This is a genomic window from Salmonella sp. NW1250, assembly GCF_051812965.1.
Taxonomy (GTDB): domain Bacteria; phylum Pseudomonadota; class Gammaproteobacteria; order Enterobacterales; family Enterobacteriaceae; genus Salmonella; species Salmonella enterica.
On the sequence record NZ_JAMNDD010000010.1, the window covers coordinates 1 to 209,801 of the forward strand.

A 209,801-nucleotide genomic window follows, 5' to 3' on the forward strand; every position below is an offset into this window, starting at 1 on the left:
GGTCGTTAGCTCAGTTGGTAGAGCAGTTGACTTTTAATCAATTGGTCGCAGGTTCGAATCCTGCACGACCCACCAATGTAAAAAAGCGCCCTAAAGGCGCTTTTTTGCTATCTGCGATATGTTCGGGTCTTGCCTGATGCGCTGCGCTTATCAGGCCTACAGACAACACCGCACGCGTAGGCCGGATAAGACGTTAATCGCCATCCGGCGCAGACGACACCGCACGCGTAGGCCGGATAAGACGTTAATCGCCATCCGGCACAGACGACACCGCACACGTAGGCCGGATAAGACGTTAGTCGCCATCCGGCACAGACATCATACCGTCAACGCCGCCACCAGTTTCTCCAGTGCTGGCGTTGCCTGCTGCTGGTCATACACAATATACAAATCCGCCGGAATACGTTCCTCTAACGGACGGAACACCACACCCGGCCAGCTCATTTGCGCATAGCCATCAGCCATCAACGTAATCCCGATCCCCATACTGATCATCGCCAACACCGTTTGCGGCTCAACCACTTCCCGAATAATCATTGGCGAAAAGCCTGCCTGTTGGCATACACGTTGTAAAAATTCCCAATCAGAATGTACGGAAGGCAATGTAACAAAATATTCATTGCGCAACGCCGCCAGCGGCACAGAATCTCTGGATGCCAGATCGTGATCTTCCGGAACTGCAACCATGAATGCAGATTCATGCAAACGTATGCTGGTAAAACCGACTGCCGGTTCGATAGCCATACGCCAGATCCCTGCATCAAGTTCCCGACGCTCTAACAACGCCATTTGCATACCTGGAGACTTTTCGCGAAAAAGTACTTCAACATTGGGATTTGCTTTCAAAAAGTGACGCATCGCAGGACGCATTCTTCCCCACAGCGCCGTACCAACCACACCCAGTTCAATGCGCCCCGCTTCACCGCGACCAATCTGCTCCACTCGCGCCAGAGCCTGATTTGCATTGGCTAACAAGCGACGTGACTCCTCCATTAAAACTTTCCCGGCATGGGTTAATGCAACGCTGCGGGAATGACGAATAAACAGCAATGTACCCAGTTGCTGTTCAAGTTCTTTGATATGGATACTCAAGGGAGGTTGTGACATATTTAACCGGGCAGCAGCCCGGCCAAAATGCAATTCTTCTGCAACAGCGAGGAAATAACGTAATAGCTTTAGATCAATACGATGGGCTCGTTCCATCACTATCGCACTCCAGGAATAAGGGATAACGTCTGGAATTTACCATATTACCTAGTAAAAAATAGATTTAACGACAAGATACCCAATATACATAAATACAATAGATAACACCCCGGGTAAAACATTTGGTGCGGGAATAGGTATACGGCATAAAGTAAAAAATGCGCCAATACCAAATCCAATACCGGAGGAGAGAATAATTTCTTTCATACTGTGTCCTTGTTCATAAAAATGGACTGGCGAACATCCTCTCGCCAGTCAAATAAAATTAATGTGATAATGATTTGGTCGACAGTTTTTCTGGATGGTGCTGATATTTAAAGAACAATGCAAAAATAACGGCCAATGCCAGAGCGTAGGCGGCAAAAACCAGCCAGATGGTTTGCCAATCTTTTACACCATCAATAGAAAAATAATCCACGGCCATACCGCTTAAAAGAGACCCAATCCACGCCCCCACGCCGTTAACCATGGTCATAAATAGCCCCTGCGCGCTGGCGCGAATACTTGAGTCCACCTCCTGCTCTACAAATACTGACCCTGAGATGTTGAAGAAATCAAATGCGCAGCCATAAACAATCATCGACAGCAGCAGTAGCACAAAGCCAAACGGGGATGGATCGCCAAAGGCAAAGAAGCCGAAACGCAACGTCCACGCCAGCATACTCATCAGCATTACCGTTTTAATACCAAAGCGTTTAAGGAAGAACGGAATGGTGAGGATAAAGCCCACTTCCGCCATCTGCGAAACTGAAAGCAAGATAGAGGGATACTTCACCACAAAACTATCGGCAAACTCAGGATTACGGGCAAAATCATGCAGGAACGGATTACCGAAGACATTGGTAATTTGCAGCACCGCCCCCAACATCATCGCAAACAAAAAGAAGATTGCCATGCGTGGATTTTTAAACAGAACAAAAGCATCCAGTCCGAGCTTACTGACAAGCGTGGTGTTCGCCTTCTTCTCGGCTACCGGAATTTTCGGTAACGTCAGCGCATACAGGGCCAGCAATAACGATGCGCCAGAAGCGATGTATAATTGCGCACTGCTCAGTTCCAGCCCCATCAGGCTCACCGTCCACATCGCAACAATAAAACCTATTGTGCCGAAAACGCGCACGGGCGGAAATGACGTTACCGGATCCTGACCTGCTTTCGCCAGACAGGAGTACGAAACGCTATTGGATAATGCAATCGTTGGCATATACGCCATCGCATTAACCAACATCACCCAGAACATCGTCTGGGGATCGGTAACGGTGGTGGCGTACAATAACGCCCCCGCGCAAACCAGATGGCAAAGCATGTAGGCTCGCTCAGCGCGCAGCCATTTATCAGCAATGATCCCCATAATGCCCGGCATGATAATCGCTGCCAACCCTTTTGAGCTGTAGACCATACCGACATTCGCGCCGGTAAAATCCAGAGTGTTGATCATGTAAGAGCCCAGGGTAACCAGCCAGCTCCCCCAGATAAAATATTGCAAGAACGACATGACTTTTAAGCGGGACGTAATACCCATTTTTTATTCCTTGCCGTGAGATAAAGCCCCAATACGGGGCCGTAGTCATTGTGTTTAGGCCAGCTTACGTAAAAAGCCGCAAATCAGATTGATAAAGTTCTGCCGGGAAAGTTCAGCCGCCGCCAGCGTTTGCGCATGGGAGAGTTTTACATCGCCCAGCCCTTCCGCCAGATTGGTGATCGCTGAGACGGCAACAACTTTGAGACCACAATGACGTGCGCTAATCACCTCAGGGACAACGGACATTCCGACCACATCGCCGCCAATAATCTGCATCATGCGGATTTCTGCCGCCGTTTCGAAGTTCGGACCCGGATAAGAAACAAATACGCCTTCAGTGAGGGGGAATCCCTCCTCTGCCGCAACGGACTGAAGCATGGCGCGATAATCTGCGTCATAAGCATTAGCCAGCGAGAAGAAGCGATCGCCATAACGATCATCGTTTGGCCCCACCATCGGCGTACCGGGCATCGTATTAATGTGATCGCTAAGCGCAACCAGGCTACCCGGCCCCACTTCCGGACGCAGAGATCCTGCCGCATTGGTGCAGAACAACACTTCACAGCCCAGTAATTTCAACGTGCGAATGGCATCGGTCATCACCGCCATTCCACGCCCTTCATAAAAATGTCCGCGGCCTTTCATACAGGCCACCGGAACACCCGCCAGATGGCCGAGCACCAGTTCACCAGCATGGCCGTGTACGGTGCTGACGGGAAATCCCGGCAATTTCTCGTAAGAAATGGCTACCGCATCTTCGATTTGATCCGCCAGAGCACCCAACCCGGAGCCTAAAATAAACGCGACTCGCGGGGTAAATGCCGGTTTATGTGCATGAATAATATCAATACAATACTCAGGATTATGAGAAAAAAGAGCGTGAGGCATAAGTTTCCTTGTTCTATCGGATTTAATTTGACTCCTTTTTATAACGACCATCGCCCCTTGCTGACCAATACACTTTTCACGTGTCATCAATAGCCATTTAATATCGATAGATTTAGATCGCTTCTGTATTAATACAGAGGGAAAACAGTATTGGTTTTTGCTTGCACTTCATATTAACAATATGCCGCTTTCATATTTATAAATTGCCTCTTTTTAATTAACCCATTAATAATTATCGGCATAGGGAAATATGCTATGAAAAAAATTCTTACTCTGACGCTTTCTTCTTTACTCATTATTCCCGCACTCACCCATGCGGAATTTAAAGGCGGGTTCGCCGATATCGGCCTCCATTACCTCGACTGGACATCAGACACCACGGAAAAAACCAGTAAAAAATCCCATAAAGATGATTTTGGGTACCTGGAACTGGAAGGCGGAGCGAATTTTAGCTGGGGAGAAATGTACGGGTTCTTCGACTGGGAAAATTTTTACAATGGCCGCCACGCTAAACCAGGCAGCGAACAGCGTTACACCTTTAAAAATACCAACCGTATTTATCTGGGCGATACAGGATTAAACCTCTATCTCCATGCCTACGGGACGTACGGTTCACCTCATCGCGCTAATTTCCATGATGACATGTTTCTCTATGGTTTAGGCTATAACTTCACGGGTAACGGTTACTGGTTTAAACCCTTCTTTGCCAAACGTTATACCGATCAGACCTACTACACAGGCGATAATGGTTATGTACTAGGTTGGGTGGCCGGTTATAGCTTCTCGTTGGGTAGTGAGAAATTCAGCGTAACGAACTGGAATGAGTATGAGTTTGACCGCGATGCGTCCTACGCTGCGGGCAATGGCGGGAAAGATGGCATTAATGGCGCAGTAGCGCTGTGGTGGAATGCGACTCCTCACCTGACCGCAGGAGTACAATATCGTTACGCTGATAATAAGTTAGGAGAATCCTTCCTGCAGGATGGCATTATTTATTCCATCAAATACCTGTTTTAACACACTGCCCTGTCAAAAATGGCAGGGCAAGACCGCACCTCACACACGGACAGATAGATATTTATAGCTGATACAGCGGATCTTTCGCCCTCGCGGCGGTTAATTCGCTGGCCTGGGTACGCACCACGTCCCATAACGCCTGCGCCGCCGTGGAGAGCGATCGGTTTTTTCGCCGCGCCAGCATGAGCTGCCTTTCAACTACGGGCGTCAGCCGTTTAACCTGTAAGTGGCTGCCCTGCGGGAGCGGTAACGCCAGCGCGGGCAGCACGCTGATGCCGATTCCCGCTTCCACCATTGGAAACAGCGTGGCCGGGTGACCAATCTCCTGCACGATATCCGCCTCAATAGCAAAATGGGCCAGCGCCGCATCAATCAGCGGTCGACTGCCGGAAGCATAATCCTGTAAGACCAGCGAGGCCTGTTTAAGATCCTGCCAGCTCACCCATTCCTGATGCGCCAGCGGATGATCCTGGCGACACAACAGTAAAAAAGGCTCTGATAAGATGGCTTCACACTGTAAATCCACCGCTGCGCCGGGATCGATAACGATGCCAAAATCCACTTCTCCCTGGCGGATGCTCTCCAGCACCCACTGCTGCGGACGATCGTGCAATACAAAATCAATAGCGGGATAAAGCGAATTACTTTGGGCAATGCATTGCGGAATAAGATGCGCAGAAATGGTTTGGCTCGCGGCAACGCGCACGGTGCCGGTTAATTGTGTCCCTACTCTGCCTGCATCGCGCAGTATGCTGTTCAGTTCATCAAGCACCCGCTCCAGACGCGTCGCCAGTTGTTGCCCCGCCTCGGTCAGCACCACCTCACGCGTGGTGCGATCCAGCAGTCTGACGCCGGTTTGCCGCTCCAGCTCTTTTACGCTATGACTGACCGCAGACTGGCTCAGTCCAATCCTGTCTCCTGCCCGACTGAAACTTTTGGCCTGGGCGACGGTAATAAAAATACGCAGTTGACGTAGTGAATAGTTCATCGACTAGATTCATATATAGATGCAATAAATCAATTTTATTTCTCAAAGCGAAAAACGCAAAATAGCTGCACCGACTTTCAGGAGTTTTTATGAAACTTTTTCGAATCCTTGACCCTTTCACGCTGACACTTATCACCGTGGTACTACTGGCCTCTTTTTTCCCGGCGGAAGGCAGCTTTGTGCCTGTCGTTGAAGGCATTACGACAGCGGCCATCGCTCTGCTGTTTTTTATGCATGGCGCGAAGCTTTCACGTGAAGCGATCATCGCTGGCGGCAGCCACTGGCCGTTGCATCTTTGGGTCATGTGCAGCACTTTTGTGCTCTTTCCTGTCCTCGGCGTACTGTTTGCCTGGTGGGCGCCTGTCAATGTCGACCCTATGCTCTACAGCGGCTTTCTGTATCTGTGCATTTTGCCCGCCACCGTGCAGTCGGCGATTGCATTTACTTCACTCGCGGGCGGTAACGTCGCGGCCGCGGTGTGCTCAGCGTCTGCGTCCAGTCTGCTGGGCATTTTCCTGTCGCCGCTGCTGGTCGGTCTGGTAATGAATATTCATGGCGCGCAGGGCAGTCTGGAAGAGGTGGGCAAAATTATGCTGCAACTGCTGCTACCTTTTGTGCTGGGACACCTGTCTCGCCCGTGGATCGGCAACTGGGTCGCGCGCAACAAAAAGTGGATCGCGAAAACAGATCAGACCTCTATTTTGCTGGTGGTCTACTCGGCGTTCAGCGAAGCGGTGGTCAACGGCATCTGGCACAAAGTCGGCTGGGGATCGCTGCTGTTTATCGTCGTGGTCAGCCTCATACTGTTGGCGATCGTCATCGCCATTAACGTCTTTGTCGCCCGTAAATGCGGCTTCAATAAAGCCGACGAAATCACTATTGTTTTCTGCGGTTCGAAAAAAAGCCTGGCCAACGGGATCCCGATGGCCAATATTCTGTTTCCGACGTCAGTGCTGGGTATGATGGTATTACCGCTGATGATCTTCCACCAGATCCAACTGATGGTCTGCGCAGGGCTGGCGCGGCGCTACAAACGCCAGACCGAGAAGTTACAGGCGCAGCAGGAAAGCCGCGCCGCGAAAGCTTAAAGCGGGCGTTTCAGGGGCTGCACCAGTTGCGTCAGCCCCTCGGTTTTAATCAGCAGCGTGATTTGCATCAATTCCCCCAGTTTACCCGCCGGAAATTGATCTTTACGGGCAAACCACAGCAAATACTCTTCCGGAAGGTCGATCAATCGACGTCCCTGATATTTGCCGAACGGCATCACGGTGTTGGCGATTTCAACCAGCTGCTCTTTTTCCATCTCAGGCACCCAGTAAGCGGATCATTTCCGCTTCATCAATCACGGTAATACCCAGTTCCTGCGCTTTGGCAAGTTTGGAACCCGCGGCTTCACCGGCAATCACCAGATCGGTTTTCTTCGATACGCTGCCTGCCACTTTCGCGCCCAGCGCCACTAAACGCGCTTTAGCGTCATCGCGGGACATCTGGCTCAGGCTACCGGTTAGTACCACGGTTTTACCGGCAAACGGGCTATCGATCTCTTGCACATTAATGACTACCGGCGCGGGCCAGTGAACCCCTTCCGCCAGTAGCTGCCCAATCACGTCACGATTACTCTCTTCGGCAAAAAAGTTAAAGACGTGCGTAGCGACCACAATCCCCACGTCAGGTACTTTCTGCAACTCGTCAATGGTGGCGGCCTGTAGCGCCTCCAGCGTGCCGAAATAAGCCGCCAGCCCCGCCGCCGTCGCTTCACCCACTTCACGGATGCCCAGCGCATAGAGAAAACGCGCAAAGGTCGTCGCTTTGGCTTTTTCCAGCGCGTTTACAACATTTTGCGCGGACTTTGGCCCCATTCGGTCCAGGCCGGTCAGTTTACCCGCCGTCAGACGGAACAGATCCGCTGGCGTATGGACATACTCCCTTTCCACCAGTTGGTCGATGATCTTATCGCCCATCCCGTCTACATCCATTGCCCGGCGCGACACAAAATGTTTCAACGACTCTTTACGCTGCGCGCCGCAAATCAGCCCGCCGGTACAACGGGTAACGGCTTCGCCTTCGACGCGCTCTACGTCCGATCCGCACACCGGACAGTGCGTTGGAAACACAATCGGACGCGTCTCTTCAGGGCGTTCGGACAGAACCACGTTGACCACCTGAGGGATCACATCGCCTGCCCGACGGATAACCACCTTATCGCCAATACGCAAGCCAAGCCGCTCAATTTCATCGGCATTATGCAACGTGGCATTGCTGACCAGCACACCAGCCACCTGAACCGGTTCCAGACGCGCCACCGGCGTAATCGCCCCGGTACGCCCTACCTGAAACTCAACGTCGCGCACAAAAGTCATCTGCTCCTGAGCAGGAAATTTAAACGCCACCGCCCAGCGCGGCGCGCGGGCCACAAAGCCCAGCTGTTCCTGCAAAGCCAGCGAGTTGACCTTAATCACCACGCCGTCGATATCAAAACCGAGCGTGGGGCGATCTTTTTCGACGTTGCGATAAAAATCCAGTACCGCCTGGGGAGAATCGCACAGCGTCACGCGATCGCTGACCGGTAACCCCCACGCTTTAAATTGCAGCAAACGTCCCAGATGCGTATCCGGCAACTCGCCGCCTTCCAGAATACCGACGCCGTAGCAGAAAAATGTTAGCGGTCGCTTCGCCGTAATACGCGGATCGAGCTGACGCAGCGAGCCCGCCGCCGCGTTACGCGGGTTAGCAAACACTTTGCCGCCAGTGCGGCGCGCGTCTTCATTGATCTTTTCAAACCCGGCCTGCGGTAAAAATACCTCTCCGCGAACTTCAAGACGCGCCGGAATGTTATCGCCGTGCAGCTTTAACGGAATGGCGCGAATCGTGCGCACGTTTGAAGTAATATCTTCACCAGTGGTGCCGTCGCCACGCGTCGCAGCGCTCACCAGCACGCCGTTTTCATACAGAATGCTGACCGCCAGGCCATCCAGTTTTAGCTCGCAGCACCAGATGACATTTTCCGTGCTTTTTAGACGATCCTGCACTCGCTTGTTAAACGCCAGGAAGCTTTCTTCATCAAATACGTTATCGAGCGACAGCATCGGTACTTCATGGCGAATCTGGTTGAATGCCGTCAGCGGTGCCGCGCCAACGCGCTGCGTGGGCGAATCCGGCGTGATAAGGTCCGGACGTTGCGCCTCCAGCTCTCGCAGTTCCCGCATCAGGCGGTCATATTCGGCGTCGGGAATCTCCGGCGCATCCATCACATGATACAGATATTCATGATGGCGAAGCGTGGTTCGCAGTTCTGTCAGTTGTTGTTCGATTGGTTCCATATCACACCATCAATGATAAAAAACCCCCGACAGGCGGGGGTTACGTTAAAAATGTCACACCTGCGTTAACCTCAGGCGTTAGCGTCCATCACCTCGCGGATGCGGTCCTGATATTCGCGCAGTTTCTGCGGCGTCATCATCCGACGCTGGTCATCCAGCACGACGCCGCCGACCTCATCAGCGATATGCTGCGCGGATTGCAGCATCAGCTTGAAGTTCTGCAGCGCATCGCCGTAAGACGGTACCTGCATAAAGATAGTGACGCCAGGCGTAGTGAAGTCCGTCATTTCAGGATCGAACGTTCCCGGATTGACCATATTCGCGAGACTGAACAAGGCCGGGCCGCTGCCGTCCGGGCTCAAATGACGATGGAAAATATTCATATCGCCAAATTTAAAGCCTGACTGCTGAATACTGTTCAGTAACACTTCACCATTAAGCTCGCTGCCATGATGGGCCGCGACGTTCATAATGATGACCGCCTCTTTACGCTGCGGTTTTTCCACAACCGGCGCTTCTTCCACTACCGGTTCCGCCTCAACCACAGGTTCCGCAGGCTGGAAGGTTTGCGCTGATGGCGGCGGCGCGGGCTGCGCAACAGGCTGCGGCGCTTGCGACGGCGGTGCAGGCTGCTGTTGCGGCGGCTGTACCGGCGGCGCAGATGGCTGAACCTGCTGAGGCTGCGGCGCAGGTTGGACCGGTTGCTGAACCGGCTGTTGCATCGGCGCTTGCGGCTGCGGCGGCGCCGCTGGACGCGGTTGCGCAGACGCATAAGGCGGCTGGTACTGGTGTTGCGGCGACTGACGAGGGGCATCATGCTCCTGCGACTGGCCGGGGGCATGATTTACGCGGTGAACACGAACTTCACCCACGCCTTCGTCTTCTTCGACATCGTCGTCATACGAGTCGTCGTCGCGTTTCGATTTCATGCGTTTTAGTGGACGATCGCGGAACATAGAAGATCGTTCTTTACGGCTGGTCCAGAAACCATGTACCAGTAAAGCGATTATGGCGATCGCGCCAACAATGATTAATATCAGACGCAAATCCTGCATCATTATATTCTCTGTTGTTCTAACACCTTGCCACCACGGCAAACATTTACTCACTAAGAGTATTTGCCGATTACGTCAAGTGCAAGTGTACTGTTGGCTTTCGCAGCATAAAGATGAAGGAAAATGTGCTTTTTGCTGTTTTTTCGAACATTTCCGAACTATCCACCGTCTGATAACCGGGTAAGATATCCCACGTTTACCCAGGGCTTTAAGAAAAAGGAGTATGTCCTGAATATGGTTTCATCATCCACAACCGTACCACGTAGCGGCGTCTATTATTTCTCGCAAGGATGGAAGTTAGTCACCCTACCGGGAATCCGCCGCTTTGTTATTTTACCTTTGCTGGTCAACATTGTGCTGATGGGCGGCGCATTTTGGTGGCTGTTTACCCAGCTTGACGCCTGGATACCTTCGTTGATGAGTCATGTGCCGGACTGGCTGCAATGGCTGAGCTATCTGCTGTGGCCGATTGCGGTTATCTCTGTTCTGCTGGTCTTTGGCTATTTTTTCTCTACCCTCGCCAACTGGATCGCCGCGCCGTTTAACGGCCTTTTAGCCGAACAGCTTGAGGCGCGGTTAACCGGCGCAACGCCGCCAGATACCGGCATACTCGGCATCATGAAAGATGTACCGCGCATTATGAAACGTGAATGGCAAAAGCTGGCGTGGTATCTGCCGCGCGCTATCGTGCTGCTGGTTCTCTATTTTATTCCTGGCATTGGCCAAACCATCGCGCCGGTGCTGTGGTTTTTGTTCAGCGCCTGGATGCTGGCGATCCAGTATTGCGACTACCCGTTTGATAACCACAAAGTGCCGTTTAAAACGATGCGCGCCGCGTTGCGCACGCAGAAGGTGGCGAATATGCAATTTGGCGCGCTCACCAGCCTCTTTACGATGATTCCGGTGCTTAACCTGTTCATTATGCCTGTCGCCGTCTGTGGCGCGACGGCAATGTGGGTTGATTGCTGGCGTGCTAAGCACGCGTTATGGAAATAACGTAAAAATGTATAAATAAGAGATGGCTTATGCTGTCTCTTATTCCATACTGATAACCATTATTTCCCATCAGCATATAGATATGCGAAATCCTTACTTCCCCATATCTGGCTGGAAGGTATGCTGGGAAGGTATCCCAATTTCATACAGTTAAGGACAGGCCATGAGTAAGATTTATGAAGATAACTCGCTGACTATCGGTCATACGCCGCTGGTTCGACTGAACCGTATCGGTAATGGACGCATTCTGGCGAAGGTGGAGTCGCGCAACCCGAGCTTCAGCGTCAAGTGCCGTATCGGCGCCAATATGATTTGGGATGCCGAAAAGCGTGGCGTACTGAAACCTGGCGTGGAACTGGTCGAGCCGACCAGCGGCAACACCGGTATTGCGCTGGCGTATGTCGCCGCCGCGCGCGGTTACAAACTCACCCTGACCATGCCGGAAACCATGAGCATTGAACGCCGCAAGCTACTCAAAGCATTAGGCGCGAATCTGGTGCTGACCGAAGGGGCGAAAGGGATGAAAGGCGCTATTCAGAAAGCCGAAGAAATTGTCGCCAGCGATCCGCAAAAATATCTCCTGCTCCAGCAGTTCAGCAACCCTGCCAACCCGGAAATCCATGAAAAAACCACCGGCCCGGAAATCTGGGAAGACACCGATGGTCAGGTGGATGTGTTTATCTCCGGCGTCGGCACTGGCGGTACGTTAACTGGCGTCACGCGTTATATCAAAGGGACGAAGGGTAAAACCGATCTTATCACCGTTGCGGTAGAACCCACTGACTCCCCGGTTATCGCCCAGGCGCTGGCTGGTGAAGAGATCAAACCAGGCCCGCATAAAATTCAGGGCATCGGCGCAGGCTTCATCCCGGGCAACCTGGATCTGAAACTGATTGATAAAGTGGTTGGCATCACCAATGAAGAAGCCATTTCTACCGCGCGCCGTCTGATGGAAGAGGAAGGTATTCTGGCGGGAATTTCTTCCGGCGCCGCGGTTGCTGCAGCGCTTAAGCTGCAGGAAGATGAAAGCTTTACCAATAAGAATATTGTGGTTATCCTACCCTCATCAGGTGAGCGTTATCTGAGCACCGCGTTGTTCGCCGATCTCTTTACTGAGAAAGAACTGCAACAGTGATGCCAGCATGTTAAAAACGCGTAAAAAAGCACCTTTTTGGGTGCTTTTTTGTGGCCTGCTTCAAACTTTCACCTCACCTGGCATTGATTCACCCTGCCGGAACTGGTATTTAACCAGACTAATTATTTTGATGCGCGAAATTAATCGTTACAGGAAAAGCGTTAGCTGAATCGATTTTATGATTTGGTTCAAATCTTCCTTTCGCGGCATAATGTTTAATGACGAGCGAAACGTCAGCGGCCATAAGTTGCCAGCAACGGATTGCGTAGAACACCTTTTGTGTCGCGTCCCGTTTACGCCGGCGCTAACAATACAGGCTAAAGTTGAGCCGCCAGGCTAGACTTTAGTTCCACAACACTAAACCTATAAGTTGGGGAAATACAATGTTCCAGCAAGAAGTTACCATTACCGCTCCGAACGGTCTGCACACCCGCCCTGCTGCTCAGTTTGTTAAAGAAGCAAAAGGCTTCACTTCTGAGATTACTGTGACTTCCAACGGCAAAAGCGCCAGCGCGAAAAGCCTGTTTAAACTGCAGACTCTGGGCCTGACTCAAGGCACCGTCGTCACCATCTCCGCAGAAGGTGAAGATGAGCAGAAAGCGGTTGAACATCTGGTCAAACTGATGGCGGAACTCGAGTAAGTTTTTTTCCGGGTTCTTTTAAAAATCAGTCACAAGTAAGGTAGGGTTATGATTTCAGGCATTTTAGCATCCCCGGGTATCGCTTTCGGCAAAGCACTGCTGCTGAAAGAAGACGAAATCGTCATTGACCGGAAAAAAATTTCTGCCGACAAGGTTGATCAGGAAGTTGAACGTTTTCTGAGCGGTCGTGCCAAGGCATCTGCGCAACTGGAAGCGATCAAGACAAAAGCTGGTGAAACGTTCGGTGAAGAAAAAGAAGCCATCTTTGAAGGGCATATTATGCTGCTCGAAGATGAGGAGCTGGAGCAGGAAATCATAGCCCTGATTAAAGATAAGCACATGACGGCTGACGCAGCCGCGCATGAAGTTATCGAAGGTCAGGCCACTGCCCTGGAAGAACTGGATGACGAATACCTGAAAGAGCGTGCGGCTGACGTACGTGATATCGGTAAGCGCCTGCTGCGCAACATCCTGGGTCTGGCCATTATCGATCTGAGCGCGATTCAGGAAGAAGTTATCCTGGTTGCCGCTGACCTGACGCCGTCAGAAACCGCACAGTTGAACCTGCAGAAAGTGCTGGGCTTCATCACCGACGCGGGCGGACGCACGTCTCATACCTCCATCATGGCGCGTTCTCTGGAACTGCCAGCGATCGTAGGTACCGGTAGCGTCACCTCTCAGGTGAAAAACGGCGATTATCTGATTCTGGATGCCGTAAACAACCAGGTTTACGTCAACCCGACCAACGATGTTATTGAGCAACTGCGCGCCGTCCAGGAGCAGGTTGCGACCGAGAAAGCGGAACTCGCAAAACTGAAAGATCTGCCGGCAATCACGCTGGATGGACATCAGGTTGAAGTTTGCGCCAACATCGGTACCGTTCGTGACGTTGAAGGCGCTGAGCGTAACGGCGCGGAAGGCGTTGGTCTGTATCGTACTGAATTCCTGTTCATGGATCGCGACGCGCTGCCGACGGAAGAAGAGCAGTTTGCCGCCTATAAAGCGGTCGCTGAAGCGTGCGGCTCGCAGGCGGTTATCGTCCGTACCATGGACATTGGCGGCGACAAAGAGCTGCCGTACATGAACTTCCCGAAAGAAGAGAACCCGTTCCTGGGCTGGCGCGCCGTGCGTATCGCCATGGATCGCAAAGAGATCCTGCGTGACCAGGTTCGCGCGATTCTGCGTGCCTCCGCTTTCGGTAAATTGCGCATTATGTTCCCGATGATCATCTCTGTTGAAGAAGTTCGCGCGCTGCGCAAAGAGATTGAAATCTACAAACAGGAACTGCGTGACGAAGGTAAAGCATTTGACGAAAGCATTGAGATTGGCGTGATGGTGGAAACACCGGCTGCGGCGACAATTGCGCGTCATTTAGCCAAAGAAGTTGATTTCTTTAGTATCGGCACCAATGATTTAACGCAGTACACCCTGGCAGTTGACCGTGGTAATGATATGATTTCACACCTTTACCAGCCAATGTCACCGTCCGTACTGAACTTGATCAAGCAAGTTATTGATGCTTCTCATGCAGAAGGTAAATGGACTGGCATGTGTGGTGAGCTTGCAGGCGACGAACGTGCTACACTTCTGTTGCTGGGGATGGGTCTGGACGAATTCTCTATGAGCGCCATTTCTATCCCGCGCATTAAGAAGATTATCCGTAACACGAACTTCGAAGATGCGAAGGTGTTAGCAGAGCAGGCTCTTGCTCAACCGACAACGGACGAGTTAATGACGCTGGTTAACAAGTTCATTGAAGAAAAAACAATCTGCTAATCCACGAGATGCGGCCCAATTTACTGCTTAGGAGAAGATCATGGGTTTGTTCGATAAACTAAAATCTCTGGTTTCTGATGATAAGAAAGACACCGGAACTATTGAGATTGTTGCCCCGCTCTCTGGCGAGATCGTCAACATCGAAGACGTGCCGGATGTAGTTTTTGCTGAAAAAATCGTTGGTGATGGCATCGCTATCAAACCAACCGGTAACAAAATGGTCGCCCCTGTTGACGGTACCATCGGCAAAATCTTTGAAACCAACCATGCGTTCTCTATCGAATCCGATAGCGGCATTGAGCTGTTCGTTCACTTCGGTATCGACACCGTTGAGCTGAAAGGCGAAGGCTTCAAGCGTATTGCTGAAGAAGGTCAGCGCGTGAAAGTTGGCGATCCGGTCATCGAGTTCGATCTGCCGTTGCTGGAAGAAAAAGCCAAGTCTACCCTGACTCCGGTTGTTATCTCCAACATGGATGAAATCAAAGAACTGATCAAACTGTCCGGTAGCGTGACCGTGGGTGAAACTCCGGTTATCCGCATTAAGAAGTAATTCTTGCCGCAGTGAAGAATGGCGCCTTTGGGCGCCATTTTTTTTGCCTGTACTTGCGCCGCCATCCGGCGGTGGTGCGGCGCACTGCCTGATGGCGCTACGCTTATCAGGCCTACAAGGTTGCGAACATTTCAGCGCCAATCCACGGGTTACAACTGCGAGGTCACCGGGCGAAAGCACTTCTCGCGCATCAGGATCTTCATCCCATCCGGGCCACTCTCCAGCATCCTGCGTTCGGAATCGGACACTTGCAACTCGCACTGATAGCCGCCAGTGATGCCAAACATCGCTCGCGCCACGCAGATATCTTCCAGCGCGTCCAGCCCGCTCGTTTCAAAATGCCCCACGATACGCCCCTGCTGGCGAACCACCAGCCGATAACTCTTCATCGCGCCTCCCCTGCCGGCGGCAGAATTAACTCATCACAGCCACACTGCTGTGTCCAGGTCATCACCTCCAGCACGCGCTGCGCCGCATCTTTTGCCGCGGTCGTCAGTTTTTTCCCCTGCACAATACCGCTGACCAGCTCGGCGCAGAAGAGATCTCCCGTCCCTTTTAACTCCGTCGCCACCCGCGGATGGGCAAAGACCTCTACGACCTGCGCAGTAACGACCGCAACCGTTATGGTCTCCAGAGACTCGCCCGGCGCGCTGGTGATAACCACCCATTTCAACGTATCGGAAAGCAGCGATTGCGCCGCCGCCACCGCCTCTTCCAGCGTGCGGCACGGTTTACCACTCAGCATCTCCAGCTCAAATACGTTCGGCGTTAGCCCCTGCGCCTGCGGCAACAAATGTGTGCGATAAGCCTGCGGAATTTCCGCCTGCACATACATTCCACTGTCGGTATCGCCAATGACCGGATCGACAAGAATACACACCTCCGGATGCGAAGCCCGGATCGCCATTAGCCACTTCGAAAGCAAGACAATTTGGTCTGCGCTGCCCATGTAACCGGTGGTAATCGCTTTTAATTCACGTAGCGCATCGCGCTCATTCAACGCCGTAAGGTAGCCTGCAAACCACTCGGCGGGAATAATGCCGCCATAAAAGGTTTTATAGTGCGGCGTATTGCTGAACAGCACCGTCGGGACCGCCGTCACGCGTAGTCCCTGCGCTTTAATGGCCGGAACAGCGATACTGTTGCCTACGCTGCCGTACACGACCTGTGACTGGACGGCGACGATATCGGTCTGTAACGCCCGATGGTTGTCGTCGAAGAGCACTGACTGAATATCACTCTCTTGTCCCATAAAATTTTCCTCTCGCTGGACAGCAGGCTACCGCCTCATTATCATTGTCATATGCTAAAATTCATTTTGTCATAGGTCAATAATGATCGACGGAAAAACCGCTAACGAAATTTTTGACAGTATCCGTCAACACATTATCGCAGGCACGTTACGGGCGGAGGATTCGCTTCCGCCGGTACGGGAGCTGGCAAGCGAATTAAAGGTGAACCGCAATACCGTCGCAGCGGCGTATAAACGGCTGATAACGGCGGGACTGGCGCAAAGTTTAGGCCGCAATGGGACGGTGATTAAAGGCAGTCCGTCTCCCGTAGCGCTGGAAGGCGGCGATCCACATACGCCTCTGCACGACCTTTCCGGCGGCAATCCCGATCCGCAGCGTCTGCCTGACCTTAACCGTTATTTTGCCCGTCTCAGCCGCACGCCGCATCTCTACGGCGATGCGCCCGTTTCCCCTGAACTACACGCCTGGGCGGCGCGCTGGCTACGGGATGCCACCCCCGTCGCAGGTGAAATTGATATCACCAGCGGAGCTATCGACGCTATCGAAAGACTGCTTTGCGCGCATCTGCTGCCGGGCGACAGCGTCGCGGTGGAAGATCCCTGTTTTTTAAGCAGTATCAATATGCTGCGCTATGCCGGTTTTAGCGCCAGCCCGGTCAGCGTAGATAGCGAAGGAATGCAGCCTGAAAAGCTGGAACAGGCGCTAAATCAGGGCGTGCGGGCAGTGATCTTAACGCCGCGCGCGCACAACCCTACCGGCTGTAGCCTGAGCGCTCGCCGTGCCGCTGCGCTGCAAAATATACTGGCGCGTTACCCTCAGGTAGTGGTCATTATCGACGATCACTTCGCTCTACTTTCTTCGTCGCCCTGGCAGCCGGTTATTGCGCAGACAACGCAACACTGGGCGGTGATACGCTCCGTTTCCAAAGCCCTCGGCCCCGATTTACGTCTTGCTATTGTCGCCAGCGACAGCGCGACCTCGGCAAAACTTCGGCTGCGGCTAAATGCCGGTAGTCAGTGGGTCAGCCATCTGTTACAGGATCTGGTCTACGCCTGCCTGACCGACCCTGAGTATCAGCACAGGCTGGCGCAAACGCGGCTGTTTTACGCCACCCGGCAACAAAAACTGGCCCGCGCCCTACAGCAATATGGCATCGCCATTTCTCCCGGCGACGGCGTGAATGCCTGGCTCCCGCTGGACACCCATAGCCAGGCTACCGCGTTTACGCTGGCAAAATCCGGCTGGCTGGTACGTGAGGGAGAAGCCTTTGGCGTAAGCGCGCCGTCTCACGGTCTACGTATCACGCTGTCGACATTAAATGACAGCGAGATCAACACGCTGGCGGCTGATATCCATCAGGCGCTAAATCGCTAACAGGAGAAAATAACGTGCGAGTTCATTTTGTTGTCCATGAGTCGTTTGAATCCGCTGGCGCTTATCTGAAATGGGCTGAAGATCGCGGTTATACCATTTCATGGTCGCGCGTCTATGCCGGAGAAGCGCTACCGCCCAATGCCGATGAGTTCGATATGCTCGTGGTATTTGGCGGTCCGCAGTCGCCGCGCACCACCCGCGAAGAGTACCCGTACTTTGACTCTCGTGCCGAACAGCACTTAATTAATCAGGCAATTACGGCCCGGCGAATGGTTATCGGCATTTGTCTTGGTTCGCAGCTCATTGGCGAGGCGCTGGGCGCCGCTGTGTGCCAAAGTCCGGAAAAAGAGATTGGTCACTACCCTATTACGCTCACTGAAGCCGGTCTGCGGCATCCGCTTATCGCCCACTTTGGCTCCCCGTTAACCGTCGGCCACTGGCACAACGATATGCCAGGACTCACCGATCAGGCGACCGTGCTGGCTGAAAGTGCCGGCTGTCCACGTCAGATAGTGCAGTACGGCAATTTTGTCTACGGCTTCCAGTGTCATATGGAATTTACCGCTGAGGCGGTTGAAGGATTAATCCAACATTCGCAGCAGGAGCTGGCCGACGCGCAAGGGATGCGTTTTATCCGCTCGGTCGCCGAGATGCGCGCATGGGATTACCAGCAGATGAATGAAAAGCTGTGGCGTTTTCTGGATGAACTCACGCTGGCGCACTCACAGAAATAACCCCACCAGGAGTGCAACTTATTACCCGGCTAACGGTCTGAGGTGCAGTGATTCTCGCATGAAAAAGGATTTTACCATGAAGAAAATTGTCTGCGCCGTCGTTGCGCTCCTGCTGACTCTACCCGCCTGGGCGAAGCTAAACGCCCATGAAGAAGCGCGCATTAACGCCATGCTTAATGCGCTGGCGCAGAAAAAGGATCTGACATTCGTTCGTAACGGTGATGCGCATAACTGCGAGGAAGCCGTATCGCACCTGCGCTTAAAACTGGGTAACACACGCAATCGTATCGACACCGCCGAACAGTTTATCGATAAAGTCGCGTCGTCGTCGTCCATCACCGGAAAGCCCTATATCGTTAAAATTCCCGGTAAAAGCGATGAAAACGCGCAGCCTTATTTACATGCGCTTATTGCGGAAACGGATAAGAATGTTGAGTAAGAAAAAATCATAATGCCAGGCGTGTTACTGTGGTTTTTTAAAGGCGTTATCGCGCTTCTGTTAGCGTTTGCTGTAGGGTTAATCGTTTACTATTATCTGGAAATTCGTCCCATAGCCCAGACCGCATTACAGAGCGCCTCTTTCTGGTTGTCCGAATCGCCGCAGACGCGTTTTTTGCGCCGCGCTGCGGCCAAAATACATCCCAAATCTTATACTGCCAGATTGCTCTATACCCAAGCTGGCGTGGATGGGCATTTCAGGACCGCGATCTGGGTGTTCTGGTTGGACAGCCTGTACCGCGACGACGAGCTGTATGCCATGATGCTGGCGCAAGCGTATTATGGCCGGGATTCGCAGGGTAACGCGGTTTACGGTACGAAAAATGCGGCGTTAACGTTATTTCACGTACCAGTGACAGAGATGGCCTGCCAACAACAAGTACAACTGATTTATATGTTTAAAGCGCCGTCACTTTACCGGCCTGGTTCAGCCAGGCTGGTAGAAAGCAGCAAGCATTACATGACGCTTTGCCAGGAACAAATACAACAATAAAAACAACAGACGAGCTTTTATTATAAAAGACGGCGGTAATGCGCTGGCGCACATAGAAAATCGGCAGGATATTCCCGCTTGTCAAAGGCGGCCGTTGCCTGTGTATATCCCAACCAGCTAAACCTGTTAGCTTAAATCCCTGCCCCCTGGCTGAAATGCTCTTCACCAAACACGCCGGTAGACAAGTAACGGTCGCCGCGATCGCAGATGATCGCCACCACTATCGCGCCGGGCGTGGCTCGTGCGACGCGTAACGCGCCCGCTACCGCGCCGCCGGAACTCACGCCGCAGAAAATGCCTTCACGAACGGCCAGTTCACGCATGGTGTTTTCGGCATCATTCTGGTGAATATCCAGCACCTCATCTACCAGCGAGGCGTTAAAAATGCCAGGCATATATTCCGCAGGCCAGCGGCGAATGCCCGGAATACTGCTGCCCTCTTCCGGCTGCAGGCCAACGATGGTGACCGGTTTTTCCTGCTCGCGCAGAAAACGCGACACGCCGGTAATGGTGCCGGTCGTGCCCATGCTGGAGACAAAATGGGTGATGCGACCTGACGTTTGCCGCCAGATTTCCGGGCCGGTAGTCGTGTAGTGGGCGTAGGGATTATCAGGATTATTAAACTGATCGAGCAGTTTACCTTCTCCACGTTCAGACATAGCGAGCGCTAAATCGCGCGCCCCTTCCATTCCCTGCTCTTTAGTGACCAGAATCAGTTCCGCGCCATAGGCCCGCATTGCCGCCCGACGCTCCTGGCTCATGTTGTCTGGCATCAACAGCTTCATGCAATAACCTTTCAGCGCGGCGATCATCGCCAGCGCAATGCCAGTGTTGCCGCTGGTCGCTTCAATCAGGACATCGCCCGGTTTAATTTCCCCGCGCTTTTCCGCCTCGACAATCATCGATAGCGCCGCGCGATCTTTCACCGATCCTGCCGGATTATTGCCTTCCAGCTTGACCCAGATTTCACTGCCGTTATCCGGCCCCAGACGTTGTAATTTGACCAGCGGCGTATTGCCGATGGTTTGTTCTAATGTATTCACGTTTTCAGCTCGTAAAAAAGCCCGGTATGCGTAGCGCCACCGGGCGATAACTATACAAATTAACCTATCAGGCCGATTGCGCCAGAGCAAGTTCCTCTTCACGCGTTTCAATACGCTGGTCGCCGTTATACAGACGCGCTTTTTGCAGTCCAACAAACAAACGCTCGCCGCGAACCGGAACATCCTCACCCGCCATCACCACCGTCAGCGGATCGTGATACCACCCCAGCGGCTGTACCACTAACTGTGTATAGTGACCTTTCGGGCTGGCCTCAATGACCTGTACTGGTAGCGGAGAATCCAGGCTGGTGCGGCGGCTAATATCCACCTCCCACGGACGCAGGAACAGATCGACCGGCCCCTGGTACGCGGGCGTATAACCCAGCGGCCAGCGATGCGCGCCAACGTGAAACTGCCCGCCGCGGACGGTGCCTGTCAGGCGGTTCACCTCGCCCATAAACTCCAGTACGAAGCGGGTTGCCGGTTCACGCCACACCCGATCCGGCGCATCAGCCTGTTCGATATTGCCCTGACTCATCACCACCACCCGATCCGCCACTTCCGTCGCTTCTTCCTGATCGTGGGTGACAAAGACGCTGGTGAATTTCAGTTCTTCATGTAGCTGGCGCAACCAGCGACGTAACTCTTTACGTACCTGGGCATCCAGCGCGCCAAAGGGTTCATCCAGCAGTAGAATTTGCGGTTCCACGGCAAGCGCGCGCGCCAGCGCCACGCGCTGTTTTTGTCCGCCGGAAAGCTGGGCGGGGAAGCGATCCGCGAGGTGCGCCAGTTGCACCATCTCCAGTAATTGCATCACTTTCGTTTTAATCGCCGCCGCAGTTGGACGGTCGCGTCGCGGCAGCACCGTCAGGCCAAAAGCAATGTTGTCAAACACCGTCATATGGCGAAACAGCGCATAGTGCTGAAACACAAAACCGACTTTACGCTCACGCGCGTGCAGGCGGCTAACGTCCGTACCGTGGAAACGAATATGGCCGCTGGACTGATGCTCCAGCCCGGCAATAATGCGCAGCAGCGTCGTTTTGCCGGAACCTGACGGCCCCAACAAGGCAACCATCTGGCCGGAAGGAATATCCAGCGAGATATCATTCAGTACCTGAGTACGACCAAACGATTTCTTAATTCTGGCGATCTCAATGCTCATGATTTTCCTCCTGTTGCGCGCGTTTTTCCTGATTCTCCAGACGCCATTGCAACATGCTCTTCAAAAACAGGGTAATAATCGCCATTAGCGTCAACAATGCGGCGGCGGTAAAGGAGCCGACGGTGTTGTAGTCCTGCTCCAGTAATTCAATCTGTAACGGTAGCGATAACGTTTCGCCGCGAATCGAGCCGGACACCACCGACACCGCGCCAAACTCGCCAATCGCGCGGGCGTTGGTTAACACCACACCGTAAAGTAGCGCCCAGCGAATATTCGGCAACGTCACGCGGCGAAACATTTGCCAGCCGGATGCGCCCAGTAAAATCGCCGCCTCATCTTCCTGACTGCCCTGGCTGAGCATCACTGGCACCAGTTCGCGCACCACAAACGGACAGGTGACAAAAATAGTGACCAGTACCATCCCCGGCCAGGAGAACATCATTTGCAAATTATGCTCATCCAGCCAGCCGCCCAACGGGCCGTTGGAACCATAAAACAACAGATAAACCAGACCGGCCACCACCGGTGAGACGGCAAAGGGAATATCCAGCAGGGTCAGCAGTAGCTGACGTCCGGGGAAGTTAAAGCGCGTCACCAGCCACGCCAGCAGAATACCGAACACCAGATTCACCGGCACTGCGATCAAGGCAATCAACACCGTCAGCCAGATGGCGTGCAGCATGTCCGGATCGGCCAGATTTTGCAGTACCGGCATTAACCCTTTGCTGAACGCCTGCACGAAGATGTAAATCATCGGCACCAGCAGGATAAACGCCGAAACCAGCATCCCGACGCCAATCAGAAACCATTTTCCCCAGTTAATACGGGGGACGTCGTATCGCTTCAATTGAGTCACTTCCGCCATTAATGACCTACCACACGTCGACCAAAGCGACTTTGCAGAGTGTTAATTGAGAACAGCAGCAGCAGTGATGCCGCAAGGATCACCGAGGCAATGGCGCTGGCGGCGGGGTAATCAAACTCCTGCAAACGCACAAAAATCATCAGCGAGGTCACTTCTGTTTTCCAGGCGATATTTCCGGCGATAAAAATCACCGCGCCAAACTCGCCCAGGCTACGGGTAAAAGAGAGCGCCACGCCGGCAATCAGCGCAGGCGACAGCTCAGGCAGCACGACTTTGCGAAAACTTTGCAGGCGGGTGGCCCCCAGCGTTTGTGCCGCTTCTTCATATTCCGGCCCCAGCTCTTCCAGTACCGGCTGGACGGTGCGCACCACAAATGGAATGCTGGTAAAGGCCATCGCCACCGCAATACCGAGCCAGGTATAGGTCACTTTGATATCAAACTGCGCAAGAAACTGACCGTAGAAACCGTTCACTGAGAACAGCGAGGCCAGCGTTAACCCCGCCACCGCTGTCGGCAGCGCAAATGGCAGATCCATCAGCGCATCCAGTAACGTGCGCCCTGGAAAACGGTAGCGGGTTAAAATCCACGCCATCAGCAGGCCAAACACGCCATTAAAAATCGACGCCACAAATGCCGCCAGCAGCGTCACTTTATAGGCAGCCACCACCTGTGGGTTGGTCACGACATCCCAGTATTGCGACCAGCTCATCTGTGAGAGCTGCATCACCAGCGCGCTCAACGGCAACAGCAGGATCAGGCAGACAAACAGCAAACTGGTGCCGAGGCTTAACGTAAAGCCGGGCAGCACGCGTCGGGAAGAAACGGCAAGCATTACTTACGCCCCGCCGCCAACAGTTTGTCCAGCTCGCCGCCGCTGGCAAAGTGCGTTTTCATCACTTCCGGCCACGTGCCAAACTTGTCTTCCACGCGGAACAGTTCGGTCTGCGGGAATTTATCTGCTTGCTTGCCCATGATTTCCGGGTTATTCACGCGGTAGTAGTAATGGGTAATGATGGTCTGCGCCTGCGGGCTATACAGCCAGTTCAGGTAAGCTTTGGCGGCTTTTTCTGTGCCGTTGGCCTGCACGTTTTTATCCACCCAGGCGACCGGGAATTCAGCAAGAATGTTCGTTTTCGGGATCACCACTTCAAATCCCTGGGCTTCATATTGTTTGCGGATGTTGTTCACTTCCGATTCAAAACTAATCAGCACATCGCCCAGACCACGCTCGGCAAAGGTAGTCGTAGCGCCGCGACCGCCGGTATCAAACACTTCGACGTTTTTCAGGAACTGGGTCATAAACTGTTCGGTTTTGGCTTTATCGCCGCCGTCCGCGTTATCCGCCGCGCCCCATGCCGCCAGATACGTATAGCGGGCGTTGCCGGAGGTTTTCGGGTTAGGGAAAATCAGCTTCACGTCGGAACGTACAAGATCGCTCCAGTCGTGAATATTTTTCGGGTTCCCCTTGCGCACCAGGAAGCCCATCGTAGAATAGAATGGCGAACTGTTGTTCGGCAGACGGCTTTGCCAGTCGGCAGGGATCAGTTTGCCTTTATCATGAAGAATCTGTACGTCGGTCACCTGATTGTAGGTCACGACGTCTGCCTTCAGTCCCTGCAAAATCGCCAGCGCCTGTTTTGATGACCCGGCATGAGACTGCTTAATCGTCAGCTTATCGCCGCCGCTATCCTTCGCCCATTGTTGCTCAAACGGCGGGTTAAGGGCGGCAAACAGCTCGCGGGAGACATCGTATGAGCTGTTAAGCAGCTCCGTTGCCTGCGCCTGCCCTGCCAGTAACAGCATTGCTGCCAGCGTCAGGGGTCTCTTTTTCAGTAAGTTAACGGCCATTGCGCACCCTTATAAATTTAATGACTTTCTTATGGTCATCATATTTATAACCAGCGCTAAAGGAGTAACGGTTTTATATACCGTTTGATGATTTGAAAGTTGAAAAGGGAATAAGAGAATCCCTCCCCACGCGGCGCGGGGAGGAGACCGGCATCAATCAGACGCCTACGCTCACGCTTTCAGGCAGGGTACTACCGCCATCAATGACGTTTTGCGTTCCGGTAAGATAGCTGGACTCATCGGAGGCCAGAAATGCCGCCAGTTCCCCTACTTCCAGCGGATCGGCAAGGCGGCGTAGCGGAATGGCTTTTGCCATTTCCGTTAATACCGATTCCGGATCGTCAGGGTTAGACTGACGGGCAATGCTTTCCGCCATCGGCGTTCTTACATAACCGGGGCAAATGGCATTCACACGAATACCGGACTGCGCGTACTCTACCGCCAGCGATTTGGTTAAACCGACAATGGCGGCTTTTGACAGCGCATAGGCCGTTTCACCCGGGTCCGCCACCATATCTCCCGTGACGGAAGACATCATCACAATGCGGCCATCTTTACGTTTGATCATCTCCGGCAGGACGGCTTTGGTGACGTTCCAGACACCTTTAATATTAATATCAATGTGGAAATCGCGATCTTCTTCACTCATATCGAGGAAGTTGCCCAGACGGCACACGCCAGCGTTATTCACCAAAATATCAATTCTACCTTCAGTCTCTTTGGCGCGCGCAACCGCCGCCTGCACCGAAGCAAAATCTCTGACGTCAGCCTTAACGGCAGTACAGCGATGCCCGCGCCCGCCCAGCTCATCCGCCAGCTTTTCAATCTCATCGGAGATATCCAGCAAGATTAAGTTCGCGCCGTGGCGTGCGAATACGCGAGCGATCCCTTCGCCAATGCCCTGCGATGCGCCCGTAATCAATGCTGTCTTGCCCGTGAGTTTACCCATTTTCAATGTCTCCTTTTGAATATGGAGTCTTACACTCCATTAACACTGAAAATACAGTAATAACAAATAAGTGCTGAGGAATAGCTCACTAATTCAGGTAAATATTAGGTAAAAAAATCCCCGCGGAGGCGGGGATGGGTATTTTTATGCTGTTCTACCTGATGGCGCTACGCTTATCAGGCCTACCAATCGTAGGTCGAATAAAGCGTTTGCGCTGCCATCCGACAGGGTTTTACCTTATAGCGTTAACAGGCGATCCAGCGACGGCGCAAAATAGTAGCCGCCAGTCACCGGTTTGGTGAAGCGCAGCATTGCGTCGCGTTTACCGTCGGTATCGCCGAACATACTCAGAAGCTGCTGTTCGATATTGTGCAGACGTGCGCAGTAAGCGCAGAAATAGAGACCATGAGTACCGCTGGCGGTGCCGTATGGCAGGCTCTGGCGCACAATCTTCAGCCCTTTGCCATCTTCTTTGAGATCGACGCGGCTCAGGTGAGACGTTGCCGGACGCGCATCGCCGTCAATCTCTTCATTGGCTTCTTTGGTACGCCCGATCATCATCTCCTGATCGTGAATACTCATCCGGTTAAGTTGCTTGAGATTGTGCTCCCAACGCTGCACGAACACATAACTGCCACCGGCATCCACGCCATCTTTGATCACCGCCACTTCACGGCGCGTCTCTTCGCCCGCCGGGTTCTCTGTCCCGTCGACAAAGCCGCTCAGATCGCGTTCTTCCACCCAACGGAAGCCGTGAACTTCTTCTTTCACGTCGATACAGTCGCCGAAGGCTTCCATCGCCGCCTGGGCAACAGAAAAATTCACATCGTGGCGCAGGGAAAGGATATGGATCAGCACGTCATACTGCGTGGCCGGCGCCAGCCCTTTACCATAAGGAATAAAATCTTTCAGTTCTTCCGCCCCGACGCCGCCGCTCAGGGCGCGCCAGGTGTTGTTGCCAAACGCCACAACGGCCCCAAGATGGGCGTCCGGAAATTTGACTTCGAAGGTCGCCAGTTTATCGGCAAATGTTCTGCTGGCCGCGCGCAGGGCGTCCAGGTCGCCTTTCACATTGGCTTCAATCCAAATTGCCGCACGGCAATGTTCCGGCAAAATGCCACTTTGAACCTGAGACATGATTCCTCCTGAAAATGAGAATGCCACGCAGTCGTGGCATTAATGGAGGCTATTTTACCTTGTTTTTAAGCGAAGCGGTTTGTTCAGGCGCAAATTAACGACGCCAGATAATTTTGCGCACGTCCCAGTTTTTTAAGACGTCATCAGAAGGCATTAAGCCTTCCGGTCCGCTCCACTCGCCGGAGAAAACATAGCTAATATGCTGACTTCCCTCGGCTTTACATTCGACGCTGGTATGGCTATCGCTGGAAACCGGCTCGCAGTGACCAAACGCTTTGCTGTAAAGGTCGCTAAACGGCGTACCGATTTTGCCCCCCGCGGCGGTTGGGATATCGCTGTCCAGCACATCAATACGGCTCACGGTTCCCTGCTCGCCGTTGATCACCATCGCGACGCTGTCGCCCTTCATCGCTTCGAAAAAGCGCACCACGTTGCCGTTATCGGTTTTCATACCGCTACGCAGGCGATAATCGCCATCTAATGCCTCTGCAATAGCCGGCTCTTCCAGCGGCGTGGCGGCGGTCAGCGCTCCCACGCCTTGCTCAGTGACTTCTGTCGAAGAACCAAACCAGTTCCATGGATTTGCGGCAGACCAGTTGACCGAGGAGAGCGTCGAGCAGCCGGTCAGCGCCAGCGGCAGTGCGAGTAAAGTCAAACGCAGCGATTTCATCTCACTTCCTTTCTTTTATTAATTAACGTTGGTTGGAGTGCGGGTTCGCCAAAAAGTGCCGTTATTCTTTCTCAAGGGAAAAACAGGCACGCAAACGTTGATTGGTTAACAGCCAGATCAGCGCGACGATGTCCGCCAGCAGCAGCGCCAGCCCGACGCCGTTGACCGGGTCGCCACCCAGCCACATCACCGGCAGCCAGCACAACGACACCAGTTGAGCAAGGATCAGGAGTCCGCGCAGCCAGCGCCACACACCAGGAACCGCTTCACGCCGCCCGCTGAGTAAAAATGCCACTACCGCCGGAACGCCGGGCAACAGCCCCAGCCAAAAATTGTCATGGTCGGGATAAAAAAAGTTTAACAAAGTATTACCCTGTCCACGGGATGAACCGGCAATGACAAAGAGTACCCAGGCGCGCGCCTGAAGTAGCAGTACGCACCAGAACAGAAACGGCAGGCGTAAACGTCCGTGTACATCATAATCGGCTGGATGAAACTCAGTACTCTTCATCTTCAATCAGGCGTTTACCCAAACTTAGGGCGTCAGAATGCTCATACCCCAGACGTTCATACATGCCCAGCACAACGTCGTTATCATCACGCACCATAATTTGGATTTTCGGACACCCGCGGGCGATGAGTTTTTTTTCCAGCCGGTTAAGCAGCGCATTCGCAATGCCGCGCCCGCGGAACTCCGGGTGAACGCCCAGGTAATACGCCGAGCCGCGATGCCCGTCATAACCGCCCATTACCGTACCGACGACTTCGCCGCTAACTTCCGCAACGAGGAACAAGCTGACATCGTGATTCACCTTGCGTTCAATATCCATTTCAGGATCGTTCCATGGACGCAGCAGGTCGCAACGCTCCCAGAGGGTAATCACCTCTTCGAAATCTTCCTGGCGAAAAACGCGTATTTCCATGGTATTCGTTGCCTTTTCGGGTGGAAAAACCAAGATTATGGCGCAAACATCTGATTCAGCCAATATCTGACGCGATGTAGCGGAAAAAATGGCATAATGGCGATGTGTCACGTATTGAAATGAAAAGTAAAACAATTCGCATCACCAACCGTCGTAACGGATTACGCGATACGATATAACATCTTGAACTTAATTTTCACAACTCAGGCCGTATGAGCACTTTTAAACTCCTAAAAACTCTCACTTCGCGCCGCCAGGTACTCAAAACAGGTCTGGCGGCCCTGACGCTGTCAGGTATGTCGCACGCAATAGCCAAAGAAGAAACGCTAAAAACCAGTAATGGTCACAGCAAACCCAAAACCAAAAAAACCGGCAGTAAACGGCTGGTGATGCTCGACCCCGGACACGGCGGCATCGATACCGGCGCGATTGGCCGCAACGGTTCTCAGGAAAAACACGTCGTGCTGGCAATTGCCAAAAACGTACGCGCTATTTTGCGAAATCACGGAATCGATGCGCGTTTAACCCGGACAGGGGATACCTTTATTCCGCTGTACGATCGGGTGGAAATCGCCCATAAGCACGGCGCGGATCTGTTTATGTCCATTCATGCCGATGGTTTTACCAACCCGAAAGCGGCGGGCGCTTCCGTTTTTGCGCTTTCCAACCGCGGGGCCAGTAGCGCTATGGCGAAGTATCTCTCCGAGCGTGAAAACCGCGCGGACGAAGTGGCGGGTAAAAAAGCCACTGACCGGGATCATCTATTACAACAAGTTTTGTTTGATCTGGTGCAAACCGATACGATTAAAAACAGTCTGACGCTGGGTTCGCATATTCTCAAGAAAATCAAACCCATACATAAATTACACAGCCGCACTACCGAACAAGCGGCTTTCGTGGTGCTAAAATCACCGTCAATTCCGTCGGTACTGGTCGAAACCTCGTTTATTACCAATCCGGAAGAAGAACGCCTGCTGGGCACGACGGCGTTTCGCCAGAAAATCGCTACGGCGATCGCCAACGGCATCATCAGTTATTTTCACTGGTTTGATAATCAGAAAGCACACACGAAGAAACGGTAATCATGAAACCCGATGCACATCACGTAAAACAGTTTCTGCTACGCCTGCAGGATGATATTTGCCAAAAGTTATCCGCTGTGGATGGCACAAACTTTGTCGAAGATAGCTGGCGACGCGAAGCGGGCGGCGGCGGACGCAGCCGGGTATTACGCAACGGCGGGATTTTCGAACAGGCGGGCGTTAATTTCTCTCACGTTCACGGCGATGCAATGCCCGCGTCCGCCACCGCGCATCGGCCAGAACTCGCCGGGCGTAGCTTTGAAGCGATGGGCGTATCGCTGGTGGTGCATCCGCACAATCCGTATATTCCCACCAGCCATGCTAACGTGCGCTTTTTTATTGCCGAAAAACCGGGCGCCGATCCGGTGTGGTGGTTTGGCGGCGGGTTCGATTTAACGCCCTACTACGGCTTTGAAGAGGATGCCGTTCACTGGCACCGCACCGCCCGCGACCTGTGCCAGCCGTTTGGCGACGATGTGTATCCGCGCTATAAAAAGTGGTGCGACGACTACTTTTTCCTCAAGCATCGTAACGAGCAGCGCGGTATCGGCGGCCTGTTTTTTGACGATTTGAATACGCCGGATTTCGACTACTGCTTCGACTTTATGCAGGCGGTCGGCAACGGCTACACCCGGGCGTATTTACCGATTGTCGAACGACGCAAAGCGATGGTCTGGGGAGAGCGGGAGCGTAATTTTCAACTTTATCGCCGCGGGCGCTACGTGGAGTTCAATCTGGTATGGGACAGAGGCACCCTGTTTGGTCTGCAAACCGGCGGGCGCACTGAATCTATCCTGATGTCGATGCCGCCGCTGGTGCGCTGGGAATACGACTGGCAGCCAGAAGCGGGTAGCCCGGAAGCGGCGCTGAGCGAGTTTATTCAGGTACGCGACTGGATTTAACTTATTTATAAAGTAAAACAATGCAAACAAATACACGGAAAGTAGTAACCAGTGACGCCAAATGGCATCCCCATCTGGGTATAAGTTTTATTGGCTGCCTGCTTGCCATTACGCTAGAAATATATTTTGAAGAAAGAATATTCATCCCTCATAGCGGAGGGGTGAGCTTCGGTCTGATCGTGCTTCTGGTTATCAATATGGTGACCATCCCTGTGGTCATGGCCCTGATAGCATTACTCTGCTTTATTATTCATATTCCGCGTAAAAGCGTTAACTGTATCTTGCTATGCATACTGGCATGTATTCTGACGATAGCCGGTTTGTTTATCGCCTATCCGGTTGGCCGTTGAATAAAAGCAGGCTCGTAGAAATAAACGAGTTCATTGTAGATAAAGAATTCGGTAATTCGCATTCTGACCTGGTAGTGTTGTACGGCATATAACACCGTTTTCGCCACGGCCGTTCCTAATTCACCCACGACCTTCTCACAGCTCGGCGGCCACCCGGCCTGGGTTCAGGATGCGGAATATCCAACGTGCGCGCAAACGATAATGTTCCTCGCACAAATAAGTTATGAAGATATTGAGAAATATGCCGATGGGATGCTTTACGGGTTTATCTGCGGAGACAAAATTGCGCGCGCTTCCCCGGAGGCGGCGCTGGCGTGCCTTGTCCGGGCTACCAACCACAGACAGCAGCGAATCCGTAGGCCCGGTAAGGCGCCAGCCGCCACCGGGCAATTCCCGACACGCGCACGTTATCAGCAACCGGAGAGCCTACCCATCAATATCAAGCCCATTGCCGCATCCGTTGATGCAGCGTCAACGACGGTTTTTCGGCAAATAATTGCTGATAATCGGTGGCAAATTGCCCCAGATGCCAGAATCCCCACTGCATCGCGGCATCTTTGACCGTGGCGCTCTGCGACCACGGGCTAATCAACTCCCGGCGTACTGCGTTTAAGCGAATACGTTTCAGCCACGCATTGGGGCCAATGCCCAAAATGGCGTGAAACGCATTTTGCAGCGTGCGGCGGCTAACGTGTAGCTGGTTACATAAGTCGAGCACCGTCAGCGGCTCCGACATATTTTCCAGCACATATTCCCGCGCCCGCGACAGTAGCCTACGATATCCCTGATGGCTGATGCTCTCGGCGCTATGAATCGGCTTCGCCTCTTCCAGCATCGTGCCCATCGCCAGCAACAAATTATCACTCAAGACCTTACGCACCGCAGGTTGATGCAGGGTTTCAGGACTCTCGCTGAAGGTGGCCAGCGCCTGCTGCACAAAGCCCCACAGCGCCGCTTTATGCTGCTCTTTTACCTCCAGCGCTAACTGGTTACGCAGCATATGCAGCACCCTTTCCGGGTTATGCAAAAACGTGGCCTGACGGGAAATAACATCTTCCGAGATAACGACGCCCAGAATGGTGTAATCATCCGGCGTGCTCAGTTCAAACTCGGTGCCTCCCGGTCGGGTGGCAATCTCGGCGCTGCCGAGCCCCTGCGCGCCAATAAATCCCTGTTCGCCGCGCGTCGCCGGAATACCAAACCAGAAAGAGTTTGGCCAAACCAGACACGACTGACGCAGCGCCAGGCCGGTGTATTCACGGAACACCTGAATCTCATCAAGCAGGATTTCCGTGAACTCGCCATGAAATTTACCCGGGTGTAACTGATCGTAGATCTGCTGCCAGGCGGTGATAGTCAGAGCATGTTCATAGACATCCGTCGTCCGTCGCTGATGAACATTGTCCACCTCGACTCTGGGCGTAAGTTTAACGTCTTCGGGTAACGCTTCATGATAAAGATGGTGCAAATTCGCTGTACGGGTCTTTTTCATGATCTTCTATGCCGGACGCCCGCCAGGACGCCCGGCCCTCCGACAGATTAATTTTTGATGCGATAGCGACTACTGCGTTTACGCAACGCTCCGTCAGAAAAGAGTTGTTCCAGCACGTTTCTGGCCTGCTCCAGCGGCCAGCCAAAATGCGCGGCAACCTCTCCCGCCGTCATTCCCTGGCGTACTGATGCCAGCAGCGCCAATAACGCCTCAGCGAACTCAGGCGTTGCGGGTACCTGGGGCGCTTTCTCAGCCGGCGTTGTCGCACGCGCAAACCCGCCAATCAGCCACTGGGTGTCCTCTTCCGGACGACCAATTTCTTTGCGGCTAATCACACGGCCTGTGCGCTGCGCGGCGGCGCTTCCGGCATCCAGCGCCGCACGACACGCCGCCAGATCGCCCTCCACCACCAGCGTGAGCCTGCCAGGGTCGAGCACTTGATGACTGAGCAAACGCACGTTGGCCGCTTTCAGCATGGCATCCGCCGCATCGACGGCGGCGACCATTCCGTCCACTTCCAGTAATCCCAGGGCATTGATCATTGGCAGCCTCCGTTACGCACGCTGGACAGGGTTACGGGCGATATCCAGCACGGCGTCGGTAAAGGCGTTGCAGGCGGCTTTACACGCGGCCTGGCTTCCCGTTAAGAACGCGGCCGAATAGTTGGTTTCCGACGGCGGCGGCACGTAAGTCACCAGTTGAACGTCAGCGGATTTCATCGCCGCGTCAATGCCGAATGTCGCTTCCAGCGGCGGCGCCACCAGGTAGGCCATTGGATCGCCCAGCGCGATACCTGCGGTAGACGAGAGGTATGAGCCGGTACGCGAAACCACATGCGCCAGGAATGCGGTATTTTCCGCATCGTTCGCCCACTGGAACGCCGCGCCGTTTTCAATGCTGGCGACCATTGCATCCAGACCGGCGCGCACTTCCGCCGGGTTCGGTCCGCCCAGCATAATCAACACCTCACCGGCGGTAGGCGACGGCCCGTGAGCCGCCCCGGCATAGAGGGAGCGGCCATAGACCACTTCCACCATCGCCTGTTTGGTCGCTTCGTCAGCGGCAATATAGGTCACATCATCAGAATCTGCCGTGATGAGTCCGAGACTACGTATATGTGGCGGTAATTTAAGTTCCCGCGCAAAGCCGTCATTCACGGAGGCAATCACGCGCATGGCAGTCACTGAAGGTCGAATTAAATCTAATGCAGGCATGATGTCTCCTTAACGGGTCATGTTGATGCCGGACGCTTTCTGCTCCAGCATCCGTTTGGCCAAATCCACAATCACGGCGGCGGCTTCTACTGGCGGCGTCCCCCCCTGATGAATGTTTGAAATACAGGTTCTGTCGGCCTCGACGGTGGTCGCCACGCGCGGGGAATAGACGGCGTAGCAGGAAAGACTTTCCGACTGCCCCAGCCCCGGACGTTCGCCCACCAGCAGGATGACGACCTTCGCGCCGAGAATTTCGCCAATCTGATCTTCAATCTTCACGCGGCCATAGCGCACAAAGAACGGCGTGCCGACGTTCAGCCCGGCCTGCTTCAGACCGGCAAGCAGCGGCGGCAGGATCTCTTCATAGTTGGCGGTGATCGCATCCGTAGAGAGGCCATCGGAGACCACTACCTGCACATCCGGGTTCATCACGCACTGCGACTTCAGCGCGTCAATGGCTTCCGGGCTCAGGCGACGCCCCATATCCGGGCGCGTCAGGTACAGGTTTTTGTCGCTGATCTCCGAACGCACTTCCAGCAGCCCTTGCGCTTTTACCCACTCTTCCGGCACTTCTTTGAGCACGGTGTCTTTCGAACGGGAGTGATCCGCCAGGAAGCGCAACAGCGCCTGGGTACGTGGACGTGGGCCAGCGCGCCCGGTACATACACGAGCAGCGGTACTGCGACGCAGTTCGGTCAGCACGTCCGCACGATGTGGGTTCTCGACGCCAATCCAGGCTTTTGCCTCTGCGGAACCTAAATCCAGCGCGCAGCTTTCGGTCACCGTCGGCGCGGCGCACTGCGGCTTTGCGCCTTCCTGCGTTGACGGCGCGACGGGCTGCGGTACGTCCTGTCCCATTGACGCCATCACGCTACGTACAATTTCTTCAATCTGTTTTTGATCCATGGTGTTATCCCCGCGTCATCAGAAGAACAGTGACGGATCGCCCGCCCGTTTGGTCAGACGACCGTTTGCCATAATGCCCATCGTTTCCAGCCAGCGTTCAAACTCCGGCGATGGCCGTAAATTCAGCAACTGACGGACGGTGGCGGTATCGTGGAAAGCGGTGGTCTGGTAGTTGAGCATGATGTCGTCGCCGAGCGGCATCCCCATGATGTAGTTACAGCCGGCAGTGGCGAGCAGAATCATCAGGTTTTCGTTAAGGTTCTGGTCGGCGTCGGCATGGTTGGTATAGCAGCAGTCGCAGCCCATCGAGATGCCGCTCAGCTTGCCCATAAAGTGATCTTCGAGACCGGCGCGGATAATCTGCCTGTCGTTGTAGAGATACTCCGGCCCGATAAAGCCCACCACGGTGTTCACCAGGAACGGATCGTAGTGGCGAGCCAGCCCGTAGTTACGCGCTTCCATCGTCACCTGGTCGGCACCAAAGTTCGCGCCAGCCGACAGCGCAGACCCTTGCCCGGTTTCAAAGTACAGGCAGTTTTCCCCGGCGATGCGGTTGAACTCCGCCCCCACAGCCCGCGCTTCGTCGAGCATCGCCAGCTCGACGCCGAACTCTTTTAAGCCCTTCTCGCTGCCGCAAATGCTCTGGAAAATCAGTCCGCCCGGCGCGCCGCGACGAATCGCTTCAATCTGGGTGGTGACGTGCGCCAGCACACAGCCCTGGGTCGGAATATTGAATTTATCGATAACGCCGTAAACGGTGTCGAGCACGCGGGTCAGGTTTTCCACGTCATCGGTCACCGGGTTAACGCCGATCACCGCATCGCCTGCGCCGAAAGAAAGCCCTTCGTAGATTTGCGCGGCGATACTCTGCACATCGTCACGGGTATCGTTCGGCTGCAAACGGCAGCTAAAGGTGCCCGGAATACCGATGGTGGTATTGGCTTTTTTGATCACCGGCATTTTCTTGCCGCCGTAGATCAGGTCAGCGTTGGAGCAGATTTTCGCCACTGCCGCCACCACTTCGGAGGTCAGCCCTTTGCGGGTAAACGCGATGTCGTCCACGGAGGTTTCATCGCTCAGCACGTATTCGCGCAGTTCACTGATGCTCCAGTTTTTAATCCGGTTATAGGCCGTTTCGTTGACGTCGTCCTGAATCAGGCGCGTCACGCAGTCCTCTTCATAGGCAATCACCGGATTGTTGCGGATATCCGCCACCGTCATTTCCGACAGTACCTGTTTTGCCGCTACGCGCTCCTGCGAACTTGCCGCGGCAACCCCGGCCAGCACATCCCCCGAACGCAGTTCGTTGGCTTTAGCCAGTACCTCTTTTACATCCTTAAACTGATAAACATTGCCGAACAATGTGGTCTTTAGTTTCATAAGTCGTTCCCTCAGGAAGGAAATGCGAGTGATTTCACCGTCACCGGCACAACCGATCCGCCAAAAAGAGGCGTACCAATGTCGATATAGTCTCCCGCCCGCACGACCACCTCATCGATGACCGCCAGCGGAAGTTGCGGTAACTGTGGGCGCAATAACATGCCCAGCGCTTTACCAAAATCCTGCTCGGCCACCACCAGCAGGGGATGTGGATTGGGATAACGCGCGACAAAAGCCGTCAGCGCGTTGATGACCGTGAGTAATGCGGCGTAACGCACCGGAAGCGTGGCGGGAAGCGCCAGCACGTAAGCGTCGGTTTGCGGGTCGAGATCAAGCTGGAGAAGCGCCTGCCGCCAGGCGTTCACCAGATCGGCGTCATCCTGCGGGATCGCCACCGGCAGGTTGCGCAGCGGCAGTTGGACGTCTTCCAGCCAGATAGTACTGCCGGAAAGCGAGAGCGTATGGGCCCCCGCGCCAATCACCGTGGCGCGCACGGTTTGCGCCGGAAACTGCACGTTCATCTCGCGCAGACGCGGGTGCTCATGCAGCGCGGTCGCCAGCAGCGGCCCAATGTCAGAAAAGCAGAACGGATCGGCAGGTTGGTTGCGGTAGCATTCACCTACCCCACCGGAAAGGGTGATCACCTCCGGCGTAATATCGGCGGGCAGCAGCCCGGTTTGCATCAGCGATTGCGCCAGCGGCGAGAGCGCGCCGGTGATAACCTCGACGATGAGATCCGCCATCCGCCGCGCCACCTGTCCCAACTGTGCGGCAGCTAAGGCGCGAGCATCAGTACCCGAACCGAACACCTCATCGATAATCATCTGCCCCGGCTGATGGGCATAAACCACGCGCCCCTGAGCGTCGGTTTCCAGCAGGCGACCACCGACGTTAAGGCAGGCGGTGCCGCTGACTTTTCCCGCGTCAAACAGCGCGTAGTTAGACGTGCCGCCGCCGATATCAATATTCAGCACCCGACACATCCGCTGCTCAGACAAGCTTTGCGCCCCGGCGCCGTAACCGGCAATGACCGATTCCAGATGCGGCCCGGCGCTGGCGACCACAAAGTCGCCCAGCGACTGCGAGAGCGCCATGACCGCCGGACGGGCGTTACGGGTTTTGGCGCTTTCGCCGGTGATAATGATAGCCCCGGAGTCCACCGATTCAGGCGCGATGCCTGCGGCCTGATACTGGGCCAGAATCAGCGCTTTAAGTTCGGCCTCTTTCAGACCGCCCTGCTTATCCACGGGCGTAAAGAAGACCGGGCTTTGCCAGCTAATGTCGCGTTTGATGAATTCGTAGCGCGGCACCTGCGACACCGCCGCACGGTTAACCAACTCCAGGCGCGAGAAGATCACCTGCGTGGTGGTGGTGCCGATATCGATACCGACGCTCAGTAGCTGGCGAGTGTTCACGATTGCGCCTCCGCTTCGGTTTTCACCTGGGCGGCGTCATCTTTCGGCACCAGCATCATCGCCACGCCAATCGCCGTCACGCCGCCGATCAGCTTGCCGACAATCATCGGGAAGATCATGGCGTTCATATTCGCGGCGGCGAAGCCTAAATGGTCGCCCAGCGCGAACGCCGCAGAGACGGCAAATGCGCAGTTAATCACTTTGCCGCGGGTATCCATCTGCTTCATCATGCCAAACATGGGGATATTGTTCGCCAGGGTTGCCACCATGCCTGCCGCCGCAATATTATTTACGTTCAGCAGTTTACCGACATTCATCAACGGTTTTTCAAACCAGCGGGTCAGTAACAGCACCATCGGATACGCGCCGAGCAGCACGCAGGAGATAGAGCCGATCACTTCAATGGCGCGCATCACTTCGCCGGGTTTGTCGCCTGGCGCCATAAAGATCGGGTCGAGTCCCGGAATCAACTCCCAGCCCAACAGGAATTTAACCACCGCAGCCGCCAGACCGATGGTGATCAGCGCCACCAGAAATTTGGCGAAAATCTGGAAACCGTTGATCATTTTTTCCGGGATGAACTTCAGCCCCAGCGCTACCAGCACCGCGACGATCAAGACCGGGATCATGTTCATCAGGATCAGCGCGAAGGTAAACTCCACTGGCTGACCATTGATCTGCACGCCTGAGTACATGGCGATCAGTCCCCCCGCAATGCAGCCAATGGGAATGGTGACGATACCCGCGAGTACGCCAAGCGCCAGGTAGCGGCGGTCAGACGGTTCGATAATGCCGAGCGCCACCGGAATGGAGAACACAATGGTCGGCCCCATCATCGACCCAAGTATTAATCCTGAGTATAGCCACGCCGCGACATCACCGCCGGCCAGCTCTTTGGCGAGGAAGAACCCGCCCATATCACAGGCCAGCAGCGTACCCGCGAACATGGATGGGTTCGCGCCCAGCATTTCGTATACCGGGATAATAACCGGCCCCAGTACATGCGCCAGCACCGGCGCCAGCGCGGTCATACCGACCATCGCCAGTCCCAACGCGCCCATCGCCATAAAGCCCTCTTCAAACTGGCCGCCAGACCCCTCGATACTCTTGCCGAATTTACCGAGAAAGCGCGCCGACCCGCCGAACTGTGACAGGATTCTGTCCACGGCGGCAATCAGCATAAAGAACATCATGATGTACATGATGATTTCGTTAATTCCCATAGCCCTTACTCCCTGCCATTTATGATTTGTAGGCCGGATAAGACGTTTACGTCGCCTCCGGCATTAACGCCGTGTTATTGCCGGATGGCGGTGCGAGCACCTTATCCGGCCTACAGGCATTACCCGGCAGCCGCGTACAGGTCGATAATCTGTGCCTGTGTGGCGGTGCGTGGGTTACTGCGCAGACAAATATCCTCCAGCGCGGCTTGCGCCCATGCGCTGTAGTGTTCGGGTTTGGCGCCAGCGTCAGCCAGCCGTTTGCTCTGCCCCACTTCGGCAATCAGCTCGCTCACCGCCGCAATCGCATCGCGATCGTCCGATTTCTTATTGGTTAACGCCCGACCGATTTGACTGAAGCGCTCGCGGCAAACCATCCGGTTAAAGCCCATGACCGTCGGCAGCAGCATGGCGTTGGCCTGGCCGTGCGGAATATGCAGCGCCGCCCCAGGCTGGTGCGCCATCGCATGACACAGCCCCAAACCAGCGCTGGAAAAGGCCATTCCCGCCATACAGGAGGCCAGCAACATATTTTCACGCGCCGCCAGATCGTGGCCGTAACCCACGGCTTTCGGCAGCGATTTGCCAATCATCGCTATCGCGCCAATCGCCAGGCTGTCGGTAAACGGCGTGGCGTTGAGCGCGCTGTAGGCCTCAATCGCATGCGTCAACGCATCGATACCGGTCATTGCCGTCACGTTTGGCGGAACGCCTTCGGTCACGGCAGCATCAAGAATCGCCACGTCCGGCATTAGTGACGCGTGTGCCAGCACCTGCTTGCGCCCGCTGACCGCGTCGATAATCACCGTTACGTTGGTGGTTTCAGAACCGGTTCCGGCGGTGGTCGGCACCGCAATCAGCGGCAGACGCGGGCGTAATGTACTGTGCTCGGTCATGGCGCTCAGCGTCTGGTCAGGGTTAGTCACCAGCAGGGCGACCGCTTTCGCCGCGTCCAGCACCGAACCACCGCCAAAGGCCACTACGCCGTCGCACGCCGCCTCACGCAGTTGCGCCACCGCCGCGCAGACATCGGTGATGCACGGCTCGCCTGGCGGACACGGCCAGACCGTCATCGCCACGCCTTTCATCGCCAGGCTGCGTGCCAGCGGCGCGGTCATTCCCGCCTGATGCAGAAAGCTGTCGACCATCACAAACAGATGGCTTACGCCTCGCGCTTGCGCTTCCTGGCCGCAGGCGCCGAGCGCCCCAAGCCCGCATAGCGTGACCGGCGGTACGCTGAACGTTTTCACCCGTTGTAGATTCAGGGTGTCGAATGCCTGAAACAGCGCCGTCTGTAGTTCAGCTTGCATAGAGTCCCTCCGCTTTCGCTCTCCCGCTGTTGGCTATCGCCAGCGGGGTCATAAACAGGCTGTGCTGCGGCAAATGCACCTGTAACTCCGGGAAACGCTGGCGAAATAACGCCTCCACGCCCGGCTGCATACAGGAGCCGCCCGCCAGCCATAAATCAGCAATTCCTTGCCCTTCAATGTGGCGAGCAACGATTTCCGCCATCTTTTCGTACACCGGCTTCACTACCGGCCAAATCTCCTGCGCATTGCTGCGCTTGTACTGTTCCGCCTCTTCCAGGGGAATACGGCGGTTGCCCGCCAGCGTCAGGGAGATATGGTGCCCGCCAGTGGCTTCATCGGCGGAGTAAGTCACCTTGCCCTGTTTGACGATGGCAATGCCGGTAGTGCCGCCGCCAATATCCACCACGCCTGCATTATCAAGCGCCAGCAGATCCGCCACCGCCGTCGGCTCATCCAGTACGTGGCTGACTTCTAACCCGGCAGACTCCAGCACGTTGATCGAAATACGCGGGTCGGTGCCCGGCGGAAACGAGGTCGCCGCGTGGGTAAAGCGGCAGCCGAGCTGCTGTTCAAGGGTGTCGAGATGGCGGCGCACGAGGGTGACGGCGCCGAAGAAATCCCAGACGATGCCGTCACGCACAACGTCGGCCCAGTCAAGGCATACCGCCACCGGCTGGGCGTTGCCGTCGACCACCATCGACACCACGTCGCAGGTGCCCAAATCGACGCCCAGCCACAGCGGTGTATCGCTGGCGGCGGGCGTCTGGTTACACAGGGCCGCCGCTTTTTGCAGTCTTGGGGTGAGCCAGAGTTGTTCGTCGTGCGCCATGAGTCATCCCTTATACAATGCGAAACGCATCCACCAGCACGCATCGACGCAGCCGCACAAAGGTACGTGCGCTGGTCACGCCTTCGCCGGTTGGCGTAGTGATAGTCATGGTGGTCCAGCCTTCTCCGCCCAATCCAAGCCCGGCAATGCACGGCCCGTTTTTGACGAAAATGCTGGTGTCGATGGCGTTCGCCATCTGGTTCATGTTGTCGATATTGCGCGAGTGCATCGCCGCCGTATGGTGGCAACCGCCTTCAAGCTGAACCGCCAGGGCGATGGCTTCTTCGACGTTGGCGACCCGTACCACCGGCAGTACCGGCATCATCATTTCAGTGACAGCAAACGGATGGTTAGCTGGCGTTTCCACAAACAGCAGGCGCGTTTGATCCGGGACGTTCAGGCCGATGGCTGCGGCAATCTTGCCCGCGTCACGACCGACCCAGTCACGGCTGACGGTGCCTTTGCCGCGTTCATCGATATTCTTCAGCAGCACTGGCTGGAGCTGTTCGGCCTGAGCGGCGGTCAGTTTCACCGCGTGCTGACCTTCCATCAGACGCATCAGCTCGTCGGCGACGCTATCCACCACAATCAGCACTTTTTCGTCGGCACAGATGATGTTGTTATCAAACGACGCGCCTTTGACGATGGATTGTGCAGCGCGCGGCAGGTCGGCGGTCTCATCCACCACCACCGGGGGATTACCGGCACCGGCGGCGATCAGGCGTTTATTAGTATGTTTACGCGCCGCGTCCACCACCGCTTCGCCGCCGGTCACCACCAGCAGGCCAATACCGGGATATTTGAACAACCGCTGGGCGGTTTCGATATCCGGGTTCGCCACGGTGACCAGCAAATTTTCCGGGCCACCGGCGGCGACCACCGCCTGATTGAGGAGGGTGATTGCCCGCTGAGAGACCTTTTTCGCCGCCGGATGCGGGGCAAACACGACGCTGTTGCCTGCGGCAATCAGGCTGATGGCGTTATTAATCACCGTCGCCGCCGGATTGGTGGACGGCGTGACCGAGGCCACCACGCCCCACGGCGCATTTTCAATCAGCGTCAGGCCGTTATCGCCGGTCAGCACCTGCGGAGATAAACACTCGACGCCCGGCGTGCCGCGCGCCTGCGCCACGTTTTTGGCAAATTTATCGTCAACGCGTCCCATGCCGGTTTCGCTGACGGCAAGTTCCGCTAATTCTCGGGCGTGTTTTTCGCCCGCTTCGCGAATGGCATGAATGGCAAGCTGGCGCATCGCCACGCTCTTCAGCCCCTGCTGGGCCCGCTTTGCTGCCGCCACTGCGTCATCCAGGGAGGCAAAAACGCCCATCTCATGAACAGTGCTGGCCGGCTGGCTGCTGTCTTTCATTTTCAGCAGTACCGCTTTCACCACCTGTTCAATATCCTGTTGATTCATGATGTTCAGTCCTATTTATGGAAAACCACTTTCCCGCCAGCCACCACTTCATCGACGATGCCAATGACGCACAGATCGACCGGTGATAATTCGCTGCGATGCGCCTGGCGCGCGGAACTGCCGCTGACCAGCAGTACCCACTCTCCGGTTCCCGCCCCGATACTGTCGATAGCGACGGCACACTGCCCGTCGGGGTTGCCCTGGGCATCGATCATTTCCACCATCAGCAATTTGTCATGCGCCAGTCCCTGATGGCGGACGGTACATACGATTTGTCCTGTGACGACTGCCAGTTTCATATCCGCCTCCATGGATTGCCCGTTGGGTCGTAGGCCTTGAATCTGCGCACCATCAGGCAATGGCGCGCATTCATGCCGGATGGCGACGCTGCGCGTCTTATCCGGCCTACCATCAAATGTTGCTGTCGCCTTTGAAGCTGATCGGGAACACTTCCTCCAGATCGCCGTGCGGGCGTGGAATCACGTGTACAGAGACCAGCTCGCCAATGCGCTGCGCCGCAGCGGCGCCAGCATCGGTTGCGGCTTTGCACGCCGCCACGTCGCCACGCACCATGGCCGTACACAGGCCACCGCCAATCTGCTTCACGCCGACCAGCTTCACGCGTGCGGCTTTTACCATCGCATCTGAGGCCTCAATCAGCGCAACCAGGCCCCGGGTTTCAATCATTCCTAATGCTTCCATCGTGTTTTCCTCTCATTAAAGGGGTCCAGAACGGGACCGTTCATTCAACCAGTGTGTGTAAGCTGCGTTCGCGGCTCACGTCAGCCTGGCGCGGCACGGCTGCCACCAACGCCAGTTCGATAATTTCCTGCACGCTACAGCCTCGGGAGAGGTCGTGAAGCGGCGCGGTAAGCCCCTGAATTAGCGGCCCAACAGCGCGATAGCCTCCCAGACGCTGAGCGATTTTGTAGCCAATATTGCCCGCCTCCAGCGACGGGAAAATCATCACGTTGGCGCGGCCTTGCAGCGGGCTGTCAGGCGCTTTTTGCGCGGCGACCTCCGGTACGAAAGCGGCGTCAAACTGCAATTCACCGTCCACAAGCAGTTGCGGCGCACGTTCGCGAACGAGCTCTGTCGCCTGCTGCACGTTGGCAACATTGGGGTGACGGGCGCTGCCGTTGCTTGAAAATGACAGCATCGCCACGCGCGGCTCTTCGCCGGTAATGGCCCGCCAAGTGTCGGCACTGGCGATAGCGATATCCGCCAGCTGCGCCGCCGTCGGCTGCGGCACTACGCTGCAATCGGCGAACCCTAATGCCGGACCGGCATACTGCGGCAGCATCAGGAAAATAGACGACAATGTTTTGCACCCGGGTTGCAGGCCAATCACCCGCAGCCCTGCGCGCAGCACGTTCGCCGTTGACGACAGGTTGCCTGCGATACACACATCAGCCTCACCGGCGCTCACCATGGCGGCAGCGAACATTAGCGGGTCGCTAAGCTTTTCCACTGCGTCCGGCGGCGTTTTTTCTCCGGCACGGGCAAGCCAGCGTTGCGCAAAACGCTGGCGCATACTCAGGTTGCTGTGTGGGTCGATGACCTGAATGCCATCCATCGCCATACGATGACTCAGGGCAAACTGACGCAGCGCAAACGGACTGGCGACCAGAACGGGGCGAGCCAGACCGTACTGTTGCAGGTAATGCGCCGCTTTCAGCACGCGTTCGTCCAGCGCATCAGGAAAGACGACTCTGGCGGGGGCGCGTACCGCCAGTTCGCGGGCGCGTTCAATGATCATGGCTTCTCTCCCAACCGTTGTTGAATTTGGGCGACCGTCAGCGGATGTTTCGCCACGCTCAAAATCATCATCACGTAAACCGTGCTGGAGAGACGGTTCAGCGCCTGTAAAATGTCCGGGCGCAAGACCTCAAAACTACGGGTAATAAACACTTGTGCGGCGAGGGTTTCTGTTTCACGGACTTTGGTTCGCAGCAGATTAAGCAGCGCCGCATCGCGACCGTGGCTGGCCTCCGGCACCAGGTGATCGTGGTCGAGATAGCGCAGCGGCTGGTGGGAAAGCCGATGCAGCTCATCCTCGTTCAGCCCGACGATAGACTGCGCCGCCAGCGGTTCATCTATAGCGTCGGCGCGCATAATGTTGCCCAGCCGCGAGCGGATATCGAAAAGCCACGGCTGCCAGGGTTCCGCCAGTTCGATTTGTAGCCACACGGTTAGCGCGATGGCGCTGTCGAGCGCGGCGCGAAAGCCGAGGCGCGGGTCGCTTTTGGCGACCATTTTGTCCGCCGTCAGATGGGTCAGCGTATCGGGCTTTTTCACCACCGGCTGGCGGCACAGTTCACAGCAGGCCTGTGGGTGCGTATCGCTACTGGTTAAGCCATGTACCGGCTGCGGCTGCTGTTCGTCATCATCGACAAACAGCCGGCCTTGCGGATCCAGAAACTTAATGCGCAGGCGGCGGCTTTCCAGCAGTTCCCGGGCCGAGGGCGTCAGTCGTGCATCAGCGGGCAGATGGATTTCCGATCCTTCGCTGAGCGTATGATTCGCTCTGAGCCACGTTTCGGTGATGAAATCGTTCATACGGATTGCCAGTTCGCAGGCCAGGCGACGTACAGAAAGCGCACGGACGTTGGCGTGCCAAATTCAATGCTGGAGCCTTTAGGGATGAACATGACATCTCCGGCTTTGGCAATCATGGTTTCGCCTTCATGGCGTACATGCAATTCGCCCTCAAGCACCATGTCGATTTCGTCGTAGTTCAGCGTCCACGGGAAAAAGGCGTTGTCCCACTGCATAAACCCGGCGGCCATGCTGCTGCCGTCCTGCTCTGTAACCAGATCGGTTAAGCCGACGCAGTGCGGTTCGGCGCCGTCGAAGCGGCCAAATTTCACACTGCTGCCGTCAATGACTTTCACGCCGCCTTTACCCGTGACGGAGGTAAAGCTCGGCTGCATCGTCCCCAGTTCCAGCGACTGCTTTTCCTTGAGCACTTTTTCCATCAACTGCGCCACCAGGCTTTCAGTAAACTGCCCTTCCGGGAGCTGCGCGATGATGGCTTCCCGAATGCGCTGGCTTTCGCTTTTACACGCCTGCGCCGATGTGGATGCCGGGACGGACTCGTCGCATTCGGTAATCGTGAATCCCAGTAGTTCCGCCACTTCGCGAGCCTCCGGGGTAATAATGCTGGCGCGCAGCACTACCGACATCGCCTGTTCGCCGCGGGCGTGGGCCGCACGAATATCGTTAGCTGTGATAAGTTTTTTCACCTGCCTCTTCCTCCTGTTCACTGAGAGCCGCCAGATAATCCACCAACTGCCGCACGCTTTGCGGGTCGTGGCCGTTGAGCTCGAAAATCGGCTCCCGGAATCCAATCTCGCAAAGCAACTGCCGCGTAGCGGCGACGTCGGCATCCGGCATGTCCGTTTTGCTGATAACGGCGATATGTCGTTTACGGGTTCCAACATCCAATAACCCGGCAGGTAAGCGACTTTCTTTATCGTTTGCCGCGTGGACATAAATCAGCGTGTCCACATCCTGCAACGTGGTAATTAAGGCGTGATACCAACGGGGATGGCTAAAATATTCACCCGGCGTATCGATATCGCCATGATCATTAAATTCCACGGCCTGCGTTTTTCTGGCGAGGGAATAATTTCCCCGTAACGCGTTAAAAAGCGTTGTCTTTCCGGCACCGACCGCGCCGACAAAAGCAATACGTTTCATTACCGCCACCAATTAACTTTTTGTTAACTCACACAGGGTAAAGTTTAATAATCGCCCCAGCCCGCTGACCGTCTGTAATAGCGCTTCTTCTACTGCGCCGACGGTGCCATAAATCACCAGCGCGCCGCTAAATCTGTCGAGAAAACCGATGTGTACATCCGCAGCCTTCATCGCTAAATCGCCAGCGATCATGGCCGTTTCCCCCGGCGTTAAGGTCATAATGCCAATCGCGCCGGCATCGGGAACGCCGATCTTTTTCGCCAGTTCTTCACCAGGGTGCGCAATGAGATGCGCCAGCGTGACCTGTTTGCCCGGCACAAATTCCTGAATAATGCGTTCTTTATTCATTGCTCACCGTCTCCACTGAAACTGCCGTCATCGTGGCAATTTTTTGTCGGAGTAAATAACAAAATTCGGCAAGGTGATGTAAAAGGTGAGGTAGATCACTAAGAGAAAGAAAATAAAAGGGACTTCTGTCGAAGGTGTTAACGATAAATATCGTGGTGCATCACATTTTCAGGCGTCATTCTGAATTTAAGCTTGTTCCTCAATAAATACCCACTGGCTATTCTTTGTATTACTATTATTGATAAAAATAATGCGTATCACTCGATTTGTGCATAGTACAGATTCAGTGAAATAAGTAGGGGTAACGCAATAGGTTCCAGAATATCCCCACCCGAGCCTTTCATACCATGGCGAAGCCCAGCGGCGCATAAAAAAAGCGCAGGAGAACCTGCGCCAGAAGAGAGAGTAATGCGTTATTAAAGCGGCGTGGTTTGCGCTTCAACTACCGCTAACGCCACCATATTCACGATACGGCGTACAGAGGCGATCGGCGTTAATACATGTACCGGTTTAGACACGCCCATCAGGACCGGGCCGACCGTGACGCCTTCGGAACTGGAGACGCGGAGTAAGTTGTAACTAATGCGGGCGGCTTCCATATTCGGCATCACCAGAATATTGGCGGCTCCCTTCAGCGGACTATCCGGCATCCGGTCATTACGAATACTTTCCACCAACGCCGCATCACCGTGCATCTCACCGTCAATCATCAGATCGGGCGCTCGTTCGCGTACCCGCTCAAGGGTTTCGCGCATTTTGCTGGCGGACAGCGAATTTGAGGAACCAAAGTTAGAGTGCGACAACAGCGCGACTTTCGGCTCAATACCAAAGCGGCGAACGGTTTCCGCCGCCATTACGGCGATCTCCGCCAACTGTTCCGGCGTGGGATCTTCGTTAACATAAGTATCGGCGATAAAAGTGTTGCCGCTTGGCAGCAGTAAGGCGTTCATCGCCCCTGCCGTATGCACGCCGTCACGGTAGCCAAAGACGGCTTTCACGACGCTGAAATGCTCATGGTAGTCGCCGATGGTGCCGCAGATCATCGCATCCGCTTCCCCACGCTGCACCATGATCGCGCCAATGGCCGTATGGTTGCCGATCATCGCACGCTGCGCCTGTTCCTGAGTTACCCCGCGACGCTTCATGATCTGGTAATACTCGCTCCAGTACTCTTTGAAGCGCGGATCGGATTCATTATTCACGATCTCGAAATCAACGCCCGCTTTGATCTGTAACCCCAGTTTCTGGATACGCATTTCGATCACGCTCGGACGCCCGATCAGGATGGGCTTCGCCAGCCCCAGGGTGATCAACTCCTGGGTTGCGTGCAGCACGCGCGCCTCTTCCCCTTCCGGCAGCACTACGCGCTTCGGATCTTTGCGTGCCTGCGAGAAGATCGGCTTCATGAACAGGTTGGTTTTGTAGACAAACTCGGTCAGTTTATCGATATAGGCATCAAAGTCAGCAATCGGGCGCGTCGCCACGCCGGAATCCATTGCCGCTTTCGCGACCGCCGGAGCGATTTTGACAATCAGGCGCGGATCGAACGGTTTCGGAATAATGTATTCCGGCCCAAAGCTCAGGTCCTGATCGCCATAGGCCGAGGCCACCACTTCGCTCTGTTCGGCATGCGCCAGCTCGGCAATCGCACGGACCGCCGCCAGTTTCATCTCTTCGTTGATCGCCGTCGCGCCGACGTCCAGTGCGCCGCGGAAGATAAACGGGAAGCACAATACGTTGTTCACCTGGTTCGGATAGTCGGAACGACCGGTACAGATGATGGCGTCCGGACGCACTTCTTTCGCCAGCGGCGGCAGAATTTCCGGTTCCGGGTTGGCCAGCGCCAGAATCATTGGCGCGCGGGCCATTTTCTTCACCATCTCCTGAGTCAGCACTTTCGGGCCTGAACAGCCGAGGAAAATATCCGCGCCGTCAATGACTTCATCCAGCGTGCGCTTGCCGCTGTCGTCTACCGCATAGGCCGCTTTGGTCTCCGCCATATTCGGCTCACGGCCTTTGTAAATAACGCCCTTAGAGTCGCACACCACGATGTTGTGCTTTTGCATCCCCAACGCGACCAGCAGGTTCATACAAGCGATTGCCGCCGCCCCTGCGCCGGAGACGACCATCCGCACGTCGGAAATATTTTTCTCTACGACTCGCAGGCCATTAAGAATGGCGGCAGTACTGATGATCGCCGTTCCGTGCTGATCGTCATGGAAAACCGGGATGTTCATGCGCTCGCGCAGTTTCTGTTCAATATAGAAACATTCCGGCGCTTTAATGTCTTCGAGGTTAATGCCGCCAAAGGTCGGCTCCAGCGCTGCGACCACATTGATAAATTTGTCCGGATCAAGCTCATCGACTTCAATGTCAAACACATCGATGCCGGCGAATTTTTTAAACAGAACGCCTTTGCCTTCCATGACCGGCTTGCCGGCCAGCGCGCCAATGTTGCCTAACCCCAGCACCGCTGTACCGTTGGAAATGACCGCGACAAGGTTGCCGCGCGCGGTGTATTTGTAGGCTGCCAGCGGATCTTTTTCGATTTCCAGGCAGGGCGCCGCCACGCCTGGCGAGTAAGCCAACGCCAGATCGCGTTGGGTGGCAAGGGGCTTAGTCGGAGAAACCTGAATTTTACCGGGTACCGGAAATTCGTGGAAATCAAGGGCGCTTTGTTTTAACTGCTCATCCATTTTGTTGTTCCTTTCACGTATCGTTCAAAAAGTGACGCGGCCTGGTGCGCCGCACATTATCACCGTACTGCGCAACACAAACTTTGAAGGTCTGCAAACTATCACGACGCGGCGCAAGAGTTTGTTATCAACTTATAACAGCCATGTTACCTGCTTATACCAGCAATACCATGCCTGTCTGCTATGCTTTTTGGTTATGTAGTGTATCAATCTTTCAGAAGTGTGAATCAACACACTCATCTAACACTTTACTTTTCAAGGAGTATTTCCTATGAACCAGCTAGACGGCATCAAACAATTCACTACCGTCGTCGCCGATAGCGGCGACATCGAGTCCATCCGCCACTACCAGCCGCAGGATGCCACGACAAATCCCTCTTTACTGCTGAAAGCCGCCGGGCTTGAGCAGTATGGTCATTTGATTGAGGATGCGATTGCCTGGGGGAAAAAACACGGCGGTACGCAGGAACAGCAGGTTGCAGCAGCCAGCGATAAACTGGCGGTTAATTTTGGCGCGGAAATACTGAAAAGTATTCCCGGTCGCGTCTCTACTGAAGTCGACGCGCGGTTATCGTTCGATAAAGAAAAAAGTATCGAGAAAGCGCGCCATCTGGTGGATCTCTACCAGCAGCAGGATATTGATAAATCGCGCATTCTGATCAAGCTCGCCGCGACCTGGGAAGGTATCCGCGCCGCCGGGCAGCTCGAAAAAGAAGGCATTAATTGCAACCTGACGCTGTTGTTCTCTTTTGCCCAGGCGCGCGCCTGCGCCGAAGCGGGCGTCTATTTAATCTCTCCGTTCGTGGGCCGAATTTACGACTGGTATCAGGCGCGTAGTCCGCTGGAGCCGTATGTCGTGGAGGAAGATCCCGGCGTGAAATCGGTACGCAATATCTACGATTACTTTAAACAACATCGCTATGAAACCATCGTGATGGGCGCAAGTTTCCGCCGTACTGAGCAAATCCTCGCGCTAACCGGCTGCGATCGACTGACTATCTCCCCTAACCTGCTTAAAGAGCTGAAAGAAAAAGAAGAACCGGTGATCCGTAAACTGGTGCCTTCCTCGCAGATGTTCCACCGTCCTACGCCAATGACGGAAGCGGAGTTCCGCTGGGAACATAATCAGGACGCGATGGCCGTAGAGAAGCTGTCGGAAGGTATCCGTCTTTTTGCTGTTGACCAGCGCAAACTGGAAGACCTGCTTGCCGCCAAACTATAAACCTTGCATGGAGTGATTTATGTCCCGTAAAGACCTTGCCAATGCGATTCGTGCGCTGAGCATGGATGCCGTTCAAAAAGCCAATTCCGGGCACCCCGGCGCGCCGATGGGGATGGCGGATATCGCTGAAGTGCTATGGAACGATTTTCTTAAACATAACCCCACCGATCCGACCTGGTATGACCGTGATCGTTTTATCCTTTCCAACGGTCACGCCTCCATGCTGCTCTATAGTCTGCTGCATTTAACCGGTTATGACCTGCCGCTGGAGGAGTTAAAAAACTTCCGTCAACTGCACTCTAAAACGCCAGGTCACCCGGAGATTGGCTATACGCCCGGCGTTGAAACCACCACCGGCCCGCTGGGCCAGGGGCTGGCGAATGCCGTCGGGCTGGCGATTGCCGAGCGTACGTTAGGCGCACAGTTCAACCGGCCGGACCATGAGATTGTCGACCACTACACCTATGTCTTTATGGGCGACGGCTGTCTGATGGAAGGGATCTCGCATGAGGTGTGTTCGCTGGCTGGTACGCTGGGACTGGGCAAACTGATCGGCTTTTACGATCACAACGGCATCTCCATTGATGGCGAAACCGAAGGCTGGTTTACCGACGATACCGCCAAACGTTTTGAAGCCTACCACTGGCATGTCGTGCATGACATTGACGGGCACGATCCGGAAGCGGTGAAAAAAGCCATTCTGGAAGCCCAGAGCGTAAAAGACAAACCTTCGCTAATTATCTGTCGGACGGTGATAGGTTTTGGCTCGCCGAATAAAGCCGGGAAGGAGGAGTCGCACGGCGCGGCGCTGGGCGAAGAAGAGGTGGCGCTGACCCGCCAGAAGCTGGGATGGCATCATCCGGCGTTTGAGATCCCAAAAGAGATTTACCGCGCGTGGGATGGCCGTGAAAAAGGCGAGAAAGCGCAGCAGCAGTGGCAGGAAAAGTTTGCTGCTTATGAGAAGGCTTATCCTGAGCTGGCCGCGGAGTTTACCCGCCGGATGAGCGGCGGATTGCCAGAGACATGGGAGTCCGCCACGCAAAAATTTATTAACGACTTGCAGGCTAATCCGGCCAAAATCGCCACCCGTAAAGCATCGCAAAATACGCTCAATGCCTATGGTCCCCTGTTGCCGGAACTGTTGGGCGGATCGGCGGATCTGGCGCCGAGCAACCTGACTATCTGGAAAGGTTCGACCTCGTTGAAAGAGGATCCGGCAGGTAATTACATCCACTATGGCGTGCGCGAATTCGGCATGACCGCCATTGCCAACGGCATCGCCCACCACGGCGGCTTTGTACCGTATACCGCCACGTTTCTGATGTTTGTCGAATATGCGCGTAACGCGGCGCGTATGGCGGCCTTAATGAAAGCCCGGCAGATTATGGTCTATACCCACGACTCCATCGGTTTGGGCGAAGATGGCCCGACGCACCAGGCCGTGGAACAACTGGCGAGCCTGCGCTTAACGCCAAACTTCAGCACCTGGCGTCCCTGCGATCAGGTTGAGGCGGCGGTCGGCTGGAAGCTGGCCATTGAACGTCACCACGGGCCGACGGCGCTGATTCTCTCGCGGCAGAATCTGGCGCAGGTGGAACGCACGCCGGAACAGGTGAAAGCGATTGCCCGCGGCGGTTATATTCTGAAAGATAGCGGCGGCAAGCCGGATATCATTCTGATCGCTACCGGATCGGAAATGGAAATTACCCTCCAGGCGGCGGAAAAATTGACTGGCGAGGGGCATAACGTTCGCGTGGTGTCGTTGCCTTCAACGGATATTTTCGATGCGCAGGACGAGGCATATCGCGAATCAGTGCTACCGGCGCACGTGACCGCCCGCGTCGCGGTGGAAGCCGGTATAGCCGACTACTGGTATAAATATGTTGGCCTAAAAGGCGCAATTATCGGCATGACGGGATACGGTGAATCCGCCCCGGCTGACAAATTGTTCCCGTATTTTGGCTTTACCGTGGAAAATATTGTAGAAAAAGCCCGCCGGGTGCTGAACATCAAAGGCTAAGGCGAGCGTTAGCAACACAGACTTTGCACAGTCTGCAGACCTGTTCTGTAGGCTGTGCAAAATTACTTCGTAGACTCAGGCGCATCTGACTGCCCGATGACGACCTCATCAATGGATTTATGGCACATCAGGCAAAAGGCCTTTTTTTTATGCGCCTGTAATGTTGAATCCCATGCCGCTGATCCGCCTTCTTTATTCACTTTCTCTCTTATCGCCGCCAGCCGATCTATTTCATAATAAGCGCTCAGGCAGCCACAATGGGGGCATAATACGGGGCCATTATTTATTTTCATACTATTTCCTGCTGTGGTGAGGCTATCGGGTAAAGTAACAATCCTACCGTAACGTAGCAATCTCTATACCATAAATGAAACCTCAATAGGTGTATCCCTATTCTGAAAAGGGGATAACAACCAGGATTCAACGCGTGATCCACAGCGTAGGCCAGGCATCCGGCCCGTGCCAGTTATCGCAGCTCGGTTCTTCGGCATAACGTACCAGACGAAAACGATCGCCATCATAACGCCAGCGCGTCTGGATACCACAGTCGGTTAACCCCCGCCCTTTCGCCAACGTCACCAGCTCGCGCGTTTTCTCGTCAAAGAAGGCGTTCATCAACTCCATGTCATTACTTTCGACGCCGCGATTAAACGGCAGCCGCAAACGTACGGCGCGCGAGACGAGCGTTTTTTTGCGTGAAACTACCCAGGCGAGATCAATAGTGTTATAGGCGCCGGCTTCGCAGTTAACAATCAATAACGCTTTATCATCCGTCAACGCGCTGACCTGCGTCTCGCGACGCAGCGGGTCAAGCGAACAACGAATGCCGTTTACCCGCCATGCTGCGTAGTCCAGCAGATCGTCGCGTTCTTCCTCACTCAGCGGTACGGGCGTTGGATTAATCACGGCGATCCCCTTTAATGCCGGTGCCGGGGGCACGCTGAGCGGCGGTTCGTTTCCTTTTTCAATCCAGGCGGTTTCGCTGCCCACACGTTTTTGTTGCGCGTCGATAAACAGTAATGCCGCTTTTAATCCCGCCAGCGAAAGCGTCTGAACGCCGTTTTTTAAGGTGATAGCCTGCGCATCCTGAATCGTCTGTAAAAATGCGGTGATGGTGGCAGGATCGCCGGTCATGAGATGCCAGGGCGACACGCGCCAGTGTGGACTGTTGAACGAAAGCGGTTTGCCATCCAGCAATAAGCGAGGCGCAATTGCGGCTTCTTTAGCGTCGGGCGGCGCCAAACCGCCGCGGTCGATACGCAGTACCGCATCGGTTCGCGCCCCGGCGCTGCGGCTTAATGTCATCACCAGCCCATGATGTTCGCCAGTATTGCGCGCTACGCAAAAATTTTGGTTATTGCAGGTGACCTGCCAGTCGGAAAAAGTCCGTTGCGCTGGCGCAGCCCACAGTAGCTGGACCGGCAACAGGCCAAACAGACAAAAAAGAATAACGCGGTAGCGCATGAACGGAACAACCCCAGATTCAGAACAACACAGCTAAGGCGGTATCTTCCTTGCGCGCATCAGGGTTCTCAATCAGATTTATCGGATTGGTCTTTTTTGTGTAAAGAAATATATTTCTTTTTTTTCAGTCCATTAGATGAGACGTCTGTAAATAGTTAAGCAATAACACGGTCTTACCGTCCCGAATCTCGCCTGAGCGCACCATTTCCAGCGCCCGGGAAAACGGCAGTTCAAGCACCTCAATCTCTTCGTCCTCCACGCCGCCGCCGATGCTGGCACGCTCGCTATCATGATATTCGGCAATGAAGAAATGAATCAGCTCCGTGACGCCGCCTGGCGACATATACAGCTCAAATATCTTGCGTACCTCACCAACGTCATACCCTGTCTCTTCAATGGCCTCTTTACGGATACAGGCCTCCGGCTCGTCGTTATCAAGCAGGCCAGCGCAGGTTTCAATTAACATACCGTCTTGATTACCGTTGACCCATGTCGCCACGCGAAACTGACGAACCAGAAGCACGGTTTTTTTAGTTGAGTTGTAAAGCAGAATGGTTGCGCCATTCCCGCGATCGTAAACCTCACGCTTGTGACGGATAACCTCGCCATTACGACGGGTCAGGTCATAGGTAATGTTGCGCAGAGTAAAATAATTATCAGAAAGAATTTTATCCTTAATAAGCGTAATGGTTTGCGACATGCTGGCTCCAGGGTGTAAAAAGAGCATTAATATTACGCCGTGAGGCCGGTTTTGTCTGCTGAAGGGTTAATCCTTAATGCCGACTGAACGGACGTACAGCCATATTTTTCTGTCACTGCCATGACCATATTCTGCTTCTCCGGGCCGCAGAGTCCATGCTCGCGATATGATTTGACGGCCGGAGTGAGACTGAGGGAATCATCATGAAATTTACTCTCGTTGCGACGGTTCTACTGACGTTTTCCCTTTCAGCTTTTGCCGTTGAGTATCCGGTATTGACCATCGCGAGCCCTGATCAGGTGGGGTTTGATAGCCAAAAACTTCACCGACTTGATGGCTGGATTCAAAATCAAATTGATGCCGGATATCCCAGCATCAATCTTCTGGTGATAAAAGATAATCATATTGTTCTACAAAAAGCCTGGGGCTATGCCAAAAAATATGACGGTTCCACGCTGTTAGCCCATCCCATTCGGGCGACCACTAACACGATGTATGATCTGGCTTCAAACACAAAAATGTATGCCACTAACTTCGCATTGCAAAAACTAGTGTATGAAGGAAAAATAGATGTCAATGATTTGGTATCAAAATATATCCCCGGCTTTAAGGATATGCCTGGGGATAAAATAAAAGGCAAAGATAAACTCCGCATTATTGATATTCTTCATCACGTCGCGGGCTTTCCTGCCGACCCACAATATCCCAATAAAAACGTCGCCGGTAAATTATTTTCACAGAGTAAAAGCACTACTCTGGAGATGATTAAAAAGACACCGCTGGAATATCAACCTGGGTCGAAGCATATCTACAGCGACGTGGATTATATGATTCTTGGTTTTATCATTGAATCGATAACGGCAATGCCATTAGATCGCTACGTCGAAACCACCATTTATAAACCGCTCGGATTAAAACATACCGTCTTTAACCCGCTGATGAAAGGCTTCACGCCGCCGCAAATCGCCGCAACGGAACTACATGGCAACACGCGTGACGGCGTGATTCATTTCCCCAATATTCGCACCGGTACACTATGGGGCCAGGTGCATGACGAAAAAGCCTGGTACTCAATGGGCGGCGTTTCAGGACACGCCGGACTGTTTTCTGACACCCATGATATGGCTGTGTTAATGCAAGTCATGCTCAATGGGGGCGGCTACGGTAACGTGAAGCTATTCGACGACAAAACGGTTGCGCAGTTTACTCGCCGCTCGCCAGAAGACGCTACCTTTGGTCTGGGGTGGCGCGTTAACGGCAACGCCTCAATGACCCCCACGTTCGGGGTATTAGCCAGTCCGCAAACGTATGGACATACCGGATGGACCGGCACGCTGACGTCTATCGATCCGGTTAATCATATGGCGATTGTGATTTTAGGTAACAGGCCGCACTCGCCGGTAGCAAATCCTAAAGTGAATCCAAATGTTTTTGTCAGTGGATTATTACCTGCGGCGACATATGGCTGGATTGTTGACCAGATATATGGTTCCTTAAAATAAAAATTAAGAGCCTATCCCACCAGGCGTTATTGACGCAGCCAGTTTGGACACGGACAGCGCGCAAAAACCGCAGCGTACACGTAGTACGTGAGGTTTGACTCGCTACGCTCGCCCTTCGGGCCGCCGCAAGCGGCGTTCAAAACGCTAACGCGTTTTGGCGAGCACTGCCCAGGTCCAAAATGGCAAGTAAAATAGCCCTAATGGGATAGGCTCTAAGAAGGGATTCTCATAGCGTCCCTTCCTTCAATTTACACTCTATTTTCAATACTAAGATTGGCCTCATCAGGCCGGTTAAACGTCGACCCGACGGAAAAATGTTTATCGCAGGGCGTCCAGCCCTGCGAGCGTCAACATTTCTGCAAACGGAGTAAGGTTAGCCAATAAGTTTAAGATTTTTTATCACTCAATCATTTAACCGTTCCAGGCCTTAACCGGCCTACAAATACGCTTATTTAGCTAACCAGTCGAGTATCCCCTGCGCGGCATGTCGGCCTTCTGCCATCGCCGTCACCACCAAATCGGCGCCGCGCACCGCATCGCCGCCAGCGAAAATTTTCGGGTTGGACGTCTGGTAACGAAACTCGCTCTCGACGCTGGCGGCAATACGTCCCCAGTTATCCACCTTCACGCCATGCGATTCCAGCCACGACATACCATGCGGATGAAAACCAAACGCCATAATGACCGCATCTGCCGGCATCACGAACTCGCTGTCCGGTACAGGTACCGGGCGGCGTCGCCCCTGACCATCCGGTTCGCCAAGCCGCGTACGCAAAAAGCGAATACCGCTGGCGCGCCCGTGCGTATCCAGCACCAACTCAACCGGCTGAACGTTAAATTCAAAGTTCGCGCCCTCTTCCCGCGCGTTTTTCACCTCTTTTTTCGACCCCGGCATATTGGCCTCATCGCGGCGATAAGCGCAGGTGACGTTAGCAGCGCCATGACGCAGCGCCGTACGTACGCAGTCCATTGCGGTGTCACCGCCGCCCAGCACAACCACGTTAAGACCCGCAGTATCAATAAACGGCTCGTCAGGCAACGCCGGAAGCCCCATCACCTGTTTGGTATTGGCGATGAGGAATGGTAACGCATCATATACCCCCGGCGCGTCTTCATTCGGTAAATCAGCCTTCATGGAACGATAGGTTCCTACCCCGACAAAGACGGCGTCATAACTCTCCAGCAGCGTCTCCAGAGAAATATCTTTCCCTACTTCGCAGTTAAGCTCGAAACGAATCCCCATCGCGCTGAAGATCTCCCGACGGCGCGCCAGCAGAGATTTATCCAGTTTGAAAGCCGGAATACCAAAGGTGAGCAAACCGCCGATTTCCGGATGGCGATCGTAGACGGTGGCGCTTACGCCATGGCGCGCCAGCACGTCAGCGCAGGCAAGACCTGCCGGCCCCGCGCCGATAATCGCCACGCGCTTATCGCTCTTCTGTACGTCCGACAGGTCGGGACGCCAGCCTTTGCTCAGAGCGCGATCGGAGATATAGCGCTCAATGTTGCCGATGGTAACCGCGCCATACTCATCGCGGAGTGTACACGCGCCTTCGCATAGCCGGTCCTGCGGACAGACGCGCCCGGTAATTTCCGGCAGGCAGTTGGTCTGGTGAGAAAGCTCTACCGCCTCATCAATATCGCCAGCTTTCACCAGTTCGATCCACTGGGGAATATGGTTATGCAGCGGACAGGTCCATTCGCAGATACTGTGTTCCCCGCATGTGAGGCAGCGGGACGCTTCACGCTCCGCCTGCGCGGCGCGAAACGGCAGATAAATTTCCTCAAAGGTGGTTTTACGCGCTTCAATCGCCAGTTTATCCGGTTCGCCGCGCGGCGGCGTCGCCTGCATACGCTCGGCTTTGCTGCTTGCTGCCCCACTGTGTTGTGTATCCACGGTATGCCAGGGGCGAATCTCCTGCCGGGCGGTACGCAGCCGTCGCGTTTTAGCCAGACGGGTCAACGAGTCTTCGGTGACCAGTTGCAGCGCATCCGCCGGGCAATTTTCCACACAGGCCGGACCCTGTTCACGTCCCTGACACAGATCGCATTTATGCGCGCTGGCTTTGAACTGGTTTGGCGCGACGGGCGTCAATACCATCTGCATGGTGCCGAATGGACAGGCGACGACGCAGGATTTACAGCCGATGCACTTCTGCGCATTGACCTGCACGCTGTCGTTAATATGCGCGATCGCGCCGTTCGGACAGCTACGGGCGCAGGGCGCATCTTCGCAATGGTGACATGTGACCGCGCTGCGCTGGTGCTGATGTTTAATGACAGTAATTCGGGGCTGATAGCGCTGTGACGTCAGGACATGTCGCTCATCATTGTGAGCCATTACGCAGGCGACCTCGCAGGCATGGCAGCCCAGACACTGCTGGCTATTGGCCATAATAAAACGATTCATGGCATCCTTCTGTTTTGGTTGTAAAAACCTTATTCTTTATATGAGCATTGTTATTAACTGACGAAGGCGGGGTCGGCAATGTTCATCTGCCTAGGAAGCACAACTATCTGTCCAGAACCTGTGGCAGATCAATTTATTTCAAAGCAAATGCAATTGCGATTCAGCTAAATGCGGGGAGTGCCAGCGTGACGGTTAAACGCCCGGTCTCAGCCAGTCTGGCTAAGGCTTTTTTCTATATTGTGCTGTTGTCTATTCTGTCCACCGGCAGCGCATTACTGACGCTGACCAGCAGTTTACGGGATGCCGAAGCGATCAATATCGCCGGTTCGCTACGAATGCAGAGCTATCGGCTGGGTTACGATCTGCAAAGCCGTAGCCCGCAGATTAATGCGCATCGTCAACTTTTCCAGCACGCGCTCAACTCGCCGGTACTGCAAAATCTCAACGCCTGGTATGTGCCGCAGGCGGTGAAAACTCGCTACGCGCGCCTGCACGCCAACTGGCTGGAGATGAATAGCCGCCTACAGGACGGCGACATTGCCTGGTATCAGACCAATATCAACAATTATGTCGATCAAATTGATCTCTTCGTTCTGGCGTTACAGCATTACGCCGAGCGTAAAGTCATGCTGGTCGTCGCCATATCGCTGGCGGGCGGTATCGGCATATTTACTCTGGTCTTTTTTACCCTACGGCGTATTCGCCAGCAGGTCGTTCGCCCGCTGAATCAACTGGTCACCGCCAGTCAGCGTATTGAACATGGTCAGTTCGCCCCGCTGCCGCTGGATACCAGCTTACCCAATGAGCTGGGATTGTTGGCGAAAACGTTTAGCCAGATGTCGAGCGAGCTGCATAAACTTTACCGTTCGCTGGAAGCCTCGGTGGAAGAAAAAACGCACGATCTGCACGAAGCGCACCGCCGCCTGGAGGTGTTATACCAGTGCTCTCAGGCGCTGAATACCAGCCAAATCGACGTCCACTGTTTTCGCCATATTTTGCAAATTGTCCGTGAACATGACGCCGCCTGGTATCTGGAGTTAACCGTGGGCGATAACTGGCGGATTAGCGAAGGCACGCAAAGCCCCGACCTGCCGATGCAAATGCTGCCAGTGACGATGCAGGACACGGTCTATGGCGAACTCCACTGGCAAAGCCCCAACGTTAATGCCTCTACGCCGCTGCTGAACAGCGTCTCCACGATGCTGGGGCGTGGTTTGTACTTTAATCAGGCGCAAAAACACTTCCAGCAACTTTTGTTAATGGAAGAGCGCGCGACGATTGCCCGTGAGCTACACGATTCGCTGGCGCAGGTACTTTCTTATTTACGTATTCAGTTAACGCTTTTGAAGCGCGCCATTCCAGAAGATAACGCCGGCGCGCAAAGCATCATGGCGGATTTTTCCAGAGCGCTGAACGACGCCTACCGTCAGCTTCGCGAGCTACTCACCACGTTCCGTCTGACGTTACAGCAGGCCGATTTACCCTCCGCATTACATGAGATGCTGGAAGATTTACAGAGTCAGACCCCGGCCAAACTCACGTTGGATTGCCGTTTACCCACGCTGGCGCTGGATGCGCAAATGCAGGTGCATTTGTTGCAAATTGTGCGCGAAGCGGTCCTGAACGCCATTAAACACGCCAACGCGAGCGAAATCGCCGTGAGCTGCGTCACCGCGCCTGACGGCGATCATACCGTTTATATTCGCGATAATGGCATTGGTATCGGCGAACCGCATGAGCCTGCCGGACACTATGGTCTGAATATAATGCGTGAGCGCGCGGAGCGCCTTGGCGGCACGCTGAATTTTTCGCAACCCTCCGGCGGCGGCACACTGGTCAGTATCAGTTTTCGCTCCTCCAACAAGGAAGAGAGTCAGTTAACGTAAAGAACGGCAAATCGCCGGAAGGCCAGATGTCAGGCTTTCCGGCGTTGGCACAAAAAGTATGCTGTAAAAGCGCATGATAATTTACATTATCTCCTTTATTTCTCCACGTTTGGCTCGTAGCTTGCCGCTACAGTGAAGCAGTTCAAATCTATAACGATATGTAGAAACACGAGGTTTCCCTTTAATGGCGAATTTTTTTATCGATCGCCCCATTTTTGCCTGGGTGCTGGCTATCCTGTTGTGTCTGACAGGGGCGTTAGCCATTTTCTCTTTACCTGTTGAACAATATCCCGATCTGGCGCCGCCCAACGTACGTATTACCGCGAATTATCCGGGAGCGTCGGCGCAAACGCTGGAAAATACCGTAACCCAGGTTATTGAGCAGAATATGACGGGCCTCGATAATCTGATGTACATGTCATCACAAAGCAGCGGAACCGGACAGGCGACCATCACCCTGAGCTTTATTGCGGGAACCGATCCTGATGAGGCGGTTCAGCAGGTGCAAAATCAGTTACAGTCCGCGATGCGTAAACTGCCGCAGGCGGTACAGGATCAAGGCGTCACGGTACGCAAAACGGGCGATACCAATATTTTGACCATCGCTTTCGTCTCTACCGACGGTTCTATGGACAAGCAGGATATCGCCGACTACGTCGCCAGTAATATTCAGGACCCGCTCAGCCGCGTCAACGGCGTCGGCGATATTGACGCTTATGGTTCACAGTACTCTATGCGTATCTGGCTCGATCCGGCCAAATTGAATAGTTTTCAGATGACCACGAAAGACGTGACCGATGCAATTGAGTCGCAGAATGCGCAAATCGCCGTCGGGCAGCTTGGCGGTACGCCTTCGGTCGACAAACAGGCGCTGAACGCCACCATTAATGCGCAGTCACTGCTGCAAACGCCGCAACAATTTCGCGATATCACCCTGCGCGTTAATCAGGACGGTTCCGAGGTCAAACTGGGCGATGTCGCCACCGTGGAGCTGGGGGCGGAAAAATATGACTACCTCAGCCGTTTTAACGGCAAGCCGGCTTCCGGTCTTGGCGTTAAGCTGGCCTCCGGCGCGAACGAAATGGCGACCGCGAAGCTGGTGCTGGATCGCCTCAACGAGCTGGCGCAGTACTTCCCTCAAGGGCTGGAATACAAGATCGCGTATGAAACCACCTCCTTTGTCAAAGCCTCGATTATCGATGTGGTCAAAACGTTGCTGGAGGCTATCGCGCTGGTTTTCCTGGTGATGTACCTGTTCCTGCAAAACTTTCGCGCCACGCTAATTCCGACGATCGCCGTGCCGGTAGTATTAATGGGCACCTTCTCTGTGCTTTACGCGTTCGGCTACAGTATTAACACATTAACCATGTTCGCGATGGTGCTGGCGATCGGGCTCCTGGTCGACGATGCCATCGTGGTGGTGGAAAACGTCGAACGTATCATGAGCGAAGAAGGGCTCACGCCGCGTGAAGCGACGCGCAAATCCATGGGACAAATCCAGGGGGCGCTGGTCGGTATCGCGATGGTGCTGTCTGCGGTATTCGTGCCGATGGCGTTCTTTGGCGGTACCACCGGGGCGATTTATCGTCAGTTTTCTATCACCATTGTCTCGGCAATGGTGCTGTCGGTGCTGGTCGCCATGATCCTGACGCCGGCGCTGTGCGCAACGTTATTAAAACCGCTGCACAAAGGCGAACAGCACGGGCAACGCGGATTTTTCGGCTGGTTTAACCGTACCTTCAATCGTAATGCCGAACGTTATGAGAAAGGCGTAGCGAAAATTTTGCATCGCAGCCTGCGCTGGATTCTGATTTATGTTCTGTTGCTTGGCGGCATGGTGTTCCTGTTTCTGCGCCTCCCCACCTCCTTTCTGCCGCAAGAAGATCGGGGCATGTTCACTACGTCTATCCAGCTACCGAGCGGTTCTACGCAACAGCAGACTCTGAAAGTCGTTGAAAAGGTTGAAAACTATTACTTCACCCATGAGAAAGACAACATTATGTCGGTCTTCTCGACGGTAGGTTCCGGCCCTGGCGGGAATGGGCAAAACGTCGCACGCATGTTTGTTCGCTTGAAAGACTGGGACGCGCGCGATCCCACCACCGGCTCCTCGTTCGCCATTATTGAGCGGGCGACAAAAGCGTTTAACCAGATTAAAGAAGCTCGCGTCTTCGCCAGCAGCCCGCCGGCAATTAGCGGTCTGGGCAGCTCCGCCGGTTTTGATATGGAATTACAGGATCACGCCGGAGCAGGCCATGACGCGCTGATGGCCGCACGAGATCAACTCATTGAGCTGGCCGGGAAAAACAGTTCCTTGACCCGCGTGCGCCACAACGGCCTGGACGACAGCCCGCAACTGCAAATTGATATTGACCAACGAAAAGCGCAGGCGCTGGGCGTATCGATTGACGATATCAACGACACCCTGCAAACAGCCTGGGGATCGAGCTACGTCAACGACTTTATGGACCGTGGTCGCGTGAAGAAAGTCTATGTTCAGGCCGCAGCGAAATATCGTATGTTGCCGGATGATATTAATCTTTGGTATGTCCGTAACAAAGATGGAGGCATGGTCCCCTTCTCCGCCTTCGCCACCTCGCGCTGGGAAACCGGCTCGCCGCGTCTGGAACGCTATAACGGCTATTCGGCGGTAGAAATTGTCGGAGAGGCCGCGCCGGGGGTTAGTACCGGGACGGCGATGGATGTCATGGAGTCGTTGGTGCATCAGCTACCGGGCGGTTTTGGCCTGGAATGGACAGCCATGTCTTACCAGGAACGGCTCTCCGGCGCGCAGGCGCCCGCGCTGTACGCTATTTCGCTATTAGTCGTCTTCCTGTGTCTGGCGGCATTGTATGAAAGCTGGTCGGTGCCCTTCTCGGTGATGCTGGTTGTGCCGCTCGGCGTCATTGGCGCGCTACTCGCTACCTGGATGCGCGGGCTGGAAAACGATGTTTACTTCCAGGTGGGGCTGTTGACCGTTATCGGCCTCTCGGCGAAAAACGCGATTCTGATTGTGGAATTCGCCAACGAAATGAATCAGAAGGGACACGCGCTGTTAGACGCCACGCTGTACGCCAGCCGCCAGCGCCTGCGACCGATACTGATGACTTCGCTGGCGTTTATCTTTGGCGTATTGCCGATGGCCACCAGCACCGGGGCAGGCTCGGGTAGCCAACATGCTGTCGGAACCGGCGTGATGGGGGGAATGATCTCAGCAACCATTCTGGCTATCTTCTTTGTACCCCTGTTTTTCGTGCTGATACGTCGCCGCTTCCCGCTGAAGCCGCGCCCGGAATAAGCTCCCGGCCAGCCTGATACGAGGTGTCGGGCACAAAAAAGGCGACTTTCGTTGAGTCGCCTTTTCTTATCCCCTATGGGAGCGCGGTGCCTTCCAGGCATTTATTTACGAAGCATGACTTCGATAAAATCTTTCCAGTTCCCCAGTTCACGTTCAATCATAATAGCCTCTCTTATTATTATGGGTATTCTACGTAGTTAGCGGTATAGAGAGAAGTTCATTTAACCGATTGTTGCGATATCCTCTGGTTATGCTGTCTATGATATTACTATGGCGCTGTAGCCGTAAATTTTATGTGACTTACTGCAATATTTAGCAACATTAATACCTTTTCTACTACTTTATCAAATCGGGTTAAAAAACAATCAATTGCATGTGCGCAAAATAGGATTTTCCTCGCGAATTATAAACAAGCCACATCTGGAACGTTTTGGAATCATTATTCACATTCACTCAACAATGTTATATTGATTGCCGATCAGCGCTGGATAAATAACCATTAACAGCCACACTTATTATCCCGCAGACGATACTATTGATTATTTATTCGAATTTCGCGTTAAAGGATTCAATATGATTACCCTCTATGGCATTAAGAATTGCGACACGATCAAAAAAGCGCGCCGTTGGCTGGAGGAGCATGGCATTGATTATCGTTTTCACGATTACCGTGTGGATGGCATAGACCTCCCTCTTCTTAATACCTTTATTGCCGAACTCGGCTGGCAGCCGTTACTGAATACGCGCGGCACAACATGGCGCAAACTGGATGAAGGCGACCGCAGCGGGATTACCGATGCCGACTCCGCCGCTGCTCTCATGGTTGAACAGCCGGCAATCATCAAACGCCCATTGCTCTGCGCGCCCGGGAAGCCTATGCTGCTTGGTTTCAGTGAATCCCGTTATCAGCAGTTTTTTGATGAGGTGTAGTCTATGTCGTGCCCGGTTATTGAGCTGACACAGCAACTTATTCGTCGCCCCTCCCTGAGTCCGGATGACGCAGGCTGTCAGGCATTAATGATTGAACGCCTGCGTAAAATCGGTTTTACCATTGAGCATATGGATTTTGGCGACACGCAAAATTTTTGGGCATGGCGTGGACGTGGCGAAACGCTGGCGTTCGCCGGGCATACTGACGTCGTACCGGCTGGCGATGTCGATCGCTGGATCAATCCGCCGTTTGAGCCTACGATTCGCGACGGAATGTTGTTCGGTCGCGGCGCGGCGGATATGAAAGGTTCACTGGCGGCCATGGTGGTGGCTGCTGAACGTTTTGTTGCGCAGCATCCTCATCACCGGGGCCGCCTCGCGTTTTTGATTACCTCTGATGAGGAAGCCAGCGCAAAAAATGGCACCGTAAAGGTGGTTGAAGCGCTGATGGCCCGTAACGAGCGGCTGGATTACTGTCTGGTCGGCGAACCCTCCAGTACCGAAATTGTGGGCGATGTCGTCAAAAACGGGCGTCGCGGTTCCCTCACCTGTAACCTCACTATTCATGGCGTTCAGGGGCACGTCGCCTATCCGCATCTGGCGGATAACCCTGTTCATCGCGCTGCGCCTTTTCTTAATGAACTGGTCGCTATCGAGTGGGATCGGGGCAATGACTTTTTCCCGGCCACCAGTATGCAGGTAGCCAATATCCAGGCAGGCACCGGCAGCAATAATGTCATTCCCGGCGAACTGTTCGTGCAATTTAACTTCCGTTTCAGCACGGAACTGACCGATGAGATGATCAAAGAGCGGGTACATGCGCTGCTTGAGAAGCATCAGCTACGTTATACCGTAGACTGGTGGCTTTCCGGCCAGCCGTTCCTGACCGCACGCGGCAAGCTGGTGGACGCGGTGGTAAACGCCATTGAGCACTATAATGAAATTAAACCGCAATTACTGACGACGGGCGGTACGTCCGACGGACGTTTTATCGCCCGTATGGGAGCGCAGGTGGTAGAACTGGGGCCGGTGAACGCCACCATTCATAAAATTAATGAATGTGTGAATGCCGCCGATCTCCAGCTACTGGCCCGTATGTATCAACGCATTATGGAACAGCTCGTCGCCTGATGAGCGTTCCGGTAAGAGGAAATAAGCATGGACTGGCTGGCAAAATATTGGTGGATTCTGGTATTGGTGTTTCTGGTAGGCGTACTGCTGAATGTGATCAAAGATCTCAAACGCATCGACCATAAGAAATTCCTTGCCAATAAACCTGAACTGCCCCCGCATCGCGATTTTAACGATAAGTGGGACGATGAAGAAGACTGGCCGAAGAAAGATCAGCCGAAAAAGTAACCGGATAACATGCCGGACAGGTATCGCTATCCGGCATGGTCCCCACCGCCGGGCATTACGTCGCGCAAACGCTGCGTTCGTCCGGCATCCAGCGCAATCAGCGCCTGCGCCACCTGCGCACGCTGCAACGCCAGCAGAGCTTTACGGCCTGAAATGCGTAGCCGGGCGCACAGTTCGGCATCGCTGGCTTTTTCTTCCAGCCGCCCTCTCAGCGCCGGTAATGGCAATGCGCTGTATTGCAGTAAACGATGCAGGCAACCTAACGATGTCAGTAGCGGGCGGTGCGCGAAAGCAAAACCGACCAGCTCACGCCAGTCTTCATCATTAAGCGCCTGTTCGCGTAACGCCGCCAGCGGTATCGCCTCGCCGTTCCACTGCGTCAGGATATCCGCATCGCGGCGCAAACGTTGGTGTTCCTGCTGCGCCAGCCGTTTTCCCGCGTCGCTCAGCGGCAATAACGCCATCGCCGTATAGCAACCACTGCTCGCCTCCCGATGGTTGCCCATCCGTACCAGCACAAAGCCGCAGCGCTGCCAGAAGCGCCACAGCTCCGGCGTATAGCCAAAGCTGACGGAAAGATAATCACACTGCGCCGCCTGCTCGCACGCGCAGGCAATCAACTGCTGACCGATGCCTTCGCGCTGGCGGGCGGGGTGCACCGCGATACGGCTTACGCGACGCCCGACCAGCGTCGCGGCTAAAGGGTCGCTACCGTGCGCCGCCAGCGACTGCGCCACCAGATTTCCACGCGGCCGCCGGAAACCGCCCCATACAGCGTGACTGAGTTCTGCGGATAACCCACCCTCTTCGACCAGCCAGAGGGCGCCCGCCACACGGTTATTCGCCGTAGCCTGCAAGAAATGCTGTCCTGGCGCATCCATCATTCGGCGCAGATCCAGCGGCGAAGTACGATAGTGCGCCCCCGACAGTAACTGATACACAGCCCTCGGCAACGCGGGCGTCTTCCCCCAGGCCTGTTGGTAAAACGCCGAGATTGCTATCGCGCCATGTGGCGCCTGCGCAAACGCTTCATCGTCGAATATCAGCGCCTCGCTGACGATATTTTCCAGCGGGCATTCTGGCGCCCAGCGGACAGGCTGACGAAGCGTGAAGCGGTGAAGTTGCGGAAAACGGGCGCAAAACTTAAGTAAAAAACCGCGTCCGGTGCCTTCGTAGCCCTGAACGGTGGTGGTGAGTAGTATGCGGGGAAAGCGCGAAACCAGTTGCAGCAGCAGCGGTGCGGGGATTGCCGCCGCCTCGTCAACCACCAGCCAGTCGGCACTTGCTCCGCTCGCCAGCAACGCATCCGGCGCCATAAAGCAGAACCGCTCACCGGCAAACGCTGCCAGGATATCCGTTGCCGTTTTCGCCGGTGCGGTCACGATAGCCGTGCCCGCCATCCGGGAGATGAATTGCCCGGCCAGCGCCGATTTGCCGCGCCCACGGGGGGCAATCACCGTCGCCACGCCGGGCGGCATTTCACGTAAACGCGATAAGATAGCCGCCTGCTCCGGCTGCGGCTCGCCGGTGGCGGGTCGCCAGCGTTCACGGGAAGGATAAGATGGCCAGCAAAACGGCTGGTGCTGTCGCCAAAGCAGCGTTTGCGGATCGCGGGAAAGAGTCCGTTTAAGATGCTGTGCAAACTGCGGTGTGGGGATAGGCTGCGCGCAGTCGCTCCAGCGCAGTGAATCGGTATCAGGCCTGCTTTCCCACGTCTCATACGGCGGCATCAGCAGAAGCAGCCAGCTTCCGGCCTGCAAGGTCCCGCTCAGGGCGGCAAACGCTGCGGCGTCAAAGCCCTGCCAGGCATCAAATATCGCATGACGGAATTCACGGCCCAGCAGCGTTTGTAACGCCTGTGGCGTACAGCGCGGCTGGGCGGGCGCGTCAGGCGCGACCCACAGCCAGTCACCGGGCAGCGCAGCGCGTATCGCCTCGGCCCGCTCCCGGCACCACGCCGCATCGCCGCTGATGACCAGTAAACGGCGAATGCCTTCCTGTGTCATTTGCGACGTTAACGCCTGTAGCGCATCGATATCAGACATCCCTGCCCCGGTTTATCAAAAGTTTTTGCCAAACGTATTACATTGCGCCGGGTCACCGCTGTCAAAGCCACGCTTAAACCAGCTGTAGCGCTGTTCTGAGGTGCCGTGGGTAAAACTATCCGGCACGACGCGCCCCTGCCCCTGTTGCTGTAAGCGATCGTCGCCGATAGCCTGTGCGGCATTGAGCGCCTCTTCCAGATCGCCCGCCTCCAGTACGCCTTGCTGCTGCATACTGTGTCCCCACACGCCGGCAAAGCAATCCGCCTGTAGCTCCATGCGCACCGAAAGGCGATTCACCTCCGTTTGCGACGCGTTTTGCTGCAACTGGCGTACTTTCGGCTCAATACCTAACAGTTTTTGTACGTGGTGGCCGACTTCGTGGGCGATGACATAACCCTGGGCAAAATCACCGTCCGCGCCCAGCTTATTTTTCATATCATCGTAAAATGAGAGATCGATATAAACGGTGCCGTCCGCCGGGCAGTAAAACGGCCCCATCACGGACTGACCCGCACCACAGCCGGTGCGCGTCATACCACGGTACATCACCAGTTTTGGCTGCTGATAGCCGCGCCCCATTTTTTGAAAGAGTTGACCCCAGGTATCTTCGGTCGTCGCCAGAATCACCGAGGTAAATTTTGCCGCTTCATCATCATTGGGGCTTATCGAACGCGTCGACTGCTGCTGCGAAACCGGCTGACCGGTCAACAGACCGGTTAAATCCACCCCATAGTACCCTGCGACCAACACCACCACCAACAGAATGATGCCGCCTTTTCCGCGCGGAAGACGAAAGCCAGGGCCCCCCAGCGAGGGGCCGCCTGGCCGATTACGTCTGTCCTCTACATTGTTACTTTCACGACGCCCTTGCCAGCGCATAATCACCTCATTCTCTCTTTGTTATACAGATGATCGTAGGCGGTCAGGCGCAGGATTACCACAGGTAAACGCTATCAGAATGAGGAAAGGATGATACCGGAGAGCGGTTGCCCCCCGGTCAGAAGCGGAATTAATCTAATTTCACGCCCAGGCGATGCGCGACGGCTTCATAGGCTTCAATCAGACCGCCCAGACTCTGGCGGAAGCGGTCTTTGTCCATTTTGTCCAGCGTCTCTTTATCCCACAGGCGGCTGCCGTCCGGCGAAAACTCATCGCCCAGCACCACTTCGCCTTTATACAGGCCAAACTCCAGTTTGAAATCCACCAGGATAAGACCCGCGTCATCAAACAGTTTTTTCAGTACGTCGTTGGCTTTGTAGGTTAGCTCTTTCATACGCGCCAGATTTTCCTGACTTACCCAACCGAACGTTTCACAGTAGGAACTATTCACCATCGGGTCGTGCAGCGCGTCGTTTTTCAGGAACAGATCGAATATCGGCGGGTTAAGCTCCATGCCTTCTTCCACGCCCAGACGCTTGACCAGCGACCCAGCCGCACGGTTGCGCACCACACATTCAACCGGCACCATCTCCAGCTTCTTCACCAGACACTCGGTATCAGACAGCAAACGTTCCATCTGGGTCGGGATGCCCGCCTCGGCCAGTTTGGTCATAATGAAATGGTTGAATTTGTTATTTACCATGCCCTTGCGATCAAACTGTTCAATGCGCGCGCCATCCCCTGCTGACGTATCATTGCGGAATTCGAGCACCAACAGGTCCGGGTTTTCCGTGCTGTATACGGTTTTCGCTTTACCACGATACAACTCAGCTTGCTTTTGCATCTTTAACACTCCTGGGTGTGAATTAACGATAAGTATTCATTTCCTGCTACGCCTGCCGGAGACGTCGGCCTGTAATTGTGGTGCGAAATAGCGGTTAAATCGCGTTTTTGTACCGACGCACACGTTTGCGTATCTTATCAGAAAAAAGGGCCGGATTACTCCAGCCCTGTTAAATTACTTGTTGAACGCTGCCTGGAAGACGGCAACCAGCGCGTCGTTCTGGCTTTGCGTCAGAGTATGCCCCTTAGGATCGATAAACTGCAAGCTGCTGCGGTTATCTAAATCGCCGACCTGCAATTTATAGTCTCCGGATGCCAGGCCCGGGTCGCTAGCGCCCAGATCCCGCCAGTCGCTGTCAGACAACGGTTTGTACGTTACCGCCATGCTGCCCTGAGAGCGAGTGCTGTCGGTGACTTTCATGCCCACTTTTTCCAGCGCGGCCGGGAGGCGTTGCCACACGAGGTTGAACGGACCGCGAACGACCAGCATAGGTAAACCGGTATCATCAGCGGCGCTCTGCACATCCATCGTTGCGGCGGAACGGTTCTGCGCGGCATTTGCCGCATCCGTAGCGGTCTTATCCAGACCGGCGGAAATGACGTTCATCATTTCAGTGCTATAGCGCTGCAGCGACGCCGCGTCAGCGACCGGCTTGCCAGCCTGTTCCAGATTAACCAGTTTTACCGTTACCGCCTGCTGATAGCCCTGCGGCTTCACCGAGATTTGATAACGTCCACGATACTGTTCGTCTTCATCCAGGCGGTTCCAGTTCACCCAATCGGTCGTCAGGGTCTGGCTGGCATCGTCACGTTTTTCAATCGGATAATTTTTCGCCTGAATCACGCTGACGACTTGCGGCCACAGCGTGCTGCTCCGGCCATTCTCCACCAATAGCGTAGCGGTATCGCCAGAGAACTGGGTACGCGCGCCGCTCACTAACGCTAACGGCTGCGCCGGCGGACGGATATCCAACGCCTTACCAACCGCGCCGCTCCCCTTCGTGACCGGAATAACGTAGTCGCCGGTCGTTATCGGCAGGATCATTCCTGCCGGGGCGTGAAGTTCAGCAAGCGGCGCAGCATCCAGATAGGATTCATCGCCGCTTACCTGGCGCTTGTAGCGCGAATCGGAACTACAGGCAGCGAGCAGCAAAACAAGCGAAACACCCGCAACCTTCGCCAGGCGCGACTTTTGTACTGAGTAAGCCATCAAATCTCCCTAAACTTTACAGCAGGCCAGCATGCTGAAGCGCTGCTTTGACGATGTCACGACCATGGTCCGTGATAGGCGTCATTGGCAGGCGCAGCGTGTCGGTCGCCACAAGACCCAATGCCTTACATGCCCATTTCACCGGGATAGGATTGGGTTCGACAAATAGTTTGTTGTGTAACGGCATCAGACGCTGGTTGATAGCGCGCGCCTCGGCAAATTGCCCTTCCGCCGCCAGTTTGCACATGTCAGCCATCTCGCGCGCCGCTACGTTAGCCGTAACGGAAATCACGCCATGACCACCCAGTTGCATAAAGTCCAGCGCAGACGCGTCATCGCCGCTAAGCAGAATAAAATCGTCTGAAACCAGCTCTTTGATCTGGTGAACGCGGGTTAAGTTCCCTGTCGCCTCTTTGATAGCGATAATATTTTTTATTTCCGCCAGACGACCCACGGTTTCCGGCAACATGTCGCAACCGGTACGGGACGGCACATTATACAGAATTTGCGGCAAGTCAGTGTGTTCCGCGATGGCTTTGAAATGCTGGAACAAACCTTCCTGCGTCGGGCGATTGTAGTACGGCGTTACCGTCAGGCAGCCAACAATGCCGCTATCGTTAAAACGCTGCGTCAGGCTAATCGCTTCCGCGGTCGCGTTTGCGCCCGTGCCGGCGATAACCGGAATACGTCCGTCAGCCAGTTCCAGCGTCATCATCACGACATCGCCATGTTCATCATGGCTTAGCGTGGCAGACTCGCCGGTGGTGCCAACCGAAACAATCGCCGAGGTACCGTTGGCGACATGATAATCAATGAGTTTTTTCAGGCAAGACCTACTGACATTACCTTTCTCATCCATCGGCGTAACAAGCGCGACAATACTTCCCGTGAACATGGGCCATCCTCTGTGCAAACAAGTCCCTCAATGGTACGTTTGGTATGGCAATAAAAGCAAGCGACCAAAGCCGTTCTGATTGTTGTATGCAGGTTTTTTTTATGGTTTCCTTAAGATTACCTCACCGCTCAAAGGAATAACTGGTTTGACACCGTCATCACAACACTATTTGGTTATCACTGCGCTGGGCGCCGACAGGCCCGGTATTGTGAATACCATTACTCGCCATGTCAGCAGTTGCGGCTGTAATATCGAAGACAGCCGACTGGCGATGCTGGGCGATGAATTCACGTTTATTATGCTGTTGTCCGGCACGTGGAACGCGATTACCTTGATTGAATCGACATTGCCGTTAAAAGGCGCGGAGCTGGATCTGCTGATTGTGATGAAACGGACGTCCGACCGCCCCCGCCCGGCAATGCCCGCGACGGTATGGGTTCAGGTTGAGGTCGCCGACTCCCCGCATTTAATTGAGCGATTCACCGCGCTGTTTAATAGTCATGAAATGAATATTGCGGAGCTGGTCTCCCGCACGCAGCCGGCTGAAGGTGATAAAGCTGCGCAATTATTTATTCAAATCACCGCACATAGCCCGGCGTCGCAAAATTCCGCAAATATTGAGCAAGCCTTTAAAGCACTATGTACAGAACTCAATGCGCAAGGCAGTATAAACGTCGTCAATTACTCACAACATGATGAACAGGATGGAGTTAAGTAATGAATCCACTGAAAGCCGGTGATATCGCACCGAAATTTAGCTTGCCGGATCAAGACGGGGAACAAGTAAATTTGACCGACTTCCAGGGACAGCGCGTTCTGGTTTATTTCTACCCAAAAGCCATGACACCCGGCTGTACCGTGCAGGCCTGCGGCTTACGCGATAACATGGACGAGCTCAAAAAAGCAGGCGTGGACGTGCTGGGCATCAGCACCGATAAACCTGAAAAACTCTCCCGTTTCGCTGAAAAAGAGCTGCTGAACTTTACCCTTTTGTCCGATGAAAACCATCAGGTGTGTGAACAGTTCGGCGTCTGGGGCGAAAAGTCGTTTATGGGCAAAACGTATGACGGCATTCACCGCATCAGCTTTTTGATTGACGCTGATGGTAAGATTGAACACGTCTTTAATGATTTTAAAACCAGCAATCACCATGATGTGGTGCTGAACTGGCTGAAAGAAAACGCGTAAAAGCCTCAGGCCGCGCTGATGTGCGGCCTGGAAAGGGAATGCGCCGTCAGGCTTGCCGCGCCAGACGCCATATCGCCGCCACATTGCGCGCCGACAGGCTCAGGTTATATTCCGCCTCGTGTAAGGCTTCCGGCAACGTAACGATATGCGACAAAATCGACAGCGCCGCATCGATACCCTGTTGATACACAACGTGATGATCGTGTTGCAGCCCACCGGCGAGCGCGATAACCGGTTTATGATACCGCTTCGCCACTCTGGCGACGCCAATCGGCGTCTTGCCGCAAATACTTTGGCTGTCCAGCCGACCTTCTCCGGTAATCACCAGATCGGCATCTTTAACCGCCTGCTCAAGCTGTAGCGTTTCCACGACAATCTCTACGCCGGCGCGTAATTCCGCATTGAGCAACCCTAAAAGCGCGGCGCCCATTCCACCTGCCGCGCCCGCGCCGGGAGCATTAATCACCTCACGTCCCGTAGCCTGATAAATATGCCGGCCCCAGTTTTCCAGCGCCGCGTCCAGGGTGTTCACCATTTCCGCTGTCGCCCCTTTTTGTGGGCCAAAAATGGCCGATGCGCCCTGGGGACCACACAGCGGATTGTTGACATCGCACGCCACGGTTATCGATACCTTACGCAGCAATGGGTGACAACCGGACAGATCGATAGAGGCCAGCGCCGCCAGCGCCTCGCCGCCCGGAGAAAGCGAGCGCCCCTGTTTATCGCGCAATATAACGCCAAGCGCCTGCATCATCCCCGCGCCGCCGTCATTCGTCGCGCTGCCGCCAATTCCCAGAATAATACGCTTTACGCCACGCTCCAGCGCCGCGACGATTAACTCGCCGGTGCCGTAGCTGGTGGTATTAAGCGGGTTGCGCAATTCAGGCGAAACGTGATGCAGCCCGGATGCCGCCGCCATTTCAATCACGGCGGTATCGCTATCGCCCAGCATTCCCCAGCGCGCGGCCACCGGTTGCCCAAGCGGGCCTTGTACCCACTGGTCGACATAACGCCCGCCGCTGGCCTCCACCATTGATTGTACGGTTCCTTCCCCGCCATCCGCCATGGGCACTTTAACGTAGTCGGCGTCAGGATAAATTTCGCGGAACCCCTTTTCTATCGCCTCAGCGACCGCCATTGCGGACAAACTTTCTTTAAATGAATCAGGAGCAATAACAATTTTCATAGGGATTATCCTGCAAAACCAAAGAAACCGAACATCAGAGTAGAAATAAAGGTAATGGCTAACCCCACCAGCGTTTCATACGGCATTAGCTTTAAACGTTCATGAATTTGCATATTGACGCTGCCGCCCGTCGCGTGGAAAAAGCTGCCGTGCGGCAGATGGTCCAGCACCGTGGCGCCCGCATGGATCATAGCGGCTCCCGCCAGGGCGGAAACGCCAAGTTCAAGTAACGTGGGAGAGAAAACGCCGGACGCCACCGCCGTTCCCGCCGTAGTTGAGGCCGTCGCCATTGACATCATGGCGCCAGACACGGGCGCCAGCAGCCAGGACGGCAATCCCGAAGCGGTGAGGCCATGAATCAGGACATCTTTAAGTTCGGAATTAGCGATAATGCCGGCCAGCGTACCGGTTCCCAGCAACATAATAGCGACAGGCGCCATACGCATCAGACCGGCGACCATGTACTGGTTACAGTGGCGCGCGCGTCCCATCAACAGCAGACCGACCAATCCCCCTACGGGCAGGGCAATTAACGGGTCAATGGAAATGCCGGCAAACGGACGGAGAGAAAGCAGGAAAATAGCGACCAGCGGCGCGCTAATCGCCACCAGAAAACCGGGTCTGGCGACGGAGTCATCATGGTGAGTCACTTCATGATCGGCGACGCCCGCGCCTTTATTATTCAGCCGTTTCGCTAACAGATAGGCGATAATAAGCCCAACGATGCCCGGAACCACGCCCGCCAGCATAATAGAGGTAAGAGGAACATGAAACGCATCAGAGGCGGCAATAGCGTTCGGGTTGGGTGACATCACGTTACCCGCTTTGCCGCCGCCAACCATCGCCAGCAGAATAGCGCTTTTTGACAGGCCTGCATTACGCGCAATCGACAGCGCAATCGGCGCGACGGTAATCACCGCCACATCAATAAATACGCCGACGGCGGTCAAACATAGTGTGGCAATGGCTAATGCCAATAATGCCCGGGTTTCCCCCACTTTGCGGACAATCGTCTCAGCAATCGTATTCGCCGCCCCGGACTCAATTAATACGCCCGCCAGTACGCCTGCGGCCAGAATACGCAATACGGCATTAACGATGCCCTGCGCGCCTGACACCATCAGCGACACGGTTTGCAGAAGATCGGCGCCGCCAATCAAACCGCCGACCAGCGCGCCCGCCATCATGCCGTAGGCTGGCGACACTTTTCTTAAAATTAATACGATGGCCACAACCAATGCGGCAATGGCTCCCAGGGTGGATATCGACGTCATATACTGCGCCTCCTTTAACATGGAGCGCGCAGTATGGAAAAACCCGCCTAAAAATCCGCTGGAGCTTTCAACAAATTTCGATTCGACCTGGCAGCGGTAACTTGTCGGACGGTACAGATTCGGCCTGGAGCTCCATACCGATATAAAGCCAAAGCGTACTTTTTAACTCGTTGATTTTTATGTGCGTAATATCCTCACAGCGCTGTAAGCGATAGCGCAATGTATTCACATGAATATGCAATGCTTTGGCCGTTTGCGTCAGGTCACAATTATGTTCAAACCAGGTCCGCAGCGTCTGTTGCAATACGCCTTTCGCGTCATGTTGCGCCAGTTGTAGCCACAGACGCGATAACTCCTGCACTTGCCAACTTTCAGACAGCCCGCTTAGCAGCGCGGGAAGCGCGTGGTCATGATAAAAAATATACTGGCTGCGCAGCTTTTGTCTTTTCGCCATCGCCTGCGTGGCTCTCGCTGTGAGCAAAGATCGGTGCAATCCCGTCTCGCCGGCAAAATAGCCCCCAACCAAAATACGGCTAAAGCCCGATGATGCAGCCCATGATTTAAAAATCTGCAATTCCCCCATTTCCTGGCGGGTATTCCACTTTCCCTCTTTTAACGTGATAGGCTTAATAATGATTAATTCATTAAATTCGGTAAACGTCACCAAATGGTTGCGCGCGTGATTCTCGAAATAATCCATTACATTGCGCAGCGCTTCGCGATCCGGCTGGGAAAGTTCAATAATCAGCACCACTCTGGGAACCGCCAGATCAATGCCCAGATAGGCCGCCATGGAGCGCAACGACTCTGTTGAATTTTCTCGCAAAATCAATTGGTTGATCAGCTCTTCGCGATAGCGTTTATCCCACTGTCGCTGTTCGATCAGCACCATATGCTCGATCACCAGCTCCGCCGCCATTTTAACCAGCTCGGCATACGCGCGAACCACCTCCGGCTCGCCGGTAATGCCGACCACGCCGATAAGCTGTTCATGAAAAGAGATGGGAAGATTAATGCCGGATCGCACGCCTTTAAGCTGATTGGCGGTAGCGGAATCAATTTCTACAATACGGTTTTCCTTCAGCGCCAGAATGGCTCCTTCATGACGCTGGCGAAGCCGCGAAGGTTCGCCAGACGCGATAATGACGCCATGTTCATCCATGACGTTTACCGAGTAAGGAATAATTTTCATGGCTCGCTGTACAATTTGCCGCGCGGTATACCCTTTCAAGTAATGTTTTCTCAACACACTCATTCCCTGTTTCGTTATCGCTTCACATTAAAAAAACAATCTCGCATCAATGATGTCACTTATTAACGAATTTCTCAGAAGAATGCTTAGGCTAAGTCACCAAATTTTGGCGGCTTTACAGCGAGAATTTTGTAGGTTCCAACAATAAAAATGCCGCAACACGGTGCGGCATTAAAAAAAAGAGCGGCTTTCTAAGCGCTTGTCCCTCATCAGGCGTGCGCAAAATGGCGGCAGGGCACTATGATGTCGTTCACGCTTTACAACTTTTGTACAGACCGCTCAGGATGAGGTATCCGTCACCTGACCATCCGGCCAGGCATGGACAACGGCTTTAATCAGCGTCGCCAATGGAATGGCGAAAAACACTCCCCAGAAACCCCACAGACCGCCGAAAATCACCACTGACAGAATAATCACCAGCGGATGCAAATTCACCGCTTCGGAGAAAAGTACCGGTACCAGCAAATTGCCATCCAGCGCCTGAATAATCAGATAAACGGCAAAACAGCTCCAGAATTCCGTCCCCAGGCCAAACTGAAACAGCGCGACGCCCACCACCGGAATTGTCACCACAAAGGCGCCGATATAGGGGATCAGGACCGAAAAGCCCACCAGTACCGCCAGCAGTAGCGAATAATTGAGGCCAAACAGCAAAAAGCCCAGCCAGGTCGCTACGCCCACCACCACCATCTCCAGCACTTTTCCGCGGATATAGTTGGTGATCTGCTGATTCATCTCATTCCACACCTGCCCCGCCAGCCCGCGATTACGCGGCAGCACGCGGCGCACGGCATTCAGCATCTGCTCTTTATCTTTTACCAGGAAAAAGACCATCAGCGGCACCAGCACCAGATATACCGCCAGCGTCAGTAGCCCGACTAACGAAGCCAGCGAATACTTCACCACCGAATCGCCCATGTTAAGCATCCGGGTACGCATGTTTTCCGCCATCGCATCAATAATGCCCGCATCCATCAGCGCCGGATAGCGTCGCGGCAAGGTCGCGGCAAAATCGGACAGTTTATTCAGCATACCGGGCATATCACGAATCAGGTAAATACCCTGCTGCCAGGCAATCGGCATCACCACAAACGCCATTAATAACAGAATGCCGACAAAGAGGATAAGGACAATGGAGGCTGCCCAGCGCCGGGAACAGCCAATCGCCTGCAGGCGCGCCGTCGGCCACTCCAGCAGGTAGGCCAGTACGATAGCGACCAGCAGCGGCGCTAACAGGCCGCTAAAGAAAAAGAGGATGCTAAAACCAGCCACCAGAATGACCAGCAAGGCAATCGCCTCCGGGTCGCTGAAGCGACGGCGATACCATTGCATTAACATTTCGAGCATAAAACCCTTCCCAGAACTCAACTGCGGGATTGTGATGCCGAATTGTATCGAAATGTCACAAAAAAGACTTCGCTTTTTATCGTTGATTCAGGAAACTAAAATAGTGAGTCTGTGCTCATCACAGTTACACTTATGAAGTGTCGGAGCGTGGAACGATATTTCACGACGTTGGTCAAAGGGCTATCTCAAAACAACAGGATAGAGGTTATGTTCAGGCAGTTGAAAAAAAACCTGGTGGCAACCCTCATTGCAGCATTGGCTCTCGGTCAGGTCGCGCCCGCATTTGCCGACCCTGCCGACACGCTGCCCGATATGGGAACCTCGGCAGGAAGCACGCTTTCTATCGGACAAGAGATGCAAATGGGCGACTTTTATGTGCGCCAGCTACGCGGCAGCGCGCCGTTAATCAACGATCCGCTGCTGGTGCAATACATTAACGCGCTGGGTATGCGTCTGGTCTCGCACGCCGACTCCGTCAAAACGCCCTTCCATTTTTTCTTGATCAATAATGACGAAATCAACGCGTTCGCGTTTTTTGGCGGCAATGTGGTGTTGCACTCGGCGCTTTTTCGCTACGCGGATAACGAAAGCCAGCTAGCTTCAGTCATGGCGCATGAAATCTCCCACGTGACGCAGCGCCACCTGGCGCGCGCGATGGAAGATCAAAAGCGCAGCGCGCCGCTTACCTGGGTGGGCGCGCTGGGTTCCATTTTGCTGGCCATGGCCAGCCCACAGGCCGGTATGGCGGCACTAACCGGTACTCTGGCGGGAACGCGCCAGGGAATGATAAGTTTCACCCAGCAAAATGAGCAAGAAGCCGACCGTATTGGTATTCAGGTACTGCAACGCGCCGGATTTGACCCACAGGCGATGCCCTCTTTCCTCGAAAAACTGCTCGACCAGGCGCGTTACTCCACGCGACCGCCTGAAATTTTGCTCACTCACCCCTTACCGGAAAGCCGCCTTGCGGATGCCCGCAACCGTGCCAACCAGATGCGCCCGGTCGTGGTGCAATCTTCCGCCGACTTCTATCTCGCCAAAGCGCGCGCCCTGGGAATGTACAATTCCGGACGTAACCAGCTCACCAGCGACCTACTGGATCAGTGGTCTAAAGGCAACGTGCGTCAGCAACATGCGGCGCAATATGGCCGGGCGTTGCAGGCGATGGAAGCGAGCAAGTACGATGAAGCGCGCAAAACGTTGCAGCCGCTATTAAGCGCGGAACCGAACAATGCCTGGTATCTTGACCTCGCCACCGATATTGACCTCGGGCAGAAAAGAGCCAACGACGCGATTAATCGCCTGAAAAATGCCCGCGATCTGCGCGTTAATCCTGTGCTGCAATTAAACCTCGCCAATGCGTACCTCCAGGGAGGCCAGCCGAAAGCGGCGGAAACCATTCTGAATCGCTACACCTTTAGCCATAAAGATGACGGTAACGGCTGGGATCTGCTTGCTCAGGCCGAAGCCGCGCTGAACAACCGCGATCAGGAGCTGGCGGCACGCGCTGAAAGTTATGCGCTGGCGGGACGACTGGATCAGGCAATTTCACTGCTCAGCAGCGCCAGCGCCCAGGCAAAACTGGGTAGTCAGCAACAGGCGCGTTACGATGCGCGTATCGACCAGTTGCGCCAGTTACAGGAACGCTTCAAGCCATACACGAAAATGTAATCGCCGTTTATTAGCCGGATGGCGTCACAAGGAGAACTCATGACCGACACGATTAAAATCTACCATAACCCGCGCTGCTCGAAGAGCCGCGACACGCTGAACCTGCTGAAATCTAACGGCGTGGAACCGGAAGTGGTGCTTTATCTGGATACGCCCGCCGACGCCGCCACTGTGCGGGAACTGCTGCGTATGTTGGGCATGTCCAGCGCGCGCGAACTGATGCGCCAGAAAGAAGATCTCTATAAGACGCTTCACCTGGCGGATAGCCAGCTGAGTGAAGAGGCGTTAATCCAGGCGCTGGTTGAACACCCTAAACTGATGGAGCGCCCCATTGTGGTGGCAAATGGTCAGGCGCGCATTGGCCGACCGCCTGAGCAGGTGCTGGACATCCTCGGTTAACCGTTGAACGCCGCCGTCGCGGCGTATTACAGTTTCAGGATCTCTTTGACAAACGGGATCGTCAGTTTTCGCTGGGCAGTGATCGACGCATGATCGAGCTGATCCAGCGTCATAAACAGCGTGCGCATTTCGCGATCAAGACGTTTGAGCAAAAACCGCCCGACATCTTCCGGCAGTTCAAACCCCCGTAACCGGGCGCGCAACTGTAGCGCCTGAAGTTTGTCTTCATCGGAAAGAGGCTGGAGTTTATAGATTTGCCCCCAGTCCAGACGGGAAGCGAGATCGGGCAAGCCCAGATTTAACTGTCTTGGCGGACGATCGCCGGTGATCAATAACCGCGTCTTACCAGACTCCAGAATGCGGTTATAGAGATCAAAGATCGCCATCTCCCACAGTTCATCGCCAGCGACACACTCAATGTTATCAATACACACCAGCGAGAGGTGTTCCATACCGTCGAGCACTTCCGGCACGAACCAGGTGCGTTTATCGAGCGGGACGTAGCCTACCGCATCTCCACGCTGCGACAATTCAGCGCAGGCGGCGTGCAGCAAATGGCTGCGGCCCGCGCCTTCACGCGCCCAAAGGTAGATATATCCACTATGTTCCTGGCGCAACACGTTTTGTAACGCGGCCAGTAGAGAGGCGTTATCCCCCGGCCAGAAACTTGCGAAAGTTTCGTCGTCAGGAAGATAAAGTGGCAAAGAGAGCTGTGCCGGTGTGTTCAGAGATACCTCAACCCAGGATGACATAAAATCGCGCTGAGTTTACCACATAATTCCCTTGAGATAGAACCGGGCAGCATCGCTGCCCGGCAACCTGTTAATGATGCGGAGACTCCGCATCATTTGCCTCCAGTACCACTTCTTCCGGACGCAACAGGCTAATCAGTTTAAAAATCAGGCTCAGGCAAATCCCGACGATGGTCGCCAGCGCCATCCCTTTCAATTCTGCCGCGCCGATATGCACTTTCGCGCCGCTCACGCCGATGATCAAAATCACCGAGGTGAGGATCAGGTTTTGCGCTTTGTTGTAGTCGACTTTCGATTCGATCAATACGCGAATCCCCGACGCGCCGATAACGCCGTACAACAGTAGCGAAACGCCGCCCATCACGGGTAACGGGATAATCTGAATCGCCGCCGCCAGTTTGCCAACGCAGGAAAGCAGAATGGCGAAAATCGCCGCGCCGCCGATAACCCAGGTACTGTAAACGCGGGTGATCGCCATGACGCCAATATTTTCCCCATAGGTGGTATTCGGCGTGGAGCCGAAGAAACCGGAGACGATCGTCGACAGTCCGTTAGCGAACATCGAGCGGTGCAAACCGGGATCGCGCACTAAATCTTTTTTGACGATATTCGCCGTCACCACCAGATGACCGACATGCTCGGCGATCACGACCAACGCCGCGGGCAGAATCGTCAGGATCGCGAACCATTCAAAACGCGGCGTATAGAAAGTCGGTAGCGCAAACCAGTGTGCCTGGGCAATCGGCGTGGTATCGACCACTCCCAGCGCGAATGACAGCGCATAGCCTGCCAGCACGCCGATCAAAATCGGAATGATCGCCAGGAAACCACGAAACAGTACGGAGCCGAACACCGTCACCGCCAGCGTGACCATGGAGATGATAATTGTTTTCGTGTCCGGCGACTGCCCTTGCGCAGGCAGCAATCCGGCCATCCCCGCCGCGACGCCAGCCAGCTCCAGACCGATGACGGCAACGATTGCGCCCATTGCCGCAGGCGGGAACATCACATCCAGCCAGCCGGTGCCCGCTTTTTTAACGATGAAAGAGACCAGACAGAACAGCACGCCGCACATAATAAAACCGCCCAGCGCCACTTCATAACCCAACGGCAACAGCAGTAGTACCGGGGAAATAAAGGCAAAGCTCGATCCGAGGTAGGCCGGGATTTTACCTTTGCAGATAAAGAGATACAGCAACGTTCCGATACCGTTAAACAGCAGAACCGTCGCGGGGTTGATATGAAACAGAACTGGCACCAGCACGGTCGCGCCAAACATGGCGAAAAGGTGCTGTAAACTAAGCGGGATTGTCTGTAAAAGCGGCGGTCTTTCACTCACCCCGATAGCACGGCGCGTCATAGTGTTTTCCTCTAAGTGTGTTTGTTATGAGTTGTTTTATTCAAAAAAAAGCCGACTCTTAAAGTCGGCTTTTAATTATTTATTCACTTATTTGGTACCAAAAATCTTATCGCCGGCATCGCCAAGCCCCGGAATAATGTATCCGTGCTCGTTAAGCCCCTGATCGATAGAGGCGGTGTACAGTTCAACGTCCGGGTGCGCTTTTTCCAGCGCCGCAATGCCTTCCGGCGCGGCGACCAGCACCAGCACCTTAATGCTGCTACAGCCTGCTTTTTTCAGCAGGTCGATGGTCGCGATGACAGAACCGCCGGTCGCCAGCATCGGGTCGACGATCAGCGCCATGCGCTCATCAATGTTCGATACCAGTTTCTGGAAATAAGGTACTGGCTCAAGCGTCTCTTCGTTACGGTACATCCCGACTACGCTGATACGCGCGCTCGGTACATTTTCCAGAACGCCTTCCATCATACCCAGACCCGCGCGCAGAATCGGCACAACGGTAATTTTTTTACCTTTGATCTGGTCGATTTCCACCGGGCCATTCCAGCCTTCGATGGTGACTTTTTCCGTTTCCAGGTCGGCTGTCGCTTCATACGTCAGCAGGCTGCCTACTTCTGAGGCGAGTTCACGAAAGCGTTTAGTGCTAATGTCGTTTTCACGCATCAGACCCAGCTTGTGTTTGACGAGTGGGTGTTTGACTTCCACGATCTTCATACTCTTCTCCTATCCTCAGATGACTGGCAACCACAAAAAAAAATCGCCGGATTATACCGCTTTTCCTCTCTGACGCAACACAATGTATGCTTGACCTGGATCAACCAAAAGCGCTGATAGCGGAAAAGTGAGTATAAATCACTCACGTTGAAACAGGCGATAAAGGCTAACAACCGTTTGAATATTAGCAATTTTAAGGGTGAATGACCTGTCCCGACCGCCTGTCGTAAACCAAGTGCTGGATATCCTTTTCTTTTTTACCAACAGGGAAATTTTCAAGCAGCGACCGAAACCATGCAAAAAAAATCGCCCGGATAACCAGGGCGCAGACCACGCTCGCAAACGTTTGCTTTCCCTGTTAGAATTGCGCCGAATTTAACTTTTACCGCAAAAAAAAAACGTGGGGAACCAGGCAGTGACCGATAAGACCTCTCTTAGCTATAAAGATGCCGGCGTCGATATTGATGCGGGTAACGCTCTGGTTGATCGAATCAAAGGCGTAGTGAAGAAAACTCGCCGCCCGGAGGTTATGGGCGGTCTGGGCGGTTTCGGTGCGCTGTGCGCGTTGCCGCAAAAATATCGTGAACCGGTACTGGTTTCCGGCACTGACGGCGTAGGCACCAAACTTCGCCTGGCGATGGACTTAAAGCGTCACGACGCTATCGGTATTGATCTGGTGGCGATGTGCGTAAACGATCTGGTCGTTCAGGGCGCGGAACCGCTGTTTTTCCTCGATTACTATGCCACGGGTAAACTGGATGTCGATACCGCCGCCAGCGTGATCAACGGTATTGCCGAAGGCTGCCTGCAATCCGGCTGCGCGCTGGTCGGCGGCGAGACGGCGGAAATGCCGGGCATGTATCACGGCGAAGATTACGATGTGGCGGGTTTCTGCGTCGGCGTAGTCGAAAAATCAGAAATCATCGACGGCTCCCGGGTTGCCGAAGGCGACGTGCTGATTGCGCTCGGCTCCAGCGGCCCGCACTCGAATGGATATTCGCTGGTGCGGAAAATTATTGACGTTAGCGGCTGCGACCCACAAACCACTCTGCTGGAAGGGAAGCCGCTGGCCGATCATCTGCTTGAACCGACCCGTATCTACGTAAAATCGGTTCTGGAACTGATTGAAAACGTCGATGTGCACGCTATCGCCCACCTCACCGGCGGCGGCTTTTGGGAGAATATTCCGCGCGTTCTGCCGGAGAATACCCAGGCGGTAATTAATGAGTCGTCATGGCAGTGGCCCGCCATCTTTACCTGGCTGCAAACCGCCGGTAATGTCAGCCGACATGAAATGTACCGTACCTTTAACTGCGGCGTCGGCATGGTGATTGCGCTCTCCGCTCCGGAAGCGGACAAAGCGCTTGCTCTGCTAAACGAGAAAGGTGAAAACGCATGGAAAATCGGTATCATCAAAGCCTCTGATTCCGAACAGCGTGTGGTTATTGAATAATGAATATTGTGGTGCTGATTTCCGGCAATGGAAGCAATTTACAGGCGATTATCGATGCCTGCGAAGCGAAGAAAATTAAAGGCACCCTCAGGGCAGTATTCAGCAATAAGGCCGACGCGTTCGGCCTTGAACGCGCCAGAGAAGCCGGCATTCCGGCGCAAGCGCTGACTGCCGATCGGTTTGACAGCCGCGACGCCTTCGATCGCGAGTTGATTCGCAAGATAGACGCGTATGCGCCCGATGTGGTCGTGCTGGCCGGTTTTATGCGTATTCTGAGTCCGATGTTTGTCGCGCATTACTACGGGCGTCTGCTGAACATTCACCCTTCCCTGCTGCCAAAATATCCGGGGTTGCATACCCATCGACAGGCGCTGGAAAACGGCGATGAGGAGCACGGTACCTCGGTACATTTCGTGACAGACGAACTCGACGGCGGCCCGGTCATTCTCCAGGCGAAGGTGCCGGTTTTTGCCGACGACAGCGAAGATGATATCACCGCACGCGTACAGACTCAGGAACATGCGATTTATCCGCTGGTGATTAGCTGGTTTGCGCAGGGGCGTCTAAAGATGCGCGATAACGCCGCCTGGCTGGACGGGCGTCGTCTGCCGCCGCAAGGTTATGCGTCTGACGAATAATACGTCATCGAACAGGACTGCGTCTGCTTGCCGGATGGCGGCATAAATGCCTATCCGGCCTACTCTTTTCCCTTCCTTTATGCTATCAGTTTATTGTCATATTTTTCTGGCGCAGTTGGACATTAACGCGTAATGCTCGCCATAATCATCAGGCAGTGTCCCGTGAATAAAACGGAGTATAGGTAGTAATGGGTCAGGAAAAGCTATATATCGAGAAAGAACTAAGCTGGTTAGCATTTAACGAACGCGTGTTACAGGAAGCGGCGGACAAATCCAACCCGTTGATTGAGCGGATGCGGTTCCTGGGAATCTATTCTAATAACCTCGACGAGTTCTACAAAGTGCGTTTCGCTGAACTGAAACGACGCATTATTATCAGCGAAGAACAGGGTTCAAATTCTCATTCACGCCATTTGTTAGGCAAAATTCAGTCCCGCGTGTTGAAAGCAGACCAGGAGTTCGACGGCCTGTACAACGAATTACTGCTGGAAATGGCGCGTAATCAAATCTTTCTGATCAACGAGCGTCAGCTCTCGGTGAACCAACAAAGCTGGTTGCGCCACTATTTTAAGCACTATTTGCGCCAGCATATTACCCCGATTCTCATTAACCGGGAGACGGATCTTGTTCAGTTTTTAAAGGATGATTACACCTATCTGGCGGTGGAGATTATCCGCGGCGACACCATCAACTATGCGCTACTGGAGATACCGTCCGACAAAGTCCCACGCTTCGTTAATCTGCCGCCGGAAACACCACGCAGACGCAAGCCGATGATCCTCTTGGATAATATTCTGCGCTACTGCCTGGATGACATTTTTAAAGGGTTCTTCGACTATGACGCGCTTAATGCCTATTCGATGAAAATGACCCGCGATGCCGAATATGACCTGGTGCATGAGATGGAATCCAGTCTGATGGAGCTGATGTCTTCCAGCCTGAAGCAGCGCCTGACCGCTGAACCTGTGCGCTTTGTCTACCAACGCGATATGCCCGCCGCGCTGGTCGACGTACTGCGGGAAAAACTGACGATCTCCCGGTATGACTCAATCGTACCCGGCGGGCGCTACCACAATTTTAAAGACTTTATTAATTTTCCGAATGTCGGTAAAGCCAACCTGGTCAATAAACCGTTACCGCGGTTACGCCATCTTTGGTTTGATAAAGAGAAGTTTCGTAACGGTTTCGACGCGATTCGTGAACGTGATGTGCTGCTCTATTATCCTTATCACACCTTTGAACATGTGCTGGAACTGCTGCGTCAGGCATCGTTTGACCCAAGCGTGCTGGCGATCAAAATCAATATTTATCGCGTAGCGAAAGACTCGCGCATTATTGACTCGATGATCCATGCCGCCCATAACGGCAAAAAAGTCACCGTGGTGGTGGAGTTGCAGGCGCGCTTCGATGAAGAGGCAAATATTCACTGGGCCAAGCGGTTAACCGAAGCGGGCGTCCACGTTATTTTCTCTGCGCCCGGGCTGAAAATTCACGCCAAACTCTTTCTCATCTCACGAAAAGAGGGCGATGACGTGGTGCGTTATGCGCATATCGGCACCGGTAACTTCAACGAAAAAACGGCGCGGCTGTATACCGATTATTCGCTGCTGACCGCCGATGCGCGCATTACCAATGAAGTGCGCCGGGTCTTTAATTTTATTGAAAACCCCTATCGCCCGGTCACTTTCGATTATTTGATGGTTTCTCCACAAAACTCACGGCGTCTGCTGTATGAGATGATCGATCGTGAAATCGCCAATGCCCAGCAAGGCTTACCGTCAGGGATTACCTTAAAGCTTAACAACCTGGTCGATAAAGGGCTGGTCGACAGGCTATACGCCGCGTCGGGTTCGGGCGTCCAGGTCAATCTGCTGGTGCGCGGTATGTGTTCTCTTATTCCGCAACTGGAAGGCATTAGCGATAATATTCGCGCGATTAGCATTGTGGATCGCTATCTGGAACACGATCGGGTTTATATTTTCGAAAACGGCGGTGATAAGCAAGTTTGGCTCTCTTCAGCTGACTGGATGACGCGTAATATTGACTACCGTATCGAAGTCGCTACGCCTATCCTCGACCCGCGGCTTAAACAACGCGTCCTGGATATCATTGACATTCTGTTTAGCGACACGGTAAAAGCGCGTTTTATCGATAAAGAACTCAGCAACCGCTACGTACCGCGCGGCAATCGCCGTAAAGTCCAGGCGCAGCTGGCAATTTATGACTACATCAAATCACTCGAGCAACCAGACTAACGCTATGCCAATTTACGATAAATCCCCTCGCCCGCAGGAGTTCGCTGCGGTCGATCTCGGCTCAAACAGCTTTCATATGGTCATTGCCCGCGTGGTTGACGGCGCAATGCAGATTATCGGGCGCTTAAAACAGCGCGTCCATCTGGCGGACGGGCTGGGCGCAGATAACAAACTCAGCGAAGAAGCCATGGAACGGGGGCTTAGCTGTCTGTCGCTGTTTGCTGAACGCTTACAAGGTTTCTCCCCTTCCAGCGTCTGTATCGTAGGCACCCATACGTTACGTCAGGCGCAAAATGCCGCTGATTTTCTCAAACGTGCGGAAAAGGTTATTCCCTACCCGATAGAGATTATTTCCGGTAACGAAGAAGCGCGCCTGATTTTTATGGGCGTAGAACATACGCAGCCGGAAAAAGGCCGCAAGCTGGTGATCGATATCGGCGGCGGGTCAACAGAGCTGGTCATTGGCGAAAACTTCGAACCCAGGCTGGTTGAAAGCCGTCGTATGGGCTGCGTGAGCTTCGCGCAGCTCTACTTTCCCGGCGGCATTATCAATAAAGAAAACTTCCAGCGCGCCCGAATGGCGGCGGCGCAAAAACTGGAAACCTTAACCTGGCAGTATCGTATTCAGGGTTGGAACGTAGCGATGGGCGCTTCCGGTACGATTAAGGCCGCTCATGAAGTTCTCCTGGCGCTGGGTGAGAAAGATGGCTTCATTACGCCGGAGCGCCTCGATAAACTGAAGTCAGAAGTGTTGAAGCACCGCTCCTTTAATGCGCTCAGCCTGCCGGGTCTGTCTGAAGAACGCAAAGCGGTCTTTGTGCCGGGCCTGGCGATTCTGTGCGGCGTTTTTGATGCTCTGGCTATCCGCGAGCTTCGCCTTTCCGACGGCGCGTTGCGTGAAGGCGTGCTGTATGAAATGGAAGGCCGCTTCCGCCATCAGGATGTTCGCAGCCGTACCGCAAAAAGTCTGGCCAATCAATACAACATTGACAGAGAACAGGCCAGACGCGTGCTGGAAACCACCATGCAGATGTACGAACAGTGGCAGGCCCAGCAGCCAAAACTGGCGCATCCGCAGCTTGAAGCGTTGCTCCGCTGGGCGGCAATGCTGCATGAGGTTGGACTGAATATTAATCACAGCGGTTTACATCGCCATTCGGCTTATATTCTGCAACACAGCGATTTGCCCGGCTTTAATCAGGAGCAGCAAATGATGATGGCGACGCTGGTGCGTTACCATCGTAAAGCCATAAAACTGGATGATATGCCCCGCTTTACGCTGTTTAAGAAAAAACAGTATCTGCCGTTAATTCAGCTACTTCGGCTGGGCGTATTACTGAACAACCAGCGGCAGGCGACCACCACGCCGCCGACGCTGCGGCTAACGACCGATGACAGCCACTGGACGTTATGTTTTCCGCATGACTGGTTCAGCCAGAATGCGCTGGTACTGCTTGATCTGGAAAAAGAACAGCAGTACTGGGAAGCGGTAACTGGCTGGCGTCTCAATATTGAGGAAGAAAGCTCGCCGGAGATCGCCGCGTAAATTGTGGATCAGACGCCGCGCCGCGGCGTCTGCCTTTACTGAATCTCAGATAATAGCTGCGGCTCGCCAATTAAATATCCCTGAAGATAGTCGATTCCCAACGAGAGCACTACGCTTCGTATTTCTTCGCTCTCGACATACTCCGCGACGACCTGCATATTTTTCATTCGCGCTAAATGACAAATAGAAGCTACAATCTGATAATCGAGACTGTTTGACACTATATTGCGAATAAAACTGCCGTCAATTTTAAGAATATCGGCGTCAACGTTTTTCAGCCGCGCATAGCTGGCGTAGCCAGTACCGAAATCATCAATCGCTATCTGACAGCCAAACTGCTGTAGCTGTCCCAGCGTCAACTGCGCCTGCTCAGCATTGGTAAGAGAGTTGCTTTCCGTTACCTCAAAAACCAGTTGCCAGGGTTCAACCTGATATTGCGTAAGCAGTTGCTTAACTTCTGCAGGGAAACGAGCGCGGCATACTGATGTTGGCGACAGATTAATGGCAAAACGATGCGCGGGCATATATTCCCGGCTGGCCGCCATAAACCGCAGCGTGTTTTCAATCACCCAGAGATCGATAGCGGAAGACAAACCAAACTCATGCGCCACGGGTAAAAAATTGTCCGGGTTGATAACGTCGCCGTTGTCATCCCTGAGTCGCAGTAAAATTTCATGGTAAACGTCCCCACGAACGCCGAAAATAGGCTGCGCCATCAGGAAAAAATGATCGTGCTCCAACGCCTGTTGCAGCCGATTCATCATCGCAATTCTGCCCTTCAAATCGCGCTGCAGGTGCATTGCGCCGCGCCGCTGTAAATCCTCCGGCGCGTTAGTCGTCAACGAAAGATCGGAACTGGTGCTTAATTCGCCCAACAGAAGATAAAGGTGGCTAACCGGAGAACGCACGCAGCAGTAGCTCACGCCGACAGGCGGCTGTAGCGGCAGTCCATCCCAGATAAACCGAAACTGCTTAATATGTTTATCCAGCGCTTCAATACGCTGCTGATGCGCCTCTGTATTAAGACGCAGCACCAGGTCGTGCCCTGACATCTGGTAGACGCACTCATTTGAGGCCAGCATCGGCGTAATCCAGTGAGAGAGCTTTTGCTTATACTGGATGCGTAGCATGACGCCATAATTTTTACCCAATAGCTCCAGGCCCGGCACGTGTAAAAAACAGATCGTAGACCAGGGCGCATTTTGGAGCGCGCGGTTTAACGCACGTAAATTGGGAAGATGTACAACCGGGTCAAGATAGGCCAGCCGCCGTGCGCGACCACTCACTACGCGCTGACGCGTGGCCAGTACAGACATATAATTAACAATAAAAGAAAAAACCAGATAGCTCGAAGAGGTAATCGCTAATTGCGTATCATAACCTGAATACCAGGGCATATAACGCTGATAATAATGAATCGACGTAATTAGCACGACGGCCCAGATAATTGAAATAAACTTATAGCCATAGCGCATCGCGCCCCACAGCATGACCGGCAATAATAACGAAAGCGTATAGTTGGTACTAAATATTGAACTATTATCAGTCAATGGCATACACAGTATAAACATTAGTGTAGTCAATACGGCCAGCCAAATAACGATCTCTTTTTTAGTGGCCTTGCTATCAATCTGTAGCTTTAATTGCTGATAATACCCCCGTAGGTGCAGCGGATTGCGGAGAGTACGAATAATAAAATAGCACAATGGCACGCCGACAAGGTTACCGACCAGTAACGCCTGGTAATTAATCAGCGTGTTGATATTAAAGGGCATTACCCCCATCAGGCTGGCTTTGCTTTCGTACATGCCAACAAAAGCGGCAAACTGGTAGATGACCAGAAATAATGTTGCAGAACAAAATACCTGCCAGAATATTCGTTGAAACAACAGGTGGGCGTCGCCGTGGGAAACATTGTTTCGCCGTGGGGAAAAGACACGATAGCCGCCCCAGCTTAGCACGATAGTGATGATAAAGTGCATCGTCACGGAAAGGGTTTCATACAGCCCTGTCTGCGGGTATCTGCGCCAGAAGATAGCAAGCACAATGCCCGGCAGTGCTGCCCAGCCGAAAAAGAGCATCAGGCTAAGCATAAAAGCTAACGGCAGGTAAAAAAGAACCACATTTCCAGTGCTGGTAAGCGCATAAGTATTTGCGCTACTTAAAACAGGTAGTAAAATCGAAGGAAGGATGAGCGGTAGTCCCCACCATTTATCTCTGATATTTATATAATTTTTATTTAGTTTCATAGATGCTCAGCAGAACCCCCCAATCCCAAAGGGGCGTTAACAGACAGGCATCCCACCTGACTTTAAATTGATGATGCGATATACATCACACGATAGTCATCGATTGTAATTATTAAACAAAAGTAACATTTGATTTAAGTCAATTATTACCTTTCTCCTGCAGCCTTTATTCGCCTTTTTATTCTTTGTTATCATTAATTTATTATTAATGTAAATACTAAAATTATCTTCCATAACAATATAAGATAAATCAACTGACGCAATTTTACATTAAGAGGAATTGACCATCGGTTCGCAGTATGCCTTAATGTAGAGTGAACGCAGGCTTGTTACGTTCTTCGCCTTGATAATACCCTTGAAGAACCCAGCCTGATCCCGCCCATACCGCTGGGCCAACGTTAAGGAACCCTTTGTGAGTCAGGCCAACAGTATGCGAAAACGACATCGATTTAACACTCGCATGACCCGTATCGTACTGCTTATCAGTTTTCTCTTCTTCTTTGGACGTTTCGTCTACTCTTCTATCGGCGCCTGGCAGCACCATCAGGATAAAAAAGAAGCGCAACAGTCATCGCTTTCTGTCACCACACCGGGACAACGTTAAGCTGTTATCCGTTAAAAAGCCCGCGCAAGAAAAAGAAGCTTTAGCGTTAACGCAAAAAGACAACCCACTCAATGGGTTCAGGCCATGATCAGACGCTTAAAGAGCAACCGCGGGATATCCTGCCTGGGTGATAAGATCACATGCGCGGTTACTAAGATTCCCTCGACCGAATACAAAACCCGATAGCCTTCAGCGTGCCCCTATCATGTACTGCAAAACAACCCCGATGATCTTTTTTTTCAAAGAGGTGAATCGCTTACTACCCCGTAATTATTAGTTAGAACAAAGAGATTAGGTGTTGTATAATTGTTGGTCATGGTTAGAAGGGGTGAGTAAATGGACACTACTGAACCATTGAATGGTACCTACTTCTACGGCGGGTTATCCAACCTGACACCACAACAACTATGGTGGGCTATCACCATCGCCGTTGTGAGCGAGCATCTGGGGATCTCAGTGGTTGATGCTGCACTGGTTATCTCAGGGCAACCAATTCTACCTACGAGGGGGAAACCTCGTGGGACAACTCCAGTAACATCAATTGCTTCTAAGTACATCAGTAATTGGTTGAACTATAAACTGCCACCTGGGATCAGATTACCAACGTTGACAGGCAAAACCATCAACTCATTACAGCTAAGCTCAACGAATAATTTAGGTCGTTTCGTTGTTCGTAATGTACCCTGGCTCGGTTGGGTTATGACATTCACTACGATTTATGATATCCAGCGTGATATTAAAGATACATTTAATCGTGTGGCGGTTCCTAAAGATCGCATTCAGTGGACGTACTTCTAATGAGAGATATTGAGAAAGAAATTATCGATTTTATCGATCAGGAATATAACACTAAAAAGTACTTTCTCTGTGGGCCAAAGCGAACCATCACGCTTGATATCAGTATTAAGGATGATCTAAAACTCGTTTTTGAAGATAGTGAAGAACTTCTACAAGAGTACTTCAAGCGTTGGAATGTAGATTCAGAAGGATTTGACATACTCAACTATCTGAATCCAGAGTACTTTGGAAGTAAAGAGCCTGATCCGCGTAAACCACTAACGGTTGGTATGCTCGTTGAAAGTGCTAAAGCTGGACGTTGGTTATATAGTTGAAGAATAAGTTACTATATTTTAAATACCCCTTATTTGGGCTGAGTCGCCACGGATAACCTGGACACTTCTGAGTCGTTGGTAGATCTTTTTCTTTATCCGTTCACGCTTCAGTAGCTGGAAAAAGCTTTCTGCAACCGCATTGTCATGACAGTTGCCACGACGGCTCATACTGCCCTCCAGTCCGTGCAATTTCAGCCATTCATAGCGGGTGTACTGACTATCCTGATCAGACTGAACCAGCACCTGTTTTTGGGGATGACGTCGCCACACGGCCATCAGAAGCGCATTCAGGACAATATCTTTTGTCATTCGTGGTTGCATTGACCAACCGATAACTTTGCGCGAGAACAAATTAACGACCACGGCAAGATACAGCCAACCTTCGTGGGTTCGTAATTACGTCAAATTTGCCGTCAGGAGCTGTGCGCTACACAGAAAACTCATCTATGCACATAAACAAAAACCCTCTGCAAAAACAGAGGGTTAAATTCACCTTTACCTGTTCATGAAAACACAGGAAGGGTTATCGGCTTATTCCCACTCAATGGTAGCCGGTGGTTTACCGCTGATGTCATACACCACACGGGAAATCCCGTTGACTTCATTGATGATGCGGTTGGAAACACGACCGAGGAAGTCATACGGCAGGTGCGCCCAGTGCGCGGTCATAAAGTCGATGGTTTCGACGGCACGCAGAGAGACCACCCAATCGTACTTGCGACCATCGCCCATGACGCCTACGGAACGGACCGGCAGGAACACGGTAAACGCCTGACTGACTTTGTCGTATAGATCCGCTTTGCGCAGCTCTTCAATGAAGATAGCGTCCGCGCGACGCAGCAGGTCGCAGTACTCTTTCTTCACTTCGCCCAGTACGCGCACGCCGAGGCCCGGCCCCGGGAACGGATGGCGATACAGCATGTCGTACGGCAGGCCCAGCTCCAGACCAATCTTACGCACTTCGTCTTTGAACAGCTCTTTCAGCGGTTCAACCAGCCCCATCTTCATCTCTTTCGGCAGGCCGCCGACATTGTGGTGAGATTTGATGACGTGCGCTTTACCGGTTGCAGACGCCGCAGATTCGATAACGTCAGGATAGATGGTGCCCTGCGCCAGCCATTTCACGTCTTCCAGTTTGAGCGCTTCTTCGTCGAACACTTCAACGAAAACGCGACCGATGATCTTACGCTTGGCTTCCGGATCGTTCTCACCAGCCAGCGCGGACAGGAAGCGCTCTTCCGCCGGTACGTGAACGATATTCAGGCCAAAATGGTCGCCAAACATGTCCATCACCTGCTCGGCTTCGTTCAGGCGCAACAGGCCGTTGTCGACGAAAACACAGGTCAGATTTTTACCGATGGCGCGGTGCAGCAGCATTGCGGTGACGGAAGAATCCACACCGCCGGAGAGACCGAGGATCACTTTATCGTCGCCTACCTGCTCGCGAATGCGCGCCACGGCGTCGTCGATGATCTTCGCCGGCGTCCACAGCGCTTCACACTGGCAGATATCACGCACAAAACGCTCCAGCATGCGCATACCCTGGCGGGTGTGAGTCACTTCCGGGTGGAACTGTACGCCGTAGAAGCGTTTTTCTTCGTTGGCCATAATGGCGAACGGGCAGCTTTCGGTGCTGGCGACGGTCACGAAGTCGGACGGAATCGCCGTCACTTTATCGCCATGGCTCATCCACACGTCCAGCAGCGGTTTGCCGTCGGCGGTCAGGGAATCTTCAATACCGCGAACCAGCGCGCTGTCGGTCAGCACTTCGACCTGCGCGTAACCAAATTCACGCTCATTAGAACCTTCTACATGACCGCCAAGCTGCATCGCCATGGTCTGCATCCCGTAGCAGACGCCAAATACCGGCACGCCTGCTTCAAAGACATACTGCGGCGCGCGCGGGCTGTTTTCTTCGGTGGTGCTTTCCGGGCCGCCGGAAAGAATAATGCCGCTTGGGTTGAAGTCACGAATTTGTGCTTCTGTCACATCCCACGCCCACAGTTCGCAGTAAACACCCAGCTCACGCACGCGGCGCGCAACCAGTTGAGTGTACTGAGAACCGAAGTCCAGAATGAGGATGCGATGCTTATGAATGTTTTCCGTCATTGACGCTTATTCCGAGGCAAATGAAACAGATTAAATAAATCGCCCGACGCGAAGGTCGGGCGAAGAAAATCAGGAGCCCAGACGGTAGTTCGGGGACTCTTTGGTGATGGTCACGTCGTGAACGTGGCTTTCCTGGATACCCGCACCGCTGATACGCACAAACTCCGCTTTAGTACGCAGTTCGTCGATGGTAGCACAACCGGTCAGCCCCATACAGGAGCGCAGGCCGCCCATCTGCTGGTGAATGATCTCTTTCAGGCGACCTTTATAGGCTACGCGGCCTTCGATACCTTCCGGCACCAGTTTGTCGGCGGCGTTGTCGCTCTGGAAGTAACGGTCGGAGGAACCTTTGGACATCGCGCCCAGCGAGCCCATCCCGCGGTAGGATTTGTACGAACGGCCCTGGTAGAGTTCGATTTCGCCCGGGGATTCTTCGGTACCGGCCAGCATAGAGCCCACCATTACCGCGCTCGCGCCTGCGGCGATGGCTTTGGCGATATCGCCGGAGAAACGGATACCGCCGTCAGCGATAACCGGAATTCCGGTGCCTTCCAGCGCTTCTACCGCGTCGGAAACAGCGGTGATCTGCGGAACGCCCACGCCAGTCACGATACGAGTCGTACAGATAGAGCCAGGGCCGATACCCACTTTCACCGCGCTGCAACCGGCTTCCGCCAGTGCGCGAGCGCCTGCGCCAGTGGCGACGTTGCCGCCGATGATTTGCAGGTCAGGATATTTAGCGCGCGTCTCACGGATACGTTGCAACACGCCTTCTGAATGACCGTGAGAAGAGTCGATCAGCAGTACGTCAACGCCTGCCGCCACCAGCGCGTCAACGCGCTCTTCGTTGCCCGCGCCTGCGCCGACCGCCGCGCCGACACGTAAACGGCCCTGCTCATCTTTACAGGAGTTTGGTTTACGTTCCGCTTTCTGGAAATCTTTTACGGTAATCATGCCAAGCAGATGGAAGTTATCATCAACGACCAGCGCTTTTTCTACGCGTTTTTCGTGCATTTTTGCCAGCACGACTTCACGGGCTTCGCCTTCACGAACGGTCACCAGACGCTCTTTCGGCGTCATGTAAACGCTAACCGGCTGGTTCAGGTCAGTCACAAAACGCACGTCACGACCGGTGATGATACCCACCAGTTCGTTATCTTCAGTCACCACCGGATAGCCCGCAAAACCGTTACGCTCGGTCAGGGCTTTCACTTCATGCAACGTGGTGGTTGGCAGGACGGTCTGCGGGTCGGTCACTACGCCGGACTCGTGTTTCTTCACGCGGCGAACTTCTTCCGCCTGGCGCTCAATGGACATGTTTTTGTGGATAAAACCAATGCCGCCTTCCTGGGCCAGGGCAATTGCCAGGCGCGCTTCCGTCACGGTGTCCATCGCCGCAGAAAGCATAGGAATATTCAGACGAATGGTTTTCGTCAACTGCGTGCTGAGATCGGCAGTATTCGGCAAAACGGTGGAGTGAGCGGGAACAAGGAGGACGTCGTCAAACGTCAGGGCTTCTTTAGCGATACGTAGCATGGGCAATATCTCACCTGGGAGGTTAATAAATATTGCCGCGGCATTATACAGAACGTAATCGGTTGCATCTACATTTTTTTGCAAATAGTGCTTGCGATCCCCCGTGAGCAGGTTACTATTGATTGAATAACCTGCTGATTTAGAATTTGATCCCGCTCACATGTTATCCTCTCAAACTTCCTCAATTTTTACCGTAAGCCACCTTAACCAGACGGTTCGTCTGCTGTTAGAACAGGAGATGGGACAGGTATGGATCAGCGGCGAGATTTCTAATTTCACGCAGCCTGCGTCGGGCCACTGGTACTTTACGCTCAAAGACGATACCGCTCAGGTGCGCTGTGCGATGTTCCGTAACAGCAACCGCCGGGTGACGTTCCGTCCGCAGCACGGGCAGCAGGTGCTGGTACGCGCCAACATTACGCTGTACGAGCCGCGCGGCGATTATCAAATCATCGCCGAAAGTATGCAGCCCGCGGGCGAAGGCTTGTTGCAGCAGAAATATGAGCAGCTAAAAGCCAAACTCCAGGCCGAAGGCTTGTTCGATCAGCAGCATAAACAGCCGTTGCCCTCCCCGGCCCACTGCGTGGGGGTGATCACCTCGAAAACCGGCGCGGCGCTGCACGATATTCTCCACGTGCTAAAGCGTCGTGACCCATCCCTGCCCGTAATTATCTACCCGACGGCGGTCCAGGGCGACAACGCGCCGGGGCAGATCGTTCGTGCTATCGAACTGGCGAACGCGCGCGGCGAATGTGATGTACTGATCGTCGGGCGCGGCGGCGGTTCGCTGGAAGATTTGTGGAGTTTTAACGACGAACGCGTGGCGCGGGCGATTTTTGCCAGCCGTATTCCGGTGGTCAGCGCCGTCGGTCACGAAACGGACGTCACGATAGCTGATTTTGTCGCCGACCTGCGCGCGCCGACGCCATCAGCAGCTGCAGAAATTGTCAGCCGCAACCAGCAGGAGTTGTTGCGCCAGATTCAATCCGCCCAACAGCGTCTGGGCATGGCGATGGACTACTACCTCGCCAACCGCAGCCGCCGTTTCACGCAGATTTTTCACCGTCTGCAACAGCAACATCCGCAACTGCGTCTGGCCCGTCAGCAAACCGCGCTGGAACGTCTACGCCAACGGATGGGATTTGCGCTTGAGGCCAGGATTAAGCAGGCCACTCAGCGCCAACAGCGCGTAAGTCAACGCCTGAGCCAGCAAAATCCGCAGCCGCGCATTCACCGCGCGCAGTCGCGCATCCAACAGCTGGAATATCGTCTGACGGAGAATATCCGCTCACGGTTAAGCGAACAGCGCGAGCGTTTCGGCAACGCGGTCACGCATCTGGAAGCGGTCAGCCCGTTAGCCACGCTGGCGCGCGGCTATACGGTTTCGACGACAACGAACGGCAAGGTGCTGAAAAAGATCAAACAGGTCAAAGCAGGCGATATTATGACTACGCGACTGGAGGACGGCTGGCTTGAAAGTGAAGTCAAATCCGTCACGCCGGGCACGTAATCCAACGCTCCCCCACCCTTTGCAGCGCGATGTTGGGTTTCGACTTCGCCTCAGCCAACCTACGCGCCACGTCGGATAAGGTGTAACCACAATTCGACGATCAACCGGTTTGTCATTCGCCTCAAAACCGGGCAGGGAACGCCCGCCCGGTTTTGTCTAGCTTACCAGTTATAGCGCAGATTGAGGCTACCGTTCAGATCGCCAAAGTCATTGCTGCCAGTCTGCCCGGCAACCTGAGCGCGAACGCTCCACTGCTTATCGATATCTGCCTGCAGACCCACTTTCAGCTCCGCACGGTTAGCCGGAAGATCCTGTTTTACCGTGGCATCATCAAACGATACCGACACATCATCGCTGGTGTGCAGCCAGTTAGCTTCAGCAAACGGCTGGATAACCGTACGGCTGCCTTTGTACAGCTTGCCGTCAACACGCAGACCCAGGCGCGTTGTCCAACTGTCGCCATCCTGACCATCGATCCGGGTGCCGTAGTTATCCTTCACGCTATCCGCTGAGTAATTCTGCCAGACAACCTGCGCCTGCGGCGTCAGACTGACAGTATTGCCGTTGCTAAGCGCAATATCGTAGCGATAACCAGTTTCCAGCGAGACGGCGTTAGCGGTTGAATCATAAGATTCAGATCCCGCATCACCGCTCTCTACGCTGTTGTTGTAGAAACCATATTGGTACCAGCTGTCGACATACGCACCGCTATGCGTTTGGGCATCGGCAAACCAGGTGGCATAGATGCCGAGGTTGTAGCCGTCTACGTTGGCGCTGCTGGTGAACTGGCTACCGTCTGCGCCACGGTTACCGGTGCTGTCGGTATCGGCGTTGATGTAGCTCGCCATGACGCCAACGGTAACGCTCTGCTGGCCGTTACCCCAGGCCAGAATGTCGCCGCCTAACTGGAACTGGGAGTAGTTGCTGTCCATATCGATATTGCCGCTGACAGCCTCGGATTCCGCTTTACCCGCTTTGAAGCGCGCCCATACGCTGCCATCGGCATTACGATACTGGCTGCCCTCGCGGTCATAGAGGGTCTGCATTTGCAGGTTGCGCGCCATCCACTGGTTGCCCATGTACGCGCCGATATCCGCACGGTACTGCGGTGCGACATCGCCGCCATCGCCGCCATCGTCCGGAGGCGTGACATCACCGCCGTCGCCGTCGTCGTCCGGAGGCGTGACATTACCGCCATCGTCACCGCCATCCGAAGGCGTGTCATCACCGCCGCTGTCGTCATCATCAGACTGTGCTTTTGACGCCAGATACCAGTCGTTGTCACTTTCATTCCAGTACAGACGGTAGGTATACAGACTAGCGTTAACTTCATTTTTTAACACAAACGCATCGCTGGTCGATACGCCGCCAACATCCACCACTTCAATACCGTTAGTGGTCTGTGCTCCATCGCCGATGCCGTTGATGTACAGATCGGTGGTGCCGGAGGCATCGCCGGTAATCACCAGCTTATCGGTCGCCGAATCATCGTCGCCCAGGACGGTATTCAGGTAAAGCGAGCCGCCGTTGCCGGTGTAATTGCCATCAACATAAAGCGTATTGCCAGGCGTGCTGGAGCTGCTACCGCTGGTCATTGTCCCCAAGTTGATCAGATCGCCATTGAGGGTGAAGATAGCGCCTGTCTCCTCGCTGTCGCCAAAGACCAGCGTCCCTTCATTGGTCACCTTACCGTTAACGGTCGTACCGTTGCTGCCGCCGAAGGTCGCCCCGGAGGCAACGTTTACTGCCTGCTGGCTGCCCATTTCGCCAATCGTACCGTCTCCGGACAGCCATAGCGTGCCTTCCTGTACGTTGGTATCGCCGCTATAGGTGTTCGCGCCGCTCAGCGTCAATTTACCCGCGCCCAGTTTGGTCAGCGATTTACCGTCCCAGTCGCCGTTGCTGGTTTTATCGCCCAGTACGCTGGTGACTTCAAAACTGTCGCCTGCGCCCAGAGTAAACGTGCCGTGTGCTGGCGTCGCTGACGTGGCGGTCGCATTCCAGCTCAGCCCTTCGGTAAGCAAATATTCTGACGCATCTTCAGGATTGATTGTCCCGGTTACGGTCAGATAGTCCGGCTGGTCAGTGAGGTTCATCGTCAGGCTGGTAAAGTCGCCGCTGATATCGCTGTCCATATCCATCAGTTTAAAGGACTGGAACTCCGCATCGGAGGCGCGCGCTTGCAGGCTGGCGTCGCTGACGACCAAATCGCCGCCAAGCGTGGCGCTGCCGCCGGTGATCAGCGGTTGCACTGAGTCACTATTCAGCTCAACGTTCAGCGTACTGCCATCTTGCTGAATTAACGCGCTGTCGCCGAGATCCAACGAGGTGCCAAGCGCCAGTTGGGTCGTCGCGCCGCTATGAGTGGTGATGCCGCCCACCGCGCTGACTTCACCGTCTGCGTCCAGCACCAGCGTGGCGTTATTGTCTACCAGACCGGTGCCCAGCGCCGTCGTACTGGCGGCGACCAGCGTACCCTCATTGATGGTGGTGCCGCCGCTGTAGTCGTTGTCGCCGGAGAGGATCAGCGTGCCTGCGCCTTCTTTGGTCAGCGATTTACCGTCCCATCTGCTACCCGGATCCAGCGTGTCATCAACGTCTGTCAGTGTAGCCGCAACGTTAAAGCTGCCGTCAGGGTCGCTCAGGGTAAAGGTGCCGTGGGCGTCGGTAGTGGCGTTGTCTCTGTCCGCATACCAGGAGAGGGAGGCCGTCAGATCATAGTTGGTGTTGTCCGTTTCATCGACTTTTCCGTCGATAGTCAGGAAGTCAACATCTTCTCTATTCATTCCCGCGACGGTCAGATTGTCGAAATCACTCGTAATGGCGCTGTCGCTGTCAATCAGCGTGTAGGTGTATGCCTCAGGCGTCCAGCTGTCTGTAACGCTGCCGATGCCGGTAACATTCAGAGTGCCGCCCAGCGTGACGCTGTCGGCGATAATGGCGCTTTCACCGTTGGCCTTACTGAGGTCAATATTCAGCGTACTATCGGCTTGCTGAGTCAGCGAGTCGACGTTGAGCGTCGTACCTTTGGCCAGCTCAGTCGTTGCTCCAGACTGGGTCGTGACATTCGCAAGGTTGAATTCGCCCTCCGCGTCCAGCTTCAGCGTACCCGCGTTATAGACATCACCGCCGCCCAGCGCGTTAACGTTGGCAGCAATCAGCACACCGTCGTCAATGGTGGTGCCACCGGAGTAACTGTTATCGCCGCTTAACGTCAGCTCGCCCGTACCGGTTTTCACCAGCGAGCCGCTGCCGGAAAGCGTATTTTCCAGCTCGCCCTCGCCCACCTTAAGCACGCCGCTGTTGTCGATATCGCCGCTGCCTAACGAATCCGCATGGTCAACCGTCAGCGTACCGCCGGAAATAGTGGTGCCGCCGGAGTAATTGTTATCGCCGGTCACGATCAGCTCATCGCTACCGCTTTTGACAATTTGGCCCTCGCCGGTCACGTTGTTATCCAGCGTGCCCTGGCTCAGCGCAAGCTTTGCGTTTTCTGCAATCGTCACATCGCCAGTGCCGAGCGAGGCGGCGTCTTTGGCGGCCAGAATACCGCCGTCAATTTCAGTGTCGCCGTAGTCGTTGCCGGTGTTGCTGAGGATCAGCGTGCCGTCGCCCTGTTTGGTTAGCTTGCTGCCATCCCAGTCGGAGGTAGCCGTGGTTTCGTCTAGTTCGCTGGTGACGGTAAAGGTACTGTCTGCATCAACGGTAAAAGTGCCATGCGCAGCGCGCGCAGAATTTGCGCCCGCGTACCAACTCAAACCCGTAGACAACTCGTAGTTGGTATTATCATTCGCATCAACGCCCGCGTTGATCGTAAGGTAATCCGGCATAGCAGAGGTGTCGGCATCCAGCGTTACGCTGTCAAAATCGGTAGTGATCGCAGTTTGCGAATCAATCAGCGTGACCGATCCAAAGTGTTCGTCGGTTTCGGGCGCGACAAAGGTGGCCGTTGAGCTAAGGTTCAGCGTCCCGTCCAGCGTGACGTTGGCGGCTTTGATAATTGGCGAGCTGTTGGCGGTATCCAGCGTCGCGTTTATCTGGCTGCCGTCCTGCAAGGTCAGGGTATTATCCACCGTCAGCAGCGTACCTGTCGAACCGCTCGCGTTGCCCAGCGTAATGCCGCCGTCGTTGGTCAGGTTGCCGACGGTTGACGGGTCGGTCATGTTCCACTGGCTGGTGTCGTCGAGCGACAGCGTAGTAAACATCGCATCTACACTACCGGTTAACGTGGACCCCTGGCTTAAAGAGAGAGATGACGATGACATGTCAGTCTGGACAATGTTGCCGGTCAGCATCGTTTTTTCGGCCTGAATAGTCGCTTTGCTGCCCAGCTTGATCACTTCCGGCGCTTCAAATGTGCTGTCGGTCACCACAATAGGACCGTTAATCGTGGTATCGGCGTCTATGTGCAGCGCGATCCCCTGCCCTGTTTTGTCCGTGTCGGCGTTAATCACGCTGTTGCTTATTGTCAGCGCGTTGAGATCCTCATACCCGTCAAGTTTTCTTTTGCTGGTGATAAAGATGCCATCGCTGTCGGCGTTAATGGTGACGTCGTTGATCCTGGCGTCCGACGCCAGAATATACACGCCCGTACCGGCAGAGGTAATGTTGCCGCCTGAAATATCCAGGGTGGTGGCGTTGTTGGCCCGCACCGCCGCGCCGCTGGCGTTGGTATGCGTTATGGTCGCGTTGGTGAGATTAAGATCGGCCTTATTGCTGCCCTGAATGGTGTCCTTCGTACCTGTAGAGCTGACCGAGCTATCAGACAGGTTCAGGGTGGAACCCGCATTTGCCGCGTCGGTACCGGCAACAACGTTTATCTGGCCTTGCGCCAGGGTGATTGTGCTACCGTCCAGCACGTTCAGCGTACTGCCTTGTTGCACCTGCGCGCTGCTGCTGTTAGCTGCCTCAACGATGGTGCCGTCCAGCGTTGCTTCTGACCCCGTATACAGCGTCATTATGCCGTAATTGCCGTCAATCTTTAGCGTACTGTCCGTTAACGTCAGTTTGCTGCCATCCGCTGCGGAAATACCCAGAGAATAAATACTATCAGTGGTTATCTCCGTGTCGGTAAGATCAAGGATGGCGTAATGATCTATCGAAATGGCTTTGGAAACGTACTTACCGCCATCCGGAGCATTTGCCCCGCCCCCGGTCGTTTCAATGACGAGCCCCGTCCCTGTGACCGTAGTGGGCTGCCAGCCGACGGTGGCGACACCCGAGACATAGAGTGCCGCGCCATCCTCAACTCCCGAATAGGCCATCGGCGGCGTTGACTTATCCAGAACGTGGGTCTGTGCATCAGCATATGATACCTGATTGTCGGCCATGGCCAGCGGGCTGAAAAATCCGAGCGCCGCAGCCACGGCGCAAGCCAGCGCCGCTCGCGTAGCTTTTGTTATTTGTCCATATTCGGACTTTTTATTTGGGGAATGGGTTTCACTCGCGCATACTTGCGCTTTAACTTTGCTGTGGCCTCGCGCCAGTTCTGAAGCCACAACATACATATTTCGCACGGCGCTCCAGACAATACTGTAGGTCCTGTTCAATTTTTAAATTTCCTTTTAATAACGTTCACGAAGCAAACTGGATTTTGATTGGCTGTAAATAGCTTTTAAATGGTGTATATAAATGAGATAAATAATAAATGATAAAAATATGGTTTTATGAATGATTGCAATCACCTGTAACAATATATTATCAAAGCCAAATTATTAACCAATTTCAAGGCCCATTTCAATACCAGGTCAATTTTTGATTAATTTATAATTGATATAAATATATCCATCTCTTTTATATATATTTATATTGTGAATATCATTTAATGATTTCATATATTGAGATAAATAGATGCGCGAGGCAAAAAGGGGTAATTATCATGCGACACCTGGCGTTATTTTAAATATACTCGTCATACTTCAAGTTGCATGTGCTGCGGCTGCGTTCCCTCACCCCAGTCACTTACTTTAGTAAGCTCCCGGGGATTCGCTCGCTTGCCGCCTTCCTGCAACTCGAATTATTTAGAGTATATAGGTAGCGCCAGACGCGTAATACGTTACTCCACACACGTCGCATAACCTGCTGTGCTTGCCGGCTTAATGGCGCAGTTTTGTTGCCTGGTATTCTCATCCACGCCGCAATACATGCCGCCGCTCGAGGTTGATTTAGATAAACAGGGATAGCCCTGCGTCGGCCAGCCTAACGAGCTACAGGATTCGCCGCATCAGATCGCAACTGAACGCTACCCTGATATACCGGGATCGTTACACTGTCGGCCTGCGGCGGAGTGCCGTTAATAGCCGCAGTTTGCTCAGTGAGTTCCTGCCATGCGCCGCTGCTTCGCACGGCCTGCGCGAAGAAAGGCGTTAAACTGAGGGCGCATAGCAGCAGCCAGAATAAAAAACCGACACACTTTTTCGATTTCACTGACGTACCTGAGAAAGGTCCATTTCGTTGCAGTTCATTCCGTGAATACAAAAACGTAAAAATGCATCGCTACCGGAACAACGCCAGCCGCAAGGGATACCCAGGTTGGGCGACGCAATGCGTCACCCAACATTCAAAGGCGCTCCCGGCCCCATTCACTACGGCACCCGGCACGAGCCTAAGCCCGAGGTCGTCGATTTTTCACGATTACAGGTTGTCTGGCCGGTCGTTTCGTTAAATGAACAGTAGACCTTATTGCTTTGACCTTCATCTTGCGACACATAATCCCAGGACGATGTCGTCGGCCATTGCAACGTGCCGATAACGCTCTGCAACGCTTTCAGATCGTCCAGCGAGGCCATATTTTCCTGCGATCCGCAAAGATGTGTCAGCGATGTTTCAACGTGCTCGGACTGATAATAATAGTTCGACGCCCAGTATTCGTTAGTCATCAGCCAGGTATACTGGGGCATGGCAGAGAGCTCGGCTTTCAGATACGGGCGGCGCAGCGTAACGCCGTTCACCTGCACGGTATCCGGCATATGACCCCAGTATGACGCATACGGCGTATCCGGGCTGGTTTGTACCGTAAAGATTGCATCCACGCTCGCCGCCTCATCAAATTGATTCGCAAGCGCCGCCGTGACAGACGTTTTTAACCCCGACGATTTATCCTGAGTTAACGTAAACCGCAACTTACCGTCATCGCCAGTGAAGCCAGACCATTTTGTGCTGAGGCCATTCTGGTTATTAAACGCCACTGCCGCACCCGCCGCAGGTGCAACCGGCGTCAGCATCATATTCGCTGGCGAAGTTGTAAACGGAACCGGCTCGCCAATCACGCCGGGATCAATGTATTGCTTATCCACCGCACCGCGCGAATAAGCGTATCCACGCGTCAACAGTACGGCCACCCCGGCCTGCGGCTGCCCGTCGTCGTTAGTCACCGTTACCGTCATCGGTATCGTTTCGCCTTTTTTCGCCACGGCCGCTGATTTATCGGCGTTCCATGCGTCGGAAGAGAGCGCGATATTCAGCCCGCTGCGCGATGTTGTCAGGCAGAGTTGTAAGTAGTAGTTACCCGGGTTTTCCGACATGCTGTAGTCTTTCCCCGTCTTGAGATCTTTATACTGCCAGTAAAGGGTTGAGCCTTTCAGCAGGCTATCGCCCGCCCACCACCGCTTCCCGACGGGCAATCCAATATCGGTCGCCACCTTGCCGCCTGGGTGATCCTTGTACAGCGCCGTGAAATCATCTATCGCAGCCATCTGATTCATCCGACACCCACCGTAATTACCGGTATTAAAATTATTCACCATGACCCAGTATTCATTGGTTTCGAAATATTTATCCGTGTGCGCCTCCGATGAAGGCTCGCCTACCACCAGCGGGCGCTTAAACTCCGCACCGTTGCTGGCGGTGAAGGTCTCCGGCATATGGCCGTACATGTTGGCCTTGTCGCTGTCCGGGCTGGTGAGGACAGTGAACACCACCGGCAGCGATGAGGTCGCCGTCGGCGTATCGTACAGACTCGCGGTCAGCAGGTTTTTCAACCCTATGCCGCCGGGTTCGGCAAGTGTCAGAGTCAGCGTACCGTCCGCGCCGGTGGTGCCGGTCAGAGCCGATGTGGCATAGTAAAACTGTTGCTGCGCACCGGCTAGCGGCGTCACCGTCATGTTGGTGCCGTTAGTGGCTACAAATTTATTATAGTCAGTGTTGCGCGGCGTCCCGGCGTCGCGTTTAAGCGAAAAAGCCGTATAAGGCATCGGGTTGCCCATCGCATCGGTAGTGGTGATGAGCAGCGGGATCGACTCGCTGTTTTTCGCCTTCACCGCCTGAATAGCGTCATCCATCGCCTGCGGGGAGGTGAGGGTGATCTGCGTGGCCTGCGGTATCGGCGTCCTGGCGCAAATTTGGTACTGCCAGACAGAGTTGGGCGAGCTGTTTTCTGACCGACGCGAACCATCAGCCAGATCGACTACGTAATAGAAGTCAACTTTTGCCCCGCTGGAAAATGACGTCGAGTTCGATCCGCTCCAGTAAGAATAGTAGACCGGCCAGCCCTGGGCAGTATTTATCGTTCGGTTCGGGTATTTGCTGTAGAGCGAATCCAGCGCCTCAACGGCAGGGTAATAGCCCGCCGCGCAGCGGGCCGGATTTGCCCCTGTATTGGCTGGCCCATGAAAAATCGCCCAGGTTTCGTTGGTTTCTTGCTTAGACGTAGTATTGTCCGTACTGGCCAGCTCAGCGTACAACAGCGGGCGCTGGTACACCGCGCCATCTGCCGCCGTCAGCGATGGCGCCATATGCCCCCACATGCGGGCGACGCTGACATCCGGGCTGGTGACGACGGTAAAGATGGTGTCAATGCTGGCGCTCACGGCGGCATTTTCATACAGCGTCGCGTTAATCGCGGTGCGGGTGCCGTGGGTGTCCGGGCGGGTAACACTAATAATGCGGGTGCCGTCAGGGCCGGTCTGCGACCCCATTTTAGTGGTGGTCCAGGCCAGCGATTCGCCGTCGATCACCACGGGCGTCACGATGCCTTGCAGATCGTCACCGTCCTGGGCGGTATACTTTTCGCCACGGCGATCGTAACCGTCGCCGCGGGTGAGCACAAACGGCGCTTCCGGGATCGGGTTGCCGCTGGCGTCCTTCACCGTCACCTTGAGTTGTAGGCTATCGCCCTTTTTCACTTTGACCGCGTGGACGTCGCTGCCGTCGTACCACAGCGATGGATCGACCGGTTCAATGGTGATGGCGGCTGGTACCGGGTTGTCGCTGGCCAGGCAGCTGGCATAAATGGAGACGTTGCTGTTGGCAAATTCACTGCCGTTCGCCAGCGCAATCAGTTTCCAGGTGGTGGCGCTCTGGTAGGTGGACGACCAGTAGTTAAGATAGACTGGCCAGCCCTGAATGCCGTTAATTTTGCCGCCACTGTTGGCGTTGTACAGCGCCTCAAGCTGGTCGATGCGCGGCAGGCGGTTCGCCGCGCAGCCGCCCGCATCCGGGTTGCTCGCCGCGTCGGTGTGGGCCACTCGCGTCCAGGTCTCATTGCTCTCGTCCTGGGTACGCAGCGGGTTGCTCACTTCACCCGCCAGTTTGGGCCGCTCAAAGGTCCAGTCACCCACGGTAATTGTGTCGGCCATATGGCCCCACATTTTGGCTTTTGCCGTATCCGGGCTGGTGGCGACGGTAAACTTCACGCTGCGGGAAACCGGCGTATTGATGTATGAATGGATGGGCACGATGCTTAACTGTGTCAGCAACCCCACGCCCTTATCCTGGGTGAGGATAATGGTCGCATCGCCGTTGGCGTCGGTGATCCCCTGATAAACCTGTCCGGCAACGTAGCCGACGCCGTCAAACTGCATCTCGCCGTTGCTGGTATCGGTAAAACCGGTCGTCAGCCCGTCGCGCCGCCTGCCGTTCGCCATGGTGACGGTGAAGTCGGTATTGGCGATCGCCATGCCGTTAAGAGCGTTGCGCGAATGGATGTTCAGCTTAATCTGTTCACCCACTTTGGCGCTCATATCGGCGTTTTTAGTCGCCGGGTCGTCGTTGAAATAGACGTCCAGCACCGCCACCATTTCGTTGGCCGAGCAGGTCAGGTAGTTCGGCGTATCGGTAAATTTGCCGCTATCGCCGTTTTCGAGGTTGACGTGTACCGTCCCGGAGGCGTCGCTGTCGGCGGCGATGTAATAATCTTCGGTCGGCCAGCCGTGTTCGCTTTCCATCTGCCCGCCCGCATGTTCGCTGTACAAATGCGCCAGCGACGACTGATCCGGCACCTGGCCGACACCGCACTGCGCGGTGGCCGATGCCACGGAGTTAAATGTCGCCCACTGTTCGTTGTTTTCGTCGAACTGGCCGTCTTTATGGCTGGCCTCCACCGCCAGCAGCGGACGTTTGTACAGGTTGCCCGCATCCACCACGCCGCGCATATGGCCCCACATGTTGGCGCCGTCCACGTCCGGGCTGGTGACCACGGTGAAAATCACGCTAAAGGGCAGCTCGACGTTGCCGCCTTCGTCGTCCGGCATCACGATGCGGATAGGCGTTTCGACCCCCATACCGCTGTCGTGTTTTAACGTCAGATGCGCCTGGCCGTTAACGTCAGTCACGCCGGTATAGTGCTCCGGCGACGAGGCTCTCATGCCTTCGGAATCGACGGTGACCCGCTGGTTATCCCACGCGTCCTGATGCTCCCCTTTGCGGTTTGTCGCCGGGTCGATAAACAGCTCCATATAACGGTAAGGCAGCGGTTTTTGCGTGTCCCGGTCGACTACAGTCATCGTCAGATCGATCTCGTCCCCCACCTGCGCTTTATACGGCCCTTGTGGGGAGAGAGTAATCTGCGGGTGCGCCGCAGGCTGGGCTTTATCCACACAGCTGACCAGCAGCGTGTCGCTGTCGGCGGCCCTGGCAACCGACGCGCTGTTCATATGTACGGCAGCGTGGTAGCCGCTCATCTGATCTTTGGTCGACGACCAGTATTCGGCATCGTCCGTCGCCGGCCAGCCGGTGTACGTTGCCAGCGTGCTGTGCTCATGTCGCATCTGCACCAGTTGTTCGGCGTCCGGCAGAATATTGCAATGGTTATCGGCGCCGTTCCAGTCGAACAGCGCCCAGGTTTCGTTGGTATCGACGACGCTTTTGTCAGCGCCGCTCGCTTCCGCCGCCAGCTTCGGGCGGGTGAAGGTGTAGGTTATACCGTTCAGCGTCGCGGTGGTGCTCTTCACCATATGGCCGTACATACTGGCCTTATCGCTGTCCGGACTGGTGATAGTGGTGAAAATGACGGCGGTTTCAGCCGTAAGCGCCGGGAAGTTGACCGAGCTGACAACCAGCGGCGTTTTGACGCCGGGGCCTTCCTTCTGGGTGACCACCACCGTGGCGTTGCCGTTGGCGTCAGTGACGCCGCGATATTCCGTTTGGGTGGTCGTAAGTTCGGTATCGCCAACGCGAACCGGGTTGGCATTGTTGACCACACCCTGGCGGTTTATTGCATCCTCGCGACGGATCACAAACGGCGCATTGATCGCAGGCGTGCCGTCGCACGCTTTGGTGGTGATGGTGAGGGTGATGCTCTCCCCTACCTTCACTTTTGATGCCTCAAAAGCCGAATCAACGTGATCGCCGCTGACCGTAACCGGCGTGTCAGTGGCCGGTTTAATGTTGAGCGTCACTTTCGGGCTTAACAGCGGAATGGTCGCATAATTCGGCACCCCGGTATTCGTAAAGAGCCACAGCGCGGGAACGTTGGTTTCATCTTCCACCTGCGCCCAGGCCACCAGCTGTCGCCCGGCGAGGTTTTGGGCGCAAAAGGTCAGGTTCGGAACCGGCTGCGGCGAGAGCGGCGTATCGGGCGTGGCGGCATCGGCCCATACCAGACCCATGGCGGGCGGCTGGCGGTTTTCCCAGGCGATGGTGGGCGGATCGCTAAAGAGATCGCCTTCGGTATCAGTGGAATTGACCGCCTGCATCGAGGTTGAGGTAGCATCCGCGCTAAAATCGCGCGGCATGGCGCTGAATTCAATATCGTGGGTTTTGCTCGGGTCAAGCAACGTACTGCCCTGATACAGGGGGATAATGGCCCCGTCGGCCAGCGGCGCGGTGCCGTTAACCGCGCCGGTCGTCGAGTTCAGCTCTTGCCAGGTTCCGCCCTTCAATAGCGCCTGCGCAGGCGCGATCGACGCTGCAAACATGACCAGTAATGTCAGTAAGAAATGTACAACTTTATTCACTTGCCGATTCCTGTCCATGAGCGATAGCCACCCGTTTTCATTCTCTGTCGTAATTCAACCCACTTTGCTTAGCGCGCGGCTAAGCAAAGTGCGCGGAAAATACCACTCCCCGCGGGGAGTGGTATGTTGAGGACAACTTATTTGCGTTTGTAGTCGATGGACAAAGCAAAGCCCTGGACACCGTCGGTACCCACGGTAACGCCGCCTTCCGCACCCTCGAACGCCGTTTTCGCTTCGGCGTTGGTAAGCGGGATGACAAGGTCTTTATCGTTCCAGCTTTCGTTGACAATACCGCCGGCACCAGTACCTGCTTTTGCGCTGGTCCCCATGAATTTCCAGCGGTAGTCATACTGGCTGGTAACCTCTTCACCGGTATCGTATTTACCTGCCGTACCACCCTCTTTATCTTTCCACAACAGAACCTTATAAGTTGTGTTGGTTTTGAGCGGAGTAGAGGTACCCAGCAGGTTGGTGGTTGAGCCAGACTCGTAGATCACAACATGGACGTTTTCATCCACCACCGGACCTTCCGGAATATCGTCGCCATCCGCACCACCGCCCGCATCGGTCGACAGGTCTTTCAACAGCAGTTCGGTTGCCACGGCAGGGTCACCGGTGGTGGTGGTTGGCGTGATTTTGATACCGATATAATGGTCTGCGTCAGCCGCCTGAATTTCATAGGTATCGCTACCTTCGGTGCCAATCTCTTCGGGATTGCTACCATTCTGGTCGCTGTATCTCATCCACTGCACCGTCTGTTTCGTGGCGGCGTTGTCGGCATCCAGGTCGCCTTCCGTATCGCCAATCGCCCAGTTCACCGTGACCTTATCGCCAACGTGAAACTGCTTATCGCCTTCGGTCACAATTTTACGATCGCCGCGATCGATAGTTACCGTTACGTGATCTTTGTCGGTATCCGCGGTTTTATCCGCCGCACGGGTAATCCACGGCACCGTACCCTGAATGGTGCCCGTCTGGTCAGTGGCACTCTGCCACTGCCCCGATTTCAGATTACCGTTTGCCGCCACCGCTGGCGCGGCGCAATATCCGGCAACTACTAATGCTAAAGCGACCTTCGTCAGCCGCCGTTTTACTGTTGCTTGCATTCAGACTCTCCTTTTTCTCAAAATTCAGCGGCTGGCTGGTCAGCCATAACGCTGACGCTATTTCTGGCTATACGTAACGCGTATGCCGTAACCCTGAACGCCATCTTCCTCGTTGGCGGCAAACTTCTGCGCCGCCTCTTTATTGGTTACTGGCAGGACAAGATCTTCATTCATGGTGTTGGCCAACGCGCCGGTATGTCCGTTTGTACTCTGCCCGGTAAACTCCCACTGGTAGTCGTACAGCGCCATCTCTTCTTCCGTGAGCTGCTCGGACATCTGAAAAACATTGTCTTTATTCTTGTCGCGCCACAGCAGGAAACGGTAAGCATTATTGACCGTAGGGTGCTTATCTTCTTTGCCGATAAGGTTGACAGGGTTGGCGGCTTTGACCTGATAAATCACCGCATTCAGCGCGCTCAGGCTGTCGCCGATAAAAGTGACATCAACGTAGTTACTGTCGCCATAGGCGTCTGCTTTCGCCTTCCAGCGGAAAGTGCCCGGCAGGGTGCTGGAAAGCGTCACCGTCCCCGCTTCTTTATCACGGCTGGCAATAAACACGCAGGGGGTTTCCGTGGTGCAGGGCGTCTGGGCCAGGGTGACTTTTTTATCATTGCTGTCGTACAACACGGGCGTCATGGTATCGTCCACCAGTTCGTTACCATTGCGATCCGTGGAGTCGCCAAAGGAATCGGTGATCAGCAGATCCATCACCACGCCGTCTTCGCCATCGGCCAGCGCGCTGGCTTCATGGCTGTGATCGCTGCGATCGGTATCGGCAATGTTGTCGACGATCAGCTCAATTTTGCGATCCTGCTGGACGGTGATTTCCACCACGCCAGAGTTCTGCTTATTGCCCTTTTCGTCTTCCAGCGTCATGCGTACTTTCCAGGTGTTCAGGGCGGTGCGCTGCTCTTCGGTATCGGCGTTAACCCAGGCAGGAAGCACCAGATTCCAGCTGTTATTGTTGCCTTCGGTTAACGCATTAGCTTTTACTACCGGCATCACCAGCGTACGGGCGGCGTTGTTTTTCGCCTGCCAGGAAGCAGAAATAATTTTGTAATGGTGGTTAATCAGCGCATTGACCGTCCACTTACATTTCTCCAGCCCCACCGCGGCCTCAGGCGTATCTTCAATCACGCATTCCGGGTGTTCGTTGGTGGCGTCAGCCTTCAGCCACAGCGTGACGTCCAGCGGATCTTTCTCGCGATATTCGAGAATGATGAAATTGTTGCGATCGACAAAATCGGTGCGGCTGCCCATTAAGGAGTGCTGAATTTTAACGTTTTCCGGATCGAGTTGCGCCGCTAGCGGCGTGCCTATCTGGTAGTTCACGGTCGCGTTAACGCTAAAATCGTTACTATCGCCAGTACCAGCTTTGTAATCCGTACCAACCGTGACCAGCGGTACCGGCGTATATTCCAGCCCCAAAGTGACGGCATGAGGATCTTTTTGCAGATTATCGGTGCCAAACAGCGCTACTTCATCGCCGTAGTACTGTTCGTAAACTAATTTAGCGCCAAGCTGCGGATAAAACGGCAGCCAGCTTTCCATGCGGATATCCCAGCCGCGCGCGGGTCGTTCTTCATAAAAGTCGAAATCTTCGGAGTCTTTCCAGTCAGAAAGAGGATGGTAATAGTTGCCGGAGAATTTCAGGTAATCTGTCCAGGCTTCGGTTCCCAGACCTAATCGACGGTGACCGCGTGTAAAATCGTAGTCATAGAATGCGTTGCCGCCAAGCAGCCAGTTGCCGACGTTCTGGCGCACGCCAAGCCCAAAGTTACCAATGGTGCGGTCTTCCTTACGCTGGGCAGAAATCTGGCTAAAGAAAAGCGTGCTCTGATTGTCATACCAGGGAATAAAATAATCCAGCGAACTGCCGTCCAGATCGCCGCCTTCGCCCACGGTGAGGCTGGTACGGATCTTGCCATAAGGTGACATTACGCCTTCAAGATATGACTGTGCTGAGGAAGTGATTTGGTTTTGCAAATAGCTACGCGCCTGGGATTCCAGCGCTTCCGGGGTGAGATTATCAAAGCCCTGGGTGGCGGAATTAATAAAGTAGTCAGCGCCCTGTTCTTTAAAGGACTTTCCTTTATTTTCCTGTTCTTCTTTTTTGGCGGATTCGCTGGCTAAATCAGGCAGAGAGGAGTGGCTTTCATCATTTGCAGATACAGAGTTATCTGCGCCGGAAGCCGCAACCGATACTCCAGACACTAATAGCAAAACCAGAATGCGAATCCTTCGCACCATATGATATCCCTGTCGTTAAATAAACACGCCTCGATGAAAAGATATTATATGGATGATTCAGATGGAATCATAACTAACAGACCTAAATATATTCCTAAAAAGAAAAGTTTAATATGAAACAGACTTATAATATTGATATAATAAATAAAAAGAAGGCTGTTATTTATTTCTAATATTAATTTTTGGGAATAATATTCTCTATAAATAATTGAATCAATAAAAAGAATAAAATAGCCGTCGGGCAGGAGACTATGCTGATATTACGGGAGTATCGAATAACGCTTTTGCCCTTAGCCGGATAAGACGTCGGCGCCTCTGCTCTGCGGCGCAACGTCGACAGCGGTTTTATTGATCGGAAATGACGAAGTTAACCCGTTTTTTTGAAATTAAACCATGGCCGTTCTGGCAAAAATAGTCCACTGCGCCGCAGGCTTTCAACACCTGTAACGGCTGGCGGCAGTCAGGACAAATTGCCTGTAACGAGAAATCTTTAGCGCATGTCTCGCAATGCGCAGTATCGCCATTGCGCTCCAGCGCGTGATGGCAAACGGGGCAGGTTATTTCCATAACATTCTCCTCAGGCGCGTGACTCACTTTTACTTGAAAGGCCTGATAGCGCAGCGCTTGTCAGGCCTGGAATATTACTGAAAAAGCATTACTTGCTTTTCTTGATATGTTTCATCAGACGCTTACGTTTGCGCATTTGCGTTGGCGTCAGTGTGTTACGCTTGTTCGCATACGGGTTCTCCCCTTCTTTAAACTGAATGCGAATCGGCGTCCCCATCACTTCCAACGACTTGCGGAAGTAGTTCATCAGATAGCGCTTATAGGAGTCTGGCAGATCTTTTACCTGGTTGCCGTGAATAACCACAATCGGCGGGTTATAGCCGCCAGCGTGGGCATATTTCAGTTTCACACGGCGACCGCGCACCAGCGGCGGCTGATGATCTTCCACCGCCATCGTCATGATACGGGTCAGCATCGCAGTGCTCACCCGGCGAGTGGAGCTGTCGTAAGCCTCGCGTACGGACTCAAACAGGTTGCCGACGCCGCTGCCATGTAGCGCAGAGATAAAATGGACGCGGGCAAAGTCAATAAAGCCCAGACGGAAATCCAGCGTCTCTTTCACCTGCTCTTTGACTTCCTGGCTCAGGCCATCCCATTTGTTGACTACGATAACGAGTGAGCGCCCACTATTGAGGATAAAGCCCAGCAGAGACAAGTCCTGGTCGGAGATCCCCTCGCGCGCATCGATAACCAACAGTACGACGTTAGCGTCTTCAATCGCCTGCAACGTTTTAATCACCGAGAACTTTTCTACCGCATCGGTGATTTTTCCGCGCTTACGCACTCCCGCCGTGTCAATCAGCACATATTCCCGTTCGTCGCGTTCCATCGGGATATAAATGCTGTCGCGAGTGGTGCCCGGCATGTCGTATACCACCACGCGCTCTTCACCGAGAATACGGTTAGTGAGTGTGGACTTACCTACGTTCGGGCGACCGACAATCGCCAGCTTGATCGGCAGGCTTTGCGGGTCAAAATCATCTTCCGGCGCTTCTTCGCCATTTTGTTCCGCCTCAAACTGCGCCCAGTATTCCGCGTCTTCATCCACCTCTTCCTGCGGCGCGACATCATCCATCCACGGCAGAAGCACATGTTCCAGCAGGCTCAATACGCCGCGACCATGTGAGGCGGCGATAGGGTAAATTTCGCCTAATCCCAGCGAGTAAAAATCGACAACCGCCTGATCGGGATCGAGACCATCTGTTTTATTCGCCACCAGGAAGGTCGGTTTTTCACGGGAACGCAGATGTTTGGCAATCGCTTCATCCGCCGGCATCAGGCCAGCGCGCGCATCTACCATGAATAACACTACATCCGCTTCTTCAATCGCCAGCAGCGACTGTTCCGCCATCCGCGTTTCGACGCCGTCTTCGGTGCCGTCAATACCACCGGTGTCGATACAGATAAACTCGCGGCCTTCAACCTCCGCACGACCGTACTTACGGTCACGAGTCAGACCCGGGAAATCCGCAACCAGCGCATCTCGGGTGCGGGTCAGACGGTTAAATAGCGTGGATTTTCCGACGTTAGGGCGCCCGACAAGCGCGACCACAGGTACCATGTTTAAAGCCTCATTAAAAAAATCATCAGACAACGCGCGCATTTTGCGCCATTGTTAAAAACAGGAAAACGGCCCCTACACCAGGAGCCGTTTTTTAAAACGCACAACCGTGACGATTAACGCGTAATCGCGTAGACCGTACCGTCTTTGGCCTGGATGAGCAGTTTACCATCCGCCACCGTCGGTTCGGTCAGGAAACCGGAACTGTCTACTTTTTGTTGGGCCACAAAACGCCCGTCATCAACATTAATCCAGTGCAGATAACCTTCGCTATCGCCGACGACTAAATCACCATTATACAGCACCGGGGAGGTCAGCAAACGGTGCAGCAGATCGCTTTGCGTCCACAGCGTTACGCCGCCGTCAGTGGTCAGCGCCAGCACGCGATCGTTCTGATCGACCAGGTAGATACGGTCGCCGTCGACGATAAAGTCATTGACCGAACCCAGCTCGCGTTTCCACATAATCTGACCACTGCGCAGATCCAGCGCCGTTAAGTTACCATTATACGCCAACGCGTAAACGACGCCGTTTACCACAACCGGCGTGGTATCAACGTCGCTCAGGCGGTCAATTTCCGTTGGGCCAGTGGCCTGGGAGATACGCTGTTGCCAAATCATCTGGCCTTGTTGCATCAACACGGCGCTGACGCGGCCATTATCACCACCAACAATAGCCGCGCCGAACGCGGTTGCCGGCGCAGATTCGCCGCGCAGCGACAACGAAGGCATATCCAGGTTCACCGTCCATTTAATGGCGCCATCCGCCTGATTTAGCGCCTGCAACTGACCGTTGCTGGTATGGATAAGGACGATTCCATCACTGACAACCGGGCGAGACAACGCTTCGCCTGCGACCTTCGTCTGCCATGCTGTAGTGCCGTCGCTGGTATTTAGCGCATAAACCTCGGCCTTTTCACTGCCGATATAGACGTGACCGCCCGCGACCGTGACGCCGCCGGACAACAGCGCGGACGAACGAGAGAACCAGCCGTCTTTTTCGCCCAGATTCACAGACCAGATCTCTTTGCCATCATCCGCATTGAGCGCTTTTACCACGCCCGCGCGATCGGCTGCATAGACCACGTTATCTGCCATTACCGGATGAAGGTTAGAATAAAATTCGCCAATTCCGTTACCGACAGAGGTGCTCCAGACAGTGGTCGGGGTAAACTGGTTTTCAACCTGCGGTAATGGAGACATCTTGACGACATCTTCTTCGCCGCTAAACAGTGAACAGCCGCTGAGCAGGGTAACGGAAAGCAACCCTGGCAGAAGTAATTTACGCAATTGCATCGGGTCCCTCTCAGATGGACAAATTATTGATTTTCATCTGCATCATTTCGCTCAACGCCGGAGAAGCATCGCTATTGACGCCCGCTTCCCATGCGCTGCGCGCGCCTTTTTTATCACCCTTACTCAGCAACGCTTCGCCGCGCAAATCAGCGACAATGGCCGTCCATCCTTCGCCTTTAACGGCATCCAGAGTTTTCAGCGCGGCGTCAGCTTGCTTAAGCTGTAACTGAACGCGAGCGAGACGCAGATTAATCACCGCTTTGAGATTTTCATCGCTGGTGGCCGCCAACCCCTGCTGCAACTGGGCTTCGGCTTTTTTAAGTTCATTCTTATCCACAAACTGCTGCGCCAGTTCCATAGACGCCAGCGCACCATAGGTATTTTTATTCTCAGCCGCGAATTTTTCAGCGGCGGGAATGCTATCCGGCTTATCGGCGCTTACCGCCGTCACCGCATTTTGATACGCCAGAGAAGCAGCACGCGCGGACTCCGTCTGATGGCTGCTCCAGTAACGCCAGCCAACCAGCGCGCCAACCCCTAAAATCACTCCGACAGCCAGCGCTTTGCCGTTTTCGGCAAAGAAGCGTTTAATCGCATCCACCTGGTCGTGTTCGTTCTCGTAAATTTCCACGCTGTCCTTCTCCTTAGCCCAATAAAGTGCGCAAATGCGCGGCGACGCTGTCCTGCGCCACTGCCGTTTGCTCACCGGAGCGCAAATCCTTCACTACAACAGTCCCATCGGCGACTTCAGATTCGCCAAGAACCAGTGCAATACGGGCGCCCCACTTATCGGCGCGGGCAAACTGTTTCTTAAAGTTGCCGCCGCCGTGGTTTGTCATTAGCTTCACGCCTGGCATTTCATCGCGCAGCCGCTCCGCCAGCGTCATTGCCGCAGACTGCGTTTGTGCGCCGGCAGCTACCAGGTATATATCGACAACAGGAGAGGCAATAAATTCCGGATTAACTGCCTGAACTAACAAAACAAGTCGTTCCAGGCCCATCGCAAAGCCCACTGCCGGGGTAGCGCGACCGCCCAGTTGTTCCACCAGACCGTCATAACGACCACCCGCACAGACGGTGCCTTGTGACCCCAGACTGTTTGTTACCCATTCAAATACGGTGCGGTTGTAGTAATCCAGACCGCGTACCAGACGCTGGTTGACGGTGTAGGCAATCCCCGCCGCGTCCAGCAATTTACACAGGCCGGCAAAGTGCTCGCGTGAATCGTCATCGAGATAGTCGCCGAGAGCGGGCGCGTCGTTGAGCAGCGCCTGCACGTCCGGATTTTTTGAATCCAGCACGCGCAGCGGATTGGTATACATACGGCGTTTGCAGTCTTCGTCCAGCGTCTCTTGATGCTGTTCGAGGAACGCGACCAGCGCATCGCGATAGTTCGCACGCGCCTCTAATGAACCAATAGAGTTCAGCTCCAGGCTAACGTGGTCAGCGATGCCCAGCGCGCGCCACCAGCGTGCGGTCAGCATAATCAGCTCCGCGTCAATATCCGGGCCTTGTAAGCCGAAGACTTCGGCGCCTAGCTGATGGAACTGACGGTAGCGGCCTTTTTGCGGACGCTCATGACGGAACATCGGGCCGATATACCACAAACGCTGTTCCTGATTGTACAGGAGACCATGTTCGATGCCGGCGCGTACACAGCCCGCCGTACCTTCAGGGCGCAATGTCAGGCTATCGCCGTTGCGATCCTCAAAGGTGTACATCTCTTTTTCAACCACGTCAGTAACTTCACCGATCGCACGTTTGAATAACGGGGTCTGCTCTACAATCGGCAAGCGGATTTCACTGTAACCGTAGCTGCCGAGCACGTTTTTGAGTGTGCCTTCAATGCGCTGCCAGATGGCGGTTTCGCCAGGCAGATAATCGTTCATGCCGCGAATGGCTTGAATGTTTTTTGCCACGTTTATTCTCTTTCTGAATATAAAAATGAACCCTCAGCGCTTCCCCGAACGAACCGGGAGCCATGCGGGTTCAATCATACACGGGAAGCGCGCCGCTTCCCATCACGTTCTTATTTTTCAACCTGCAGCACGTCAATCCGACGCGCTTCATCAAGTTGACTTGCTTTCGCGCGAATACGGGATTCAAGCTGCGCGATCATATCGTCGTTATCGAGTCTGTCCTTACGCACGCCGTCTTCATACAGGCCGCTTTTCTTATTGCCGCCCGTCACGCCCAGCGTCGATACCAGCGCTTCGCCCGGTCCGTTCACCACGCAACCGATGATCGAGACGTCCATCGGGGTGATGATATCTTCCAGACGCTGCTCCAGCGCGTTCACCGTGCCGATAACGTCGAACTCCTGGCGAGAACAGGTCGGGCAGGCGATGAAATTGATGCCGCGCGCGCGAATGCGCAGCGACTTCAGAATATCGAAACCGACTTTGATCTCTTCCACCGGGTCGGCCGCCAACGATACGCGCAGCGTGTCGCCGATGCCTTCCGATAACAGCAGGCCTAAACCGATCGCCGACTTGACCGCCCCGCTACGCGCGCCGCCCGCTTCGGTGATCCCCAGATGCAGCGGCTGATCGATCTGTTTAGCCAACAAACGATAAGACTCAACGGCAAGGAATACATCGGACGCTTTTACGCTCACTTTGAACTGATCAAAGTTTAGACGATCGAGATGATCGACATGGCGCATGGCTGATTCCAGCAGCGCCTGCGGCGTCGGCTCACCGTATTTTTCCTGCAGATCTTTTTCCAGCGATCCGGCGTTTACGCCGATACGAATAGGGATGTTTTTGTCGCGCGCGCAGTCCACCACCATACGAATACGTTCTTCGTTACCGATATTGCCGGGGTTGATACGCAAGCAGTCAACGCCGTATTCCGCTACTTTCAGCGCAATGCGGTAGTCGAAGTGAATATCGGCAACCAGCGGGACGTTAACCTGCTGTTTGATAAGCTTAAACGCTTCGGCGGCGTCCATGGTCGGTACAGAAACACGAACAATATCTGCGCCAACGCGTTCCAGCGCTTTGATCTGATTAACCGTCGCTTCCACGTCAGTGGTACGCGTGTTAGTCATCGACTGGACGGCGATGGGGGCGCCATCGCCAATCGGCACATTCCCTACGTAAATACGTGTCGATTTTCTACGTTGAATCGGAGCCTGGTTATGCATGAAAAATCTCCCGCGTTACCCGTCTGTTACTGCGCCGGTGTCGGTTCGGCATTAAGGGTCAGACGCGCAACCTGATTAGTTCTGATAAAGCGGCTCAGATCGACAGGTTTTCCTTGATACTGGATCTGCACCGCGGCCGGCGCGCCAATTTTAAGTTTATAAGGCGCCTGACCGGTTAGGTTTAAATTACCATCTTTACGCTGCATACCGCTAAACAGCTTCTTACCCGTGGCGTCAGTGACTTCGAGCCAGCAGTCAGCGGTAAAATTCATCACCAGCGCGTTCGGATCGGCAGCAGGCGCCGCTACGCCAGCCTGACTGGTCGGCAGCGCGGACGGCGTCTCCGTTGCCGCTGGCGCGGCAGATGTCGCAGCCGTATCGACATTCGCCTGCGAAGGCGCGACTACCGTATTTTGCGTCGCCGCCGCCGCTGGCGTTTGCGTCGCCGCCGTCGAATCAACCGGCGTCGCAGGCGCCGTAGCCGTTTGCGCTGGCGTCGTATCCTGGCTTGTCGCGTCACGGGTGTCCAGCGGTACGCTTTGGCCGCTGTCCTTATCTGCGTTCAGTTCAGCCGTGCTTTGATCGGCCATTGTCGTGATCTCTTCCTGCTGCGCCTTATGGTTCTGCCACCACCAGGCGCCGGTCAGCCCTACGACCACAAACAGTACCAGCCAGGTAAAAGACATTAACCAGCCGTCGCGTTTTTTACGACGCTTTCCTAATGAGAAACTCTGCATCGGGGCGACTTTGGCGGCGCGCAGCGGGGCCTGCTTTTCCAGCCCCGGCAACAGTTCCTCTTCTGGAACATGCACCAGACGCGCATATGAGCGGATATATCCGCGCAGGAAGGTTGAAGCAAGATCGGACGGCGCCTTATCTTCTTCAATATCGCGTACCGTAGAAACCTTCAGGCAAAGTCGCTCAGCGACAGCCTGCTGGCTGAGTCCGAGTTGTTCACGGGCATTGCGCAGACGAACGCCGGTGGTTTGTGCTTCATTTTGGTCGTGCGTGGCTTCAGTATTCATTCGCTACAGCTACAGGTACGTGTAAATTAGGATTCAGGCGCCGACGAGCCGTAATGCCCGCCCACACCGCGAAACATCAGGTTAGTTAACCTTAGTCAGACAGTATAAGCCTGTCAGGCCGCAGATGACAAAACCGCTAAGACACAAGGCTAAACTCTTGTTGCACCATTACATACTGCCTTAAAGTCGACAAAAACGCACCGTTATTATTGACCAGACAAGTACAACGCCAGACATTATTCAACTGACATTGCGCCACGGTATAATGAATGCACCGTGGCGCAACTGCTATCAAATAGCCTTGATGTCAATCACCTCTCCCTGCATACGCTTACGCAGGGTACGTTTGGTACGGTCAATCACATCGCCAGCCAACTGTCCGCATGCCGCATCAATGTCATCGCCACGCGTCTTGCGTACGATGGTCGTGAAACCATAACTCATCAAAACTTTAGAAAAGCGATCGATACGGCTGTTAGAGCTGCGGCCATACGGCGCGCCAGGGAACGGGTTCCACGGAATCAGATTAATCTTGCAAGGCGTCTCTTTTAATAGCTCCGCCAGTTGATGCGCGTGTTCAGTGCCGTCGTTGACGTGGTCAAGCATCACGTATTCAATCGTCACGCGCCCCTGATTGGCGTTGGATTTCTCCAGATAGCGGCGAACCGCGCCCAGGAACGTTTCGATATTGTATTTTTTGTTGATCGGGACGATTTCGTCGCGAATAGTGTCATTCGGCGCATGTAAGGAGATAGCCAGCGCGACATCTATCATATCGCCCAGTTTATCCAGCGCAGGCACCACGCCGGACGTTGAGAGCGTGACACGACGTTTGGACAGGCCGAAACCAAAGTCATCGAGCATAATTTCCATCGCCGGTACGACATTGGTCAGGTTAAGCAATGGCTCGCCCATCCCCATCATGACCACGTTGGTGATCGGACGCTGGCCGGTGACTTTGGCCGCGCCGACGATTTTCGCCGCACGCCAGACCTGACCGATAATTTCCGATACGCGCAGGTTGCGGTTAAAGCCCTGCTGCGCAGTTGAACAAAACTTGCACTCCAGCGCGCATCCTACCTGTGAAGAGACACACAGCGTAGCGCGGTCGTCCTCCGGGATGTAGACCGTTTCAACGCGCTGATCGCCGACAGCAATCGCCCACTTAATGGTGCCGTCTGAGGAACGCTGCTCTTCAACGACCTCCGGCGCGCGGATTTCCGCGACCTCTTTTAATTTGCCGCGCAACACTTTGTTGATGTCGGTCATCTCATCAAAATTATCGCAGCAATAGTGATACATCCATTTCATCACCTGATCGGCGCGGAAAGGTTTTTCACCTAAGTTTTTAAAAAACTCGCGCATCTGCTGACGGTTGAGATCCAGCAGGTTGATTTTTGTTTCGTTGTTAAGAACTACCGGGGTACTGCTTTCAGGTGTGACAATTTGTTCAGACATATGCTATTCCGGCCTCGTTATTACACGTTATGGCCCCTGGAGGGTTGAAAAAAGAAACGCCCCGGTAAGCTTACTGCTCGTCCGGGGGCGCTGCATTGTACAAATTCTGGCGTAAGGATGCCACGTCTGCACGCGGCATTAGCAAAAATAATATTTGAACCGATAATTTATCGCCAACGCATTTACAGCGTGAAAGACGAAGGAGATTAACGGGTGCGCGGGCACACTTCGCCTTCACCGAAGAAAAAGGCGATTTCGCGCTGCGCGGATTCCAGCGAATCCGAACCGTGGGTGCCGTTTTCAGTTAAGCTATCAGCGTAGTCGGCGCGCAGCGTACCCGCCAACGCGTTCGCCGGGTTGGTGGCGCCAAGCAGATCGCGGTGACGCTGTACCGCATTTTCGCTTTCCAGCACGGATACCACGATAGGGCCAGAGGTCATGAACTCCACCAGACCGTCAAAGAACGGCTTACCGTCGTGCTCAGCATAGAAGCCGCGCGCCTGCTCAACGGTCAGGTGCAGCATTTTAGTACCAACAATTTTGAACCCTGCAGCTTCAAAGCGCGCAAAGATGCTGCCAATAACGTTTTTTGCCACCGCGTTGGGTTTAATGATGGAAAAAGTCCGTTCAATAGCCATGTTTACCTCTGAAATATGTTCTGTTGTTATGTCAGGCGCGGATTATAAAGAGCATCCCATCAATTGCCTATGGATGCAGGTAACATTTTTTTAAAATAAAATGAGCATTAGCAACAAAAGTTAAAGGCGCACAGCAAACTCAGGGGACTGACACAGCACGCAGTGCGTGTGTTCAGGCGTGAGAGCATGGAAAGTACGTTTGCAGCTTTCGCAGATGAGCGTATGCACCGCACTATGCCGCGTTAAGGCGGGTTCCACGTCAAACCGCAGCCGCAGCGCCTGATGCGGACATACCGCCGCACAGCCGCCGCATCCCGTACAACGCGCCGCCGCTATCGTCAGGGTATTGTCGTCAAACTGGATAACGTTCTCCGGGCAGCTTCGCCAGCAGGCACCGCACATCCTGCACTCTTGCGGACTGATTTCGGGTACGCATTCGCTGAACGCGGAAAACGCCTGTCTGAGACGCCGTTTCCCCGGCTCGACGGCGCACGGGGTAATGGCGTCGCGCGGAACATGAAACAGAGTGCGCCGCGAGGCGTTAATCTCCGCGCCGACAACGTGTTTGAAAGACCAGCCCGGCTCGCCGTAGCGGCGCAGCGCTAAATTTAGCCCCGCCAGCGCCATCAGCCACTGCGCCGATCGCTCCACCGCAATATCAATAAAGCGAATACCGTACTGGCTGTGCCAGAGAAGCAGTTCATCGACCGTTGGCGCCTGTAGCGAAAACGGCCCCACCAACGTATCCCCCTGCACAAAGCGTTTAACCGGTTTGATACCGGTAATGGCGTCAACAGGACAGACAAACAGACAGTCGCCACAGGCTATGCAGCGTGTCGTATCTATGCTGACCTGCCCCTGCGCCAGCGAAAACGCCTGCGCCGGACAAACATCGGCGCAAGCGCGGCAGGAAGAAAAACGAAAGCGACGACGGACGCAGGCCTGCGTCACGTCTACCGCCGGATCGATCGTCAGGTTAACCATCAGCCAATACTAAAGAAGACGTAGCGCAGCATAATCTCGCCGAGAAGCAGCAATACGCTGCCCGCCACCAGCGTCCCTCTGGCGTTTCGCAGACCGCCTGCGGCAAAGCAGAGCATTCCCGCCGCTGAGACACACCAGCCGAGAAGATAGACGTCACGCAACTGCGCCAGCGCCTGTAGCGGATGATGCGGGAAAGTGACGACCGTCGTATCCACCGCATTAATATCCGCCAGCCATAGCGGCTGCATGATCAGGCGAATCAGCACCATCAGTGCGACCACTACCACAGCGCAGCGCATTGCGGCGCCAGCGTTGCGCAGATAAGTCAGCGCAATGACTACCGAACCGATAATGCCTGACGTGCCAAAAAACAGCGCCAGCGTGTTGCTATGCTGCCAGGTCGCCACCGAGGCATGGATATAAACCTGCGCCATGCAGAATACATCCACCAGCCCAAACGCTGCCGCCAGCGCCAGCAGCGGCTGCCAGCCTGGCTTTCGGAAAAACAGCAGCACAACCCCTAGCCCCAGCGCCGCCAGATAAAGGCTGGCAAAGACGATTTCGCGACTCAGCCACGAACTGGCGACATGACGTAACGCATTTAGCGCATTCAGGGGATAGCCCATGTGCAGCGCTGAAGCAAGCAGCCCCACGCAGGCCAGTACAAACGCCCCCGCCATCGCGGGAAGCGCGCCGCGTGCAGGCACGCGTCCCTCTACGGCGTACTGGCGGCCCAACGCCAGCCACAGAGTCACGCCCACAGACCCTTGCAAACAGAGCGTAAAAATCAGCAGCGGTAACTCATGCATGGCGTTTACCCTCTTTTTCTGCGCCCTGATGCGCTTTGACAACCAGATTAGGCTTGGTTATGGATGAATCTGGCAGCCCGTTAACGTCGCATACGCTACCGTACTTCGCGCGCAGTTCATCAATCGGGCCAAACTTGATGGCCTCCAGCGGACAGGTCGCAACACAGACGGGCGGTTCACCTTTCGCCAGTAAATCAACGCACATGTCGCACTTGGACATTTGGCCGGTCTGCTCGTTAAACTGCGGCGCGCCGTAAGGGCAGGACCAGGCGCAATAGCCACAGCCGACGCATTTGTCGGTATCAACGCGCACGATGCCGTCGCCCGGGCGTTTATGCATAGCGGTAGTCGGGCAATTTTTAGTGCAGACAGGGTCCACACAGTGGTTGCAGGAAATGGAAAGCGTATAAGCAAATACGTTATTGCTGACCCCGCCCTGCCCGGTCGGGATGAAACTTCCGCCCTTGACTTCATAGACGCGGCGGAAACGACGGCCTACTTCCAGATTGTTTTTGTCTTTGCAGGCCACCTGGCAGGCTTTACAACCGGAGCAGCGTGAGGAGTCGATGAAAAATCCCAGTTGTTTATCGCTCACCGGCGGGTAATGTGTAAACTGACTCATGCTTTAGCCACCTCCACCAGCATGGTTTGATGTGAATTTCCCTTCGCCAGCGCGGTAATACGGGCCGAGCTGAGGACGTTCGCACAGCCACCTTTATCAATACCGTTCTCATCCGGCTGCCACCAGGCGCCAGCCTGCATTGCGACAACGCCGGGAATAATGCGCGGCGTCACTTCCGCCGGGATTTCGCAAATCCCGCGTGAGTTATGAATGCGCACCATGTCGCCATGTGTAATGCCGCGCGTTTGCGCATCCTGCGGGTTGATCCACAATGTCTGCTGCTGCACTTCAATCAGCCACGGGTTAGCGTATTGCGTTGAGTTGGCGCGGTTTTTTCCTTTCCACGTAATTAACTGGAGCGGAAAATCTTTCGCCAGCGCATCCTCCGGGCCTTCATGCGCGGGAACGTAGTGCGATAACGCCGGGATTTCCGGATGCTGCATGTCGTACAGGCGCTTCGAGAAGATCTCTATTTTCCCTGACGGCGTCGGGAACGGATGATTTTCCGGATCGCGAATATTGTCTTCAAAGGCGATAAATGGCGCGCTTTTGAACAGATGCTGACGGGTCTTTTGCAGCGTGGCGAAATCCGGCAGATTTTCGTCCGGCATCGCCAGGCGCGTCTGTTCCCAGATGTGTTCAATCCACGCTTTCTCATCGCGCCCCTGGCTAAATTCATTCTCAATGCCTAATTTCGCCGCCACCTCACGTAGCCAGTCGTAGTCGGAGCGCCGCTCAAATTCAGGCTCGATCAGTTTTTCAGAGAGTATCAGGTAGCTTGCCGTGCCCCAGGTTTCACCGATGTTCCAGCGTTCCATAAAGCTGGTTTCCGGCAGCAGTAGATCAGCGTATTTCGCGCTCGGCGTCATAAACAGATCGCTGGCGACAATAAACTGGATCTTTGATTCATCCTCCAGTACGCGTACCGCCTGGTGCAGATCGGGGTTCTGATTCGCCAGATAGTTCCCGGCCAGCGAGAACAGAATACGGATGTTACTGTCCAGTTTATCGGCATCTTTCAGCCCCATATCCGGCGTCACTTTGCTGGCGTCGTCTGCGGCCTGCACCCAGTTCATCACCGAAATTTTGGCTTTTACCGGGTTATCCGGCATCTCCGGACCCGCGGCGAATTTACGGTTAGCGCAGCCGCCGTAACCCGCAGCCCAACCGCCTTTGATGCCGACATTACCGGTAATGGTCGCCAGTAGAGTCGAGCCGCGCGCGGTGCGCTCGCCGCAGTTGTGGCGCTGTGGTCCCCACCCCTGAATCAACGCGGCGGGTTTGGTATTCGCGTAATCACGCGCTAACTGGCGAATGGTTTGCGCCGGCACATGGGTGATCTTTTCCGCCCACTCGGGAGACTTAACGACACCGTCTTTGGCGCCGGTCAGATATGCCACCAGCGATTCGTTAGCCGGTACGCCTTCCGGCATTGAGTCTTCATCAAAACCGATAGCGTAGCGCGCAATAAATGCGCGATCGTGCAGATTCTCGCTGATGATGACGTACATCATCGCGTCCATCAGCGCATTGTCGGTGGTGGGCAGTAGCGGGATCCACTGATCCGCCAGCGACGAAACGGTGTCGGAATAGCGCGGATCGACCACGATAAACCGCGTACCGTTCTGCTTCATCTTCTGCAGGAAATAGTTGGTATGACCAAAAATGGTCTCCGTCGGGTTATGGCCCCACAGAATCACCAGTTTGGTGTCCAAAAGCGTATCCAGCGAACTGCCGCTGGCGGCAATGCCGTAAGTATAAGGCGTCGCGGCCGCCGTGTTGCCCATACTCACAGAATGGTAGCTTTCGAGATAGCCGCCGGTCAGATTCAGCAGGCGACGCGCCATTTTATCGCCGGAAAAGGTGCCGCCGGAAACGGCGGTGCCAACATGAACATAGCGCGAAGCCGGGCCATATTTTTCAGTAATCGATTTTAAATTATCGGCGATTAAGGTTGTCGCTTCATCCCAGGAAATTCGCTCGAACTTTCCTTCACCGCGTTTTCCTACGCGCTTCATGGGATATTTAAGTCTGTCAGGATGATAAACAAATTTACGGTATGCGCGTCCACGAACACAGGCACGCATCACCGGCATTTGCGCATCCAGCGCATTATCCGGTCGCGTTGAAATTCGCGTCACGATACCGTCACTAACATGCGCCCGAATATCGCATTTACCCCCGCAGTCAAAAGTGCTGCATGTCTGAACGACTTTTTCCGCAGGCCTGTTTTCAGTTGCCGTCACAGCGCGCGCCTGAGCGGTAGCTGGCGAGGAGACAAACGGTAACGCAATAAGCGCGGAGCTGGCCTGGATAAAGTGGCGGCGAGAAATAGCGGGCTGTTCGCCATTTCCCTGGCTTTTTATATTTTTCATGATCCGACTCGTCAAATAAAAACCCATTCTCACGTTTTTAAGTGTTAGATCTCTTGATATTTATCAAGCTCCCTCATTAAGGGTAATTCCGGAAAAATTAATAATTCTCATTAACTTTAAATTAAATGAAATTCATAATTTATTCTGAAGAGTTGTTAACGTATTAATTCAAAATTAACCGCTGCAACCTGACCGGACTCATCCATTACGACAAGTTGATAACGTCCAGCGATATTGAGTAATAAAGAAAGGCGATTATTTTCACCATTAACAGGTTCGCCATTTAAAAACCACCAGCGACGCCCTTTACCGCCGGTAGTCGAGACGGGCAGCGTAACGTTTTCCTGGCCTGGCAATTGCCTGATCACCGCGCCATCCCTCACTCCTGACAGCATTAACGGCGCGGCATCACTGCCCTGTAGCGGCGGACAGTGGTCGGACGCCGCGGGCAAGCGGGCGCTACGTCTTTCCGCAGGCGGCAGCCACGGCTCCAGCGGCCGCGGCCAGACGATAAACGTATGCGCACGCGCCTGCGGACAGTCGGCAGCGACACGCCGCCCCGTATCATCCAGCCAGACCGGGAAACGAATACCGTTGATGTCTTCCTGCTCAGGTAACAGCAGCGTGGGCGGCTGGCTGTCATCGAGAAGCCATGTCGCCAGGCGGCGGCGACAGTTGCTGTCTCCGGCAGGCAGAGTCTGTCCGCCCGGCCAGCAAATGACGCCGCGGCTTACCGTCTGCGGACGCGGATCTTCCGGCAGGCGTCCCGTATGCGCCAGTAACAGATTATTGACCTGGTTAAGTAATGGCACCGCGCTGGCAAAACCAAATTGCCCCACCACAGGCGTGCCGTCGGGTCTGCCTGTCCAGATGCCGATGATATAGCGCGCGTTAACGCCAATAGCCCACGCATCGCGATAGCCGTAGCTGGTGCCGGTTTTCCACGCCAACGGCACAATGCGCGGCAGCGCGTTATCCGGCAAGGGTTGCGCTTCATCCGCCATAATCCGTCGAATGATCCACGCCGCTCCCGGCGACATTAATGGTCTTTCCGACAGCGGATCGTCCGGCTGTAACCGTAGTTTCGCCGCTTTCCCATGACGAGCGAACGCGCTGTATGCCGCCGCCATCTCGTCAAGCCGCGCGCCCGCGCCGCCCAGAATCAGCGAAAGATTGGGCGCCGCGCCAGTAGGCAAATATAGCGGCAGGCCGACGTTACGCAGTTTTGCCGCAAATCGTTTCGGCCCATAGGCTTCAAGCACCTGAACGGCAGGCAGATTCAGCGAGCGTACCAGCGCGTCGCTCATGCTGACCGGGCCGTGAAATCCGCTGTCGAAGTTTCCCGGGCGGTAATCTCCGGTGCGGCGCGGAACGTCCTGTAATAATGATGCGGGATGGATCAAGCCGTCATCCAGCGCCAGACCATACACAAAGGGTTTGAGTACCGATCCCGGCGATCGGATCGCCGTTACCATGTCGACATGACCAAAACGGCTGTCGTCATTAAGGTCTACCGATCCGACCCAGCCGCGCACGCTCATATCGGTATGATCGACAACGATCATCGCCAACGAACTGCGTGCAGGCAGCCGCCCTTTCCATGCCCGCGCCAGATCTTCCAGTTGCCGCTGCAATCCGGCGTCCAGCGTGGTCACAATTTTGTCGTTCTGGCTTTTACTCAACATCATTCGGGCAAAAAGCGGCGCCAGTTGCGGCATTTGACGCGGCGCCAGCCAGACCGGCTCTTCACGCGACTCGCGTACCGTTTCGGCAGGCCAGACGCCCTGCGCCGCCATCCGATCCAGCACTTTATTTCGTGCCGCTTCGGCTCTCGCAGGCCAGCGGTCGGGGCGTAACCGGCTCGGCGCCTGCGGCAATACGGCCAGCAGCGCCGCGTCAGCGTAGCTCAGGCGCGCGGGCGGCTTGCCGAAGTAGGCCCAGCTTGCAGCGCCAATACCCTGTAGCGTGCCGCCGAACGGCGCGCGGTTCAGGTACAGCGTCAGGATATCGCGCTTGGACAAATGCCATTCAAGCTGGAGGGCGCGCCAAAGCTGGCGGATTTTACCGCCGAACGTGCGCGAATGCGGGTCCAGCAGTCTCGCCACCTGCATAGTCAGCGTACTGCCGCCGGAAATAACGCGCCCGGCGGTAAGATCCTGCCATGCCGCGCGCGCGACGGAGAAAGGGTTAACGCCAGGGTGCCGCCAGAACCAGCGATCTTCGTAATTGATTAGGGCCTCCAGGTAACGGGGAGAGACCTCTTCAATCGTCACCGGATAACGCCAGATCCCCCCGGCGTCGGCAAAGCGCCACAGCGGCGTACCGTCATGGGCTACCACGACCCGCGCAGGATGGACCTCATTGAGCGGCAGCGGCCAGAGTTTATCCGCTGCCCATAACGCCAGGAAAATAAAAAGCGGCGCGCCCGCCAGCCACAGCCAGCGGCCACGTTTACCACGCCAACCGTTCATTTAAGGCGTCACAATCAGCAGCCCCTCGCTCGCGCCGGTTGCCCGCCACTGAGGCGCGTACATCGATTCCACCTGCGGTTGCGCAAGCTGGTACGTCCCCGGCGTTACCGCGCGCGCCAGGTAGACCAGCGTCACGGGCTGGCCCTCATTGACAACGACGGCAGCCACAAACCGATCGTCGCGGAATTCCATATACTGAATATCCGCCTGCTGCATCTGATTAAGCAGATTTTGCACTTCGCTACCGCTCTCCGGCAGGCTGGCGCTGCTGTCAGCCAGATTCTGGTTTTCCAGCTCCAGCCCGGCCGGGAGCAGGTCCACCACCAGCGCATCCGGCACATTGCGATCGGCCACTACCGTTAACCAGACCAGCACCAGTTCGCCGCTACGCAACGAGGACAGCGATTTGCGCTGACCATCGGTCCCCAGTATTTGTCGTTCAATCTGCAAAACGTTGCTGGCAGGCTCAGGCGCAGATGAGGGATAGCCGCTGCTATCCAGACGCAGCCATAGCGGCTGGCTACCGGTGTTCGTCACCTCAAGGGCGGCCAACTGGTCAGCATCCAGATTACGGGTCAGCGCCTTGTCGCCCGCCAGCGGCTGCACCTCTAAAGAGGTCTGCGCCTGCCAGGCGCCCGCGCTGGCCTGTCGCGAATGCGCGGCGAGGAACAAGGCATTGTTCTCCTGGGTAGAGAGCCAGCGCTGACCGAAGGCCTGCTCAGAAAGCGAGCTTAATAGCGCGTTTTGCGCGTCCGGTCTGAGGTTGTTCTCTTCCAGTAACGACAACATCAGAGCGTTATCGCGCAGAGAACTGCCGTAATCCGCTATCCATTGCCGTTCGTCCTGACGCGGCGTATTCAGAGCCAGCGTAATGGCCTCTTCGCCGCGTCTGGCATCACCCATCGTGTTTAACGCGATGCCCAATTGCATCAGCGGCAGTCCTGAAGCCGCCTGACTACGGCGCTCCCAGATTTCGCGCAGCGCGCCGAGCGGCGCTTTCTGCTGACGCGCCAGTACCAGCGCGGCGTAAGCCTGAGCGGCAAAAGTACTGGCCTGGGTATTATCGCTATAACGAATCAGCATCAGCATCGTGCCGGGATCCTGCAGATAGCGCAGCAGTCGCTCATTGCCCCGGTTAATGGCCTCCGGCGGGACGCTATATCCCTGCTCGCCCGCGCGAATGAGGAAATCCATCGCGTAGGCCGTTAGCCAGGGCTCTTCCGCCCCATTTTCATCCCATAGCGCAAAACCGCCGTTATCACGCTGCATCTGTAGTATGCGGGAGATGCCGATATCCACCGCGGCGCGCCGTTTTTCATCGCTATCGCCGGTAATACCGAGCGACTGCAATTGAGCGGCATTAGTATACAGCGCCGGGAATAACCCGCTGGCGGTTTGTTCCAGGCACCCGTACGGATATGCTTTCAGCTCGCGAATGTAGCGCGCCAGATTGAGCGGCGGTTTTCCGCTTAACAGCAGTTGTCCCTGTAACGTGGCTGGCGAGACGTTTGCCAGATGCTGCTCTGGTACATGCCAGCTCTCTCCCGGCGCCAGCGCAATACCGCTATTTACCGTTTGGGCAGGCCAGGCCGGACGCACGCCGATTTGCCACTGCTTATGCTGCGCGCCGAGGGTTTCTCCCGGCAGATTCAGACCGCTAATGGTCGCCTGGATTTCGCCTTCGCCAAAACCTTCCAGCGCGCGTACCGGAACGAATAAGGTGGTGCGCACGCCCGGCGCCAGGTTGACCGGTTGCGGCTGTTGACTAAGCAATTCCAGTAACCCACTGGCGGCGAGCGCAATATTCAGCGTCTGCGGACGGTCGGTCAGATTGGTGACGTCCAGCACCAGTCGCGAAACATCCCCTCCCGCCAGAAAACGCGGCATATTCAGCTCGGCAATCACTGGCGCGGCGACAACGACTTTGCTTTCGCCGCGACCAAAATCGTCCGCTGTCCATGCCTGCGCCATAACCCGCAGTTCGCCGTTAAAGTCGCCAATCGGCAGCGTTACGACCCCTTCGCCCTGCTCATTGAGCGTGATCGGCTGCGCCTGCTGCGCGATGATATTGACATGGTTTACCGGCGGTTTTCCGCCGCGCTTAAGGTCGTCGCCATCGCCGCCAAAACGCAACGCCGCCAGCCGCCCCTGCCCTTCAATGACCTGGCCGTAAATATCGTAGATATCCGCACCGTAGCGTTTTTGACCGAAGAACGCCTGCCACGGGTCCGGCGTCGCGTAATCGGTGATATTCAATACGCCGCTATCGACCGCGGAGACCAGCACGTTGATCTGTTTTGGCATTTCGCCGTGTTTAACGCTGGCTTTCACCCTGACGGTGAGCGGCTGATTCGGGCGCATTTTAGCCGGGCTTTCCAGCGCCAGATCGAGGCGGCGATTTTCATCCCCCAGCGGTAGGTGTAGTAACCCCACGGCGCGTTTTGGCGTCGCGGAACGAGATTTATCGCCGGGACGCACCACCAGCGTACTGAGATAGAGATCGTGGCGATTCCAGGTTTTATCCACCGGAATCGTGAGCTCCAGACCTTGTGCCAGCACATCGATCGCCTGCCACCACAGCGGACCGTCGCTGGACTCCACCATCGCATAACCTTTACCGGCGACCGGCGCGGCGATATGCAATTTCATGGTGTCGCCTGGACGATAATTCGCTTTATCCAGTTTGAGGGTGACGCGATCCGGACGCGCCGCGCCGCTACCGTCGCTGTTATCCTGCCAGCTATAGCCGGCCCAGAAACGAACGCTGCTGACCGTCTCATTCGGCGCTTTGACCTCCAGACGGTACGCGCCCCATTCCACCGGGAAGCTGACTTTTCCGGTTTCATCCGCGTTCAGATCCAGCGTCTGCTCGCCCTCCACCAGATCTTTTTGATCAAACTGCGACTGCCAGCCTTCGCTTTCCGACCAGTTCCAGTAATAGTCGCGACGCTCGCGGATGAGCCGCACCTGTAAACCAGACACCGCTTTTTTCTCGCCCTGCGCGTTGGCGTAAACAATATCGAATGCGGCGTTGCTGTCTTCGTCGACAATCGGTTGATTAACGGTGGTATCCGTACGGTAGTCGTATACCGCTTTGGCGGCGAACTGTGGACGAATTCCCGGTAACGTATCGGCAGGCCAAATCGCCTGCTCTACGCGACGAGTGACCGGACGACCGCCAGACTCCAGCAGGCTGGCCTGTAGAATTACCTGCAGCGGCGAATGCGCTTCTTGCCACTGGCTGGCAGCACTCACTTCACCACGTCCGCCTTTATCCAACGTCAGTTGAACTTCGTCCAGGCTGCGCGAAAGATTCTCTTCAGCAATATTGCCGAACTGGAAGCCAGGCAACGCCGCGACAGCGTCGCGCAGCGGACGCAGGAAAAGTTGCCCTTGCAGGGTATTGCCGTTAGCAGGCGCGCCATACAAGTAATAGCCGACAACGGAGAATTTCACCTCATCCGCAGGCGCCAGAGGTGTTTTTTGCGCCGTCAGGTTGAGCGCCATCCGCTCCGGCATAAAGTCTTCCACGTGGAAATCCCAACTCCGCAGCAAATTATCGCCGGTGTTGGCGCGGACATGCCACAAGCCGGTCGGCGCGTTGATATCCAGCGGATAATTCAAACGGTATAGCCCGTTTTCCGGCTGGCTGACGACGGTACGCATCACCTGTCCGTCTGGTTTTACCACTTCCAGCTTAACGGGTTGATCGGGCAGCGTTTTACCGTCGCTATCGCGCAGTAATCCGTTGAGGATAACCGTTTCGCCCGGTCGGTAGAGATCGCGCGGGCCGAACATAAAGAACTGCTTGCTGTAGCCGGGCGCGCCAGCGACATTAAATTCCGACAGATCCAGAGCCGGAAGCGTGAGATCGAGCAGCGTGGTCTGCTCCTCTTTACGCGCCAGTAATAGCGCCGCCGCTTTATCAGCTTCCAGTTGCACATGTCCCTGCGCGTCGCTCGTCGCCTGCGCCAGCGTCTGACCTTTATTATTCAGAAGAACGATCTCAATTCCCGACTGCGCCGCGCCGTTTTCCAGGCTTTGCGTAAAGATATCCAGCCGATTATGGTAACGGTGCGCGGACACGCCGATATCGCTAAGGGTAAACAACGTAGCGGCATTACTATAGTTGTAGTGTCCAGCCTGATTCATTACCGCCACATATACGCCCGCCTGTTGCAGCGGCTTAATATCGCTTAATGGCAGCAGCAGTTTCTCACGCGTATTGCGCGCCGGATTAAGATCAAAACGACCGGTATAAACCAGATCCGCCATTTTCAGCAGATGGTCGGACTCCCAGTTAGAGAGAGAACTACGGTACTCCCACTGGCTGACAAATGACGCCAGCGATCCGGGCTTAACGCGGAAAAAGTTCACATCAACATGGTTGACGTTAAGCGCCATGACCGGCAGTCCTTCCGCGATTTTCCCCGGTAGCAGCGATCCCCGGCTGGCAAAGCCGACGCTGGGCTGGACATCACGCGTGGTAATCGTTTTTTCATAAGACTTGCCGAAGGTGGCGTTATTCAGCGCTTTAACGGCGGGATCAACCGTGACCACCAGCACGCGTTCAGGTTCCAGATGACGTAACCTTAGCTCTTTTAAATTTGGCGCCAGCTCCCATGCGCCGTCAACGCTGCCGCTTTTCTTATCAACCACGTGAACCACACGGGAGAAATCCTGTTCAGGATCTAAAGGAATTGAAAACGTCAGCACCAGCGTCGCCGCGCCGTCAAGCTGCGCTTCGGAGGCGTCTAATAGCGTGAGCGCTTTGCCCTGGCTTTGCTGCGCCAGCTTTTGTAGCTGTGCCGGGTCTTGCGCGGGCGAGGGCTGCGCTACGGCTGACGCTTCGCTTTTAGTCGTCGGGGCGGTTTTATCGTTGTTATCGCATCCCGCCAGCGCCAGCATGATCATGCAGGCCACCACGCGTAAATGTTTCATCTTTCATCCCTGGCCTTAACGGCCTGTCAGCAACGGTTGATGAGATATTATGCGCGAGAAATTTTATTGTGTAAGTCCGTATTACTGTGATGATGCGAAAATTTTACGCAGAAATGTGGTTTCGCCAGCCAAAACAGCCTCTTCTACTTGTCCCTTTTCGGGAAACGTCCGACAATTTGTCCATAATCAGGTAACAATGGAGATGCCCATGACCACCGCCTTTTTTGTCGCCGCCGACTGGCTTGCCGAACATATTGATGATCCGGAAATACAAATTCTTGACGCCCGTATGGCGCCGCCAGGACAGGAACATCGTGATATGGCGGGCGAATATCGCGCCGGACATATTCCCGGCGCGCTGTTTTTTGATATTGAAGCGCTTTCCGATCGCGCATCGCCGTTGCCGCATATGATGCCGCGCCCGGAAGCGTTTGCGGTGGCCATGCGTGAACTGGGTGTTCGCCAGGATAAACACCTGGTCATATACGATGAAGGCAATCTGTTCTCCGCTCCGCGGGCATGGTGGATGCTGCGCACGTTCGGTGCCGAGAAAGTGTCCATTCTGGCGGGCGGACTGGCGGGCTGGCAGCGCGACGAATGGCTATTGCGCGAAGGCGAGGAAGCGCATGAAGGAGGCGAGTTTGAGGCGAAATTCACGCCGCAAGCCATGGTGCGTCTCACCGACGTATTGCTGGCAAGTCATGAAAAAACCGCGCAAATCGTTGACGCGCGTCCGGCGGCACGTTTCAACGCTCAGGTTGATGAACCGCGTCCGGGGCTGAGGCGCGGACACATTCCTGGCGCGCTAAACGTCCCGTGGACGGAACTGGTGTATGAGGGCGAATTAAAGACCACTGACGAACTGAATGAGGTTTTTTTCAGCCACGGCGTGAGTTTCGACAGACCGATTATCGCCAGTTGCGGTTCCGGCGTGACGGCCGCGGTCGTGGTGCTGGCGCTCGCCACGCTGGATGTGCCTGACGTCACGCTTTACGACGGCGCGTGGAGCGAATGGGGCGCGCGTACCGATTTACCGGTTGAACCCGCTTAATATCCGCCATGCCGGATGGCGCTCACGCTTATCCGGCCTACCGTTCAGGCTGATGTAAAACGATCTACAGACATTGTTTTTATTCAGCTCTTTTCCACTGTCCTGCAAACGGGCATTATTTTCTCTTAATAAAATCCTATTTTTTATCGGTAAATACTTTACGCCGGGTATAAGGAGTATCATCACCGCTGTTTTGGTTTTCACCGGGAAATAACTCCTGTAAATATAATTTTTAAGGATGGAAAATGGATATTTCACGCGCTAATTTAATTGAGCTAGTTAAAAAGGTTAACCGCAATAAAGTGCCTAATCCTATGCCTGCCGAGGAAATAAGTCGTCTGCGAGTGCGTAAGTATCGCGATCCGCAAAATACGGAAACCACTGAGTTACCTGAAAGCCTGAAGGCGCTACTGGCCTACGACCGCGATCTCCTGAGCAATTATAATATGCCTGTGATTGAAACATTACAAAGATCTATTGATAAAGAGGGAGTAATTCATTCTTACTCCCCTGATGAAGAGGCGTATTACGGCGTTGGCATGGATAGCTCAGGTATTGATATTGAAGATCTGATGCCTGTCTGGAGTAACGATCCCCGTCTTCCGGCATTAATTCGTATCGATCATGTCGGCGATCAGGCCATTTTTATCTATATCACAGAACGGGATGCCAACGGCGAATACCCTATTGCCCGCATGGAACGTAATGAATTCTGGCTGGCGGAGTCTTCTCTGGTGGAATATCTCTATAATATTATTTCGGGCGCTAAAGACATCGGCTTTACCGAAGAGGATTTACATCTTCCGCAATGGAAGGCACAGCAAAAAATGAATGAACAACGCGATGCCGCTTTACTTGACCTGGAGGATTATCATGAGGCGTTTTGGGCAAAACTGGACGCGCTCGTCGATTAATCGACATACTGTCGGGTGGCGCTCACGCTTATCCAGCCTACCGTTTAGGCTGATTTAAAACGAATCTACATAAATTCGGTTTAAGCAGGTCACAAAAAAACCGCTCAATTGAGCGGTTTTTTTGTGCTGGTCCGGTTCGCGGCCTTTCCAGCAGGCTTTGTTGCCATAGCAACGCAGGCACACCGTAGGGGATTAATACTCCCTTTTAAGGGAGCAAATGTCAATATGATTTACCGGGAAACTATTCAACATTTGAGGTATTATCTTTCCCGGCCCTTTCCGCCGTCTCGCAAACGGGCGCTGGCTTCAGGAGAGGATAACCCATGGCCGTAAGCGCAGGCACACCGTAGTGCCTGCTATCACGGCATTATCGCCAGCGGTGCTGCCGTGATGCGGTCTTCGCAAGGACCGCAACATGAAGGTACGATACTTTTGTGTCGTGCTTCTTGTTTCTGGCACGTTGTGTCTTCACGCAGACAGAAGCCACCCAGGTAGCTCTGTTCCCGTAACGCTCAACGTCCAGAGCAGGTAAGCCAGGAGGCCGCCCTGTTGGGCGGCTTTCTTTTCTTCAGATGATGCGGTTCTGTTTAAAATCGCGCAGGAACCCGCCCCAGCGGCGCTCGTAGAACGGCGCGATATGCTCGGTGATAAAATGGCTGATACCCTGCTCGCCCTTCCTCACCTGGCAAATATCGATCGGTTCGTCACCCGGTAACGTGTCGGTCGCCACATTGCCCGCTGCGTGAATGATCTCTTCAATCTCGCCGTCAGCCTCAATACCAATCAGCAGATTGGGTTGGGCGTCCGCATGTTCTTTAATCGCGCAGAGAAATGCGCGTTTCACCGGTTTGATGGTTTTAAACAGCGTAGTGAGGGAATCAATCATCTGCGACGGCGGCTCGGCCACTTCGGATAAAATAAGCGACTCGCCGCCTTCCAGCACTTCCTGCGTACTTAATGGGCTGCCTTCCTCAGCGAGAAGCAGGCTGATTTCACGCGGCATAAACTCTTTGCCGGTCGGCAATTTAGCGTTGAGGAATAGCGTTTCGCCAAGCGTCATTTCAAACAGCGTGCGCGCCGGCATCACCACAAATGCCTGTTCGTCTTCCACGGCCTGCTGCAGCGCCTCCAGAGAAGTAAAGAAGGGAATGACGGTCGTGCCGTCTTCTTTTTCCCAGTGCTGCAAATCCAGAGCGCTGTCTTCCACAATCGCCTCGCCTTCGGCAGCGCTGCCCGGCACCCAGACGGTGGACTCCAGCAAGGTACGGAAAAATGCCGGACGATGCGCGGGCTCAGTCGCCGCTTTCTCCAGCAAGATTTCTAATTCATTTTTAGTTTCGGACATAGGAATCACAAATTATGTATATGGGTTGTAGGCCTGATAAGACGCACGGCGTCGCCATCAGGCAAAATGCCGGATGGCGCCTCGCTTACCCGGCCTACAAAAACACCGTTCAGGCGGTCAGCAAATTCGCGATGGTGCGCACACCCAGACCGGTTGCCCCGGCAGCCCACTGCTCAACCGGCGCTTTGCGATAAGTGGCGGAACAGTCAATGTGCAGCCAGCCTTCGCGGTAATTTTCAACAAAGTGCGACAGAAAACCCGCGGCGGTGCTTGCCCCAGCGGGATACGCCGCGCTGCCGGTGTTGTTCAGTTCCGCAAAGTTAGACGGCAGCTGGTTACGGTGAAACTCCGCCAGCGGCAGACGCCAGAACGGTTCATTCTCTTGCGCCGCGCTGGTCAGCAAGCGCCCCGCCAGCGTATCGTCAAAACTGAATAGCGCATGATAGTCGTTACCCAGCGCCGTTTTCGCCGCGCCGGTTAACGTCGCCATATCAATGATTAGCTGCGGGTGTTGCGCGCTGGCGTCAATCAGGCCATCCGCCAGTACCAGTCGCCCTTCCGCATCGGTATTCATGACTTCAACATTCTTGCCATTACGGTAGCGAATAATATCACCCAGTTTAAACGCATTGCCGCTGATCAGATTATCGGCGCAGCACAGGAACAGTTTTACGCGTTTATTCAGCCCACGGGTAATAGCGAACGCCAGCGCGCCCGTTACTGTCGCCGCGCCGCCCATATCGGATTTCATTGAGTCCATAAAAGCGCTTTGCTTGATACTGTAGCCGCCGGAGTCAAAGGTGATACCTTTACCGACCAGGCAAGCATAAACCGGCGCATCTTTGTCTCCCGTCGGGTTGTAATCCAGCGCCAGCAGCACCGGCGGACGCTCAGAACCACGGCCTACGGTATGCAACCCCATATAGTTCTGCTCGCGCAGATCTTCGCCTTTGGTGATACGATAAGTGACGCTATCGCACGCGACGCTGCACAGCAGATCCACTGCGCGCTGCGCCAGTTGCTCCGGCCCAAGCTCTTCCGCCGGAGCATTAATGGTGTCGCGCACCCAGTCAATAATGGTCAGGCGGTTATCCAGCTCCTGACGTTGGGCATCGTCTAAATCCGGCCACATTACGGTACGGACGCCTTTTGGTCCTTTGTAACCCGCCCAGAATGCCCAACAACGCTCGGTATCCCATCCTTCGCCTGTCAGCGCGACCTGTTTTATTCCCAGGCCGTCGATTTTACGCGCCGCACGCTGGATCAACCCCAGATCGTCTTTACCGTTAAGATGCAAGGTAATACCGTCGTTATTAATACTGTAAGTGGCTTTATCGCCCCAGCGCGCATCGGCAGGCTGCGTGGAAAGCGTAATTTTCATGGCTTCTGTCATTGTTATTTTCCTTATTAGCAAACGGGCCGCCGTAGGGCAGCCCGTTAGATCTTTTGCTAAATGATTCGCGTTGCAGGAAGGCGGCAAGTGAGCGAATCCCCGGGAGCATAGCAAACTATGTGACTGGGGTGAGCGAACGTAGCCAACGCACCTGCGGCGAGGATCATGACGCAAAAATTACTCTGCTTCATCCAACCAGACTAGCAGAATCGCCTCCAGAATTTTTTCATTGGATGCGTTAGGGTCGTCGTCAAAATCGTCCAGTTCGCAGATCCACTGATGCAGATCGGTGAAACGAACGGTTTTAGGATCGACATCAGGATATGCGTCGTATAACGCTTCGCCGATCTCGCGGCTATCGGTCCACTTGAGTCCCATACTACCCTCTGTTAATGCTCACGCGCATGGTTGATTGTGTAACGTGGAATTTCGATAACCAGATCGTCGTCGGTAACGCGGGCCTGGCAGCTCAGTCGACTTTCCGGCTCCAGCCCCCACGCTTTATCCAGCATATCGTCTTCTTCTTCCGAACTTTCCGGCAAGGAGTCGAAGCCTTCACGTACAATACAGTGACAGGTGGTGCAGGCGCACGATTTCTCACAGGCGTGTTCAATCTCGATGCCGTTGCGCAGCGCAACGTCAAGAATGGTTTCACCGGTCTCAGCTTCCAGAACTGCGCCATCCGGACAAAGATCCTGATGAGGCAGAATAACAATCTTCGGCATGTTAAACCTCGTCTACGGAATGGCCTTTCAACGCGCGACGAACCGACTGGTCCATGCGGCGAGCGGCAAATTCCTGGGTTTGTTTATCTACGTTTTTAATGGCTTGTTCTATGGCGTCAACATCATCGCCTTGTGCGACCGCGCTCAAATGTGCGGCGGCATCATCAATGCATTGACGTTCTGCGGCGCTTAACAGCGCGGCGTCGGCAGTTAGCGCGCCGGTCAAACTTTCCAGCACGCGCGCGGCTTCGACTTTTTGCTCCGCCAGCATACGCGCTTTCACGTCCTGCTCGGCAAAACTCATGGAATCCTTGATCATCGAGGCGATTTCGCCATCGGTCAGGCCATAGGAAGGTTTGACCTGAATGGAGGCCTCGACGCCAGTGGATTTTTCCATTGCGGTGACGCTCAACAGGCCATCGGCGTCTACCTGGAAGGTCACGCGAATATGCGCCCCGCCCGCCGGCAGCGGCGGAATCCCGCGCAGCGCAAAGCGCGCCAGCGAGCGGCAGTCCTGCACCAGTTCGCGTTCACCCTGCATCACATGGATAGACATCGCAGTCTGACCGTCTTTGAAGGTGGTGAAATCCTGCGCGCGCGCCACCGGGATAGTGGTGTTGCGCGGAATGACTTTTTCCACCAGGCCGCCCATCGTTTCCAGCCCAAGAGAGAGTGGAATCACGTCCAGCAGCAGCATTTCGCTGTCCGGCTTGTTGCCGACCAGAATATCGGCCTGAATCGCTGCGCCGATAGCGACCACTTTATCCGGGTCGATAGCGGTTAACGGCGTGCGGCCAAAAAATTCGCCCACCCGCTCACGCACCAGCGGTACACGGGTCGAACCGCCGACCATGACCACTTCCAGAACGTCCTGGGGCTCAACGCCGGCATCTTTCAATGCGCGACGGCAGGCCAATAGCGTGCGCTTAACCAGCGCGGAAATGAGATCGTTAAACTGCTCGCGAGTGATCTCCCCCTGCCAGCCCGCAACGTTAACGCGAACGGTATCGGCATCGCTTAAGGCAATTTTCGCCGCAATCGCGGCATCCAGCAGTTCGCGCTGAACGCGATTGTCGCTACGATCGGCAATTCCCGCCTGCTCGCGAATATAGTCCGCCAGCAGATGGTCAAAGTCGTCGCCGCCGAGCGCAGAATCACCGCCCGTCGCCAGCACTTCAAACACCCCGCGGCTCAGGCGTAAGATAGAGATATCGAAGGTACCGCCGCCGAGATCGTAAACAGCGATAACGCCTTCTTTGCCTGAGTCCAGACCGTAGGCAATCGCCGCCGCCGTCGGTTCGTTGAGCAGGCGCAGTACATGCAGGCCTGCCAGCCGCGCGGCGTCTTTCGTCCCCTGACGTTGGGCATCATCGAAATAGGCGGGAACGGTAATCACCACGCCATCCAGCTCGCCGGAGAGCGATTCGCTAGCCCGCGCGGCCAGCGCTTTGAGAATATCAGCCGATACGCGTACCGGATTGAGCAATCCAGCCGCCGTGTCAATCATCGGCAGCCCATTAACGCTTGCCTTAAACCGGTAAGGCAGATGCGGATAGCGCGCCTGGATATCCGCCAGCGAGCGTCCCATCATGCGTTTCACAGAGCTGATAGTGTTGGCCGTATCCTGCGCGGCATTGTCACGCGCAGCGTAACCGACCGTATGGCCCTGCTGCTGATAGTGAACCACTGAAGGCAACAGGTGGCGCCCTTCGTGGTCAGGCAGAGTTTCCGCCTGGCCGCTGCGAACCGTCGCAACCAGAGAGTTGGTAGTGCCTAAGTCGATGCCCGCCGCCAGACGACGCTGATGCGGCGCGGCGCTCAGACCAGGCTCACTAATTTGTAATAAGGCCATGTTAGATTCCAGTTAAAAATCGAGCAGCTTTTCTTCGAGTTGTTCTGCGCTGCTTCGCAGTTTATCGAGAAACCGCAGTTTGCGCACCGTATCCGCCGCCGCGTCCCACGCGGCGTTGTCCAACTGTTCCACCATTTGCTGAAGACGAGCATCAAACATTTTTTGTACGCGTTTGATGAAGCTTTCCAGCCGCGCGTCGTCTTTAGATTGTTCGATATCGTCCAGCTCTTCACGAAGCGTGAGTTGTTCCATCAGAAACGCGGTGTCGCGTACCGTATGTTGCTCGCTGGCCAGATCGAACCCGTGTAAGGAAAGCAGATACTCCGCGCGCGTCAAAGGGTGACGCAGCGTTTGCCAGGCCTGGTTGATCGTGGCGGATTGCTGGACGGCGGCAAGCTGCTGCGCCTGGGTGCCGTTGGCAAATTTGTCAGGGTGATACTGGCGTTGCAGATCCTGAAAACGAAGGCTCAGCGCCTGGGTGTCAATCTGATAACGGGCTGGTAAGCCAAAGAGGGTGAAGTAATCCATAACATTCTCAGGGATAGCCTGTCAGAACAAACCCCACACGCAGGCGACCACGGTGGGGTTATACCTTCTTACTTCGCGCCGCAGATGCGTTGTCTGCGCGGGTTCCCCCAGTCATTTACTCAAGTAAGCGCCTGGGGATTCACTCGCTTGCCGCTTTTCTGCAGCACGAATGCTCGGTATAACAGCGGAACACGGTTACACGTGGAAGCTTTCGCCGCAACCACACTCATCTTTCACATTCGGGTTGGAGAATTTAAACCCTTCGTTCAGACCTTCTTTTACGAAGTCCAGCTGTGTACCGTCCAGAAATTGCAGGCTCTTGCCGTCAACCACTACCTTAACGCCTTTGTCTTCAAACACGGTGTCTTCCGCCGTTGGCTCGTCAACAAATTCCAGTACATAAGCCATACCTGAGCAGCCGGAGGTTCTCACGCCCAGACGCAGACCAAACCCTTTACCACGGTTGGCCAGGAAGGTATTAACTCGCGCTGCTGCACTGTCGCTAAGTGTAATCGACATAACAAAACCTCAATGTTAACGTTCTATTTTATTTCGCTTCGCGTTTGCTTTTGTAATCCGCAATAGCGGCTTTAATCGCGTCTTCCGCCAGAATAGAGCAGTGAATTTTCACCGGCGGCAGCTCCAGTTCGTCTGCAATGTCGGTGTTTTTAATCGCCTGCGCTTCGTCCAGGGATTTCCCTTTCACCCACTCCGTTACCAGAGAACTGGAGGCGATAGCGGAACCGCAGCCGTAAGTCTTGAAGCGCGCGTCTTCAATGATACCTTCATCGTTAACTTTAATCTGCAACTTCATGACGTCGCCGCAGGCCGGCGCGCCAACCATGCCGCTTCCCACGTTATCGTCGTTGTTGTCAAACGACCCTACGTTACGCGGGTTCTCATAGTGATCGATTACTTTTTCGCTGTAAGCCATTATAAATTCTCCTGATTCCGATACCGATTAATGATGTGCCCATTCGATGCTGTTCAGATCCACACCCTGCTTGTACATTTCCCACAGTGGAGAAAGGTCACGCAGACGGCCAATGGATTTACGAACCAGATCAATGGTGTAGTCGATCTCTTCTTCAGTGGTAAAACGACCTAAAGAGAAACGGATAGAGCTATGCGCCAGTTCGTCATTCATGCCCAACGCGCGCAGCACGTAGGACGGTTCCAGACTGGCGGAGGTGCAGGCGGAACCGGAAGAGACCGCCAGGTCTTTCAGCGCCATGATCAGCGACTCGCCTTCAACGTAGTTAAAGCTCACGTTGAGAATGTTTGGCGCGCCCTGCTCAAGGTCGCCGTTCAGGTAAACTTCTTCAATATCTTTGATGCCGTTCCACAGACGGTTACGCAGACCGCGCAGACGGGCCATTTCGGTCTCCATCTCTTCTTTCGCGATACGGTAAGCTTCGCCCATGCCGACGATCTGGTGAACAGGCAGCGTACCAGAGCGCATACCGCGTTCGTGCCCGCCGCCATGCATCTGCGCTTCAATGCGAATACGCGGCTTACGACGCACATACAGCGCGCCAATGCCTTTCGGACCATAAATTTTATGACCGGAGAAGGACATCAGATCCACTTTCAGTTGACTCAGGTCGATAGGCAGTTTGCCCACGCTCTGGGTGGCGTCAACGTGGTAGATGATACCGCGCGCGCGGCACATTTCGCCGATGGTCGCGATATCCTGCACCACGCCGATTTCGTTGTTCACGTGCATGATGGAAACCAGAATGGTGTCGTCACGCATCGCTGCTTCGAGCTCGTTGAGATCGATGATGCCGTTGCGCTGCGGCGCCAGGTAGGTCACTTCAAACCCTTCGCGCTCAAGCTGACGGCAGGTGTCCAGCACCGCTTTGTGCTCGGTCTTGCTGGTGATGATGTGCTTGCCTTTTTTCTGATAAAAGTTGGCAGCGCCTTTGATCGCCAGGTTATCGGACTCCGTCGCCCCTGAGGTAAAGACGATTTCACGCGGGTCGGCACCGACCAGTTCAGCAATCTGGTTGCGGGCGATATCGACGGCTTCTTCAGCCTGCCAGCCGAAACGGTGTGAACGAGACGCCGGGTTCCCAAAGGTTCCGTCCAGGGTCAGAAACTGCATCATTTTCTCGGCAACACGCGGGTCCACCGGCGTGGTTGCGGAGTAGTCGAGATAAATCGGTAATTTCATTGCTCTTAAACTCCGTACATCACTCAATGCAAGGAATCAGGCAACCGGCTGGATGTACGACCGTGTTAACGGGACGTCCGCGTCCCGGCCTGATTCTGAATTCTTTTTTACGCTTCATCCTTCAGACGACCGCGGCATTCACCGCATGAGGCCGCCAGAAGAGATGGCGTAATATTTTAATTAAGCGCGTAATTTAACGTCGATAGCGTCCTGCGCACGACCGCTGGCGCGCGGCGCGTCATGCGTGTGCTGGCGACCAGACACATCCAGAACTTCCTGGTTATTCACCAGCTCGCCTAAGGTAATATTGTTGAGAAAACCGGTCAGACGATCGCTTAAATCACGCCACAGCGCATGGGTCAGGCATTTATCGCCGCCCTGGCAGCCGCCTTTCCCCTGGCAACGGGTCGCGTCAACGGATTCATCAACCGCGCTGATCACTTCGCCGACCGCGATACTGCCAGCATCTTTACCCAGCAGATAACCGCCGCCTGGCCCGCGTACGCTGGAAACCAGACCGTTTTTACGTAAACGGGAAAATAGCTGTTCCAGATAAGAAAGGGAAATCCCCTGACGTTCAGAAATATCAGCCAACGGTACCGGGCCCGCTTCGGAGTTGAGCGCAACGTCTAACATTGCGGTCACGGCATAACGCCCTTTAGATGTCAGTCTCATGTCTTACTTAACCTCAAACTCGCCCCTGCCCGGGGTTTTTTATTGTAAAATGGGGGTATTGCATAGCAGGGACAAGTCTGACATTCCCGAGTAATTTGGTCAACTATTTACTTGAGTAAATTAGTCAGGTATTTAGCGTTCCGTGCGGCATTAACGCGGTTACTTGCCTTTATTCTGCTGCTCAATAGACGCCAGAATCCCACGCAGAATATTCAACTCCTGGCTTTCCGGGCGGGCGCGGGTAAACAGACGGCGCAATTTATTCATCACCTGCCCCGGATGGTTTTCGCGAATAAAGCCAGTGGAGAGCAACGTCTGCTCCAGATGGCCGTAGAAACGTTCAAGATCGTCCACCAGCGGATACGGTGTCTCTTCATGATCTGCCGCGTCGCCGTTTTCCTGCGTCGCCAGCCAGGCCATACGGACTTCATACGCGATGACCTGTACCGCCATCGCCAGATTCAACGAGCTGTACTCCGGGTTAGCGGCAATCGCGACGTGATAATGGCATTTTTGCAACTCATCGTTAGTCAGCCCGACACGCTCACGACCAAAAACCAGCGCAACCGGCGTATTTGCCGCTTCCGCCACGCTTTTTAAGCCACACTCGCGCGGATCAAGCATCGGCCACGGCAGAGTGCGGGAGCGGGCGCTGGTGCCGACCACCAGGCTACAGCCAGCCAACGCTTCGTCCAGCGTATCGACGATCTGCGCATTACCAATCACATCGCTGGCGCCTGCCGCCAGGGCGATGGCCTGGGAGTCCGGTTTCACCAGCGGGTTTACCAGCCACAGGTTAGTTAAGCCCATGGTTTTCATAGCGCGAGCCACAGAGCCCATATTGCCGGTGTGGGAGGTTTCCACCAGCACAATTCGAATGTTTTGCAGCATTGTCTTTCTTCAGCTAAAGATTATTCTGACATCTTACCATAAAACCAAGACAGATTCCGATCTCGCTGCTATACTCTGCGCCGTTTTCCCGTTCTTTAACATCCAGTGAGAGAGACCGATGCATCCGATGCTGACCATCGCCGTGCGCGCAGCGCGCAAGGCGGGTAATGTAATTGCCAAAAACTATGAAACTCCGGACGCTGTAGAAGCGAGCCAAAAAGGCAGTAACGATTTTGTGACCAACGTAGATAAGGCCGCTGAAGCGGTGATTATCGACACCATTCGCAAATCTTACCCGCAACACACTATTATCACCGAAGAAAGCGGTGAGCACGTTGGCACAGATCAGGATGTTCAATGGGTTATCGATCCGCTGGATGGCACCACCAACTTCATCAAACGTCTGCCACACTTCTCTGTTTCCATTGCTGTACGCATTAAAGGCCGTACTGAAGTGGCTGTCGTTTACGATCCGATGCGTAACGAACTGTTCACCGCCACCCGCGGTCAGGGCGCACAGCTCAACGGCTATCGTCTGCGCGGCAGTACCGCGCGCGATCTGGACGGCACTATCCTCGCTACCGGCTTCCCGTTCAAAGCCAAACAATACGCGACCACCTACATTAATATTATCGGCAAGCTGTTCACCGAATGCGCCGATTTCCGCCGCACCGGTTCCGCCGCGCTGGATCTGGCCTATGTGGCTGCAGGTCGTGTCGATGGTTTCTTTGAAATTGGCCTTCGTCCGTGGGATTTCGCCGCGGGCGAACTGCTGGTTCGTGAAGCGGGCGGTATCGTCAGCGATTTCACCGGCGGTCATAACTACATGATGACCGGTAATATCGTGGCGGGGAATCCGCGCGTCGTTAAAGCCATGCTGGCGAATATGCGCGACGAACTGAGCGATGCGCTGAAGCGCTAAGTCTCTTCGGCGGATGGGGCCACTCATCCGCCGTGCCTTTTCAGGCGTTTTTCCTAAACACAGCCTCATCGCTTTACTTGGCTGCATGTTTTTGTACGATCGCTCCCTGCTCCGCTATTGGCATAAAGCGGCAAGGAAGCGAACATGACCCTTCAACATACCCGACGCATCGTCAAATCCCTTTTTATTCTGTTTATCATTGTGGTCTGTATTTACCTGCTACCCCGCGTAGCGATCAATGCCTTTTATTACCCGGACAATAAAGTCTATGGGCCAACCCCTGCCGAAGCTGAATCCATTACCTTTACCGCCAAAGATGGCACGCATCTGCACGGCTGGTTTATTCCCACTGCTTTCGGCAGGCCGGAAAACGCCGTCGCGACGGTGATTCATGTCCATGGCAACGCCGGAAATATGTCGGCGCACTGGCCGTTAGTCAGCTGGCTGCCAGAACGCAACGTAAACCTGTTTATGTTTGATTACCGTGGTTTTGGCGAATCGGAGGGCACCCCATCACAAGAAGGGCTACTGGATGATACGAAAAGCGCGATAGATTATGTGCGGCATCGTGCCGACGTTAACCCCGAGCGCCTGATACTGCTGGGGCAGAGCCTGGGCGGAAATAATGTGCTGGCCGCCGTAGGCCACTGCGTAGGCTGCGCAAATATGCGCTACGCCGACCAGGCGGGCATACGTGCGATTATCCTCGACTCAACGTTTTTATCCTATTCCTCCATCGCCAACCAGATGATCCCAGGCAGCGGCTATTTGCTTGATGACCGCTATAGCGCGGATCGCAATATTGCCAGCATCAGCCCCATTCCGGTATTGATTCTTCATGGCACGGCAGACCATGTTATTCCCTGGCAGGACAGTGAGAAATTGTATGCCCTCGCCCGGGAGCCCAAACAAAAAATCTTCATTCCTGACGGCGATCACATTGATGCTTTTTCCGGACGTTATGCAAACCTTTACCGTGATGCAATGATTAAATTTATTCAGACCGCGCTATCCGCTAAATAGCGCGACGCTGTATATATGCATATTTTATGATTAAGAATATATTTATTATACCGATAGTAAAAACCATTTTTTCCCGTTAGCGAAGGCGGTGGATTAGCGCTAGCGTAACAGTAATATTCAACTGATTTTTATAACAATTTATTTTCATTTGTTTTTCCTGAATATTACTGTGGAGTATGTGATGGCTATCAAAATTACGCCTGACGAGTTTAGTTTGCTTATCCAGCGATTAAACAAAAAATGGCGCGTGTTTGCCCCGTCCGCAGAGTTTCGCGGCGGACGTTTTTCCGACACTGACAACATTATTTATCAACGGATTAGCGGCTGGCGCGATCTCATCTGGCACGAGAAATCGCACATGTCGCCGAATACCATTATCGCCCCTATCACCGAAACGCTCTTTTATTTCGATAAAGACACCATTCAAATTGCCGAGACAGACACTTCCCCGATAATCATCTTTGCCCGCGCCTGCGACATTAACGCCATGTCGCGGCTGGATTATATGTATTTATCAAATGGGAATAATTCCGATTACAGTTATCAACTGCTACGGGAGCATATTCGTTTCGTCCTTATTGAGTGTGAAGAAAGCTTCGAAAATTGTTTCTGCGTCTCAATGGGTACCAATAAAACTGACTGTTATAGCGCCGCCATGCGTTTTAGCGATGAGGGCGCGCTTGTCAGCATCCGCGATCCCTTTATCGAGGCGGCGATACAAGGGCTGGGGCAGGAGGCTGACTATACCCCCTCTTTCGTCAGCGAAAACCGGGAAACCGTCGTCACGCCGGACAGCGTTTGCCGCGATCCGCAAAAAATTCGCGACATTCTCACCCGCCACCCGCTATGGGACGCCTACGACAGCCGCTGCATCAGTTGTGGCCGCTGCACTACCGGGTGCCCAACCTGTACCTGCTATAGCGTCTTTGACGTCGCCTATGATGAAAATCCGCAGCGCGGCGAACGCCGTCGCCAGTGGGCAAGCTGCATGGTGCCGGGCTTTAGCGACATGGCCGGCGGTCATGGTTTTCGCGAAAAACCCGGCGAGCGTCTGCGCTACCGCGCCCTGCATAAGGTCAATGACTACAAAGCGCGCAACGGCATTGAACATATGTGCGTCGGCTGCGGCCGCTGCGACGATCGCTGCCCGCAATACATCAAATTTTCTTTGATTATCAACAAAATGACCGCTGCCGTTCGGCAGGCGCTGGCAGAGGAGGCATAACGCATGTCACATTGTTCCTGTCATGATAAACCGCAGCACAGTTTGCTGCCTGCGGCGTACCGCATCCTCAGTATTACTCGCCACACGCCGCTGGAGTGGAATTTCCGCGTGGCCGTCGATTTTCCCGCGCACTGGGGGCAATTTGTTGAGGTGTCGCTGCCGCGCGTCGGCGAAGCGCCCATCTCCGTTTCCGACTATGGCGACGGCTGGATAGATCTGCTGATTCGTAATGTCGGAAAAGTGACCAGCGCCCTCTTTACGCTGAAAGAAGGCGACAACGTATGGCTACGCGGCTGCTATGGCAATGGCTATCCGGTCGATACGCTGCGCCATAAACCCTTACTGGTTGTCGCAGGCGGCACGGGCGTCGCGCCGGTGAAAGGCTTAATGCGCTATTTCGTTGAGAATCCCCAGGAAATTGGTCAACTGGATATGATTCTCGGCTATAAAAATCGCGATTGCGTGCTGTACAAAGAAGAAATGGCGACGTGGCGCGGCAAACATAATCTGGTGCTCACGCTGGATGAAGGCGAGGCTGATGACCGTTACCAGATTGGCCGGGTGACCGATCGGCTTGCCGACATGACGCTTAGCGATATCGACACTATGCAGGCCATCGTCGTTGGGCCGCCAATAATGATTACCTTTACCGTAAAAATGCTGCTGCAAAAAGGGCTCAAGCCGGAGCAAATCTGGGTGGACTACGAACGCCGGATGGCCTGCTCCGTCGGGAAGTGCGGCCACTGCCGTATGGGCGAAGTGTATGTCTGCACCGACGGCCCGATATTTAACTACGCCGTCGCGCAACGTTTTGCCGATTAAGGAGAACATCATGAGCATTGATATTGATATCATTAAAGCCCGTGCGAAAAACGAATATCGCCTGTCAAAAGTGCGCGGCGAAGCCATGATCAGCGTCCGCATTCCCGGCGGTATTTTGCCCGCGCATTTGCTAACGGTGGCGCGTGACATCGCCGAAACCTGGGGCAACGGACAAATTCACCTCACTACCCGCCAGAAGCTGGCGATGCCGGGTATCCGTTACGAAGATATCGACAACGTGAACGCCGCGCTGGAGCCGTTTCTTCGCGAGATTGAAATAGAACTGTGCGACGTCCAGGTTGAGGATACCAAAGCGGGCTATCTCGCTATTGGCGGGCGAAATATTGTCGCCTGTCAGGGGAACCGCATTTGCCAGAAAGCCAACACTGACACGACCGGTCTGTCCCGTCGTCTTGAAAAACTGGTCTATCCCAGCCCTTATCATCTCAAAACGGTCATCGTTGGCTGCCCGAATGATTGCGCGAAGGCGTCAATGGCCGATCTGGGAATTATTGGCGTGGCGAAAATGCGCTTCACTGCCGATCGCTGTATCGGTTGCGGCGCCTGCGTGAAGGCCTGTAGTCACCACGCGGTAGGCTGCCTGGCGCTGAAGAACGGCAAAGCGGTCAAAGAAGAGTCCGCCTGTATCGGCTGCGGCGAGTGCGTGCTGGCCTGTCCGACGCTGGCCTGGCAACGTAAGCCGGATCAGCTCTGGCAAGTCCGTCTGGGCGGACGCACCAGTAAAAAGACGCCGCGCGTCGGCAAGCTCTTCCTCAACTGGGTGACTGAAGATGTGATAAAGCAGGTGATCGTTAACCTGTATGAATTTGAAAAAGAGATGCTCGGCGGAAAACCGATCTATCTACATATGGGCCATCTGATCGACAAAGGCGGCTACCTGCGTTTTAAAGAACGGGTACTGCGCGGCGTTCAGCTCAATCCGGAAGCGATGGTCGCCGAACGCATTTACTGGGCCGAAGACGAATCCGTCGCGCGGATGCATCTCAAACCCGCCGGGCACTAATCAACCACGCCATGGCCGCAGCCCGCCCACAGGCTGCGGCACGCTAAACCACATGACCAGCGCCGCAACAAGCAGTATGACCCCTCCGGCCAGCGCCAGCGTTGACCAGCCTACCTGCCGCCATAACGCCGGCGCTTTGTTTCCACTGAGTTTCACCGCCAGAGCACGAAAAGTGTGTACCAGCAGCGCCAGCGAGGTAATCGTTAGCGAGGTTCCCGCCGCCATTGCCAGTACCGACGCCATTCCCCAGCTAAAAACGCCAATCACTTTACTGAATAACAGCACCATTATCGCGCCGGAACAGGGCCGCATCCCCATAGACAGTACGATCATGAGTCGCGCGCGCCAGTCATCGCCGCTATGCAATTGTTCCTGCGTCGGTAAATGCTGATGTCCGCAGCCGCATTTTTCATGGTGAACATGGCGCGGCGTAAAAGCGATAAAGACAGGTTTACGTAGCAGCGCGCGTAACCTTTTTATGGCCCGCCAGCACAGCAAGATGCCCAGCCCGCCAACTAACGCATAGCTCCCCTTTTCCAGCCAGAAACCGCTCAGATGGAGCTGCCTGGCCGGAAGTTGCAATACGGTCAGCACGCCCACCACCAACCCGATAGCCACGAGCCCCTGTAATAACGCGGCGGCGAGGGTTAGCATGATACTTGATTTCAGCTTCGAAGGATGCGTCGCCAGCCATGTCGCGATCACCACTTTGCCGTGTCCCGGCCCCAGCGCATGAAGCACGCCATACATAAAACTCAGCAGAAGCAACGATCCGCCCGCCCGCTCAGGATGCGTCGCCACCGCATTAAGCAGCGCGCTCAACTGCTGATTTACGTCCCGCTGCCAAAGAGCGCTTTTCAACATCACCTGCGGCCAGGCCTGCCATATCCACAGACCGCCAACCAGCATCAGCAGCAGGAATAACACCAGTGGCCACAGCGAGAGCCAGCGTCGCCCCGGAGCGCGTTGAGAAAAAATTACTGACATTGCAAGGTCACCGTTTGGGCAAACTGTTTACCTAAATCCATATCCTCCGGCGGCGCGTCCTCTTTATCCAGCGACTGGGCGAAACGTAGCGTCTCTTCGCCGGGCGCAGGAGTATAAACCTGAATCCGACACTTTTCGCGCAGCGGTTCCGGCATCGTGATATCGCTGGCCTGGTCATAATGCATATCGACATAATAAGAGGGATCAAACGTTGAAAAGGTATAAGTCTGTCCGCTTAACGGCTGCGGTTCAGCCAGCGGTAGCGTAAAGGTCAATACCGCCTGATGCGCGTCACGCGTCATACCGTATTCTGTCGGCCTGTTTTTAAACTTCACTTTCGCGCCATTGCGCCACACTTCTGTAAAGTAGTGCTGCCCAAGTACGTTAGCCATCACTTCCGCCGCCAACTTTTTCCATATTTCTGACCCCGGTACCGCGTTTCCGGCGTCATACAGCAGATCTGCGGACGTCAGCGCGTCCATTGTCCAGCGCATTTTTAACGCCACAAATTGCTCATTTTCACTGACCACCTGCGTTTGCAGACGGATGAAGCTGTGCGGATGCGCCGCCGCCACGAAAGATAAAACGGCAAGAAATAGTGTTAAGGCGCTGCGTTTCACTGGCTTCATCTGTTCCTCGCGATAAAAATTCTGTGACGTTCCTCAGCATTCCTGGCCTAAAAGCACGCTTATCACATTTTTCACACGCAAACTTTAGCTATCCTTACCAGACAAACTAACGGGAGACCTGACAGATGATGCCGACAATTGCCCCACCATCTGTACTTTCCGCTCCCCAGCGCCGCTGTCAGGTATTGCTGACGCTTTTCCAGCCGGAGCCAATTGCCACGGTGGAAATCTTCAGCGCGCTTAATGGCGTTGATGATGATACTGCCCGTGAGGATATCACTGAGACAAGCCTGGAGATCCAGCGCTATCATCGCCTTGCCATCACAACATGCCAGAACGGTTGCTATCGGATCGAAGGTACAGCACTCGATCAGCGCCTTTGCCTTTTACACTGGCTCAGGCGCGGCCTGCGTTTATGCCCGACCTTCGTCACGCAACAGTTTACTCCGGCCTTAAAAAACGCGCTAAAGCAGCGCGGTATCGCGCGTCCGCTGTATGACGATATCAATCTGCACGCGCTCATCAATCTGTGCGCCCGCCGGTTGCAAAAACCATTTGAACATCGCGACGTGCAGTTCCTGCGTCTCTTTTTACAGTATTGTCTGCTACAACACCATGCCGGCATCACCCCGGAATTCAACCCTGTGCAGCAGATTTGGGCGCAGTCGTGCGCGGAATATCCACTCGCCCAGGAAATTGGTCGTCACTGGCAGCGCCACGTGATGCAGGCCGCACCGCTCAATGAAGCGCTGTTTATGGCGTTACTGTTTTCAATGATTCGCCTCCCCGACCCGATTCGCGACACGCATCAACGGGCGCAGCAACTGCGACTGGAGGTGGCGCGGCTGGTGCTGCGCTTTCGAGAAAAAGGGAACGTACGCTTCAGCGACGAACAAGGGCTTAACGATCAGCTGTATGTCCATCTCGCCCAGGCGCTGAACCGAAGTTTATTCACGATTGGCATCGATAATACGCTTCCGGAAGAGTTCAACCGTCTTTATCCGCGTCTGGTTCGCACCACACGTGAGGCGCTCGCCGGGTTTGAAGCCGAATATGGTATCCACTTTTCCGAGGAAGAGACGGGGCTGGTGGCAGTGATTTTCGGCGCCTGGCTGATGCAGGATAACGATTTGCATGAGAGACAGATCGTATTGTTAGCGGATAAAAATGATGCGCTGGAGACGCATATTGAGCAGCAACTGCGTGAACTGACCCTATTGCCGCTGAATATCAGACGGATATCGCTCCAGGCGTTTCAAAAAGAGGGATGCCCGCGCGGCGTAGCGCTGATTGTTACCCCTTACGCCACGCCGCTACCGCTCTTCTCACCGCCGTTAATTCATGCGGATCGCGCCCTCACAGAGCACCAACAGCAGCAGATCCGCAAGATCCTGGAATCATGACACGGCAACCACTTTGGGCCGAAGGAAGATAGCGGGCAATGCCACCAGCGCCATAATCCAGAATACGCCGCCGCCCAGATGTTGATACAGAAAACCGGCAAATACTGTCATAATCGCGATGCTGCCGCCCATCGCCACAGCGGAATAGACGGCCTGCAAACGAATCACCTCGCTTCCCTGACGCGCAGCGATATAGCGCATGGCGGCCAGATGGCAAACGGTAAACGTGCCACAGTGCAGGATTTGTATCACAATCAGCCACGGCAACGCCGTACTCCAGCCCATCAGTCCCCAGCGTACCATCCCACACACAGCGGAAAGCAATAGCAAGTCGCGGGCGCTAAACCGACGGAATAGCTTTTTACTCAGGGCGAAAATAATCACTTCCGCCACCACGCCCAACGACCATAAATAGCCGACCGCCGATGCTGAATAGCCAGCCCCCTGCCAGTAGATGGCGCTAAAACCGTAGTAGGCGGCGTGCGCCCCTTGCAGCAAACAGACGCAGGCGAGAAAACGCCAACTTTGTGCCACCAGCGTACGCCAGGCGGGCCAGCCTGCGCTCTCCTGCTGACGACTTTCCCCTTGCGGCGGCACGCTGGGACGTAACAACATACCCAGCAACATCGAGGCGACGCCGAGCGTCAGTAGCGCCAGAATCGCCTGGTAATCGTATAAACTCACCAGCTTACCGGTCAGCGCCGACCCTATCACGAAGGCGATGGACCCCCACAGCCGCACCCGACCATAGTCCAGGGTAATTTGCTTTTGCCAGGTATTGGCCAGCGCATCGGTCAGCGGCACCAGTGGTGAAAAGAAGAGGTTAAACCCAACCATCACCACCATTAGCCACGCGACATGCGTTCCTGCCCAAAATGCCAGCGCAAATACCAGCGTCAGCAATGCCAGTACACGCAGCGCGGAGATCAACCGCGAAGGATCGCTTACGCGAGGCGCAATGAGCAGACTACCGAGAAAACGCGCGACCAGACCCACACCCAGCAGAAGACCGATGGTTTCCGGCGTTAGCCCAAGACCTTTGAGCCAGACGCTCCAGAAGGGCAGAAAAATACCGTAACTAAAGAAGTAGGTGAAATAACTGAGCGCCAGCCAGCGCGTGGAATGCAATGCCATGATTCCCTCCCGTTTGGAGGCGATAGTCTGGCGGTAAACGGTTGCGCTGGCAAGGGTAACATAAGGTTAACAAGCGGAGGGAGAAGTTCAAACGGCAACGCCGCCGGATAATGACTTCCGGCGGCGTCACGTTATGGCGCATAAGTAATGCCCGACAGACGCAGCGCCATCGGGCCATTTTCACAACATAAGCGCTTACGCGTAAACCGGGAAGCGGGCGCAGATATCCAGCACTTTCGCTTTCACGCGTTCAATGGTGGCTTCATCATTGATGTTGTCCAGCACGTCACACATCCAGCCAGCCAGCTCTTTCACTTCCGCTTCTTTGAAGCCGCGACGAGTGACCGCTGGAGAACCGATGCGGATACCGGAAGTCACGAACGGGCTCTTAGGATCGTTCGGCACGCTGTTTTTGTTCACGGTGATGTTAGCGCGGCCCAGCGCGGCGTCAGCTTCTTTACCGGTCAGGTTTTTATCCACCAGGTCCAGCAGGAACAGATGGTTCTCAGTGCCGCCAGACACCACTTTGTAGCCGCGGTTCAGGAACACTTCCACCATCGCTTTGGCGTTTTTCGCCACCTGCTGCTGGTAAACTTTGAACTCCGGCTCCATCGCTTCTTTCAGCGCTACCGCTTTACCCGCGATCACGTGCATCAGCGGGCCGCCCTGCGCGCTTGGGAACACGGCGGAGTTCAGTTTTTTATACAACTCTTCATCGCCGCCCTTCGCCAGGATCAGGCCGCCGCGCGGACCCGCCAGGGTTTTGTGGGTGGTGGTGGTGACAACGTGAGCGTGCGGAACCGGGTTCGGGTAAACGCCTGCGGCAATCAGGCCCGCCACGTGCGCCATGTCGACAAACAGGTATGCGCCGATGCTGTCAGCGATTTCACGCATTTTTGCCCAGTCAACCACGCCGGAGTAGGCAGAGAAGCCACCGATAATCATCTTCGGCTTGTGCTCTTTGGCCAGCTTCGCCATCTCGTCATAGTCGATTTTACCGGACTCATCGATACCGTAAGGTACGATGTTGTACAGTTTACCGGAGAAGTTAACCGGGGAGCCGTGAGTCAGGTGGCCGCCCTGCGCCAGGTTCATACCCAGAACGGTATCGCCCGGCTGCAGCAGCGCGGTGTAAACAGCAAAGTTAGCCTGAGAACCGGAGTGCGGCTGCACGTTAGCGTAGTCGGCGCCGAACAGTTCTTTCGCGCGGTCGATAGCCAGCTGCTCAACGACATCAACGTATTCGCAACCGCCGTAGTAGCGCTTGCCCGGATAACCTTCAGCGTATTTGTTGGTCAGCTGAGACCCCTGCGCCTGCATCACGCGCGGGCTGGTGTAGTTTTCGGAGGCGATCAGTTCGATGTGCTCTTCCTGACGTACTTTTTCCTGCTCCATAGCCTGCCACAACTCGGCATCATAATCGGCAATGTTCATTTCACGCTTTAACATCCGCATCTCCTGACTCAGCTAACAATAAAATTTGTGCCTGAAAAGGCAGTCCGTGGGACTTCGGCCAACAGTATAACCGAATCATTCTTCGATAACAGGTCTTGACAAAGGTTTTTACGCAAACGATTACCTATGCGTCAGATAAGGGTTTCCTGAACGAGAGCCTGACGAATTTCAACGGATTTCTTTTCAGCTTTGTGATGCAGATTTTTCACGTTGTTACCTCCATAACGTAAAGCAGAGAAGATCCATTTACAATGCAAGGGTATTTTTATAAGATGCATTTGATATACATCATTAGATTTTCACATAAAGGAAGCACGTATGCTTGACGCACAAACCATCGCTACAGTAAAGGCCACCATTCCCCTGCTGGTTGAAACAGGACCGAAACTGACCGCCCACTTCTACGACCGTATGTTTACGCATAATCCGGAGCTCAAAGAAATCTTCAATATGAGCAACCAGCGTAACGGCGATCAGCGCGAAGCCCTGTTTAATGCTATCGCGGCCTACGCCAGCAATATCGAAAATTTACCGGCGTTGCTGCCGGCGGTAGAAAAAATCGCGCAGAAGCACACCAGCTTCCAGATTAAGCCGGAGCAGTACAACATCGTCGGGACGCATCTGCTGGCGACGCTGGACGAAATGTTCAACCCGGGCCAGGAGGTGCTGGACGCGTGGGGAAAAGCCTATGGCGTACTGGCTAACGTCTTTATTCATCGGGAAGCCGAGATTTATCACGAGAACGCCAGCAAAGACGGCGGCTGGGAAGGCACGCGCCCCTTCCGCATCGTTGCAAAAACCCCGCGTAGCGCACTGATCACCAGCTTTGAGTTTGAACCAGTCGACGGCGGTACGGTGGCGGAATACCGCCCCGGGCAGTATCTGGGTGTCTGGCTGAAGCCGGAAGGTTTTGCGCATCAGGAGATCCGCCAATATTCACTGACCCGTAAACCCGATGGCAAAGGGTACCGTATTGCCGTGAAGCGTGAAGACGGCGGCCAGGTATCAAACTGGTTACACCATCACGCCAGCGTGGGCGATGTGGTACATCTGGCTGCGCCGGCAGGTGACTTCTTTATGAATGTCGCCGCTGATACCCCCGTTTCGCTGATTTCCGCTGGCGTCGGCCAGACGCCGATGTTGGCGATGCTCGATACGCTGGCGAAAGAACAGCATACCGCGCAGGTGAACTGGTTCCATGCGGCGGAGAACGGCGACGTTCATGCGTTTGCCGACGAAGTAAGCGAGCTGGGCCGTACACTGCCGCGTTTCACTGCCCATACCTGGTACCGCGAGCCAACCGAGGCCGATCGCGCCCAACGCGTCTTTGACAGCGAAGGGCTGATGGATTTAAGCAAACTGGAAGCCGCGATCAGCGATCCGGCAATGCAGTTCTATCTTTGCGGCCCGGTAGGCTTTATGCAGTTTGCCGCAAAACAACTGGTTTCACTTGGCGTGAATAACGAAAACATTCATTACGAATGCTTCGGCCCGCATAAAGTGCTGTAATTGCAAGAAATCCTCTGAAAAAACGGGCGTTATCGTTAAGGCGAACGCCCGTTTTCCTCCCCGTTCCCCTGCTTATTGCGCTGCTTTTTATGCCTTTCTTTTACAAAAAAGGGGAATAAAAAAAGTCTGTGCAAATCGTGTTATTATTAACGTTTGACTTAGCTCGTTAGGGCATCTTTTTATGCAGCAACCTGTTGTACGCATTGGAGAGTGGCTGGTTACACCTTCTGTTAATCAGATCAGTCGTCAGGGACGCCAGATTACTCTTGAACCACGGCTGATCGATCTTCTGATGTATTTTGCGCATCATCCGGATGAAGTGTTAAGCCGGGATAACATTATTGATCATGTCTGGATGCGCACCATCGTGACCAACCATGTTGTCACCCAAAGCATTTCTGAACTACGCAAATCATTAAGAGATGGCGGAGACAGCAATGCTGAATACATCGTTACCGTACCTAAACGCGGCTATAAGCTGACGGCGCCGGTTATCTGGTGCGAAGAAAATAGCGATGAGATCGATAATTCATCAACGTCGCCGCCGCCGATCGCAGCGACGAATGCAGAACCGACAGAGGGGGTTCCTGCCGCTGCGCCTGTGCCGCCCGCCTCTTTGCAAACGCCGACTAAAAAGGCGAAAAAGCCGCGTATCGCCGCTTTCTGGACGTGGGTGATGTTCCTGCTCTCGCTGGCGACGCTGGTGGTGTTTATCGTGATGTCGGTGGTAGATCATAATGCCGCGGTAACAAAAACGCGGTTATTACTTAACCCACGAGATATAGATGTTCGTTTTGAAGGCGGCAATTCCTGTAATAACTGGGTCTCGCAGGAGTCCTACGCCATCGGTCTGGGCGGCTTAATCACCGACCTGCTGAACACCTACTCGACCTTTATGGTGCACGATAAAACCAATTACCGGGTCAATGAGCCAAGCAGCTCCGGTAAGACGTTAACCATTCAGTTTGTCAATCAGCGCCACTATCGGGCGCAGCAGTGCTTTATGTCTGTTGTGCTCATTGATAACGCCGATGGTTCAACCATGCTGGATAAGCGTTATTTCGTCACCAATACTAACCAGTTGTCCATCCAGGATGATCTGTTTAATAGCCTGTCTTTCGTTTTAACACAGCCCTGGCCTAATCGTATGCGAGAACAACTGGCCCTGTTCAGAACGCCGCAAAATACCGCGCTGATGCGTTTTTATGAGGCGCGCCAGCTTATTCTGAGCGGCGATGCGCAGGCGCTAGGTAAAGCCAGCGATATTCTGAATGGCATTATTAAGGAAACGCCTGATTTCAACTATGCCTATGAATATAAAGTGCTGGTAGATGTATTACGGCAATCACAACAGCCGTTTGATAAAGAACAAGTGGCTGCGCTGAACGAAGAGTTTAAAAAAATAGATCAAATTCCGGGCGTTGAGAAAACGTCTGTTTATTATAAAATCAAGACCGTTGATCTTTTGGGCAAAGGTGATATCGATGCAGCGTATGAGGAAATCAATAAAAGCATCGAGCTTGAAATGTCGTGGTTTAACTATGTCCTGTTGGGGAAAGTTTACGAAATGAAAGGTGAGAATCGTCTGGCCGCTGATGCCTATCTGACCGCCTTTAATTTACGTCCAGGTGAAAACACTCTGTACTGGATCGAGAACGGCGTATTTCAGACATCCGTTCAGAAAATTGTCCCTTATCTGAATAGTTTTCTGGCAGAAGATTAAATTTAACGCTGAACCATGACAAATAAAAGCGAAAAGATATTAAATTTTTCGCTTTTATTTTGTGAAAAATATGTTGCCAAAAATAGCTTATGTTAATTTTGGCAACATATTCATCGCAAAGAAATGTAAATATAACCCTTTGTAATTAAACGATGTTTATCCTTTCATGATATTTTCCATGATATTTATATGTTAATTCAAAAAAATCAATCTATCAGTTTTTTCATGTTTGTGTTTATTTCACTTTTTCTTTAGGACTTATCTCAACCCATTCGTTAATCTTGTCGACAGTTGAACGGGCACGCAGCATATATGAAGCATAAGCCCGGTTCTTAAAAATACAGCTCAGGAGAAATGAACATGAGTTCTGTCAAAAAGATCGGGCTATTTGCCTGTACTGGCGTCGTTGCCGGTAATATGATGGGGAGCGGGATTGCATTATTACCCGCCAACCTTGCCAGTATTGGTGGCATTGCCATCTGGGGCTGGGTAATTTCTATTATTGGGGCAATGTCGCTGGCTTATGTTTATGCGAGGCTGGCAACCAAAAACCCTCAACAGGGTGGCCCTATCGCTTATGCTGGGGAAATATCTCCGGCGTTTGGTTTCCAGACCGGCGTTCTTTATTATCACGCAAACTGGATTGGTAACTTAGCCATCGGTATTACCGCTGTTTCTTATCTTTCTACGTTCTTCCCGGCATTAAATAATCCAATACCGGCAGGTATTGCCTGTATTGCTATCGTCTGGCTGTTCACCTTTATTAATATGCTGGGTGGGGCCTGGGTCAGCCGCTTGACAACGATTGGCCTATTCCTGGTGCTGATCCCGGTAGTCTTGACCGCAGTCGCCGGCTGGCATTGGTTCGATATCGCGACCTATCACGCGAACTGGAACACGTCTACGACGACCGACTCTCACGCCATTGTTAAAAGTATTCTGCTCTGCCTGTGGGCGTTCGTTGGCGTTGAGTCTGCCGCCGTCAGCACCGGCATGGTGAAAAACCCGAAACGCACCGTACCGCTGGCAACCATGCTGGGTACCGCGCTGGCAGGCATCATCTATATCGCCGCGACTCAGGTTATCGCCGGGATGTTCCCAGCTTCCGTTATGGCCTCTTCCGGCGCGCCGTTCGCTATCAGTACCTCCACGATTCTGGGTGGCTGGGCTGCGCCGCTGGTTTCCGCCTTTACCGCTTTCGCCTGCCTGACGTCTCTGGGCTCCTGGATGATGCTGGTCGGCCAGGCTGGGGTTCGCGCCGCCAACGACGGCAACTTCCCGAAAATTTACGGTGAAATGGATAAAAACGGTATTCCGAAAAAAGGTCTGCTGTTGGCTGCGGTGAAAATGACGGCGCTGATGATTCTGATCACCATCATGAACTCCAGCGGCGGTAAAGCGTCCGACCTGTTCGGCGAACTGACCGGGATTGCCGTACTGCTTACCATGCTGCCGTACTTCTACTCCTGTGTTGACCTGATTCGCTTCGAAGGGTTCAACATCCGTAACTCGGTAAGCCTGATTTGTTCTGTACTGGGCTGCGCATTTTGCTTCATCGCACTGATGGGCGCCAGCTCCTTCGAACTCTCCGGCACCTTTATCGTCAGTCTGATCATCCTGATGTTCTACGGTCGCAAAATGCACCAGCGCCAGAACAACGACAGCGACAACAATACGGCTGAAGCGCTTTAACCGCTAACTCCTTTTTCTCAAAGCCCCTTTCGTCACCTGCTATAGCGTAGCGGGAGGGGCCCACTTTACCAGGAACAAGACTATGAACGTTATTGCTATCATGAACCACATGGGCGTCTACTTTAAAGAAGAGCCTATTCGTGAACTGCATCGTGCACTGGAAGGTTTAAATTTCCGTATCGTCTATCCAAACGACCGAGAAGACCTGCTGAAGCTGATTGAAAATAACTCCCGCCTTTGCGGCGTCATTTTCGACTGGGATAAATATAACCTTGAGCTTTGCGAAGAGATTAGCAAGCTGAACGAGTATATGCCGCTGTACGCCTTCGCCAACAGCTACTCTACGCTGGACGTCAGCCTCAACGATCTGAGAATGCAGGTTCGCTTCTTTGAATATGCTTTAGGCGCCGCAGCCGATATCGCGGCGAAAATTCGCCAGAATACCGATGAATACATCGACAATATTCTGCCGCCGCTGACAAAAGCACTGTTCAAATATGTGCGCGAAGGGAAATATACTTTCTGTACGCCTGGCCACATGGGCGGGACCGCTTTCCAGAAAAGCCCCGTCGGCAGCATCTTTTATGATTTCTTCGGCCCGAACACGATGAAATCCGATATTTCGATTTCCGTTTCCGAACTGGGTTCGCTGCTGGACCACTCCGGCCCGCATAAAGAAGCGGAAGAGTATATCGCCCGCGTCTTTAACGCCGAACGTAGCTACATGGTGACGAACGGCACCTCTACGGCGAACAAAATCGTCGGTATGTACTCCGCGCCGGCAGGCAGCACGGTACTGATTGACCGTAACTGCCATAAATCGCTGACCCATCTGATGATGATGAGCGACATTACGCCGATTTATTTCCGCCCAACCCGTAACGCCTACGGTATTCTTGGCGGTATCCCGCAAAGCGAGTTCCAGCACGCCACTATCGCTAAACGGGTAAAAGAGACGCCTAACGCAACCTGGCCGGTCCACGCTGTTATTACTAACTCAACCTATGACGGTCTGTTGTATAACACTGACTACATCAAGAAAACTCTGGATGTGAAGTCCATTCATTTTGACTCCGCCTGGGTGCCTTATACCAATTTCTCCCCTATTTATCAGGGTAAATGCGGTATGAGCGGCAACCGTGTAGAAGGCAAAATCATTTATGAAACCCAGTCCACGCATAAACTGCTGGCGGCGTTTTCACAGGCATCCATGATTCATGTTAAAGGCGACATTAACGAAGAAACCTTTAACGAAGCCTACATGATGCATACCACCACTTCTCCGCACTACGGTATCGTAGCGTCTACTGAAACCGCAGCGGCGATGATGAAAGGTAATGCGGGTAAACGCCTGATTAACGGCTCTATTGAACGTGCGATTAAATTCCGTAAAGAAATTAAACGCCTGAAAAGCGAATCTGACGGCTGGTTCTTTGACGTATGGCAGCCGGAACATATCGATGGAGCTGAGTGCTGGCCGCTGCGTTCAGATAGCGCATGGCATGGCTTCAAAAATATCGATAACGAACACATGTACCTCGACCCGATCAAAGTCACTATCCTGACGCCGGGGATGAAGAAAGACGGTACGATGGATGAATTCGGTATTCCGGCAAGTCTGGTCGCCAAATATCTCGATGAACGCGGCATCATCGTAGAAAAAACCGGTCCATACAACCTGCTGTTCCTGTTCAGCATTGGTATCGACAAAACCAAAGCTCTGAGCCTGCTGCGCGCGCTCACTGAATTTAAACGCGCCTTTGACCTGAACCTGCGCGTCAAAAACATTCTGCCGGCACTGTACCGCGAAGCGCCTGAGTTTTATGAAAATATGCGCATCCAGGAACTGGCGCAGAATATTCATAAACTGGTCGAACATCATAATCTGCCGGACTTAATGTACCGTGCGTTTGAAGTGCTGCCGAAAATGGTGATGACGCCGTATACTGCGTTCCAGAAAGAGCTGCATGGCGAAACGGAAGAGGTGTATCTTGAAGAGATGGTTGGACGCGTCAACGCCAACATGATCCTTCCTTACCCTCCGGGAGTGCCGCTGGTGATGCCTGGTGAAATGATCACCGAGGAAAGCCGTCCGGTACTGGAATTCCTGCAAATGCTGTGCGAAATCGGCGCTCACTATCCGGGCTTCGAAACCGATATCCACGGCGCCTATCGTCAGGCAGACGGACGTTACACCGTTAAGGTGCTGAAAGAAAATACGAAATAAGTACCAAAGGGAAGTGGCTTGCCACTTCCCTTTTTTCACGCAGCAAGGAGACTTTATGAAAACACCCTCACAACCGCGCGCGATTTTTTACATCGTGGCGATTCAAATTTGGGAATACTTCAGCTTTTACGGCATGCGTGCCTTACTCATCCTTTATCTTACCCACCAGCTTGGTTTTAATGACAGCCACGCGATCAACCTCTTCAGCGCCTACGCCTCTTTAGTTTACGTTACCCCTATTCTTGGCGGCTGGCTTGCCGACCGCCTGCTTGGCAACCGCGTGGCGGTTATCACCGGCGCCTTATTGATGACGCTGGGTCATGTGGTATTGGGCTTAGAATCTGATTCAACGCTGAGTTTATATGCGGCGCTCGCCATTATTATCTGCGGCTACGGCTTGTTTAAATCCAATATTAGCTGTCTGCTGGGCGAACTTTACGCCCCTGATGACAACCGCCGCGACGGGGGATTCTCGCTGCTCTACGCCGCCGGGAATATTGGATCGATAGCCGCGCCGATCGCCTGTGGTCTGGCGGCGCAGTGGTATGGCTGGCATGTCGGCTTTGCGCTGGCGGGCGTCGGAATGTTCATCGGCCTGCTCATCTTTTTAAGCGGTCATCGCTACTTTCAGCAGACGCGTGGGGTTAATCGCCCCGCGCTGCGGGCGGTTAAATTTGCCCTTCCAACCTGGGGTTGGCTGGTATTAATGCTGTGTATCGCGCCGGTATTCTTCACCCTCCTGCTGGAAAATAACTGGTCTGGCTATGTGCTGGCCATTGTCTGCGTCTTCGCGGCGCAACTTATCGCCCGTATTATGGTTAAATTTCCCGAACACCGTCGCGCCTTGTGGCAAATCGTTCTGTTAATGATCACCGGCACTCTCTTCTGGGTTCTGGCGCAGCAGGGCGGAAGTTCGATCAGTTTATTCATCGACCGTTTTGTCAACCGCCACTGGCTGAACATGACCGTCCCCACCGCATTGTTCCAGTCGGTCAATGCGATTGCGGTGATGGCGGCGGGTGTGGTGCTGGCGTGGCTGAGCAGCCCGAAAGAGAGCGCCCGCTCGGTGCTGCGCGTCTGGCTTAAATTTGCCGTGGGGCTGGTATTAATGGGCGGCGGTTTTATGCTGCTGGCGCTAAACGCGCATCAGGCCCGGTTAGATGGGCAGGCATCAATGGGAATGATGATCGCAGGGCTGGCGCTGATGGGCTTTGCGGAGCTGTTTATTGATCCGGTCGCGATGGCGCAAATTACCCGCCTCAACCTGCCTGGCGTCACGGGCGTGCTGACCGGTATTTATATGCTGGCGACCGGCGCGGTCGCTAACTGGCTGGCTGGCGTCGTCGCGCAACAAACCACGGAATCGCAAATTAGTGATACGGCGGTAGCCGCCTACGGACACTTTTTCTCGCAAATGGGCGAGTGGACGCTAAGTTGCGTGGCGCTGATCGTCGCCATTGTCGGCCTGAGATGGGTTTGCACCCGGACTACATCGGCGCTACCGCAGGGCGATTAAACGGTGGTTCGCTGCCCACAAGGAGGAGACGGGCAGCGAATCGGCACATCAGATAGCCGCGTCGTCTTCTTCGCCAGTACGGATACGAATAACGCGGGCGACATCAAAGACAAAGATCTTACCGTCGCCGATTTTCCCCGTCTGCGCGGTACGAATGATGGTGTCAACACAGGTATCCACGATGTCGTCAGGCACAACGATTTCAATTTTTACCTTCGGCAGAAAATCCACCATATATTCCGCGCCGCGATACAGCTCGGTGTGGCCTTTTTGACGGCCAAAGCCTTTGACTTCGGTGACCGTCATGCCGGTAATACCTACCTCGGCCAGCGCTTCACGGACATCGTCCAGCTTGAAGGGTTTAATAATCGCATCAATCTTTTTCATGCTATTCCTTGAAAAGGTCGCCTGTGTTTTGATCGGTTAAACGTAACATATTTCGCACTACTTTACGGCATGAAAACTACTCTTTGAAATCATTCGCATCCAGTTCGTGACGGGAGAGTAGCTTATAGAATTCCGTGCGGTTGCGCCCCGCCATCCTTGCCGCGTGCGTCACGTTACCTTTGGTAATTTGCAGTAACTTGCGCAGATAGTTCAGTTCAAATTGGTTTCGCGCTTCGGCAAAGGTGGGCAGCGCGGTGTTTTCGCCTTCCAGCGCCTGTTCGACCAACGCATCGCTGATCACCGGCGAAGAGGTTAACGCCACGCATTGTTCAATGACGTTGACCAGTTGGCGCACGTTGCCCGGCCAGCTTGCCGTCATCAGCCGTTTCATTGCATCAGTAGAAAAGGCGCGAACAAACGGTTTATGCCGCTGTGCCGACTGTCTGAGCAGATGATTAGCCAGCAGCGGAATATCCTCGGTACGCTCCGCCAGCGCCGGAATTTTCAGGCTCACGACATTCAGCCGGTAGTACAAATCTTCACGAAATTCGCCCCGCGCCATCGCCTTCGGCAGATCGCGGTGCGTCGCGGAAATAATTCGCACGTCGATATCAATATCGCGATTGCTGCCCAGCGGCCTGACTTTACGCTCCTGTAACACCCGCAGCAGCTTCACCTGTAACGGCGCGGGCATATCGCCAATTTCATCCAGAAACAGCGTGCCGCCTTCCGCCGCCTGGAACAACCCTTCACGATTGCTCACTGCGCCGGTAAAGGCGCCGCGCGCATGGCCGAATAATTCGGACTCCAGCAACTGTTCCGGCAACGCGCCGCAGTTGATGGCGACAAACGGCTTGTTACTGCGCGGGCTGGCATTATGAATCGCCTGTGCGAAAATCTCTTTCCCGGTGCCGCTTTGTCCGTTAATCAATACGCTGACATCCGACTGCGCGACCATGCGCGCCTGTTCAAGCAGTCGCAGCATCAGCGGGCTACGGGTAACGATAGCGTTGCGCCAGCTATCGTCCGTCGCGGGAGCGGACTGCTCCAGCGCTTCATCTATCGCTTTATATAACGCGTCTCTGTCGATCGGCTTCGTCAAAAAGCTGAATACGCCTTTCTGGGTAGCGGCCACCGCATCCGGAATAGAACCATGCGCCGTCAGAATGATAACCGGCATTCCCGGCTGTACTTTCTGAATTTCTGTGAACAGTTGCATACCATCCATTTCATCCATGCGCAGGTCGCTTATTACCAGGTCCACTTTTTCCCGATGCAGTACCCGTAGTCCTTCCTGGCCGCTCTCTGCGGTCACTACGCTGTATCCTTCACTGGTCAGGCGCATACCGAGTAATTTCAGTAATCCGGGATCGTCATCGACCAGCAGCAGGTGCGCCGGTTTACGGCTTATCATGGCGTTACCTCATCTTGTGACGGCGACGGCGCCGCGCCATCTTCAGACGTCGCGGGTTTGTCATTCGTATGCGGCGTATCGGCGTTGTAATTCCCTGCCGGTTTTCGTGTCGAAAGCTGGCGCTCAATATCGGTTAAACTCTCCAGCTTACGGGTGGTAAGATCGAGCTGCGTTTGCAAGGCCTGTTGCTGCTGGCGCAGCGCATCAAGCTCACTATCTGACGTTTGCTGGAGCTTGCTATAACGCTGACGTTCGGCAGAAAGCGCTAATTGCAACGCCTGACCGTCATGCCAGATTTGGTAGACGGGCCGTACCTGAGCCGGTATTTGCGCGCTTAACGCCTCCAGACGGGTCACTATGGCGCGCCGCTCCGGCGGCGTAATTTTTGCATCCGCCAGTAAAATCCCGCGCCTGAAGGCATTTTGCCAGTTATCATCCGTCAACGCGCGCGCCTCTGCGCGCGACTGAACCGGCATCAGACGATCGGCGCAGTCAATCGTGCGTAGCCAGTACAGCGGATTCGTCTCCACCGCCTGCCCGCGTAGCGACCAGATATCCGCGCACGCCGTCGGGAGATAATCTGCCAGTTGATAATGGGGGAGCGTGTCCTGCGCTGCGCTACCGGGCAGTTGCTGTGAAGCATGGGGAACACATGCGGTCAGCGCCAGACACGATATGCCCACCGGTATTCCCCACCGCAAAAGGCATCGTTTAATAGTTTGGACGAAAACGTGTGACATACGCACCAGGCTTAAATTCATATTAGTGTTTGTCAGATGCAGGCAATGGCAGCGAGATGCGAAAACAAACTTCCTGCGCGTTGTCATCCACCAGTTGGATCTCTCCCTGCATTCGACGAATACAATCTCTGGCGATACTCAGCCCTAACCCACTGCCTTTTACCGCCCCTTTTCGCTGGTGGCTTCCCTGGAAAAAAGGCTCAAAAATCATTTCTCTTTCGGTTTGCGGAATCGGCTCGCCGCTATTAACCACATCGATATAAACCGTGGAGCCCTGAGAGCGACTACGGATACAAATGTTACCGGATTCAGCGCCATAGTGCACCGCGTTGGAATAGAGATTATCCAGCACGCTCATCAGCAACATGGGCTCTGCTATGCAGCGTTCGGCCTCCAGGTCGACATCGGTATGCATCATTTTAGCGCGGGCAGGCAAACTGTGGGCGGAAACCACCATATCCACAAGCGGCGCGATATCGACCGCTTCCAGCTCTGTGGCACTGTCTACCAGTTTCCGGTTGTAATCAAGCAATTGCTCAATCAATTTTTGTAAATTACGACTGCTGTCATCCAGAATATCGACCACCTCTTTTTGCTCCGGCGTCAGCGGCCCAACCACCTGATCGGCCAGCAGCTCTGTCCCCTCGCGCATACTGGCCAGCGGGGTTTTCAGCTCATGGGACAGGTGACGTAGAAACTGATGGCGCTGGGATTCCAGCCACGCCAGACGCTCACTCAGCCAGATAATGCGCTGCCCCACCGATCGTAATTCACGCGGACCGGTAAAGGTGACGGTATTCCCCAAAGAACGGCCTTCGCCCAGGCGATTAATCATCCGTTCAATTCCTTTCACCGGCCCGATAATCATGCGGGTAAAAAGTAGCACCATCGCCAGGCTCACCAGAAATAGCACCAGCGCCTGCCAGCCGAAAAATTGTCCGCGCTCGGCGATTTCTTGTTGTAACTGCTGCCCGCGCGAGTAAACCACAGTACGCGTCGCCTGCACCATTTCCGTATTCGCGTTGGCAAAGGCCTCCAGACGCGCGGCCGCTGCCGCTTCCGGGCCGCTATCTTTACACTGCAATTGCGCCAGCGCGTTTAAATCCTGGCGTAACGCCTGATACAACTTATCATCCGGCAAGACGCCGGCATGGGCGTCCAGCATATCGCTATAGCGCTTACGCTGGCTTTGATACACTTTTGCCAGCGTCGGATCGTCAAGCACGCAATACTGTCGGTAGCTTCGCTCCATCTCCAGCGCGACGTTGGTCATCGCCTCACTGCGCCGGGCGTCAATAAGCGTGCTGCGGTTAGTCACCGCAGCCTGATCGCTTAACGCGTTAAGGCTTTGCCACGCCTGCCAGGCCAGAACCAGCAACGGCAGCAGGATCAGCAAAAAGGCCAGCATGACCAATTGTCGTAAAGAACGGGGGAAAACAGACCAGCGCTTCAACGTGTCGCTCACATAAAAGAAGAATAAAAAAGATGCTAACCGAGGGAAGCGCCAGATACAACAAAGCCGGGCTAAACCCGGCTTTGTTATGGAATAAGGCGGTGCCTAACTCGACGTTTCGCCCGGAGGTTGATAAAGCTACGCTATTATCAGAAGTTGGACGGCAGGCACCTTGTTGTGCGTCATTCGAAGTTTATGTAGCGCGTCCCTAAGGGGCTGACATAAGAAGGTGAATGAGCCACTGGTTATCATTATGCAGTAATTGTGCCAACATTCAAAATACTTTGTTAACACAATGATAGATATGAAAAATATCGTTATTCATGCTAAAAATGGCTCTGTCTGTTTTTTGCCCTTTCTGTCGCCAATCAGCAACACCTGCAACACATAAAAATAAAACAATTTAAAATCAAATAGTTAAATGTCTCTTTTTGGCGACAACCTATCCCCCACTCATGTCGGGATTTCCCGACACTTTAATCTTGCGGCATAAGCACTGGTTTATTGCCGGATGACGGCGTAAACGCCTTATCCGGCCTACCGCTTGACGTTCAAGACGGTAGCTACAACCGCGCTTCCCCGTGGGCCTGATAAGCGCCGTCTACAAAAAAGCCCCTCGTGAAGAGGGGCTTAATGGCTATCGGGCTAATTAACCAAGCTGCTTACGCGCATTACGGAAGATACGCATCCACGGGCTATCCTCGCCCCAGTTTTCCGGGTGCCAGGAGTTGGCGACGGTGCGGAATACGCGTTCCGGATGCGGCATCATAATCGTCACCCGACCGTTTTCGGTCGTCACCGCCGTGATGCCGTTGGGCGAACCGTTCGGGTTAGCCGGATAGGTTTCAGTCACCTTACCAAAGTTATCAACGTAGCGCAGGGCGACCAGGCCTTTGCTCTCAAGCGCGGCAAGATGCGCATCGTCCCGCACCTCAACGCGCCCTTCCCCATGGGAAACCGCAATCGGCATCTGTGAGCCTACCATTCCTTGCAGCAGCAGCGATGGGCTTTGCGTCACTTCTACCAGGCTGAAGCGGGCTTCGAAGCGGTCAGAATGGTTACGTACAAAACGCGGCCACAGTTCGCTGCCCGGGATCAGCTCGCGCAGATTCGACATCATCTGGCAACCGTTGCACACCCCAAGCGCCAGCGTCTGCGGACGATGGAAAAAGGTTTCGAATTCGTCGCGCACCCGAGGGTTAAACAGAATGGATTTCGCCCAGCCTTCGCCCGCCCCCAGCACGTCGCCGTAGGAAAAGCCGCCGCAAGCCACCAGCGCATGGAAGTTGCCCAGACCGATACGACCGCCCAGCAGGTCGCTCATATGGACGTCAATCGCGTCAAAGCCCGCACGATGGAACGCCGCCGCCATCTCCACGTGAGAGTTCACCCCCTGCTCGCGCAGTACAGCGACTTTCGGTCGTGCGCCTGTCGCAATGTACGGCGCGGCGATATCTTCATTAATATCAAACGACAGCTTCACGTTGAGGCCCGGATCGGCATCATTCGCTTTCGCCTCGTGTTCCTGGTCAGCACATTGCGGATTGTCGCGCAGACGCTGCATCTGCCAGGTCGTTTCCGCCCACCAGACACGCAGCGTAGTGCGGCTTTCGCTGAATACCGTCTGGTCATTAGCGGTAATCACAAAGCGATCGCCAGCCAGGGCCTGACCAAGGTAGTGGACGCAGTCAGCAAGGCCGTACTGCGCCAACAGCGCTTCGACCGCGTCTCTGTCTTCAGCGCGTACCTGAATCACGCCGCCCAGCTCCTCGTTGAACAGTGCGGCCAGATGGTCATCGCCCAGCGCAGCGATATCGACCTGCACGCCGCAGTGGCCGGCAAAGGCCATCTCGGCCAGCGTCACCAGCAGACCGCCGTCGGAACGGTCGTGCCAGGCCAGTAATTTACGCGCAGCGACCAGCGCCTGCATGGCGTCATAGAAGCCTTTCAGTTGCGCGACGTCACGCACGTCCGCGGGTTTGTCGCCAAGCTGACGATAGACCTGCGCCAGCGCCGTTGCGCCCAGCGCGTTGTGGCCCTTGCCAAGATCGATCAGCAACAAGGCGTTATCTTCCGTTGACAGCTGCGGCGTAAGGGTGTGACGCACGTCTTCCACGCGGGCAAACGCGGAAATCACCAGCGACAGCGGCGAGGTCATTTCGCGCTGTTCGTTGCCTTCCTGCCAGCGGGTTTTCATCGACATCGAATCTTTACCCACCGGAATCGTCAGGCCAAGCTGCGGACAGAGTTCCTCTCCCACCGCTTTAACCGCGTCATACAAACCGGCATCTTCGCCAGGATGACCGGCTGCCGCCATCCAGTTAGCGGAAAGCTTAATGCGCTTGATATCGCCAATCTGCGTCGCGGCAATGTTAGTCAACGCTTCACCGACGGCCAGACGGGCGGAGGCGGCAAAGTCCAGCAGCGCCACCGGCGCGCGCTCGCCAATCGACATCGCTTCGCCGTAGTAGCTGTCGAGGCTGGCGGTAGTGACCGCGCAGTCAGCCACCGGGACCTGCCACGGGCCAACCATCTGGTCACGCGCCACCATACCGGTGACGGTACGGTCGCCAATAGTGACAAGGAAGGTTTTTTCCGCCACGGTCGGCAGATGCAGAACACGATTTACCGCGTCGGCAATCGTGATATCCGCGCGGTTCAGCGCATCGCCTTTCGCCTTCAATGTTTGCACATCGCGGGTCATTTTCGGCGTTTTGCCCAGCAGGACATCCAGCGGCAGGTCGATCGGCTGATTGTCGAAATGGTTATCATGCAACGAGAGATGCTGTTCTTCGGTAGCGTCGCCAATGACCGCATACGGCGCGCGTTCGCGCTTACACAGTTCATCGAACAGCGGCAACTGGTCAGCCGCGACCGCCAGCACATAGCGCTCCTGGGATTCGTTACACCAGATTTCCAGCGGGCTCATGCCCGGCTCGTCGCTAAGAATGTCGCGCAGTTCGAACTTCCCGCCTCGCCCGCCGTCGCTCACCAGCTCCGGCATCGCATTGGAGAGACCGCCCGCGCCCACATCATGGATAAACAAGATTGGGTTAGCGTCGCCCAACTGCCAGCAGCGGTCGATCACTTCCTGGCAGCGGCGTTCCATTTCCGGGTTATCGCGCTGAACAGAGGCAAAATCGAGATCCGCATCAGACTGGCCGGAAGCCATTGACGATGCCGCGCCGCCGCCGAGGCCGATATTCATCGCCGGGCCGCCAAGGACGATCAGCTTCGCGCCGACGACGATCTCGCCTTTCTGCACGTGATCGGCGCGGATATTACCGATCCCGCCCGCCAGCATGATCGGCTTATGGTAGCCGCGCAGCTCTTCGCCGTTGTGGCTGTTCACTTTCTCTTCATAAGTACGGAAGTAACCGGTCAGCGCCGGGCGACCAAATTCATTGTTAAATGCCGCGCCGCCCAGCGGGCCTTCGGTCATGATATCCAGCGCGGTGACAATACGTTCCGGCTTGCCAAAATCCTCTTCCCACGGCTGTTCAAAGCCCGGAATACGCAGGTTGGAAACGGAGAAGCCCACCAGCCCGGCTTTTGGTTTCGCGCCACGCCCGGTGGCGCCTTCATCACGAATTTCGCCGCCGGAACCGGTCGCCGCCCCCGGCCACGGAGAGATGGCGGTTGGGTGGTTATGCGTTTCGACCTTCATCAGAATGTGCGCGGGCTCCTGATGAAAATCGTAACGGCCGGTATTGTGGTCGGCGAAGTAGCGCCCCACCGCAGATCCTTCCATCACCGCGGCATTGTCTTTATAGGCAGAGAGCACATAGTCCGGCGTGGTTTCGAAGGTGTTTTTAATCATTTTAAACAGCGACTTCGGCTGCGGTTTACCGTCGATAATCCAGTCGGCGTTAAAAATCTTGTGGCGGCAGTGCTCGGAGTTCGCCTGGGCGAACATGTACAATTCGATATCGTTCGGGTTGCGCCCCAGTTTGGTAAACGCCTCCTGCAAATAGTCGATTTCATCTTCCGCCAGCGCCAGACCAAGACGCAGGTTGGCGTCAATTAACGCCTGACGGCCTTCTCCCAGCAGATCGACACTGGAAACCGGCGCAGGCTGATGGTGGATAAACAGTTTTTCCGCATCGGTTAAAGAAGAGAACACCGTCTCCATCATACGGTCGTGCAGCTCTGCGGCCACTTGTCGCCACTGTTCCGCCGTCAACGTCGAAGCCTCGATATAGTACGCTACGCCGCGCTCCAGCCGATCAACCTGTTGCAGGCCGCAGTTGTGGGCGATATCCGTTGCTTTTGAAGACCAGGGGGAGATGGTACCAGGACGCGGTGTGACCAACAGGAGTTTACCCGCCGGCGTATGGCTGCTAAGCGCCGGGCCGTATTGCAACAGACGGGTAAGCTGCGCCTGCTCGCTATCATTTAACGGGGCGTTCAGGTCAGCAAAATGGACATACTCAGCGTATATATTGTGGACCTGGAGGTTGGCAGCCTGAAAGCGCGCCAGCAGTTTATTGATACGGAATGCAGACAGTGCAGGCGAACCACGCAGAATTTCCATCATAAGTCTCTCGTCTTCTAAGCTTCGGTGTGCGCAAGGGGGGAAACGGCCGTCATTATAAAGAATCTGACGCGCCGACGAAACCGTTTGCGTAGAAATAAAATCACCGCTTTTTCTTGTCATACGGTGCGGCTATCGTTGCGAATAAGTTGCCAACTGGCGCATTGTTACGCAAAATGCCGCTCATTAATGACTTATCTATTGCAGCAAAACATCTTTTTCAGCCCGAGGCAACGCACGATCCAGAGAATTAACTAATTGAAAAAATTAAAGATTAATTATCTGTTCATCGGCATATTGACGCTGCTGCTGGCAGCAGCCCTTTGGCCCTCAATCCCCTGGTTCGGTAAAACCGAAAACCATATCGCCGCGATTCAAGCCCGGGGGGTACTGCGCGTCAGTACGATCGACTCGCCATTAACCTATTCCGTTATCAACGGTAAAAAATATGGTCTGGACTATGAACTGGCGCAGCAGTTCGCCAACTATCTCGGCGTGAAGCTGAAAGTGACGGTGCGCCAGAATATCAGCCAATTGTTTGACGATCTGGATAACGGCAATGCCGACCTGCTCGCGGCAGGGCTGGTCTACGACAGCGCGCGCGTTAAAAACTATCAGCCCGGTCCCATGTATTACTCGGTTTCGCAACAGCTCGTCTACCGGGTCGGACAATATCGCCCACGTTCGCTGGCGACCGTTAACGAGAATCAGCTTACCATTGCGCCAGGGCACGTCGTGGTCAATGATTTACAGCGTTTAAAAGAGACAAAGTTTCCCGACCTGAGCTGGAAGGTGGATGATAAAAAAGGCTCGACGACGCTGCTGGAAGAGGTCATCAGCGGCAAACTGGATTACACCATTGCCGATTCAGTGGCGATCAGTCTGTTTCAGCGCGTCCATCCCGAACTGGCCGTGGCGCTGGATGTCACGGATGAACAGCCCGTGACCTGGTTTAGCCGACTGGACGACGATAATACGCTCTCCGCCGCGCTGCTCGATTTTTTCAATTCGATCAATGAAGACGGTTCTCTGGCGCGGATCGAAGAGAAATATCTGGGACATGGCGATGATTTCGACTACGTTGATACCCGCTCTTTCCTGCGAGCGGTGGATAACGTCCTGCCGGAGCTGGAACCGTTATTTAAAAAATATGCCAAAGAGATAGACTGGCGCCTGCTGGCGGCGATTTCTTATCAGGAATCACACTGGGACCCGCTGGCGACCTCGCCAACCGGCGTGCGCGGCCTGATGATGCTGACTAAAAATACCGCCCAAAGTCTGGGGCTGACCGACCGTACCGATGCGGAGCAAAGCATCAGCGGCGGCGCTCGCTATCTTGAAGATATGATGGCTAAAGTTCCCGAAACCGTTCCGGAAGACGAGCGTATCTGGTTTGCCTTAGCCGCCTACAATATGGGTTATGCGCACATGCTCGATGCCAGATCGCTGACGGTAAAAACCAAAGGCAATCCGGATAGCTGGACCGATGTGAAGCAGCGTTTGCCTCTGTTAAGCCAAAAACCGTATTACAGTAAGCTAACCTACGGTTACGCGCGTGGACATGAGGCTTATGCTTATGTGGAAAATATCCGTAAATACCAGATAAGTTTAGTGGGGTATTTGCAGGAAAAAGAAAAGCAGGAAGCGGAAGCCATGAAACTGGCGCAGGATTACCCGGCGGTGTCGCCGGAGGAGCTGAATAAAGCCCCCTTCCCCCTCCTGTCGTTTTTATCGCAGTCATCAGGCTACCTGACGCATTCGCCGTCTTTACTGTTTACGCCGCAGAAGAAAGAAGAAAAATAGCGTGATGGTCTTATCGGATGGCGACGCGTAACCTCTTATCCGGCATTGCGCTATACTGTCGGCCCCGCGCCTTGCGCACGGTCGGCTTTCTTCAGGGCTTTAATTTCCTGACGACGCATACGGAAAAAATCACTGAGCAGCGTCGCACATTCATCGCGCAGCACCCCTTCAATAATCTCGACCCGGTGATTCATTCCCGGATGGTGCAGCACGTCAATTAGCGATCCGGCCGCGCCAGTTTTTGCATCGCGCGCGCCAAAGACAACGCGTCCAATGCGGCTATGCACCATAGCGCCTGCGCACATCACACAGGGTTCCAGCGTGACATACAGCGTGGTATCCAGTAACCGATAATTCTGCAATACCAGACCGCCCTGACGCAGCGCCATTATTTCAGCATGCGCAGTAGGATCGTGGCGGCCAATGGGTCGATTCCAGCCTTCGCCAATGACGCGATGGTTATGCACCAATACCGCGCCAACCGGAACCTCGCGTTCGTCCCAGGCGCGTTTCGCCAGCGTCAGCGCGTGGCGCATCCAGTATTCGTGATCTAATTCGACATCAGACAAAGAGGTAACTCCGGTAATGAAAGCGGGCGGCATTATACACAGACGCTATGCGTTTCACTATTCGAGCTGCTGCAACTCGCCGTGCGGCGTCACCCGCCAGCGATGCTGGCAAAAATAAAGCAGCGGGTTATCCTGTTTGCTGTCGCTGTAGCCGCTATAAAGACGCAGCGGCGTACCGATTTTACGTTCCAGTTGCGCGACTTTTTCATGGCCCAGACAGCGCACGGTTAATACCCAGCCGCCATACCGTCGCGCCATCTGACTGGCGATGAGGTTAACGCGCGGCAGCCACGGCGTATCAAAATAGACTTGCTCTACCAATGATTGCGGAGAACCGGTAATAAGCCAGATATCCGCGTCAGAGCTCAATAGATAGGTGGTCAGACGCTCCTGTACAACCGGAAACGCCGTGACGTTAGCGCGAAACCAACGGACAAAATCCGCCTGATGCGCCTGCAAACGCGTTTCGCTATGGCCAAAAGTACAGCCCCACAACAACAGACTCATCGGCCAGCGGGCCGCACGCCCTTTTACCAGTAAACCGATACCGATAATGGGTAACAACGGCAGTACGAGCAGCGCATTTAGCGGCTGACGGCGCAGCAAATAACGCAGAAAACTGCCGAACATATCCTGTTGATGTAACGTTCCATCCAAATCAAAAAAGACGACACGACGCTCGTGGCTGACCAAACCTTACTCCTCTGGATCATTGAACCCCAGCAGCCAGGTAAAAATAAACCCGGCAATTACCGCTATTAAATAGCCTAACAGATAGAACAGGACTTTTCCGGCAACAATTGTTAATGCCAGCGGCAAACCGGAAATACCAAAGGTAATTACCGTCGCCACTTTCCAGTAGCTGATCAACGCCCCGCCTACCGCACCGCCAAGACAAGCGCCAATAAATGGCTTACCCAATGGCAGCGTGACGCCAAAAATCAGCGGCTCGCCAATCCCCAGCAGTCCGACCGGAAGCGCGCCTTTAATCACCTTTTTGAGCCGCGCATTGCGGGTTTTCATCAGTACGGCAATGGCCGCGCCTATCTGACCAACGCCCGCCATCGCCAGGATGGGAAACAGCGCGTTATAGCCGTGCGCTTGCACCAGCTCCACATGAATAGGCACCAGCCCCTGATGCAGCCCGGTCAGTACCAACGGCAGGAAGGTTCCGGCTAACACCGCGCCCACCAGAAAACCGCCGCGATCGATAGCCCAGGACGCGCCGTGAGCGATAGCGTCTGAAATCCAGCCGCCAAGCGGTTGCAGAGCGACAATCGCTACCGCGCCGGTGATAACAGTCGTCAATAAAGGGTTAAGAATTAACTCCAGCGACCCCGGCAGCAGCTTACGGAACTGGCGCTCAATCCAGCACATTAACGCCACCACCAGCAGGACGGCGATAACGCCGCCCCGTCCCGGCTGAAGCGCCTCGCCAAAGAGCGTAATCTGCGCCAGTTGCGGGCTGGAAAGGATCCCCGCCATCACGCCGCCTAACGCCTGCGATCCGCCAAAGACTTTCGCGGTATTGACGCCAACCAGAATGTTCATGATAGCGAATACCGCGCTACCAAATATCCCCATCAGGCCCAGCAGGTTAGGATAGTGGACGGCAACATCGCCGACGATATCCGGACGTTTAAGAATGTTGATAATGCCGGTAATCAAGCCGGATGCGATAAAGGCGGGGATAAGCGGTATAAAAACATTTGCCAGCTTACGCAACGCATCGCTCATCGGCGCTTTATACTTCGCTTTCGCCTCGGATTTGGTACGCGCCATAGCATCGTCCGGCTTTACACCACCTGCGGCAATCTGCACGCGCATCGCATCAACCACCTGTGCAGCCTTCCCCGGCCCAACGATCAGCTGATGTTGCTCCCCTTGCTTTACGTATCCACTGACGCCAGGCAACGCTTTTAAGCGCGGAATATCCAGTTGGCTGTCGTCCTGTACCTCCACCCTGACTCGCGTCATACAGTTTTCCAGGCGCAGAATATTTTGCTCTCCGCCGATACCACGTAAAATGTCGCTGGCGAGCGCTGCCGTCTTATCCATACACACCTCTTTAGTGTTCTAACGCCGCCCTTAAAAAGCCCTGATGAGCAGCGAGTTTTTCCCTGGCGGCTGCAGCATCCAGCCCCGTAAGCGCCATCAAAATGGCGGGCTTAACCTCAAAATCGGTCTGTTTCAGCAACGTTTCCGCCTCTTCACGACCTATCCCGGTCGCTTCAACGACCATCCGACACGCGCGATCGACCAGTTTGACGTTGGTGGCTTTCATATCCACCATCAGGTTCTGATAGACCTTACCGAACTTCACCATCGCGCCGGTAGAAATCATATTGAGCACCATTTTCTGTGCGGTGCCGGATTTCAGCCGCGTGGAGCCGGTAAGCGCTTCCGGCCCGACAACGGGCGAAATAGCGATATTAGCCTCCCGCGCAATAGGCGAATCTGGATTACAGGAGACGGCAACAGTGGTACAACCGGACTGTCGCGCATAGCGCAGGCCGCCAATCACATAGGGTGTACGACCCGACGCCGCGAGCCCCACGACCAGATCCTGTTCTTGCAGATTTAGTGCGACAAGATCGTCTTCGCCTGCCTGTTGGCTGTCTTCCGCGCCTTCGACCGCTTTCAGCAACGCGCCCGGCCCGCCGGCAATCAGCCCGACGACCAGACCGTGCGGAACGCCAAACGTCGGAGGACATTCTGAGGCATCCAGTACGCCAAGCCGACCACTGGTGCCCGCCCCCATATAGATGATACGTCCGCCAGACTTCAGCGCCGCCGCCGCGGCATCCACCGCACGCGCAACGTCAGGCAGAGTGGCTTTTACTGCTTCCGCTACCCGCGTATCCTGTTCATTAAAACGCTTAACTAATTCAGGAGTAGGCAACGCATCCAGATCCATCGTTTGCGGGTTACGGGTTTCAGACACTAAGGTACCGAGATTCATTTTTGTCCCTCTGGAATTTTTAATTCATAATAAGCGTCCATGATGGAATAGAATATTCCCCCAGGCGAGTGAAATTTCGTTTTGTCGTCGCCATCACGTTTCGCAGGAGCTGCCCATGAACTGTTTGATTCGTATTCGCCAGCGTTATCCGGATCTCGCGCAAAGCGACAGGAAACTGGCGGATTATCTGCTCGCGCAACCGGATACGGCGCGGCATCTGAGCTCACAGCAACTGGCGGCCGAAGCGGGCGTCAGCCAATCCAGCGTAGTCAAGTTCGCGCAAAAACTGGGGTTTAAAGGGTTTCCGGCGTTGAAACTGGCTCTCAGCGAAGCGTTGGCCAGCAATCCTAATCCGCATTCCGTTCCCGTTCATAACCAGATTCGCGGCGACGATCCGATGCGCCTGGTCGGAGAAAAATTAATTAAAGAGAATGTGGCGGCGATGCACGCCACGCTGGACGTTAACAGTGAAGAAAAGCTGTTAGAAAGCGTCACGATGCTGCGCCACGCCCGACGTATTGTGATCACCGGGATTGGCGCCTCTGGGCTGGTGGCGCAAAATTTTGCCTGGAAGCTACTGAAGATTGGCATTAACGCGGTGGTTGAGCGCGATATGCACGCCCTGCTGGCAACGGTGCAGGCGCTGGCGCCGGAGGATCTGCTGCTGGCGATCTCTTATTCCGGGGAGCGGCGCGAGCTGAACCTGGCGGCGGACGAAACATTACGCGCAGGCGCGAAAATCCTGGCCATTACCGGTTTTTCTCCCAACGCCTTGCAGCAGCGCGCCACCCGCTGTCTGTATACGATTGCCGAAGAGCAAGCGACGCGCAGCGCCGCTATCTCCTCGACACATGCGCAAATGATGTTGACCGACTTACTGTTTATGGCGCTGGTACAACAGGATTTAGAGCGGGCGCCGGAGCGTATTCGCCATAGCGAGGCGCTGGTAAAAAAACTGGTTTGAAAATGGCTCTTCCGCCTCATGCAGAAGAGCTATCAAGTTTATTGCGCTTCTTTCGCGTGAATCAATTGCGTCAGGAGTGTGTTAACCGGTACGGCAATATTGTTCTGAGCGCCGATTCGCGCAATCGCACCATTTAAATAGTCGATTTCAGTCAGTCGGCCTTTATGTAAATCCTGATGCATAGAAGGATAGTGGTGGCCGCTCTCACGTGGATCGAACACTTTCTTCACCGTATTCATCACCATTTGCTCAGTCAACGGAATATTCTGGCTGGCAGCAACCAATACAAACTCATCAACTACCGCTTGCGCTAAATCTAAAGCACCAGGCCGCTGACCAAATCCGCCGACATTACAATCCAGTAGCGCGCAATAGGTGTTCATTACGCTATTAAAGGCTGCTTTCTTCCAGATCGATAATAATACGTCAGGGCTTATTTCAGCATTCAATCCAGCGCTATTAAGGGTGGCAATGACCTTAGCCTCTTGAGCCGAATCCTGGCTGGCAATCGGCTGCAGTTCAATCGTTCCGGTACCGGTGGCCATAATATGCCCAGCCCCCTCCAGTTCGCTGGACCATAACGTCACACCCGCATAGATTTTCTGCCGATCGACATATTTCTCCAGCGTTTCAATATTTCCCAGGCCGTTAGATAAAATCATCACTACTTTCGCGGCTGGCAGTAATGGCTTGATACGCTGTAACATGCTATCCAGCTGCATGGCTTTGGTAAACAGAATAACCAGCTCAAACTCCCCCTGGGATTCATCAGCCAACATAGCAGGGATGGGGTAATACTTCTGAGTCGTTTCCGTTTCGACAAACAACCCCTTGCTACGAATAGCGTCGACATGCTCCTGCCAGCCATCAATAAGCGTCACGTCGTGCCCGGCCTCCAGCAGCATATAGCCAAAACGACATCCCATAGCGCCTGCACCTGCGATTGCAATTTTCATTTTTATTTCCTTATTATCTGATTAATGAATTTTGGCTAAAACCGTTGCGACATATTTCTTCGTTATCAGGGTCAACACGACTCCAATAAGCAATAGCACCGTTGTCAAAATAAATACTGTATTGTAGCTTCCGGTATATTTTGCAATAGCGGACGTGACGTAAGGAGCAATAACCGCACCGACGGCAAAACCAAAATACATAAAGCCGTAGTTTAGTCCCTGGTTGCGCATGCCAAAATTCTGGCTGGTCAAGCCAGGGAAGATAACTAATATACCGGCATAAGCAAAGCCCACGCCCAGAGCGCTGAAATAAAATACCGAAGTATTGCCATTGAAGAAAAATAACAGCAGCATACAGACGCAGGTAAAAAGATAAACAATAACCAGCGTATTATAGCCGCCTAATTTATCGGTTAACCCTCCCCAGAACAGGCGACCGATCGAGTTAAATATCGAGACCAGGCTAACGACTAATGCACCGGACAGTAAACCGTACTGCGTCATACCAATTTGCGCAGAACTTGAGCTAATTACCATCCCAGAGAACACACCCAGCGCCAGAATCATAAACAGCAGCCAGAAGCGCAGATCTTTCAGCATGTGCCGATAGTCTTTATCCAGTGGCGAGGCTTTAATTCCTCCGCTATCTTTTGCTGGCGCGCTACGAATAAAGAACTGGACGATAAAAATAACCACCAGATAAACAATACCCAGATATAACAACGCCCGACTAACATCATGAGTTTGCGCCATAAAATATTCGGCCAGGCGGGTGCAAAGTAGCGTCCCGACGCCAACACCCGCCAGTACGATACCGCTGGCCAGACCGCGACGGTCAGGGAAAAATTTCAGAATATTATTAAGATTACCCGTAAAAGCCAGGCCCGATCCCAACCCGGCAATGACGCCGTAGGTTAAAAACAGCATGGGCAAATTATCCACAAACCCGGACAAGATAAAACCTAAAGAAAACAGGATACCGCCGATAACTATCGCCTGCTTTCCTTTACCATTGTCGATCATTCTCCCGCCCCAAATCATCGGTAAAGGAATGATCCCCATGTTGATAGAGAATGCTAACGCCAGCGTAGCCGGATCCCAGTGATATTGCGCCATGAGTGGTGTTTTGAAATAGCTAAATGCGTAGACGCCCCCGAGTACAAAATTGATGCACACGTGAGCGGCAAGCATTCCCCAGCGGTTGATTGATGCCGACATAATTTTCCCTTTTTAAAATGCACTGATCACAGTTTAAAAAAAGCAAAATAGGCAAACAATTTGGTATTTTTTATAATCGTTATAACAAAACCCAATCGATTGGCATTAAATTTTAATGAATATCAAACAACTACATTCCTTCCTGATATTGTGTGATGAATTACATTATGGTCGGGCAGCCAGTCGCCTGTTTATCACTCAGCCATCATTAAGTCAGCAAATTAAACAACTTGAGTCATCACTTAAAACAATATTATTTAAGCGAAAAGGTAGAGGAATTAAATTAACAAAAGCAGGCATTATTTTGCAACGACACGCTAACAAAATAATGCTGGATTTAAAAAATGCCGAAAATGAACTTCTTCCCTATCAGGATCAACAGCGCGATACTATTTCAATCGGGGTGTCAGGCAGCTACCTGGTCCTGCCCGCTTTTCGCAACTTTATGGCGCACCATCCGGAAATATCTTTAAATGTTAAAGAGTTCTCAACTGAGCAAACCATTAAAAAGCTGACGGATAGCGCCGTTGATATTGGCATTGTTTATCGAACAGCGCTCCCTGCCCAGCTAAGCTCGACCATGCTGTTTGAAGATGAAATTATCGCTGCAATCCCACTTTCTCATCCTCTGGCGACACGTGAACGTCTGCATTTAAAAGATTTAAACGACCAGCCCATTATCGTGCTTAATGACTCTCTGCTATTAAGAGGGATCATCACCACTGAATTTAATAACCGCAAAGTCGTTCCTAACGTCATCTGCGAACTGGATAACCACTACTCATGCCTTGAGTATGCCGAAGCGCAGATTGGCATCGCATTTATTACCCGCTCGCTAACCCATTTATCGACACCCAAAAATGTTCGCCTGGTTTCACTGGGCATCCCCGCATTCTTTATTCCTGTCATGCTGGTGCACAGTAATGACCTTTCACTGGATAACGCAACCATCTGCCTGCTCAAGCAGATCAAAAATTTTTACACTGTAGATAACAAATCAGCGCCAGAAAAGAGCTGGCCCGAGCAGAAAATAGGCGTATAATGCCCGCCCGATTTGTGTTGTTTCTGAGAATTTCCTGATGGCGCTGTTAATCACCAAAAAATGTATCAATTGCGATATGTGCGAGCCGGAGTGCCCGAATGAGGCGATTTCAATGGGCGACAGCATTTATGAGATTAACAGCGACAAATGCACCGAGTGTGTAGGCCATTACGAAACGCCGACCTGTCAGAAAGTCTGCCCGATCCCCAATACGATTTTGCAGGATCCCGCCCATGTCGAAACCGAAGAACAGTTGTGGGATAAGTTTGTTCTGATGCATCACGCAGATAAACTATAAGCGGGTTAACGCACTTCCAACGCAACAATGCCTGATGGCGCTATGCTTATCAGGCCAACAATATATCGGCCTGTAGGTCAGGTAACGTGTTTACGCCGCCATCCGGCAAATCTAACTTTCCAGAATGACCGTAGCGCAGGCGTAATGGCGCTCATCGGCCAACGTGACATGCATGTGCGCCACACCGAGTTTTTCCGCCAGCGTTAACGCCTCGCCCCACAGCCGCAAACGTGGTTTTCCCAGCTCATCGTTAAACACTTCGAACTGATTAAACGCCAGACCGTTGCGGATGCCGGTGCCAAAAGCTTTCGCTGCCGCCTCTTTGACCGCAAAACGCTTGGCGAGAAAACGCACCGGCTGCTGATGCGTCTCCCAGATAGCCCACTCGTTGTCACTGAGCACACGCCTTGCCAGACGTTCGCCGGAACGGGAGATCACTGCCTCAATGCGGGCAATCTCTACAATATCCGTTCCCAGGCCGAGAATCGCCATTAGCCGCGCGCTTCCAGCATCAAACGTTTCATTTCAGCCACCGCCTCTTTCAGCCCCGTCATCACCGCCCGACCAATAATGGCATGACCGATATTGAGCTCGTGCATTTCCGGCAGTGCGGCAATAGCTTTGACGTTATGGTAGGTCAGGCCATGACCCGCATTTACTTTTAGCCCCAGACGGGCCGCCAGGGTCGCGGCGCTGGCAATACGTGCCAGCTCTTTTGCCTGTTCCGCATCGGTTTCTGCATTGGCGTAGGAGCCGGTATGGATTTCGATAAACGGCGCGCCGACTTCCGCCGCCGCGTTGATTTGCGCTTCATCGGCATCGATAAAGAGCGAAACCTGGATGCCAGCCGCCGCCAGGCGCGCACAGGCATCACGCATTTTATCGCGCTGTCCGGCCACATCCAGGCCGCCTTCGGTGGTGACTTCCTGGCGTTTTTCCGGCACCAGACAACAGAAATGCGGCCTGGTTTCTACGGCGATCGCCAGCATCTCTTCGGTCACCGCCATCTCCAGATTCATACGCGTATGCAGCGTCTGACGCAGAATGCGCACATCGCGATCGGTAATGTGGCGACGATCTTCGCGCAGGTGTACGGTAATGCCGTCCGCGCCTGCCTGTTCAGCAATAAACGCCGCCTGTACCGGATCCGGATAGTCGGTGCCGCGCGCATTACGTAACGTGGCAATGTGGTCAATATTGACGCCTAACAGTAATTCAGCCATGACAATCCTCGTTAATCTTTCTTCGTTTTTACTGTGCGTTTGGGCATAAATTGCCGGAATAGCTCCCGGCTTTTTAACGGTTTTCCCCCAAGATACGGCTTTAATGCCATACGGGTAAAGCGTTTAGCGGCACGCAGGGTATCTACATCCGGAAATTCCCGCGCCTCCAGCGCTTTCAGGTGCCGTCCGGTAAAGGTGTTGTTATCAATGACGACGCTGGCGAAAAAGCCTTTTTCTTCGCGGTAACGGTAGGTCATGGTGTCATCCACCCGTTCGCCGCTGCCTGCACAGTGGGTGAAATTGACGCCATACCCCAGATGTCCCAGCAACGCCAGTTCGAAACGTCGCAACGCTGGTTCAGGCGAGCCGGTGGTTCCCGCCAGCGCCTGAATACAGTTCAGATAATCAAAAAAGAGTTCGGAGAAGCGCGTTTCATATTCCAGTACGCGAGAGAGGAGTTCGTTGATATACAGGCCGCTATAGAGCGTAATACCGCTTAACGGCAGCGCCAGAGAAACTGCCTCGGCGCTGCGCAGGGTTTTCACCTCGCCGCGTCCGCTGTAGCGTAACAATAACGGTGTAAAAGGCTGTAACGCGCCTTTCAAATTGGAACGTTTAGATCGCGCGCCTTTGGCGACAAGGCGCACGCGCCCCGATTCTTCCGTGAAGACGTCCAGCATCAGGCTGGTTTCGCTCCAGGGGCGACTGTGCAGGACAAATGCGCGCTGCCACCCTTCCACGCTGTGTTAACTCACAGATCGTCTACGTAACCGAGACTGCGCAGAGCGCGTTCGTCATCGGCCCAGCCGGATTTCACTTTCACCCACAGTTCCAGGTGTACCGGCGCTTCAAACATCTCCTGCATGTCTTTACGCGCTTCAATACCAATGGTTTTGATTTTGGCGCCTTTGTTGCCAATCACCATCTTCTTCTGCCCTTCGCGCTCGACGAGGATCAGCCCGTTGATATCATAGCCGCCGCGTTCGTTGGTAACAAAACGTTCAATCTCAACGGTAACGGAATACGGCAGCTCGGCGCCGAGAAAACGCATCAGCTTTTCACGGATGATTTCAGACGCCATAAAGCGCTGAGAGCGATCGGTGATGTAATCTTCCGGGAAGTGGTGAATAGCTTCCGGTAAATGTTTACGCACGATACCGGCAATGGTATCGACGTTCATACCCGTTTCAGCAGAGATCGGTACGATATCAAGAAAGTTCATCTGGCTTGCCAGGAACTGGAGGTGCGGCAGCAAATCGGCTTTTTCCTGCACGTTATCCACCTTGTTAACGGCGAGAATAACCGGCGCTTTGCCATCGCGCAGTTTGTTCAGGACCATTTCGTCGTCCGGCGTCCAACGGGTGCCTTCCACAACGAAAATCACCAGCTCAACGTCGCCAATCGAACTGCTCGCCGCCTTATTCATCAAACGGTTAATGGCGCGCTTTTCTTCCATATGCAGTCCCGGGGTATCGACATAAATTGCCTGATACGGGCCTTCGGTATGAATACCGACAATGCGGTGGCGCGTGGTCTGCGCTTTACGGGAAGTGATCGAAATCTTCTGCCCGAGCAGTTTGTTCAGCAAGGTGGATTTGCCAACGTTCGGACGTCCGACGATGGCAATAAATCCGCAGTAAGTTTTGTCGGTGCTCATTCCAACTCCAGTTTTTTCAGCGCCTGTTCGGCGGCAGCCTGCTCCGCCTTACGACGGCTGGAACCCGTGCCAACCACCGGTTCGCTCAGGCCGCTGACCTGGCAGTGGATAGTAAATTCCTGATCGTGCGCCTCGCCGCGTACCTGCACAACCAGGTAAGATGGCAGCGGCAGATGGCGACCCTGCAAATACTCCTGCAAGCGCGTTTTAGGATCTTTTTGTTTATCGCCCGGACTTATCTCATCCAGACGGGTTTTATACCAGTTAAGGATCAACTGCTCGACGGTCTGGATATTGCTATCGAGAAATACTCCGCCGATTAACGCTTCCACGGTGTCCGCCAAAATGGACTCTCGACGGAATCCGCCGCTTTTTAATTCGCCCGGCCCTAAACGCAGGCACTCGCCTAAATCAAACTCACGGGCTAATTCCGCCAGCGTATTACCACGTACCAACGTGGCGCGCATACGGCTCATATCTCCCTCATCCACCCGTGGGAAACGGTGATAAAGCGCGTTAGCGATAACGAAGCTCAGGATTGAATCGCCTAAAAACTCCAGGCGTTCGTTATGTTTACTGCTGGCGCTGCGGTGAGTTAATGCCTGCTGCAACAGCTCCTGATGATTAAAAGTGTAGCCCAGCTTCCGTTGAAGCCGATTAATTACGATGGGGTTCATGCGATACCAATAAATGAATGCGTCAACAATCCAGCACACGAAACAGACCTGATACACGTCATCTGTCCTGCCGCATCGCTGCAGCGGAAAGAAGGTTGTCTATAACCAACGCTGTTTCGTGTGCCGTGGCGACCAAACGGCGCCAACCTAAAACTTCGGGGGAATATTCTATACACAACGACAGGGGATGTCGTTAGTCTGAGGGAATTTATCCAGGAAATAATTCACGCTGCCGCTAAAAAGACGGCAGCGTGAACGATCATTTCGTCACAGTTAGTGAATACCGCCGATACGACTCAGGCGTACGCCTGTCGGCCACTCCCCTTCCTGCTTGTCAAAGCTCATCCAGATAGCGACCGCTTTACCGACCAGATTCGCTTCCGGAACAAATCCCCAGTAACGGCTATCCGCGCTGTTATCGCGGTTGTCGCCCATCATGAAATATTGCCCCGGCGGTACAACCCAGGTCGCCAGCGGTTGTCCTGGCTGTTGGTAATACATGCCCAACTGATCCTGAGCTATCGGCACCATCAGGATGCGGTGCGTCACATCGCCTAACGTCTCTTTACGTTCGGTCAGGCGAATGCCGTTTTCTTTTGTCTCGTTTAGCGGAACCTCAAAGAAACCGCTGGTCGCTTCTCCGCCGTTACGGCGGGCAAAGGTCTGTACAAAATCGCTCGGCTCAACGTTAGAGTAGGTAACCGGCAGCGCATTTTCGCACGCCTGACCGGAGCTACAGCCAGGCTGAATCGTCACCTCTTTCGCAACCGGATCATAAGTGATTTTATCGCCCGGCAAACCGACGGCGCGTTTGATGTAATCTAACTTAGGATCTTCCGGATATTTAAATACCACAATATCCCCGCGCTTTGGATGACCGGTTTCAATCAGGGTTTTCTGGTAGATCGGATCTTTAATGCCGTAGGCAAATTTTTCCACCAGAATAAAATCGCCGATAAGCAGTGTCGGCATCATTGAGCCTGACGGGATCTGAAAGGGTTCATAAAGAAATGAACGAACGATCAGAACGATCGCCAGAACCGGGAAAACCGACGCCCCGGTCTCCAGCCAGCCCGGCTTAGGCGCCACTTTATTGAGCGTAGCGTTATCCAGCGCATCTCCCGACGCCGTTTGCGCGGCAGCCTGGCGCGCCCGACGTTTTGGCGCGAAAACAAACTTATCAACGCACCATAAAATGCCCGTCACCAGTGTGGCTATCACCAGAATCAGGGCAAACATGTTCGCCATGCCAACTCCTTAGGGATTATTTATTGTCTTTACCGACATGCAGAATGGCGAGGAACGCCTCCTGAGGCAGCTCGACGTTACCGATCTGCTTCATGCGTTTCTTACCTTCTTTCTGTTTCTGCAGCAGTTTTTTCTTACGACTGATATCGCCGCCGTAGCACTTCGCCAGCACGTTTTTACGTAACTGTTTTACCGTCGAACGGGCAATAATATGCGTACCAATCGCCGCCTGAATCGCAATATCAAACTGCTGGCGAGGGATCAAATCTTTCATTTTCTCCACCAGCTCGCGACCACGGCTTTGCGAGTTATCACGGTGCGTGATCAGCGCCAGCGCATCGACACGCTCGTTGTTGATTAACACATCAACACGCACCATATCGGAAGCCTGGAAGCGCTTGAAGTTATAATCCAGAGACGCATAGCCGCGCGACGTTGATTTCAGACGGTCAAAGAAGTCGAGCACCACTTCCGCCATCGGGATTTCATAGGTCAACGCGACCTGGTTACCGTGATACACCATGTTAGTTTGTACGCCGCGTTTCTCAATACACAGCGTAATAACGTTACCTAAATAGGCTTGTGGTAACAGCATATGACATTCGGCGATAGGCTCGCGCAGTTCATAAATGTTATTCAACGGCGGCAGCTTGGAGGGGCTATCAACATAGATAGTCTCTTTCGCCGTTGTTTCTACTTCATACACCACGGTCGGCGCAGTGGTGATCAGATCCAGATCGTATTCGCGTTCCAGACGCTCCTGAATGATCTCCATGTGCAACAGGCCGAGGAAGCCGCAGCGGAAACCAAAGCCCAGCGCCGAGGAGCTTTCCGGTTCATAAAACAGTGAGGCATCGTTCAGGCTCAGCTTGCCGAGCGCGTCGCGGAAACTTTCATAATCGTCGGAGCTGACCGGGAACAGACCTGCATAGACCTGCGGTTTCACCTTCTTAAAGCCCGGCAACGCTTTTTCCGCTGGGTTACGCGCTGAGGTTAAGGTATCGCCAACCGGCGCGCCGAGGATATCTTTAATAGCGCAGACCAGCCAGCCTACTTCGCCGCACTTCAGCTCGGTACGATCAACCTGTTTCGGCGTGAAGATCCCCAGGCGGTCAGCGTTGTAGGTCTGCCCGGTGCTCATCACTTTAATTTTGTCGCCTTTACGCATGGTGCCGTTTTTAATACGCACCAGCGATACCACGCCCAGGTAGTTATCGAACCAGGAGTCAATAATCAGCGCCTGCAGCGGGCCGTCCGGATCGCCTTGCGGCGGCGGGATATCGCGCACCAGGCGTTCCAGAACATCCGTCACGCCGACACCCGTTTTGGCGGAGCAGCGTACCGCGTCCGTCGCATCGATACCGACAATGTCTTCGATTTCTTCCGCCACACGCTCCGGATCGGCGGCCGGCAGGTCAATCTTGTTAAGCACCGGCACCACTTCAAGATCCATTTCCATCGCGGTGTAGCAGTTCGCCAACGTTTGCGCTTCTACGCCCTGGCCGGCATCCACCACCAGCAGCGCGCCCTCGCAGGCGGCTAACGAACGGGAAACTTCATAGGAAAAGTCAACGTGTCCCGGCGTGTCGATAAAGTTCAGTTGATAAGTTTCACCATCAGACGCTTTAAAATCCAGCGTCACACTCTGGGCTTTAATAGTAATACCGCGCTCACGCTCAAGATCCATCGAATCAAGTACCTGAGCTTCCATTTCACGGTCAGACAGGCCACCGCAGATTTGGATAATACGGTCAGACAGCGTCGATTTACCGTGGTCAATGTGAGCAATGATCGAAAAGTTACGTATGTTCTTCATAGAGATAAATTATTATGCCTTACGCCTGGTTGGCCAGACTTTAGAGGTCGCTGTTCTGAGCTTAACGTCTGTTTTAACTGAAACGCCGCATTCTACACTACAACGCTAAGGCGAGGAAATGTTCATAGTGTAAGGAGAGCGGGAACTGGAAAACGCCTCGCTTTTTTCCTGTAAAACACCGCAACGCAGGAAAAGCGCATGCTTATCGGGACAACAACCCAACGCGGCAGGAGTACCGTTGGGCAAAACGTTTACTGGCGCGTTTCGATTGAGGTAGTTTCGACGCGAACAAGGTCAGGCGGGAGGGCAACGTTTAAAATCACCGGCTGCCAGGCGTCGCGCTCCGCCAGTTTTCGGGAATAGCCGCGAGCAACCAGAAAACCGCCCACGCCGCCCAGCACGGCCCCGCTTAATGCGGCAAGGTCAGATCCAAACAGCATCTGAAAAAGCGCCGCACAAAGAAATAGCCCTGCTAAAGGCGACATATAGACCAGCAACGCCGAACCTAAAAGGCTTTTTTCGGCGATGCCCAACTCGACTTTCTGCCCCGGCGCCAGCGGCTCCGCGCTTGGCACAACAATGGTATGCGTGGTTTGCGGCCCTAATTTATTCAGCACGCGACTGCCGCATCCCGCACGGGAGGCGCAGCTGCTGCATGACGCTTTAACGTCGCAGCTCACCACCGCCTGACCATTCTGCCATGAGACAACGGTTGCCCACTCTTTAATCATTGTACTGCCCTGAATTTGATACTGTCGGCAATGCGCTTCGCCGTTTGCGGCGGAAGCTCGCCGACAATGGTGATTTCCGCGTTGTCGCGAACGCTGCTATAAACCGTTCGGCGCCCGGTGCGCAGCATCTGATCGCTGCTGTTTTGCGTCGCCCGGTTCACATTGACGGAAAAGCTAAACAGACCGTCAGAATAAAGCCGCGATTCGATAGGCAGGTTATCCATCGTCGGCAACGGACGACGGCTGCTGGAAACTTCGCTAAAGCCTTGCGGCACCCAGGATGGACTCCAGTTAAATTTCGTTTTTTCGCCACCGGGAACAGAAAGCAGCGGCGGCAGATTCGCCTTCGCCAGCGCCTGCATGTTGCTGCCGATATCCTGACTCACCGTGAACGCAATAACGCGGAACTGCTCCAGCGTCTCGCCATCGCGATCCAGCAGATCAACGCGCATCGGCAGTTTGGTGTCCATGTCCATCCAGACGATATAGCTGTAACGCGTACCATCGCGCGCCACAACGCGGATAACTTCGCACAATCTGTCTGCGATACGGGTGCGTCCGACGGAAATAAAGTCGTAGTAAGGCGCCAGACGCTTGAAATCGGTGTAAATCAGGGAAGGCAGAGAATCGACAATATAATCACCGTTCAGGGTGAACGGCTCAAGGCCCGGTTCAAAATAACTGATTTCATTACCACGCTGTACGACCTCCCGGCGGGGACCGTCCAACTGTAGCAATTGCGCAAGCGGGCGACTATCCAGGCGTGCGTGTCGATAACGTAGAGATTCAACGCCTTGTTTCGTGATGCTGACGAATGACAGCTCGTAATTCAGTGACTGACTGGCGATGTTCATCTGCTGCAATAACGCCCCGGACGCAGGGTCGGCCGAGGCGTTTGCTGAGAAGAACAGGCTAGCCGCCACAAGGGACATGGCAAACCAAAGTTGCTTCATTACTGCGATTGCGTTCCTAAAGTTTGGATTCCTGGCACCTGTACCGCGGCTTGCTGGGTTTGCGCCTGCTCAAACTGAAGCTGTTCGGAGTGCAGTCGGCGCTGCAGTTCATAGTCCTGCAACATGGCATTAATGCGACGACGCTGCTCCTGTACCTGCTGTTGCTGACTGCCGACAGGCGCTGCTTCAGAAGGCACTCCCAGACTTACCGGGCTGGCTTTCCCCATCATAGGCAGGGTATTGAAAACCGGCGTTTCAGGTTGTTGGGATGTTTCAGATTGCCCATTATAGTGCTGGACACCGACGATAACTGCAAGTGAAACGCACGCCGCCACGCCCATTTGGGTAAGCTGCGCCGCCCACGGACGCACTTTTTTCCAGAACGGCATTTTCTGCCATTGCTGCGGAGCGGGTTGGGCCTCAGGGATTAATGGCGACACCTGACGTACTGGCTCGTTTTCAATAGCGGCCATCACGCGAGCGGATATATCGAAATGGAGAACGTCAGGCGTATCCCCCCGCATTGAATCGCGGATCAGGTGATAACTCTCCCAGGTTTTCTGCATTTCCGGGTCGTGCGTAAGCGCTTTGAGCAGCTCACTATCCAACGTTTCGCCATCCATCAAAGCGGAAAGTTTTTCTTTCTGCATGCCTAATACCTTTTCCAGTATCCCGCTATCGTCAACGCCTGATAAGCGGTTGAACTTTATTATCAATAGCTTCCCGCGCCCGGAAGATACGTGAACGCACCGTCCCCACCGGACAATCCATGATAGCCGCTATCTCTTCATAGCTCAGGCCATCCAGCTCCCGTAAGGTGATTGCCATACGTAAATCTTCCGGGAGGGACTCAATAGTTCGGAAAACTATCTGTCTCAGTTCTTCTGACAACATTAAGTTCTCAGGGTTCGAAATTTCTTTCAGCGCGCCGCCGCTTTCAAAGTTTTCTGCTTCAATCGCGTCTACATCACTGGAAGGCGGACGACGCCCCTGCGCAACCAGGTAGTTCTTCGCGGTATTGACCGCAATACGATACAACCAGGTATAAAAAGCGCTATCCCCCCGGAAAGAATCCAGCGCGCGATAGGCCTTAATAAATGATTCCTGTACGACATCGGGAACGTCGCCCGATGGCACATAGCGGGAAACCAGACTCGCCACTTTATGCTGGTAGCGCACTACCAGTAAGTTAAAGGCTTTCTGATCTCCCTTCTGGACCCGTTCAACCAGGACCTGGTCCGTTAACTGCTCGCTCATCCGAGGTAATGTCTCCCCAAACCAAATTTCCACGCGCTTTCGAAACGCCACTCCATAAGCCGCACTATGAGCAAGCAACAGGTTAGAGTGTCTATGTTTCGTAAAGTTCCGTTACGCATTTGTTTTTGTTTGTCATGTTGTAGACAGGTCTTATCTTCCATTATAAGTCTACAGATGCTGAACAACGCACTATCTGTACAGAAATGCCCATTTCGTCGTTTGCAGAGTAACCTAACAGCATCTTTATTTCACTACAAAATCCGACGCTAACACCCTGCCCTATAAAATATTTTTTGCCGTTTATCTCTCGCCGTATTTTTATTTTATGTTTAATAAGCACAACACCAGCGAAATCATAACGTGCTTTTTAGCGCCATATAGTGCTAATCTGCCGCAACCATGTTTAGTAAATTAAACAAGAACCATGATGACAACTCCTGAACTGTCCTGTGATGTGTTAATTATCGGCAGCGGCGCGGCCGGACTCTCGCTGGCGCTGCGTCTGGCTGAAAAGCATAAGGTTATCGTCCTGAGTAAAGGGCCGGTGAGCGAGGGCTCCACGTTTTATGCGCAGGGCGGTATTGCCGCCGTGTTTGATGAAACCGACAGTATTGCGTCGCATGTCGAAGATACGCTGATTGCCGGCGCCGGAATTTGCGATCGCCACGCGGTGGAGTTTGTCGCCAGCAACGCCCGTACCTGCGTGCAGTGGCTTATCGATCAGGGCGTCCTGTTTGATACGCATGTCCAGCCAAACGGCAAGGAGAGCTATCATCTCACGCGTGAAGGCGGCCATAGTCATCGCCGTATCCTTCATGCCGCCGACGCTACCGGAAAGGAAGTCGAAACCACGTTGGTCAGTCGGGCGCAAAATCATCCTAATATTCAGGTGCTGGAACGCAGCAACGCCGTTGATTTAATTATCTCCGATAAAATGGGTCTGCCGGGGCCTCGCCGGGTCGTCGGCGCCTGGATCTGGAATCGCAATAAAGAGTGGGTTGAAACCTGTCATGCGAAGTCGGTGGTGCTGGCGACCGGCGGCGCCTCAAAGGTGTATCAATATACCACTAACCCGGATATTTCCTCCGGCGACGGTATCGCGATGGCCTGGCGCGCAGGCTGTCGGGTCGCTAATCTGGAATTTAACCAGTTTCATCCCACCGCCCTTTATCACCCGCAGGCGCGTAATTTTCTCCTTACCGAAGCGCTGCGTGGCGAAGGCGCATACCTTAAACGTCCGGACGGTTCACGGTTTATGCCGGACGTTGACGAACGCGGGGAACTGGCGCCGCGCGATATTGTCGCCCGCGCTATTGACCATGAGATGAAACGACTCGGCGCAGACTGTATGTTTCTCGATATCAGCCACAAGCCTGACGATTTTGTCCGCCAGCACTTCCCGATGATCTATGCGAAACTGCTCGATTTGGGGCTGGATTTAACCAAAGAACCGATTCCCATTGTTCCTGCCGCGCACTATACCTGCGGCGGCGTGGTCGTCGATGATTATGGTCGTACCGATGTAGACGGCTTATATGCCATTGGCGAAGTCAGTTACACCGGCCTGCACGGCGCTAACCGTATGGCGTCCAACTCGTTGCTGGAATGCTTAGTGTACGGCTGGTCCGCAGCAATGGATATCGACAGGCGAATGCCTTCTGTCCACAGCGTTGACGTCCTTCCCGCCTGGGATGAAAGCCGCGTGGAGAACGCCGATGAGCGGGTGGTGATTCAGCATAACTGGCATGAACTGCGCCTGCTGATGTGGGACTATGTGGGCATTGTGCGCACGACGAAACGGCTGGAGCGCGCCCTACGGCGTATTACTATGTTGCAACAAGAGATTGACGAATATTACGCCAACTTTCGCGTCTCGAATAATTTACTGGAGCTGCGCAATCTGGTGCAAGTGGCCGAACTGATTGTGCGTTGCGCGATGATGCGTAAAGAGAGCCGGGGGCTGCACTTTACGCTGGATTATCCGCAACAACTGGCTGAATCAGGCCCATCGATCCTTTCGCCGTTAACGCCTCACATAAACAGATAAAATGCCTGGGTCAGCGCCGTATAACTTTCAGAATAATGCTGGTCTGACCCGCGAATTACTATTCTGTCGCTAAAGCACTCCCCGGCTTGCGGGGAGAATGCGAGCAAAACCCGGTGCGGCAAGCGCGCTTCGTTTTCCGCAACGTCAGTACGTAATCGCAAATGCCATCCCATGTTGAGCGCTTGCTGCGTAAAAGCGTTACCTATTTGTTCCGGCAAGACTACGCAAAAAAAGCCGTCTTCGGTAATACAATCCGCCGCAATAGCCAATAACGTCTGGTGATCCAGCGTAGCGGTGTAACGCGCCTGCTCCCGCTGCGGCGTGGCGCATTCCACACCGGGTTCGTAATAAGGCGGGTTGCTGATAATAAGATCAAAGCGTACCGTCTGGCGAGGCGCCCAACTCTGAATATCGTCAGTATGCACCGTTATTCGATGCGGCCAGGGAGAGTGAGCCACGTTTTCCTGCGCTTGCATGGCAGCCCCGGCATCCAGTTCCACGGCGTCAATAGGCACATTGTCATCCGTCCGCTGCGCCAGCATTAACGCCAGCAGACCGCTTCCAGTACCGATATCCAGAATTCGCTTTACATCCGCGACCGGCGCCCACGCCCCGAGTAAAATACCGTCAGTTCCCACTTTCATCGCACACCGATCGTGTGCGACAAAAAACTGTTTAAACGTAAATCCGTTACGACGAAGAACGGAGCCAGACTGAGACATGTAAAAACAACCTTGCAAAAAAACGGCGACAGCGCCGAGTGAAAACAATACCTGAGAAGGGATATCCATACAAACAGATGAAGATTGCGGCCGTAACGTCTATAATCAGCGCCCCACACAGAGGTAGAACATGACTGTAACGACTTTTTCCGAACTTGAACTCGACGAAAGCCTGCTGGATGCCCTCCAGGATAAAGGTTTCACTCGCCCGACCGCCATTCAGGCTGCCGCCATTCCGCCTGCGCTCGATGGCCGTGATGTACTCGGTTCTGCGCCGACAGGCACCGGTAAAACGGCGGCATATCTGCTGCCGGCGTTGCAGCACCTGCTCGACTTTCCGCGTAAAAAATCGGGGCCGCCGCGCATTCTGATCCTGACGCCAACCCGCGAACTGGCAATGCAGGTTGCCGATCACGCTCGTGAACTGGCTAAGCATACTCATCTGGATATCGCCACGATTACCGGCGGCGTGGCCTATATGAACCATGCTGAAGTGTTTAGCGAAAACCAGGATATCGTGGTCGCCACGACGGGCCGTCTGCTGCAATATATAAAAGAAGAGAACTTTGACTGCCGGGCGGTTGAAACACTGATTCTTGACGAAGCTGACCGGATGCTCGACATGGGCTTCGCTCAGGACATTGAACATATCGCTGGTGAGACCCGCTGGCGTAAACAGACGATGCTGTTCTCCGCCACGCTGGAAGGCGATGCGATTAAAGATTTTGCCGAGCGCCTGCTGGAAGACCCGGTTGAGGTTTCCGCCAATCCGTCAACCCGCGAGCGTAAGAAAATTCACCAGTGGTACTACCGTGCCGACAATTTCGAACATAAAGTTGCGCTGTTGAAGCATCTGCTAAAACAAGACGATGCAACCCGTTCTATCGTGTTTGTACGTAAACGTGAACGCGTCCATGAACTGGCTGAAACGCTGCGTCTGGCAGGGATCAACAATTGCTATCTTGAAGGCGAGATGGCGCAGATCAAACGTAACGAAGGTATTAAGCGTCTCACCGACGGTCGCGTTAACGTGCTGGTCGCGACCGACGTCGCGGCACGCGGGATTGATATTCCTGACGTCAGCCACGTCATTAACTTCGACATGCCGCGCAGTGGCGATACCTATCTGCATCGCATTGGTCGTACAGGCCGTGCGGGTCGCAAAGGCACTGCAATCTCGCTGGTAGAAGCCCACGACCATCTGTTGCTGCTGAAAATCGGTCGCTACATCGAAGAGCCGCTAAAAGCGCGCGTCATTGATGAGCTTCGCCCGACCACGCGTGCGCCCAGCGAAAAGCTGACCGGCAAACCGTCGAAAAAAGTGCTGGCGAAACGCGCCGAGAAGAAAAAAGAGAAAGAAAAAGAGAAGCCGCGCGTGAAGAAACGTCACCGCGATACAAAAAATATCGGTAAGCGCCGCAAGCCAAGCGGTACGAAAATGCAGGAGCAATCCAGCGAAGAGTGATGATAATGCCGGGTTCGTTAACCCGGCATTTTTTTATCTTCCACGGTAAAACACGCCTCCATACACTGCATAAATATCTGCATTGCCGGGCTGACCGCTTTCCCGGCATGATGGGCGCACAGCGCCATGATCGATAGCGACGGCGCGCCAAACGGCAGCTCTTTCAACTGACCGATACTAAGTTCTCGTTCAACGGCAAAACGTGGTAAAAAGCTGATGCCCAGGTTAGCAGCCACACACTGTTTAATGCTCTCAATACTCCACAATTCAATGGTGTTTTCCAGCGTAATCCGCCTCTGCCGTAGCGTACTTTCAAACAGCTGGCGGAAGACACATTGCGGTTCATTGATGATGAAGCTGCAGGGGATATGCTGATCTGGCTGCGTAAAATCAGCATCCTGTAGCAGTGGAGAGGCCACCAGCGCCAGCGACTGCTCCCCCAGTTGCTGCATCGTGAGCGCGTCATCATTACCTACGCGATAAAAAACGCCCAAATCGACCTCGTCATTCAGCAACGCATCACGTATCACATAGCAATTCAGCGACTGTAGCGACAATCTGACATTCGGCGCTCGCAGCTTAAAACGTTGTAAAACCTGCGGCATTTTGTACGCCAGTAAGGTTTCACCTGTCGCCACGCGCAGCTCTCCGCCGGGTTCCGCATCCTGTCTTGCGGCTTTACGAATCGACTCCATCACACGCGTCAGTTCATGGATATGCGGCATCAGCTTTTTCCCCTCATTGGTCAGGCACATTCGGCGCCCTATTTTCTCGAACAGTTGCAGGGAAAACTCACGTTCAAGCTGTTGAATATGAAAAGTTACCGTCGACTGAGTACAGCACAGCTTTTGCGAAGCCCGCAGAAACGAGCCCTCTTCCACTACCGTTTTCAGCGTAATAAACCGACGCAGATCCATAACCACCAACCTATCGAAAATCTCGAATTCAGAATTAAAAAACATTCATTTTTTTAAATATTTCATATCGGGTACTGTCTGCTAAAACAGAGGAGATGACAAGTGACACCGATGCTTTTAAGCGCTTTCTGGACTTATACATTAATCACCGCCCTTACCCCCGGCCCAAACAATATTCTCGCGCTTAGCGCAGCAACTGCACATGGTTTTCGGCAGAGTATTCGTGTACTGACAGGTATGAGTCTGGGATTTTTGGTCGTCATGCTGCTGTGCGCCGGGATCGCGTTTTCCCTTGCGGTTATCGATCCGGCAATCATTCATTTACTCAGTTGGGTGGGGGCTGCGTATATCCTGTGGCTGGCGTGGAAAATTGCCACCAGTCCAGCGGCGGATGAGAATGTCAGACCCAAACCGGTTGGCTTTTGGATAAGCTTTGGCCTGCAGTTTGTGAACGTCAAAATTATTCTGTACGGCATTACCGCTCTGTCTACATTTGTTTTACCGCAAACGCAGGCGCTGAACTGGGTCATCGGCGTCAGTATATTGCTGGCATTGATCGGCACGTTCGGTAATGTGTGTTGGGCGCTGGCGGGACATCTGTTTCAGCGGGCGTTTCGCCATTATGGTCGCCAGTTAAATATCATTCTGGCGTTACTGCTGGTGTACTGCGCGGTGCGGATTTTTTACTGACCCAAATAAAACAAAAGCGGAAAAGGCCCGGCCTCTTCCGCTTGTTATTACCGGATAAGCCTTACAGGCTTTCGGTAAAGGTACGAGCGATAACGTCGCGCTGCTGTTCCGGCGTCAGGGAGTTAAAACGCACCGCATAACCAGAAACACGAATAGTCAGCTGCGGGTATTTTTCCGGATGCTTAACCGCATCTTCCAGAGTTTCACGACGCAGAACGTTAACGTTCAGATGCTGACCGCCTTCAACGCGTACTTCCGGTTTAACTTCCATCGGAATTTCACGGTATTCAATCTCGCCCAGTTTGCTGACAGCCACAACTTCATCTTCAGCAAAGCCGGATTTTGCAACGATGCAGCGCGCTTCGCCTTTTTCGCTGTCCAGCAGCCAGAAGGAATTCAGCAGGTCGTCGTTAGCGGCTTTAGTAATCTGGATACCTGTAATCATGTGATGCCTCCCCAGGCAAAATTATTTGATTTCGGTCGGCCTAATCCCGGCCAATTGGTAAAACCATTGTTGCTTGAGTGTATATATACCCTTCGATCCCCCTTCATTCTTTGATTTAAATCAATAAAAACCACACCATAAAAAGGGTGATGAAGGGAATTTATTGTTTTACATCAACTTACACCATTCAGACCTATAAACTTTTTACATAAATTTTCAACTATCTTTTGTAGGTAACCGTTTTTGTAGCACGCAGGATTTTGCACTGCAGAAAGAAGCAGTTAAGCTAAGGGAACTGGAAATTCGCAGGAGAGCGAGATGGCGACTGAGTTAACCTGGCACGATGTGCTGGCTGATGAGAAACAGCAACCTTACTTTATCAATACGCTTCACACTGTTGCTGGCGAGCGTCAGTCGGGTATCACGGTCTACCCGCCGCAAAAAGATGTGTTTAACGCCTTTCGCTTCACGGAACTGGGCGACGTTAAGGTGGTGATCCTGGGACAAGATCCTTACCACGGCCCCGGCCAGGCACATGGTCTGGCGTTTTCCGTGCGTCCTGGGATCGCTCCCCCGCCGTCATTAGTGAATATGTACAAAGAGCTGGAAGCCTCCATTCCCGGCTTTGTTCGCCCCGCGCACGGTTATCTGGAAAGCTGGGCACGCCAGGGCGTACTGTTACTGAATACGGTGCTCACGGTACGGGCAGGCCAGGCGCACTCTCATGCCAGCCTGGGGTGGGAAACCTTTACGGATAAAGTGATAAGCCTGATTAACCAACACCGCGAAGGGGTCGTCTTCCTGCTGTGGGGCTCGCACGCCCAGAAGAAAGGCGCGATTATTGATCCACAGCGCCACCATATTCTGAAAGCTCCGCATCCCTCGCCACTCTCTGCGCACCGCGGATTTTTTGGCTGTAACCATTTTGCGCTAACGAACCAATGGCTGGAACAACACGGCGAGAAAACTATCGACTGGACGCCAGTATTACCGACTGAGAGTGAATAACGTTGGCGGCTCGCCGTTTTATCGCCCGGATAACGGCGCGAAAGCGCCTTGTCTGACCGGGCGGTAGAAAGTACATCATTGGCCCGGCGCGCGTTGCGTCACCGGGCTGCAGCCCTTACGCTTTATTCTGTCGCCACCACTCGGCGAGCAGTACGCCTGTCGCAACCGACACATTCAGGCTTTCCACGTTCCCGGTGCCGTTAATTTTCACGCACAGATCGCCGGGTTCGCGCGCCGCTTCCGGCAGGTAGTCATATTCACGGCCTAAGACCAGCACCATCTTTTCCGGCAGGGTCGTACTAAAGAGCGCCTGACCGCGATCGCTGGACGTCGTCACCACGGTGTACCCCGCCTGACGAAAATCATCCAGTACGTCAACAATGCTTTCACCAGTAATCGGCTGGACATGCTCCGCCCCGCCTTCCGCAGTACGAATCGCCGCGCCGGACTCCAGCAACGCCGCATCCTGTACCACCACGCCTTTCACGCCGAAGTGCGCGCAGCTACGCATCATGCCGCCCAGATTATGCGGGTTAGCGACATCTTCCAACGCCAGCACGCAGTCTTGATCCGCCGCCTGCTTTACCCATTGCTTAACGGTCGTACCGTTACGCTTTTTAATCAGGAAACACACGCCACCGTGGTGCTCAGTCCCGGAAGCTTTTGCCAGTTCGGCTTCATCCACCACATGGTAGGCTTTACGATTCGCCGCCATCCAGCGCAGCGCCTCTTTAAAACGCGGGGTCACGCTTTGGATAAACCATGCGCGCACGATGGCGTCAGGACGGCTCTGGAATAGCGCCTGGCAGGCGTTTTCGCCGTAGACGCGCGTCTCTTCCGCACGCTGGCGACGCAAAACTTCAGGGTCGATAAAACTTTTACCGCTAATACCACCATGATCGACTTTCTCAGGCGTTTCATCGCCTGGCGCGCGGGACACGGTGCGCCACGGCGAAGTTTCATGTTTACGGTCACGGCTCTGATTATTTCGCTCATCACGGGCGGGGCGACGTCCACCGTCAGTGCGAGACTTTGCTGGGCGGCCTCCCCCTTTCCCGGTACGCGGGTTATGGGTGCGTTTATCAGAGTCATCATCACTACGGACATACATCACTTTGACTTTGCCGCTTTTGTTTTTTAATTCATCGTTCATGCTTTTCTCCACCAGCGCTGCGCGAAGCGCGAAGATTACCCGATGTGCATCCGGTTAGCCATGATTTCGTTTAAAAGCTTGCGACTATTGTACTCATTGAATAAAACACATTGTTGTTTAGCACAGACTCCTCGATAATATGTAACATTATAGAAACATCCCGCGCATAGCGGGACGTCTTCCGACGTATTCAGAGGTTAGCTATGAACACCGTTTGTACCCATTGTCAGGCCATTAACCGCATCCCCGACGATCGGCTTCAGGACGCGGCAAAATGTGGACGCTGCGGTCATGAGTTGTTTGACGGAGAAGTCATTAATGCGACCGGCGAAACGCTGGACAAACTATTGAAGGACGATCTTCCAGTGGTGATCGACTTCTGGGCCCCCTGGTGCGGCCCTTGCCGTAACTTTGCGCCAATCTTCGAGGATGTCGCAGAAGAGCGCAGCGGTAAAGTCCGTTTCGTCAAAGTGAATACCGAGGCGGAACGGGAACTCAGCGCCCGTTTCGGTATCCGCAGCATCCCGACAATTATGATTTTTAAACATGGACAGGTGGTCGATATGCTTAATGGCGCAGTGCCTAAAGCGCCTTTCGACAGCTGGCTGAACGAAGCGCTGTAAACGCCACGGGGCGCATCTTGTGCCCCGTTTTCACCTCTGCCACAATAGCGTTTTTCTCCGCAAACGCTTTCTATGACCAATAACGCTGTCCTTCAGTTACGCGCCGAGCGGCTTGCGCGCGCTACTCGCCCTTTTCTTGCCAGAGGCAATCGGGTTCGCCGCTGTCAACGCTGCCTGCTGCCGCTAAAATCTTGCCTGTGTGATACGTTAACGCCTTCTCAGGCGAAAAGCCGTTTTTGTCTGGTCATGTTTGACACTGAACCGATGAAACCCAGCAATACCGGCCGGCTGATAGCCGATATTTTGCCGGATACCGCGGCGTTTCAGTGGTCGCGTACCGAGCCGCCGCAGGCGTTGCTGGAGCTGGTACGGCATCCGGATTATCAGCCGATAGTGGTCTTTCCTGCGTCCTACGCCGGCGAAGCGCGCGAGGTCATTTCCACCCCGCCCGCCGGGAAACCGCCGCTGTTTATTATGCTGGACGGCACCTGGCCCGAAGCACGTAAAATGTTTCGTAAAAGCCCTTATCTGGATCATCTGCCGGTCATTTCCGTCGATTTATCGCGTCTTTCAGCTTATCGTCTGCGTGAAATCCATGCCGAAGGGCAATATTGTACCGCCGAAGTCGCCATAGCGTTGTTAGATCTGGCGGGAGATACCGAGGCGGCAACCAGTTTAGGTGAACATTTCACCCGTTTCAAAACGCGCTATCTGGCAGGAAAAACGCAACATCCGGGAAACGTCACAGCATAAAATAGCGAAAGCGTTTAAAATTATCCGGTCACTTCTGTGTAAGGGAAACCGGTATGAGCCAGCAAGGACTGGAAGCGCTACTGCGACCAAAATCGATCGCGGTGATTGGCGCATCAATGAAGCCCCACCGCGCGGGTTACCTGATGATGCGTAACTTGTTGGCGGGCGGATTCAATGGCCCCGTCCTTCCCGTGACGCCCGCCTGGAAAGCCGTTTTAGGCGTCATGGCCTGGCCGGATATCGCCAGTCTTCCTTTCACCCCCGATCTGGCTATTTTATGCACTAACGCCAGCCGTAACCTGGCGTTACTGGACGCGCTTGGCGCGAAAGGGTGTAAAACGTGCATTATCCTTTCTGCTCCCACGTCGCAACATGAAGAACTTCTTGCCTGTGCCCGGCATTATAAAATGCGTCTGCTGGGTCCAAACAGTCTTGGGCTCCTCGCGCCGTGGCAAGGGCTGAATGCCAGCTTTTCTCCCGTCCCGATTAAACAGGGCAAGCTCGCTTTTATTTCCCAGTCTGCCGCCGTGTCCAATACTATTCTTGACTGGGCGCAACAGCGTGAAATGGGCTTTTCCTACTTTATCGCGCTGGGCGATAGCCTGGATATTGATGTCGATGAACTACTGGACTATCTGGCGCGCGATAGCAAGACCAGCGCAATTTTGCTCTATCTGGAACAGTTAAGCGACGCCCGCCGTTTTGTTTCCGCCGCCCGTAGCGCTTCACGTAACAAACCGATTCTGGTGATTAAAAGCGGCCGAAGCCCGGCAGCCCAGCGTTTACTTAATACCAGCGCGGGAATGGACCCTGCGTGGGATGCGGCCATCCAGCGCGCAGGCCTGCTGCGAGTCCAGGATACGCACGAGCTTTTTTCCGCCGTCGAAACACTAAGCCATATGCGTCCGCTACGCGGCGACAGACTGATGATCATCAGCAATGGCGCCGCGCCTGCCGCGCTGGCGTTAGATGAGTTGTGGTCGCGTAACGGTAAGCTGGCGACGTTGAGCGAAGAGACCTGCCTGCAACTACGGCAGGCGCTTCCCGCGCACATAGATATTGCCAATCCGCTGGATCTGTGTGATGACGCCAGCAGCGAACATTACGTCAAAACGCTGGATATCCTGCTCGCCAGTCAGGATTTTGACGCGCTTATGGTTATCCACTCTCCCAGCGCTGCCGCGCCGGGTACAGAAAGCGCCCATGCTCTGATCGAGACGATTAAGCGCCACCCCAGAGGCAAGTTTGTTACGCTACTGACAAACTGGTGCGGCGAGTTCTCATCTCAGGAAGCAAGACGGCTGTTCAGCGAAGCCGGATTACCAACCTACCGCACGCCGGAAGGCACGATTACCGCGTTTATGCATATGGTGGAATACCGGCGTAACCAGAAGCAACTGCGGGAAACGCCAGCGCTGCCGAGTAACCTGACGTCCAATACCGCTGAGGCGCATAATCTGTTACAGCGGGCGATTGCGGAAGGCGCCACCTCACTGGATACCCATGAAGTACAGCCGATTTTACACGCCTATGGGCTGCATACGCTCCCAACCTGGATTGCCAGCGACAGCGCTGAAGCGGTGCATATCGCCGAACAGATAGGCTATCCGGTAGCTCTCAAGCTGCGCTCGCCCGACATTCCGCATAAATCTGAAGTTCAGGGGGTCATGCTTTACCTGCGGACCGCAAGCGAGGTACAACAGGCCGCGAACGCCATTTTCGATCGTGTAAAGATGGCCTGGCCGCAGGCGCGGATTCACGGTTTGCTGGTACAAAGCATGGCTAACCGCGCCGGCGCGCAGGAGCTTCGAGTGGTGGTCGAGCACGATCCGGTGTTTGGTCCTTTGATTATGTTGGGTGAAGGCGGCGTAGAGTGGCGTCCGGAAGAGCAGGCTGTCGTCGCGCTGCCGCCGCTCAACATGAACCTGGCGCGCTATCTGGTGATTCAGGGCATTAAACAGCGGAAAATTCGCGCCCGTAGCGCGCTGCGTCCGCTGGATATTGTCGGTTTAAGCCAATTGCTGGTCCAGGTTTCAAACCTGATTGTCGACTGCCCGGAAATTCAGCGTCTGGATATCCATCCGCTGCTGGCTTCCGCCAGTGAGTTTACCGCGCTGGATGTGACGCTGGATATTGCCCCGTTTGATGGCGATAACGAAAGTCGACTTGCGGTACGCCCCTATCCCCACCAGCTTGAAGAGTGGGTGGAGATGAAAAATGGCGATCGCTGCCTGTTCCGTCCTATCCTGCCGGAAGATGAGCCCCAACTGCGACAATTCATCGCACAGGTCACCAAAGAGGATCTTTACTACCGTTATTTCAGCGAGATCAACGAATTCACCCATGAAGATTTAGCCAACATGACGCAGATCGACTACGATCGAGAAATGGCCTTTGTGGCCGTGAGGCGGATGGACAACGCTGAAGAGATCCTCGGCGTAACGCGCGCGATCTCCGATCCTGACAACGTAGATGCCGAATTTGCCGTATTGGTGCGTTCAGATCTCAAAGGGTTGGGTTTAGGACGCCGTTTAATGGAGAAATTGATTGCCTATACTCGCGATCACGGATTGAAGCGGCTGAACGGTATTACGATGCCGAACAATCGCGGCATGGTCGCGCTGGCCAGAAAACTGGGATTTCAGGTCGATATTCAGCTCGAAGAGGGCATCGTGGGATTGACGCTGAATCTGGCCAAATGTGATGAATCGTGAGTAATGTACTGGAAATGTTGACCACTTTAACGGGTACTGATGTTATTATTGCTCGCTTATGTCGTCTGCATAGCACAGAGGACCCTTCAATGAACAGAGAAGAAATGCACTGTGATGTTGTCAAAATTTAAGCGTAATAAACATCAACAACACCTTGCCCAACTCCCTAAGATTTCTCAGTCAGTTGATGATGTAGATTTCTTTTATACTCCTGCTACTTTTCGGGAGACACTGCTGGAGAAAATCGCCAGCGCGACGCAGCGTATTTGTATCGTTGCCCTGTATCTGGAACAGGACGATGGGGGTAAAGGTATACTCGACGCGCTCTATGCGGCTAAACGGCAGCGTCCTGAACTGGACGTGAGGGTGCTGGTCGACTGGCATCGCGCGCAACGCGGGCGCATTGGCGCAGCGGCCTCGAATACCAATGCAGACTGGTATTGCCGACTGGCGCAGGAAAACCCCGGCATTGATGTCCCGGTTTACGGCGTACCGATTAATACGCGAGAAGCGCTTGGCGTACTGCATTTTAAAGGCTTTATCATTGATGATAGCGTCCTGTACAGCGGCGCCAGCCTGAACGATGTCTATCTCCATCAGCATGACAAATATCGCTACGATCGCTACCAGCTGATTCGCAATCGGCAAATGGCAGACATCATGTTTGACTGGGTGACGCAAAATCTGATGAATGGCCGTGGTGTGAATCGTCTGGATAATACCCAGCGTCCGAAAAGCCCGGAGATTAAAAACGATATCCGCTTATACCGTCAGGAGCTACGTGATGCGTCATATCATTTTCAGGGTGACGCTAATGACGAGCAGCTCTCCGTTACGCCGCTGGTCGGGCTTGGCAAATCCAGTCTGCTGAACAAAACCATTTTCCATCTCATGCCCTGTGCGGAGCATAAGCTCACCATTTGTACCCCTTACTTCAATCTACCAGCGGTACTGGTGCGGAATATTATTCAGCTACTGCGCGATGGAAAGAAAGTCGAAATCATAGTTGGCGATAAAACCGCGAATGATTTTTACATTCCGGAAGATGAGCCGTTCAAGATCATTGGCGCGCTGCCCTATCTCTATGAGATTAACCTGCGCCGCTTCCTGAGCCGTTTACAGTATTACGTCAATACCGATCAGCTTGTGGTGCGTCTGTGGAAAGATGACGACAATACCTATCATTTGAAAGGGATGTGGGTAGATGATAAATGGATGCTACTCACCGGCAACAATCTGAATCCTCGCGCCTGGCGTCTGGATCTGGAAAACGCCATTCTGATCCACGATCCTAAGCAGGAGCTTGCCCCTCAGCGGGAAAAAGAGCTGGAACTTATCCGAACGCACACAGCCATCGTAAAACATTATCGTGACCTGCAGAGCATTGCCGACTATCCGATAAAAGTGCGTAAATTGATTCGCCGCCTGCGCCGGATCCGCATCGACAGATTAATTAGCCGTATCCTGTAATCGAAGCCCCGTCCTGTACGGGGTTTTCTCTTAGGAGTGAACTGGTGCGCGTGTTGATTCCTTTTACGGTGTTGTTTCTCTCCGGGTGCAGCCATCTGGCTAACGACCACTGGAGCGGTCAGGATAAAGCCCAACATTTTATGGCATCAGCGATGCTATCGGCAGCCGGTAATGAGTATGCGCGTCACCAGGGAGTAAGCCCTGACCGCAGCGCAGCGATAGGGCTGATGTTTTCTTTGAGTCTCGGAGCCTCAAAAGAACTCTGGGACAGCCGCCCGGAAGGCAGCGGCTGGAGCTGGAAAGATTTTGTCTGGGATGTCGCTGGCGCGACAACCGGTTACGCTATCTGGCAAATGGCGCGATACTAAAGGCGTAAGCCCTTTCCTTTACGGTGCAACATCAGCGAAACCAGGAAAGCCAGAACGGCCATCGCGGTAACATACCAGAAGAACGAACTCTCCATACCGACAGATTTTAGCGACAGCGCGACATATTCCGCAGAGCCGCCAAATAACGCATTTGCTACCGCATAGGATAAACCGACGCCCAGGGCGCGAACCTGCGCCGGAAACATCTCCGCTTTCAGGATCCCGCTAATCGAGGTATAGAAACTCACAATCAATAGCGCGCACATCACTAAAGCAAATGCGGCATAAGGCGACGTCACATCCTGCAATGCGGAGAGAATTGGAACGGTGAAAAGCGTCGCGAGCGCGCCAAAGCATAGCATAGAAGTGCGCCTGCCAATCTTATCGGATAACGCGCCGAATAACGGCTGCACCGACATGAAAACACACAGCGCAGCCGTCATAATGCCGCTGGCGACATTGGCATGCATACCTGCTGTATTTACCAGATATTTCTGCATATAGGTGGTGAAGGTATAAAAGCACAGCGAGCCTGCCGCGGTGAAACCAAGCACCATCAAAAAGGCTTTGCGATTACGCCACAAACCTTTCAACGAACCCGCTTCTTTTAACGCGCGAGTCTCATGCTTCGAGGTTTCATCCAGCTGGCGACGTAGCCATAACGCCACAACCGCCAGCACGGCGCCCAGCGCAAAGGGAATACGCCATCCCCAGGCACGAAGCTCAGCATCCTCCAGAACCTGCTGCAAAATCACAACGACCAGCAATGCCAGTAGTTGGCCACCGATAAGCGTAACGTACTGAAACGAGGCGAAAAATCCCTTACGACCTTCAAGCGCAACTTCACTCATATATGTCGCGCTGGTCCCATACTCTCCCCCTACCGAGAGCCCCTGAAATAACCTTGCAATAAGTAGCAGCGCCGGTGCCCAGATGCCGATGGTATCGTAACCAGGTAAGCAGGCAATCACCAGCGACCCCATGCACATCATGCACACCGAAATCAACATTGAGGCTTTGCGCCCGCGTCGATCGGCAATGCGTCCAAACAGCCAACCACCGATAGGCCGCATTAAAAAACCGGCGGCAAAGACGCCTGCCGTTTGCAAAAGCTGAGTAGTGGTATTACCAGAAGGAAAGAAGATATGTGCAAAATAGAGCGAGCAGAAAGAGTAGACGTAGAAATCAAACCATTCCACTAAGTTTCCGGAAGAGGCCCCCACGATAGCCCATATGCGTCGCCGCATCTCCGGAGCCTCAGCGTTGTTTTTATCTATACGCTGAATAATTTCTGCCATACTGTTCTCCTTGTTGCCAGGCTTAATCGGCCTTTTATTTTGGAGATTCAGATTACGCGAGACAAAAAAGTAAATAAAGTGTTAATTATTTGTTTGCTAATTTTTATCCCCACCGTGCCTGATGCTGGCGTTTCCGTTTCAGATAGTCTTCGTCCTGACGAATTTTATCCCACCAACCTTTGAAAACCGTTGCCGCCGCGGCCTTAATAGGATCATTACCCCGTGTATTCAGGCTGCCGTCTTCTGCATACTTTTTACCGCCTTTATAGTTAGCGTATCGCCTGGCGCGGGTGTATCCCATCTGAATAAATTTACGCGCCATATCCATACCAACGAAATCATCCTGCTGCCGGTAAGCTTCGAACAACTGGTAGATCTGTTCTGCGGATTTCATCGCCGATGCTTCATCTTTATAGCGCCAGAAAGGAAGAATTTCGCTTTTGTAGGGTTCAACCAGTAGCACCCCCTGCTCGCCTCGTCCAACCTGATACAATTCAGGCTGCTGGCGGAAGTCGATGCTGGAAAAGTCCTGCTGGTAGTTAAAAGGTTTGATAGCCAATGAAAATCCTCACTGCTTATATAAGCACGTGTAAAGGATAGTTCATCGTTAACGATTGGGTGGGTTGTGCTCTTATCGGTTCTACAAGAGCACCAGATTCGTAGGCGGGATAATTCCTGTAGGCCGAATAAGGCGGAGCCGCCATCCGGCAGAAACAGACAAAAACAAAAGGCCCAGTCTTTCGACTGAGCCGTTTGCTTAATTTGATGCCTGGCAGTTCCCTACTCTCGCATGGGGAGACCCCACACTACCATCGGCGCTACGGCGTTTCACTTCTG

The 209,801-nt window shown here is 54.1% G+C and carries 185 protein-coding genes and 4 pseudogenes; 63 read left to right on the plus strand and 126 right to left on the minus strand.

The genetic code is table 11. The annotated features are described in order from the left end of the window. Positions 1 to 318: 318 nt before the first annotated feature. From NBA72_RS16905 to xapA, 4 genes are read right to left on the minus strand one after another with little or no spacing between them, the layout of a single operon-like run. Entirely contained in the window at positions 319 to 1,203 is an 885-nt protein-coding gene (locus NBA72_RS16905) for a LysR family transcriptional regulator (RefSeq protein WP_000438882.1), read from the minus strand. 51 nt (positions 1,204 to 1,254) lie between these two features. Then, on the minus strand, positions 1,255 to 1,413 hold the full coding sequence (locus tag NBA72_RS16910) for a XapX domain-containing protein (protein WP_000658727.1): 159 nt from the start codon (positions 1,411 to 1,413) through the stop codon (positions 1,255 to 1,257). Between the two features lie 58 nt (positions 1,414 to 1,471). Then, positions 1,472 to 2,728, minus strand: a complete 1,257-nt coding sequence (locus NBA72_RS16915) for a nucleoside permease (protein ID WP_042948391.1) — start codon at positions 2,726 to 2,728, stop codon at positions 1,472 to 1,474. A gap of 54 nt (positions 2,729 to 2,782) precedes the next feature. After that, on the minus strand, positions 2,783 to 3,616 hold the full coding sequence (gene xapA, locus NBA72_RS16920; RefSeq protein WP_001119748.1) for a xanthosine phosphorylase: 834 nt from the start codon (positions 3,614 to 3,616) through the stop codon (positions 2,783 to 2,785). Positions 3,617 to 3,871: 255 nt separating this feature from the next. Between xapA and NBA72_RS16925 the strand changes: the two genes are divergently transcribed. Further along, positions 3,872 to 4,633 carry an outer membrane protein gene (locus NBA72_RS16925; protein WP_000722926.1) on the plus strand — a complete coding sequence of 254 codons (762 nt, stop codon included), beginning with the start codon at positions 3,872 to 3,874 and terminating at the stop codon, positions 4,631 to 4,633. A 61-nt stretch (positions 4,634 to 4,694) separates the two neighbouring features. Here the strand turns inward: NBA72_RS16925 and NBA72_RS16930 are convergent, their stop codons facing one another. Continuing rightward, on the minus strand, positions 4,695 to 5,621 hold the full coding sequence (locus NBA72_RS16930; protein ID WP_001109831.1) for a LysR family transcriptional regulator: 927 nt from the start codon (positions 5,619 to 5,621) through the stop codon (positions 4,695 to 4,697). Between the two features lie 89 nt (positions 5,622 to 5,710). On the opposite strand from NBA72_RS16930, the gene NBA72_RS16935 reads away from it, so the two are divergent. Next, a complete protein-coding gene (locus NBA72_RS16935; protein WP_042948388.1) occupies positions 5,711 to 6,709 on the plus strand; it encodes a bile acid:sodium symporter family protein in 999 nt (332 codons plus the stop codon). On the opposite strand, the gene NBA72_RS16940 is transcribed toward NBA72_RS16935, so the two are convergent. The 3 genes from NBA72_RS16940 to zipA form a co-directional block, all read right to left on the minus strand. Continuing rightward, on the minus strand, positions 6,706 to 6,924 hold the full coding sequence (locus tag NBA72_RS16940; RefSeq protein ID WP_001519708.1) for a DUF3820 family protein: 219 nt from the start codon (positions 6,922 to 6,924) through the stop codon (positions 6,706 to 6,708). The genes NBA72_RS16935 and NBA72_RS16940 overlap by 4 nt on opposite strands. A 1-nt stretch (position 6,925) precedes the next feature. Next, positions 6,926 to 8,941, minus strand: coding sequence for an NAD-dependent DNA ligase LigA (gene ligA, locus NBA72_RS16945; RefSeq protein ID WP_000433281.1), 2,016 nt, complete (start codon positions 8,939 to 8,941; stop codon positions 6,926 to 6,928). Between the two features lie 71 nt (positions 8,942 to 9,012). Further along, complete coding sequence (gene zipA, locus NBA72_RS16950; RefSeq protein ID WP_000983126.1) at positions 9,013 to 9,999, minus strand: cell division protein ZipA; 987 nt, start codon at positions 9,997 to 9,999, stop codon at positions 9,013 to 9,015. 231 nt (positions 10,000 to 10,230) lie between these two features. On the opposite strand from zipA, the gene cysZ reads away from it, so the two are divergent. From cysZ to crr, 5 genes are all read left to right on the plus strand, one after another. Continuing rightward, positions 10,231 to 10,992 (plus strand): sulfate transporter CysZ, encoded by a 762-nt coding sequence (cysZ, locus tag NBA72_RS16955; protein ID WP_000255008.1) that lies wholly within the window; start codon positions 10,231 to 10,233, stop codon positions 10,990 to 10,992. A gap of 163 nt (positions 10,993 to 11,155) precedes the next feature. Then, positions 11,156 to 12,127, plus strand: a complete 972-nt coding sequence (gene cysK / locus NBA72_RS16960; protein WP_000036904.1) for a cysteine synthase A — start codon at positions 11,156 to 11,158, stop codon at positions 12,125 to 12,127. 383 nt (positions 12,128 to 12,510) lie between these two features. Then, positions 12,511 to 12,768: a phosphocarrier protein Hpr gene (ptsH, locus tag NBA72_RS16965; protein ID WP_000487600.1), complete on the plus strand. Its 258-nt coding sequence runs from the start codon at positions 12,511 to 12,513 to the stop codon at positions 12,766 to 12,768. 48 nt (positions 12,769 to 12,816) lie between these two features. Then, complete coding sequence (gene ptsI / locus NBA72_RS16970; RefSeq protein ID WP_000623118.1) at positions 12,817 to 14,544, plus strand: phosphoenolpyruvate-protein phosphotransferase PtsI; 1,728 nt, start codon at positions 12,817 to 12,819, stop codon at positions 14,542 to 14,544. A 40-nt stretch (positions 14,545 to 14,584) separates the two neighbouring features. Further along, a complete protein-coding gene (gene crr / locus NBA72_RS16975) occupies positions 14,585 to 15,094 on the plus strand; it encodes a PTS glucose transporter subunit IIA (RefSeq protein ID WP_000522253.1) in 510 nt (169 codons plus the stop codon). Between the two features lie 149 nt (positions 15,095 to 15,243). Here crr and NBA72_RS16980 read toward each other — a convergent pair whose 3' ends face one another. Beyond that, positions 15,244 to 15,483: a hypothetical protein gene (locus NBA72_RS16980; protein WP_000844541.1), complete on the minus strand. Its 240-nt coding sequence runs from the start codon at positions 15,481 to 15,483 to the stop codon at positions 15,244 to 15,246. Then, positions 15,480 to 16,346 carry a pyridoxine/pyridoxal/pyridoxamine kinase gene (pdxK, locus tag NBA72_RS16985; RefSeq protein ID WP_000529613.1) on the minus strand — a complete coding sequence of 289 codons (867 nt, stop codon included), beginning with the start codon at positions 16,344 to 16,346 and terminating at the stop codon, positions 15,480 to 15,482. The genes NBA72_RS16980 and pdxK overlap by 4 nt, the downstream gene beginning before the upstream one ends. Before the next feature lie 82 nt (positions 16,347 to 16,428). On the opposite strand from pdxK, the gene ptsJ reads away from it, so the two are divergent. The 4 genes from ptsJ to NBA72_RS17005 are packed head-to-tail and all read left to right on the plus strand — an operon-like array spanning position 16,429 to position 19,446. Further along, on the plus strand, positions 16,429 to 17,721 hold the full coding sequence (ptsJ, locus tag NBA72_RS16990) for a transcriptional regulator PtsJ (RefSeq protein WP_079981046.1): 1,293 nt from the start codon (positions 16,429 to 16,431) through the stop codon (positions 17,719 to 17,721). A gap of 14 nt (positions 17,722 to 17,735) precedes the next feature. After that, positions 17,736 to 18,455, plus strand: coding sequence for a type 1 glutamine amidotransferase (locus NBA72_RS16995; RefSeq protein WP_042948383.1), 720 nt, complete (start codon positions 17,736 to 17,738; stop codon positions 18,453 to 18,455). A 58-nt stretch (positions 18,456 to 18,513) separates the two neighbouring features. Further along, entirely contained in the window at positions 18,514 to 18,894 is a 381-nt protein-coding gene (locus NBA72_RS17000; RefSeq protein ID WP_000710730.1) for a YfeK family protein, read from the plus strand. 12 nt (positions 18,895 to 18,906) lie between these two features. Then, complete coding sequence (locus NBA72_RS17005; RefSeq protein ID WP_001119684.1) at positions 18,907 to 19,446, plus strand: transglycosylase domain-containing protein; 540 nt, start codon at positions 18,907 to 18,909, stop codon at positions 19,444 to 19,446. 131 nt (positions 19,447 to 19,577) lie between these two features. Here the strand turns inward: NBA72_RS17005 and cysM are convergent, their stop codons facing one another. From cysM to NBA72_RS17055, 10 genes are all read right to left on the minus strand, one after another. Further along, positions 19,578 to 20,489, minus strand: coding sequence for a cysteine synthase CysM (gene cysM / locus NBA72_RS17010; protein ID WP_042948379.1), 912 nt, complete (start codon positions 20,487 to 20,489; stop codon positions 19,578 to 19,580). Between the two features lie 67 nt (positions 20,490 to 20,556). After that, positions 20,557 to 21,654 carry a sulfate/thiosulfate ABC transporter ATP-binding protein CysA gene (cysA, locus tag NBA72_RS17015; RefSeq protein WP_000021063.1) on the minus strand — a complete coding sequence of 366 codons (1,098 nt, stop codon included), beginning with the start codon at positions 21,652 to 21,654 and terminating at the stop codon, positions 20,557 to 20,559. Next, the gene (gene cysW / locus NBA72_RS17020; protein WP_000852705.1) at positions 21,644 to 22,519 is read right to left on the minus strand and encodes a sulfate/thiosulfate ABC transporter permease CysW; all 876 of its coding nucleotides are present in this window, start codon (positions 22,517 to 22,519) and stop codon (positions 21,644 to 21,646) included. Before cysW ends, cysA begins: the two co-directional genes overlap by 11 nt. Then, positions 22,519 to 23,352, minus strand: a complete 834-nt coding sequence (gene cysT, locus NBA72_RS17025; RefSeq protein ID WP_000881746.1) for a sulfate/thiosulfate ABC transporter permease CysT — start codon at positions 23,350 to 23,352, stop codon at positions 22,519 to 22,521. The genes cysW and cysT overlap by 1 nt, the downstream gene beginning before the upstream one ends. Further along, positions 23,352 to 24,368, minus strand: coding sequence for a thiosulfate/sulfate ABC transporter substrate-binding protein CysP (gene cysP / locus NBA72_RS17030; protein WP_042948376.1), 1,017 nt, complete (start codon positions 24,366 to 24,368; stop codon positions 23,352 to 23,354). Before cysP ends, cysT begins: the two co-directional genes overlap by 1 nt. A gap of 157 nt (positions 24,369 to 24,525) precedes the next feature. Beyond that, a complete protein-coding gene (ucpA, locus tag NBA72_RS17035) occupies positions 24,526 to 25,317 on the minus strand; it encodes an SDR family oxidoreductase UcpA (RefSeq protein ID WP_000517460.1) in 792 nt (263 codons plus the stop codon). A 237-nt stretch (positions 25,318 to 25,554) separates the two neighbouring features. Beyond that, the gene (locus tag NBA72_RS17040) at positions 25,555 to 26,454 is read right to left on the minus strand and encodes a Dyp-type peroxidase (RefSeq protein ID WP_000084584.1); all 900 of its coding nucleotides are present in this window, start codon (positions 26,452 to 26,454) and stop codon (positions 25,555 to 25,557) included. A 94-nt stretch (positions 26,455 to 26,548) separates the two neighbouring features. Continuing rightward, complete coding sequence (locus NBA72_RS17045) at positions 26,549 to 27,124, minus strand: RpoE-regulated lipoprotein (RefSeq protein ID WP_042948374.1); 576 nt, start codon at positions 27,122 to 27,124, stop codon at positions 26,549 to 26,551. Positions 27,125 to 27,185: 61 nt separating this feature from the next. Then, entirely contained in the window at positions 27,186 to 27,635 is a 450-nt protein-coding gene (locus NBA72_RS17050; RefSeq protein ID WP_000842940.1) for a DUF2919 domain-containing protein, read from the minus strand. Beyond that, on the minus strand, positions 27,622 to 28,047 hold the full coding sequence (locus NBA72_RS17055) for a GNAT family acetyltransferase (RefSeq protein ID WP_000406008.1): 426 nt from the start codon (positions 28,045 to 28,047) through the stop codon (positions 27,622 to 27,624). The genes NBA72_RS17050 and NBA72_RS17055 overlap by 14 nt, the downstream gene beginning before the upstream one ends. A gap of 212 nt (positions 28,048 to 28,259) precedes the next feature. Between NBA72_RS17055 and amiA the strand changes: the two genes are divergently transcribed. The 4 genes and pseudogenes from amiA to NBA72_RS17075 all read left to right on the plus strand — a co-directional run. Further along, positions 28,260 to 29,129 carry an N-acetylmuramoyl-L-alanine amidase AmiA gene (gene amiA, locus NBA72_RS17060; RefSeq protein ID WP_000102880.1) on the plus strand — a complete coding sequence of 290 codons (870 nt, stop codon included), beginning with the start codon at positions 28,260 to 28,262 and terminating at the stop codon, positions 29,127 to 29,129. A 2-nt stretch (positions 29,130 to 29,131) separates the two neighbouring features. Continuing rightward, positions 29,132 to 30,031, plus strand: a complete 900-nt coding sequence (gene hemF, locus NBA72_RS17065) for an oxygen-dependent coproporphyrinogen oxidase (RefSeq protein ID WP_042948372.1) — start codon at positions 29,132 to 29,134, stop codon at positions 30,029 to 30,031. Positions 30,032 to 30,051: 20 nt separating this feature from the next. Further along, on the plus strand, positions 30,052 to 30,381 hold the full coding sequence (locus NBA72_RS17070; protein ID WP_001194342.1) for a hypothetical protein: 330 nt from the start codon (positions 30,052 to 30,054) through the stop codon (positions 30,379 to 30,381). A 75-nt stretch (positions 30,382 to 30,456) separates the two neighbouring features. Further along, positions 30,457 to 30,729, plus strand: a pseudogene (locus NBA72_RS17075) (DUF1963 domain-containing protein); the annotation flags it as partial. A 91-nt stretch (positions 30,730 to 30,820) separates the two neighbouring features. Here the strand turns inward: NBA72_RS17075 and eutR are convergent. The 18 genes from eutR to maeB all read right to left on the minus strand — a co-directional run bounded on the left by eutR (position 30,821) and on the right by maeB (position 48,307). Beyond that, complete coding sequence (gene eutR / locus NBA72_RS17080; RefSeq protein WP_000753665.1) at positions 30,821 to 31,873, minus strand: HTH-type transcriptional regulator EutR; 1,053 nt, start codon at positions 31,871 to 31,873, stop codon at positions 30,821 to 30,823. A gap of 47 nt (positions 31,874 to 31,920) precedes the next feature. Next, complete coding sequence (gene eutK, locus NBA72_RS17085; RefSeq protein WP_000606263.1) at positions 31,921 to 32,415, minus strand: ethanolamine utilization microcompartment protein EutK; 495 nt, start codon at positions 32,413 to 32,415, stop codon at positions 31,921 to 31,923. 12 nt (positions 32,416 to 32,427) lie between these two features. Continuing rightward, positions 32,428 to 33,087, minus strand: coding sequence for an ethanolamine utilization microcompartment protein EutL (eutL, locus tag NBA72_RS17090; RefSeq protein ID WP_001111056.1), 660 nt, complete (start codon positions 33,085 to 33,087; stop codon positions 32,428 to 32,430). 9 nt (positions 33,088 to 33,096) lie between these two features. Continuing rightward, positions 33,097 to 33,993: an ethanolamine ammonia-lyase subunit EutC gene (gene eutC, locus NBA72_RS17095; RefSeq protein ID WP_000372354.1), complete on the minus strand. Its 897-nt coding sequence runs from the start codon at positions 33,991 to 33,993 to the stop codon at positions 33,097 to 33,099. A gap of 18 nt (positions 33,994 to 34,011) precedes the next feature. After that, the gene (gene eutB, locus NBA72_RS17100; protein WP_000769990.1) at positions 34,012 to 35,373 is read right to left on the minus strand and encodes an ethanolamine ammonia-lyase subunit alpha; all 1,362 of its coding nucleotides are present in this window, start codon (positions 35,371 to 35,373) and stop codon (positions 34,012 to 34,014) included. A gap of 11 nt (positions 35,374 to 35,384) precedes the next feature. After that, positions 35,385 to 36,788 (minus strand): ethanolamine ammonia-lyase reactivating factor EutA, encoded by a 1,404-nt coding sequence (eutA, locus tag NBA72_RS17105; protein WP_001097522.1) that lies wholly within the window; start codon positions 36,786 to 36,788, stop codon positions 35,385 to 35,387. Beyond that, positions 36,785 to 38,011 carry an ethanolamine utilization protein EutH gene (gene eutH / locus NBA72_RS17110; RefSeq protein ID WP_000512359.1) on the minus strand — a complete coding sequence of 409 codons (1,227 nt, stop codon included), beginning with the start codon at positions 38,009 to 38,011 and terminating at the stop codon, positions 36,785 to 36,787. Before eutH ends, eutA begins: the two co-directional genes overlap by 4 nt. A 119-nt stretch (positions 38,012 to 38,130) precedes the next feature. Then, positions 38,131 to 39,318: an ethanolamine utilization ethanol dehydrogenase EutG gene (gene eutG, locus NBA72_RS17115; protein WP_001147501.1), complete on the minus strand. Its 1,188-nt coding sequence runs from the start codon at positions 39,316 to 39,318 to the stop codon at positions 38,131 to 38,133. Further along, the gene (gene eutJ / locus NBA72_RS17120; RefSeq protein ID WP_000929675.1) at positions 39,308 to 40,147 is read right to left on the minus strand and encodes an ethanolamine utilization protein EutJ; all 840 of its coding nucleotides are present in this window, start codon (positions 40,145 to 40,147) and stop codon (positions 39,308 to 39,310) included. The genes eutG and eutJ overlap by 11 nt, the downstream gene beginning before the upstream one ends. A 10-nt stretch (positions 40,148 to 40,157) precedes the next feature. After that, a complete protein-coding gene (locus NBA72_RS17125) occupies positions 40,158 to 41,561 on the minus strand; it encodes an aldehyde dehydrogenase family protein (RefSeq protein WP_001075640.1) in 1,404 nt (467 codons plus the stop codon). Between the two features lie 11 nt (positions 41,562 to 41,572). After that, positions 41,573 to 41,860, minus strand: a complete 288-nt coding sequence (gene eutN / locus NBA72_RS17130; protein WP_001522340.1) for an ethanolamine utilization microcompartment protein EutN — start codon at positions 41,858 to 41,860, stop codon at positions 41,573 to 41,575. Positions 41,861 to 41,972: 112 nt separating this feature from the next. Next, on the minus strand, positions 41,973 to 42,263 hold the full coding sequence (gene eutM, locus NBA72_RS17135) for an ethanolamine utilization microcompartment protein EutM (protein WP_000387716.1): 291 nt from the start codon (positions 42,261 to 42,263) through the stop codon (positions 41,973 to 41,975). 40 nt (positions 42,264 to 42,303) lie between these two features. After that, a complete protein-coding gene (gene pta, locus NBA72_RS17140; protein ID WP_042948369.1) occupies positions 42,304 to 43,320 on the minus strand; it encodes a phosphate acetyltransferase in 1,017 nt (338 codons plus the stop codon). Further along, positions 43,317 to 44,120, minus strand: coding sequence for an ethanolamine utilization cob(I)yrinic acid a,c-diamide adenosyltransferase EutT (gene eutT / locus NBA72_RS17145; protein ID WP_000997656.1), 804 nt, complete (start codon positions 44,118 to 44,120; stop codon positions 43,317 to 43,319). The genes pta and eutT overlap by 4 nt, the downstream gene beginning before the upstream one ends. After that, positions 44,117 to 44,806: an ethanolamine utilization acetate kinase EutQ gene (gene eutQ, locus NBA72_RS17150; protein ID WP_000733867.1), complete on the minus strand. Its 690-nt coding sequence runs from the start codon at positions 44,804 to 44,806 to the stop codon at positions 44,117 to 44,119. The genes eutT and eutQ overlap by 4 nt, the downstream gene beginning before the upstream one ends. Next, the gene (gene eutP, locus NBA72_RS17155) at positions 44,784 to 45,263 is read right to left on the minus strand and encodes an ethanolamine utilization acetate kinase EutP (protein WP_000820751.1); all 480 of its coding nucleotides are present in this window, start codon (positions 45,261 to 45,263) and stop codon (positions 44,784 to 44,786) included. The genes eutQ and eutP overlap by 23 nt, the downstream gene beginning before the upstream one ends. 12 nt (positions 45,264 to 45,275) lie before the next feature. After that, a complete protein-coding gene (gene eutS, locus NBA72_RS17160) occupies positions 45,276 to 45,611 on the minus strand; it encodes an ethanolamine utilization microcompartment protein EutS (RefSeq protein WP_001031445.1) in 336 nt (111 codons plus the stop codon). A 416-nt stretch (positions 45,612 to 46,027) separates the two neighbouring features. Next, positions 46,028 to 48,307, minus strand: a complete 2,280-nt coding sequence (gene maeB / locus NBA72_RS17165; RefSeq protein ID WP_000344299.1) for an NADP-dependent oxaloacetate-decarboxylating malate dehydrogenase — start codon at positions 48,305 to 48,307, stop codon at positions 46,028 to 46,030. 271 nt (positions 48,308 to 48,578) lie between these two features. On the opposite strand from maeB, the gene tal reads away from it, so the two are divergent. Continuing rightward, the gene (gene tal, locus NBA72_RS17170; RefSeq protein ID WP_023195315.1) at positions 48,579 to 49,529 is read left to right on the plus strand and encodes a transaldolase; all 951 of its coding nucleotides are present in this window, start codon (positions 48,579 to 48,581) and stop codon (positions 49,527 to 49,529) included. Between the two features lie 19 nt (positions 49,530 to 49,548). Beyond that, entirely contained in the window at positions 49,549 to 51,549 is a 2,001-nt protein-coding gene (tkt, locus tag NBA72_RS17175) for a transketolase (RefSeq protein ID WP_000087329.1), read from the plus strand. Between the two features lie 62 nt (positions 51,550 to 51,611). Here tkt and NBA72_RS17180 read toward each other — a convergent pair whose 3' ends face one another. From NBA72_RS17180 to nudK, 3 genes are all read right to left on the minus strand, one after another. Continuing rightward, entirely contained in the window at positions 51,612 to 51,842 is a 231-nt protein-coding gene (locus NBA72_RS17180; protein WP_000700635.1) for a hypothetical protein, read from the minus strand. A gap of 127 nt (positions 51,843 to 51,969) precedes the next feature. Beyond that, positions 51,970 to 53,013 carry a DUF1176 domain-containing protein gene (locus tag NBA72_RS17185; protein WP_001270670.1) on the minus strand — a complete coding sequence of 348 codons (1,044 nt, stop codon included), beginning with the start codon at positions 53,011 to 53,013 and terminating at the stop codon, positions 51,970 to 51,972. Between the two features lie 124 nt (positions 53,014 to 53,137). Then, positions 53,138 to 53,713 (minus strand): GDP-mannose pyrophosphatase NudK, encoded by a 576-nt coding sequence (gene nudK / locus NBA72_RS17190; RefSeq protein ID WP_042948361.1) that lies wholly within the window; start codon positions 53,711 to 53,713, stop codon positions 53,138 to 53,140. A 203-nt stretch (positions 53,714 to 53,916) separates the two neighbouring features. Here nudK and pbp4b point away from each other — a divergent pair, with 203 nt between their 5' ends. Next, positions 53,917 to 55,215, plus strand: a complete 1,299-nt coding sequence (gene pbp4b / locus NBA72_RS17195; RefSeq protein WP_042948359.1) for a penicillin binding protein PBP4B — start codon at positions 53,917 to 53,919, stop codon at positions 55,213 to 55,215. Between the two features lie 448 nt (positions 55,216 to 55,663). Here the strand turns inward: pbp4b and aegA are convergent, their stop codons facing one another. Beyond that, the gene (gene aegA / locus NBA72_RS17200) at positions 55,664 to 57,625 is read right to left on the minus strand and encodes a formate-dependent uric acid utilization protein AegA (protein ID WP_042948358.1); all 1,962 of its coding nucleotides are present in this window, start codon (positions 57,623 to 57,625) and stop codon (positions 55,664 to 55,666) included. A gap of 185 nt (positions 57,626 to 57,810) precedes the next feature. On the opposite strand from aegA, the gene narQ reads away from it, so the two are divergent. Then, complete coding sequence (gene narQ, locus NBA72_RS17205) at positions 57,811 to 59,511, plus strand: nitrate/nitrite two-component system sensor histidine kinase NarQ (protein WP_000216814.1); 1,701 nt, start codon at positions 57,811 to 57,813, stop codon at positions 59,509 to 59,511. Positions 59,512 to 59,695: 184 nt separating this feature from the next. Next, positions 59,696 to 62,809 (plus strand): multidrug efflux RND transporter permease AcrD, encoded by a 3,114-nt coding sequence (gene acrD, locus NBA72_RS17210; protein ID WP_001533680.1) that lies wholly within the window; start codon positions 59,696 to 59,698, stop codon positions 62,807 to 62,809. Positions 62,810 to 62,910: 101 nt separating this feature from the next. Here acrD and ypfM read toward each other — a convergent pair whose 3' ends face one another. After that, entirely contained in the window at positions 62,911 to 62,970 is a 60-nt protein-coding gene (gene ypfM / locus NBA72_RS17215) for a protein YpfM (RefSeq protein ID WP_001386977.1), read from the minus strand. Between the two features lie 412 nt (positions 62,971 to 63,382). Between ypfM and NBA72_RS17220 the strand changes: the two genes are divergently transcribed. From NBA72_RS17220 to NBA72_RS17230, 3 genes are read left to right on the plus strand one after another with little or no spacing between them, the layout of a single operon-like run. Continuing rightward, positions 63,383 to 63,739 carry an ArsC family reductase gene (locus NBA72_RS17220; protein ID WP_000631923.1) on the plus strand — a complete coding sequence of 119 codons (357 nt, stop codon included), beginning with the start codon at positions 63,383 to 63,385 and terminating at the stop codon, positions 63,737 to 63,739. A 3-nt stretch (positions 63,740 to 63,742) separates the two neighbouring features. Continuing rightward, positions 63,743 to 64,870 carry a succinyl-diaminopimelate desuccinylase gene (gene dapE, locus NBA72_RS17225; RefSeq protein WP_001277825.1) on the plus strand — a complete coding sequence of 376 codons (1,128 nt, stop codon included), beginning with the start codon at positions 63,743 to 63,745 and terminating at the stop codon, positions 64,868 to 64,870. Between the two features lie 27 nt (positions 64,871 to 64,897). Continuing rightward, positions 64,898 to 65,098: a YpfN family protein gene (locus NBA72_RS17230; protein WP_000383842.1), complete on the plus strand. Its 201-nt coding sequence runs from the start codon at positions 64,898 to 64,900 to the stop codon at positions 65,096 to 65,098. Positions 65,099 to 65,124: 26 nt separating this feature from the next. On the opposite strand, the gene tmcA is transcribed toward NBA72_RS17230, so the two are convergent. The 5 genes from tmcA to dapA all read right to left on the minus strand — a co-directional run bounded on the left by tmcA (position 65,125) and on the right by dapA (position 70,970). Continuing rightward, the gene (tmcA, locus tag NBA72_RS17235) at positions 65,125 to 67,143 is read right to left on the minus strand and encodes a tRNA cytosine(34) acetyltransferase TmcA (protein WP_042948353.1); all 2,019 of its coding nucleotides are present in this window, start codon (positions 67,141 to 67,143) and stop codon (positions 65,125 to 65,127) included. 15 nt (positions 67,144 to 67,158) lie between these two features. Then, positions 67,159 to 68,022, minus strand: a complete 864-nt coding sequence (ypfJ, locus tag NBA72_RS17240) for a KPN_02809 family neutral zinc metallopeptidase (protein ID WP_001267523.1) — start codon at positions 68,020 to 68,022, stop codon at positions 67,159 to 67,161. 130 nt (positions 68,023 to 68,152) lie between these two features. After that, complete coding sequence (purC, locus tag NBA72_RS17245; RefSeq protein ID WP_001171630.1) at positions 68,153 to 68,866, minus strand: phosphoribosylaminoimidazolesuccinocarboxamide synthase; 714 nt, start codon at positions 68,864 to 68,866, stop codon at positions 68,153 to 68,155. A 174-nt stretch (positions 68,867 to 69,040) separates the two neighbouring features. Beyond that, positions 69,041 to 70,075 (minus strand): outer membrane protein assembly factor BamC, encoded by a 1,035-nt coding sequence (gene bamC / locus NBA72_RS17250; RefSeq protein WP_000331877.1) that lies wholly within the window; start codon positions 70,073 to 70,075, stop codon positions 69,041 to 69,043. Between the two features lie 16 nt (positions 70,076 to 70,091). Continuing rightward, positions 70,092 to 70,970: a 4-hydroxy-tetrahydrodipicolinate synthase gene (dapA, locus tag NBA72_RS17255; RefSeq protein ID WP_000494020.1), complete on the minus strand. Its 879-nt coding sequence runs from the start codon at positions 70,968 to 70,970 to the stop codon at positions 70,092 to 70,094. Positions 70,971 to 71,115: 145 nt separating this feature from the next. Here dapA and NBA72_RS17260 point away from each other — a divergent pair, with 145 nt between their 5' ends. Together NBA72_RS17260 and bcp are read left to right on the plus strand one after the other, a co-directional pair. Next, the gene (locus NBA72_RS17260; protein ID WP_000189061.1) at positions 71,116 to 71,688 is read left to right on the plus strand and encodes a glycine cleavage system transcriptional repressor; all 573 of its coding nucleotides are present in this window, start codon (positions 71,116 to 71,118) and stop codon (positions 71,686 to 71,688) included. Then, positions 71,688 to 72,158, plus strand: a complete 471-nt coding sequence (gene bcp / locus NBA72_RS17265) for a thioredoxin-dependent thiol peroxidase (RefSeq protein ID WP_001068686.1) — start codon at positions 71,688 to 71,690, stop codon at positions 72,156 to 72,158. Before NBA72_RS17260 ends, bcp begins: the two co-directional genes overlap by 1 nt. 46 nt (positions 72,159 to 72,204) lie before the next feature. Here bcp and NBA72_RS17270 read toward each other — a convergent pair whose 3' ends face one another. The 4 genes from NBA72_RS17270 to NBA72_RS17285 form a co-directional block, all read right to left on the minus strand. Next, the gene (locus NBA72_RS17270) at positions 72,205 to 73,344 is read right to left on the minus strand and encodes a glycerate kinase (protein WP_000706377.1); all 1,140 of its coding nucleotides are present in this window, start codon (positions 73,342 to 73,344) and stop codon (positions 72,205 to 72,207) included. 5 nt (positions 73,345 to 73,349) lie between these two features. Next, positions 73,350 to 74,618 carry a GntP family permease gene (locus NBA72_RS17275; protein ID WP_000200859.1) on the minus strand — a complete coding sequence of 423 codons (1,269 nt, stop codon included), beginning with the start codon at positions 74,616 to 74,618 and terminating at the stop codon, positions 73,350 to 73,352. A gap of 67 nt (positions 74,619 to 74,685) precedes the next feature. After that, positions 74,686 to 75,873, minus strand: coding sequence for a sugar diacid recognition domain-containing protein (locus NBA72_RS17280; protein ID WP_023138796.1), 1,188 nt, complete (start codon positions 75,871 to 75,873; stop codon positions 74,686 to 74,688). A 276-nt stretch (positions 75,874 to 76,149) separates the two neighbouring features. Continuing rightward, positions 76,150 to 77,217 carry an AI-2E family transporter gene (locus NBA72_RS17285; protein ID WP_000892057.1) on the minus strand — a complete coding sequence of 356 codons (1,068 nt, stop codon included), beginning with the start codon at positions 77,215 to 77,217 and terminating at the stop codon, positions 76,150 to 76,152. Between the two features lie 207 nt (positions 77,218 to 77,424). Between NBA72_RS17285 and bepA the strand changes: the two genes are divergently transcribed. Continuing rightward, entirely contained in the window at positions 77,425 to 78,888 is a 1,464-nt protein-coding gene (gene bepA, locus NBA72_RS17290; protein ID WP_000489631.1) for a beta-barrel assembly-enhancing protease, read from the plus strand. A 39-nt stretch (positions 78,889 to 78,927) separates the two neighbouring features. Beyond that, positions 78,928 to 79,287 carry an arsenate reductase (glutaredoxin) gene (gene arsC, locus NBA72_RS17295; protein ID WP_000132650.1) on the plus strand — a complete coding sequence of 120 codons (360 nt, stop codon included), beginning with the start codon at positions 78,928 to 78,930 and terminating at the stop codon, positions 79,285 to 79,287. Between the two features lie 26 nt (positions 79,288 to 79,313). Here arsC and NBA72_RS17300 read toward each other — a convergent pair whose 3' ends face one another. The 3 genes from NBA72_RS17300 to upp form a co-directional block, all read right to left on the minus strand. Next, positions 79,314 to 80,015 carry a DnaA inactivator Hda gene (locus NBA72_RS17300; RefSeq protein WP_061835882.1) on the minus strand — a complete coding sequence of 234 codons (702 nt, stop codon included), beginning with the start codon at positions 80,013 to 80,015 and terminating at the stop codon, positions 79,314 to 79,316. Between the two features lie 94 nt (positions 80,016 to 80,109). Further along, complete coding sequence (uraA, locus tag NBA72_RS17305) at positions 80,110 to 81,399, minus strand: uracil permease (protein WP_023138795.1); 1,290 nt, start codon at positions 81,397 to 81,399, stop codon at positions 80,110 to 80,112. A gap of 87 nt (positions 81,400 to 81,486) precedes the next feature. Then, a complete protein-coding gene (gene upp, locus NBA72_RS17310; protein WP_000706208.1) occupies positions 81,487 to 82,113 on the minus strand; it encodes a uracil phosphoribosyltransferase in 627 nt (208 codons plus the stop codon). A gap of 415 nt (positions 82,114 to 82,528) precedes the next feature. On the opposite strand from upp, the gene purM reads away from it, so the two are divergent. The 4 genes from purM (at position 82,529) to ppx (ending at position 88,005) form a co-directional block, all read left to right on the plus strand. Beyond that, positions 82,529 to 83,566 (plus strand): phosphoribosylformylglycinamidine cyclo-ligase, encoded by a 1,038-nt coding sequence (gene purM / locus NBA72_RS17315; protein ID WP_000130477.1) that lies wholly within the window; start codon positions 82,529 to 82,531, stop codon positions 83,564 to 83,566. Further along, on the plus strand, positions 83,566 to 84,204 hold the full coding sequence (gene purN, locus NBA72_RS17320) for a phosphoribosylglycinamide formyltransferase (RefSeq protein ID WP_001028589.1): 639 nt from the start codon (positions 83,566 to 83,568) through the stop codon (positions 84,202 to 84,204). The genes purM and purN overlap by 1 nt, the downstream gene beginning before the upstream one ends. A 188-nt stretch (positions 84,205 to 84,392) precedes the next feature. After that, positions 84,393 to 86,459 carry a polyphosphate kinase 1 gene (gene ppk1 / locus NBA72_RS17325; RefSeq protein ID WP_000529555.1) on the plus strand — a complete coding sequence of 689 codons (2,067 nt, stop codon included), beginning with the start codon at positions 84,393 to 84,395 and terminating at the stop codon, positions 86,457 to 86,459. A 4-nt stretch (positions 86,460 to 86,463) separates the two neighbouring features. Beyond that, positions 86,464 to 88,005 carry an exopolyphosphatase gene (gene ppx, locus NBA72_RS17330; RefSeq protein WP_023181768.1) on the plus strand — a complete coding sequence of 514 codons (1,542 nt, stop codon included), beginning with the start codon at positions 86,464 to 86,466 and terminating at the stop codon, positions 88,003 to 88,005. Positions 88,006 to 88,040: 35 nt separating this feature from the next. On the opposite strand, the gene NBA72_RS17335 is transcribed toward ppx, so the two are convergent. Next, the gene (locus NBA72_RS17335) at positions 88,041 to 90,254 is read right to left on the minus strand and encodes a bifunctional diguanylate cyclase/phosphodiesterase (protein ID WP_079981047.1); all 2,214 of its coding nucleotides are present in this window, start codon (positions 90,252 to 90,254) and stop codon (positions 88,041 to 88,043) included. Between the two features lie 96 nt (positions 90,255 to 90,350). Then, the gene (locus tag NBA72_RS17340; protein ID WP_001540598.1) at positions 90,351 to 90,488 is read right to left on the minus strand and encodes a hypothetical protein; all 138 of its coding nucleotides are present in this window, start codon (positions 90,486 to 90,488) and stop codon (positions 90,351 to 90,353) included. A 178-nt stretch (positions 90,489 to 90,666) separates the two neighbouring features. On the opposite strand from NBA72_RS17340, the gene NBA72_RS17345 reads away from it, so the two are divergent. After that, on the plus strand, positions 90,667 to 90,858 hold the full coding sequence (locus NBA72_RS17345) for a YfgG family protein (protein ID WP_000075924.1): 192 nt from the start codon (positions 90,667 to 90,669) through the stop codon (positions 90,856 to 90,858). 77 nt (positions 90,859 to 90,935) lie between these two features. Here NBA72_RS17345 and NBA72_RS17350 read toward each other — a convergent pair. Then, positions 90,936 to 91,055, minus strand: a pseudogene (locus NBA72_RS17350) (hypothetical protein); the annotation flags it as partial. Between the two features lie 139 nt (positions 91,056 to 91,194). Here NBA72_RS17350 and NBA72_RS17355 point away from each other — a divergent pair. After that, complete coding sequence (locus NBA72_RS17355) at positions 91,195 to 91,656, plus strand: STM2901 family protein (protein WP_000381627.1); 462 nt, start codon at positions 91,195 to 91,197, stop codon at positions 91,654 to 91,656. Beyond that, on the plus strand, positions 91,641 to 91,970 hold the full coding sequence (locus tag NBA72_RS17360) for a DUF1493 family protein (protein WP_077905271.1): 330 nt from the start codon (positions 91,641 to 91,643) through the stop codon (positions 91,968 to 91,970). Before NBA72_RS17355 ends, NBA72_RS17360 begins: the two co-directional genes overlap by 16 nt. Positions 91,971 to 92,048: 78 nt before the next feature. Here NBA72_RS17360 and NBA72_RS17365 read toward each other — a convergent pair. From NBA72_RS17365 to guaB, 3 genes and pseudogenes are all read right to left on the minus strand, one after another. Next, positions 92,049 to 92,366: pseudogene (locus NBA72_RS17365) on the minus strand (DDE-type integrase/transposase/recombinase); the annotation flags it as partial. 135 nt (positions 92,367 to 92,501) lie between these two features. Beyond that, entirely contained in the window at positions 92,502 to 94,079 is a 1,578-nt protein-coding gene (gene guaA / locus NBA72_RS17370; protein WP_000138296.1) for a glutamine-hydrolyzing GMP synthase, read from the minus strand. A gap of 69 nt (positions 94,080 to 94,148) precedes the next feature. Beyond that, on the minus strand, positions 94,149 to 95,615 hold the full coding sequence (gene guaB, locus NBA72_RS17375; protein WP_000944174.1) for an IMP dehydrogenase: 1,467 nt from the start codon (positions 95,613 to 95,615) through the stop codon (positions 94,149 to 94,151). Between the two features lie 160 nt (positions 95,616 to 95,775). Between guaB and xseA the strand changes: the two genes are divergently transcribed. Next, positions 95,776 to 97,125 (plus strand): exodeoxyribonuclease VII large subunit, encoded by a 1,350-nt coding sequence (xseA, locus tag NBA72_RS17380; RefSeq protein WP_439005018.1) that lies wholly within the window; start codon positions 95,776 to 95,778, stop codon positions 97,123 to 97,125. Positions 97,126 to 97,286: 161 nt separating this feature from the next. Here the strand turns inward: xseA and shdA are convergent, their stop codons facing one another. The 20 genes and pseudogenes from shdA to NBA72_RS17480 all read right to left on the minus strand — a co-directional run bounded on the left by shdA (position 97,287) and on the right by NBA72_RS17480 (position 134,548). Beyond that, positions 97,287 to 102,674, minus strand: coding sequence for a fibronectin-binding autotransporter adhesin ShdA (shdA, locus tag NBA72_RS17385; RefSeq protein WP_072035824.1), 5,388 nt, complete (start codon positions 102,672 to 102,674; stop codon positions 97,287 to 97,289). A gap of 658 nt (positions 102,675 to 103,332) precedes the next feature. Next, positions 103,333 to 103,551, minus strand: a pseudogene (locus NBA72_RS17390) (hypothetical protein); the annotation flags it as partial. A gap of 158 nt (positions 103,552 to 103,709) precedes the next feature. Then, positions 103,710 to 109,316: a DUF823/DUF824 repeat adhesin RatA gene (gene ratA, locus NBA72_RS17395; protein WP_072035823.1), complete on the minus strand. Its 5,607-nt coding sequence runs from the start codon at positions 109,314 to 109,316 to the stop codon at positions 103,710 to 103,712. A gap of 119 nt (positions 109,317 to 109,435) precedes the next feature. Then, on the minus strand, positions 109,436 to 110,404 hold the full coding sequence (locus NBA72_RS17400) for a SinI family autotransporter-associated protein (RefSeq protein WP_042948335.1): 969 nt from the start codon (positions 110,402 to 110,404) through the stop codon (positions 109,436 to 109,438). Positions 110,405 to 110,461: 57 nt separating this feature from the next. Beyond that, complete coding sequence (gene sinH / locus NBA72_RS17405) at positions 110,462 to 112,654, minus strand: intimin-like inverse autotransporter SinH (protein ID WP_042948333.1); 2,193 nt, start codon at positions 112,652 to 112,654, stop codon at positions 110,462 to 110,464. A gap of 345 nt (positions 112,655 to 112,999) precedes the next feature. Further along, a complete protein-coding gene (locus tag NBA72_RS17410) occupies positions 113,000 to 113,221 on the minus strand; it encodes a zinc ribbon domain-containing protein (RefSeq protein WP_000406465.1) in 222 nt (73 codons plus the stop codon). Between the two features lie 88 nt (positions 113,222 to 113,309). Continuing rightward, entirely contained in the window at positions 113,310 to 114,782 is a 1,473-nt protein-coding gene (gene der / locus NBA72_RS17415; protein WP_000249411.1) for a ribosome biogenesis GTPase Der, read from the minus strand. Between the two features lie 116 nt (positions 114,783 to 114,898). Further along, a complete protein-coding gene (bamB, locus tag NBA72_RS17420; RefSeq protein WP_001177072.1) occupies positions 114,899 to 116,077 on the minus strand; it encodes an outer membrane protein assembly factor BamB in 1,179 nt (392 codons plus the stop codon). A gap of 10 nt (positions 116,078 to 116,087) precedes the next feature. Continuing rightward, positions 116,088 to 116,708 carry a YfgM family protein gene (locus NBA72_RS17425; RefSeq protein ID WP_000409190.1) on the minus strand — a complete coding sequence of 207 codons (621 nt, stop codon included), beginning with the start codon at positions 116,706 to 116,708 and terminating at the stop codon, positions 116,088 to 116,090. 13 nt (positions 116,709 to 116,721) lie between these two features. Then, positions 116,722 to 117,996, minus strand: a complete 1,275-nt coding sequence (gene hisS, locus NBA72_RS17430) for a histidine--tRNA ligase (RefSeq protein WP_001107139.1) — start codon at positions 117,994 to 117,996, stop codon at positions 116,722 to 116,724. 110 nt (positions 117,997 to 118,106) lie between these two features. After that, on the minus strand, positions 118,107 to 119,225 hold the full coding sequence (ispG, locus tag NBA72_RS17435; protein WP_000551804.1) for a flavodoxin-dependent (E)-4-hydroxy-3-methylbut-2-enyl-diphosphate synthase: 1,119 nt from the start codon (positions 119,223 to 119,225) through the stop codon (positions 118,107 to 118,109). A 26-nt stretch (positions 119,226 to 119,251) separates the two neighbouring features. Continuing rightward, positions 119,252 to 120,250, minus strand: a complete 999-nt coding sequence (gene rodZ / locus NBA72_RS17440) for a cytoskeleton protein RodZ (RefSeq protein ID WP_042948329.1) — start codon at positions 120,248 to 120,250, stop codon at positions 119,252 to 119,254. 291 nt (positions 120,251 to 120,541) lie between these two features. Continuing rightward, positions 120,542 to 121,708, minus strand: a complete 1,167-nt coding sequence (locus NBA72_RS17445) for a bifunctional tRNA (adenosine(37)-C2)-methyltransferase TrmG/ribosomal RNA large subunit methyltransferase RlmN (RefSeq protein ID WP_000003206.1) — start codon at positions 121,706 to 121,708, stop codon at positions 120,542 to 120,544. Positions 121,709 to 121,914: 206 nt separating this feature from the next. Further along, entirely contained in the window at positions 121,915 to 122,346 is a 432-nt protein-coding gene (ndk, locus tag NBA72_RS17450; RefSeq protein ID WP_000963846.1) for a nucleoside-diphosphate kinase, read from the minus strand. Between the two features lie 120 nt (positions 122,347 to 122,466). After that, positions 122,467 to 123,330, minus strand: a complete 864-nt coding sequence (locus NBA72_RS17455) for a 4Fe-4S binding protein (RefSeq protein ID WP_023221405.1) — start codon at positions 123,328 to 123,330, stop codon at positions 122,467 to 122,469. Further along, positions 123,330 to 124,139: a dimethyl sulfoxide reductase anchor subunit family protein gene (locus NBA72_RS17460; protein ID WP_042948328.1), complete on the minus strand. Its 810-nt coding sequence runs from the start codon at positions 124,137 to 124,139 to the stop codon at positions 123,330 to 123,332. The genes NBA72_RS17455 and NBA72_RS17460 overlap by 1 nt, the downstream gene beginning before the upstream one ends. Then, positions 124,132 to 124,761 (minus strand): DMSO/selenate family reductase complex B subunit, encoded by a 630-nt coding sequence (locus tag NBA72_RS17465; RefSeq protein ID WP_042948326.1) that lies wholly within the window; start codon positions 124,759 to 124,761, stop codon positions 124,132 to 124,134. The genes NBA72_RS17460 and NBA72_RS17465 overlap by 8 nt, the downstream gene beginning before the upstream one ends. Then, the gene (locus tag NBA72_RS17470; protein WP_042948324.1) at positions 124,758 to 127,136 is read right to left on the minus strand and encodes a DmsA/YnfE/YnfF family dimethyl sulfoxide reductase; all 2,379 of its coding nucleotides are present in this window, start codon (positions 127,134 to 127,136) and stop codon (positions 124,758 to 124,760) included. The genes NBA72_RS17465 and NBA72_RS17470 overlap by 4 nt, the downstream gene beginning before the upstream one ends. Positions 127,137 to 127,291: 155 nt before the next feature. Beyond that, entirely contained in the window at positions 127,292 to 129,607 is a 2,316-nt protein-coding gene (gene pbpC / locus NBA72_RS17475) for a peptidoglycan glycosyltransferase PbpC (protein WP_042948322.1), read from the minus strand. Then, on the minus strand, positions 129,608 to 134,548 hold the full coding sequence (locus tag NBA72_RS17480) for an alpha-2-macroglobulin family protein (protein ID WP_042948320.1): 4,941 nt from the start codon (positions 134,546 to 134,548) through the stop codon (positions 129,608 to 129,610). It lies immediately after the preceding gene. A 208-nt stretch (positions 134,549 to 134,756) separates the two neighbouring features. Here NBA72_RS17480 and sseA point away from each other — a divergent pair, with 208 nt between their 5' ends. After that, positions 134,757 to 135,599: a 3-mercaptopyruvate sulfurtransferase gene (gene sseA, locus NBA72_RS17485; RefSeq protein ID WP_023241637.1), complete on the plus strand. Its 843-nt coding sequence runs from the start codon at positions 134,757 to 134,759 to the stop codon at positions 135,597 to 135,599. On the opposite strand, the gene NBA72_RS17490 is transcribed toward sseA, so the two are convergent. Continuing rightward, positions 135,579 to 135,803 (minus strand): hypothetical protein, encoded by a 225-nt coding sequence (locus tag NBA72_RS17490; RefSeq protein WP_001533267.1) that lies wholly within the window; start codon positions 135,801 to 135,803, stop codon positions 135,579 to 135,581. The genes sseA and NBA72_RS17490 overlap by 21 nt on opposite strands. A 41-nt stretch (positions 135,804 to 135,844) precedes the next feature. Between NBA72_RS17490 and NBA72_RS17495 the strand changes: the two genes are divergently transcribed. Together NBA72_RS17495 and timP are read left to right on the plus strand one after the other, a co-directional pair. Beyond that, positions 135,845 to 136,513, plus strand: a complete 669-nt coding sequence (locus NBA72_RS17495; protein WP_000355386.1) for a DUF5066 family protein — start codon at positions 135,845 to 135,847, stop codon at positions 136,511 to 136,513. A 415-nt stretch (positions 136,514 to 136,928) separates the two neighbouring features. Then, positions 136,929 to 137,045: a small toxic inner membrane protein TimP gene (timP, locus tag NBA72_RS17500; RefSeq protein WP_350028759.1), complete on the plus strand. Its 117-nt coding sequence runs from the start codon at positions 136,929 to 136,931 to the stop codon at positions 137,043 to 137,045. A 36-nt stretch (positions 137,046 to 137,081) separates the two neighbouring features. On the opposite strand, the gene sseB is transcribed toward timP, so the two are convergent. The 11 genes from sseB to trmJ all read right to left on the minus strand — a co-directional run bounded on the left by sseB (position 137,082) and on the right by trmJ (position 146,098). Next, the gene (gene sseB, locus NBA72_RS17505) at positions 137,082 to 137,858 is read right to left on the minus strand and encodes an enhanced serine sensitivity protein SseB (protein ID WP_001533245.1); all 777 of its coding nucleotides are present in this window, start codon (positions 137,856 to 137,858) and stop codon (positions 137,082 to 137,084) included. Positions 137,859 to 137,967: 109 nt separating this feature from the next. Continuing rightward, complete coding sequence (gene pepB, locus NBA72_RS17510; protein WP_000133541.1) at positions 137,968 to 139,251, minus strand: aminopeptidase PepB; 1,284 nt, start codon at positions 139,249 to 139,251, stop codon at positions 137,968 to 137,970. A gap of 177 nt (positions 139,252 to 139,428) precedes the next feature. Next, the gene (gene iscX, locus NBA72_RS17515) at positions 139,429 to 139,629 is read right to left on the minus strand and encodes a Fe-S cluster assembly protein IscX (protein ID WP_000523621.1); all 201 of its coding nucleotides are present in this window, start codon (positions 139,627 to 139,629) and stop codon (positions 139,429 to 139,431) included. A gap of 11 nt (positions 139,630 to 139,640) precedes the next feature. Beyond that, entirely contained in the window at positions 139,641 to 139,976 is a 336-nt protein-coding gene (fdx, locus tag NBA72_RS17520) for an ISC system 2Fe-2S type ferredoxin (RefSeq protein WP_001124466.1), read from the minus strand. A 1-nt stretch (position 139,977) separates the two neighbouring features. Then, positions 139,978 to 141,828: a Fe-S protein assembly chaperone HscA gene (hscA, locus tag NBA72_RS17525; RefSeq protein WP_001196653.1), complete on the minus strand. Its 1,851-nt coding sequence runs from the start codon at positions 141,826 to 141,828 to the stop codon at positions 139,978 to 139,980. Between the two features lie 12 nt (positions 141,829 to 141,840). Continuing rightward, positions 141,841 to 142,356, minus strand: a complete 516-nt coding sequence (gene hscB / locus NBA72_RS17530; RefSeq protein ID WP_000384396.1) for a co-chaperone HscB — start codon at positions 142,354 to 142,356, stop codon at positions 141,841 to 141,843. Between the two features lie 195 nt (positions 142,357 to 142,551). Further along, a complete protein-coding gene (iscA, locus tag NBA72_RS17535) occupies positions 142,552 to 142,875 on the minus strand; it encodes an iron-sulfur cluster assembly protein IscA (protein ID WP_000028952.1) in 324 nt (107 codons plus the stop codon). A 28-nt stretch (positions 142,876 to 142,903) separates the two neighbouring features. Next, on the minus strand, positions 142,904 to 143,290 hold the full coding sequence (gene iscU / locus NBA72_RS17540; RefSeq protein WP_000331704.1) for a Fe-S cluster assembly scaffold IscU: 387 nt from the start codon (positions 143,288 to 143,290) through the stop codon (positions 142,904 to 142,906). Between the two features lie 27 nt (positions 143,291 to 143,317). After that, a complete protein-coding gene (gene iscS / locus NBA72_RS17545; RefSeq protein ID WP_000775263.1) occupies positions 143,318 to 144,532 on the minus strand; it encodes a cysteine desulfurase in 1,215 nt (404 codons plus the stop codon). A gap of 180 nt (positions 144,533 to 144,712) precedes the next feature. Continuing rightward, positions 144,713 to 145,207: a Fe-S cluster assembly transcriptional regulator IscR gene (iscR, locus tag NBA72_RS17550; RefSeq protein WP_001241346.1), complete on the minus strand. Its 495-nt coding sequence runs from the start codon at positions 145,205 to 145,207 to the stop codon at positions 144,713 to 144,715. Positions 145,208 to 145,366: 159 nt separating this feature from the next. Next, positions 145,367 to 146,098: a tRNA (cytosine(32)/uridine(32)-2'-O)-methyltransferase TrmJ gene (trmJ, locus tag NBA72_RS17555; RefSeq protein WP_000940032.1), complete on the minus strand. Its 732-nt coding sequence runs from the start codon at positions 146,096 to 146,098 to the stop codon at positions 145,367 to 145,369. A 118-nt stretch (positions 146,099 to 146,216) separates the two neighbouring features. On the opposite strand from trmJ, the gene suhB reads away from it, so the two are divergent. The 5 genes from suhB to asrC all read left to right on the plus strand — a co-directional run bounded on the left by suhB (position 146,217) and on the right by asrC (position 151,114). Beyond that, positions 146,217 to 147,020: an inositol-1-monophosphatase gene (suhB, locus tag NBA72_RS17560; protein WP_000553473.1), complete on the plus strand. Its 804-nt coding sequence runs from the start codon at positions 146,217 to 146,219 to the stop codon at positions 147,018 to 147,020. Positions 147,021 to 147,164: 144 nt separating this feature from the next. Next, positions 147,165 to 148,043 (plus strand): alpha/beta hydrolase, encoded by an 879-nt coding sequence (locus NBA72_RS17565; protein WP_042948314.1) that lies wholly within the window; start codon positions 147,165 to 147,167, stop codon positions 148,041 to 148,043. A gap of 181 nt (positions 148,044 to 148,224) precedes the next feature. After that, positions 148,225 to 149,268, plus strand: a complete 1,044-nt coding sequence (asrA, locus tag NBA72_RS17570) for an anaerobic sulfite reductase subunit AsrA (RefSeq protein ID WP_000985209.1) — start codon at positions 148,225 to 148,227, stop codon at positions 149,266 to 149,268. A 3-nt stretch (positions 149,269 to 149,271) separates the two neighbouring features. After that, positions 149,272 to 150,090 carry an anaerobic sulfite reductase subunit AsrB gene (gene asrB, locus NBA72_RS17575; protein ID WP_000017587.1) on the plus strand — a complete coding sequence of 273 codons (819 nt, stop codon included), beginning with the start codon at positions 149,272 to 149,274 and terminating at the stop codon, positions 150,088 to 150,090. 10 nt (positions 150,091 to 150,100) lie between these two features. Further along, entirely contained in the window at positions 150,101 to 151,114 is a 1,014-nt protein-coding gene (gene asrC, locus NBA72_RS17580) for a sulfite reductase subunit C (RefSeq protein WP_000020685.1), read from the plus strand. On the opposite strand, the gene NBA72_RS17585 is transcribed toward asrC, so the two are convergent. After that, a complete protein-coding gene (locus NBA72_RS17585) occupies positions 151,115 to 152,101 on the minus strand; it encodes a nickel/cobalt transporter (protein ID WP_042948311.1) in 987 nt (328 codons plus the stop codon). It lies immediately after the preceding gene. Beyond that, the gene (locus tag NBA72_RS17590; RefSeq protein ID WP_042948310.1) at positions 152,092 to 152,730 is read right to left on the minus strand and encodes a DUF1007 family protein; all 639 of its coding nucleotides are present in this window, start codon (positions 152,728 to 152,730) and stop codon (positions 152,092 to 152,094) included. Before NBA72_RS17590 ends, NBA72_RS17585 begins: the two co-directional genes overlap by 10 nt. Before the next feature lie 125 nt (positions 152,731 to 152,855). On the opposite strand from NBA72_RS17590, the gene csiE reads away from it, so the two are divergent. After that, on the plus strand, positions 152,856 to 154,133 hold the full coding sequence (csiE, locus tag NBA72_RS17595) for a stationary phase inducible protein CsiE (RefSeq protein WP_000982961.1): 1,278 nt from the start codon (positions 152,856 to 152,858) through the stop codon (positions 154,131 to 154,133). Here csiE and NBA72_RS17600 read toward each other — a convergent pair. Both NBA72_RS17600 and glyA read right to left on the minus strand, forming a co-directional pair. After that, complete coding sequence (locus NBA72_RS17600; protein ID WP_001635180.1) at positions 154,128 to 155,267, minus strand: 3-phenylpropionate MFS transporter; 1,140 nt, start codon at positions 155,265 to 155,267, stop codon at positions 154,128 to 154,130. The genes csiE and NBA72_RS17600 overlap by 6 nt on opposite strands. Positions 155,268 to 155,462: 195 nt before the next feature. Beyond that, positions 155,463 to 156,716 carry a serine hydroxymethyltransferase gene (gene glyA / locus NBA72_RS17605; RefSeq protein WP_000919178.1) on the minus strand — a complete coding sequence of 418 codons (1,254 nt, stop codon included), beginning with the start codon at positions 156,714 to 156,716 and terminating at the stop codon, positions 155,463 to 155,465. Positions 156,717 to 157,040: 324 nt separating this feature from the next. Between glyA and hmpA the strand changes: the two genes are divergently transcribed. The 5 genes from hmpA (at position 157,041) to NBA72_RS17630 (ending at position 165,389) form a co-directional block, all read left to right on the plus strand. Next, the gene (hmpA, locus tag NBA72_RS17610) at positions 157,041 to 158,231 is read left to right on the plus strand and encodes an NO-inducible flavohemoprotein (RefSeq protein ID WP_000883147.1); all 1,191 of its coding nucleotides are present in this window, start codon (positions 157,041 to 157,043) and stop codon (positions 158,229 to 158,231) included. A gap of 181 nt (positions 158,232 to 158,412) precedes the next feature. After that, positions 158,413 to 159,954 (plus strand): lysine decarboxylation/transport transcriptional activator CadC, encoded by a 1,542-nt coding sequence (cadC, locus tag NBA72_RS17615; protein ID WP_023136412.1) that lies wholly within the window; start codon positions 158,413 to 158,415, stop codon positions 159,952 to 159,954. Between the two features lie 360 nt (positions 159,955 to 160,314). Continuing rightward, entirely contained in the window at positions 160,315 to 161,646 is a 1,332-nt protein-coding gene (cadB, locus tag NBA72_RS17620) for a cadaverine/lysine antiporter (RefSeq protein ID WP_000100008.1), read from the plus strand. Between the two features lie 82 nt (positions 161,647 to 161,728). Next, on the plus strand, positions 161,729 to 163,873 hold the full coding sequence (gene cadA / locus NBA72_RS17625) for a lysine decarboxylase CadA (protein ID WP_042948306.1): 2,145 nt from the start codon (positions 161,729 to 161,731) through the stop codon (positions 163,871 to 163,873). 55 nt (positions 163,874 to 163,928) lie between these two features. Continuing rightward, positions 163,929 to 165,389 (plus strand): POT-type proton-dependent oligopeptide transporter, encoded by a 1,461-nt coding sequence (locus tag NBA72_RS17630; protein WP_042948305.1) that lies wholly within the window; start codon positions 163,929 to 163,931, stop codon positions 165,387 to 165,389. Between the two features lie 48 nt (positions 165,390 to 165,437). On the opposite strand, the gene glnB is transcribed toward NBA72_RS17630, so the two are convergent. The 5 genes from glnB to purL all read right to left on the minus strand — a co-directional run bounded on the left by glnB (position 165,438) and on the right by purL (position 173,920). Beyond that, positions 165,438 to 165,776: a nitrogen regulatory protein P-II gene (gene glnB, locus NBA72_RS17635; RefSeq protein ID WP_000717694.1), complete on the minus strand. Its 339-nt coding sequence runs from the start codon at positions 165,774 to 165,776 to the stop codon at positions 165,438 to 165,440. A gap of 76 nt (positions 165,777 to 165,852) precedes the next feature. Continuing rightward, complete coding sequence (glrR, locus tag NBA72_RS17640; protein ID WP_024131115.1) at positions 165,853 to 167,187, minus strand: two-component system response regulator GlrR; 1,335 nt, start codon at positions 167,185 to 167,187, stop codon at positions 165,853 to 165,855. Further along, positions 167,187 to 167,951 carry a two-component system QseEF-associated lipoprotein QseG gene (gene qseG / locus NBA72_RS17645; RefSeq protein ID WP_001054239.1) on the minus strand — a complete coding sequence of 255 codons (765 nt, stop codon included), beginning with the start codon at positions 167,949 to 167,951 and terminating at the stop codon, positions 167,187 to 167,189. Before qseG ends, glrR begins: the two co-directional genes overlap by 1 nt. Position 167,952: 1 nt before the next feature. After that, positions 167,953 to 169,383 (minus strand): two component system sensor histidine kinase QseE/GlrK, encoded by a 1,431-nt coding sequence (qseE, locus tag NBA72_RS17650; RefSeq protein ID WP_001670672.1) that lies wholly within the window; start codon positions 169,381 to 169,383, stop codon positions 167,953 to 167,955. A 649-nt stretch (positions 169,384 to 170,032) separates the two neighbouring features. Further along, complete coding sequence (purL, locus tag NBA72_RS17655; protein WP_000970048.1) at positions 170,033 to 173,920, minus strand: phosphoribosylformylglycinamidine synthase; 3,888 nt, start codon at positions 173,918 to 173,920, stop codon at positions 170,033 to 170,035. Positions 173,921 to 173,944: 24 nt separating this feature from the next. Here purL and NBA72_RS17660 point away from each other — a divergent pair, with 24 nt between their 5' ends. Both NBA72_RS17660 and mltF read left to right on the plus strand, forming a co-directional pair. Continuing rightward, the gene (locus NBA72_RS17660; RefSeq protein ID WP_001667158.1) at positions 173,945 to 174,175 is read left to right on the plus strand and encodes a hypothetical protein; all 231 of its coding nucleotides are present in this window, start codon (positions 173,945 to 173,947) and stop codon (positions 174,173 to 174,175) included. Beyond that, entirely contained in the window at positions 174,176 to 175,720 is a 1,545-nt protein-coding gene (gene mltF / locus NBA72_RS17665; RefSeq protein ID WP_000734249.1) for a membrane-bound lytic murein transglycosylase MltF, read from the plus strand. A gap of 50 nt (positions 175,721 to 175,770) precedes the next feature. Here mltF and tadA read toward each other — a convergent pair whose 3' ends face one another. From tadA to murQ, 4 genes are read right to left on the minus strand one after another with little or no spacing between them, the layout of a single operon-like run. After that, positions 175,771 to 176,322 (minus strand): tRNA adenosine(34) deaminase TadA, encoded by a 552-nt coding sequence (gene tadA / locus NBA72_RS17670; RefSeq protein WP_042948301.1) that lies wholly within the window; start codon positions 176,320 to 176,322, stop codon positions 175,771 to 175,773. 24 nt (positions 176,323 to 176,346) lie between these two features. After that, positions 176,347 to 176,982, minus strand: coding sequence for a phosphatidylglycerophosphatase C (gene yfhb / locus NBA72_RS17675; RefSeq protein WP_000253558.1), 636 nt, complete (start codon positions 176,980 to 176,982; stop codon positions 176,347 to 176,349). 3 nt (positions 176,983 to 176,985) lie between these two features. Further along, positions 176,986 to 178,347, minus strand: a complete 1,362-nt coding sequence (locus tag NBA72_RS17680; protein WP_000361660.1) for a PTS transporter subunit EIIC — start codon at positions 178,345 to 178,347, stop codon at positions 176,986 to 176,988. 10 nt (positions 178,348 to 178,357) lie between these two features. Continuing rightward, positions 178,358 to 179,251 carry an N-acetylmuramic acid 6-phosphate etherase gene (gene murQ / locus NBA72_RS17685; RefSeq protein WP_001048535.1) on the minus strand — a complete coding sequence of 298 codons (894 nt, stop codon included), beginning with the start codon at positions 179,249 to 179,251 and terminating at the stop codon, positions 178,358 to 178,360. A 115-nt stretch (positions 179,252 to 179,366) separates the two neighbouring features. Here murQ and NBA72_RS17690 point away from each other — a divergent pair, with 115 nt between their 5' ends. Further along, positions 179,367 to 180,215 carry a MurR/RpiR family transcriptional regulator gene (locus NBA72_RS17690; RefSeq protein ID WP_000995703.1) on the plus strand — a complete coding sequence of 283 codons (849 nt, stop codon included), beginning with the start codon at positions 179,367 to 179,369 and terminating at the stop codon, positions 180,213 to 180,215. A 38-nt stretch (positions 180,216 to 180,253) separates the two neighbouring features. On the opposite strand, the gene NBA72_RS17695 is transcribed toward NBA72_RS17690, so the two are convergent. Then, positions 180,254 to 181,171 carry an oxidoreductase gene (locus NBA72_RS17695; RefSeq protein ID WP_000684023.1) on the minus strand — a complete coding sequence of 306 codons (918 nt, stop codon included), beginning with the start codon at positions 181,169 to 181,171 and terminating at the stop codon, positions 180,254 to 180,256. Between the two features lie 21 nt (positions 181,172 to 181,192). Further along, the gene (locus tag NBA72_RS17700; protein WP_042948297.1) at positions 181,193 to 182,389 is read right to left on the minus strand and encodes an L-lactate MFS transporter; all 1,197 of its coding nucleotides are present in this window, start codon (positions 182,387 to 182,389) and stop codon (positions 181,193 to 181,195) included. Positions 182,390 to 182,504: 115 nt separating this feature from the next. Here NBA72_RS17700 and NBA72_RS17705 point away from each other — a divergent pair, with 115 nt between their 5' ends. Together NBA72_RS17705 and NBA72_RS17710 are read left to right on the plus strand one after the other, a co-directional pair. Beyond that, positions 182,505 to 183,431: a LysR family transcriptional regulator gene (locus NBA72_RS17705; RefSeq protein WP_001022463.1), complete on the plus strand. Its 927-nt coding sequence runs from the start codon at positions 182,505 to 182,507 to the stop codon at positions 183,429 to 183,431. 37 nt (positions 183,432 to 183,468) lie between these two features. Continuing rightward, the gene (locus tag NBA72_RS17710; RefSeq protein WP_001196291.1) at positions 183,469 to 183,729 is read left to right on the plus strand and encodes a YfhL family 4Fe-4S dicluster ferredoxin; all 261 of its coding nucleotides are present in this window, start codon (positions 183,469 to 183,471) and stop codon (positions 183,727 to 183,729) included. A gap of 111 nt (positions 183,730 to 183,840) precedes the next feature. Here the strand turns inward: NBA72_RS17710 and acpS are convergent, their stop codons facing one another. The 12 genes from acpS to rseD all read right to left on the minus strand — a co-directional run bounded on the left by acpS (position 183,841) and on the right by rseD (position 193,452). Next, positions 183,841 to 184,221: a holo-ACP synthase gene (gene acpS / locus NBA72_RS17715; RefSeq protein ID WP_000986043.1), complete on the minus strand. Its 381-nt coding sequence runs from the start codon at positions 184,219 to 184,221 to the stop codon at positions 183,841 to 183,843. Beyond that, positions 184,221 to 184,952, minus strand: coding sequence for a pyridoxine 5'-phosphate synthase (gene pdxJ, locus NBA72_RS17720; protein WP_042948295.1), 732 nt, complete (start codon positions 184,950 to 184,952; stop codon positions 184,221 to 184,223). Before pdxJ ends, acpS begins: the two co-directional genes overlap by 1 nt. Positions 184,953 to 184,963: 11 nt before the next feature. Further along, entirely contained in the window at positions 184,964 to 185,692 is a 729-nt protein-coding gene (recO, locus tag NBA72_RS17725; protein WP_000399380.1) for a DNA repair protein RecO, read from the minus strand. 11 nt (positions 185,693 to 185,703) lie between these two features. Further along, positions 185,704 to 186,609: a GTPase Era gene (gene era / locus NBA72_RS17730; protein WP_000102230.1), complete on the minus strand. Its 906-nt coding sequence runs from the start codon at positions 186,607 to 186,609 to the stop codon at positions 185,704 to 185,706. After that, entirely contained in the window at positions 186,606 to 187,286 is a 681-nt protein-coding gene (rnc, locus tag NBA72_RS17735; protein ID WP_001068341.1) for a ribonuclease III, read from the minus strand. The genes era and rnc overlap by 4 nt, the downstream gene beginning before the upstream one ends. 273 nt (positions 187,287 to 187,559) lie before the next feature. Continuing rightward, positions 187,560 to 188,534: a signal peptidase I gene (lepB, locus tag NBA72_RS17740; RefSeq protein WP_000002559.1), complete on the minus strand. Its 975-nt coding sequence runs from the start codon at positions 188,532 to 188,534 to the stop codon at positions 187,560 to 187,562. A gap of 16 nt (positions 188,535 to 188,550) precedes the next feature. Continuing rightward, entirely contained in the window at positions 188,551 to 190,350 is a 1,800-nt protein-coding gene (gene lepA, locus NBA72_RS17745) for a translation elongation factor 4 (RefSeq protein ID WP_000790154.1), read from the minus strand. Between the two features lie 251 nt (positions 190,351 to 190,601). Then, the gene (gene rseC, locus NBA72_RS17750; RefSeq protein WP_000589087.1) at positions 190,602 to 191,081 is read right to left on the minus strand and encodes a SoxR-reducing system protein RseC; all 480 of its coding nucleotides are present in this window, start codon (positions 191,079 to 191,081) and stop codon (positions 190,602 to 190,604) included. Then, on the minus strand, positions 191,078 to 192,034 hold the full coding sequence (rseB, locus tag NBA72_RS17755; RefSeq protein WP_000812019.1) for a sigma-E factor regulatory protein RseB: 957 nt from the start codon (positions 192,032 to 192,034) through the stop codon (positions 191,078 to 191,080). Before rseB ends, rseC begins: the two co-directional genes overlap by 4 nt. Then, positions 192,034 to 192,684: an anti-sigma-E factor RseA gene (rseA, locus tag NBA72_RS17760; RefSeq protein ID WP_001168374.1), complete on the minus strand. Its 651-nt coding sequence runs from the start codon at positions 192,682 to 192,684 to the stop codon at positions 192,034 to 192,036. The genes rseB and rseA overlap by 1 nt, the downstream gene beginning before the upstream one ends. 31 nt (positions 192,685 to 192,715) lie before the next feature. After that, positions 192,716 to 193,291, minus strand: a complete 576-nt coding sequence (gene rpoE / locus NBA72_RS17765) for an RNA polymerase sigma factor RpoE (protein ID WP_000003307.1) — start codon at positions 193,289 to 193,291, stop codon at positions 192,716 to 192,718. After that, positions 193,288 to 193,452: a rpoE leader peptide RseD gene (gene rseD / locus NBA72_RS17770; protein ID WP_014344135.1), complete on the minus strand. Its 165-nt coding sequence runs from the start codon at positions 193,450 to 193,452 to the stop codon at positions 193,288 to 193,290. The genes rpoE and rseD overlap by 4 nt, the downstream gene beginning before the upstream one ends. 263 nt (positions 193,453 to 193,715) lie before the next feature. Here rseD and nadB point away from each other — a divergent pair, with 263 nt between their 5' ends. Continuing rightward, the gene (gene nadB / locus NBA72_RS17775; protein ID WP_042948292.1) at positions 193,716 to 195,338 is read left to right on the plus strand and encodes an L-aspartate oxidase; all 1,623 of its coding nucleotides are present in this window, start codon (positions 193,716 to 193,718) and stop codon (positions 195,336 to 195,338) included. Here nadB and trmN read toward each other — a convergent pair. Beyond that, positions 195,323 to 196,060, minus strand: coding sequence for a tRNA(1)(Val) (adenine(37)-N(6))-methyltransferase TrmN (gene trmN, locus NBA72_RS17780; protein WP_042948289.1), 738 nt, complete (start codon positions 196,058 to 196,060; stop codon positions 195,323 to 195,325). The two genes, nadB and trmN, sit on opposite strands and share 16 nt — an antisense overlap. A gap of 130 nt (positions 196,061 to 196,190) precedes the next feature. Here trmN and srmB point away from each other — a divergent pair, with 130 nt between their 5' ends. Then, positions 196,191 to 197,525 carry an ATP-dependent RNA helicase SrmB gene (gene srmB / locus NBA72_RS17785; protein ID WP_000219174.1) on the plus strand — a complete coding sequence of 445 codons (1,335 nt, stop codon included), beginning with the start codon at positions 196,191 to 196,193 and terminating at the stop codon, positions 197,523 to 197,525. A 17-nt stretch (positions 197,526 to 197,542) separates the two neighbouring features. Here srmB and NBA72_RS17790 read toward each other — a convergent pair whose 3' ends face one another. Next, complete coding sequence (locus NBA72_RS17790; RefSeq protein WP_077917541.1) at positions 197,543 to 198,442, minus strand: LysR family transcriptional regulator; 900 nt, start codon at positions 198,440 to 198,442, stop codon at positions 197,543 to 197,545. Between the two features lie 102 nt (positions 198,443 to 198,544). Between NBA72_RS17790 and eamB the strand changes: the two genes are divergently transcribed. Next, positions 198,545 to 199,132: a cysteine/O-acetylserine transporter gene (gene eamB, locus NBA72_RS17795; RefSeq protein ID WP_000188418.1), complete on the plus strand. Its 588-nt coding sequence runs from the start codon at positions 198,545 to 198,547 to the stop codon at positions 199,130 to 199,132. A gap of 61 nt (positions 199,133 to 199,193) precedes the next feature. Here eamB and grcA read toward each other — a convergent pair whose 3' ends face one another. Further along, entirely contained in the window at positions 199,194 to 199,577 is a 384-nt protein-coding gene (gene grcA / locus NBA72_RS17800; RefSeq protein ID WP_000627811.1) for an autonomous glycyl radical cofactor GrcA, read from the minus strand. A gap of 318 nt (positions 199,578 to 199,895) precedes the next feature. Between grcA and ung the strand changes: the two genes are divergently transcribed. Further along, the gene (ung, locus tag NBA72_RS17805; RefSeq protein ID WP_023246021.1) at positions 199,896 to 200,585 is read left to right on the plus strand and encodes a uracil-DNA glycosylase; all 690 of its coding nucleotides are present in this window, start codon (positions 199,896 to 199,898) and stop codon (positions 200,583 to 200,585) included. A 115-nt stretch (positions 200,586 to 200,700) separates the two neighbouring features. Here the strand turns inward: ung and NBA72_RS17810 are convergent, their stop codons facing one another. Beyond that, entirely contained in the window at positions 200,701 to 201,738 is a 1,038-nt protein-coding gene (locus tag NBA72_RS17810; RefSeq protein ID WP_000997370.1) for a tRNA/rRNA methyltransferase, read from the minus strand. A 203-nt stretch (positions 201,739 to 201,941) separates the two neighbouring features. On the opposite strand from NBA72_RS17810, the gene trxC reads away from it, so the two are divergent. The 5 genes from trxC to NBA72_RS17835 all read left to right on the plus strand — a co-directional run bounded on the left by trxC (position 201,942) and on the right by NBA72_RS17835 (position 207,666). After that, positions 201,942 to 202,361 carry a thioredoxin TrxC gene (trxC, locus tag NBA72_RS17815; protein WP_001098732.1) on the plus strand — a complete coding sequence of 140 codons (420 nt, stop codon included), beginning with the start codon at positions 201,942 to 201,944 and terminating at the stop codon, positions 202,359 to 202,361. Positions 202,362 to 202,433: 72 nt separating this feature from the next. Further along, complete coding sequence (gene tapT, locus NBA72_RS17820; RefSeq protein ID WP_000183647.1) at positions 202,434 to 203,114, plus strand: tRNA-uridine aminocarboxypropyltransferase; 681 nt, start codon at positions 202,434 to 202,436, stop codon at positions 203,112 to 203,114. Positions 203,115 to 203,167: 53 nt separating this feature from the next. Further along, on the plus strand, positions 203,168 to 205,828 hold the full coding sequence (gene pat, locus NBA72_RS17825) for a protein lysine acetyltransferase (protein ID WP_000082643.1): 2,661 nt from the start codon (positions 203,168 to 203,170) through the stop codon (positions 205,826 to 205,828). A 114-nt stretch (positions 205,829 to 205,942) separates the two neighbouring features. Continuing rightward, entirely contained in the window at positions 205,943 to 207,298 is a 1,356-nt protein-coding gene (gene pssA, locus NBA72_RS17830) for a CDP-diacylglycerol--serine O-phosphatidyltransferase (RefSeq protein WP_042948280.1), read from the plus strand. A 44-nt stretch (positions 207,299 to 207,342) separates the two neighbouring features. After that, positions 207,343 to 207,666, plus strand: a complete 324-nt coding sequence (locus NBA72_RS17835; protein WP_001264473.1) for a YfiM family lipoprotein — start codon at positions 207,343 to 207,345, stop codon at positions 207,664 to 207,666. On the opposite strand, the gene NBA72_RS17840 is transcribed toward NBA72_RS17835, so the two are convergent. Together NBA72_RS17840 and NBA72_RS17845 are read right to left on the minus strand one after the other, a co-directional pair. Further along, positions 207,663 to 208,964, minus strand: a complete 1,302-nt coding sequence (locus NBA72_RS17840; protein WP_042948277.1) for an MFS transporter — start codon at positions 208,962 to 208,964, stop codon at positions 207,663 to 207,665. The two genes, NBA72_RS17835 and NBA72_RS17840, sit on opposite strands and share 4 nt — an antisense overlap. Before the next feature lie 103 nt (positions 208,965 to 209,067). Further along, positions 209,068 to 209,523 (minus strand): DUF4385 domain-containing protein, encoded by a 456-nt coding sequence (locus NBA72_RS17845; protein WP_000985653.1) that lies wholly within the window; start codon positions 209,521 to 209,523, stop codon positions 209,068 to 209,070. Between the last annotated feature and the right edge of the window lie 278 nt (positions 209,524 to 209,801).

Excerpts from the sequence above, each read along its gene's own strand:
- NBA72_RS17710 (WP_001196291.1), top strand. The coding sequence starts at position 183,469 with ATGGCGCTGTTAATCACCAAAAAATGTATCAATTGCGATATGTGCGAG.
- hscB (WP_000384396.1), bottom strand. The coding sequence starts at position 142,356 with ATGGATTACTTCACCCTCTTTGGCTTACCAGCCCGTTATCAGATTGAC.
- NBA72_RS17705 (WP_001022463.1), top strand. The coding sequence starts at position 182,505 with ATGAATATCAAACAACTACATTCCTTCCTGATATTGTGTGATGAATTA.
- NBA72_RS16905 (WP_000438882.1), bottom strand. The coding sequence starts at position 1,203 with ATGGAACGAGCCCATCGTATTGATCTAAAGCTATTACGTTATTTCCTC.
- NBA72_RS17565 (WP_042948314.1), top strand. The coding sequence starts at position 147,165 with ATGACCCTTCAACATACCCGACGCATCGTCAAATCCCTTTTTATTCTG.
- eutM (WP_000387716.1), bottom strand. The coding sequence starts at position 42,263 with ATGGAAGCATTAGGAATGATTGAAACCCGGGGCCTGGTTGCGCTGATT.
- rseA (WP_001168374.1), bottom strand. The coding sequence starts at position 192,684 with ATGCAGAAAGAAAAACTTTCCGCTTTGATGGATGGCGAAACGTTGGAT.
- NBA72_RS17220 (WP_000631923.1), top strand. The coding sequence starts at position 63,383 with ATGATTACCCTCTATGGCATTAAGAATTGCGACACGATCAAAAAAGCG.
- guaB (WP_000944174.1), bottom strand. The coding sequence starts at position 95,615 with ATGCTACGTATCGCTAAAGAAGCCCTGACGTTTGACGACGTCCTCCTT.
- NBA72_RS17125 (WP_001075640.1), bottom strand. The coding sequence starts at position 41,561 with ATGAATCAACAGGATATTGAACAGGTGGTGAAAGCGGTACTGCTGAAA.
- NBA72_RS17400 (WP_042948335.1), bottom strand. The coding sequence starts at position 110,404 with ATGCAAGCAACAGTAAAACGGCGGCTGACGAAGGTCGCTTTAGCATTA.
- pssA (WP_042948280.1), top strand. The coding sequence starts at position 205,943 with ATGTTGTCAAAATTTAAGCGTAATAAACATCAACAACACCTTGCCCAA.
- NBA72_RS17185 (WP_001270670.1), bottom strand. The coding sequence starts at position 53,013 with ATGCGCTACCGCGTTATTCTTTTTTGTCTGTTTGGCCTGTTGCCGGTC.
- hemF (WP_042948372.1), top strand. The coding sequence starts at position 29,132 with ATGAAACCCGATGCACATCACGTAAAACAGTTTCTGCTACGCCTGCAG.
- hscA (WP_001196653.1), bottom strand. The coding sequence starts at position 141,828 with ATGGCCTTATTACAAATTAGTGAGCCTGGTCTGAGCGCCGCGCCGCAT.
- NBA72_RS17445 (WP_000003206.1), bottom strand. The coding sequence starts at position 121,708 with ATGTCTGAACAAATTGTCACACCTGAAAGCAGTACCCCGGTAGTTCTT.
- NBA72_RS17410 (WP_000406465.1), bottom strand. The coding sequence starts at position 113,221 with ATGGAAATAACCTGCCCCGTTTGCCATCACGCGCTGGAGCGCAATGGC.
- ligA (WP_000433281.1), bottom strand. The coding sequence starts at position 8,941 with ATGGAACCAATCGAACAACAACTGACAGAACTGCGAACCACGCTTCGC.
- NBA72_RS16940 (WP_001519708.1), bottom strand. The coding sequence starts at position 6,924 with ATGGAAAAAGAGCAGCTGGTTGAAATCGCCAACACCGTGATGCCGTTC.
- NBA72_RS17050 (WP_000842940.1), bottom strand. The coding sequence starts at position 27,635 with ATGAAGAGTACTGAGTTTCATCCAGCCGATTATGATGTACACGGACGT.
- rpoE (WP_000003307.1), bottom strand. The coding sequence starts at position 193,291 with ATGAGCGAGCAGTTAACGGACCAGGTCCTGGTTGAACGGGTCCAGAAG.
- cysA (WP_000021063.1), bottom strand. The coding sequence starts at position 21,654 with ATGAGCATTGAGATCGCCAGAATTAAGAAATCGTTTGGTCGTACTCAG.
- pepB (WP_000133541.1), bottom strand. The coding sequence starts at position 139,251 with ATGACAGAAGCCATGAAAATTACGCTTTCCACGCAGCCTGCCGATGCG.
- NBA72_RS17680 (WP_000361660.1), bottom strand. The coding sequence starts at position 178,347 with ATGGATAAGACGGCAGCGCTCGCCAGCGACATTTTACGTGGTATCGGC.
- eutJ (WP_000929675.1), bottom strand. The coding sequence starts at position 40,147 with ATGGCGCACGACGAACAACTCTGGCTCACCCCAAGACTGCAAAAAGCG.
- NBA72_RS17840 (WP_042948277.1), bottom strand. The coding sequence starts at position 208,964 with ATGGCAGAAATTATTCAGCGTATAGATAAAAACAACGCTGAGGCTCCG.
- cysT (WP_000881746.1), bottom strand. The coding sequence starts at position 23,352 with ATGCTTGCCGTTTCTTCCCGACGCGTGCTGCCCGGCTTTACGTTAAGC.
- NBA72_RS17340 (WP_001540598.1), bottom strand. The coding sequence starts at position 90,488 with ATGGAAGATAATTTTAGTATTTACATTAATAATAAATTAATGATAACA.
- NBA72_RS17005 (WP_001119684.1), top strand. The coding sequence starts at position 18,907 with ATGCCAGGCGTGTTACTGTGGTTTTTTAAAGGCGTTATCGCGCTTCTG.
- NBA72_RS17070 (WP_001194342.1), top strand. The coding sequence starts at position 30,052 with ATGCAAACAAATACACGGAAAGTAGTAACCAGTGACGCCAAATGGCAT.
- nadB (WP_042948292.1), top strand. The coding sequence starts at position 193,716 with ATGATGACAACTCCTGAACTGTCCTGTGATGTGTTAATTATCGGCAGC.
- NBA72_RS16935 (WP_042948388.1), top strand. The coding sequence starts at position 5,711 with ATGAAACTTTTTCGAATCCTTGACCCTTTCACGCTGACACTTATCACC.
- NBA72_RS16915 (WP_042948391.1), bottom strand. The coding sequence starts at position 2,728 with ATGGGTATTACGTCCCGCTTAAAAGTCATGTCGTTCTTGCAATATTTT.
- pbpC (WP_042948322.1), bottom strand. The coding sequence starts at position 129,607 with ATGAACGGTTGGCGTGGTAAACGTGGCCGCTGGCTGTGGCTGGCGGGC.
- murQ (WP_001048535.1), bottom strand. The coding sequence starts at position 179,251 with ATGAATCTCGGTACCTTAGTGTCTGAAACCCGTAACCCGCAAACGATG.
- acrD (WP_001533680.1), top strand. The coding sequence starts at position 59,696 with ATGGCGAATTTTTTTATCGATCGCCCCATTTTTGCCTGGGTGCTGGCT.
- cysK (WP_000036904.1), top strand. The coding sequence starts at position 11,156 with ATGAGTAAGATTTATGAAGATAACTCGCTGACTATCGGTCATACGCCG.
- NBA72_RS16930 (WP_001109831.1), bottom strand. The coding sequence starts at position 5,621 with ATGAACTATTCACTACGTCAACTGCGTATTTTTATTACCGTCGCCCAG.
- trmJ (WP_000940032.1), bottom strand. The coding sequence starts at position 146,098 with ATGCTGCAAAACATTCGAATTGTGCTGGTGGAAACCTCCCACACCGGC.
- NBA72_RS17285 (WP_000892057.1), bottom strand. The coding sequence starts at position 77,217 with ATGCTCGAAATGTTAATGCAATGGTATCGCCGTCGCTTCAGCGACCCG.
- dapE (WP_001277825.1), top strand. The coding sequence starts at position 63,743 with ATGTCGTGCCCGGTTATTGAGCTGACACAGCAACTTATTCGTCGCCCC.
- bepA (WP_000489631.1), top strand. The coding sequence starts at position 77,425 with ATGTTCAGGCAGTTGAAAAAAAACCTGGTGGCAACCCTCATTGCAGCA.
- rodZ (WP_042948329.1), bottom strand. The coding sequence starts at position 120,250 with ATGAATACTGAAGCCACGCACGACCAAAATGAAGCACAAACCACCGGC.
- sinH (WP_042948333.1), bottom strand. The coding sequence starts at position 112,654 with ATGGTGCGAAGGATTCGCATTCTGGTTTTGCTATTAGTGTCTGGAGTA.
- NBA72_RS17335 (WP_079981047.1), bottom strand. The coding sequence starts at position 90,254 with ATGAAACTAAATAAAAATTATATAAATATCAGAGATAAATGGTGGGGA.
- eutP (WP_000820751.1), bottom strand. The coding sequence starts at position 45,263 with ATGAAACGTATTGCTTTTGTCGGCGCGGTCGGTGCCGGAAAGACAACG.
- tal (WP_023195315.1), top strand. The coding sequence starts at position 48,579 with ATGAACCAGCTAGACGGCATCAAACAATTCACTACCGTCGTCGCCGAT.
- trxC (WP_001098732.1), top strand. The coding sequence starts at position 201,942 with ATGAACACCGTTTGTACCCATTGTCAGGCCATTAACCGCATCCCCGAC.
- NBA72_RS17455 (WP_023221405.1), bottom strand. The coding sequence starts at position 123,330 with ATGGTTAACCTGACGATCGATCCGGCGGTAGACGTGACGCAGGCCTGC.
- grcA (WP_000627811.1), bottom strand. The coding sequence starts at position 199,577 with ATGATTACAGGTATCCAGATTACTAAAGCCGCTAACGACGACCTGCTG.
- sseB (WP_001533245.1), bottom strand. The coding sequence starts at position 137,858 with ATGTCCGAAACTAAAAATGAATTAGAAATCTTGCTGGAGAAAGCGGCG.
- eutS (WP_001031445.1), bottom strand. The coding sequence starts at position 45,611 with ATGAATAAAGAACGCATTATTCAGGAATTTGTGCCGGGCAAACAGGTC.
- asrA (WP_000985209.1), top strand. The coding sequence starts at position 148,225 with ATGGCTATCAAAATTACGCCTGACGAGTTTAGTTTGCTTATCCAGCGA.
- acpS (WP_000986043.1), bottom strand. The coding sequence starts at position 184,221 with ATGGCGATTCTCGGCCTGGGAACGGATATTGTAGAGATTGCCCGCATT.
- NBA72_RS17790 (WP_077917541.1), bottom strand. The coding sequence starts at position 198,442 with ATGGATCTGCGTCGGTTTATTACGCTGAAAACGGTAGTGGAAGAGGGC.
- NBA72_RS17355 (WP_000381627.1), top strand. The coding sequence starts at position 91,195 with ATGGACACTACTGAACCATTGAATGGTACCTACTTCTACGGCGGGTTA.
- cadA (WP_042948306.1), top strand. The coding sequence starts at position 161,729 with ATGAACGTTATTGCTATCATGAACCACATGGGCGTCTACTTTAAAGAA.
- asrC (WP_000020685.1), top strand. The coding sequence starts at position 150,101 with ATGAGCATTGATATTGATATCATTAAAGCCCGTGCGAAAAACGAATAT.
- crr (WP_000522253.1), top strand. The coding sequence starts at position 14,585 with ATGGGTTTGTTCGATAAACTAAAATCTCTGGTTTCTGATGATAAGAAA.
- iscU (WP_000331704.1), bottom strand. The coding sequence starts at position 143,290 with ATGGCTTACAGCGAAAAAGTAATCGATCACTATGAGAACCCGCGTAAC.
- NBA72_RS17045 (WP_042948374.1), bottom strand. The coding sequence starts at position 27,124 with ATGAAATCGCTGCGTTTGACTTTACTCGCACTGCCGCTGGCGCTGACC.
- csiE (WP_000982961.1), top strand. The coding sequence starts at position 152,856 with ATGATGCCGACAATTGCCCCACCATCTGTACTTTCCGCTCCCCAGCGC.
- amiA (WP_000102880.1), top strand. The coding sequence starts at position 28,260 with ATGAGCACTTTTAAACTCCTAAAAACTCTCACTTCGCGCCGCCAGGTA.
- NBA72_RS17600 (WP_001635180.1), bottom strand. The coding sequence starts at position 155,267 with ATGGCATTGCATTCCACGCGCTGGCTGGCGCTCAGTTATTTCACCTAC.
- rnc (WP_001068341.1), bottom strand. The coding sequence starts at position 187,286 with ATGAACCCCATCGTAATTAATCGGCTTCAACGGAAGCTGGGCTACACT.
- glyA (WP_000919178.1), bottom strand. The coding sequence starts at position 156,716 with ATGTTAAAGCGTGAAATGAACATTGCCGATTATGATGCCGAGTTGTGG.
- lepA (WP_000790154.1), bottom strand. The coding sequence starts at position 190,350 with ATGAAGAACATACGTAACTTTTCGATCATTGCTCACATTGACCACGGT.
- ratA (WP_072035823.1), bottom strand. The coding sequence starts at position 109,316 with ATGGACAGGAATCGGCAAGTGAATAAAGTTGTACATTTCTTACTGACA.
- srmB (WP_000219174.1), top strand. The coding sequence starts at position 196,191 with ATGACTGTAACGACTTTTTCCGAACTTGAACTCGACGAAAGCCTGCTG.
- uraA (WP_023138795.1), bottom strand. The coding sequence starts at position 81,399 with ATGACGCGCCGTGCTATCGGGGTGAGTGAAAGACCGCCGCTTTTACAG.
- purL (WP_000970048.1), bottom strand. The coding sequence starts at position 173,920 with ATGATGGAAATTCTGCGTGGTTCGCCTGCACTGTCTGCATTCCGTATC.
- der (WP_000249411.1), bottom strand. The coding sequence starts at position 114,782 with ATGGTACCTGTGGTCGCGCTTGTCGGGCGCCCTAACGTCGGAAAATCC.
- NBA72_RS17480 (WP_042948320.1), bottom strand. The coding sequence starts at position 134,548 with ATGAAACATTTACGCGTGGTGGCCTGCATGATCATGCTGGCGCTGGCG.
- cadC (WP_023136412.1), top strand. The coding sequence starts at position 158,413 with ATGCAGCAACCTGTTGTACGCATTGGAGAGTGGCTGGTTACACCTTCT.
- NBA72_RS17040 (WP_000084584.1), bottom strand. The coding sequence starts at position 26,454 with ATGTCTCAGGTTCAAAGTGGCATTTTGCCGGAACATTGCCGTGCGGCA.
- NBA72_RS17470 (WP_042948324.1), bottom strand. The coding sequence starts at position 127,136 with ATGAAAAATATAAAAAGCCAGGGAAATGGCGAACAGCCCGCTATTTCT.
- tadA (WP_042948301.1), bottom strand. The coding sequence starts at position 176,322 with ATGCCGCCCGCTTTCATTACCGGAGTTACCTCTTTGTCTGATGTCGAA.
- maeB (WP_000344299.1), bottom strand. The coding sequence starts at position 48,307 with ATGGATGAGCAGTTAAAACAAAGCGCCCTTGATTTCCACGAATTTCCG.
- eutL (WP_001111056.1), bottom strand. The coding sequence starts at position 33,087 with ATGCCTGCATTAGATTTAATTCGACCTTCAGTGACTGCCATGCGCGTG.
- aegA (WP_042948358.1), bottom strand. The coding sequence starts at position 57,625 with ATGAATCGTTTTATTATGGCCAATAGCCAGCAGTGTCTGGGCTGCCAT.
- NBA72_RS17280 (WP_023138796.1), bottom strand. The coding sequence starts at position 75,873 with ATGAGTGTGTTGAGAAAACATTACTTGAAAGGGTATACCGCGCGGCAA.
- NBA72_RS17630 (WP_042948305.1), top strand. The coding sequence starts at position 163,929 with ATGAAAACACCCTCACAACCGCGCGCGATTTTTTACATCGTGGCGATT.
- NBA72_RS17000 (WP_000710730.1), top strand. The coding sequence starts at position 18,514 with ATGAAAAAGGATTTTACCATGAAGAAAATTGTCTGCGCCGTCGTTGCG.
- NBA72_RS17810 (WP_000997370.1), bottom strand. The coding sequence starts at position 201,738 with ATGAACGATGAATTAAAAAACAAAAGCGGCAAAGTCAAAGTGATGTAT.
- ppk1 (WP_000529555.1), top strand. The coding sequence starts at position 84,393 with ATGGGTCAGGAAAAGCTATATATCGAGAAAGAACTAAGCTGGTTAGCA.
- iscR (WP_001241346.1), bottom strand. The coding sequence starts at position 145,207 with ATGAGACTGACATCTAAAGGGCGTTATGCCGTGACCGCAATGTTAGAC.
- suhB (WP_000553473.1), top strand. The coding sequence starts at position 146,217 with ATGCATCCGATGCTGACCATCGCCGTGCGCGCAGCGCGCAAGGCGGGT.
- NBA72_RS17495 (WP_000355386.1), top strand. The coding sequence starts at position 135,845 with ATGGATATTTCACGCGCTAATTTAATTGAGCTAGTTAAAAAGGTTAAC.
- NBA72_RS17230 (WP_000383842.1), top strand. The coding sequence starts at position 64,898 with ATGGACTGGCTGGCAAAATATTGGTGGATTCTGGTATTGGTGTTTCTG.
- NBA72_RS16925 (WP_000722926.1), top strand. The coding sequence starts at position 3,872 with ATGAAAAAAATTCTTACTCTGACGCTTTCTTCTTTACTCATTATTCCC.
- NBA72_RS17585 (WP_042948311.1), bottom strand. The coding sequence starts at position 152,101 with ATGTCAGTAATTTTTTCTCAACGCGCTCCGGGGCGACGCTGGCTCTCG.
- rseC (WP_000589087.1), bottom strand. The coding sequence starts at position 191,081 with ATGATTAAAGAGTGGGCAACCGTTGTCTCATGGCAGAATGGTCAGGCG.
- lepB (WP_000002559.1), bottom strand. The coding sequence starts at position 188,534 with ATGGCGAACATGTTTGCCCTGATTCTGGTGATAGCCACACTGGTGACG.
- iscX (WP_000523621.1), bottom strand. The coding sequence starts at position 139,629 with ATGGGACTCAAGTGGACCGATAGCCGCGAGATCGGCGAAGCGTTATAC.
- NBA72_RS16980 (WP_000844541.1), bottom strand. The coding sequence starts at position 15,483 with ATGAAGAGTTATCGGCTGGTGGTTCGCCAGCAGGGGCGTATCGTGGGG.
- ptsH (WP_000487600.1), top strand. The coding sequence starts at position 12,511 with ATGTTCCAGCAAGAAGTTACCATTACCGCTCCGAACGGTCTGCACACC.
- hmpA (WP_000883147.1), top strand. The coding sequence starts at position 157,041 with ATGCTTGACGCACAAACCATCGCTACAGTAAAGGCCACCATTCCCCTG.
- eutT (WP_000997656.1), bottom strand. The coding sequence starts at position 44,120 with ATGAACGATTTCATCACCGAAACGTGGCTCAGAGCGAATCATACGCTC.
- ung (WP_023246021.1), top strand. The coding sequence starts at position 199,896 with ATGGCGACTGAGTTAACCTGGCACGATGTGCTGGCTGATGAGAAACAG.
- pta (WP_042948369.1), bottom strand. The coding sequence starts at position 43,320 with ATGATCATTGAACGCGCCCGCGAACTGGCGGTACGCGCCCCCGCCAGA.
- purC (WP_001171630.1), bottom strand. The coding sequence starts at position 68,866 with ATGCAAAAGCAAGCTGAGTTGTATCGTGGTAAAGCGAAAACCGTATAC.
- eutH (WP_000512359.1), bottom strand. The coding sequence starts at position 38,011 with ATGGGAATTAACGAAATCATCATGTACATCATGATGTTCTTTATGCTG.
- ndk (WP_000963846.1), bottom strand. The coding sequence starts at position 122,346 with ATGGCTATTGAACGGACTTTTTCCATCATTAAACCCAACGCGGTGGCA.
- cysZ (WP_000255008.1), top strand. The coding sequence starts at position 10,231 with ATGGTTTCATCATCCACAACCGTACCACGTAGCGGCGTCTATTATTTC.
- dapA (WP_000494020.1), bottom strand. The coding sequence starts at position 70,970 with ATGTTCACGGGAAGTATTGTCGCGCTTGTTACGCCGATGGATGAGAAA.
- rseB (WP_000812019.1), bottom strand. The coding sequence starts at position 192,034 with ATGAAGCAACTTTGGTTTGCCATGTCCCTTGTGGCGGCTAGCCTGTTC.
- asrB (WP_000017587.1), top strand. The coding sequence starts at position 149,272 with ATGTCACATTGTTCCTGTCATGATAAACCGCAGCACAGTTTGCTGCCT.
- pbp4b (WP_042948359.1), top strand. The coding sequence starts at position 53,917 with ATGAAATTTACTCTCGTTGCGACGGTTCTACTGACGTTTTCCCTTTCA.
- ispG (WP_000551804.1), bottom strand. The coding sequence starts at position 119,225 with ATGCATAACCAGGCTCCGATTCAACGTAGAAAATCGACACGTATTTAC.
- NBA72_RS17270 (WP_000706377.1), bottom strand. The coding sequence starts at position 73,344 with ATGAAAATTGTTATTGCTCCTGATTCATTTAAAGAAAGTTTGTCCGCA.
- NBA72_RS17275 (WP_000200859.1), bottom strand. The coding sequence starts at position 74,618 with ATGACGTCGATATCCACCCTGGGAGCCATTGCCGCATTGGTTGTGGCC.
- ypfJ (WP_001267523.1), bottom strand. The coding sequence starts at position 68,022 with ATGCGCTGGCAAGGGCGTCGTGAAAGTAACAATGTAGAGGACAGACGT.
- iscS (WP_000775263.1), bottom strand. The coding sequence starts at position 144,532 with ATGAAATTACCGATTTATCTCGACTACTCCGCAACCACGCCGGTGGAC.
- eutG (WP_001147501.1), bottom strand. The coding sequence starts at position 39,318 with ATGCAAGCTGAACTACAGACGGCGCTGTTTCAGGCATTCGACACCCTG.
- qseG (WP_001054239.1), bottom strand. The coding sequence starts at position 167,951 with ATGAATTTAAGCCTGGTGCGTATGTCACACGTTTTCGTCCAAACTATT.
- NBA72_RS17690 (WP_000995703.1), top strand. The coding sequence starts at position 179,367 with ATGAACTGTTTGATTCGTATTCGCCAGCGTTATCCGGATCTCGCGCAA.
- upp (WP_000706208.1), bottom strand. The coding sequence starts at position 82,113 with ATGAAGATCGTGGAAGTCAAACACCCACTCGTCAAACACAAGCTGGGT.
- NBA72_RS17465 (WP_042948326.1), bottom strand. The coding sequence starts at position 124,761 with ATGAGTCAGTTTACACATTACCCGCCGGTGAGCGATAAACAACTGGGA.
- NBA72_RS17700 (WP_042948297.1), bottom strand. The coding sequence starts at position 182,389 with ATGTCGGCATCAATCAACCGCTGGGGAATGCTTGCCGCTCACGTGTGC.
- tapT (WP_000183647.1), top strand. The coding sequence starts at position 202,434 with ATGACCAATAACGCTGTCCTTCAGTTACGCGCCGAGCGGCTTGCGCGC.
- iscA (WP_000028952.1), bottom strand. The coding sequence starts at position 142,875 with ATGTCGATTACACTTAGCGACAGTGCAGCAGCGCGAGTTAATACCTTC.
- ucpA (WP_000517460.1), bottom strand. The coding sequence starts at position 25,317 with ATGGGTAAACTCACGGGCAAGACAGCATTGATTACGGGCGCATCGCAG.
- pat (WP_000082643.1), top strand. The coding sequence starts at position 203,168 with ATGAGCCAGCAAGGACTGGAAGCGCTACTGCGACCAAAATCGATCGCG.
- cysP (WP_042948376.1), bottom strand. The coding sequence starts at position 24,368 with ATGGCCGTTAACTTACTGAAAAAGAGACCCCTGACGCTGGCAGCAATG.
- eutR (WP_000753665.1), bottom strand. The coding sequence starts at position 31,873 with ATGAAAAAGACCCGTACAGCGAATTTGCACCATCTTTATCATGAAGCG.
- NBA72_RS16910 (WP_000658727.1), bottom strand. The coding sequence starts at position 1,413 with ATGAAAGAAATTATTCTCTCCTCCGGTATTGGATTTGGTATTGGCGCA.
- NBA72_RS17695 (WP_000684023.1), bottom strand. The coding sequence starts at position 181,171 with ATGAAAATTGCAATCGCAGGTGCAGGCGCTATGGGATGTCGTTTTGGC.
- rseD (WP_014344135.1), bottom strand. The coding sequence starts at position 193,452 with ATGGAAGATAAGACCTGTCTACAACATGACAAACAAAAACAAATGCGT.
- eutC (WP_000372354.1), bottom strand. The coding sequence starts at position 33,993 with ATGGATCAAAAACAGATTGAAGAAATTGTACGTAGCGTGATGGCGTCA.
- cadB (WP_000100008.1), top strand. The coding sequence starts at position 160,315 with ATGAGTTCTGTCAAAAAGATCGGGCTATTTGCCTGTACTGGCGTCGTT.
- ptsJ (WP_079981046.1), top strand. The coding sequence starts at position 16,429 with ATGATCGACGGAAAAACCGCTAACGAAATTTTTGACAGTATCCGTCAA.
- ptsI (WP_000623118.1), top strand. The coding sequence starts at position 12,817 with ATGATTTCAGGCATTTTAGCATCCCCGGGTATCGCTTTCGGCAAAGCA.
- NBA72_RS17590 (WP_042948310.1), bottom strand. The coding sequence starts at position 152,730 with ATGAAGCCAGTGAAACGCAGCGCCTTAACACTATTTCTTGCCGTTTTA.
- timP (WP_350028759.1), top strand. The coding sequence starts at position 136,929 with ATGAAGGTACGATACTTTTGTGTCGTGCTTCTTGTTTCTGGCACGTTG.
- bamC (WP_000331877.1), bottom strand. The coding sequence starts at position 70,075 with ATGGCTTACTCAGTACAAAAGTCGCGCCTGGCGAAGGTTGCGGGTGTT.
- eutB (WP_000769990.1), bottom strand. The coding sequence starts at position 35,373 with ATGAAACTAAAGACCACATTGTTCGGCAATGTTTATCAGTTTAAGGAT.
- pdxJ (WP_042948295.1), bottom strand. The coding sequence starts at position 184,952 with ATGGCTGAATTACTGTTAGGCGTCAATATTGACCACATTGCCACGTTA.
- glnB (WP_000717694.1), bottom strand. The coding sequence starts at position 165,776 with ATGAAAAAGATTGATGCGATTATTAAACCCTTCAAGCTGGACGATGTC.
- eutK (WP_000606263.1), bottom strand. The coding sequence starts at position 32,415 with ATGATCAATGCCCTGGGATTACTGGAAGTGGACGGAATGGTCGCCGCC.
- zipA (WP_000983126.1), bottom strand. The coding sequence starts at position 9,999 with ATGATGCAGGATTTGCGTCTGATATTAATCATTGTTGGCGCGATCGCC.
- NBA72_RS17180 (WP_000700635.1), bottom strand. The coding sequence starts at position 51,842 with ATGAAAATAAATAATGGCCCCGTATTATGCCCCCATTGTGGCTGCCTG.
- trmN (WP_042948289.1), bottom strand. The coding sequence starts at position 196,060 with ATGTCTCAGTCTGGCTCCGTTCTTCGTCGTAACGGATTTACGTTTAAA.
- eutN (WP_001522340.1), bottom strand. The coding sequence starts at position 41,860 with ATGAAACTGGCAGTCGTCACAGGACAAATCGTATGTACCGTCCGCCAT.
- NBA72_RS17055 (WP_000406008.1), bottom strand. The coding sequence starts at position 28,047 with ATGGAAATACGCGTTTTTCGCCAGGAAGATTTCGAAGAGGTGATTACC.
- sseA (WP_023241637.1), top strand. The coding sequence starts at position 134,757 with ATGACCACCGCCTTTTTTGTCGCCGCCGACTGGCTTGCCGAACATATT.
- bcp (WP_001068686.1), top strand. The coding sequence starts at position 71,688 with ATGAATCCACTGAAAGCCGGTGATATCGCACCGAAATTTAGCTTGCCG.
- fdx (WP_001124466.1), bottom strand. The coding sequence starts at position 139,976 with ATGCCGAAGATTGTTATTCTGCCTCATCAGGATCTTTGTCCGGATGGC.
- nudK (WP_042948361.1), bottom strand. The coding sequence starts at position 53,713 with ATGTCGCAAACCATTACGCTTATTAAGGATAAAATTCTTTCTGATAAT.
- xapA (WP_001119748.1), bottom strand. The coding sequence starts at position 3,616 with ATGCCTCACGCTCTTTTTTCTCATAATCCTGAGTATTGTATTGATATT.
- guaA (WP_000138296.1), bottom strand. The coding sequence starts at position 94,079 with ATGACGGAAAACATTCATAAGCATCGCATCCTCATTCTGGACTTCGGT.
- arsC (WP_000132650.1), top strand. The coding sequence starts at position 78,928 with ATGACCGACACGATTAAAATCTACCATAACCCGCGCTGCTCGAAGAGC.
- purN (WP_001028589.1), top strand. The coding sequence starts at position 83,566 with ATGAATATTGTGGTGCTGATTTCCGGCAATGGAAGCAATTTACAGGCG.
- cysW (WP_000852705.1), bottom strand. The coding sequence starts at position 22,519 with ATGGCGGAAGTGACTCAATTGAAGCGATACGACGTCCCCCGTATTAAC.
- xseA (WP_439005018.1), top strand. The coding sequence starts at position 95,776 with ATGTTATCCTCTCAAACTTCCTCAATTTTTACCGTAAGCCACCTTAAC.
- tmcA (WP_042948353.1), bottom strand. The coding sequence starts at position 67,143 with ATGTCTGATATCGATGCGCTACAGGCGTTAACGTCGCAAATGACACAG.
- NBA72_RS17460 (WP_042948328.1), bottom strand. The coding sequence starts at position 124,139 with ATGCATGAGTTACCGCTGCTGATTTTTACGCTCTGTTTGCAAGGGTCT.
- ppx (WP_023181768.1), top strand. The coding sequence starts at position 86,464 with ATGCCAATTTACGATAAATCCCCTCGCCCGCAGGAGTTCGCTGCGGTC.
- pdxK (WP_000529613.1), bottom strand. The coding sequence starts at position 16,346 with ATGGGACAAGAGAGTGATATTCAGTCAGTGCTCTTCGACGACAACCAT.
- bamB (WP_001177072.1), bottom strand. The coding sequence starts at position 116,077 with ATGCAATTGCGTAAATTACTTCTGCCAGGGTTGCTTTCCGTTACCCTG.
- era (WP_000102230.1), bottom strand. The coding sequence starts at position 186,609 with ATGAGCACCGACAAAACTTACTGCGGATTTATTGCCATCGTCGGACGT.
- tkt (WP_000087329.1), top strand. The coding sequence starts at position 49,549 with ATGTCCCGTAAAGACCTTGCCAATGCGATTCGTGCGCTGAGCATGGAT.